General features: G+C 70.0%; 208 protein-coding genes and 1 pseudogene (2 of these 209 running past the window's edge). 133 read left to right on the forward strand and 76 right to left on the reverse strand.

Features of this window, described 5'->3' with window-relative positions; translation table 11 throughout:
* Positions 1-211, forward strand: the 3' portion of a protein-coding gene (locus tag J2Y46_RS07060; RefSeq protein ID WP_310241286.1) for a diacylglycerol kinase family protein. The gene continues 752 nt to the left of window position 1, outside the view; only the last 211 of its 963 coding nucleotides appear in the window; the start codon falls outside the window, past its left edge; its stop codon occupies positions 209-211.
* A 109-nt stretch (positions 212-320) separates the two neighbouring features.
* On the opposite strand, the gene J2Y46_RS07065 is transcribed toward J2Y46_RS07060, so the two are convergent.
* The 9 genes from J2Y46_RS07065 to J2Y46_RS07105 all read right to left on the reverse strand — a co-directional run bounded on the left by J2Y46_RS07065 (position 321) and on the right by J2Y46_RS07105 (position 10,456).
* Positions 321-1,838, reverse strand: coding sequence for a CoA-acylating methylmalonate-semialdehyde dehydrogenase (locus J2Y46_RS07065; RefSeq protein ID WP_310241288.1), 1,518 nt, complete (start codon positions 1,836-1,838; stop codon positions 321-323).
* Between the two features lie 46 nt (positions 1,839-1,884).
* Entirely contained in the window at positions 1,885-3,201 is a 1,317-nt protein-coding gene (locus J2Y46_RS07070; RefSeq protein ID WP_310241290.1) for an aspartate aminotransferase family protein, read from the reverse strand.
* A 124-nt stretch (positions 3,202-3,325) separates the two neighbouring features.
* The gene (locus tag J2Y46_RS07075) at positions 3,326-4,504 is read right to left on the reverse strand and encodes an ABC transporter substrate-binding protein (protein ID WP_045301402.1); all 1,179 of its coding nucleotides are present in this window, start codon (positions 4,502-4,504) and stop codon (positions 3,326-3,328) included.
* Between the two features lie 48 nt (positions 4,505-4,552).
* On the reverse strand, positions 4,553-5,398 hold the full coding sequence (locus tag J2Y46_RS07080; RefSeq protein ID WP_084695714.1) for an ABC transporter permease: 846 nt from the start codon (positions 5,396-5,398) through the stop codon (positions 4,553-4,555).
* On the reverse strand, positions 5,395-6,186 hold the full coding sequence (locus J2Y46_RS07085) for an ABC transporter ATP-binding protein (protein ID WP_045301405.1): 792 nt from the start codon (positions 6,184-6,186) through the stop codon (positions 5,395-5,397). Before J2Y46_RS07085 ends, J2Y46_RS07080 begins: the two co-directional genes overlap by 4 nt.
* Entirely contained in the window at positions 6,183-7,112 is a 930-nt protein-coding gene (locus J2Y46_RS07090; RefSeq protein ID WP_045301407.1) for an ABC transporter permease, read from the reverse strand. The genes J2Y46_RS07085 and J2Y46_RS07090 overlap by 4 nt, the downstream gene beginning before the upstream one ends.
* 7 nt (positions 7,113-7,119) lie before the next feature.
* Positions 7,120-8,139, reverse strand: a complete 1,020-nt coding sequence (locus J2Y46_RS07095; RefSeq protein WP_045301409.1) for a TIGR03842 family LLM class F420-dependent oxidoreductase — start codon at positions 8,137-8,139, stop codon at positions 7,120-7,122.
* 10 nt (positions 8,140-8,149) lie between these two features.
* Positions 8,150-9,592 (reverse strand): dihydropyrimidinase, encoded by a 1,443-nt coding sequence (hydA, locus tag J2Y46_RS07100; RefSeq protein ID WP_045301411.1) that lies wholly within the window; start codon positions 9,590-9,592, stop codon positions 8,150-8,152.
* A gap of 15 nt (positions 9,593-9,607) precedes the next feature.
* Entirely contained in the window at positions 9,608-10,456 is an 849-nt protein-coding gene (locus tag J2Y46_RS07105) for a nitrilase-related carbon-nitrogen hydrolase (RefSeq protein ID WP_045301413.1), read from the reverse strand.
* 319 nt (positions 10,457-10,775) lie between these two features.
* Between J2Y46_RS07105 and J2Y46_RS07110 the strand changes: the two genes are divergently transcribed.
* Both J2Y46_RS07110 and J2Y46_RS07115 read left to right on the forward strand, forming a co-directional pair.
* Entirely contained in the window at positions 10,776-11,951 is a 1,176-nt protein-coding gene (locus tag J2Y46_RS07110) for a histidine kinase (RefSeq protein WP_310241294.1), read from the forward strand.
* Positions 11,948-12,586: a response regulator transcription factor gene (locus J2Y46_RS07115; RefSeq protein ID WP_310241296.1), complete on the forward strand. Its 639-nt coding sequence runs from the start codon at positions 11,948-11,950 to the stop codon at positions 12,584-12,586. The genes J2Y46_RS07110 and J2Y46_RS07115 overlap by 4 nt, the downstream gene beginning before the upstream one ends.
* 3 nt (positions 12,587-12,589) lie before the next feature.
* Here the strand turns inward: J2Y46_RS07115 and J2Y46_RS07120 are convergent, their stop codons facing one another.
* On the reverse strand, positions 12,590-13,279 hold the full coding sequence (locus tag J2Y46_RS07120; protein WP_310241298.1) for a hemerythrin domain-containing protein: 690 nt from the start codon (positions 13,277-13,279) through the stop codon (positions 12,590-12,592).
* Positions 13,280-13,418: 139 nt separating this feature from the next.
* Between J2Y46_RS07120 and J2Y46_RS07125 the strand changes: the two genes are divergently transcribed.
* Positions 13,419-14,201, forward strand: coding sequence for an ABC transporter ATP-binding protein (locus J2Y46_RS07125; RefSeq protein WP_045301421.1), 783 nt, complete (start codon positions 13,419-13,421; stop codon positions 14,199-14,201).
* Complete coding sequence (locus tag J2Y46_RS07130; RefSeq protein WP_310241301.1) at positions 14,198-15,676, forward strand: FtsX-like permease family protein; 1,479 nt, start codon at positions 14,198-14,200, stop codon at positions 15,674-15,676. Before J2Y46_RS07125 ends, J2Y46_RS07130 begins: the two co-directional genes overlap by 4 nt.
* Positions 15,677-15,818: 142 nt before the next feature.
* Here J2Y46_RS07130 and J2Y46_RS07135 read toward each other — a convergent pair whose 3' ends face one another.
* Both J2Y46_RS07135 and J2Y46_RS07140 read right to left on the reverse strand, forming a co-directional pair.
* Positions 15,819-17,141 carry a hypothetical protein gene (locus J2Y46_RS07135; protein ID WP_310241302.1) on the reverse strand — a complete coding sequence of 441 codons (1,323 nt, stop codon included), beginning with the start codon at positions 17,139-17,141 and terminating at the stop codon, positions 15,819-15,821.
* Complete coding sequence (locus J2Y46_RS07140) at positions 17,138-18,880, reverse strand: hypothetical protein (protein WP_310241304.1); 1,743 nt, start codon at positions 18,878-18,880, stop codon at positions 17,138-17,140. The genes J2Y46_RS07135 and J2Y46_RS07140 overlap by 4 nt, the downstream gene beginning before the upstream one ends.
* 140 nt (positions 18,881-19,020) lie before the next feature.
* On the opposite strand from J2Y46_RS07140, the gene J2Y46_RS07145 reads away from it, so the two are divergent.
* Positions 19,021-19,614 (forward strand): NADPH-dependent FMN reductase, encoded by a 594-nt coding sequence (locus J2Y46_RS07145; RefSeq protein ID WP_310241306.1) that lies wholly within the window; start codon positions 19,021-19,023, stop codon positions 19,612-19,614.
* 93 nt (positions 19,615-19,707) lie between these two features.
* Here J2Y46_RS07145 and J2Y46_RS07150 read toward each other — a convergent pair whose 3' ends face one another.
* Positions 19,708-20,217, reverse strand: coding sequence for a hypothetical protein (locus J2Y46_RS07150; protein ID WP_310241307.1), 510 nt, complete (start codon positions 20,215-20,217; stop codon positions 19,708-19,710).
* A gap of 171 nt (positions 20,218-20,388) precedes the next feature.
* On the opposite strand from J2Y46_RS07150, the gene J2Y46_RS07155 reads away from it, so the two are divergent.
* Positions 20,389-21,030: a 2-phosphosulfolactate phosphatase gene (locus J2Y46_RS07155; RefSeq protein ID WP_310241309.1), complete on the forward strand. Its 642-nt coding sequence runs from the start codon at positions 20,389-20,391 to the stop codon at positions 21,028-21,030.
* A gap of 6 nt (positions 21,031-21,036) precedes the next feature.
* On the opposite strand, the gene J2Y46_RS07160 is transcribed toward J2Y46_RS07155, so the two are convergent.
* The 3 genes from J2Y46_RS07160 to J2Y46_RS07170 all read right to left on the reverse strand — a co-directional run bounded on the left by J2Y46_RS07160 (position 21,037) and on the right by J2Y46_RS07170 (position 23,067).
* The gene (locus J2Y46_RS07160) at positions 21,037-21,528 is read right to left on the reverse strand and encodes a SprT-like domain-containing protein (protein ID WP_045301432.1); all 492 of its coding nucleotides are present in this window, start codon (positions 21,526-21,528) and stop codon (positions 21,037-21,039) included.
* 50 nt (positions 21,529-21,578) lie between these two features.
* Complete coding sequence (locus J2Y46_RS07165) at positions 21,579-22,106, reverse strand: hypothetical protein (protein WP_045301434.1); 528 nt, start codon at positions 22,104-22,106, stop codon at positions 21,579-21,581.
* A gap of 97 nt (positions 22,107-22,203) precedes the next feature.
* Positions 22,204-23,067 (reverse strand): fused MFS/spermidine synthase, encoded by an 864-nt coding sequence (locus J2Y46_RS07170; protein WP_310241314.1) that lies wholly within the window; start codon positions 23,065-23,067, stop codon positions 22,204-22,206.
* A gap of 161 nt (positions 23,068-23,228) precedes the next feature.
* Here J2Y46_RS07170 and J2Y46_RS07175 point away from each other — a divergent pair, with 161 nt between their 5' ends.
* Positions 23,229-23,984, forward strand: a complete 756-nt coding sequence (locus J2Y46_RS07175; RefSeq protein ID WP_310241315.1) for a 5-oxoprolinase subunit PxpA — start codon at positions 23,229-23,231, stop codon at positions 23,982-23,984.
* Entirely contained in the window at positions 23,978-25,588 is a 1,611-nt protein-coding gene (locus tag J2Y46_RS07180; protein WP_310241316.1) for an urea amidolyase family protein, read from the forward strand. The genes J2Y46_RS07175 and J2Y46_RS07180 overlap by 7 nt, the downstream gene beginning before the upstream one ends.
* A 36-nt stretch (positions 25,589-25,624) precedes the next feature.
* On the opposite strand, the gene J2Y46_RS07185 is transcribed toward J2Y46_RS07180, so the two are convergent.
* The 4 genes from J2Y46_RS07185 to J2Y46_RS07200 all read right to left on the reverse strand — a co-directional run bounded on the left by J2Y46_RS07185 (position 25,625) and on the right by J2Y46_RS07200 (position 35,478).
* On the reverse strand, positions 25,625-27,826 hold the full coding sequence (locus J2Y46_RS07185; RefSeq protein ID WP_310241317.1) for a caspase family protein: 2,202 nt from the start codon (positions 27,824-27,826) through the stop codon (positions 25,625-25,627).
* Between the two features lie 39 nt (positions 27,827-27,865).
* Positions 27,866-30,064, reverse strand: coding sequence for a CHAT domain-containing protein (locus tag J2Y46_RS07190; RefSeq protein WP_310241318.1), 2,199 nt, complete (start codon positions 30,062-30,064; stop codon positions 27,866-27,868).
* A 162-nt stretch (positions 30,065-30,226) separates the two neighbouring features.
* Positions 30,227-32,839: a DUF4062 domain-containing protein gene (locus J2Y46_RS07195; RefSeq protein ID WP_310241320.1), complete on the reverse strand. Its 2,613-nt coding sequence runs from the start codon at positions 32,837-32,839 to the stop codon at positions 30,227-30,229.
* Positions 32,840-32,859: 20 nt separating this feature from the next.
* Positions 32,860-35,478 (reverse strand): DUF4062 domain-containing protein, encoded by a 2,619-nt coding sequence (locus J2Y46_RS07200; protein ID WP_310241322.1) that lies wholly within the window; start codon positions 35,476-35,478, stop codon positions 32,860-32,862.
* 219 nt (positions 35,479-35,697) lie between these two features.
* Here J2Y46_RS07200 and J2Y46_RS07205 point away from each other — a divergent pair, with 219 nt between their 5' ends.
* From J2Y46_RS07205 to rpoC, 3 genes are all read left to right on the forward strand, one after another.
* Positions 35,698-36,030, forward strand: a complete 333-nt coding sequence (locus tag J2Y46_RS07205; RefSeq protein WP_045301443.1) for a hypothetical protein — start codon at positions 35,698-35,700, stop codon at positions 36,028-36,030.
* A gap of 301 nt (positions 36,031-36,331) precedes the next feature.
* On the forward strand, positions 36,332-39,832 hold the full coding sequence (locus J2Y46_RS07210) for a DNA-directed RNA polymerase subunit beta (protein WP_045301445.1): 3,501 nt from the start codon (positions 36,332-36,334) through the stop codon (positions 39,830-39,832).
* A gap of 41 nt (positions 39,833-39,873) precedes the next feature.
* Positions 39,874-43,746 (forward strand): DNA-directed RNA polymerase subunit beta', encoded by a 3,873-nt coding sequence (gene rpoC, locus J2Y46_RS07215; RefSeq protein WP_310241327.1) that lies wholly within the window; start codon positions 39,874-39,876, stop codon positions 43,744-43,746.
* A gap of 101 nt (positions 43,747-43,847) precedes the next feature.
* On the opposite strand, the gene J2Y46_RS07220 is transcribed toward rpoC, so the two are convergent.
* The 3 genes from J2Y46_RS07220 to J2Y46_RS07230 are packed head-to-tail and all read right to left on the reverse strand — an operon-like array spanning position 43,848 to position 45,756.
* A complete protein-coding gene (locus J2Y46_RS07220; RefSeq protein WP_045301449.1) occupies positions 43,848-44,495 on the reverse strand; it encodes a DUF3618 domain-containing protein in 648 nt (215 codons plus the stop codon).
* Positions 44,495-44,914: a phage holin family protein gene (locus J2Y46_RS07225; RefSeq protein WP_045301685.1), complete on the reverse strand. Its 420-nt coding sequence runs from the start codon at positions 44,912-44,914 to the stop codon at positions 44,495-44,497. Before J2Y46_RS07225 ends, J2Y46_RS07220 begins: the two co-directional genes overlap by 1 nt.
* Entirely contained in the window at positions 44,911-45,756 is an 846-nt protein-coding gene (locus J2Y46_RS07230) for a hypothetical protein (RefSeq protein ID WP_310241330.1), read from the reverse strand. The genes J2Y46_RS07225 and J2Y46_RS07230 overlap by 4 nt, the downstream gene beginning before the upstream one ends.
* A 238-nt stretch (positions 45,757-45,994) precedes the next feature.
* Between J2Y46_RS07230 and J2Y46_RS07235 the strand changes: the two genes are divergently transcribed.
* Entirely contained in the window at positions 45,995-46,609 is a 615-nt protein-coding gene (locus tag J2Y46_RS07235; RefSeq protein ID WP_045301451.1) for a hypothetical protein, read from the forward strand.
* A 1-nt stretch (position 46,610) separates the two neighbouring features.
* Here the strand turns inward: J2Y46_RS07235 and J2Y46_RS07240 are convergent, their stop codons facing one another.
* Positions 46,611-47,204, reverse strand: a complete 594-nt coding sequence (locus J2Y46_RS07240) for a hypothetical protein (RefSeq protein WP_310241333.1) — start codon at positions 47,202-47,204, stop codon at positions 46,611-46,613.
* Positions 47,205-47,317: 113 nt separating this feature from the next.
* Between J2Y46_RS07240 and J2Y46_RS07245 the strand changes: the two genes are divergently transcribed.
* The 46 genes from J2Y46_RS07245 to rplQ all read left to right on the forward strand — a co-directional run bounded on the left by J2Y46_RS07245 (position 47,318) and on the right by rplQ (position 88,648).
* Positions 47,318-48,307, forward strand: a complete 990-nt coding sequence (locus J2Y46_RS07245) for an ABC transporter (RefSeq protein ID WP_310241335.1) — start codon at positions 47,318-47,320, stop codon at positions 48,305-48,307.
* Positions 48,308-48,347: 40 nt separating this feature from the next.
* Positions 48,348-48,926 (forward strand): hypothetical protein, encoded by a 579-nt coding sequence (locus J2Y46_RS07250; RefSeq protein WP_045301457.1) that lies wholly within the window; start codon positions 48,348-48,350, stop codon positions 48,924-48,926.
* Positions 48,927-48,998: 72 nt separating this feature from the next.
* Positions 48,999-49,667: a spermidine/putrescine ABC transporter substrate-binding protein gene (locus J2Y46_RS07255; protein ID WP_310241337.1), complete on the forward strand. Its 669-nt coding sequence runs from the start codon at positions 48,999-49,001 to the stop codon at positions 49,665-49,667.
* Between the two features lie 175 nt (positions 49,668-49,842).
* Entirely contained in the window at positions 49,843-50,982 is a 1,140-nt protein-coding gene (locus J2Y46_RS07260; RefSeq protein WP_310241340.1) for a serine/threonine-protein kinase, read from the forward strand.
* A complete protein-coding gene (locus J2Y46_RS07265; RefSeq protein ID WP_310241342.1) occupies positions 50,982-56,948 on the forward strand; it encodes an Ig-like domain-containing protein in 5,967 nt (1,988 codons plus the stop codon). Before J2Y46_RS07260 ends, J2Y46_RS07265 begins: the two co-directional genes overlap by 1 nt.
* Before the next feature lie 51 nt (positions 56,949-56,999).
* Positions 57,000-57,965, forward strand: a complete 966-nt coding sequence (locus J2Y46_RS07270; RefSeq protein WP_045301465.1) for a MoxR family ATPase — start codon at positions 57,000-57,002, stop codon at positions 57,963-57,965.
* A complete protein-coding gene (locus tag J2Y46_RS07275) occupies positions 57,962-59,371 on the forward strand; it encodes a DUF58 domain-containing protein (protein WP_310241344.1) in 1,410 nt (469 codons plus the stop codon). Before J2Y46_RS07270 ends, J2Y46_RS07275 begins: the two co-directional genes overlap by 4 nt.
* Positions 59,368-61,929, forward strand: a complete 2,562-nt coding sequence (locus J2Y46_RS07280; RefSeq protein WP_310241346.1) for a transglutaminase-like domain-containing protein — start codon at positions 59,368-59,370, stop codon at positions 61,927-61,929. The genes J2Y46_RS07275 and J2Y46_RS07280 overlap by 4 nt, the downstream gene beginning before the upstream one ends.
* Positions 61,926-63,605, forward strand: a complete 1,680-nt coding sequence (locus J2Y46_RS07285) for a DUF5684 domain-containing protein (protein WP_310241348.1) — start codon at positions 61,926-61,928, stop codon at positions 63,603-63,605. The genes J2Y46_RS07280 and J2Y46_RS07285 overlap by 4 nt, the downstream gene beginning before the upstream one ends.
* Positions 63,602-64,183: a hypothetical protein gene (locus J2Y46_RS07290; RefSeq protein ID WP_045301471.1), complete on the forward strand. Its 582-nt coding sequence runs from the start codon at positions 63,602-63,604 to the stop codon at positions 64,181-64,183. The genes J2Y46_RS07285 and J2Y46_RS07290 overlap by 4 nt, the downstream gene beginning before the upstream one ends.
* A 349-nt stretch (positions 64,184-64,532) precedes the next feature.
* The gene (gene rpsL, locus J2Y46_RS07295) at positions 64,533-64,901 is read left to right on the forward strand and encodes a 30S ribosomal protein S12 (RefSeq protein WP_018171438.1); all 369 of its coding nucleotides are present in this window, start codon (positions 64,533-64,535) and stop codon (positions 64,899-64,901) included.
* Between the two features lie 5 nt (positions 64,902-64,906).
* The gene (gene rpsG / locus J2Y46_RS07300; protein WP_042538706.1) at positions 64,907-65,377 is read left to right on the forward strand and encodes a 30S ribosomal protein S7; all 471 of its coding nucleotides are present in this window, start codon (positions 64,907-64,909) and stop codon (positions 65,375-65,377) included.
* Between the two features lie 94 nt (positions 65,378-65,471).
* Positions 65,472-67,586 (forward strand): elongation factor G, encoded by a 2,115-nt coding sequence (gene fusA, locus J2Y46_RS07305; protein WP_045301474.1) that lies wholly within the window; start codon positions 65,472-65,474, stop codon positions 67,584-67,586.
* A 158-nt stretch (positions 67,587-67,744) separates the two neighbouring features.
* Entirely contained in the window at positions 67,745-68,938 is a 1,194-nt protein-coding gene (tuf, locus tag J2Y46_RS07310) for an elongation factor Tu (RefSeq protein WP_045301476.1), read from the forward strand.
* A 175-nt stretch (positions 68,939-69,113) separates the two neighbouring features.
* Complete coding sequence (locus J2Y46_RS07315; protein ID WP_045301478.1) at positions 69,114-69,332, forward strand: Rv0909 family putative TA system antitoxin; 219 nt, start codon at positions 69,114-69,116, stop codon at positions 69,330-69,332.
* Positions 69,333-69,777: 445 nt separating this feature from the next.
* Positions 69,778-70,086: a 30S ribosomal protein S10 gene (gene rpsJ / locus J2Y46_RS07320; protein ID WP_018171443.1), complete on the forward strand. Its 309-nt coding sequence runs from the start codon at positions 69,778-69,780 to the stop codon at positions 70,084-70,086.
* Positions 70,087-70,094: 8 nt separating this feature from the next.
* Entirely contained in the window at positions 70,095-70,754 is a 660-nt protein-coding gene (gene rplC / locus J2Y46_RS07325) for a 50S ribosomal protein L3 (protein WP_045301481.1), read from the forward strand.
* A 4-nt stretch (positions 70,755-70,758) separates the two neighbouring features.
* Positions 70,759-71,421, forward strand: a complete 663-nt coding sequence (gene rplD / locus J2Y46_RS07330; RefSeq protein ID WP_045301483.1) for a 50S ribosomal protein L4 — start codon at positions 70,759-70,761, stop codon at positions 71,419-71,421.
* The gene (gene rplW, locus J2Y46_RS07335; protein WP_045301485.1) at positions 71,418-71,717 is read left to right on the forward strand and encodes a 50S ribosomal protein L23; all 300 of its coding nucleotides are present in this window, start codon (positions 71,418-71,420) and stop codon (positions 71,715-71,717) included. Before rplD ends, rplW begins: the two co-directional genes overlap by 4 nt.
* Positions 71,718-71,741: 24 nt before the next feature.
* Complete coding sequence (gene rplB / locus J2Y46_RS07340) at positions 71,742-72,581, forward strand: 50S ribosomal protein L2 (protein ID WP_045301487.1); 840 nt, start codon at positions 71,742-71,744, stop codon at positions 72,579-72,581.
* Between the two features lie 12 nt (positions 72,582-72,593).
* On the forward strand, positions 72,594-72,875 hold the full coding sequence (gene rpsS / locus J2Y46_RS07345) for a 30S ribosomal protein S19 (protein ID WP_045275479.1): 282 nt from the start codon (positions 72,594-72,596) through the stop codon (positions 72,873-72,875).
* A 22-nt stretch (positions 72,876-72,897) separates the two neighbouring features.
* Positions 72,898-73,296: a 50S ribosomal protein L22 gene (gene rplV, locus J2Y46_RS07350; RefSeq protein WP_045301488.1), complete on the forward strand. Its 399-nt coding sequence runs from the start codon at positions 72,898-72,900 to the stop codon at positions 73,294-73,296.
* Entirely contained in the window at positions 73,296-74,078 is a 783-nt protein-coding gene (gene rpsC, locus J2Y46_RS07355; RefSeq protein ID WP_045301490.1) for a 30S ribosomal protein S3, read from the forward strand. The genes rplV and rpsC overlap by 1 nt, the downstream gene beginning before the upstream one ends.
* The gene (gene rplP / locus J2Y46_RS07360) at positions 74,078-74,497 is read left to right on the forward strand and encodes a 50S ribosomal protein L16 (protein ID WP_018171451.1); all 420 of its coding nucleotides are present in this window, start codon (positions 74,078-74,080) and stop codon (positions 74,495-74,497) included. Before rpsC ends, rplP begins: the two co-directional genes overlap by 1 nt.
* Positions 74,497-74,811: a 50S ribosomal protein L29 gene (gene rpmC, locus J2Y46_RS07365; RefSeq protein WP_045301493.1), complete on the forward strand. Its 315-nt coding sequence runs from the start codon at positions 74,497-74,499 to the stop codon at positions 74,809-74,811. Before rplP ends, rpmC begins: the two co-directional genes overlap by 1 nt.
* The gene (gene rpsQ, locus J2Y46_RS07370) at positions 74,811-75,143 is read left to right on the forward strand and encodes a 30S ribosomal protein S17 (RefSeq protein WP_052676892.1); all 333 of its coding nucleotides are present in this window, start codon (positions 74,811-74,813) and stop codon (positions 75,141-75,143) included. The genes rpmC and rpsQ overlap by 1 nt, the downstream gene beginning before the upstream one ends.
* Positions 75,140-75,508 (forward strand): 50S ribosomal protein L14, encoded by a 369-nt coding sequence (gene rplN / locus J2Y46_RS07375; RefSeq protein ID WP_045301495.1) that lies wholly within the window; start codon positions 75,140-75,142, stop codon positions 75,506-75,508. Before rpsQ ends, rplN begins: the two co-directional genes overlap by 4 nt.
* A gap of 4 nt (positions 75,509-75,512) precedes the next feature.
* Entirely contained in the window at positions 75,513-75,872 is a 360-nt protein-coding gene (gene rplX / locus J2Y46_RS07380; RefSeq protein ID WP_045301497.1) for a 50S ribosomal protein L24, read from the forward strand.
* A gap of 2 nt (positions 75,873-75,874) precedes the next feature.
* A complete protein-coding gene (gene rplE / locus J2Y46_RS07385; protein WP_045301499.1) occupies positions 75,875-76,465 on the forward strand; it encodes a 50S ribosomal protein L5 in 591 nt (196 codons plus the stop codon).
* 155 nt (positions 76,466-76,620) lie between these two features.
* Positions 76,621-77,019, forward strand: coding sequence for a 30S ribosomal protein S8 (gene rpsH, locus J2Y46_RS07390; protein ID WP_045301501.1), 399 nt, complete (start codon positions 76,621-76,623; stop codon positions 77,017-77,019).
* A 6-nt stretch (positions 77,020-77,025) separates the two neighbouring features.
* Complete coding sequence (gene rplF, locus J2Y46_RS07395) at positions 77,026-77,562, forward strand: 50S ribosomal protein L6 (RefSeq protein WP_045301503.1); 537 nt, start codon at positions 77,026-77,028, stop codon at positions 77,560-77,562.
* A gap of 2 nt (positions 77,563-77,564) precedes the next feature.
* A complete protein-coding gene (gene rplR / locus J2Y46_RS07400; RefSeq protein WP_045301506.1) occupies positions 77,565-77,924 on the forward strand; it encodes a 50S ribosomal protein L18 in 360 nt (119 codons plus the stop codon).
* On the forward strand, positions 77,921-78,610 hold the full coding sequence (gene rpsE, locus J2Y46_RS07405; protein WP_084695719.1) for a 30S ribosomal protein S5: 690 nt from the start codon (positions 77,921-77,923) through the stop codon (positions 78,608-78,610). Before rplR ends, rpsE begins: the two co-directional genes overlap by 4 nt.
* The gene (gene rpmD / locus J2Y46_RS07410; RefSeq protein ID WP_018171461.1) at positions 78,610-78,795 is read left to right on the forward strand and encodes a 50S ribosomal protein L30; all 186 of its coding nucleotides are present in this window, start codon (positions 78,610-78,612) and stop codon (positions 78,793-78,795) included. Before rpsE ends, rpmD begins: the two co-directional genes overlap by 1 nt.
* Entirely contained in the window at positions 78,795-79,406 is a 612-nt protein-coding gene (gene rplO / locus J2Y46_RS07415; protein ID WP_052676893.1) for a 50S ribosomal protein L15, read from the forward strand. The genes rpmD and rplO overlap by 1 nt, the downstream gene beginning before the upstream one ends.
* 99 nt (positions 79,407-79,505) lie before the next feature.
* Entirely contained in the window at positions 79,506-80,828 is a 1,323-nt protein-coding gene (gene secY, locus J2Y46_RS07420; RefSeq protein WP_045301508.1) for a preprotein translocase subunit SecY, read from the forward strand.
* On the forward strand, positions 80,825-81,418 hold the full coding sequence (locus J2Y46_RS07425; RefSeq protein ID WP_045301510.1) for an adenylate kinase: 594 nt from the start codon (positions 80,825-80,827) through the stop codon (positions 81,416-81,418). The genes secY and J2Y46_RS07425 overlap by 4 nt, the downstream gene beginning before the upstream one ends.
* A 4-nt stretch (positions 81,419-81,422) precedes the next feature.
* Complete coding sequence (gene map / locus J2Y46_RS07430) at positions 81,423-82,265, forward strand: type I methionyl aminopeptidase (protein WP_310241371.1); 843 nt, start codon at positions 81,423-81,425, stop codon at positions 82,263-82,265.
* Positions 82,266-82,275: 10 nt separating this feature from the next.
* Positions 82,276-82,974 (forward strand): thioredoxin domain-containing protein, encoded by a 699-nt coding sequence (locus J2Y46_RS07435; protein ID WP_310241373.1) that lies wholly within the window; start codon positions 82,276-82,278, stop codon positions 82,972-82,974.
* Positions 82,975-83,088: 114 nt separating this feature from the next.
* Positions 83,089-85,362, forward strand: a complete 2,274-nt coding sequence (locus J2Y46_RS07440; protein ID WP_310241375.1) for a choice-of-anchor A family protein — start codon at positions 83,089-83,091, stop codon at positions 85,360-85,362.
* 149 nt (positions 85,363-85,511) lie between these two features.
* On the forward strand, positions 85,512-85,733 hold the full coding sequence (gene infA / locus J2Y46_RS07445) for a translation initiation factor IF-1 (RefSeq protein WP_018171468.1): 222 nt from the start codon (positions 85,512-85,514) through the stop codon (positions 85,731-85,733).
* A gap of 64 nt (positions 85,734-85,797) precedes the next feature.
* A complete protein-coding gene (gene rpmJ / locus J2Y46_RS07450; RefSeq protein WP_005050492.1) occupies positions 85,798-85,914 on the forward strand; it encodes a 50S ribosomal protein L36 in 117 nt (38 codons plus the stop codon).
* Between the two features lie 158 nt (positions 85,915-86,072).
* A complete protein-coding gene (rpsM, locus tag J2Y46_RS07455; RefSeq protein WP_045301516.1) occupies positions 86,073-86,447 on the forward strand; it encodes a 30S ribosomal protein S13 in 375 nt (124 codons plus the stop codon).
* Positions 86,448-86,480: 33 nt separating this feature from the next.
* Positions 86,481-86,879, forward strand: a complete 399-nt coding sequence (rpsK, locus tag J2Y46_RS07460) for a 30S ribosomal protein S11 (protein WP_018171470.1) — start codon at positions 86,481-86,483, stop codon at positions 86,877-86,879.
* 166 nt (positions 86,880-87,045) lie between these two features.
* Positions 87,046-88,035: a DNA-directed RNA polymerase subunit alpha gene (locus J2Y46_RS07465; RefSeq protein WP_045301523.1), complete on the forward strand. Its 990-nt coding sequence runs from the start codon at positions 87,046-87,048 to the stop codon at positions 88,033-88,035.
* A gap of 64 nt (positions 88,036-88,099) precedes the next feature.
* Positions 88,100-88,648: a 50S ribosomal protein L17 gene (gene rplQ, locus J2Y46_RS07470; protein ID WP_310241378.1), complete on the forward strand. Its 549-nt coding sequence runs from the start codon at positions 88,100-88,102 to the stop codon at positions 88,646-88,648.
* A gap of 200 nt (positions 88,649-88,848) precedes the next feature.
* Here the strand turns inward: rplQ and J2Y46_RS07475 are convergent, their stop codons facing one another.
* A complete protein-coding gene (locus J2Y46_RS07475) occupies positions 88,849-90,858 on the reverse strand; it encodes an acyltransferase family protein (RefSeq protein ID WP_310241379.1) in 2,010 nt (669 codons plus the stop codon).
* A 171-nt stretch (positions 90,859-91,029) separates the two neighbouring features.
* Between J2Y46_RS07475 and truA the strand changes: the two genes are divergently transcribed.
* Together truA and J2Y46_RS07485 are read left to right on the forward strand one after the other, a co-directional pair.
* A complete protein-coding gene (gene truA, locus J2Y46_RS07480) occupies positions 91,030-91,890 on the forward strand; it encodes a tRNA pseudouridine(38-40) synthase TruA (RefSeq protein ID WP_310241380.1) in 861 nt (286 codons plus the stop codon).
* A gap of 51 nt (positions 91,891-91,941) precedes the next feature.
* A complete protein-coding gene (locus J2Y46_RS07485) occupies positions 91,942-92,538 on the forward strand; it encodes a hypothetical protein (RefSeq protein ID WP_310241382.1) in 597 nt (198 codons plus the stop codon).
* Here J2Y46_RS07485 and J2Y46_RS07490 read toward each other — a convergent pair.
* On the reverse strand, positions 92,516-93,691 hold the full coding sequence (locus J2Y46_RS07490; RefSeq protein WP_045301699.1) for a hypothetical protein: 1,176 nt from the start codon (positions 93,689-93,691) through the stop codon (positions 92,516-92,518). The two genes, J2Y46_RS07485 and J2Y46_RS07490, sit on opposite strands and share 23 nt — an antisense overlap.
* A complete protein-coding gene (locus J2Y46_RS07495) occupies positions 93,688-95,382 on the reverse strand; it encodes a PAS domain-containing sensor histidine kinase (protein WP_310241385.1) in 1,695 nt (564 codons plus the stop codon). Before J2Y46_RS07495 ends, J2Y46_RS07490 begins: the two co-directional genes overlap by 4 nt.
* A 190-nt stretch (positions 95,383-95,572) precedes the next feature.
* Here J2Y46_RS07495 and J2Y46_RS07500 point away from each other — a divergent pair, with 190 nt between their 5' ends.
* Positions 95,573-97,048, forward strand: coding sequence for a glycosyltransferase family 2 protein (locus tag J2Y46_RS07500; protein WP_045301535.1), 1,476 nt, complete (start codon positions 95,573-95,575; stop codon positions 97,046-97,048).
* Between the two features lie 312 nt (positions 97,049-97,360).
* Here J2Y46_RS07500 and J2Y46_RS07505 read toward each other — a convergent pair whose 3' ends face one another.
* From J2Y46_RS07505 to J2Y46_RS07515, 3 genes are all read right to left on the reverse strand, one after another.
* Positions 97,361-98,269 carry a response regulator transcription factor gene (locus tag J2Y46_RS07505; RefSeq protein WP_045301537.1) on the reverse strand — a complete coding sequence of 303 codons (909 nt, stop codon included), beginning with the start codon at positions 98,267-98,269 and terminating at the stop codon, positions 97,361-97,363.
* Between the two features lie 124 nt (positions 98,270-98,393).
* On the reverse strand, positions 98,394-99,392 hold the full coding sequence (locus tag J2Y46_RS07510) for a glycoside hydrolase family 6 protein (protein ID WP_310241390.1): 999 nt from the start codon (positions 99,390-99,392) through the stop codon (positions 98,394-98,396).
* 53 nt (positions 99,393-99,445) lie between these two features.
* The gene (locus tag J2Y46_RS07515) at positions 99,446-99,889 is read right to left on the reverse strand and encodes a hypothetical protein (RefSeq protein ID WP_310241392.1); all 444 of its coding nucleotides are present in this window, start codon (positions 99,887-99,889) and stop codon (positions 99,446-99,448) included.
* Positions 99,890-100,037: 148 nt separating this feature from the next.
* On the opposite strand from J2Y46_RS07515, the gene J2Y46_RS07520 reads away from it, so the two are divergent.
* A complete protein-coding gene (locus J2Y46_RS07520) occupies positions 100,038-100,772 on the forward strand; it encodes an endonuclease/exonuclease/phosphatase family protein (protein ID WP_045301543.1) in 735 nt (244 codons plus the stop codon).
* Here J2Y46_RS07520 and J2Y46_RS07525 read toward each other — a convergent pair.
* Positions 100,769-101,608: a hypothetical protein gene (locus J2Y46_RS07525; RefSeq protein ID WP_310241396.1), complete on the reverse strand. Its 840-nt coding sequence runs from the start codon at positions 101,606-101,608 to the stop codon at positions 100,769-100,771. The genes J2Y46_RS07520 and J2Y46_RS07525 overlap by 4 nt on opposite strands.
* A 46-nt stretch (positions 101,609-101,654) precedes the next feature.
* Positions 101,655-103,052, reverse strand: coding sequence for a DUF222 domain-containing protein (locus J2Y46_RS07530; RefSeq protein WP_310241397.1), 1,398 nt, complete (start codon positions 103,050-103,052; stop codon positions 101,655-101,657).
* Between the two features lie 175 nt (positions 103,053-103,227).
* Between J2Y46_RS07530 and J2Y46_RS07535 the strand changes: the two genes are divergently transcribed.
* The 4 genes from J2Y46_RS07535 to J2Y46_RS07550 all read left to right on the forward strand — a co-directional run bounded on the left by J2Y46_RS07535 (position 103,228) and on the right by J2Y46_RS07550 (position 106,754).
* On the forward strand, positions 103,228-103,752 hold the full coding sequence (locus J2Y46_RS07535; RefSeq protein WP_052676895.1) for a VanZ family protein: 525 nt from the start codon (positions 103,228-103,230) through the stop codon (positions 103,750-103,752).
* A gap of 413 nt (positions 103,753-104,165) precedes the next feature.
* The gene (locus J2Y46_RS07540) at positions 104,166-105,032 is read left to right on the forward strand and encodes a hypothetical protein (protein ID WP_310241399.1); all 867 of its coding nucleotides are present in this window, start codon (positions 104,166-104,168) and stop codon (positions 105,030-105,032) included.
* Complete coding sequence (locus tag J2Y46_RS07545; protein WP_310241402.1) at positions 105,029-105,838, forward strand: caspase family protein; 810 nt, start codon at positions 105,029-105,031, stop codon at positions 105,836-105,838. Before J2Y46_RS07540 ends, J2Y46_RS07545 begins: the two co-directional genes overlap by 4 nt.
* Positions 105,839-105,899: 61 nt before the next feature.
* The gene (locus tag J2Y46_RS07550) at positions 105,900-106,754 is read left to right on the forward strand and encodes a universal stress protein (protein WP_310241403.1); all 855 of its coding nucleotides are present in this window, start codon (positions 105,900-105,902) and stop codon (positions 106,752-106,754) included.
* A gap of 52 nt (positions 106,755-106,806) precedes the next feature.
* Here the strand turns inward: J2Y46_RS07550 and J2Y46_RS07555 are convergent, their stop codons facing one another.
* Both J2Y46_RS07555 and J2Y46_RS07560 read right to left on the reverse strand, forming a co-directional pair.
* Entirely contained in the window at positions 106,807-107,376 is a 570-nt protein-coding gene (locus tag J2Y46_RS07555; protein ID WP_310241404.1) for an LPXTG cell wall anchor domain-containing protein, read from the reverse strand.
* Between the two features lie 130 nt (positions 107,377-107,506).
* On the reverse strand, positions 107,507-109,291 hold the full coding sequence (locus J2Y46_RS07560; protein WP_310241405.1) for a DUF4012 domain-containing protein: 1,785 nt from the start codon (positions 109,289-109,291) through the stop codon (positions 107,507-107,509).
* Positions 109,292-109,437: 146 nt separating this feature from the next.
* Here J2Y46_RS07560 and J2Y46_RS07565 point away from each other — a divergent pair, with 146 nt between their 5' ends.
* On the forward strand, positions 109,438-109,701 hold the full coding sequence (locus J2Y46_RS07565) for a hypothetical protein (protein WP_310241408.1): 264 nt from the start codon (positions 109,438-109,440) through the stop codon (positions 109,699-109,701).
* A gap of 54 nt (positions 109,702-109,755) precedes the next feature.
* Here the strand turns inward: J2Y46_RS07565 and J2Y46_RS07570 are convergent, their stop codons facing one another.
* The gene (locus tag J2Y46_RS07570; RefSeq protein ID WP_310241409.1) at positions 109,756-111,066 is read right to left on the reverse strand and encodes a UDP-glucose/GDP-mannose dehydrogenase family protein; all 1,311 of its coding nucleotides are present in this window, start codon (positions 111,064-111,066) and stop codon (positions 109,756-109,758) included.
* A 552-nt stretch (positions 111,067-111,618) separates the two neighbouring features.
* On the opposite strand from J2Y46_RS07570, the gene J2Y46_RS07575 reads away from it, so the two are divergent.
* From J2Y46_RS07575 to J2Y46_RS07600, 6 genes are all read left to right on the forward strand, one after another.
* Positions 111,619-112,737, forward strand: a complete 1,119-nt coding sequence (locus J2Y46_RS07575; RefSeq protein WP_310241411.1) for a glycosyltransferase — start codon at positions 111,619-111,621, stop codon at positions 112,735-112,737.
* 232 nt (positions 112,738-112,969) lie between these two features.
* Entirely contained in the window at positions 112,970-113,986 is a 1,017-nt protein-coding gene (locus J2Y46_RS07580) for a hypothetical protein (protein WP_310241413.1), read from the forward strand.
* A 5-nt stretch (positions 113,987-113,991) separates the two neighbouring features.
* Positions 113,992-115,050 carry a glycosyltransferase gene (locus tag J2Y46_RS07585; RefSeq protein ID WP_310241414.1) on the forward strand — a complete coding sequence of 353 codons (1,059 nt, stop codon included), beginning with the start codon at positions 113,992-113,994 and terminating at the stop codon, positions 115,048-115,050.
* Complete coding sequence (locus J2Y46_RS07590; RefSeq protein WP_310241416.1) at positions 115,047-116,129, forward strand: glycosyltransferase; 1,083 nt, start codon at positions 115,047-115,049, stop codon at positions 116,127-116,129. Before J2Y46_RS07585 ends, J2Y46_RS07590 begins: the two co-directional genes overlap by 4 nt.
* Positions 116,119-117,162, forward strand: a complete 1,044-nt coding sequence (locus tag J2Y46_RS07595; protein ID WP_310241418.1) for a glycosyltransferase family 4 protein — start codon at positions 116,119-116,121, stop codon at positions 117,160-117,162. Before J2Y46_RS07590 ends, J2Y46_RS07595 begins: the two co-directional genes overlap by 11 nt.
* Positions 117,155-118,156, forward strand: coding sequence for a hypothetical protein (locus J2Y46_RS07600; protein ID WP_310241420.1), 1,002 nt, complete (start codon positions 117,155-117,157; stop codon positions 118,154-118,156). Before J2Y46_RS07595 ends, J2Y46_RS07600 begins: the two co-directional genes overlap by 8 nt.
* Positions 118,157-118,167: 11 nt before the next feature.
* Here the strand turns inward: J2Y46_RS07600 and J2Y46_RS07605 are convergent, their stop codons facing one another.
* The 7 genes from J2Y46_RS07605 to J2Y46_RS07635 all read right to left on the reverse strand — a co-directional run bounded on the left by J2Y46_RS07605 (position 118,168) and on the right by J2Y46_RS07635 (position 126,415).
* Positions 118,168-119,643 (reverse strand): lipopolysaccharide biosynthesis protein, encoded by a 1,476-nt coding sequence (locus tag J2Y46_RS07605; RefSeq protein ID WP_310241422.1) that lies wholly within the window; start codon positions 119,641-119,643, stop codon positions 118,168-118,170.
* Positions 119,640-120,548 (reverse strand): hypothetical protein, encoded by a 909-nt coding sequence (locus J2Y46_RS07610; RefSeq protein ID WP_310241424.1) that lies wholly within the window; start codon positions 120,546-120,548, stop codon positions 119,640-119,642. Before J2Y46_RS07610 ends, J2Y46_RS07605 begins: the two co-directional genes overlap by 4 nt.
* Positions 120,545-121,591, reverse strand: a complete 1,047-nt coding sequence (locus J2Y46_RS07615) for a polysaccharide pyruvyl transferase family protein (protein ID WP_310241425.1) — start codon at positions 121,589-121,591, stop codon at positions 120,545-120,547. Before J2Y46_RS07615 ends, J2Y46_RS07610 begins: the two co-directional genes overlap by 4 nt.
* Before the next feature lie 127 nt (positions 121,592-121,718).
* Positions 121,719-122,528: a polysaccharide pyruvyl transferase family protein gene (locus tag J2Y46_RS07620; protein WP_310241427.1), complete on the reverse strand. Its 810-nt coding sequence runs from the start codon at positions 122,526-122,528 to the stop codon at positions 121,719-121,721.
* Entirely contained in the window at positions 122,528-124,084 is a 1,557-nt protein-coding gene (locus tag J2Y46_RS07625) for a sugar transferase (protein ID WP_310241428.1), read from the reverse strand. Before J2Y46_RS07625 ends, J2Y46_RS07620 begins: the two co-directional genes overlap by 1 nt.
* A gap of 143 nt (positions 124,085-124,227) precedes the next feature.
* Complete coding sequence (locus J2Y46_RS07630) at positions 124,228-125,691, reverse strand: polysaccharide biosynthesis tyrosine autokinase (RefSeq protein WP_045301565.1); 1,464 nt, start codon at positions 125,689-125,691, stop codon at positions 124,228-124,230.
* Between the two features lie 121 nt (positions 125,692-125,812).
* Positions 125,813-126,415: a low molecular weight phosphatase family protein gene (locus tag J2Y46_RS07635; RefSeq protein ID WP_045301566.1), complete on the reverse strand. Its 603-nt coding sequence runs from the start codon at positions 126,413-126,415 to the stop codon at positions 125,813-125,815.
* A 32-nt stretch (positions 126,416-126,447) separates the two neighbouring features.
* Here J2Y46_RS07635 and J2Y46_RS07640 point away from each other — a divergent pair, with 32 nt between their 5' ends.
* A complete protein-coding gene (locus J2Y46_RS07640) occupies positions 126,448-127,212 on the forward strand; it encodes a CPBP family intramembrane glutamic endopeptidase (protein ID WP_245619639.1) in 765 nt (254 codons plus the stop codon).
* 49 nt (positions 127,213-127,261) lie between these two features.
* Here J2Y46_RS07640 and galU read toward each other — a convergent pair whose 3' ends face one another.
* Positions 127,262-128,155, reverse strand: coding sequence for a UTP--glucose-1-phosphate uridylyltransferase GalU (gene galU / locus J2Y46_RS07645; protein WP_045301567.1), 894 nt, complete (start codon positions 128,153-128,155; stop codon positions 127,262-127,264).
* A 304-nt stretch (positions 128,156-128,459) separates the two neighbouring features.
* Between galU and rplM the strand changes: the two genes are divergently transcribed.
* From rplM to J2Y46_RS07665, 4 genes are all read left to right on the forward strand, one after another.
* A complete protein-coding gene (rplM, locus tag J2Y46_RS07650) occupies positions 128,460-128,906 on the forward strand; it encodes a 50S ribosomal protein L13 (protein ID WP_045301568.1) in 447 nt (148 codons plus the stop codon).
* 25 nt (positions 128,907-128,931) lie between these two features.
* Positions 128,932-129,408, forward strand: coding sequence for a 30S ribosomal protein S9 (gene rpsI, locus J2Y46_RS07655; RefSeq protein WP_045301569.1), 477 nt, complete (start codon positions 128,932-128,934; stop codon positions 129,406-129,408).
* Positions 129,409-129,424: 16 nt separating this feature from the next.
* Entirely contained in the window at positions 129,425-130,783 is a 1,359-nt protein-coding gene (gene glmM, locus J2Y46_RS07660) for a phosphoglucosamine mutase (protein ID WP_310241433.1), read from the forward strand.
* Positions 130,784-130,943: 160 nt separating this feature from the next.
* Positions 130,944-132,044: a LacI family DNA-binding transcriptional regulator gene (locus J2Y46_RS07665; protein WP_310241435.1), complete on the forward strand. Its 1,101-nt coding sequence runs from the start codon at positions 130,944-130,946 to the stop codon at positions 132,042-132,044.
* Here J2Y46_RS07665 and J2Y46_RS07670 read toward each other — a convergent pair.
* Both J2Y46_RS07670 and J2Y46_RS07675 read right to left on the reverse strand, forming a co-directional pair.
* On the reverse strand, positions 132,004-133,641 hold the full coding sequence (locus J2Y46_RS07670) for a glycoside hydrolase family 32 protein (RefSeq protein ID WP_310241437.1): 1,638 nt from the start codon (positions 133,639-133,641) through the stop codon (positions 132,004-132,006). The two genes, J2Y46_RS07665 and J2Y46_RS07670, sit on opposite strands and share 41 nt — an antisense overlap.
* 85 nt (positions 133,642-133,726) lie before the next feature.
* Positions 133,727-135,340 (reverse strand): glycoside hydrolase family 68 protein, encoded by a 1,614-nt coding sequence (locus J2Y46_RS07675; protein ID WP_310241439.1) that lies wholly within the window; start codon positions 135,338-135,340, stop codon positions 133,727-133,729.
* A gap of 221 nt (positions 135,341-135,561) precedes the next feature.
* On the opposite strand from J2Y46_RS07675, the gene J2Y46_RS07680 reads away from it, so the two are divergent.
* The 8 genes from J2Y46_RS07680 (at position 135,562) to J2Y46_RS07715 (ending at position 145,064) form a co-directional block, all read left to right on the forward strand.
* Positions 135,562-136,626 (forward strand): LacI family DNA-binding transcriptional regulator, encoded by a 1,065-nt coding sequence (locus J2Y46_RS07680; protein ID WP_310241441.1) that lies wholly within the window; start codon positions 135,562-135,564, stop codon positions 136,624-136,626.
* A gap of 41 nt (positions 136,627-136,667) precedes the next feature.
* Positions 136,668-137,957 (forward strand): extracellular solute-binding protein, encoded by a 1,290-nt coding sequence (locus tag J2Y46_RS07685; protein WP_045301582.1) that lies wholly within the window; start codon positions 136,668-136,670, stop codon positions 137,955-137,957.
* Between the two features lie 58 nt (positions 137,958-138,015).
* The gene (locus J2Y46_RS07690) at positions 138,016-138,957 is read left to right on the forward strand and encodes a carbohydrate ABC transporter permease (RefSeq protein WP_084695727.1); all 942 of its coding nucleotides are present in this window, start codon (positions 138,016-138,018) and stop codon (positions 138,955-138,957) included.
* Position 138,958: 1 nt separating this feature from the next.
* Positions 138,959-139,912, forward strand: coding sequence for a carbohydrate ABC transporter permease (locus tag J2Y46_RS07695; protein WP_084695728.1), 954 nt, complete (start codon positions 138,959-138,961; stop codon positions 139,910-139,912).
* Entirely contained in the window at positions 139,909-140,916 is a 1,008-nt protein-coding gene (locus tag J2Y46_RS07700; protein WP_310241444.1) for a carbohydrate kinase, read from the forward strand. Before J2Y46_RS07695 ends, J2Y46_RS07700 begins: the two co-directional genes overlap by 4 nt.
* 89 nt (positions 140,917-141,005) lie before the next feature.
* Positions 141,006-141,971 carry a glycosyl hydrolase family 32 gene (locus J2Y46_RS07705; protein ID WP_310241446.1) on the forward strand — a complete coding sequence of 322 codons (966 nt, stop codon included), beginning with the start codon at positions 141,006-141,008 and terminating at the stop codon, positions 141,969-141,971.
* An 82-nt stretch (positions 141,972-142,053) separates the two neighbouring features.
* Entirely contained in the window at positions 142,054-144,075 is a 2,022-nt protein-coding gene (locus J2Y46_RS07710; RefSeq protein ID WP_310241448.1) for a GH32 C-terminal domain-containing protein, read from the forward strand.
* Positions 144,076-144,305: 230 nt separating this feature from the next.
* Complete coding sequence (locus tag J2Y46_RS07715) at positions 144,306-145,064, forward strand: hypothetical protein (protein ID WP_245619641.1); 759 nt, start codon at positions 144,306-144,308, stop codon at positions 145,062-145,064.
* A gap of 8 nt (positions 145,065-145,072) precedes the next feature.
* On the opposite strand, the gene J2Y46_RS07720 is transcribed toward J2Y46_RS07715, so the two are convergent.
* Entirely contained in the window at positions 145,073-146,017 is a 945-nt protein-coding gene (locus tag J2Y46_RS07720; protein WP_045301722.1) for a Ppx/GppA phosphatase family protein, read from the reverse strand.
* A gap of 102 nt (positions 146,018-146,119) precedes the next feature.
* Here J2Y46_RS07720 and coaA point away from each other — a divergent pair, with 102 nt between their 5' ends.
* The 9 genes and pseudogenes from coaA to J2Y46_RS07765 all read left to right on the forward strand — a co-directional run bounded on the left by coaA (position 146,120) and on the right by J2Y46_RS07765 (position 154,168).
* Positions 146,120-147,073 carry a type I pantothenate kinase gene (coaA, locus tag J2Y46_RS07725; protein ID WP_045301592.1) on the forward strand — a complete coding sequence of 318 codons (954 nt, stop codon included), beginning with the start codon at positions 146,120-146,122 and terminating at the stop codon, positions 147,071-147,073.
* A gap of 92 nt (positions 147,074-147,165) precedes the next feature.
* Positions 147,166-149,016, forward strand: a complete 1,851-nt coding sequence (glmS, locus tag J2Y46_RS07730; protein ID WP_310241450.1) for a glutamine--fructose-6-phosphate transaminase (isomerizing) — start codon at positions 147,166-147,168, stop codon at positions 149,014-149,016.
* A gap of 217 nt (positions 149,017-149,233) precedes the next feature.
* Positions 149,234-149,587 (forward strand): annotated as a pseudogene (locus J2Y46_RS07735) (holo-ACP synthase); the annotation flags it as partial.
* A 104-nt stretch (positions 149,588-149,691) separates the two neighbouring features.
* Positions 149,692-150,816: an alanine racemase gene (alr, locus tag J2Y46_RS07740; RefSeq protein ID WP_211255955.1), complete on the forward strand. Its 1,125-nt coding sequence runs from the start codon at positions 149,692-149,694 to the stop codon at positions 150,814-150,816.
* Between the two features lie 104 nt (positions 150,817-150,920).
* Complete coding sequence (gene tsaE / locus J2Y46_RS07745; RefSeq protein WP_045301728.1) at positions 150,921-151,388, forward strand: tRNA (adenosine(37)-N6)-threonylcarbamoyltransferase complex ATPase subunit type 1 TsaE; 468 nt, start codon at positions 150,921-150,923, stop codon at positions 151,386-151,388.
* Positions 151,385-152,044 carry a tRNA (adenosine(37)-N6)-threonylcarbamoyltransferase complex dimerization subunit type 1 TsaB gene (tsaB, locus tag J2Y46_RS07750; RefSeq protein WP_045301596.1) on the forward strand — a complete coding sequence of 220 codons (660 nt, stop codon included), beginning with the start codon at positions 151,385-151,387 and terminating at the stop codon, positions 152,042-152,044. Before tsaE ends, tsaB begins: the two co-directional genes overlap by 4 nt.
* The gene (gene rimI / locus J2Y46_RS07755; RefSeq protein WP_045301598.1) at positions 152,041-152,544 is read left to right on the forward strand and encodes a ribosomal protein S18-alanine N-acetyltransferase; all 504 of its coding nucleotides are present in this window, start codon (positions 152,041-152,043) and stop codon (positions 152,542-152,544) included. Before tsaB ends, rimI begins: the two co-directional genes overlap by 4 nt.
* On the forward strand, positions 152,541-153,608 hold the full coding sequence (gene tsaD / locus J2Y46_RS07760) for a tRNA (adenosine(37)-N6)-threonylcarbamoyltransferase complex transferase subunit TsaD (protein ID WP_310241454.1): 1,068 nt from the start codon (positions 152,541-152,543) through the stop codon (positions 153,606-153,608). The genes rimI and tsaD overlap by 4 nt, the downstream gene beginning before the upstream one ends.
* Entirely contained in the window at positions 153,605-154,168 is a 564-nt protein-coding gene (locus J2Y46_RS07765) for a hypothetical protein (protein WP_310241456.1), read from the forward strand. The genes tsaD and J2Y46_RS07765 overlap by 4 nt, the downstream gene beginning before the upstream one ends.
* 108 nt (positions 154,169-154,276) lie before the next feature.
* On the opposite strand, the gene J2Y46_RS07770 is transcribed toward J2Y46_RS07765, so the two are convergent.
* Positions 154,277-155,464, reverse strand: coding sequence for a class I SAM-dependent methyltransferase (locus J2Y46_RS07770; protein ID WP_310241457.1), 1,188 nt, complete (start codon positions 155,462-155,464; stop codon positions 154,277-154,279).
* A 164-nt stretch (positions 155,465-155,628) separates the two neighbouring features.
* Between J2Y46_RS07770 and J2Y46_RS07775 the strand changes: the two genes are divergently transcribed.
* From J2Y46_RS07775 to J2Y46_RS07790, 4 genes are all read left to right on the forward strand, one after another.
* The gene (locus tag J2Y46_RS07775; RefSeq protein ID WP_310241459.1) at positions 155,629-156,777 is read left to right on the forward strand and encodes a hypothetical protein; all 1,149 of its coding nucleotides are present in this window, start codon (positions 155,629-155,631) and stop codon (positions 156,775-156,777) included.
* 181 nt (positions 156,778-156,958) lie between these two features.
* Positions 156,959-157,228, forward strand: a complete 270-nt coding sequence (locus J2Y46_RS07780; protein WP_045301604.1) for a hypothetical protein — start codon at positions 156,959-156,961, stop codon at positions 157,226-157,228.
* A gap of 57 nt (positions 157,229-157,285) precedes the next feature.
* Complete coding sequence (locus J2Y46_RS07785; protein ID WP_045301606.1) at positions 157,286-159,175, forward strand: dynamin family protein; 1,890 nt, start codon at positions 157,286-157,288, stop codon at positions 159,173-159,175.
* A gap of 16 nt (positions 159,176-159,191) precedes the next feature.
* Positions 159,192-160,721, forward strand: a complete 1,530-nt coding sequence (locus J2Y46_RS07790; protein WP_084695731.1) for a dynamin family protein — start codon at positions 159,192-159,194, stop codon at positions 160,719-160,721.
* Here J2Y46_RS07790 and J2Y46_RS07795 read toward each other — a convergent pair.
* From J2Y46_RS07795 to J2Y46_RS07810, 4 genes are all read right to left on the reverse strand, one after another.
* Positions 160,665-161,297 (reverse strand): hypothetical protein, encoded by a 633-nt coding sequence (locus tag J2Y46_RS07795; protein WP_157005657.1) that lies wholly within the window; start codon positions 161,295-161,297, stop codon positions 160,665-160,667. The genes J2Y46_RS07790 and J2Y46_RS07795 overlap by 57 nt on opposite strands.
* A gap of 6 nt (positions 161,298-161,303) precedes the next feature.
* A complete protein-coding gene (locus J2Y46_RS07800; protein ID WP_052676904.1) occupies positions 161,304-162,134 on the reverse strand; it encodes an IniB N-terminal domain-containing protein in 831 nt (276 codons plus the stop codon).
* 106 nt (positions 162,135-162,240) lie between these two features.
* Entirely contained in the window at positions 162,241-164,805 is a 2,565-nt protein-coding gene (locus J2Y46_RS07805) for a LuxR C-terminal-related transcriptional regulator (RefSeq protein ID WP_310241464.1), read from the reverse strand.
* Positions 164,805-166,682 (reverse strand): Hsp70 family protein, encoded by a 1,878-nt coding sequence (locus J2Y46_RS07810; protein ID WP_310241466.1) that lies wholly within the window; start codon positions 166,680-166,682, stop codon positions 164,805-164,807. Before J2Y46_RS07810 ends, J2Y46_RS07805 begins: the two co-directional genes overlap by 1 nt.
* 359 nt (positions 166,683-167,041) lie before the next feature.
* Between J2Y46_RS07810 and groES the strand changes: the two genes are divergently transcribed.
* Both groES and rarD read left to right on the forward strand, forming a co-directional pair.
* Entirely contained in the window at positions 167,042-167,338 is a 297-nt protein-coding gene (gene groES, locus J2Y46_RS07815; protein ID WP_045275440.1) for a co-chaperone GroES, read from the forward strand.
* Between the two features lie 383 nt (positions 167,339-167,721).
* Entirely contained in the window at positions 167,722-168,636 is a 915-nt protein-coding gene (gene rarD, locus J2Y46_RS07820; RefSeq protein ID WP_045297166.1) for an EamA family transporter RarD, read from the forward strand.
* A gap of 3 nt (positions 168,637-168,639) precedes the next feature.
* Here the strand turns inward: rarD and J2Y46_RS07825 are convergent, their stop codons facing one another.
* The 3 genes from J2Y46_RS07825 to J2Y46_RS07835 are packed head-to-tail and all read right to left on the reverse strand — an operon-like array spanning position 168,640 to position 171,481.
* Positions 168,640-168,969 carry a metal-sensitive transcriptional regulator gene (locus J2Y46_RS07825; RefSeq protein WP_045297055.1) on the reverse strand — a complete coding sequence of 110 codons (330 nt, stop codon included), beginning with the start codon at positions 168,967-168,969 and terminating at the stop codon, positions 168,640-168,642.
* Between the two features lie 11 nt (positions 168,970-168,980).
* A complete protein-coding gene (locus J2Y46_RS07830) occupies positions 168,981-171,275 on the reverse strand; it encodes a heavy metal translocating P-type ATPase (protein WP_310241470.1) in 2,295 nt (764 codons plus the stop codon).
* A complete protein-coding gene (locus tag J2Y46_RS07835) occupies positions 171,272-171,481 on the reverse strand; it encodes a heavy-metal-associated domain-containing protein (protein ID WP_045297059.1) in 210 nt (69 codons plus the stop codon). Before J2Y46_RS07835 ends, J2Y46_RS07830 begins: the two co-directional genes overlap by 4 nt.
* Before the next feature lie 309 nt (positions 171,482-171,790).
* Between J2Y46_RS07835 and J2Y46_RS07840 the strand changes: the two genes are divergently transcribed.
* Positions 171,791-173,071: an ABC transporter substrate-binding protein gene (locus J2Y46_RS07840; RefSeq protein WP_045297061.1), complete on the forward strand. Its 1,281-nt coding sequence runs from the start codon at positions 171,791-171,793 to the stop codon at positions 173,069-173,071.
* A 258-nt stretch (positions 173,072-173,329) separates the two neighbouring features.
* Here the strand turns inward: J2Y46_RS07840 and J2Y46_RS07845 are convergent, their stop codons facing one another.
* The 4 genes from J2Y46_RS07845 to J2Y46_RS07860 all read right to left on the reverse strand — a co-directional run bounded on the left by J2Y46_RS07845 (position 173,330) and on the right by J2Y46_RS07860 (position 177,504).
* Complete coding sequence (locus J2Y46_RS07845) at positions 173,330-174,067, reverse strand: ABC transporter ATP-binding protein (RefSeq protein ID WP_045297167.1); 738 nt, start codon at positions 174,065-174,067, stop codon at positions 173,330-173,332.
* 71 nt (positions 174,068-174,138) lie between these two features.
* Positions 174,139-175,116 carry an ABC transporter ATP-binding protein gene (locus tag J2Y46_RS07850; RefSeq protein ID WP_396653170.1) on the reverse strand — a complete coding sequence of 326 codons (978 nt, stop codon included), beginning with the start codon at positions 175,114-175,116 and terminating at the stop codon, positions 174,139-174,141.
* A gap of 31 nt (positions 175,117-175,147) precedes the next feature.
* Entirely contained in the window at positions 175,148-176,155 is a 1,008-nt protein-coding gene (locus tag J2Y46_RS07855) for a branched-chain amino acid ABC transporter permease (protein WP_045297062.1), read from the reverse strand.
* 2 nt (positions 176,156-176,157) lie between these two features.
* Positions 176,158-177,504 (reverse strand): branched-chain amino acid ABC transporter permease, encoded by a 1,347-nt coding sequence (locus J2Y46_RS07860; protein ID WP_396653157.1) that lies wholly within the window; start codon positions 177,502-177,504, stop codon positions 176,158-176,160.
* 306 nt (positions 177,505-177,810) lie between these two features.
* Between J2Y46_RS07860 and guaB the strand changes: the two genes are divergently transcribed.
* Positions 177,811-179,313, forward strand: a complete 1,503-nt coding sequence (gene guaB, locus J2Y46_RS07865; protein ID WP_045297064.1) for an IMP dehydrogenase — start codon at positions 177,811-177,813, stop codon at positions 179,311-179,313.
* A gap of 74 nt (positions 179,314-179,387) precedes the next feature.
* Here guaB and J2Y46_RS07870 read toward each other — a convergent pair whose 3' ends face one another.
* Complete coding sequence (locus J2Y46_RS07870) at positions 179,388-180,533, reverse strand: FAD-dependent oxidoreductase (RefSeq protein WP_310241471.1); 1,146 nt, start codon at positions 180,531-180,533, stop codon at positions 179,388-179,390.
* 110 nt (positions 180,534-180,643) lie between these two features.
* Here J2Y46_RS07870 and J2Y46_RS07875 point away from each other — a divergent pair, with 110 nt between their 5' ends.
* Positions 180,644-181,267: a TMEM175 family protein gene (locus tag J2Y46_RS07875; RefSeq protein WP_310241472.1), complete on the forward strand. Its 624-nt coding sequence runs from the start codon at positions 180,644-180,646 to the stop codon at positions 181,265-181,267.
* A gap of 17 nt (positions 181,268-181,284) precedes the next feature.
* Here J2Y46_RS07875 and J2Y46_RS07880 read toward each other — a convergent pair whose 3' ends face one another.
* Positions 181,285-182,751: an MFS transporter gene (locus J2Y46_RS07880; RefSeq protein WP_310241473.1), complete on the reverse strand. Its 1,467-nt coding sequence runs from the start codon at positions 182,749-182,751 to the stop codon at positions 181,285-181,287.
* Positions 182,752-182,838: 87 nt separating this feature from the next.
* Between J2Y46_RS07880 and J2Y46_RS07885 the strand changes: the two genes are divergently transcribed.
* From J2Y46_RS07885 to J2Y46_RS07930, 10 genes are all read left to right on the forward strand, one after another.
* Positions 182,839-183,507 (forward strand): TetR/AcrR family transcriptional regulator, encoded by a 669-nt coding sequence (locus J2Y46_RS07885; RefSeq protein ID WP_045297068.1) that lies wholly within the window; start codon positions 182,839-182,841, stop codon positions 183,505-183,507.
* Positions 183,508-183,568: 61 nt separating this feature from the next.
* Positions 183,569-183,853 carry a DUF2277 domain-containing protein gene (locus tag J2Y46_RS07890; RefSeq protein ID WP_045297069.1) on the forward strand — a complete coding sequence of 95 codons (285 nt, stop codon included), beginning with the start codon at positions 183,569-183,571 and terminating at the stop codon, positions 183,851-183,853.
* A 66-nt stretch (positions 183,854-183,919) separates the two neighbouring features.
* On the forward strand, positions 183,920-185,608 hold the full coding sequence (locus J2Y46_RS07895) for an ATP-binding cassette domain-containing protein (RefSeq protein ID WP_310241474.1): 1,689 nt from the start codon (positions 183,920-183,922) through the stop codon (positions 185,606-185,608).
* A gap of 249 nt (positions 185,609-185,857) precedes the next feature.
* Entirely contained in the window at positions 185,858-186,976 is a 1,119-nt protein-coding gene (locus J2Y46_RS07900; RefSeq protein ID WP_045297072.1) for a GuaB3 family IMP dehydrogenase-related protein, read from the forward strand.
* An 80-nt stretch (positions 186,977-187,056) separates the two neighbouring features.
* A complete protein-coding gene (locus J2Y46_RS07905; protein WP_310242329.1) occupies positions 187,057-187,863 on the forward strand; it encodes an SURF1 family cytochrome oxidase biogenesis protein in 807 nt (268 codons plus the stop codon).
* A 39-nt stretch (positions 187,864-187,902) separates the two neighbouring features.
* Positions 187,903-188,403: a DUF3817 domain-containing protein gene (locus J2Y46_RS07910; protein WP_045297073.1), complete on the forward strand. Its 501-nt coding sequence runs from the start codon at positions 187,903-187,905 to the stop codon at positions 188,401-188,403.
* Entirely contained in the window at positions 188,400-189,983 is a 1,584-nt protein-coding gene (gene guaA / locus J2Y46_RS07915; protein ID WP_310241475.1) for a glutamine-hydrolyzing GMP synthase, read from the forward strand. The genes J2Y46_RS07910 and guaA overlap by 4 nt, the downstream gene beginning before the upstream one ends.
* A 94-nt stretch (positions 189,984-190,077) precedes the next feature.
* Positions 190,078-191,532 carry a glycosyltransferase gene (locus J2Y46_RS07920; RefSeq protein WP_310241477.1) on the forward strand — a complete coding sequence of 485 codons (1,455 nt, stop codon included), beginning with the start codon at positions 190,078-190,080 and terminating at the stop codon, positions 191,530-191,532.
* A 120-nt stretch (positions 191,533-191,652) separates the two neighbouring features.
* Positions 191,653-192,282: an ATP-dependent Clp protease proteolytic subunit gene (locus J2Y46_RS07925; RefSeq protein WP_310241479.1), complete on the forward strand. Its 630-nt coding sequence runs from the start codon at positions 191,653-191,655 to the stop codon at positions 192,280-192,282.
* Positions 192,279-192,881, forward strand: coding sequence for a ClpP family protease (locus J2Y46_RS07930; protein ID WP_045297078.1), 603 nt, complete (start codon positions 192,279-192,281; stop codon positions 192,879-192,881). The genes J2Y46_RS07925 and J2Y46_RS07930 overlap by 4 nt, the downstream gene beginning before the upstream one ends.
* Positions 192,882-192,906: 25 nt before the next feature.
* Here the strand turns inward: J2Y46_RS07930 and ligD are convergent, their stop codons facing one another.
* Positions 192,907-194,154, reverse strand: a complete 1,248-nt coding sequence (ligD, locus tag J2Y46_RS07935; RefSeq protein ID WP_045297079.1) for a non-homologous end-joining DNA ligase — start codon at positions 194,152-194,154, stop codon at positions 192,907-192,909.
* Positions 194,155-194,200: 46 nt separating this feature from the next.
* Positions 194,201-194,539, reverse strand: coding sequence for a helix-turn-helix domain-containing protein (locus tag J2Y46_RS07940; protein WP_045297080.1), 339 nt, complete (start codon positions 194,537-194,539; stop codon positions 194,201-194,203).
* Positions 194,540-194,825: 286 nt separating this feature from the next.
* Between J2Y46_RS07940 and J2Y46_RS07945 the strand changes: the two genes are divergently transcribed.
* Positions 194,826-197,924 (forward strand): S8 family serine peptidase, encoded by a 3,099-nt coding sequence (locus J2Y46_RS07945; protein WP_310241481.1) that lies wholly within the window; start codon positions 194,826-194,828, stop codon positions 197,922-197,924.
* A 168-nt stretch (positions 197,925-198,092) separates the two neighbouring features.
* On the opposite strand, the gene J2Y46_RS07950 is transcribed toward J2Y46_RS07945, so the two are convergent.
* Positions 198,093-198,446, reverse strand: a complete 354-nt coding sequence (locus J2Y46_RS07950) for a hypothetical protein (protein ID WP_245619504.1) — start codon at positions 198,444-198,446, stop codon at positions 198,093-198,095.
* A 174-nt stretch (positions 198,447-198,620) separates the two neighbouring features.
* Positions 198,621-199,544 carry a Bax inhibitor-1/YccA family protein gene (locus J2Y46_RS07955; protein ID WP_045297082.1) on the reverse strand — a complete coding sequence of 308 codons (924 nt, stop codon included), beginning with the start codon at positions 199,542-199,544 and terminating at the stop codon, positions 198,621-198,623.
* Positions 199,545-199,700: 156 nt separating this feature from the next.
* On the opposite strand from J2Y46_RS07955, the gene J2Y46_RS07960 reads away from it, so the two are divergent.
* From J2Y46_RS07960 to J2Y46_RS07970, 3 genes are all read left to right on the forward strand, one after another.
* A complete protein-coding gene (locus tag J2Y46_RS07960) occupies positions 199,701-200,711 on the forward strand; it encodes a glycerophosphodiester phosphodiesterase family protein (protein WP_045297083.1) in 1,011 nt (336 codons plus the stop codon).
* A 126-nt stretch (positions 200,712-200,837) separates the two neighbouring features.
* Positions 200,838-201,866: an ABC transporter ATP-binding protein gene (locus J2Y46_RS07965; RefSeq protein WP_045297174.1), complete on the forward strand. Its 1,029-nt coding sequence runs from the start codon at positions 200,838-200,840 to the stop codon at positions 201,864-201,866.
* The gene (locus J2Y46_RS07970; RefSeq protein WP_045297085.1) at positions 201,863-202,960 is read left to right on the forward strand and encodes an ABC transporter permease; all 1,098 of its coding nucleotides are present in this window, start codon (positions 201,863-201,865) and stop codon (positions 202,958-202,960) included. Before J2Y46_RS07965 ends, J2Y46_RS07970 begins: the two co-directional genes overlap by 4 nt.
* 43 nt (positions 202,961-203,003) lie before the next feature.
* On the opposite strand, the gene J2Y46_RS07975 is transcribed toward J2Y46_RS07970, so the two are convergent.
* Positions 203,004-203,579: an NADPH-dependent F420 reductase gene (locus J2Y46_RS07975; protein ID WP_045297086.1), complete on the reverse strand. Its 576-nt coding sequence runs from the start codon at positions 203,577-203,579 to the stop codon at positions 203,004-203,006.
* A gap of 94 nt (positions 203,580-203,673) precedes the next feature.
* Between J2Y46_RS07975 and J2Y46_RS07980 the strand changes: the two genes are divergently transcribed.
* Entirely contained in the window at positions 203,674-204,159 is a 486-nt protein-coding gene (locus tag J2Y46_RS07980; protein WP_310241484.1) for a MarR family winged helix-turn-helix transcriptional regulator, read from the forward strand.
* A 344-nt stretch (positions 204,160-204,503) separates the two neighbouring features.
* Positions 204,504-205,691, forward strand: a complete 1,188-nt coding sequence (locus J2Y46_RS07985; RefSeq protein ID WP_310241486.1) for a glycosyltransferase — start codon at positions 204,504-204,506, stop codon at positions 205,689-205,691.
* Positions 205,692-205,957: 266 nt separating this feature from the next.
* On the opposite strand, the gene J2Y46_RS07990 is transcribed toward J2Y46_RS07985, so the two are convergent.
* On the reverse strand, positions 205,958-206,734 hold the full coding sequence (locus tag J2Y46_RS07990; protein WP_310241489.1) for an alpha/beta hydrolase: 777 nt from the start codon (positions 206,732-206,734) through the stop codon (positions 205,958-205,960).
* A gap of 130 nt (positions 206,735-206,864) precedes the next feature.
* Here J2Y46_RS07990 and J2Y46_RS07995 point away from each other — a divergent pair, with 130 nt between their 5' ends.
* Positions 206,865-207,182: a hypothetical protein gene (locus J2Y46_RS07995; RefSeq protein ID WP_052676683.1), complete on the forward strand. Its 318-nt coding sequence runs from the start codon at positions 206,865-206,867 to the stop codon at positions 207,180-207,182.
* A 12-nt stretch (positions 207,183-207,194) separates the two neighbouring features.
* Here the strand turns inward: J2Y46_RS07995 and J2Y46_RS08000 are convergent, their stop codons facing one another.
* From J2Y46_RS08000 to glnT, 8 genes are all read right to left on the reverse strand, one after another.
* Positions 207,195-207,788 (reverse strand): XRE family transcriptional regulator, encoded by a 594-nt coding sequence (locus J2Y46_RS08000; protein WP_045297089.1) that lies wholly within the window; start codon positions 207,786-207,788, stop codon positions 207,195-207,197.
* Positions 207,785-209,023, reverse strand: coding sequence for an allantoate amidohydrolase (locus tag J2Y46_RS08005; RefSeq protein ID WP_310241493.1), 1,239 nt, complete (start codon positions 209,021-209,023; stop codon positions 207,785-207,787). The genes J2Y46_RS08000 and J2Y46_RS08005 overlap by 4 nt, the downstream gene beginning before the upstream one ends.
* A gap of 137 nt (positions 209,024-209,160) precedes the next feature.
* Positions 209,161-210,294 carry an FAD-dependent oxidoreductase gene (locus J2Y46_RS08010; RefSeq protein ID WP_310241495.1) on the reverse strand — a complete coding sequence of 378 codons (1,134 nt, stop codon included), beginning with the start codon at positions 210,292-210,294 and terminating at the stop codon, positions 209,161-209,163.
* A 10-nt stretch (positions 210,295-210,304) separates the two neighbouring features.
* Positions 210,305-210,892 (reverse strand): HutD family protein, encoded by a 588-nt coding sequence (locus J2Y46_RS08015; protein WP_052676684.1) that lies wholly within the window; start codon positions 210,890-210,892, stop codon positions 210,305-210,307.
* Between the two features lie 4 nt (positions 210,893-210,896).
* On the reverse strand, positions 210,897-212,222 hold the full coding sequence (locus J2Y46_RS08020; RefSeq protein ID WP_045297093.1) for an FMN-binding glutamate synthase family protein: 1,326 nt from the start codon (positions 212,220-212,222) through the stop codon (positions 210,897-210,899).
* A gap of 27 nt (positions 212,223-212,249) precedes the next feature.
* Positions 212,250-212,951, reverse strand: a complete 702-nt coding sequence (locus tag J2Y46_RS08025; RefSeq protein ID WP_310241497.1) for a protein glxC — start codon at positions 212,949-212,951, stop codon at positions 212,250-212,252.
* Complete coding sequence (locus tag J2Y46_RS08030) at positions 212,948-213,874, reverse strand: glutamine amidotransferase (RefSeq protein ID WP_045297096.1); 927 nt, start codon at positions 213,872-213,874, stop codon at positions 212,948-212,950. Before J2Y46_RS08030 ends, J2Y46_RS08025 begins: the two co-directional genes overlap by 4 nt.
* A 37-nt stretch (positions 213,875-213,911) precedes the next feature.
* On the reverse strand, positions 213,912-215,282 hold the full coding sequence (gene glnT / locus J2Y46_RS08035; protein WP_045297098.1) for a type III glutamate--ammonia ligase: 1,371 nt from the start codon (positions 215,280-215,282) through the stop codon (positions 213,912-213,914).
* A gap of 268 nt (positions 215,283-215,550) precedes the next feature.
* Between glnT and J2Y46_RS08040 the strand changes: the two genes are divergently transcribed.
* Positions 215,551-216,822, forward strand: a complete 1,272-nt coding sequence (locus tag J2Y46_RS08040) for an ammonium transporter (protein ID WP_045297100.1) — start codon at positions 215,551-215,553, stop codon at positions 216,820-216,822.
* 329 nt (positions 216,823-217,151) lie between these two features.
* Here J2Y46_RS08040 and J2Y46_RS08045 read toward each other — a convergent pair whose 3' ends face one another.
* A complete protein-coding gene (locus J2Y46_RS08045) occupies positions 217,152-218,114 on the reverse strand; it encodes a LacI family DNA-binding transcriptional regulator (protein ID WP_045297101.1) in 963 nt (320 codons plus the stop codon).
* A gap of 162 nt (positions 218,115-218,276) precedes the next feature.
* Here J2Y46_RS08045 and J2Y46_RS08050 point away from each other — a divergent pair, with 162 nt between their 5' ends.
* The 7 genes from J2Y46_RS08050 (at position 218,277) to ppk2 (ending at position 226,078) form a co-directional block, all read left to right on the forward strand.
* Positions 218,277-219,800 carry a mannitol dehydrogenase family protein gene (locus J2Y46_RS08050; protein WP_310241500.1) on the forward strand — a complete coding sequence of 508 codons (1,524 nt, stop codon included), beginning with the start codon at positions 218,277-218,279 and terminating at the stop codon, positions 219,798-219,800.
* Positions 219,801-219,829: 29 nt separating this feature from the next.
* Positions 219,830-220,834 (forward strand): L-idonate 5-dehydrogenase, encoded by a 1,005-nt coding sequence (locus tag J2Y46_RS08055; RefSeq protein ID WP_310241502.1) that lies wholly within the window; start codon positions 219,830-219,832, stop codon positions 220,832-220,834.
* A gap of 43 nt (positions 220,835-220,877) precedes the next feature.
* The gene (locus J2Y46_RS08060) at positions 220,878-222,278 is read left to right on the forward strand and encodes an MFS transporter (protein WP_310241504.1); all 1,401 of its coding nucleotides are present in this window, start codon (positions 220,878-220,880) and stop codon (positions 222,276-222,278) included.
* 77 nt (positions 222,279-222,355) lie between these two features.
* The gene (manD, locus tag J2Y46_RS08065; protein ID WP_310241506.1) at positions 222,356-223,585 is read left to right on the forward strand and encodes a D-mannonate dehydratase ManD; all 1,230 of its coding nucleotides are present in this window, start codon (positions 222,356-222,358) and stop codon (positions 223,583-223,585) included.
* Complete coding sequence (locus J2Y46_RS08070) at positions 223,575-224,234, forward strand: bifunctional 4-hydroxy-2-oxoglutarate aldolase/2-dehydro-3-deoxy-phosphogluconate aldolase (protein WP_310241508.1); 660 nt, start codon at positions 223,575-223,577, stop codon at positions 224,232-224,234. The genes manD and J2Y46_RS08070 overlap by 11 nt, the downstream gene beginning before the upstream one ends.
* On the forward strand, positions 224,234-225,196 hold the full coding sequence (locus J2Y46_RS08075) for a sugar kinase (RefSeq protein ID WP_310241510.1): 963 nt from the start codon (positions 224,234-224,236) through the stop codon (positions 225,194-225,196). The genes J2Y46_RS08070 and J2Y46_RS08075 overlap by 1 nt, the downstream gene beginning before the upstream one ends.
* Positions 225,197-225,259: 63 nt before the next feature.
* The gene (ppk2, locus tag J2Y46_RS08080; RefSeq protein ID WP_310241512.1) at positions 225,260-226,078 is read left to right on the forward strand and encodes a polyphosphate kinase 2; all 819 of its coding nucleotides are present in this window, start codon (positions 225,260-225,262) and stop codon (positions 226,076-226,078) included.
* A gap of 5 nt (positions 226,079-226,083) precedes the next feature.
* Here ppk2 and J2Y46_RS08085 read toward each other — a convergent pair whose 3' ends face one another.
* Complete coding sequence (locus J2Y46_RS08085; RefSeq protein ID WP_310241514.1) at positions 226,084-226,962, reverse strand: PhzF family phenazine biosynthesis protein; 879 nt, start codon at positions 226,960-226,962, stop codon at positions 226,084-226,086.
* 109 nt (positions 226,963-227,071) lie between these two features.
* On the opposite strand from J2Y46_RS08085, the gene J2Y46_RS08090 reads away from it, so the two are divergent.
* The 3 genes from J2Y46_RS08090 to J2Y46_RS08100 all read left to right on the forward strand — a co-directional run.
* Positions 227,072-227,815, forward strand: a complete 744-nt coding sequence (locus J2Y46_RS08090; protein ID WP_310242331.1) for an ABC transporter permease — start codon at positions 227,072-227,074, stop codon at positions 227,813-227,815.
* A 103-nt stretch (positions 227,816-227,918) separates the two neighbouring features.
* The gene (locus J2Y46_RS08095) at positions 227,919-228,965 is read left to right on the forward strand and encodes a LacI family DNA-binding transcriptional regulator (RefSeq protein ID WP_310241515.1); all 1,047 of its coding nucleotides are present in this window, start codon (positions 227,919-227,921) and stop codon (positions 228,963-228,965) included.
* Positions 228,966-229,094: 129 nt separating this feature from the next.
* Positions 229,095-229,103, forward strand: partial view of an ABC transporter substrate-binding protein gene (locus J2Y46_RS08100; protein WP_045297117.1) — the beginning only. It continues 1,353 nt past the right edge of the window; only the first 9 of its 1,362 coding nucleotides appear in the window; its start codon is at positions 229,095-229,097; the stop codon falls past the right edge of the window.

A 229,103-nucleotide genomic window follows, 5' to 3' on the forward strand; every position in this document is an offset into this window, starting at 1 on the left:
CGCGGTGGGGCTGTACCCGCGCGACGCCGACATCGAGCGGTTCGTGGTGCGAGAGCTCGAGCTTCACGTGCGGCCCGAGCCGGGGCATCCGTCCGTCTTCGTCCATGACGGCGAGCTCGAGGAGCGCGCTCCCGGAGGCTTCACCCTGCGGTGCATCGCCGTGCCGCGCGCCGTGACGGTGTTCGCCCCCGTCCCTCCTCCCGGTCGTTGAGCGGAGGGCGCTCTGGCGCCTCCAGACGAAACGTCCTCGCACCCGGCGCAGTGCGCGGGTGCGAGGACGTTTCGGCTCGCAAGCTCGCTCAAACGAGCGAGGCTCGGCGTCAGTCGTGCTGGGGGAAGCCCAGGTTGATGCCGCCGTGCGAGGGGTCGAGCCACCGCGAGGTGATCGCCTTCTCGGCCGTGAAGAACTCGAATCCGTGCGGGCCGTACGCCTTCGCATCGCCGAACAGCGATGCCTTCCAGCCGCCGAACGAGTGGTACGCCACCGGGACGGGGATCGGCACGTTGATGCCGATCATCCCGACGGTCGCCTCGCGCTGGAAGCGGCGGGCAGCACCGCCGTCGTTCGTGAAGATCGCGGTGCCGTTGCCGTAGCGGCTCGAGTTGATGATGCCGAGGCCCTCCTCGTAGCCCTCGACACGCACGACCGACAGCACCGGTCCGAAGATCTCGTCGGAGTAGACCGTCGACGTCGTCGGCACGTTGTCGATCAGGGTCGGACCGAGCCAGAAGCCGTTCTCGTCGCCGTCGATCTCGACATCGCGTCCGTCGACCACGACCGAGGCGCCGTCGGCGTCCGCGACGTCGAGGTACGACGTCACCTTGTCGCGGTGCTGACCCGTGATGAGTGGGCCCATGTCGCAGCCGCGGGTGCCGTCGCCCACCTTGAGGCCTGCCATGCGCTCGGCGACCTTCGCCACGAACGCGTCGGCGACGGTGTCGACCGCCAGGACGACCGAGATCGCCATGCAGCGCTCGCCGGCCGAGCCGAAGCCGGCGTTCACGGCGGCGTCGGCGGCGAGGTCGAGGTCGGCGTCCGGGAGGACGAGCATGTGGTTCTTCGCGCCGCCGAGCGCCTGCACGCGCTTGCCGTGCGAGGTCGCGGTCTCGTAGACGTACTTGGCGATCGGGGTCGAGCCGACGAACGAGATCGCCCGCACGTCGGGGTGCTCGAGGAGCGCATCGACCGCCTCCTTGTCGCCGTGCACGACGTTGAAGACGCCGTCGGGGAGTCCTGCCTCGGTGAGCAGGCCCGCGAGCCAGTTCGCGGCGGTCGGGTCCTTCTCGGAGGGCTTGAGCACGACGGCGTTGCCGGCGGCGAGCGCGATCGAGAAGAACCACAGCGGCACCATGGCCGGGAAGTTGAACGGGCTGATGATGCCGACCACGCCCAGCGGCTGGCGCAGCGTGTACACGTCGATGCCGGTCGACACGTTCTCGGAGTACGCGCCCTTGGTCAGGTGCCCGAGACCGCACGCGAACTCGACGACCTCCATGCCGCGGGCGATCTCGCCGCGCGCGTCGGAGAGCACCTTGCCGTGTTCCGCGGTGAGGATCTCGGCGAGCTCCTCCTTGCGGGCATTGAGCAGCTCGCGGAACGCGAAGAGCACGCCCTGGCGCTTGGCGATCGAGGCGTCGCGCCACTGCAGCCACGCCGCGGACGCAGCATCCACCGCCTCTCCGACGTCTTCGCGCGACGCGAACCGCACCTCCTTCTGGACCGTCCCGAGTGCGGGGTTGAACACCTGGCCGGTGCGCTCGGATGCCCCGGCCCAGGGCGCGCCGTTGATCCAGTGGTCGAGAACCGCCGTCTCGGTGCGCGGCAGGGTGTCAGTCATCGTGTTCCTCCTTCGGAAGCCCTCCTCGTGAGAGGGCGTGCACGTGTCACGCGAGGTCGCCTTCGACTCTCGTCAAGGCTTCATCGTAGATCGACATCGCCTCCTGCACCTCCCCGTCGGTCACCACGCAGGGCGGCACGACGTGGATGCGGTTCTCCGCGGCGAAGGGCAGCAGGCCCCGCGAGGTGAGCTCCTTCTTGAGGCGTCCGATCACGTCGGCACCGACCGGCTCGCGGCTCTCGCGGTCGGTCACGAGGTCGAGGGCCCAGAACACGCCCTCGCCCCGCACCTCGCCGATGAGCGGATGCTTCTCCGCCAGCGCCGCGAGCCCGGGCCCGATCGCGTCCTCGCCGACGCGGCGCGCGTTGTCGACGATGCCCTCCGACTCCATCGCGTCGATGGCGGCGATGATGGATGCCGCGGCCAGGGGATGACCGGAGTACGTGAGTCCGCCGGGGAAGACGCGGTCGTCGAACGTCGCCGAGATCTCGGGTGAGATGATCACGCCGCCGACCGGCACGTACCCCGAGTTCACGCCCTTCGCGAAGGTGATGAGGTCGGGCACGACGTCGTAGCCCTGGAACGCGAACCAGCGGCCGGTGCGACCGAACCCCGCCATGACCTCGTCGAGGATCAGGACGATCCCGTACTTGTCGGCCAGCGCCCGCACGCCCGCGAGGTAGCCCGGCGGCGGCAGCATGATGCCGGCCGTGCCGGGGATCGACTCGAGCAGCAGTGCCGCGATCGTGGACGGCCCCTCGGACTGGATGACGCGTTCGAGGTGCTGCAGCGCCCGCTCGGACTCCTCCTCGGGGGTCGTCGCCCAGAACTCGGTGCGATAGAGGAACGGCCCGAAGAAGTGCACGTGTCCGCGGGCGAACTGGTTCGGCATCCGGCGCCAGTCGCCCGTCGCGACGATCGCCGCACCGGTGTTGCCGTGGTACGAGCGATACGTCGACAGCACCGTGTCGCGACCGGTGTGAAGCCGGGCCATCCGGATGGCGTTCTCGATCGCGTCGGCGCCGCCGTTGGTGAAGAACACCTTCGCGAACCCGTCGGGAGCCTTGTCGAGGATGCGCTGCGCTGCGCGTCCGCGGGCGAGATTCGCGGTGGCGGGGCCGATCGTGGCGAGCTCGTCGGCCTGCTCGCGGATGGCGGCGACGACAGCAGGATGCTGATGCCCGATGTTCACGTTGACCAGTTGGCTCGAGAAGTCGAGCATGCGATTGCCGGCATGGTCCCACACGACGGCGCCCGAGCCGCCGGCGATCACAGGGAGGTCAAGGCCCGCCTGCGCGGACCACGAGTGGAACACATACTCGCGATCCAGGTCTTTCGCGAGGGCGTCGAGGTCTTCGGTCATGCGGCCACGCTTCCCTTTCTCCGTCGGCGGGTCAAGGGCGTTTCGTCTCGCTTCGCCCGCTCAACGCCCGAGAACACCGGTCGTTGAGCGGGCGAGGAACGAGCGAGACGAAACGCGCTCTGACCTACTGGCCGCCCTCGGTGAGGGTGACCTCGATCGGCGTGTATTCGCCGGCGACCTCGACGCCCTCGTCCTTCAGCGCGGCCAGCGCCTTCTCGATGTACTCGTTCGAGTAGGCCGAGGCGGCGGGTTCGGTCGTGATGAGCTCGAGGTCGTCCTGGTTCTTCGCCGACAGCGCGCCCGCGACCGTCTTGTCCCACGCGGCCTTGTCGACCAGGCCGAAGTCGGCGCCCGTCCAGATGAGCTTGTTGACCTCGTTCATCTGCCACTGCTGGTGCACCGGGCCGACGGGGAACGCCGCCTCGGCGTTGGAGGCGATGTCGTAGACGATCGACGCGGCCTCCTCGGGATTGTCGCGCGCGAAGATCCAGCCCTTGGTGACGGCCTTGAGGAACCGCACGGCGGCGTCGGCGTACGCCGGGTCGTCCTCGAGGCGCTGCGTGTCGGCCCAGATGGCGTCCTGCAGCATGGCCCCGTCGGTCTCCTCGTACGAGATGACATCGAAGTCCTCGGGCTGGTAGAGCTCCCCGGTGGCGGGGTTCACGACCTCGAGGATCTGCGCCCACTCGTTGTACGTCATCGCCTGGGCGGCGTCCACGTCCCTGTCCAGGAGGGCGTTCATGGAGAAGTCCTGCGTGGTGATCGACACCGTGGTCGAGTCGAGGTCCTCCGCGGCCATCGCCGCGAAGATCTCCCACTCGTTGCCGAACCCCCACGAGCCGATCCGCTTGCCCTCGAAGTCCGCGACCGATTCGATGCCGTCGCCCTTCCACGACACCTGCAGCGTGCCGGACTTCTGGAACACCTGTGCGATGTCGGTGAGCTCGACGCCGGTGGCCTCGAGTGTGCCGAGCACCTTGGGAACCCACGCGATGGCGAAGTCGACGTCGCCGGCGACGAGCGCGTCCTGTGGCACGATGTCGCCGCCCGACGGGACGATCTCGACCTCGTCGAAGCCCTCCTCCTCGAAGTAGCCCTTCTCCTGGGCGACGTAGTACCCCGCGAACTGCGCCTGCGGCAGCCACTGCAGCTGCAGCTTGATCGACGTGAGCGGCTCGAAGTCCTCGCTCCCGCCGCCCCCGTCGTCGGCGGAGTCACCGGAACCGGCGCACGCCGCGAGCGCGAGTGCCGCGACGGTGAACACGGATGCTGCGGCCAGGCCGCGTCTGATGCTGTGTCTCATTGCGTTCCTTTCGTGTGGTGCGTTGTCTTCCCTCGGTTTCGGGACTCTTCAGGCCGACGACCGCCTCGTCGCGAGCCGCTCCAGGAGCGAGGTGACGAGGAAGAACACGAGGCCGATGATGATGCCGCCCAGCACGTACGCCCACGCCAGTGCGGCGCGGCCGGATTTCGCGTAGGTGGCGATCGCCGTGCCGATGCCGTCGGCGGGGCCGCCGAAGTACTCGGCCACGAGCGCGGCGATCACGGCGAGCGAGCTCGCGATGCGCAGGCCCGTCATGAGGTACGGCAGCGCCGTCGGAAGCGTCAGCACGCGGAAGGTCTGCCAGCTTGAGGCCGCCGAGGCGCGGAGGAGGTCGCGGTGCACCGGGCGGGTCTGCCTGAGCCCTCGCAGCACGTTGACGAACACCGGGATGAAGGCCGCGATCGTCGCCACTGCCTGGCGCCCGAACTGGCTGGAAGCGCCGAACATCGTGTTGAGGATCGGCGTAACCGCGACGATCGGGATCACGGCCAGTGCCGACACGAGGGGTGCGAGCATGCCGTCGACGGGCTTGGCGGCCGCGGCGAGACCGGCGAAGAGCAGCGCGAGGAGCGAGCCGACGACGAGGCCGATCAGCGCATTCGTGGCCGTGATCTTCATGTCGTCGAGGATGATCGGGAAGCGCCTCACGAACTCCTCGGCGATCGCGATGGGGCTCGGCAGCATGCGTGGCGCGGTGCCGAGAACGTCGACCCAGAAGATCCAGATCGCGAGGATCAGGATGCCGACCACGATGGGCGCCACCCACTTCAGCCAGCCCGGAAGCTCGCGTTCTGCCGGCATCGGCCGCGGCGCGTTGCCGGACGGCTCCGGTGGAGCCGGGAGCATCGTGGTCGCAGCATCCGCATCGGTCATGATTCGCTCGCCCTCGTGACCGGAGTGCCGTGCAGCGCCTCTCGGACCGCGGTGACGCGGTCGAAGAACCCGGTGGATTCGCGTAAGGCCTCGTCGCGTACATCGCCGAGGCCCGTCTCGATGACGTCGGTGATGCGGCCAGGTCGAGGGCTCATCACGACGACGCGGTCGGACAGGAACACCGCCTCGGGGATGGAGTGGGTCACGAACACCACGGCGGCGGAGGTCTCGGCGGCGATGCGCGTGAGTTCGGACTGCAGGCGCTCGCGCGTCATCTCGTCGAGCGCGCCGAACGGCTCGTCCATGAGGAGCAGCTTCGGCCGTGCGGCAAGCGCCCGCGCGATCGCGACGCGCTGCTGCATGCCGCCGGAGAGCTGATCGGGGTAGCGGTCGACGAAGTCCGAGAGGCCGACGAGCTCCGCGAGCTCCGCGATGCGTGCGGCCCGGTCCGCCTTGCCGGTGCCGTGGAGTTCGAGGGGGAGCCCGATGTTCGCTCCGACGGTACGCCAGGGGAGGAGTCCGGCCTGCTGGAACGCGATGCCGTAGTCCTGGTCGATGCGGGCGCGCTTGGCGGGCTTGCCGAAGATCTCGAGGGTGCCGCTCGTCGCCTGGTCGAGGTCGGCGATGAGTCGCAGCAGGGTCGACTTGCCGCAGCCCGACGGACCGATGAGCGACACGAATTCTCCGGCCGAGACCTCGAGCTCGACGTCGGTCAGTGCGACGACCTCCCCGGTCTTCGTCGGGAAGACCTTCCCGACGCCGGCGGCATGGACTGCGAGCTCCGTCATGCGGTCGCTTCTCCTCTGCGGTAGTTGGCGAGTCCGAGGCCGATGAGGGCGACGGAGCCGGCGGCGATGAGGCCGAGTGCGATCGAGCCGAAGGTGGGACCCCACGGCGCCGCGGGGTCCGACGAGGCCTGGCCCGCGAGCTGGATGAGCATGCGGCCGATGCCTCCGCGCATGCCGATCGACACCTCGGCGACGACGGCGCCGAGCACCGCGTTCGCGGCCGCGAGCCGGAGCGCCGGCAGCAGGTGGGGAACCGCGGCGGGAAGGCGCAGCCGGAGCAGGGTCGCCCAGTAGCCGGCGGCGTAGCTGTTCATGAGGTCGAGGTGGATGCGGTCCGGCGACGCGAGTCCGCGCAGCACGCCGACCGCGACCGGGAAGAAAGCGAGGTACGACGCGATGACCGCGACCGACAGCCACTGCGGCCAGGTGCCGCCGCCGCGGTCGATCTGGTTGCCGATCGCGTTGACGACGGGCGCGAAGGCGATGAGCGGCACGATCTGGCTCACCACGATCCAAGGGAGAAGCCCCCACTCCAGCAACCGCCAGCGCTGCATCACAAGACCCAGCACCGCGCCCACGGCGACGCCGATCAGCCACCCGACGGCGGCGATCCCGAGCGTCACGAGCGCCGCACCCGCCACCGAGACCCACAGCGGTGGGGTGTCGCCGCCGCTGGTCGGGGCGAACAGGCGCGCGGCCATGTCCCACACGTGCGGCATCGCGCGGTCGTGCGTGCGGGGTAGGAGCATGACACCCGAGCCGGATTCTCCCGGCACCGCGCCGACGATGAAGCCTTCGCTCGGCCCGGCGAACTTGTACAGCTCCCACAGCACGAGGACGGCGAGCACCCCGAGGGCGCCCCATCCCGCCGCGATCCATCCCCGCAGCTCGCCCTGTCGTCGGGCCGACCAGCCGACGGGCCTCATGCGGCCGTCACTTCTTCGCCGTCACGTGCGTCTGCAGTGCGGGGATGACGGTCTCGCCGTAGACGCGGAGGGTCTCCTCCTTGTTGTCGTGCTGAAGGTACCCGGCGAACTGGGTCACACCCAGCTCGCGCAGCTGCTCGAGCTTCGCGATGTGCTCGGACGCCGTCCCGAGGATGCAGAACCGGTCCACGATGTCGTCCGGAACGAAGTCGACGTGGTCGTTGTCCGCTTTGCCGTGGGTGTTGTAGTCGTAACCCTGGCGTCGTTCGATGTAGTCGGTGAGCGCCTCGGGCACCCCCTCGCCATGATGGCCGTACTTCGCCACGATGTCGGCGACATGGTTGCCGACCATTCCGCCGAACCAGCGGCACTGCTCGCGCATGTGGTCCCAGTCGTCGCCGATGTACATCGGCGCCGCCACGCAGAATGCCAGCGAGTCGGGGTCTCGGCCGGCGGCGGCCGCGGCATCCTTCACCGTCTTGATCATCCAGGCGGCGATGTCGACGTCCGCGAGCTGCAGGATGAAGCCGTCCCCCACCTCTCCGGTGAGCTTGAGCGCCATCGGCCCGTACGCCGCGACCCACACGTCCAGCTCGGAGCCGCGGCTCCACGGGAACTGCAGCGTCGCCCCCTTGTACTCGACCTGCCGGGAGTTCGCGAGCTCGCGGATCACGTGGATCGACTCGCGCAGCTCGGCCATCGTCGTGGGTGCGCCGTTCGTCACCCGCACCGCCGAGTCGCCGCGGCCGATGCCGCAGATCGTGCGGTTGCCGTACATCTCGTTGAGCGTGGCGAAGACGGATGCCGTCACCGTCCAGTCCCTCGTCGCCGGGTTGGTCACGAACGGCCCCACGGTGACCCGCTTGGTCTCGGCGAGGATCGCGGAGTGGATGACGTACGGCTCCTGCCACAGCAGGTGCGAGTCGAAGGTCCACACATGACTGAAGCCGTGCGCTTCGGCGAGCTTCGCGAGCTGCACCGTCCGCGCCGCAGGCGGATTGGTCTGGAGGACGACACCGAAATCCATCTGGGACCCCTTAGATCAGGTACTGGCTGAGGCCGCGCTTGAGGAACCGGCCGTCGCCCTTGGCGCCGAGGTACTGGCCGTCGTCGACCACGACCTTGCCGCGCGAGATGACGGTGTCGACGTGCCCGTCGATCTCGTAGCCCTCCCACGCGGAGTGGTCCATGTTCATGTGGTGCGTGCGGCCCTCGCCGAAGCCGATGGACGTGTGTCCGTTCGGGTCGTAGACCACGACGTCGCCGTCGGCGCCGGGCTGGATGACGCCCTTGCGGCCGTACAGGCCGAACATGCGCGCCGGCGTGGTCGAGGTGAGCTCGACCCAGCGCTCCAGCGTGATCTTTCCGGTCACCACGCCCTGGTACATGAGGTCCATGCGGTGCTCGACCGAGCCGATGCCGTTCGGGATCGCGCGGAAGTCGTCGAGGCCGAGGTCCTTCTGGCCCTTCATGCAGAACGGGCAGTGGTCGGTCGACACCATCTGGATGTCGTTGGTGCGCAGCGCCTGCCACATGTGGTGCTGGTGCCCCTCCTGCCGCGAACGCAACGGCGTCGAGCACACCCACTTGGCGCCCTCGAACTGCCCCCACTCCTCGCTGAACGCACCCAGCTGCTCCTCGAGCGACAGGTACAGGTACTGCGGACACGTCTCGCCGAACACGTTCCAGCCCTGATCGCGTGCCCAGGCGAGCTGCTCCACGGCCTGCTTCGCGCTCACGTGCACGACGTACAGCGGGGCGCCGGTGAGGTTCGCGAGCATGATCGCGCGGTGCGTCGCCTCCTCCTCCATCTGCCACGCGCGGGCGATGCCGTGGTAGTACGGCGCCTTCTTGCCGGCCTCGGCGAGCTGCGCCGCCAGCACGTCGATCGCCGGGCCGTTCTCGGCGTGCATCATCGTGAGAAGTCCGGTCTCCTGCGAGACCTGCATCGCCTTCAGCACCTGGGCGTCGTCGGAGTAGAAGACGCCCGGATAGGCCATGAAGAGCTTGAAGCTGGACACCCCCTCGTCGACGAGACCGCGCATCGCGGCGAGCGAGTCGTCGTCGACGCCGCCGACGATCTGGTGGAAGCCGTAGTCGATCGCGCAGTTGCCCGCCGCCTTCTCGTGCCAGGCGGCCAGGCCGTCCTGCACGCGCTCGCCGTAGCGCTGCACGGCGAAGTCGATGATCGACGTCGTGCCGCCCCATGCGGCGGCCCGCGTGCCGGTCTCGAACGTATCGGACGCGTTGGTGCCGCCGAACGGAAGCTCCATGTGGGTGTGCGCGTCGATGCCGCCCGGGATCACGTACTTGCCGGTCGCGTCGATGACGGTGTCGACGGACGCTGCGACATCCGTTCCGAGAAGCTGCGAGCCGGGCGCGAGCACCGCGGCGATCGTCTCGCCGTCGATGAGCACGTCGGCCTCGCCGCGGCCGGTCGCCGAGACGACGGTGCCGCCCTTGATGAGTGTGGTGGTCATGTCTGTCCTCCCGCCTCAGGGCTTCGCGATCCGGGTGTACGAGTCGGGTCGGCGGTCGCGGTAGAACTGCCAGTCGTCGCGCATCTCGCGCACCATCTCCATGTCGAGGTCGCGTACGAGCAGCTCCTCGTGCTCGCCCGAGCCGCGCTCGCCGACGAAGTTGCCGCGCGGGTCGATCACCTGGCTCGTGCCGTAGAAGTCGACGGCCAGGTCGCCGTACTCGTTGTCCTCCCGACCCACGCGGTTGGGCTGCAGCACGAAGTAGCCGTTGGCGACAGCCGCGGCGGGCCCCTCGACCTCCCACAGCCGATTCGAGAGCCCGGGCTTGGTCGCGTTCGGGTTGAACACGATGTGCGCGTCGCCGAGGCCGAGCTCGCGCCACCCCTCGGGGAAGTGGCGGTCGTAGCAGATGTACATGCCGACCCGTCCGACGGCGGTGTCGAACACCGGGTAGCCGAGGTTGCCGGGGCGGAAGTAGAACTTCTCCCAGAACCGATCGAGGTGGGGGAGGTGGTGCTTGCGGTACTTGCCGAGGATCGTCCCGTCGGCGTCCACCAGCACCGACGTGTTGTAGTAGACGCCGGTCTCCGCCTCCTCGTAGATCGGCAGCACGGTCACGATCCCGAGCTCCTTGGCCAGGGCGGCGAAGCGCTGCACGATCGGCCCCTCCGACGACTCCGCGAAGCGGTAGTACTTCTTGTCCTGCGTGATCCCGAAGTACGGGCCGTAGAACAGCTCCTGGAAGCACACCACCTGGGCACCCTGGCTCGCGGCATCCCGCGCGAAGCCTTCGTGCTTGTCGAGCATCGACTCCTTGTCGCCCGTCCAGGTGGTCTGCGAAATCGCCGCGCGTACCGTCGTCATCGTCTCTCCGTTCGTGAACCGGCTGGTGCCGTGCTCGTCCGTCCCTCGGGCGGGTCGGGCGGGGTCCGATCGATGGAGCAGCCCCGCTTCCCGATCCTGGCGATCCGACGTTTCCCGTCGGTTTCGGCCTGTGACGCGACAGTAAAGCCTCGCCCGGTGCGGCGCAATGGTCGGTCCAGCCGACCTTATGGATCCGGTGGGCCGAATCCCCGGCAAGCGGTGCGTACATCGCTCGGCGGATGCCGCGCGGCCGCGCTACAGCGCACGACGGATGCCGCGGCCCTGCGTGCTCGCGTAGCGTGAGACGGTGTTGCGCCGCATGAGGACCTTCCAGATCGTCGTGGACGTCTCGGTCGGCGTCGTCTTCTTCGTGATCGCGTGGCCCATCGAGACGGTGCTCGCAACCGGCGGGGCGGGCCTCGGATACACCTTCGGCGCGATCGGCCAGGCCTGGTTCTCGCTGCTGGTCGCCGCCCTCTTCAGCGGTGCGCTGGCCCTGCGGCGCCTGTCGCCACCGCTCGCTCTCGGCATCGCCTGGGTGGGCGCGCTCGTGCAGATGAGCCTGGGTCGGCCGCCGAGCTTCTCCGACCTGGCGATCTTCGGGGTGCTCTACGCCACGGCCGCGTACGGCTCGCGGATCGTCTACTGGGCGGGCTTCGCATCGGCGCTCGTGGGCGCGCTCGTCATCACCGTGTACCTGTTCGCGGGCCCCGTCTTCGCCGGCGGCGGGCTGTCGTGGCAGACACTGCCGCTCGCGCTCGTCCTGCTCGTGGCGGCGGCGTTCGCTCTCGGGCTCTCGTGGACGATCGGCGCACTCGTGCGCACGGCGGTCCGCGCGCGGGAGAACCGCGACGCGCAGCAGCGCGCCGAGGCCGAGACGATCGCCGAGCAGGAACGCGTGCGCATCGCCCGCGACATGCACGACGTCGTCGCCCACTCCCTCGCGGTGGTCATCGCCCAGGCCGACGGGGCGCGCTACGCGGCGGCATCCGATCCGGCGATCGCCACCGACGCGCTCGCGACGATCTCGACCACCGCCCGCTCGGCCCTCGCCGACGTGCGGCTGCTGCTCGGGCAGCTGCGGCACCGGCAGGGCGACGGGCCGCAGCCCACCATCGCCGATCTCGAGGAACTGTACGCGCAGGTGCGCACCGCCGGGGTGCAGCTGCGGGTCGACGTCGACCCGGCGCCCCCGGGGGAGCCGCCGGCTGCGGTGCAGCTCGCGGTGTACCGCATCCTGCAGGAGGCGCTCACCAACGCGCTCCGGCACGGCGCTCCCGCGGGCTCGGTCGACGTGCGGCTGTCCTGGCTCCCCGACCGCGTCGAGCTCGACGTCCGCAACCCCGTCACGCCGGGTTCGCAGCCCGGACGGTCCGGCCACGGCATCATCGGCATGCGCGAGCGCGCCCAACTCGCCGGCGGCCGGCTCGACGCGGCCGACGAAGGCGGCGCCTTCATCGTCCGTGCCACCATTCCCCTCGGAGGACCCGCATGATCCGCGTCGCGCTCGTCGACGACCAGTCGCTGTTCCGCGCCGGCATCCGCATGCTCGTCGACTCGCAGCCCGACCTCGAGGTCGTCGCCGAGGCATCCGACGGCCGTGAGGCGATCGGAGCGGTGCGTCAGTCACGCCCCGACGTCGTGCTCATGGACATCCGCATGCCCGTCATGGACGGCCTCGCGGCCACGGCCGAGCTGCTCGCCGACCCCGAGCCCCCGCGCATCGTGATGCTGACGACGTTCGACCTCGACGAGGCCGCCGCCCGGGCGATCCGCCAGGGGGCGAGCGGGTTCCTCCTCAAGGACGCCGACCCCGAGTTCCTCCTCGCGGCGATCCGCACCGTGCACGCGGGGTCGGCCGTGATCGCAGCATCCGCCACCCGAGAGCTGTTCGAGAGGTTCACGGATGCTGCGCCGCGGCCGGTCCCGGCCGCCTACGCGGAGCTCACCGAGCGCGAGCGCGAGATCTTCGCGCTCGCCGCGCGCGGCCTCTCCAATGCCGAGATCGCTGCGCGCGAATATCTGTCGGAGGCGACGGTGAAGACGCACATCAGCCGCATCCTCACGAAGCTCGGCCTGCGCGACCGCGTGCAGCTCGTCGTCTTCGCCTTCGAGCACGGCCTCGTGTAGCGCTCAGCGACCCTCGAGGGCTCTGCGATGCTTGGCGTAGGCGCGTCGCCCGATCAGCCGCCACGCCAGGCGTCCGGGCGCGGGCATGTGTTTGTGGAGCCACTCGTCGCCGCCGTCGGGCTGCGCCGCGAGGATCTCGCCGAGCTGCTGCCACGTCTGGCCCTTCGGGATCGCCTTGCGCCCGTGCTCCGCGAACCACTCGATCTCGGGCTCGGTGATGGTGTACTCCATCACCGGCACGATGTTGGTCTCCTCGTCGGGGAGGTGCACGGCCATGGCCTCGTTCACGCCGGCGAGGGCGGAGAGCACGGGTTCCGCATCCGTCGCCTTCGCCGAAGCCCGCCACGCGGGCAGCGCTCGGTCGAGCGCCGTCAGGTGCACGAGCAGTTCGGCGTGCTGGGCCTTCATGCGCTCGACGTGCGCAGCGCACGACGGTGCGCGCTCGTCGAGCGCGGGCCACAGGCGCTCGTCCTCGCCCTCATGGTGGGCGTGCAGACCCAGCGACAGCGTCTCGAGCTGGGTCGCCACGACCTCCGCGTGCCCGGTATCGCCCTCACTCACGCGGCGGACGAGGTCAGGACCCTCGCCGAAGCCCCGCCGGAACAGCCGGTGGATCTCGGCCATGCCGCTCGCGTCGCACGTCTTCGGGCCGCTGGGCAGGTCGCCGCTCGGCGGCAGGGGCGTGGCGGGCATCGTTGCTCCTCGCGTCGGTGGTCCGGCTCCCCGTGAGGCTAGTCCTGAGCACTGACGCGCGGAAGGTCATCCTCGAGATGTAGACGGATGCCTCTCCCGGGCGACGCGGGCGACACCGGGTCGTTCCTACCGTCGAAGCATGGAACTCTCATCGACCGACCTGGGCCTTGCCGCCCGGGTGCAGCAGCTCACCAAGACCTACGGCGCCGGCGAGAGCACGGTGCACGCGCTCGACGGAGTGAGCGTCGGCATCCGCCGCGGCGAGTTCACCGCGATCATGGGCCCGTCGGGCTCGGGCAAGTCGACGCTCATGCACATCATGGCGGGGCTCGATGCGCCGTCGTCGGGGCGCGCGTGGATCGGCGACACCGACATCACCGGCCTCTCGGACCTCGAGCTCACGATCCTGCGGCGCCGCCGTGTGGGGTTCGTGTTCCAGGCGTTCAACCTCGTGCCCACCCTCGACGCGCTCGGCAACATCCTGCTGCCGTTCGACCTCGACGGCCGCCGCCCCACGACGCTCGAGCGGGCGCGCATCGACGGCCTCGTCGAGCGCCTGGGACTCGCGTCACGCCTGAACCACCGCCCCCATCAGCTCTCGGGCGGCCAGCAGCAGCGCGTCGCGATCGCCCGTGCGCTCGCGACCTCGCCCGACCTGGTGTTCGCCGACGAGCCCACCGGAAACCTCGACTCGCGCTCGGGCCGTGAGGTGCTCACGCTCCTCGCCGCCGCCACGCGCGAGCACGGCCAGTCCATCGCCATGGTCACGCACGACCCGGTCGCGGCCTCGCACGCGGACCGCGTGCTGTTCCTCGGCGACGGGCGCATCGTCGCCGACAAGCCCCGCCAGAGCGCCGAGGAGATCTCGGCCTACATGCTCGCGTCCGAACTCGGCGCGGGTGCCGCGGCGGTGGCATCGTGACCGCGGTCGCCGAGACGCAGCGCTCCCCGCGGCCCGCGGCATCCGTTCCGCGAAGCGCCACGTCGCCGCTCGCGTGGCTGCGGGAGCGCGGCATGGGGGCGAGCGTCCTGGTCGCCGCGATCTCGAGCGCGTTCGGCGCCATCCTGCTGAGCGCGACCGGGTTCATCGCCGCCGTGCTGAAGGCCGATCCGTTCATCGGCGACAGCGGCACGCTTGCCGCGGTGCTCGCGATCATGAGCTTCCTGCTCATCGGCGTGGCGGTGTACGTCGCGGCCATCGTCACCGCGAACACGTTCGCGACGGTCATCGCGGGGCGCACGCGTCGCATCGCGCTGCTGCGGCTGATCGGCGCCTCGGCGCGCTCCCAGCGATCCGAGGTCGCCCGCCAGGGGCTTGTCATCGGCGTCATCGGCGCCGTGCTCGGGCTCGTCGGCGGCACGCTCGCATCGTGGGCAGGTGTCATGCTCGCGGGTGTCGCGTTCGGCATCGAGGATGTGGAGTACACCGTCGTCCAGCCGGTGCTCGTGGTCCCGGCGGCGGTTGTCGCGCTCACGACGTGGGCCGCGGCGTGGGCGGGGTCCCGGCGCGTGCTGACCGTCACGCCGCTGCAGGCCCTGGGCGGCTCGGTCGAGGCATCCCATGACGCGTTCACCCGCAAGGGAGCCCGCAACGGCGCCGCGATCACGCTGTTCGCGATCGGCGGGGCACTGCTGGCGGCAGGCATCGCGATCGGGCTCGTCTCTCCGCTCGGCGTGGTCGTCGCCTTCTTCGGCGGGATCTTCTCGTTCACCGGCCTGGCGCTCGGTGCGACGCTCGTCATGCCCCCGATGCTGCGGCTCGTGGGCAAGCTCTTCGGGTCGTCGGCGACCGCGCGCCTGGCGTCGGAGAACGCGCTGCGCTACCCCGAGCGCTCCAGCCGCATGGCGATCGGCGTTGTGATGGGCGTGACGCTCGTGACGATGTTCGCCGTCGCGCTCGAGACCGTGAAGGCCGTGCTGACGACGTCGGCCGGCGGCGAGGCACCGCAGGAGATGACCACCCTCCTCGACACGTTCGCCGGGATCATGATGGGACTCGTCGCGGTATCCGCCGTCATCGCTGCGGTCGGGCTCGTGAACCTCCTGACGATCGGCGTGGTGCAGCGTCGCCGTGAGCTCGGGCTCCTGCGGGCGCTCGGCGTCTCGACGGGGCAGGTGCGACGCACGGTGCTGCTGGAGGCGGCGCACATCACGATCACCGCGACCGTCACGGGACTCATGCTCGGCATCGCCTACGGCTGGGCCGGGGCGCAGTCGCTGCTGGGGGCCGTGCCGATGCCGCCGTCCTTCTCGGCGCCGACCCTGGTCGCTCCCGCCGTGCCGTGGCTGCCGGTGGCGATCATCGTGGTGGCCACGGCGGTGCTCACCCTCGTTGCGGCGGTCGTGCCGACGCGGCTCGCCACGCGGGTCGCGCCGGTCGAGGCGCTCGCGGACTGAGGAGACTGCCGCTCACCTGTCACGAAGCGCCGGACCGGTCAGCACTTCGTGACAGGTGAGCAGCCAAGACGTCGGGTGGACGGACGGATGCTGCGCGTTCGACTCGCAAGCTCGCTCAACGACCGGGGGCTGCAGCATCCGTTCACGCGTCTTTGACGAACGGGACGAGGCGGAAGGGGCCGTGGGCTGCGTCGGCCTCGAGCTCGATCCATTCCTCCCCGCCGACGAGGTCGTCGGTCGAGTACAGATCGGCGACCTCGCGGAGCGCGGTGACGAGCTGCGGCTGCGGCACGGCGCCGTCGCCCTCGCCGTGGACGTCCTGGCGGGTCGACATGACAGCGGCGAGCCGTGGCTGTTCGGGCCCCCGGTCCTTCCACAGCGCGTGCAGCGAGCGGGGTGTGGCGTTGCGGCTGCCGTGGTGACCGACCTTGTACAGGTCGATGCCGGCGAGCCGCTCGCGAAGCTGCGGCTCGTCCTTGAGCCGCTCGAGTGTGAGCCGCCAGTTCTCGATCTGCGCATCGCCCGGGAACAGCATCGACAGGCCCCCGACCTTCAGCAGCAGGATGATGCTGGTGTTGTTGAGGGCGTCGTCGAGGTCACGCACGAGGCGCGCCGCCGACTGCGACCGCTGGCTCGCGAGGCGGTCGATGAGCCAGCTCACCGGGCCGGGACCGTGTGCGATCGGGGCGGGGGCGCCGGCGTCGGCGGCCGAGCCGACGACGCGCAGTGAGGCGCCGAGCGCACGGAGCCAGTACTCCGGATCGTCCTCGCGCTGCTTCGCGACGCGCGGGTCCTGGTCCACGGTCGGCGGGCCGAGCACGGTCGACTGCATCCCCGGGACCAGGTCGTCGATGCCCGACTCCATCCCGGCGTGCAGGTAGCGGCCCCGCTCGCCGAGCGAGAGCTCGTCCAGCAGCGCCACCGCCTCGGCGTTCTTGAGCTGGTCCTCGGCGGCGGCCCTGACCTCGTCGTCGAGCCCCACGAGCTGGGTCAGCTTCGCGACGTGCTCCTGCGCCTGCGCCAGCAGCGCGGCGTACCGCACGGACGCGCTGCTGAGGCCGTTCGGCGGCTCGGCCGCACCGAGGCCCGGGTCGCCCGGGCCGTTCGCCGTCGCCGAGAGCACCGGATCCTCGGTCCACGACCGCAGCACGAGCTTGGGGGCGAGCTTCTTCATGATCGCGGCACCCGCGTCGACCTCGAACCCGCGCAGGTGGTCGCGGTGCCGATGTGTCACGACGAGCACGTCGAGCTCGCCCTCGGTGTGCTTCTGGATGAGTGCGGCGATGTCGCCCATGCGGCCGCGGGCCATGCCTTCGCGGGGCGAGTGGCTCGTGCCGTAGTCGATGAGGATGTGCCGCTCGGAGCGGCCGTCGGCGAGGGGCTCGTCGTACTCCACCGACACCAGGAAGCAATCCCCGAAGCCGACCTGGTACATGCGGACGCGAACGCGGATCGGAGTGCTCACCATGACTCCCCGGAGCTCTGTTCGGTGCGGTGCAGCTCGGCGAAGGTCTGCCCGCGGGCGGCCCCGTCCGAGAAGCCGAGGCGGCGCCGCGAGTCCATGCGGCCGGTGCGGGCGAGGTGGTCGAGCCGCAGCTGCTGGCGACGCCAGTCGTCCAGCCGCTTGTGGATGTGCAGCTTGAGCCGGCCGAACTGGTCGAAGATCAGCGTCCCGCCGCCGAACAGCTGCACGGGCGTGAGCGGATCGATCACCGGGGAGAGCTGGAGCCCCGACTCGTCGGTGAACTCGCGTGCGGTCATGTCGGCCATCTGCACGTAGGTGGCCACCGACTCCGGCACGATGAGCCCGTCGGGACCGATCCGCTGCGTCGGCAGCACCGACTCGATCACCGTGTAGTAGTCGGTCGACACGTCGAGGCGGCGGGCGTTCTGCCAGAGGAAGCGCGACACCTCGTCGCGGTCGCTGCGGAGCCCGGCGAAGTTGATCCCGAGGTAGCGCGGGGGCAGCTCCGATTCGAGCACGTCGGTCACGCGACCCGACGGGAGCTTGATGCCGGCCTTGGCGAACCCGTCGACCAGGAGCTTGCGGTAGCCGAGGTCGTCGTCGGGTACGACCTCGTTGTCGGCCAGCAGCACCGCGTTGAGGAGGTCGCCGAAATCGAACTCGACCGGCGGCAGGTAGTCGAGGCCCCGGATCAGCATCGTGAGCAGCTGGGACGCCGCCTTCGCGCCCTCCTCGGCGGCCCGGGCGCGGTCGACGGTGACACCCTTGCCGGTCGCCGCCTCGCCGTTGGGTCGCGAGAACAGCGCCTGCAGCCGCATGTACCAGATGTCGATGAGCAGATCGAAGGCGATCGCCACCAGCACCTCGCCGCGGCGATGCGGCTCGAGGAAGTCGGTCCGCTTCGCCCAGTCGGCGGGCGGCGGGTTCAGCGCCGACTCCCGCAGCGCGCCGCGGCCCTGGGTCAGCACGCTGCCGATCTGCTCCGCGACGCGGGCGAGCATGTTCCTGCGGAGAGCTTCGGGCTCCACGTGGCCTCGCGGGATGCGTCCGCTCTTGTCGGGCTTGCCGAGCGCCTGCTCGATGACGGGGCGCATCGAGAACACAGAGAGCAGCGCCACGATGTCGGCGAAGCCCTCGTGGAACGCAGCCTGGTCGGGCAGGCTCGGCTCGAGGAACCGGCCCCGCAGTCCGTCGAGCACCGCGTGCGTGGTCTCATGCACCACCACGTCGTGGCTCAAGCACGTGTAGATCGTGTCCCCGGTCGGGTCTGCGGGCGGCACGTAGCCGAACAGCAGCGCGCGATCCTCGAACGAGTAGTAGGCGTTCGCCTCGGCGAACGCGTGCGGCACGAGGAACAGCTGGTGGCTGCGGAATCCCCAGGGGAGCCGCCGGCCCAGCGCCGTCTCGAACGTCGCGAGCGTGCGTGCGGCGGTGGCGTACACGTGCTGCGCATGGAAGGCCCAGTCGGTGCGCAGCACGTCGTCGGTCGCCTCCGCGAAGAGGTCGTCCTTGCCGAGCGCCTCGTGCTTGACGTAGCGGCCGGTCGCGGTGTCGTAGTCGACCACGTGCAGGCGGGCTCCGCGGGGTCCGTCCTCCATCCGAGACCACGGCACCTTCACGTTGGCGGTGAGGATGCTCGCATCGTCCCCGCTCACCGACGGATCCTGCGCGATGAGCCGCAGCGTCACGTGCGTGCGCGGTTCGTCGGCCGGTTGCGCGAATTCGACACCGTCCGCCATGTCACACCCCCAGGGTCTACGGCTCCAACAATGCAGCGAGTTCCCCCGCTCTGGAAGAGGGTCGCCGCGCAGTCCTGATACCCGGGGGGTCTGGAGCGCAAGGGGGTGCGTGAGCGGGCGCACGGGTGCAGGCTGGCCGCATGCAGATCGATATCGTTGAGCACGAACCGCCCTATCGCGTCGGCGTGATCGTCGGCAGCCTCTCGCGCGAATCCGTCAACCGGCGCCTGGCACTCGCCGTGCAGCGGCTCGCGCCGCCCGAACTCGAGTTCTTCGAGATCTCCTACGCCGACCTTCCGCTGTACAACCGCGACCTCGACGCCGACTATCCGCAGGCGGCGCTCGACTTCAAGGAGGCGGTGCGCTCATCCGACGCGCTGCTCTTCGTGACGCCCGAGTACAACCGCTCGATCCCCGGCGCCCTCAAGAACGCGATCGACTGGGGCAGCCGGCCGTGGGGTCGGAACGCGTGGAGCGACAAGCCGGTCGCCGTCATCGGCGCCTCGCCCGGGCAGATCGGCACCGCCGTCGGCCAGCAGTCGCTGCGCAGCACCCTGAGCTTCCTCAACGCCCGCCAGATGACCACCCCCGAGGCGTACATCCACTTCACCCCGGGCCTCATCGAGGCCGACGGCGAGGTGACGGTCGCCTCGACGGAGGAGTTCCTCCGCACCTTCATGGTGAAGTTCCTCGAGTACACCGCCCGCGTGCTGACGGTGATCCCGCAGGCGTGATGACGACGGATGCCGCGACCCGCGGCTGGGCCCGCGCACCCAGAGGCTCCGCGCGTCAGCGGCGCGTGGGGAGAGCGTGGGGACCGGACCGGTTCACTCGTCTTCGACGAGTTCGGGGTCGTGAGCCCACGAGGGCGCGAGAGCGCGCACTCGTGCCGCGCGCCACTGCCACGTTCCCCACAGCACCGGCCACAGGAGGGGTGCTGTGGGGCCGCCGATGACGAGCCGGTCGCGCCACAGCGTCTTGCCGGGCTGACCGGGCGCCGGCGACACCGCCATCTGGTGGTCCCACACGTCGAGGCTGGCGAGGGGGCCGGTGAGCGGGATGCCGCTGTCGCGGAAGATCCGGACACGGCCGCCGGACTCGTCGACCGAGCGCTCGCTGACGTGGATGAGCTGGCGCCCCATCGGCACCGCACCGAACGCCGACAGCTGCACCGGCACGTCATCGCCGGGGCTCCATGCCGTCGGCAGCCCGCTCGGCACGAGCGGGGCGAGGTCCATCAGCGGACCGTAGAGCTCGGCGACGGCGCGAGGCGAATGCACCGCCCGCCACGCGGCATCGGCGTCGCAGTCGATCACGAACTTCAGCAGGATCCGCATGCGCCCAGTGTCGCATCCGCCCCGCGGCGGGGCTCGGGCTTGCGCGCGCGTCCACATCGTGCGATCTCGCCGAGATCACACGTTGTGCGCGTGCACGACGTGTCGTCTCGGTGAGAGCACACGATCCGTGCGCGGGCGCGGGAGACGGATGCTGCCGCCTACGCTGGACGGATGCCTGACAGCCCGTTCGACCAGCACCGCTACCAGGTCCGCCACGACTGGGGGATCGAGGGGCTCCGGCGCCTCGCCCATGCGGACGTCGTGGTGGTCGTGGACGTCCTTCGGTTCTCGACGACGGTGACCGATGCCATCTCCCGGGGAGAGATCGTCCGGCTCGACGCCGATGCTCACGCGGTCTCGATCAACGGCGCGGCGGTGGCCGAAGCGGCCGCGCAGTCCGGCGCCGTGGTGCTGCTCGGATGCCTCCGCAACGCCGCCGCGGTCGCCCGTGCCGTCCTCGACATCCAGCACGAGCGTGCGGCGCGCACGAGCGTCGCGGTGATCGCGTCGGGCGAGCTCGCCGGGCGAGAGCCCGACGCGCGGCTGCGGTTCGCGGTCGAGGATCAGCTCGGCGCGGGCGCGATCGTCGACGCGCTCGGCGACCTCGGCGTCGACCACACCTCGCCCGAGGCGGCGGCGGCGTGCGAGGCGTTCCGCGGTCTGCGCGGCGCCGTCCGGCACCTGCTCACGGCCGGAGGCTCGGGACAGGAGCTGCTCGACCGCGGCGCCCGCGACGAGGTGCTGAACGCGGCCGCTGTGGATGCGGCATCCGTCGTCCCGGTGCTGCGCGGCGGGACGTTCGTCGCGTACTGACGCCGCTCAGTCGCGCGGGGTCAGCGCGGCCAGGCGGGTCGCCCGCGTGATCTCGCGGCGCGTCCACGTGAAGGCGTGGCGCTCGTCGAAATGCGGTGCGCACTTCGCGCACGAGGTCGGTCGGGTCGCCTTGCGGTGGCGGTAGGCGACATGCCCCGCGGGGCACACGCCGATCCACGGCGCGAGCTCGGTCGCCGTCTCGCCGTTGTGCGTGGTGCCGCCGACGTAGCCGAGGTCGCGCGCGACGGCCTTCCATCGCGGGCCGTGCCCGGCGCGCGGCCCCGCGAGGGCATGGGCCACCTCGTGCAGCAGCGTCTGGTGGTTGGTGTCGTCGTCGTACCGCGCCGCGAGGTAGCGCGACACGCTGATCCGCTTGTGCGTGTAGTCGCACAGGCCGGCTCGACGCTTCGCGTTGTCGAACGCGAAGCTCCACGAGTCGTCGAGGTGGAGGGCGATCAGGGCCTCGGCCCAGTGCCGCACGCGATGCAGTTCCGACATGTGCGCGAGACTAGAACGTATCTCCGACACTCCGGCCGACGGTACCCACCTCAGCTGGCGACGGATGCTGCGGCCCGGCGCCGATCGGCGGCGTCGATGGCGAGGAGCGTCGACTCGAGCTGATCCTCGGTGGCGCCGGACTCCTGACGCAGGAACAGTGCGCGCTTGAAGTCCTTGCGGGCGGACTCGAAGTCGCCGGCGTCGTAGTTGACCTTGCCGCGGTGCTGGTATGCGAAGGCGCCGATGCCGGCCCAGCCCTGCCCGTCGGCCTCCTCGGCGCACGTGGTGAGCTCCTGCTCGGCGGCACCGTACGCACCGCGGGCCTGCAGCACGGTGGCGTGGAGGATGCGCGCCCGCAACAGGTCCTTGCGCGTGCCGGCCATGCGCGCGACGCGCACCGACTGCTCGGAGATCACGAGGGCCTCGTCGGCCCGATCCAGGACCTTCAGCAGCCACACCCGCTCGAGCAGCGCGGGAAGGCTGCGCTGGTCGCCGATCTCTTCGAGCCGCTCCCTGCACTGGCTCGGGTTCACCTTCTCGCGGAGAGTGTCGGGATCGTACCCGCTGATGTAGCTCACGTCTGACTCCCTTCGCCGCGCCGGTGGCCTATCCAGTGTGCCTTGCCGCTCCCCGGGACGCGGTCGTGCCACGCCGGGTCGCGGCATCCGTGAACCGTCAGCGGGTGAAGACGGATGCCGAGGGCTTGGGTGACGGCGTCGCGTCGGCGTCGGTGGCCACCCGCGCGCCGCGCGCGAACTCGTCGAGCTCGCGTCCTTCGGCGACCTTCGCGGGGTGAGGTCCCGCGGCCATGAGGCGCGGGAGCCACTCGGTCGGAAGGGGCGCGCGCGAGGCGGCGATCACGAGGTTGCCGAAGCGACGGCCCTTGAGGGTCTGCACCTCGGCGAGCACGATGACGTGCTCGAGCACGGCCTGCACTGTCGCGACCTCGCGGCGGGCGAAGGCCAGGCCCGCGCCGTCGGCGACGTTCACGAGCAGCACTCCGTCGGGGGCGAGGAACCGTCCGGCCTCGGTGAAGAACTCCACGGTCGTGAGGTGCGCCGGCGTCTGCGCGCCGGAGTACACGTCCGAGACCACGAGGTCGGCGGCGCCCACGAGTCCTGCCGGGAGGCGCCCGAGCGTCTCGCGCGCGTCGCCGATGCGCACCCGGATCGAGGCGCCGCGCGGGAGCGGCAGGTTCTCGCGCACCAGGTCCCACAGCGCCGGTTCGAGCTCGACGACCTGCTGCCGCGAGCCCGGCCGTGTCTGCTCGATGTAACGCGGGATCGTGAGCGCGCCGGCGCCCAGGTGGATGGCGGTGAGCGGTTGCCCGGGCATCCGCAGCCTGTCGATCACGGCGCCCATGCGGGCGACGTACTCGAAGTGCAGGTGCGTCGGATCGTCGAGGTCCACGTGGGACTGCGGCGTGCCGTCGACGTCGAGCTCCCAGCCGCCGCCGAACGGCGAGCGCACCACGCGGGCGAGGGTGCCGTCCGAGAGCCGGACGGAGGGGACGGAGGATTCCTCCCGCGCGCGTGCCATGCGGTCCACGTTAGCCGTCCGGTTCTCCGGTTCCGAGCCGTGCCGCAACTCCTCCCGGTCTGTGCTGGGGCGTCTGAGACTGCTTCATGGGGCCAGACTCCTGCGTAGTGGGGGAGGTACGGCACCGAACCGAGCACACGTCTCCGCAGTAGCGTTGAGGAGTGGCGGCGATCGACCTCAACGCGGACCTCGGCGAGACCCTCGACGGGGTTCCCACTGCCGACGACGAGGCGATGTTCGCGGTGATCTCGAGCGCGAACGTGGCCTGCGGCGCTCACGCGGGCGATGCCGCGTCGATGCGCGAGGCCGTGGTCCGCGCCCAGCGCTTCGGCGTCGCCGTCGGGGCCCACCCGTCGTATCCCGATCGCGCGAACTTCGGCCGCGCCGCCGTCGTGATCGATCCCGCCGAGCTCACCGTGACGGTCGCGGAGCAGCTCGCCGCACTCGCCGACGCCGGCGCCGACCTCCGGTACGTCAAGCCCCACGGCGCGCTGTACCACGCGGTCGCGGTCGACCGCGAGCAGGCCGACGCCGTCGCCCGGGCGATCGCCGACTGCTCCGCACTGCTCGGCCGGCCCTTGCCCGTGCTGGGCCAGGGCGGCGAGATCGCGCGGGCCGCAGCATCCGTCGGTCTGCCGTTCGTCCACGAGGCGTTCCTCGATCGCGGCTATCTGCCGGACGGCTCGCTCGTGCCGCGCATGCAGCCCGGCGCGCTGCTCGACGACCCCGCATTCGTGGCGGCGAGGGCCGTTCGCCTCGCGGACGAGGGTGTGGTCGAGGCCGTGGACGGTTCCCTTGTGCGCGCGGATGCCGCGTCGCTGTGCGTGCACGGCGACTCACCGTCGGCGGTCGACATGGCCCGCGCCGTGCGCGCGGCGCTCGACGCCGCCGGCGTGGAGGTGCGGGCGCCGTGGTGACCCCCCGCGTGCGGCCGGTGGGGGAGCGGGCGTTCCTGCTCGAAGTCGGCACGCTCGACGAGGTGCTCCCGCTGCACGCCTCCCTGACCGCCTCGCGTCCGGACGGCGTCATCGATCTCGTCCCCGCCGCGCGCACGGTGCTCGTGCGGGTCGACCCGCGGGTGCTGCCGGCGGCGGCAGCGCGCTCGTGGGCGCTCGGCGCGGCGACCGAGACCCGGCAGGCGACGGATGCGGCGACCCCGCCCGTCGAACTCGACATCGCGTACGACGGGGCCGATCTCGCCGACACCGCGCGCCTGCTGGGTGTCGACGCCCACGAACTCGCGCGGCGCCACGCCCAGGCGCACTGGCGGGTCGCCTTCACGGGCTTCGCGCCCGGCTTCGGGTACCTCGTGAGCGACGACTGGACCTTCGACGTGCCCCGGCTCGAATCGCCCCGCACCCGCGTGCCGGCCGGATCCGTCGGACTCGCGGGGGTGTTCAGCGGCGCCTACCCGCGCGAGACCCCGGGGGGCTGGCGGCTCATCGGCACGACCGCCGCGCGTCTGTTCGACCCGGATGCCCCGTCCCCGGCGCTCCTCGAACCCGGGGCGCGCGTCCGGTTCCGCCCGGTGCCCGCACGGGTGTCGGCGGAATCAGGAGATCTGGCGAGAACAGGACGGTTCGCGCCGGATGCTCCTGCGTTCGCCGGATCTCCTGATCTCGCGGAGGGAGCGCGTCGCGCAGCGGCGGGCCGCAGCATCCGTGTCGTCGAAGCCGGCTTGCTGACGACGGTGCAGGATCTCGGGCGCGCAGGCGCGGCCTCCGTCGGCGTCGCGGTGTCGGGGGCGCTCGACCGCGGGGCGCTGCGCACCGCGAACCGTCTGGTGGGCAACTCCGAGGGAGCCGCCGGGCTCGAGGTCACGATGGGCGGGCTGCGCGCCGTGGCCGAGGCCGACCTCTGGGTCGCGGTGACCGGCGCGTGGGGAACGGTGCGTCTCGACGGGCGCGAGGTGGATCCGTACGAAGCTCACGAATGGCGGGCGGGCTCCGAGCTGCACCTCGACTGGTTCGCGCACGGCGCGCGCGGTTACGTCGCCGTCCGCGGCGGGCTCGACGCCCGCGTCGCGCTCGGCTCCCGGGCGACGGACCTGCTCGCGGGGCTCGGGCCCGCGGCGCTGCGCGCCGGTGACGTGGTGGGCGTGCGCGACGACGTGGCGGGGCCGATCCCGGTGGCGCCTGCCGCCGGCTGGGGTGCGCCGCAGGACGGTGAGCTCGCGCTCGAGCTCGCGCCGGGTCCCCGGGCAGACTGGTTCGCCCCGGCGGCGCTCGCCACCCTGTACGAAACGGTGTGGACGGTCTCGAACCATGCCGACCGCGTCGGCGCCCGCCTCGACGGGCCCGAGCTGGCGCGGGTGCGCAGCAGCGAGCTCCCGAGCGAGGGGATGGTGCCGGGCGCGCTGCAGGTGCCGCCCAGCGGCCGTCCCACGATCCTGCTCGCCGACGGCCCCGTGACCGGCGGCTATCCCGTCATCGCGGTCGTCACCGACGCGGGCCTCGACCTCGTTGCCCAGGCACGCCCGGGCACGCGCATCCGCTTCCGCCACGCCCGCCCGGCGGGCTGAGCCGCTCCCGCCCGCAGGGGCGCTGCGTCCGATCGGTCAGTCGCCGCCCGCCTCCAGCAGATCCGCGGTCGCGCGGAGGATCGCGACGATGGCGGCGGTGCGCACGTCGGCGGGTGCTCGGTGGCCGTTCGACTCGACGGAGTCGGGCGCCGCGGTCGCGAAGGCTTCGTGCACCGACGACAGCAGCCCGCGCGCGCCCAGGTCTCCCGCGGCCGACAGCATCGGTCGCTGCTCGTAGGTGTCGTCGAGGACGTCGAAGACGGCGGCCACGAAGGCCGCGTTGGTCAGCTTCGGGGTCTTCGCCAGGACTCCGAGCGCGGCAGTGGTGAACACCCCGTGGCCGTTGGTCTCGAGCGCGACCTGATCGGGCTGGCACGCGCTGATGAGCACCTCCCTGCCGTCGGCGCGTGGCGTCGGCGGCACCGCCGCACGGTCGGTCTCGACCTCGACCACCCGCTTCCACGCGGCCGTGCGGAAGGGATCGTCCGGCGACGCCGCCCGCTCCTCGCGGAACGCCGCTTCCTCGCCGGCGTCCAGCACCGTCATGCGCGGCGTCGCACCGGCCGGGATCTTGCGCGACACGAACTCGGTCGGCGTGATCTCGCGGTTCACCGAGCCGGAATGGCATGAGTCGAAGAACAGCGTCACCGCGACACCCTCGGGGATCGCGTCCCAGATGGCGCCGAGGTCGTCGTCGACGATCAGCTGTCCGTCGCGGAAATCGACCGGGCAGAGGGCCTCGTCCTTCGGGCCGAACTCGTCGGTCTCGTCGCCGTCGAGATCGGGCACGAACGTGCCGTGGCCGGCGAACTGGATCGCGACGACATCGCCGTCGCGGGCCGACGAGACCTTGTCGAGCATGGCGCGCAGGATCGCGTCGCGGGTCGCGTCCCCGTTGTGGATCGACTCCACCTGGAAACCGGCGTCGCCGAGGGCCTTCGCCCAGGACTCCGCATCGGCGACGCACCCGCTGAGCGGGTCCCTCGGGTATGCGTCGATGCCGATGCAGAGGGCGAGCTTGCGTGATGCCGCGCCGCGCGCGCCGGTCGGCTCGGGGCGAGGCGCAGGGACGAACTCGCCGACCTCGCGCGCCCGTGCCGGGAACACCGCGACGTGATCAGCCTCGTTGCTGTCGGGTACGCCGACCACGCGCCGGGCGAGACTCATCATCGTCTGCTCGTCGTTGTCGAAATCGCCGTGCGAGGTGGCCTGCGTGCTGCTGCGGGGCCCGCGGGTGACGGGGCCGAGCACCAGGCGCTCGCTCCGGTCGCCCAGGTACGCCATGGTGCGGCCGGAACCGCGCAGATGCTCCTCGACACCGAGGATCTCGGCATCCTTCTCCGCTTCGAAGGCCCGTGAGACGAGATACAGGAGCGACTTGCGGTAGACCCCCGCGGTGTTGTCGCGCTTCTCGTGGTTCTCATCCATCGTGAAGATCGAGAGGCTCTCGATCTTCCCGGCCTCGGCGAGCGGCAGCAGCGTCGCCTCGAAGGTGTCGATGCGCACCGCCGGCGCGAGGAACGTCACGGTCTTCACGCTGTCCACGCGGTCGTCGCCCTCGAACAGGCGCGGGACGAAGTGCGAGTGATAGATCGAGCCCGCGCTGTGCCCGCCGATGTGCAGCTCGATGGCGCCGGGGTTGGCCGCCATGAACTCGCGCAGCGCACCCGCCAGCACGAACGCCCCGCCCGGGTCGCCGCCTCCGACACTGGGAAGGCACGCGCCGGCCGAGTCGAGCTTCATGTCGTCCCAGAACTTGCGACCGCCGAGCACGCGCGCCGCCGCCTCGACCGCGAGGTCCGTGAGGTCGGTGAAGCCGCGCTTGCCCGCCTTGCCGCGGACGACGTCTTCGAGGGTGGTCTTGAACCCGCTCTCCCACACGAGGTGGATCGGGTAGACGCCGTTCTTCTTCCACCAGCCGGTCTGCCGCTGCGCCGTCAGCAGGCCCGCGTCCTTGTCGGTGAGCCCGCCGTGCGCCCAGATGAAGACCGGGACCGGTGCGGGGGTCTCTCCGGCGGGCGTCTTCTTCGTCTGCTGATCGATGAACGCGGCGAGATCGACCTCGATCATGCGACGCACGTCGGCCGCCGTCGTGGCGAAGTCCGCGACCGTGCGCGGCTTGGCGACCGAGGTCTTCGCCAGGCGGCCGTCCGCGGTGTGGACGACGTGCTTGCGGAGGGCGGCGAGCTCGGCCGCCGTGAGGCTCGCGCCCCGCGCGGTCGTGGTGGTCTCGGGCATGGTGTCACGTCCTGTCTGCTGGGGATGGGTGGCTGAGGGTCAAGAATGGTCGCCGCCGTCTGCGGCGGCGCGGGGCACGAGCCTGGCGCGCGGATCGGCGAACACGGTGAAGGCCAGGGACGTGAGGTCGCCCGCCTCCCGCGCCGCTCGCCGCGCGGCGAGCACCGCCTCGCCGACCGTGGCGTTCTCGCCGAGGGTGCGCTGGTAGAACGTGCGGACGAACAGCGCCGTGACGTCGTCGCGGACCGCCCACGAGCAACCGATGAACACGCCTACGCCGCCGCGGAGGAACACCTCTGCGAAGCCGCCGAGCCCGGTGGCACCGGAGCGCAGCCGGCCGACGTCGCACGCGCTGAGGAAGACGAACGGAGTGGAGGTCGGCGCGGCGGTGTCGAGCTCGGGGAGATCGCGTCGCGCGTCGGAGTCGGTGTACGACGCCGATCCGTCGTCGTGGTCCGCCGAGAACGCCGCGAAGGCGATCTCCTGGCCGAGAGGAGCGATGTCGCGCCACCGGCCGTGCCCTGCGAAGTGGAGCAGGTCGAAGCCGTCCTGGATCGCCTGACGGAACTCGATCGGGTCGGCGGCGGATCGCGGGGGACCCGCGAGCAGGTCGCCGATCGTCTCGATCTCCTCACGGGCGCGCGGCAGGTCGAGGCTGTGGTCGACGTAGTCGGGTGCGATCGCGACGACGCGCGTGGGGTCCACCGGGATCACGGTGGGTCGCGGCGTGCCGTACATCCATCGGGTGAGTCCGAGGTCGCCGAGGAAGTAGCGCTCCGGATCGGGTCGTTGCCTGCCCACCGGGACGAGATGCACGATCTCCCACGGGATGTCGAGCTCACCGGAGGTCTGCAGCACCAGCTGCGAGGTCCGGCGGCGTCGACTCCACAGCAGCGCATTGACCTCGTCGCCGAGGAGCTCCGTGGCGACCCGGGCGCCGAGCGTCCGCACGCCACGCCGGGCGGTGTCGGCGGCCTCGTCGGGGTCGTCCTCGACGGATTCGAGGAACGTCTTGCGGACCGCGGACAGCTCCGAGTAGATCCCTTCGACGTATGCGCTCTTGTCGGGCAGCCGCACGGAGTGCTTGACGACGGTGCGCCCGATCTTCGCGGTGACGAGCAGCTCCGATGCGCCGCGTGACATCGATTCGTCGATGACCAGCGTCGGAAGGTCGGCGATGCTGCGCGGCGGTGCCGCGACCGAGGCGACCGCGGTGCGCGGGTCATCGGCGACGATCCCCTCGACGTCGTCGTCGGCCGCGACGATCGGCGTGCTCAGCGCCAGCACCGCGAGCGGGGTCACGATGGGCGGCTGCGTGAACGTGACGGTGATGTGTCCGCGTCCTGGGCCGTCGGGGATCAGCGCGAAGACGAGTCGACGCGGCTCCGAGCCCTTCGTCGGGAGCATGGTCGAGATGATCGACGGCGTGCCGTCGGCGAACGCGAGGCCGCGCAGCTGCATGGCCACCTCGATCTCGCGCGAGGGGTCGAACAGCGCTGTGGCCTTCTTGCGCGCCGCACCGGCCGTCGGGGCGAGGTCCGCGAGCGACAGCCGCACGATCGCGTCGAACTCGACGCCCTCCACGACGCGCGATGGCACTTCGGCGTCGACGAATGCGGGGACGGGGGCCGCGCCGTCGAGCCCGCCGGATGGCGTGACCGCCTCGGGGGGCGGCACGGGCCCGGCGGCGACCGGAGGCGGCGCAGGCCCGGGCATCGGCGGTGGGGCGGGCGCAGGTGGCGGGGCGACGGGGGCGAGGCCGGGTGACCGTCCGCCGAATCCGCCGCCGAGCACGACGTCGGGGATGAGGGGCGGCGGGGGCGGCTCCGCGGCCGCCTCGGGTTCGCCGCCCATCCCCATGCCGCCCTGGGCGACCTGGTGCTCGAGCCACGCGATGCCCGTCTCGAAGTCGCTCGCGACGACGGTGAGGTGAAGCGTCTCCCCGCGGCCGACAGCGATCCGTGCGCCATAGCGGTCTGCGCCGAGCGCCTCGAAGTGGACGAGCTCGGCGATCCCGCCGCGCACGACGATCGCCGCGTAGTGGAAGTCGTCGCTTCCCCGCACGCGCAGACGCGCGACGGTGTCGGAGCGGCCGTGCAGCACGACGTCGGCGAGCAGCGTGACGCCGAATTCGTTCGGCTCGACGTCCGATGGCGCCGGGTCGACGCGCACGTCCAGAGCGTCGGCGTCTGCGTCGACGTCGACTGCATCGTGCGGCACGTCTGGAACACGAGCCATCTCGACCCCCTCGCACCGGTGCCCAGTCACCTGAAGATCCGAGAGCGCTGTTCGGTCCACAGCATACGAGCGCGCTCCTCACCGCACCAGAGCGCGGCGCGCCGGGTCCTGATACCTCTGATACACGGATGCTGAGGCTCGCGGCATCCGTGATCACCCCGGCTACCAGGCGCGCAGCGCGTCGGCCACCATCGAGAACTCGTGCTCCGGGAGTGCCAGCTGCACCGCTTCGGCGACGGTGAGCTCGGCCCCGGCGATCTCGCCGGCCTCGACGCTCTGCGCATCGCGGCCACGGAGGATCTCGAGGTACGGCGTATGCACCGTGAAGGCCTCCACATCGAAGATGCCGATGCGCCGGCGGATCTCGCCGGCCGCGACGGCGAGCGCCGACGCCCGCCAGGCCTCGCCATGGGCCGCAGCGACCGCGCACACCCCCTCGAGGCCGTACGCGACGCCCTCTTCGTAGTGCAGCCCGACCGACAGCAGCAGGGTGTGCACGAACTCCCGCTCCGCCTCCTCGATGCGGCCGAGCTGGAAGTTCAGGCGAGAGCGCAGGTTGCCGGCGACCGAGGTCGTGAACAGATCGCCGCGCGACTCGGCGACCGAGGTGGCGCGGTCGAAGTGCGCGAGGGCGTCGTCGGTGGCTCCGCGCACCCAGGCGAGCCGGCCGAGCGAGACTTCGGTGATCGCCTCCGCCCACGTGTTCCCGCGCTCGCGCAGCGTGACCACCGCCTCGCGAAGCTCGGCTTCTGCCTTGTCGGTGTCGAGATGCGAGAACTGCACGCGTGCCGTCGCGCGCGCGGCGAGCGCCATCGCCGCGGCATCCTCGTCGCCGCTCTCCCGGAACAGGCGCACGCACTCGCCGAGGCCCGCCACCACCTGCTCGCTCGGCCGCTGCCACATCTCGCCCCACAGGGCGAAGAACCACGCGATTGCGCGGGTGTGCGGCGTGATGGGCTGCTCGTGCTGCTTCTCGAGCAGTTCGAGCATCCACACGCGCACCTCGGCGAAGAAGCCGGAGATCCACCAGTAGATGAGCAGGCACCACGCGAAGTCGCCGGCGTCGTCGAGCCGGTTCGTATAGACGAGGTGGCGCACCGCCGCGCGCAGGTTCGGCAGCTCGAGCCCGAGCCGCGCCACGGCGTCGGCCTGCCCGCGTCCGCCGAGGTCGGGGGCGATCTGCTGGACGAGCCCCCGGTAGTAGTCGGCGTGGGCGCGCCGCACGCGCTGCGCGTCGCCCCGCTCCTTGAGGTGGTCCAGCGCGTACTCCCGCACGATCGCGAGCAGCGAGAACACTCGGCGCCCGCCGAGCTCGCTCTGCTTGACGAGAGAGCCGTCCGCGAGGGCAGCGAGGGCGTCGATCGCGTGACCGCCCCACGGACGGTCCTCTCCCAGGGCTTCGACCGCATCGAGGGTGAACCTCGTCGCGAACACGCCGAGATCCTCGAGCAGGTCCCGCTGCTCCGGCGGCAGGAGACTCACGCTCCAGTCGATCGTCGCCCGCATCGTGCGGTGCCGTTCGGGCAGATCGCGCACCGCGGCCGTCAGCAGCGGCAGGCTCTTCTCGAGGCGCCCCGCGATCTGCGCCGGGTTGAGGATGCGCACCTTCGCCGCCGCGAGCTCGATCGCCAGCGGCAGCCCCTCGAGCCTGCGGCAGATGTCGGCGAGATCCCTCGCGTTGTCGGGTGTCACGTCGAACTGCGAATCGATCGCCCGCGCCCGGTCGACGAACAGCGACACCGCGGCCGAGCGCGCGGTGCGGTCCAGGCTCGCCGGGCCTTCGCCGGCGGGCGTCGTGAGCGGCGGCACGTCGTAGACGCGCTCGCCGCGGATCCGCAGGACGATGCGGCTCGTCACGAGGAACGTCGCGGTCGGCGCGACCGTGTACAGCCGCACGAGCACGGGTGCGGCATCCACGATCTGCTCGAAGTTGTCGAGCACGATCAGCACGCGGCGATCCGCGAGGGCGTGGGCGATGCGCTCCTCGAGGGCGGCCTCGCCGTTGTCGCGGATGCCGAGATAGTACGCGATCGTCGGCAGCAGCAGTCCCGGCTCGAGCACGCCCTCCAGGAGGACGAAGTAGACCCCGTCCGGGAACAGGTCGCCGGAGGCCATGGCCGACTCGATCGCGAGACGGCTCTTGCCGATGCCGCCGGGGCCGATCAGGCTCACCACCCGGTCCGTGCCCCGCGCCAGCAGGGTGCGCACCGCATCGATGTCCACCTCCCGCCCGATGGTGGTCGTGTAGGGCACCGGGACGCGGCCCACCAGGCTGACCTGCGCAGCGCCGGTGTCGGGCGCCTCCGGCGCCCGCGATTCGTCGAAGCGTTCGGCGAGGAGCATGGCGAGGTCGCCGGCGACGTGGTCTTCGAGGTCTCGGGCGTCGTGGAAGTGGAGGTAGGCGGCGGTGTCGTCGGCTTGGATGCGGGCGATGAGGTCTTTGAGTCGTTCGTCTCGGGTGTCGGTGTCTTTGACGTAGATGAGTTTGGGCATGCCGGCGGGGGCGAGGTTGTATTCGTCTTCGAGGCCGGAGACGTCTTCGTCGGGGGCGATCCAGCCGTAGCTGGCGCCGTAGATGCCGATGAAGACGTCGGATTGGGCGAGGTAGGAGCGGTAGAGGTCGCGGGGCGGGTGGGGCCGTGCGCCGAGTTCGAACATCACGGGGGCGAGCCGGAGTCGCTCGACGGCCGACCGCACTGCTTCGCGTTCGTCCGCGAGCTCGCGCAGGGTCGAGCTCACGAACACCCGGATCCGCTGGTCGGGCGTACGGATCACGGGCGCCCGCTCCGGCCCCGTCACCACGAAGGGACCTTCTCACGGACGTCCGCGTCGGCGTCGGGGAGCGCGATCGCGATGGCCTCCGCAAGGCCCATCTCCCTGCCAGCGCGCTCACCGGCCTCGACGCTCTCGGCGTCGACGGCCCGCAGGGCCTCCAACGGTGCGAGGTGCACGGCGAACCCTTCGATGTCGTAGACGCCGGTCGTCTCGCGGATGGTCGCCGCCACCGCGGCCAGAGCTCCGGCGCGCCACGCGTCGCCGTGCGAGGCGGCGATCGCGGACATTCCCTCCAGCCCGTAGGTGGCGCCGTCGACGAAGTGCAGCCGGATGGACAGCGTCAGGGTCAGCAGGAACTCCGCCTCCGCCTCGTCGCGCTCACCCAGCACGAAGCGCAGTCGCGCGCGGTTGTTGCCCGCCACGACGCGGGTGAACGCATCGTCGGCGGCGTCGGCGATGTCCACCGCCCGGCCGAGGTGCTCGAGCGCCGCCGGGATGTCACGACGCAGCATGCCGAACTGTCCGAGCACCACCTCGGCGAGGGACTCCGCCCAGCGGTCGCCGAGCTCGTGGAGGGTCGCGATCGCCTCGCCGATCTCGGCCCGGAACACCTCTTCGTCGAGGTCGGCGAACTGCAGCCGCGTCGACGCCTTCGCGGCGAGCGCCATCGCGGCGGCCTGCTCGTCGCCGCTCTCGGTGAACAGCCGCACGACCTCGCCGAGACCCTCCACCACCTGGTCGCTCGGGCGCTGCCAGAGCTCTGCCCACAGCGGGAAGAACGTCGCGATCGCGCGCGTGCGCGGGGTCAGCAGCATCCGTTTCTCGAGAAGTTCCAGCATCCACAGCCGCACGTCGGCGAAGTACCCGCAGATCCACCAGTAAGCGAGCAGGGTCCACGCGAAGTCGCCGGCGTCGTCGAGCCGGTCCATGGAGACCAGGTGGCGTGCCGCGGCGCGCAGGTTCGGCACTTCGAGCCCCAGTTCGGCGACGGCATCGATCTGCTCGGCGCCGCGCAGTCGTGGGGCCACCCGGTGCACCAGGTCGAGGTAGTAGTCGGCGTGCGCGATCCGCATCGCATCCGCCGCCAGACGTGACTCGAGCGCTTCGAGGGCGTACTCGCGGACGATCGCGAGGAGCGAGAACACCGAGCGGCCGCCCGAGTCGATGCGCTGCACCAGCGACGCATCGATGAGCGCGGCCAGGGTCTCGATCGTGTGGGGGCCCCACGAGCGGGTCTCGCCCACCGCCTCGACCGAGTCGAGGCTGAATCGCGCGGCGAACACACCGAGGTCCTCCAGCATCGCGCGCTGATCATCGGCCAGCAGGCCCACGCTCCAGTCGATCGTCGCCCGCATGGTGCGGTGGCGGTCGGGGAGATCGCGCACAGACGTCGACAGCAGCGGGAGGGTGTGGCCGAGGCGGTCGGCGACATCGTGCGGCGAGAGCAGCCTGACCTTCGCCGCGGCCAGTTCGATGGCGAGCGGCAGCCCGTCGAGCCGGCGGCAGATGCCGATGACGTCTGCCGCGTTCTCGGCGGTCAGCCGGAACCCGGGGAGTGCGGACGCGGCACGCTCCGCGAACAGCACGCACGCCGAGGACGCCTGTGCCTGCGCGAGCGTGGCGGGGACGTCCGGTGCGGGCGTCTCGAGCGTCTCGACCTCGAACACGCGCTCGCCGCGGATGCGCAGGACGATCCGGCTCGTCACCAGGAAGCATGCGCGCGGAGCGAGGGAGTACAGGCGCACCAGGACGGGGGCCTCGTCGATGATCTGCTCGAAGTTGTCGAGCACGATGAGCACGTGGCGGTCGCCGATCGCCTGCGCGATGCGCTCCTCGAGCGTGGCCGCCCCGGTGTCGCGCACGCCGAGGATGTAGGCGATCGTCGGCAGCAGGAGTCCTGGTTCGAGCACGCCCTCCAGCGGCACGAAGTAGACCCCGTCCGGGAACAGGTCGGTGTTCGCGTGGGCCGCCTCGATCGCCAGCCGGCTCTTGCCGATGCCGCCCGGCCCGATGAGGCTCACGACGCGGTGGAGGCCTCCGGCCAGCAGGGCGCGGATCTCGGCGAGCTCGCCTTCGCGCCCGATCGTCTCGGTGTACGGCTCGGGCACGCGCGCGGCGAGCGAGATCTCGGCCGCGGTGGCCGGCTCGGTGCGCCGCGACTGGTCGAAGCGTTCGGCGAGGAGCATGGCGAGGTCGCCGGCGACGTGGTCTTCGAGGTCTCGGGCGTCGTGGAAGTGGAGGTAGGCGGCGGTGTCGTCGGCTTGGATGCGGGCGATGAGGTCTTTGAGTCGTTCGTCTCGGGTGTCGGTGTCTTTGACGTAGATGAGTTTGGGCATGCCGGCGGGGGCGAGGTTGTATTCGTCTTCGAGGCCGGAGACGTCTTCGTCGGGGGCGATCCAGCCGTAGCTGGCGCCGTAGATGCCGATGAAGATGTCGGATTGGGCGAGGTAGGAGCGGTAGAGGTCGCGGGGCGGGTGGGGCCGTGCGCCGAGTTCGAACATCACGGGGGCAAGCCGGAGTCGCTCGACGGCCGACCGCACTGCTTCGCGTTCGTCCGCGAGCTCGCGCAGGGTCGAGCTCACGAACACCCGGATCCGCTGGTCGGGCGTACGGATCACGGGGTGTCCCACCCCAGTCATGTGCATATATTGGCGCGATCTGGGCAGTTTCGCCATGGTTTCGGTGCATCGATGCATCGGATGGGGGTCCAGCCTCACTTCAGATGCGTGCCGCTGCGCATCCCAGAGCCTCCCTTCCCACCGTCCGTGCGCAGGAGTATGTTGCGGCGGTGACGGCGTCGAAGAGGACACCGTCGTCCGGATCGGGGCTTCGGACGCCATCACAGGGGAGGGAATTCGATGAAGAAGGCTTTGGCGTGCGCGGTCGTCGCGATCGGGCTGGTGCTCGGCAGTGGCGGCGCGGCAATGGCGGGCGAGGTCAACGGGAACGGCGGTGCCGCGAACGGCGCGGCGAACTCGGCATCCGAGTGCGCGTTCTCGGGTCAGGACACCGCGGACAGCATCGAGGGGACGGGCCCGGAAGGAATGGGCGACGACGCCCTCGCGATGCGGGGCAATCAGAAGCACGGATACAAGGGCATCCAGAGCTACGGGATGTTCGTGAGCGCGGGCATCGACCTGGGGATCAACCCGGGAGATGCCTGCCGGGGCAACCTCGGCAAGAAGCACTGATCTGATCTCAGCGCCTCGCCGCACCCGTGCGCTTCGGCCCTGTGCCGAGCGCGCGGGTGCTGCCGTCTTCGGGCTTATACCGCAGCATCCGGAACTTTTCAAGAATCCAACTGGACACGGCGCGTCGTCCGACGTATAGTGGGTCTTTGCGCTCTTGGATTCCCCCTGCCCTCATATGGTGGTCGGCTGTGCCTGCGCCCCCTCACGTTCACGTGAGGAGTGCCGCGCGGGTTTCGGGGATGAGGAGCACTCCACCTGACGACAAGGAAACGAGCCCTACGGGCCCACGGAGGTAATCCCCTTGGCTGCTGCGAGCAACGCATCCAACCCCACCACCACCCCGAAGAACGGACGCGGAGCTTCCCGCCTCTCGTTCGCCAAGATCTCCGACACGCTGACGGTCCCCGACCTTCTCGCGCTGCAGACCGAGTCGTTCGACTGGCTCGTCGGCAATGAGGCCTGGAAGGCCCGCGTCGCCGACGCGAAGGCCGCCGGTCGCACCGACGTGCCCGAGGTCAGCGGCCTCGAGGAGATCTTCGAGGAGATCTCCCCGATCGAGGACCTGAGCGAGACCATGCAGCTCTCGTTCACGAACCCGTACCTCGAGCCCGAGAAGTACTCCATCGAGGAGTGCAAGGAGCGCGGCAAGACGTACGCGGCCCCGCTCTACGTCGAGGCCGAGTTCATGAACCACCAGACCGGTGAGATCAAGACCCAGACGGTCTTCATGGGCGACTTCCCGCTCCAGACCGACAAGGGCACGTTCATCATCAACGGCACCGAGCGCGTCGTCGTGTCGCAGCTCGTCCGTTCGCCCGGCGTCTACTTCGACAAGACCCCCGACAAGACCTCCGACAAGGACATCGTGTCGGCGCGCGTCATCCCGTCGCGGGGCGCCTGGCTCGAGTTCGAGATCGACAAGCGCGACCAGGTCGGCGTCCGCATCGACCGCAAGCGCAAGCAGTCCGTCACCGTCTTCCTGAAGGCCCTCGGCCTCACCAGCGAGGACATCCTCGCCGAGTTCGCCGGCTTCGACTCGATCGAGGAGACGCTCTCGAAGGACACGATCCTCTCCAAGGAGGACGCGCTCCGCGACATCTACCGCAAGCTCCGTCCGGGCGAGCAGGTCGCCGCCGAGGCCGCCCGCGCGCTCCTGGACAACTTCTACTTCAACCCGAAGCGCTACGACCTCGCCAAGGTCGGCCGGTACAAGATCAACCACAAGCTCGGTCTCGACAAGCCGCTCACCGACTCGGTGCTGACGGTCGACGACATCGTCGCGACGATCAAGTACCTCGTCCGCCTGCACCGCGGCGACGTCACCTTCGACGGCGTGCGCGGCGGCAAGCCGGCCGAGATCCGCCTCGACGTCGACGACATCGACAACTTCGGCAACCGTCGCATCCGCGCGGTCGGCGAGCTCATCCAGAACCAGGTCCGCACCGGTCTGTCCCGCATGGAGCGCGTCGTCCGCGAGCGCATGACCACGCAGGACATCGAGGCGATCACGCCGCAGACCCTGATCAACGTCCGCCCCGTCGTGGCCGCGATCAAGGAGTTCTTCGGGACGTCGCAGCTGTCGCAGTTCATGGACCAGAACAACCCGCTCGCGGGTCTGACCCACAAGCGCCGCCTCTCGGCCCTCGGCCCCGGCGGTCTGTCGCGTGAGCGCGCAGGCGTCGAGGTCCGCGACGTCCACCCGTCGCACTACGGCCGTATGTGCCCCATCGAGACGCCGGAAGGCCCGAACATCGGTCTGATCGGCTCGCTCGCCTCGTTCGCGCGCATCAACGCGTTCGGCTTCATCGAGACGCCGTACCGCCGCGTCGTCGAGGGCAAGGTCACCGACCAGATCGACTACCTGACCGCCTCGGAGGAGAGCGACTACATCGTCGCCCAGGCCGGTGTCGAGCTGAAGGCCGACGGCAGCTTCGCTCAGGACCGCGTCCTCGCCCGTCGCGGCAACGGCGGCGAGGTCGACCTCTTCCACTCGGAGGAGATCGGCTACATGGACGTCTCGCCGCGCCAGATGGTGTCGGTGGCGACCTCGCTCATCCCCTTCCTCGAGCACGACGACGCCAACCGCGCCCTCATGGGTGCGAACATGCAGCGCCAGGCCGTTCCGCTTCTGCGTTCGGAGTCGCCGGTGGTCGGCACGGGCATGGAGGGCTTCGCCGCGATCGACGCCGGTGACGTCGTCACCGCCGACAAGGCCGGTGTCGTCGTCGAGGTCTCGGCCGACGTCGTGACGGTGCAGCTCGACGAGGGCGGCACCCAGGACTACTTCCTGCGCAAGTTCGACCGCTCGAACCAGGGCACGTCGTACAACCAGCGTGTGGTGGTCTCGGCCGGTGAGCGCGTCGAGGCCGGCGAGGTCATCGCCGACGGTCCCGCGACCGAGAACGGCGAGCTCGCCCTCGGCAAGAACCTCCTCGTCGCGTTCATGACGTGGGAGGGCCACAACTTCGAGGACGCGATCATCCTCAGCCAGGACCTGGTGAAGGACGACACGCTCTCCTCGATCCACATCGAGGAGTACGAGGTCGACGCCCGCGACACGAAGCTCGGCAAGGAGGAGATCACGCGTGATCTCCCCAACGTGAGCCCCGACCTGCTCAAGGACCTCGACGAGCGCGGCATCATCCGCATCGGCGCCGAGGTGCGCCCCGGCGACATCCTCGTCGGCAAGGTCACGCCGAAGGGCGAGACGGAGCTCTCGGCCGAGGAGCGCCTGCTCCGCGCGATCTTCAACGAGAAGAGCCGCGAGGTCCGCGACACGTCGCTGAAGGTGCCCCACGGTGAGCAGGGCACCATCATCGCCGTCAAGGAGTTCAACGCCGAGGACGGCGACGACGAGCTCGGCTCGGGCGTCAACCGCCGCGTCGTGGTCTACATCGCCCAGAAGCGCAAGATCACGGAGGGCGACAAGCTCGCCGGCCGTCACGGCAACAAGGGCGTCATCGCGAAGATCCTCCCCGTCGAGGACATGCCGTTCCTCGCGGACGGCACGCCGGTCCAGGTCATCCTGAACCCGCTCGGCATCCCCGGTCGAATGAACTTCGGCCAGGTCCTCGAGCTGCACCTCGGCTGGATCGCCAAGCAGGGCTGGAAGGTCGAGGGCACCCCGGAGTGGGCCGCCCAGCTGCCCGAGCAGGCCTTCGAGGCTCCGGCCGGCACCAAGGTCGCCACGCCGGTGTTCGACGGCGCGTTCGAGGCCGAGATCGCGGGTCTGCTCGACTCGACGAACCCGACCCGCGACGGCGAGCGCCTGATCGACTCGTCGGGCAAGACGCAGCTGTTCGACGGTCGCTCCGGCGAGCCGTTCCCGGCTCCGATCTCGGTCGGCTACATGTACATCCTGAAGCTGCACCACCTCGTGGACGACAAGATCCACGCGCGCTCGACGGGTCCGTACTCGATGATCACCCAGCAGCCGCTCGGTGGTAAGGCGCAGTTCGGCGGCCAGCGCTTCGGTGAGATGGAGGTGTGGGCCCTCGAGGCCTACGGCGCCGCGTACGCGCTCCAGGAGCTCCTCACGATCAAGTCCGACGACATCCTCGGCCGCGTCAAGGTGTACGAGGCGATCGTCAAGGGCGAGAACATCCAGGAGCCCGGCATCCCCGAGTCGTTCAAGGTGCTCATGAAGGAGATGCAGTCGCTCTGCCTGAACGTCGAGGTCCTCTCGGCGGACGGCACGGCGGTCAACCTCCGCGACACCGACGACGACGCCTTCCGCGCCGCTGAAGAGCTCGGCATCAACATCTCCAGCCGCTTCGAGTCCTCGTCGATCGACGAGATCTAAGCGCGCCAGGTAACGAACGAATTTCCGACACAGGAGAACCAGTGCTCGAATCAACCACTTTCGATCAGCTTCGCATCGGCCTGGCCACCGCTGACGACATCCGTCGTTGGTCCTACGGCGAGGTCAAGAAGCCCGAGACCATCAACTACCGCACCCTGAAGCCCGAGAAGGACGGTCTGTTCGGCGAGCAGATCTTCGGACCCTCGCGCGACTGGGAGTGCGCGTGCGGCAAGTACAAGCGCGTCCGCTTCAAGGGCATCGTCTGCGAGCGCTGCGGCGTCGAGGTCACCAAGTCCTCGGTCCGCCGTGAGCGCATGGGCCACATCGAGCTCGCCGCGCCCGTCACGCACATCTGGTACTTCAAGGGCGTGCCCTCGCGCCTCGGGTACCTGCTCGACATGGCGCCGAAGGACCTCGAGAAGGTCATCTACTTCGCCGCGTACATGGTGATCTCGGTCGACGACGAGGCTCGCCACCGCGACCTCTCGACGCAGGAGAACAACATCCGCCTCGAGCTCAAGACGCTCGCCGACCGCCGCGACGCGCGTGTGGCCGCTCGCCTCCAGAAGCTGGAGGAGGAGCTCGCCGCGCTCGAGGAGGAGGGTGCCAAGGCCGACCAGAAGAAGAAGGTCAAGGACGCCGCCGAGAAGGAGATGGCCGCTATCCGCAAGGGTACGGACGACCAGATCACGCGTCTCGAGAAGGTGTGGGAGGACTTCCGCACGCTCGAGGTCGGCCAGCTCAAGGGCGAGGACGAGATCTTCCACGAGCTCCAGGACCGCTTCGGTCAGTACTTCGAGGCCCACATGGGCGCGGAGTCGATCAAGCGCCGTCTCGAGGCGTTCGACCTGGCCGCCGAGGCCGACAGCCTGCACCTGCAGATCTCCGAGGGCAAGGGCCAGCGCAAGATCCGTGCGATCAAGCGCCTGAAGGTCGTCAACTCGTTCCTGCAGACCGGCATGTCGCCGGCCTCGATGGTGCTCGACGTCGTCCCGGTCATCCCGCCGGAGCTGCGCCCGATGGTGCAGCTGGACGGTGGCCGCTTCGCGACCTCCGATCTGAACGACCTCTACCGCCGCGTGATCAACCGCAACAACCGCCTCCGTCGCCTGATCGACCTCGGTGCCCCCGAGATCATCGTCAACAACGAGAAGCGCATGCTGCAGGAGGCCGTCGACGCGCTGTTCGACAACGGCCGCCGCGGCCGCCCCGTCACCGGTACCGGCAACCGCGCCCTCAAGTCCCTGAGCGACATGCTCAAGGGAAAGCAGGGTCGCTTCCGCCAGAACCTGCTCGGCAAGCGCGTGGACTACTCGGGCCGTTCGGTCATCATCGTGGGTCCCCAGCTCAAGCTCCACCAGTGTGGCCTCCCCAAGCAGATGGCGCTCGAGCTGTTCAAGCCGTTCGTGATCAAGCGCCTGATCGACCTCGGTCACTCGCAGAACATCAAGGCGGCCAAGCGCGCCGTCGAGCGCACGCGTCCCGAGGTGTGGGACGTGCTCGAGGAGATCATCCGCGAGCGCCCCGTGCTGCTCAACCGTGCGCCTACGCTGCACCGCCTCGGCATCCAGGCCTTCGAGCCTCAGCTCGTCGAGGGCAAGGCCATCCAGCTGCACCCGCTCGTGTGTGCTGCGTTCAACGCAGACTTCGACGGTGACCAGATGGCCGTGCACCTGCCGCTGTCGGTGGAGGCCCAGGCCGAGGCCCGCATCCTGATGCTCGCCTCGAACAACATCCTCAAGCCGTCGGACGGCCGTCCGGTGACCCTGCCCTCGCAGGACATGATCATCGGCCTCCACCACCTGACCACGGTCATCGAGGGTGCTGCCGGCGAGGGCCGCGTGTTCGGCTCGGTCGGCGAGGCGATCCTGGCGAAGGACGAGGGCACCCTCGACCTGCAGGCCAAGGTCCGCATCCGCATCCCCGGCCTCGCGTTCCTCGAGGGCGAAGCCCCCGAGGGCTACGAGCGCCACGGCCTCGTGGACGCGTCGCTCGGCCAGGCGATCTTCAACGACACGCTCCCCAAGGGCTACCCGTTCGTTCGCGAGCAGGCCGACAAGGGCAAGCTGTCGCAGATCGTGAACAAGCTCGCCGAGGAGTACCCGAAGGTGGAGGTCGCGGCATCCCTCGACCGCATCAAGGACGCCGGCTTCTACTGGGCCACGCGTTCCGGTGTCACGGTGGCGCTGAGCGACATCCTCACGCCGCCGAACAAGGGCGAGATCGTCGCGGGCTACGAGAAGCAGGCCGCGAAGGTCCAGGCGCAGTTCGAGAAGGGTCTCACCACCGACGCCGAGCGTCGTCAGGAGCTCATCAAGATCTGGACCGAGGCGACCGACGAGGTCCAGAAGGCGATGCGCGACCACTTCCCGGCCGACAACACCATCAACCGCATGGTCTCGTCGGGCGCCCGTGGTAACTGGCTGCAGATCCGCAACATCGCGGGTATGCGAGGCCTGGTGAACAACCCCAAGGGTGAGATCATCCCGCGTCCGATCATCTCCTCGTACCGCGAGGGCCTGTCGGTGGCGGAGTACTTCATCGCGACGCACGGTGCCCGCAAGGGTCTGGCCGACACGGCCCTCCGTACGGCCGACTCGGGCTACCTGACCCGTCGCCTGGTGGACGTCTCGCAGGATGTCATCATCCGCGAGGAGGACTGCGGCACGAGCAAGGGCCTCGAGTTCACCATCGCCGCTCCCGGTGCCGACGGCACGCTGGTGCGCGACGCCAACGTCGAGAACTCGGTGTTCGCCCGCACGCTCGCTGCCGACGCGGTCGACCCGAAGGGCGAGGTCGTCGCCTCGGCCGGTGAGGACGTCGGCGACGTGCTCATCGACAAGCTGGTCGCGGCGGGTGTCGAGTCCATCAAGGTGCGCTCGGTCCTCACGTGCGACTCGGCCGTCGGCGTCTGCGCGAAGTGCTACGGCCGTTCGCTCGCGACCGGCAAGATCGTCGACATCGGCGAGGCCGTCGGCATCATCGCGGCCCAGTCGATCGGTGAGCCCGGCACGCAGCTGACGATGCGTACCTTCCACACCGGTGGTTCGGCGTCGGCAGACGACATCACGCAGGGTCTTCCCCGCGTGCAGGAGCTGTTCGAGGCCCGCACCCCGAAGGGTGCGTCGCCGATCGCCGAGGCCGACGGCCGCATCACGATCGACGAGACCGACAAGGCCAAGAAGGTCATCCTCACGCCCGACAACGGCGACGAGCCGCACGTCTACCCGGTCCTGAAGCGCGCGACGCTCCTGGTCGAGGACGGACAGCACGTCCCCGTCGGTCAGCCGATCCTGGTCGGCACGCTCGACCCCAAGGAGGTCATGCGTGTCATGGGTGCCCGCGAGGTGCAGAAGTACCTCGTGAACGGCGTCCAGGGCGTGTACCGCTCGCAGGGTGTGCCGATCCACGACAAGCACATCGAGGTCATCGTCCGTCAGATGCTGCGGAAGGTCACCGTGGTCGACCACGGCGACACCACGCTGCTCCCGGGCGAGCTGGTCGACTTCAAGAAGTACCAGACCATCAACCGCGAGGCGGTCGGCGAGGGCAAGCGCCCCGCGTCGGGTCGTCCCGAGCTGATGGGTATCACGAAGGCGTCGCTCGCGACCGAGTCGTGGCTGTCGGCAGCATCGTTCCAGGAGACCACCCGCGTCCTGACGCAGGCGGCCATGGAGGGCAAGAGCGACCCGCTCATGGGCCTCAAGGAGAACGTCATCATCGGAAAGCTCATCCCCGCCGGAACCGGACTCGCGAAGTACCGCGATGTCACGGTCGAGGCGACGGAGGAGGCCAAGAGCGAGCGGTACCCCAACCGCATCTTCGCCTCGGACGGCGCGTACACCGACGCCGACCTGAGCTACGTCGACTTCGACAGCTTCTCCACCGACGGTTTCACCACCGACTACAACTGAGTCCGCCCCCTCCGGTCGCTGAGCGGGCGGAGTGAGACGAAACGCTCGAACGAGAGGCCCCGGCATCGCCGGGGCCTCTCGCCGTTGACGGGACGGATGCCTCACCCCAGCCTGGGCGATCCCTCCGCGTCGTCCGGCCGCGACGCGGCGCGGTCGTCCGGCGACAGGTTGTCGGCGACGTTCTCCTTGACGCGCTCGGCGGTGTCCTGCGCCTCCTGCTTGACAGTCTCGGCGGAGTCGACGGCGGACTCCTTCACCTGTTCGACGGCGTCCTGCGCAGGACCCTTGAGGTTCTCGGCGACCTCCTGCGCGGCATCCTTCGCCTCGCCCACCGCCTTGTCGACGAGCGGCTGCGCGCGGTCCCGCAGCGACGTGGCGAACCGCGTCTCGGACTCGGTCGTCGGAATCAGGCTGGCCACGAGGAACCCGACGCCGGCGGCGAGGAGTCCCACGACGATCGGCGCACCCTGTGCCTTCTGCTTCGCCTTGTGCGGCAGCTCCTTGACGGCGTCGCCGGCGGCGTCCATCGCGTCACCGACCGAGTGGCCGGCGGACGAGGCGGTGTCGCCGACGTCGTCGGCCACGCCCATCACGTGGCCCTTCATGTCGCCGAAGGCGCGACGGACCCGAGTGGTCTGGCGCTCCATGATCTTCGGAGGCGACACCTTGTCGGCGAGCGCATCGACATCGCGTCCGAGTTCGTCGCGGGTGACCTCGATGTCTGCGCGGATCTGGTCTGGGTTGCTCATTATCGGTTCTCCTCGTTCCTCTTGAGTGCTTCGGGGATCTCCTTGACGGTCTCCACCGTCTGCGGCGCCCCTTGCACGGTCTTCAGTCGGTTCCGCCCGACGGCGTACAGGACGCCGGCGATGACGGCCCAGATGACGGCGACGATCACAGCCGACCAGCCGAGGCTGTCGATGAGATCGCCGAGCGCCCACCACAGGGCGACGCTCAGGAAGAACACGGCCATCACGGCCGCGTAGCCGGCGCCTCCCAGCAGTCCCGCTCCCATGCCCGCCCGCTTGGCCGACTCCGAGAGCTCGGCTTTCGCGAGTTCGAGCTCCTTGCGCATCAGGTTCGACAGGTCGCGGGACACCTCGCCCACGAGGTCGCCCAGCGACGTGTCCGCCGCCTTCTGCTGCGACGGCGTGGGCATGTCGGTCATCGTCGTGCCTCTCCGCTCGGCGACCACTCGCCCTGCGCCGTCCTGGCGCCGGTGACGGGGTTCTGCCCGTTCGCCGCAGTGGCCCCGGCCGCGCTCGACAGCGGATCGCCCGGTGCCTGATCGGCGAGGGCGTCGGCGATGGGCGTGCTCTCGCCGGAGGCGCCGGAGCCGGCGCCGAAGCCGTCGGCTCCTGTGGCAGAGCCGGTCCGTTCGTCCGCCGTGACACCCGTCACACCCGGCGCGCCCGGCGCGCCCGCGGCGAGAGCCGGTCGCTGCGCGCGCGAAGCGCCCCCGAGCCCGGCGCTTGCGTTGTGTGCGTCGGCCATGAGCGCGCGGGTCATCCGACCGGCGACGATGCCTGCGCCGAGGGCGATCAGCAGGAAGGCGCCCGTGTGCCGACGAGCGTACCCGCGCACCTCCCGCACGACGTCGGCGGGTTCACGCTGCTCCAGCCAATCAGCGGCGCGGCGGGTCTGCTGACCGAGCGCGCGCACGGCGCTGGTGGCCATGCCGCGCGAACTCGTGCCGGTGCCCGATGCCATCCCCTCCAGCTCCTCGCCGGTGCCGCGCAGGGCGTCGGCCGCCCGGCGCTGCTGGGTGGACGCCTGGTCGGACAGCTGCACGCGCGTCTCGTCGAAGAATCCGCGGGCGGCGTCCTTCACGTCGTGCGCGACGCTGTGGATCTCGTCGCCCGCGACGCCGGCGACGTACATCGCTCCGGCGTCCACTTCGGCGACGGAGTCGACGGCGCGCTCCTTGATGTCCGGCGTGTCCGGGCTCTGCCCCTCGGGTGATCCGTTGGCACTGCGATCCGCGGCGGATCCGGTCTCGTAGGTCGACATGCTCCTCCTCCATCTCACCGGCGGAATCGGGCCGGCGATGTGCCGGCCGGGAGAGTCCGCCGTGGCGAACACCCTCCGCGAGGAATGACGAAAGCAAGGAGGGGGTCGAGTTCTGCGCCGCCGCGGAGTATGCTCCCGGCCCGCCCGGCAGCTACCCGCGGTGTCCTCGTAGCCCCGCGCGCGCCGCGGCGCAGCATCCGTGTCTCCGGCTTACCGTGGAAGCGGAGGTGGGGGCCCCATGGCGAGGACCGGCGGACGCAACTCGTGGATCGCCGTGCCCGCGGGGATCCTGTGCGCCGCCGTGGTGGCCTCGCTCGTGTGGCTGGCGCTGCCGATGGTCCCGGTGGCCGTCGCGTGGGTCGGCGACACGCTGCGCAGTGCCACCGCGCCGCGGCCCGAGGCGACGCCCGCACAGACGCCCGCCCAGACCGCGGCGGACGGTGGCGCGATCGACTGCCGCACGCTGTACGCCGACGACCTCTGGAACGAGCTGACCTGGCGGGAGGGGTCGCTGCTCGACCAGTCGATGGCGGCTCCCGCCACCGCCGCGACGGCGTTCGCCGACGCCGCCGCACCCGACGTGCTGGTGACCTGCACGTGGCGGTTCGACTCGGGCGGGATCGTCACCACGCTGTCGAAGGTCGATGCGGACGCCGCGACGATCGCCGAGGCCGCGCTGGCGGGCGACGGGTTCTCCTGCCGGACGGCGGACGGCGCCACGGTCTGCGATCGCACGCGGGGCGCGGTGCTCGAGGAGCACACCCTCCGCGACGGGCTCTGGCTCGTGAGCGTCGAGACGGCCTGGCACCCCGACGACTACGGCCGTCGGCTCGACCACACGGTCTGGGGCTGATTCAGCCGAAGATGCTCGCGACGACGGCGGCGGTGTAGCCGGCGGGCGCGAGGTTCGAGTACTGGGTGTCGACGAGGATGTCGTCGCGCCAGAACAGCGTGCGCCCGTCGGTGACCGGGTACGTCTCGTTCTGCCACGTCTTCTCGCAGCGCGTGCCGCCATCGGGGGTGTAGCAGGTGTAGCCCTCTTCGGTGACGAGCTTGTTGAGCATGTCGAGCGCCGGCCCGCGTGACATGGAGGAGATCTTCGTGACCAGGCCTGTCGTGTCGGCGGCGGGGTCGCGCCACACGCACACCAGGCTTCCGTCGGGCTGCGGTCCCGATGCGCCGAAGGCGGGGTCGTTGAGCGGCACACCCTCGAGCTGTGCCAGCACGTCGGCGGTCAGGATCGCACGGCAGTCGTCGGGGATCTCGGCGCGGGCGGTGGGCGACGGCGTCGCAGTGGGCGTCGCCGATCCTGACGCCGAGGTGGACGGGGTGGGGGTGAAGGTGAGGCTGCCCCCCGAAGGCGCGTCCGGTGCGCACGCCGTCAGCGCGGCGAGTGCGAGGAGGGTGGATGCCGCGGCCGCGGCGAGCTGGAACGCCCGTGGTGCCATGGGCTCAGGGTAATGAGCCGAGGCGCATTCCCCCGGCACGCCTCCGTCGTGTGCGCGGAACCGCGGGTTACTCTGCCTCTGCGGGGACGAGCCCTGCGTGAGGAGTGCCTGCGATGAGTGACCCCAAGTCGTCCTACGGCGAGCCCGTCGACGAGCCCAACGGCGTCGACGACGTCGTCGGCCGTGCGAACGAAGGTCTCGCCGACGCAGAGGCCGCCAAGCGCGATGCGGTCGGCAGCGAGACTCCGGCCGCAGAGACCCCCTCCGACGTCACCGAGGCGCCCGGCACCACCGACACGGACGCGTCTGCCGATGCCCCGGCGACCACCGCCGAGGCCGCTGCCGCCGCCGAGGCGCCTGCCGCCGCCGAGCCCGACCCCTGGGACTCGCCGGAGGCGGCCGCGCTGGACTACGCGCCCACCGCGACGCCCGCGCCGGCCGCCGATGACTCGCCCACCGTGGTGGTCCCGCCGGCCGTGACCCCGAGCGAGCCCGTCGTCGCGGAGCCCGCAGTCGTCGCCGCAGCCGCCGCCCCGCAGCCCATCTTCGTGCAGGCGCCCGAGGCGCCGCGTCCGCGCGGCAACCGCGCCGCCGCCGGCGCCATCGGCCTGCTCGCCGCCGTCGCGTTCGCCGTGCTCTACCTCGCGGTGTGGCTCGGCGTCGGCGCGATCAAGGGCGACGTCACCGGCGCGAACGTCGGCACGACCGCCCTCGAGGCCCTCGCGACCTGGTCGCTCTGGGTGCCCGTGGTCGTGTTCTTCATCGGCTTCTGGCTGCTCGGCGCCATCATCAACCGCGGCCGCTGGGGCGCCTGGGTGATCTTCGGCATCCTCGTGGGTGTCGCCGCGTACGGTGGTCACATCCTCGGCGCGCTGTTCCAGGCGCCGTTCTGGAACCTCACCGCCAGCGAGGGGGCCAAGCTCGTCGAGGCCGAGCTGCTGACGCCGCTCGCGATCGCCGCGTTCATCATCGGCCGCGAGCTCACGATCTGGTTCGGCGCGTGGGCCGCTGCGCGTGCGAAGCGCGTCACCGAGCTCAACGTCGAGGCTCAGCGAGAGTACGAGCGCACGCTCGAGGCAGGTCCGCAGCTCGTCCGCGCGTAGGCCCCGTTCGCATCCCCGCCGGCCGACGTAGGCTGGCGGCATGGCCGCTGACGGTTCGGATGGGCCGTCGCAGGGACCCGTGCGACCGCCCGTCGCCCTGGCCTTCGCGACGATGGGCTTCATCGCGCTCCTGATCTTCGGGCTCGGCATGACGAGTCTGGCGATGGGGGAGGACGTCATCGCGAGCCCCGGGCTCGGGCAGGCTCCCGGGATCGCCGGCGTCGTGTGCGCGACGCTCGCGTTCGCCGGCGGGCTGTGGGCCGCGATCGCGCGCGCCGGAAGCCGAACGGATGCTGCCGCCCCGGCGCGCGACGCCGCACCGGCTTCGGCGGGGGCCGGGTCGATCGCCCGCGCCGGAGCGCGGCATCCCTCGTACTGGGGCGCCTTGTGGACGACCGCCGCGACCTTCCTCGCCTACCTCGGGGGAGTGTGGTTCGGCGCCGTGTTCACCGGCGCCGATCTCGGCGTCGCGACGGCCGTCGTCGGCCGCCTCGCGACCACGTGGTTCGGGGTCGTCGTCGCCGCGGCGGCGTTCGTGTCGTCGTGGGCGGGCATCGCGCTCGTGCGCACCCGCGCCCGCCGACCGAGATGGCCGTGGGAGGACGAGTTCGACGAGTGATCCGGCAGCCCACGGTGCCGGGAACCGCGGAAATCCGCGCGGGTGCGGAGACCGGGCACTAGCGTGGAACGCGTGGAGCGGTCGCTCGAGACCCAGGTCAGCCAGGCGGTGGACGCCTGGCTCGCGTGGGTGCCCCGCTGGGAGCCCGCGACCCACCATGGCCGGACCGCACCCTGCCGCCGCTGCTTCGGGTCGCCCGTGCTCTCGGCCGCAGGCCTCGGCGCCGACGTGCCGCACGGTGTGCAGCACGGTCTGTCGACTCGCATCAAGACGATCGTCGACCGCTCGGTCGCCGAGTACACGGCGCTGAACCTTCCGATGCTGCAGGCCGAGCTCGACCAGCAGGCTGCTCGCAACCGCGCGCGCACCTACCGCCCGGGCGAAGGGCTCGATCCCGAGTTCGAGGGTCTTCCGATGGACCCCGATCCGGTGCCCGGCGCCCCGTTCCTGTTCACGATCGCGGGGCTCGCCGAGGAGGCCGATGCGCACGTGCCGGCGCTTCCTCCCCTGAGCGAGGAGGCCAAGGCGGCGCTGCGCCAGGAGGTGGGGCTCGCCGACGACTACGCGAACATGGTCGGCCGCGAAGTGTGCACGATCCTGCTGCACCATCGCCTGCGCATCCAGGCCGCGGTGACCGAGTACGTAGAGCCCCAGATCGAGGCGATGCTCGCCGATCTCACCAAGTCGCTCGACGCACCGTTCGACCCCCACGACCCCGGCGACCCTCCGCGGCTAGACTGACGCCGGCCCGTCACTGCGGCACGGTCCGGTGCCGGCCCGCCGCACGCGCTCCCACTCTCCACATCCCTGCTCGCCATGCGGGTTCCCGGGAGGTGGGTTTTGTTAGCATGACCGGGTTTGTCGTCGCCCTGGCGACATGAGTGTGACGGTAGCGGACTGCGGGGGAGGTGTGCTGGTGGCTGCACGGCTCCCTTCGGCGCCTCCGATCCTTCCCGGGCTCGCCTACATCCGTCCGCTCGGCTCCGGTGGTTTCGCCGACGTCTTCCTCTACGAGCAGGACATGCCACGCCGCAACGTCGCGGTGAAGGTCATGCCCAGCGACGTGCGCGACCCGGAGCTGCGGCGCATGTTCAACGCCGAGGCCGACGTGCTCGCGCATCTGTCGGCCCACCCCTCGATCGTGACGGTCTACCAGGCGAGCATCTCGGCGGACGGCCGCCCGTACATCGTCATGGAGTACTGCCCGGGCTCGCTCGCGCAGCGGTACCGGGTCGAGCGCCTCCCGGTCGAGGAGGTGCTCACCATCGGCGTGCGCATGGCCAGCGCGCTCGAGTCCGCGCACCGCGCGGGCCTCATCCACCGGGACGTCAAGCCGAGCAACATCCTCATCACCACATTCGGCACGCCGGTGCTCGCCGACTTCGGCATCTCGGCCTCGCTGCAGCGCAAGAGCGGCGGTGAGGTGCTGGCCATGTCGATCCCGTGGAGCGCTCCCGAGGTCGTCGCCGAGCAGACGAGCGGCACCGTGACGAGCGAGGTGTGGAGCCTGGGCGCCACCGTCTACTCGCTCCTCGCGGGCCACAGCCCGTTCGAGCGCCGCGAGCGCGGGCAGAACACCAAGGAGCTGCTGCGCAAGCGCATCGCGCGGGCCACTTACGTCGAGATCCCGCGGGCCGACGTCCCGGCGTCGCTGCAGGCCGTTCTGGCGGCCGCGATGAGCCGCGATCCCGGGCGTCGGTACGACTCGGCCCGGGCGTTCGGGGAGGCGCTGCGCGAAGTGCAGTCGGGGCTCGGCCTCTCGCCGACACCGCTCGAGATCCCCGACGCGGAATGGTCCCCGGCATCCGCCCCCGTCGATTTCGGGGATTCGGCGCTGCGAGGACCCGCGCGCTCGCACGTGGAGCGCGACCTCACCCGCAAGACGCGCGCCGGCACCGGCGTCGCGCAGCTCGCCCGCGATGAGGACACCGAGATCTCGGCGCCCGCCCGCCGTCGGGGGCACGCCGCGCTGCCCTGGGCCATCGGCATCGGAGCGGGGGTCGTCGCGGGCGCGGGCGCGGTCGTCGTGGCGCTGATGGCCGCGGGGGTGCTCTGATGCGACGCGGCGCCATCGCGGGCCTCGTCGCCGCCGGTGCCGTGGTGGCCACCGTCATCGGCATCAGCATCGTGTGGCCGGGGCTGGACGCGCAGGAGACCCCCGACGTCGACACCGCGGTCTGGGCGCTGCAGACCGGCGACGGCCGCCGCTACGCACGCGTGAACACGTCGGTCGGCGAGCTCGACACCGTGCGCAGCATCAGCAATCCCGACCAGGTGGTGCAGACGGGGGATGCCGCGTACCTCTTCAGCGACAGCTACTCGACGCTCACCCGCATCGACGCCGCGATGCCCGCGGATCTCGACGAGCAGGCGCTGCAGTCCTCGCAGAAGACCCCGTCGGGTACGACCGAGGTCGTGACCGCCGGAGACTGGGTCGCCTACCTCACCGACTCGGGCGCCGTGTACGCGGGACGCCTGTCGAGCGGCACGTCGTCGCAGCTCGACCCGTTCGGCGCGGACGACGACGCCCCGCAGTACACCGCCGAGGCGATCGCCGTCGACGACCGCGGCATGCTGTTCGCGTACTCGGGGGCGGACGGTTCGGTGCTGCGCTTCGACATCAGCGAGGGTCAGGTGCGCGGTCGCGACGCATTCGACCCCGACGGCCTCGAGACACCGGCGATCACGGCGGCGGGCGACACTTGGGCGGTGGTCGACACCGAGGACGGCGACGTGTGGCTTCGGGGGCAGGATGCCGCGGCCCAGGCGCCGACCACGGGCGCGGTGGTCGTCGGCGCACCGGACGCGCAGGGCACCGCCGTCTACCTCGCCGACGAGACCGGGCTCGTGCGGGTGCCGGCCGACGGGTCGGCCATCGAGACCCCGGTGGGAGACGGTGCGGGGACGGTGCTCGGCACACCCGCGCAGCCGGTCGTGCACGACGGTGAGACCTACGCCGCGTGGCTGGGCCAGGGTGATGCGGGCGGTCTGCTGTGGCGCTCGAGCGGCGCCACCGCGCCCCTCGACTACGGCGACGAGTCGATGGGCGACCAGCAGCGCCCCGTGTTCGTCGCGAGCGACTCCGCGGTCATCCTCAACGACACCCGCTCCGGGTGGGCCTGGTCGGTGCCCGACGGTGCGCTGATCCCGTCGAGCCAGGACTGGAGCCTCGACGACCGCACCGACCCCGACGCCGTTCCCAGCGAAGAGCAGCTGCAGGTGGTGCTGGATCCCAAGCCGCCGATCGCCGAGCCCGACGCGTTCGGCGTGCGTGCGGGCTCACTCGCCTCGCTGCCCGTGCTCATGAACGACCACGACCCGAACGAGGATGTGCTCACGATCGACCCGGCGTCGGTCACCGGGCTCGACCCCGCGTTCGGCACGGTGTCGGTGACCGACGACGACCAGCGCCTCGCCCTCCGGGTGCAGCCGGGCACGACCGGATCGGCGACCTTCTCGTACGCGGTCACCGACGGCACCACCGAGAACGGCCTGGCGTCCGAGCCGACGACGGTCACGGTGACGGTCGCGGATGCCGCCGCCGACTCGGCACCGGAGTGGTGCGGCGTCCAGCGATGCCTCGTCGAATGGCCTGAGCCGGAGGTCGCCCGGGGCGGCACGGTGACCGTGCCGGTGCTGCCGGGCTGGGTCGACCCGGAGGGCGACCCCCTGCTGCTGCTGTCGGTCCAGAACAGGAGCGGTGTCGGCAGCGTCGCGGCGACGCCCGGCGGCGACGTCGTCTACCAGCACGACGACGCCGGCGACGGCGGGGAGCAGCTCGTCGAGCTCGAAGTGACGGTCGCCGACACCCGGGGCGGGACGACGATGAAGCCGCTCATGATCACGGTGTCGCCGCAGCCTCAGCTCACGGCGCAGTCCTTCGCCGTGACAGACACCGTCGCCTCCGGCATCACCATCGACGTCGCCGACCATGTCACGGGCACCGCCGGCACGCTCTCGCTGGAATCGGTGCGGGTGCTCGACGATGCGGCGGCCACCGCGACCGCCGTCAGCGGCTCGACCTCGTTCGACTTCGCGGCGAAGAGCCCGGGGACGTTCCGCGTCGACTTCACGGTGACCGACGGCGTGAGCGAGGCGACGGGCACGGCCCGCATCACGCTGCTGCCCGCCGATGCACCTGCCCGGCTGGCCACGTCGCCGGTGGTCGCGTTCGTGCACCCCCAGCAGGACGCGACACTCGAGATCTTCGACGCCGTCTCGAACCCGACGCGCCGCGTGCTGCTGCTGAGCGACGTCGTCGCGAGAGCGGACGACGGCGCCACGCTGTCGGTCGACGCCGTCGGCCAGAACCACCTCCGGGTGTCGGGGACGACCGCGGACGGCGCCGCCGGACGACTCGGCACCGTCTCGTACGTCGTGAGCGACGGCACCGAGGACGCGGGGGCCAGCGTCGAGGGCGAGGCGACGGTGTATCTGCTCCCGCCCGCACCGGAGCTCGCGCCGATCGCCGTCGACGATGCCGTGGTGGTGCGCGCCGGCGCCCAGATCGACATCCCGGTGCTCGACAACGACATCTCGCCGGCGGGCGGCAGGCCGACCCTGAACCCGGCATCGGTTCGCTCGTCGTCGGAGGGAGCGCTCGCGTTCGCGTCGGGCGACCTGCTCCGCTATCTCGCTCCGGACGAGCCGGGGCAGTACGCGATCGAGTACTCCGTGTTCACGACCGGTGCTCCGGCGCTCGCCGACACCGCGACGGTGCGCGTGACGGTGATCGACGCCGAGGCGAACCGCGCCCCCACGGCCGATACGCTCGAGGGCCGCGTGCTCACCGGCCAGTCGGCCCTCATCGAGTTCGACGACTTCGGCACCGATCCCGACGGCGATGTCGTGACGCTCGACCGCATCGTCGAGCAGCCCGCGCGGGGCGCGGCCACCATCACCGCCGACGGCGGATCGATCATGTACACGAGCGTGCCCGGCGACAGCGGCCAGGTGTCGTTCCGCTACCGCGTCGTCGACGCGTTCGGCGCGACCGCCGATGGGACCGTGCGCATCGGAGTGCTCGACAGCCAGGCCAACCCGAGCCCGGTCACGTTCACGGACTACGTGCAGGTGCAGGCCGGTGCGGGCAACACGATCCGCGTCAGCCCGCTGTCCAACGACGTCGACCCGACCATGGGCGAGCTGCGTGTCACCGACATCCGCCCCGACGTGCCGGCGACGCTCGTCGACGGCAGTGACAACCCCGAGTTCGCACGGCTGAACGAGCAGATCGTGGGCGCCGACGACACCACGGTCCGGATCGCGGCGGGCGACGAGCCCGCGACGATGTCGTTCCTCTACGATGTCGAGTCCTCCTCGGGCAACACCGGACGAGGCCTCATCGTGGTGCGGGTCGTGCGCGAGAGCGTGCCCGACTTCCCGGTCGTCGCCGACACCAACCTCACGGTCGAGACCCGCGAGGACTTCCCTCGCGGCGTCGACGTGCTGGGTGGCAAGGTCGCCTGGTCGGGCGGCGACGTCGAAGACCTCGAGCTGTCGTTGTGGGGCGACCCCGACGGCGTCTCGGTGCGGGGATCGAAGCTGCGGGGCGAGCTCCCAGAGACCACGCGGCTGATCCCGTTCGCGGTCACCGGCGAGGGCACCGCCGGCGAGGTCACGTCCTACGGCTTCCTCCGCGTGCCCGGCGAGAACGACCTGGCGCTGACCCTGCGCGCCAACGCCGCATCCCCCGAGGTCACGGAGCTCGAATCCACCACCTTCGACATGGCGGGCCTCGTCGCGCGCCCCCGCGGCGCGGTGGTCGAGCTCGGCGACGACGTGCGGGCATCGGGCGCACGTCCCGAGGGCTCCTGCACGGTCGATTCGGGCACAGTGGTGCGCTACCACGCGGGCTCGGGCGCGCCCTGGGTCGACGCCTGCCAGGTGCCGGTGCGCCTGGCCGGCCAGGAGGACTGGACCTACCTGTCGGTGCCGATCGTGGTACACCCGCGCGACCCTCAGCCCGAGCTCCGGCCGGGGTCCATCACGGTCGGGCCCGGCGAGACCGCGACCTTCGACCTGCGGAACATGACCACGTGGCAGCTGCGCCCGGACTGGGACGGCATCGTCTACGCGACCGAGCACAGCGGTACCGCGTTCGAGGTCACGCAGGAGGGCTCCATCGTGACCGTGACCGGCGCGGACCGCGCCGTCCCTGGCGCCGAGGAGGCCGTGCTCGTCTCCGTCACGAGTCACACCTCGGTGACTCCCGCGCGGCTCATCCTCCGCGTCGGCGCCGCGCCGTCGACGCTCCCGCAGGGCGGCTCGGTCGTGCAGCAGTGCTCGCAGGCCGGAGGGTCCTCGTGCACGATCCCCGTGATCGGCGCGGGCGGCGAGGTCAACCCGCTGCCGCGCACGCCGCTCGAGGTCGTCGACGTGCGCCCGACGGGCGCGTGCGCCGGGGTGGGCTTCCAGGTGGCGTCGGCGACGTCGATCACGGCGACGTGGACGACGGATGCCCCGGGTGCGACGTGCACCGCGACCTTCTCGGTGCGCGACGCCCAGGGCCGCATCACGAACGCGGAGCGTGACGGCCGCGTGCTGCTCGACCTGCTCGGATTCCCGAAGTCGCCGGCGAGTATCACCCAGACGGCATATGCCGACGGCACGGTGACGCTGAGGATCGATCCGGGCGAGGCGCGCCTGGCTTACCCGGCGCTCACCGGCTTCGTCGTCCGCTCCGGCGGGCAGGAGGTCGCGCGGTGCACCGCGGACGGCGTGTGCCCGCTGATCGCTGCGCCGAACGGCGAGCAGCGCACCTACGACGCCTGGGCCGTCAATTCCGTGGGCGAGTCGAGGGCCGGCGTGCGCACGGTGGCCTGGGCGTACGACGCGCCGCTCGCGCCGACGAGCGTGATCGCCGCTCCCGTCGTCACCGGCGACGGCGCAGGTGGCATCGTGTCGCTCGTGATCGACGGGATCGAAGCCGGCGAGACCGGCAGCCTCGAGATCGCGAGTCCCGCCGGCGAGACCGTCCGCGTTCCGGTCGGCCGCGACCAGACCCGCGTCGACGTGCCCTGGTTCCGCGTGGGCAGCAACACCGGCACGATCGTCACGATCACCCCGTACTCGCGCTTCGACCTGCCGCCCGGGCTCGGCGGCAGCGCGTCGGGCGCGGCCGCGACGGTGCAGACCAACGGCATCGGGAGCCCGCTGTCGCCGCAGCTCACGCTCAGCTCGGTGTCGAACGGCGATGGCACCGCGACGGTGACCGCGCGCGCCTCCGCGCAGCGCAACGGCGACGGCTCGGCACTGCGCTACGGCATCGTGCAGGACGGCCAGCGCTGCACGGTGACCGAGGACGGAGCGACGGCCACCTTCCCGGGCCTTGCGGACGGCGAGGAGTACACGTTCCGCACGTGCGTCGAGTCCTGGTGGGACGGCGCGACGTTCGGCCGCGCGGAGGCGACCTCGAGCGTGCGCGCCCACCAGTCCGGCAAGTCCCCGCAGGGGTGGACGTTCGTCGTCGACGGCGTCCCCGACGTGCAGTCCCAGCGCGCCGACTGGGTGATCCGCCAGAACCCGACCACGACCGAGCGGCTGCCGAACCGCAACCACGCCGAGTTCCAGGGCTGGGGTCCGACCAGCTCGGTGTTCGGCCAGGACCCGGGCATCCAGGTGCGCTATGTGCACGACTTCTGGGGCACGGCCACCGCCTGGTCGACGGTGACGCCGCGCGCCGGCAGCGCCCCGTACCAGGTGCAGGCGAACTGGACGGTCACCTCGTGCGTGGGTGGCAGCCCGCTCGCGTACCGCGGCCAGTCGTCGAACGCCCCGAACGGCTCCTCGGCCGCGTTCACCTTCGGCAACGCCGGCCTGCGCTACTACGACAACCAGAACCGCCTGCTCACGCACAACGCGGGCACGTGGGACGTGCCGGTCGGCGCCGAGCGCGTGGAGGGCATCTCGGTGTCCGTGAACTGGGACGCCCAGGGCTGGGGGCTGGCCCCCGCGAGCACCGAGTTCTCGGCGATCTGCCAGCCCGGCAACGGCACCCCGGAACCGCCGCCCACGCCCTGAGCGGCAGCATCCGCTCGCCCCACGATCTCCCCACACGAAGGACGACACCACATGACGATCACGCAGGAGCAGGCCGACTGGTTCGCGCAGACGTTCGGGCAGATCGCCGACAACGTCGAGCGCGCCGTCCTCGGCAAGCGCCATGTCGTCGAGCTCGTGCTCACTGCGATGCTCAGCGACGGCCACGTGCTCCTCGAGGACGTGCCGGGAACGGGCAAGACCTCGCTGGCGCGGGCCATGGCGCAGTCGGTGCAGGGCAGCAACACGCGCATCCAGTTCACGCCCGACCTGCTGCCGAGCGACATCACGGGGCTCAGCGTCTACGACCAGAAGGAAGGCGTGTTCGAGTTCCACGCCGGCCCGATCTTCGCGAACATCGTGCTCGCCGACGAGATCAACCGCGCCAGCCCGAAGACGCAGTCGGCTCTCCTGGAGGTCATGGAGGAAGGACGGGTCACCATCGACGGCGTCTCGCGCGAAGCGGGCGTGCCGTTCCTCGTGCTGGCGACGCAGAATCCGGTCGAGCAGGCCGGCACGTACCGCCTCCCGGAGGCGCAGCTCGACCGCTTCATGATGCGCACGTCGCTCGGCTACCCCGACCACGCGGCGACCGTCCGCATCCTGGACGGCGCCGCTGTCGCGACCGCCGAGCTGACGCCGATCATCACGCCTCAGGCGCTCGTCGGCATGGCCGATCTCGCCGCCGCCGTCTACGTCGACGCGCTCGTGCTCGACTACATCGCCCGCCTCGTCGACAGCACGCGCACGGCCGACGAGGTGCGCCTGGGTGTCAGCATCCGTGGCGCCCTCGCCCTCACGCGCGCCGCCCGGACGCGCGCCGCGTCGCAGGGCCGCACCTACGCGACCCCTGACGACGTCAAGACGCTCGCGGTGCCCGTGCTGTCGCACCGGCTGATCCTGCACCCCGAGGCCGAGTTCGACGGCGTCACGCCCGAGACCGTGGTCGGCCAGGTGCTGCTCGACGTGGCACCGCCCTCGAGGCGCGAAGCGGTATGAGCAGCCCCGAGCGCCGCGGCGGCGTCACCGCAACGGTGGAGCCGCGCATCACGCGCACCGTCCAGTCCACCGGCACGGCCGGCCGTACGCACGTGACCGCCACGGCCACGAGCGTCGGTGCGTCGCGCCGCGGACGCGCCTTCGTGCGCGCCGCCGTGTGGTGGACAGGTGCGTGGCGGGCGGCGGGCTCGGGTATCACGACGGCCGCCGAATGGGCGGCGCAGACGATCCGGCCGGCGGGAGCCCTCGTGGCCGTCGCCGCGACCGTGGGGCTCGTGCTCGGGATCGTCTTCGGCTGGGTGGAGTTCATGGTCGCGGGCGCGGCATCCGTCGTCCTCATCGTCGCCGCCGTGCCGTTCCTGTTCGGCGCCCGCGCGTACGACGTCGACCTGTCGCTGACGCACGAGCGGATCGTGTCGGGCGAGGGCGTCACCGGGCGCATCGACGTGCGCAACGACGGGCACCGCACGGCGCTGCCGGGCCGCATCGACATCCCGGTCGGGGCCGGCCTCGTCGAGTTCGGCGTGCCGCTGCTGCGACCGGGCCACGCCGTCGCGCAGCCGCTCGAGATCCCCGGCCTCCCGCGCGGCATCGTGAGGGTCGGTCCGGCGACGACGGTGCGCAGCGACCCGGTCGGGATGCTGCGCCGCGAGCACTCCTTCCACGATGTGCACGACCTCTACGTCCACCCGCGCACGGTCTCGCTCCCGTCCACGAGCGCGGGGCTCATCCGCGATCTCGAGGGCGCGCCGACGCGCCGCCTGGTCGACGCCGACATGTCGTTCCACGCCATCCGCGAGTACGCTCCCGGCGATTCGCGCCGCCAGATCCACTGGCGGTCGACGGCCAAGACCGGGCGGCTGATGGTGCGCCAGTACGAGGAATCGCGGCGCTCGCGCATGGCGGTGGTCCTCGCGGTCGCCGAGCCCGAGTACGCGGACGCCGACGAGTTCGAGCTGGCCGTGTCGTGCGCGGCGTCGTTGGGCCTGCGCGCCGTCCACGATGCACGCGACGTGCAGATCGTGACCGGATCCGAGATTCCGCGGGTGGTGCGAGGGCGCCTGCGCGCGATCCGGCACATCCCCGCTGCGGCGCCGCGTCCCATGCTGGACGGCTTCAGCGGCGTCGATCTGCTCGAGAGCACGATGCCGGTCGGCGAGGTGTGCCGCCTGGCCGCGGAATCCGGCGAGCGGCTGTCGATCGCCTTCGTCGTGGTCGGCTCGCGCGTGCCGCTCACGAGACTGCAGCAGGCGGCGCTCGCATTCCCGGCGGACACCGCGGTCGTCGGCCTCATCTGCGACGAGCGCGCGCACCCGCGCATGCAGCCGCTGTCGGGCATGACGGTGCTCACCGTCGGCACCCTCGAAGACCTCTCGGGCCTGCTGCTGCGGGGGGCGACCTCGTGAGCGGGCCGATCCCGGTGATGGAGCGGATGGATGCCGCGCCGCGCGGCGCTGCTGACACCATCACCATGCGCACGCCCCGGTTGGGCGCTCGCGTGTGGGTCGGAGCGGCGTTCGCCGCGGTGATCGCCGTCGTCGCGGCCGCCGCCGCGTGGCCGATCTACCGCTCGGGCACCTTCGCGCTCCTCGTGGTGGTCGGCACTGTGGCCGGTGGCGGGATCGCCGCCGTCGCGTGGTGGCGCCGCTGGAGCGGCTGGACCGCGGCCGGCGCGCTGGCGCTCGCGCTGCTGATCCTCGGGGTGCCGCTCGCTGTGCCCTCGCGCCTCGGCACGCCCGAAGACGTCGTGCGCGGGCTGGGGGAGCTGGCGAGCGGACTGGTGCTCGCCTGGAAGGACCTCGTCACCGTCGAGCTCCCGGTGGGCTCGTACCGCAACCTGCTCGTGCCCGCGCTGGTCGTGTTCCTCGTCGGCACATGTACGGTGCTGCTGCTCGCCTGGCGGGAGGATCGCGCGGCCTACGCCGCGGTTCCGGTGGCGCTCGGCATGGTGACGTTCGGGCTGTTCTTCGGCCGCACGACCGTGAGCTCCCCGCTCGACGTCGGTCCGGTGTTCCTGTACGCGCCCGTCGAGACCGCGGTCGGGGTCACCGCCCTCGTCGCGTGCCTGCTGTGGCTGGCCTGGCGCACCCATGACGAGCGGGTCCGCGCGCTGCAGCGGGCCGCGGCATCCAGCGGCGTCCGCATCTCGCGCCGCCCCTCCGCGGCCGATCGTCGTCGCACGGCGCTCGGTGCGGGCATGGTCGCGGTGGCGCTCGTGCTCGCGGTGGCGGTCGTTCCGTTCGTCGCGCGCGGCGCGGAGCGCGAGGTGCTGCGCTCGGCCGTCGGTCCCGACATCGACCTCTCGGCAGAGGTGAGTCCGCTCTCGCAGTACCGCGCGCTGTTCGCCGACGCCCGCGCCGACGACGTGCTGTTCACGGTCGAGCCGGTGGTGACCGACGGCGTCGTCGGTGCGCTCCCCGAACGCGTGCGCCTGGCGACCCTCGACGCCTACGATGGCGAGATCTTCCGATCGGGCGGCGAGGGCGCCGTCGACGCCGGCCGGTTCGTCCGGGTGCCGTCGGCCCTCGACGCCGGCGAGGGCACAGAGGTCGCGGCCCGGATCGAGATCGACGCGTGGGACGGCATCTGGATGCCGACCGCCGGCCGACTCGAGGCGGTGGCATTCGACGGCGACCGCTCCGCTTCGCTGGCGGACCGGTTCTACTACAACTCCTCGGCCTCGGCCGGGGTTCAGACCGCCGGGGGAGGATTCGAGTCCGGCGACGCATTCGTCGTGCGCGGCGTCGAGCCCCCGGCTCCGGAACTCGCCGAGCTCGACGCGCCGGGAAGCCCGGGCGGCGTCGCCGCGCCCGACAGCCTCCGGACGTGGATGGACGAGCACGCGGTGGGGTCGGCCGGCTCGGCCCTCGCCGCCCTGGTCGCACTGCTGCGCGAGCGCGGCTACCTCAGCCACGGCCTCGACGAGGGTGAACAGGTGCCGGCCTGGGCGGCGGCGCTGCCCGACTACGCGTTCCAGCCCAGCGCCTCGGGCCACTCGCTCGCCCGCGTCGACACCATGTTCGCGCGCCTGCTCGAACGGGAGACGGACCCCAGGGCCGTGGCGTCCGGCAACTACGTCGCTGCGATCGGCGATGACGAGCAGTTCGCCGTCGCGGTGGCCCTCATGGCCCGCGAGCTCGGATTCCCGTCGAGGGTCGTGCTGGGAGCGCGGCTCTCGGCCGCCGACCCCGGCCTCGCGACGTGCGACGAGGGCGCCTGCCACGCGCAGGACCTCACCGCGTGGACCGAGGTGCAGTCGGCCGCGGGCGACTGGGTCGCGGTCGACGTGACGCCGCAGCATGCGCAGTCCCCGAGCCTCGACACGACCGAGCAGCGCGACCCCGAGAACGTCACCGAGGTGCGCCCCGACTCCGTCGAGGAGGTCGTGCCGCCGGACCCCACGCAGGAGGACTCGGCGGCGGACCGCCCGGCCGACGAGGACACCGGCGCCGACCTGGCGTGGCTCTGGCCGATGCTGCGGATCGGGGGCATCGCGCTCCTCGTGCTCGTGCTCGCGCTCGGCCCCTTCCTCATCGTGATCGGCACCAAGGCCGCACGCCGCCGGTCGCGCCGTCGCACCGGCACACCGGCGGCCCGCATCGCGGGCGGCTGGGACGAGTACGTCGACGCGGCTCTGGACAGCGGCCGCGCGGCATCCCGGGCCGCCACGCGCAGCGAGCTCGCCGCCGCCTTCGCGACGCCCGCGGGCGCCGCGCTCGCGCGGGACGCCGACCGTGCCGTGTTCTCGCACACGGAGCAGCCCGCCGACGCCGCGCGGCGGTACTGGGAGGCCGTCGATGCGGAGCGACGCGCCCTGCGCCGTGAACACGGGTTCTGGCGCGGAGCGCTCGCGACCGTATCGTTGAGATCGTTGTTCCGTCCGATGGCGCCCGAACCGGGCGGCCGCACGCGATTCGCCGAGAGGGGGAGACGACGGGCCGAGCCCGTGCGTCCCACGCCATGAACGCCACAGATGCCACTGCAGCCGTCGTCGGCACCCTGATCAGCCTGCTGCTGTTCGCGGGTCTCTACGTCTGGACCGCGCTCGCACTGTCTGCCGTGTTCCGCAAGTCGGGCGTCGAGGCCTGGAAGGCGTGGGTGCCGGTCCTCAACACCATCGTGCTCCTGCAGCTCGCGGGCCTCTCACCGGGGCTCGTCGTGCTCGCGTTCATCCCGTTCGTGGGCATCGCGTTCCTGGCGGTCTGGGCGATCGCGCTGTTCCGCGTCAACGTCGCCTTCGGCTTCGGCGCCGGCATGACCGTCCTCGGCTTCCTGCTGCTCCCGGTCTGGGCGTCGATCGTCGGCTGGGGGAGTGCGCGCTGGGTCGGCCGGGAGACGGATGCTGCCACCCGTGCCCCCTTCGGCGCCGGCGTGCGGCGCACTTCGGGCGAGACGGCGACGCTTCCCCCGCTGCCGCCGTTCCCGACTGCCGGTGCACGGACCGAGGAGGCTGCGTATCCGCCGGCGCCGACGGCCGTCCCGCCTGCGCCGACGAGTGCCGGCGCAGGCTTCGCGCCGCCGCCCGCCTACGCTCCGCCCGCACCTGCGGCTCCTGCTCCTGCTCCTGCGGCAGCATCGCCTGCGCCTGCGCCTGCGCCTGCGCCTGCGCCTGCGCCTGCGCCTGCGCCTGCGCCTGCAGCCGCGCCTGCGCCTGCGCCTGCGCCTGCGCCTGCAGCCGCGCCTGCGCCTGCGGCCGCCGCCGCGCCGGTGGCGCCTCAGGAGTCCGCCGCCGCGGCTGACGTCGCGCCGCCCGCCGCGGGCTGGACGCCCCCGGCGCTCCCGGGGCGCCCCGTCTCCGCGGCGCCCGCCGAGGCGGGCGGCAACGGCTCCGGCGACGCGGACCCGTGGCAGGGCTTCGCGCTCGACGGGATCGACCTGAGCGCCGAGGTCACCGGGGCGGTGCCCGGTGCTCCGGCGCCGATCTCCGCCGTGCCCGCCACGCCGCTCGCATCCCTCCCGTCTGCCGCGGCGCCGCTCGCGCCTGCCGGGCCCGCCCGCACCGCCGCGGAGCCGTTCACGGCGCCCGACGCCGCGACGACCGGGGAGGAGGGCATCACCCGGCCGCCGGTCACGCGCGTGCCCGCGGCTCCCTCGACGGGCGACCAGCGTGAGCCATGGGCTCCCGCACGCTCTCCGATGAGCGAGGCCGACGCCTTCCCCGAGACCTCCGGTCCGGTGTCGGCGATCTACGGCGCGCCCGACGCCGGCTCCCCGCGATCGGCGCGGTCGTCGGTGTCGGCGTTCCACGGCAAGCCCGAGATCCCGGACGAGCAGGACATCCTCGAAGAGACGATCATCGCCCGCCGCAAGCGGACCGACTGGGCGCTCGTGCCGCCGGCCGGCGAGCCCGTCGCGCTCTCGTCGGAGGTCGTCATCCTCGGCCGCCGGCCCGCCGCCGACCCGGATCACCCGAGCGCGCAGCTCGTCTCGATCCAGGACGGCACGGTGTCGAAGACGCACGCGCGCCTTCAGCTGCGCGACGACAAGTGGTACGTGACGGACCTCCACTCCACCAACGGCGTGCTGTTCGCGACGGTGATGGGCACCGAGGTCGAGGCCCCTCCGGGTGAGGAGGTCGAGGCCGGCGACCGGTTCCTGCTGGGCGACGCCGAGGTCCGGCTGCGCCGGAGCGACGGGTGATCGATCCCGACGACGAGCGCACCGCGTTCTCCCGACGCAAGGCCGCGGCGCCCGCGCCGGACGACCATGACGCGGTGGACGAGCGGACCCACCCGTCGCAGCGCTTCTCGGTCGGAGCCGACGCGGTCGACGACACCGTCGTCTCGGCGAGATCTGCTGTCGCCTCCGACTCCGAGGTTCCCACGCAGGCCGCGACCGAGTCGGCGCCGGCCGGCCCGCGACGGACCGGCCAACCGCCGACACCCGAACCCGCGGATGCCTCCGTGGGCGTACGGCGCGCTGCATCCGGGTCGCGGCTGGACCCGGAGCCCGCCGGCGAGACAGCGGCGGTGCGCGGCCGGGTCGCCGCTGCGCCCGCACCGGCGGCGGACGCCTACCGCGCCCGCGCCGTCCCTCCGGCGACCGCGGTGCGTGCCGAGCCGGCTCGCCGCACCCCGCAGGAGCACGTCGACACGGCTGCCGTCGAGGCGATCCGCGGGCGTCGCCGACGGCGGCGGATGATCGCGGTCGCGGCTGCGGCATCCGTCCTCGTCATCGTCGTCGCGCTCGCGCTCGTCGTCCTGCTGACGACCGGCTGACGCGGACGCCCGAGGGCGATCTGGGCCGTATCGCGGCGTGTCGTCGTCCGGTTGGGGCTGCGACGTGCTTCCGCGTTTGCCCGACCCCCGAAACCCACGTATCATGGATCGGGTGTGCGCTCACGCGCGCCGTCGACCGTGCCTCGGTGCGGGAATCGGTGCGAGCGCCGCATCTCAGGGAACGGCCTGCGAACAGGCCACCCCCACGGCATACCCACCAACAAAGGCGCGACAGTCATTCTGGCGCGTCGATGGGTCAGCGTGAGCCCGCAGCGTCACGAATCGCAAGATCCGGATGCCGCGGGGGAGACCACGACGCTGTCACCGTGCAGCACAACAAGGAGAGAACGTGCCAACCATTCAGCAGTTGGTTCGCAAGGGTCGCTCGCCCAAGGTCTCGAAGACCAAGGCGCCGGCGCTCAAGGCGAACCCGCAGCAGGCGGGTGTCTGCACCCGCGTGTACACGACCACCCCGAAGAAGCCGAACTCGGCGATGCGCAAGGTCGCCCGTGTCAAGCTCCGCAACGGCACCGAGGTCACCGCGTACATCCCCGGCGAGGGCCACAACCTGCAGGAGCACTCGCTCGTGCTGGTCCGCGGCGGTCGTGTGAAGGACCTCCCCGGTGTCCGCTACAAGATCGTCCGCGGTGCGCTCGACACCCAGGCAGTCAAGAACCGTAAGCAGGCTCGCAGCCGCTACGGCGCGAAGAAGGGCTGAGAAAGATGCCTCGTAAGGGACCCGCCCCGAAGCGCCCCGTCGTCAACGACCCGGTCTACGGCGCACCGATCGTCAGCCAGCTCGTGAACAAGATCCTCGTCGACGGCAAGAAGTCGCTCGCCGAGTCGATCGTGTACAACGCCCTCAAGGGCGTCGAGGCGAAGAACGGCCAGGACGCCGTCGCCACGCTCAAGAAGGCGCTCGACAACGTGCGCCCGACCCTCGAGGTCAAGTCGCGCCGCGTCGGCGGCTCGACCTACCAGGTGCCGGTCGAGGTCAAGCCTCACCGCGCCAACACGCTCGCCCTCCGCTGGCTCGTGAGCTACGCGAAGGGTCGTCGTGAGAAGACGATGACCGAGCGCCTCCAGAACGAGATCCTGGACGCCTCGAACGGCCTCGGTGCCGCGGTCAAGCGCCGCGAAGACACCCACAAGATGGCCGAGTCGAACCGCGCCTTCGCGCACTACCGCTGGTAAGCCGCTTCGACGGGCTCAGCGACCGGCGGCCCGGTCGCTGAGCCCGTCGAAGGGCCACCCGCCCAGAACCACCTTCAACAGCTAAGGACACCCCGTGGCACAAGAAGTGCTCACCGACCTCAACAAGGTCCGCAACATCGGCATCATGGCGCACATCGATGCCGGCAAGACGACGACGACCGAGCGCATCCTGTTCTACACGGGCGTCAACCACAAGATCGGCGAGACGCACGACGGCGCTGCCACCACCGACTGGATGGAGCAGGAGCAGGAGCGCGGCATCACGATCACGTCGGCCGCCGTCACGTGCTTCTGGAACAAGAACCAGATCAACATCATCGACACTCCCGGCCACGTCGACTTCACGGTCGAGGTCGAGCGGTCGCTCCGCGTCCTCGACGGCGCTGTCGCCGTCTTCGACGGCAAGGAGGGCGTCGAGCCCCAGTCCGAGACCGTGTGGCGTCAGGCCGACAAGTACGACGTGCCCCGCATCTGCTTCGTCAACAAGATGGACAAGCTGGGCGCCGACTTCTACTTCACGGTCGACACCATCGTCAACCGTCTGAAGGCCAAGCCGCTCGTGCTCCAGCTGCCCATCGGCTCGGAGAGCGACTTCGTGGGCGTCATCGACCTCGTCGAGATGCGCGCACTGGTGTGGCCCGGCGACGCCAAGGGCGACGTGACCATGGGCGCCAAGTACGAGATCCAGGAGATCCCGGCCGACCTCGCCGACAAGGCCGCGGAGTACCGCGAGATCCTCCTCGAGACGGTCGCCGAGTCCGACGAGGAGCTTCTCGAGAAGCACTTCGGCGGCGAGGAGCTCACGGTCGCCGAGATCAAGGCCGCGATCCGCAAGCTCACCATCGCCTCGGAGCTCTACCCCGTGCTCTGCGGCTCGGCGTTCAAGAACCGCGGCGTGCAGCCGATGCTCGACGCCGTCGTGGACTACCTCCCGTCCCCCCTCGACGTCCCCGCCATCGAGGCGAAGGACCCGAAGGACGAAGAGGTCATCATCGAGCGTCACGCCGACCGCGACGAGCCGTTCGCGGCGCTCGCGTTCAAGATCGTCACGCACCCCTTCTTCGGTCGCCTGACCTACATCCGCGTCTACTCGGGTCACCTCGACTCGGGCGCCCAGGTCGTCAACGCGACCAAGGGCAAGAAGGAGCGCATCGGGAAGATCTTCCAGATGCACGCCAACAAGGAGATGCCGGTCGACTCGGTCACCGCCGGTCACATCTACGCGGTCATCGGCCTCAAGGACACCACCACCGGTGACACCCTTGCCGACAGCGCCAACCAGGTCGTCCTCGAGTCGATGACGTTCCCGGAGCCGGTCATCGAGGTCGCCATCGAGCCCAAGACCAAGGCCGACCAGGAGAAGCTGGGTCTCGCGATCCAGAAGCTCGCCGAAGAGGACCCGACGTTCCGCGTCGAGCAGAACGCCGAGACCGGCCAGACGGTCATCAAGGGCATGGGCGAGCTGCACCTCGACATCCTCGTTGACCGCATGAAGCGCGAGTTCAAGGTCGAGGCCAACGTCGGAAAGCCCCAGGTGGCGTACCGCGAGACGATCAAGAAGACCGTCGAGCGTCACGACTACACCCACAAGAAGCAGACCGGTGGTTCGGGTCAGTTCGCGAAGATCCAGTTCGCGCTCGAGCCGCTCGAGGTCACGGCCGACAAGACGTACGAGTTCGAGAACAAGGTCACCGGTGGCCGCATCCCGCGCGAGTACATCGAGCCGACCAACCAGGGCTTCCAGGACGCCATGAACGTCGGCGTGCTCGCCGGCTACCCCATGGTGGGCGTGAAGGCCATCCTCATGGACGGTGCGTCGCACGACGTCGACTCGTCCGAGATGGCGTTCAAGATCGCCGGCTCCATGGGCTTCAAGGAGGCCGTCCGCAAGGCGAACCCCGTCATCCTCGAGCCGCTCATGGCGGTCGAGGTGCGTACTCCCGAGGAGTACATGGGCGACGTCATCGGCGACCTGAACTCGCGTCGTGGCCAGATCCAGTCGATGGAGGACGCCCAGGGCGTCAAGGTCGTCCGCGCGCTGGTCCCGCTGTCCGAGATGTTCGGCTACATCGGCGACCTGCGCTCGAAGACCTCGGGCCGTGCCGTGTACTCGATGGAATTCGACAGCTACGCCGAGGTTCCTCGCAACGTGGCCGACGAGATCGTCCAGAAGGTCAAGGGCGAGTAACCCTTTTCCGTCGGGATGCCTCGGTGACGCGGCATCCCGACGGCACAACTTCACACAGAATCACCAGAACCGTCTCTACTAAGGTGGAGATATCCCCGTAGACGACCGGCGCACACCAGCGCCCGGAACCTCTACACGAACGTCCTGAGGAGGACCCAGTGGCTAAGGCCAAGTTCGAGCGCACCAAGCCGCACGTGAACATCGGAACGATCGGTCACGTCGACCACGGCAAGACCACGCTCACCGCCGCCATCTCGAAGGTGCTCGCCGACACGTACCCGTCGGCCACCAACGTGCAGCGCGACTTCGCGTCGATCGACTCGGCTCCCGAGGAGCGTCAGCGCGGCATCACGATCAACATCTCGCACGTCGAGTACGAGACCCCGAAGCGTCACTACGCGCACGTCGACGCCCCGGGTCACGCCGACTACATCAAGAACATGATCACCGGTGCCGCTCAGATGGACGGCGCGATCCTCGTGGTCGCCGCCACCGACGGCCCGATGGCTCAGACGCGCGAGCACGTGCTGCTCGCCAAGCAGGTCGGCGTCCCCTACCTGCTCGTCGCGCTGAACAAGTCGGACATGGTCGACGACGAGGAGATCCTGGAGCTCGTCGAGCTCGAGGTCCGCGAGCTCCTCTCGTCGCAGGACTTCGACGGTGACAACGCTCCCGTCGTCCGCGTCTCGGGCCTCAAGGCTCTCGAGGGCGACGCCGAGTGGACCGCGAAGATCCTCGAGCTCATGGAGGCGGTCGACGCGTCGATCCCCGACCCGGTGCGTGACAAGGACAAGCCGTTCCTCATGCCCATCGAGGACGTCTTCACCATCACCGGCCGTGGCACGGTCGTCACGGGTCGCGCCGAGCGTGGCACGCTGGCGATCAACTCCGAGGTCGAGATCGTGGGTCTGCGTCCGACGCAGAAGACGATCGTCACCGGTATCGAGATGTTCCACAAGCAGCTCGACGAGGCCTGGGCCGGCGAGAACTGTGGTCTGCTCCTGCGCGGCACCAAGCGTGACGACGTCGAGCGCGGCCAGGTCGTCGTGAAGCCCGGTTCGGTCACCCCGCACACCAACTTCGAGGGCACGGCGTACATCCTGTCCAAGGAGGAGGGCGGCCGTCACAACCCGTTCTTCACGAACTACCGTCCGCAGTTCTACTTCCGCACCACCGACGTCACCGGCGTCATCACGCTGCCCGAGGGCACCGAGATGGTCATGCCCGGCGACACCACCGACATGACGGTCGAGCTGATCCAGCCGATCGCCATGGAGGAGGGCCTCGGCTACGCCATCCGTGAGGGTGGCCGCACCGTCGGCGCCGGCACGGTCACGAAGATCATCAAGTAAGTTCTTCGCACTGCGCAGTGAGAAGCCCCCGGGAGTGATCCCGGGGGCTTCTCCGCGTTCGCGGGCGTCTGAGAGTGCGTTCGGGCGCCGGCCGATCCGCAGGGGTACCGTCGCAGCATCCGTCCCGACAATATGGGTCGTGACGCCTCGCCGGGGGGCGATCGAAGGAGTGAGCATGGGCGGTTTCGACGACCTCGTCAACCAGGGCAAGGACCTGTACGACCAGAACAAGGACAAGATCGGCGAGTTCCTGAAGTCCGAACAGGCCGAGGACATCAGCGACAAGGTGCTCGACGGCGCCTCAGGTCTCGCCAAGAAGGTCGTGCCGGAGGAGCACCACGACACGGTGGACGACATCCGCGGGAATGTCGACGGAGCAGTCGGCAACCAGTAACGGGATCATCGAGAAGCGGCCCGGGGGAGACCCGGGCCGCTTTCGCGTTCGGCTCCTGAGAAACGCCCGAGCATACCCGCGTCGCGACACGCCCGAGTTTGCGACACGCCCGGGCTGCACGTAGACTAGTGAGGTTCCACATTCCGACGCCCCTCTTGGCGTGCGTCGGATCACTGCCAGGGCAGTGCATAGGCAGCGCAACGCGCAGGGTCCTAGGCCGCGGGCAGCAGAACCACCACATCACGATTCCACCTCGGGCGGAGCTCTGCTTCGCGCGCGGGGGAGGACTGGTGCCGGGACGCGGCGCTTCGGCGCGGCACCCGGATTGACAGCAGAACAGCGGTGCAGCACGCACTGCGTAAGCGGTGCAGAAGTGCCATGGCGCTTTGCGCCACGTGCGTCCAATGCCACAGGGGTATGACGCGAGAAAGAGAGTGAGCAGACAATGGCGGGACAGAAGATCCGCATTCGCCTGAAGTCGTACGACCACGAGGTCATCGACTCGTCGGCGCGCAAGATCGTCGACACCGTGACCCGTGCGGGCGCGACGGTCGTGGGCCCCGTGCCCCTTCCGACGGAGAAGAACGTGATCGCAGTGATCCGTTCTCCCCACAAGTACAAGGACAGCCGCGAGCACTTCGAGATGCGCACCCACAAGCGTCTGATCGACATCATCGATCCGACGCCCAAGGCTGTCGACTCGCTCATGCGTCTCGACCTCCCGGCCGATGTCAACATCGAGATCAAGCTCTGAGGTTCGACATGGCTGACATCAACAACAAGGTTTCCAAGGGCCTGCTGGGCACGAAGCTCGGCATGACCCAGGTCTGGGATGAGAACGGCAAGCTCGTTCCCGTCACCGTCATCGAGATCGCCCCGAACGTGGTCACCCAGGTTCGCACCCCCGAGAAGGACGGCTACAAGGCCGTGCAGATCGGGTACGGGCAGATCGACCCCCGCAAGGTGAACCAGCCCCTCACGGCCCACTTCGAGGCCGCGGGTGTCACCCCGCGCCGTCACCTCACCGAGATCCGCACCGCGGACGCCGCTGACTACTCACTCGGTCAGGAGCTCACGGTGGACGGCACGTTCGAGGCCGGCCAGCTGGTCGACGTCGTCGGCACCAGCAAGGGCAAGGGCACCGCGGGTGTCATGAAGCGTCACAACTTCAAGGGCGTCTCCGCTTCGCACGGTGCGCACCGCAACCACCGCAAGCCCGGCTCGATCGGCGCCTCGTCGACCCCGAGCCGCGTCTTCAAGGGCATGCGCATGGCCGGCCGTATGGGTGGCGAGCGTGTGACCGTCCTCAACCTCAAGGTGCACGCCATCGACGCCGAGAAGGGTCTGCTGCTCGTCAAGGGCGCCGTCCCCGGTGCTCGCGGCCGCATCGTCTACGTCCGCAACGCAGTGAAGGGTGCCTGATCTCATGGCTGACTCGACTCTCGCGCTCGACGTCGTGAAGGCAGACGGCAAGAAGGCTGGTTCCGTCCAGCTGCCCGCCGATCTCTTCGACGTCAAGACGAACATCCCGCTCATCCACCAGGTCGTCGTCGCGCAGCTCGCGGCGGCTCGCCAGGGCACCCACTCGACCAAGCGTCGCGGTGAGGTCTCGGGCGCCGGCCGCAAGCCCTTCAAGCAGAAGGGCACGGGTAACGCCCGCCAGGGCTCGATCCGCGCGCCGCACATGACCGGTGGTGGCATCGTCCACGGTCCGAAGCCGCGTGACTACGCGCAGCGCACCCCCAAGAAGATGATCGCGGCCGCCCTGCTCGGCGCGCTCAGCGACCGCGCTCGCGGTGAGCGCCTCCACGTCGTGGAGTCGTTCGGCATCGAGGGTGCTCCCTCGACCAAGGCCGCTGCTGCGGTCCTGACCGGTCTCGGCGCCACCAAGAACGTGCTCGTTGTCGTGGACCGCTCGGACGACATCAGCGTCCTCAGCGTCCGCAACATCGCGTTCGCCCACGTGCTGCCGGCTGACCAGCTCAACGCCTACGACGTGCTCGTCTCGGACGACATCGTCTTCACCAAGGCCGCTTACGACGCGTTCGTCGCGTCGAAGAGCGCCGTCACCGAGGAGGCCTCGGCATGACCGCCGTCAACAAGGACCCGCGCGACATCATCCTGAAGCCGGTCGTTTCGGAGAAGAGCTACGGGCTCATCGACGAGGGCAAGTACACCTTCCTCGTCGACCCCCGCGCCTCGAAGACCGAGATCAAGCTCGCCATCGAGAAGATCTTCGGCGTCAAGGTCGCAGCGGTCAACACGCTCAACCGCACGGGCAAGGCCCGTCGCACCCGCTTCGGCACGGGCAAGCGCAAGGACACCAAGCGCGCCATCGTGACCCTGAAGTCGGGCACCATCGACATCTTCACGGCAGTCGGCTGACGGTCGGGATAGAGGACTAGAGATATGGCTATTCGCAAGTACAAGCCCACGACCCCGGGTCGCCGCGGCTCGTCGGTGGCCGACTTCGCCGAGATCACCCGATCGACGCCCGAGAAGTCGCTCCTCCGCCCGCTCAGCAAGACCGGTGGCCGCAACAACCAGGGCCGCATCACCACGCGTCACATCGGTGGTGGCCACAAGCGTCAGTACCGCGTCATCGACTTCCGTCGTAACGACAAGGACGGCATCAACGCCAAGGTCGCTCACATCGAGTACGACCCCAACCGCACCGCGCGCATCGCGCTCCTGCACTACTTCGACGGCGAGAAGCGCTACATCATCGCGCCGAACAAGCTGTCGCAGGGCGACATCGTCGAGTCGGGTCCCTCGGCCGACATCAAGCCGGGCAACAACCTGCCGCTGAAGAACATCCCCACCGGTACCGTGATCCACGCGATCGAGCTCCGCCCCGGCGGCGGCGCGAAGCTGGCCCGCTCGGCCGGTGCGTCGGTTCGCCTCGTGGCGAAGGACGGCCCCTACGCCCAGCTGCGTCTGCCCTCGGGCGAGATCCGCAACGTCGATGCGCGCTGCCGCGCGACCGTCGGCGAGGTGGGCAACGCCGAGCAGTCGAACATCAACTGGGGCAAGGCCGGCCGCAACCGCTGGAAGGGCATCCGCCCGACCGTCCGCGGTGTCGCCATGAACCCGGTCGACCACCCGCACGGTGGTGGTGAGGGTAAGACCTCCGGTGGTCGTCACCCGGTTTCGCCGTGGGGTCAGGCCGAGGGCCGCACCCGTCACGCGAACAAGGAAAGCGACAAGTACATCGTCCGTCGTCGCAACGCCGGCAAGAAGCGGAAGTAGGAGTAGAGGAAGATGCCTCGCAGCCTTAAGAAGGGCCCCTTCGTCGACGAGCACCTGCTTCGCAAGGTCGTCGTCCAGAACGAAGCCGGCACCAAGAACGTCATCAAGACCTGGTCGCGCCGTTCGATGATCATCCCGGCCATGCTGGGTCACACCATCGCCGTGCACGACGGACGCAAGCACATCCCCGTGTTCGTGTCCGAGACCATGGTCGGCCACAAGCTGGGCGAGTTCGCGCCCACCCGCACCTTCCGCGGCCACGTGAAGGACGACAAGAAGGGCCGCCGCCGCTGACGCGGGGGCAGAGGAGAGAGAAATGGTGGAGTCCATCGCACGCGTGCGACACATCCGCGTGACCCCTCAGAAGGCTCGTCGTGTCGTTGCGCTCATCAAGGGCAAGCAGGCTGAGGAGGCCCTGGCCATCCTCAAGTTCGCACCGCAGGGTGCGAGCGAGCCGATCTACAAGCTCGTCGCCGCCGCGATCGCGAACGCTCGCGTCAAGGCGGACAAGGACGGCGAGTACCTGGACGAGCAGGACCTGTACGTGAAGAACGCGTACGTCGACGAGGGCACGACGCTCAAGCGTTTCCAGCCCCGCGCGCAGGGTCGTGCCTTCCAGATCAAGAAGCGCACCAGCCACATCACCGTCGTGCTCTCGACCCCCGAGGTCGCGGAGACGGCGCCGGCTGCCAAGAGCAAGAAGGCGAGCAAGTAATGGGACAGAAGGTCCACCCCTACGGCTTCCGCCTCGGCATCACGACCGACCACGTGTCGCGTTGGTTCTCGGACTCGACGAAGCCCGGCCAGCGTTACGCCGACTACGTCGCCGAGGACATCCGCATCCGCAAGCTCCTGCAGACCCAGCTCGACCGGGCCGGCGTGAGCAACATCGAGATCGAGCGCACCCGTGACCGCGTTCGCGTCGACATCCACACCGCCCGTCCGGGCATCGTGATCGGTCGCCGCGGCGCCGAGGCCGAGCGCATCCGCGCCGACCTCGAGAAGCTCACCGGCAAGCAGATCCAGCTGAACATCCTCGAGGTCAAGAACCCCGAGGCCGACGCCCAGCTCGTCGCGCAGGGCATCGCCGAGCAGCTCACCGCTCGCGTGGCGTTCCGCCGCGCGATGCGCAAGGGTCTGCAGGGTGCTCAGCGCGCCGGCGCCAAGGGCGTCCGCATCCAGGTCTCCGGCCGCCTCGGCGGCGCCGAGATGAGCCGCTCGGAGTTCTACCGCGAGGGTCGTGTGCCGCTGCACACGCTGCGCGCGAACATCGACTACGGCTTCTACGAGGCGAAGACCACCTTCGGCCGCATCGGCGTGAAGGTCTGGATCTACAAGGGCGACCTCACCAACAAGGAGCTCGCTCGCGAGCAGGCCAACGCGCCGAAGTCGGACCGTCGTCGTGACGACCGTCGTGGCGGCCCGCGTGGCGACCGCGGCGAGCGTGGCGGCGACCGCCGCAACGAGGCCCCCGTGGCAGAAGGAGCGTCGGCGTAATGCTCATCCCCCGCAAGGTCAAGTACCGCAAGCAGCACCACCCCGGCCGTTCGGGCCAGGCCACCGGTGGCACGAAGGTGTCGTTCGGTGAGTTCGGCATCCAGGCCCTCACGCCCGCTTACGTGACGAACCGTCAGATCGAGTCCGCTCGTATCGCGATGACCCGTCACATCAAGCGTGGCGGCAAGGTGTGGATCAACATCTACCCCGACCGTCCGCTCACGAAGAAGCCGGCCGAGACCCGCATGGGTTCCGGTAAGGGTTCGCCCGAGTGGTGGGTCGCAAACGTCAAGCCGGGTCGCGTCCTCTTCGAGGTCGCCGGCGTCAACGAGGAACTCGCTCGTGAGGCCCTGACCCGTGCCATCCACAAGCTGCCTCTCAAGGCACGCATCATCAAGCGCGAGGAGGGCGACGCGTAATGGCGATCGGCACCAAGACGCTCGCCCCGAGCGAGCTCGACACGTTCGAAGACCAGCGCCTCGTCGAGGAGCTGCGCAAGGCCAAGGAAGAGCTGTTCAACCTGCGCTTCCAGTCGGCGACCGGCCAGCTCGAGAGCCACGGCCGCATCCGTGCGGTCAAGCGCGACATCGCGCGGCTCTACACCGTGATCCGTGAGCGCGAGCTCGGCATCCGTGCCACGCCCGCGCCGCTGGAGACCGCGACGAAGGCGAAGAAGACGAAGGCCAAGAAGGCGGATGCCGCTGACGAGGCCGCGAAGGAAGAGGCCGAGTGATGGCTGACACGAAGAAGGCCGCTGACGCGGTCGAGACCAAGGGCCACGAGTCGAGCGAGCACGATGTGCGCGACGTCGACGCCCGCGGTTACCGCAAGGCCCGCCGTGGCTACGTCGTCAGCGACAAGATGGACAAGACCATCGTCGTCGAGGTCGAGGACCGCGTGAAGCACCCGCTCTACGGCAAGGTCATCCGCCGCACCTCCAAGGTGAAGGCGCACGACGAGACCAACTCCGCCGGCATCGGCGACCTCGTCCTCATCAACGAGACCCGCCCGCTGAGCGCCACCAAGCGCTGGCGTCTGGTCGAGATCCTGGAGAAGGCCAAGTGATTCAGAACGAGTCCCGCCTCAAGGTCGCCGACAACACGGGCGCCAAGGAGCTGCTCACCATCCGCGTTCTCGGTGGCTCGAACCGCCGTTACGCGGGTCTCGGTGACATCATCGTGGCCACCGTCAAGGACGCGATCCCGGGCGGCAACGTCAAGAAGGGCGACGTGGTCAAGGCCGTCGTCGTCCGCACCGTCAAGCAGACCCGTCGTGCCGACGGTTCGTACATCAAGTTCGACGAGAACGCCGCCGTCATCCTGAAGAACGACGGGGAGCCCCGCGGCACCCGCATCTTCGGACCGGTCGGTCGTGAGCTTCGTGACAAGAAGTTCATGAAGATCGTCTCGCTCGCACCGGAGGTGATCTGACCCCATGGCCAAGATCAAGAAGGGTGACCTGGTTCAGGTCATCACGGGCAAGAAGCAGGACAAGGGCGGCGACCGCGGCAAGCAGGGCAAGGTCCTCGAGGTCCTGTCCGAGCAGAACCGCGTCATCGTCGAGGGCGTGAACTACGTCACGAAGCACAACCGTGTCGGTCAGTCGCAGCGCGGCACCAAGACGGGCGGCATCGAGACGATGGAAGCCCCCATCCACATCTCCAACGTCCAGGTCGTCGACCCCTCGACCAAGAAGCCGACCCGCGTCGGCCACCGTGTCGAGGAGCAGACCAAGGACGGCGTGAAGCGCACCGTCCGCGTGCGTTACGCGAAGAAGTCAGGCAAGGACCTCTGAACATGAGCACCACCACTGCCGTGGAGGCTGGCAAGATCCAGCCCCGCCTGAAGCAGAAGTACAACGCCGAGATCAAGAAGGCGCTGCAGGACGAGTTCGGCTACGAGAACGTCATGCAGATCCCGGGCCTGGTCAAGGTCGTCGTGAACACCGGTGTCGGCGAGGCCGCTCGCGACAGCAAGGTGATCGATGGTGCGGTCGACGACCTCACCAAGATCACCGGTCAGAAGCCGGTCGTGACCAAGGCCCGCAAGTCCATCGCGCAGTTCAAGCTGCGTGAGGGCCAGGCCATCGGCGCGCACGTCACCCTCCGTGGCGACCGCGCGTGGGAGTTCATCGACCGTCTCGTCAACCTGGCGCTGCCCCGCATCCGCGACTTCCGCGGCCTCTCGGGCGCCCAGTTCGACGGTCACGGCAACTACACCTTCGGTCTCCAGGAGCAGTCCGTGTTCCACGAGATCAACCAGGACAAGATCGACCGCGTCCGCGGCTTCGACATCACCATCGTGACGACGGCGAAGACGGACGCCGAGGGCCGCGCACTCCTGCGCGCCCTGGGCTTCCCGTTCAAGTCGGACGACGCGCAGGCGTAATTCCTGAATCGGATGCCTCGACCCGGGCGCATGCGCGCGGGTCGAGGCATCCCCAGAACCAGCAATTGAAAACTGGCACAACTGAACATGGCAATCATGGAAGGTCGTCTGCCGTGTAACGGCAGCCGATACCTCGTGAACAAAGGAATCAAGAAATGACAATGACAGACCCGGTCGCAGACATGCTGACCCGTCTGCGCAACGCGAACTCGGCGCACCACGACTCCGTGTCGCTGCCGAGCTCCAAGCTCAAGACCCACATCGCCGAGATCCTCAAGCAGGAGGGCTACATCTCCGCGTGGGAGGTCAGCGACGCCCGCGTCGGCTCGACCCTCACCCTGACGCTCAAGTACGGCCCGAACCGCGAGCGGTCGATCGCCGGCATCAAGCGCGTCTCGAAGCCCGGCCTCCGCGTGTACGCGAAGTCCACCGAGATCCCCCGCGTCCTCGGCGGCCTCGGCGTCGCGATCCTGTCCACCTCCTCCGGTCTCCTCACGGACCGTCAGGCAGAGCAGAAGGGCGTGGGTGGGGAAGTCCTCGCCTACGTGTGGTGATCTGACATGTCGAGAATCGGTCGTCTTCCGATCGACATCCCCGCCGGCGTGACCGTTTCGGTCGATGGCCAGGATGTCGCCGTCAAGGGCCCGAAGGGCGAGCTCCTGCTCACCGTGGCCCGTCCCATCGAAGTCAAGGTCGAGGACAGCCAGGTCGTCGTGACCCGTCCCGACGACGAGCGCGCCTCGCGTTCGCTGCACGGCCTGACCCGCACGCTCATCAACAACAACATCATCGGTGTCACCCAGGGCTACACCAAGGGTCTCGAGGTCGTCGGCACGGGTTACCGCGTCGCGCAGAAGGGCACGGCGGTCGAGTTCGCTCTCGGCTTCTCGCACCCCGTCCTCGTCGAGGCGCCCGAGGGCATCACCCTGACCGTCGAGGGCAACAACAAGCTCACGGTCGCGGGCATCGACAAGCAGGCCGTCGGCGAGGCCGCGGCCAACATCCGCAAGATCCGCAAGCCCGAGCCGTACAAGGGCAAGGGTGTGCGCTACGCCGGCGAGGTCGTTCGGCGCAAGGCCGGAAAGGCTGGTAAGTAACCATGGCTGTGAAGTCGAAGTCCGACGCGCGCGCGCGTCGTCACGCCCGCCTTCGCAAGAAGGTCGTCGGCACCACCGAGCGTCCCCGCCTGGTCGTCACGCGTTCGTCGCGTCACGTGTTCGTGCAGCTCGTCGACGACAGCAAGGGCCACACCGTGGCCTCTGCCTCGACCCTCGAGACCGACCTGCGTGCGTCCGACGCTGACAAGACCGCCAAGGCCCGCAAGGTCGGCGAGCTTCTCGCCGAGCGTGCGAAGGCCGCCGGCGTCTCGGACGTCGTGTTCGACCGTGGCGGCAACCGCTACGCCGGCCGTGTCGCGGCGATCGCCGACGGCGCCCGTGAGGGAGGTCTGAACCTGTGAGTGACAACAAGGAGAACATCGTGACCGAGCAGGCTGCTGCCGAGGCCCAGGCCCCGGCTGCTGATGCGCCCGCCGAGCGCGAGCGCGAGCCGCGCCGCGGTGGTCGCGAGCGCAACCAGACCCGCGGTGACCGCGGTGGTCGCGACCGCAACGAGAGCCAGTTCCTCGAGCGCGTCGTCACCATCAACCGCGTGTCGAAGGTCGTCAAGGGTGGTCGTCGCTTCAGCTTCACCGCGCTCGTCGTCGTCGGCGACGGCAACGGTGTGGTGGGCGTCGGCTACGGCAAGGCCCGCGAGGTGCCCCTGGCGATCTCGAAGGGTGTCGAAGAGGCCAAGCGCAACTTCTTCCGCGTGCCGCGCGTCGGCTCGACCATCCCGCACCCGGTGCAGGGTGAGGCCGCGGCCGGTGTGGTGCTGCTGCGCCCCGCCGCCGCCGGTACCGGTGTTATCGCCGGTGGCCCGGTGCGTGCCGTCCTCGAGTGCGCCGGTATCCACGACGTGCTGTCGAAGTCGCTCGGCTCGTCGAACACGATCAACATCGTCCACGCGACGGTGGAGGCCCTGAAGCAGCTCGAGGAGCCCCGTGCGGTCGCCGCGCGTCGCGGTCTCGACTTCGACCAGGTCGCCCCCGCCCGTCTCGTCCGTGCCGAGGCTGAGGCCGCGGCCGCTGCGAAGGCAGGTGTCTGATGGCTGCGCGCCTGAAGGTTACGCAGGTCAAGTCCAAGGTGAGCGAGAAGCAGAACCAGCGTGACACGCTGCGTTCGCTCGGTCTGAAGCGGATCGGCGACTCGGTCGTCCGCCCCGACGACGCGCAGACGCGCGGCTACGTCCGGACCGTCGCGCACCTCGTGAAGGTTGAGGAGATCGACTGATGGCTGAGAAGAACGACGCCGTCGAGGCCGAGAAGGCCCCGAAGAAGGCTGCTGCTCCCAAGGCTGCCGCCGAGAAGAAGGCCCCCGCGAAGGCTGCCGCCGCCAAGGCCGACAAGGCTGAGAAGGCGCCCGCCAAGAAGGCCGCCGCCAAGAAGGACGTCCCGGCCTCGCGCCCGGGCGTGCTGAAGGTGCACCACCTGCGTCCGGTCCCGGGCTCGAACACCGCCAAGACCCGCGTGGGTCGCGGTGAGGGCTCCAAGGGCAAGACGGCGGGTCGCGGTACCAAGGGTACGAAGGCCCGCTACCAGGTCAAGGTCGGCTTCGAGGGTGGGCAGATGCCGCTGCACATGCGCACCCCGAAGCTCCGCGGCTTCAAGAACCCGTTCCGCGTCGAGTACCAGGTCGTGAACCTGGACAAGCTCGCGGAGCTGTACCCGGCTGGTGGCGACGTCACCATCGGCGACCTGGTCGCCAAGGGTGCAGTGCGCAAGAACGAGAAGGTCAAGGTGCTCGGCACCGGCGACATCTCGGTGAAGCTCAACGTGTCGGTCGACAAGGTCTCGGCTTCCGCCGAGCAGAAGATCGTCGCCGCGGGCGGCGCCGTCAAGTAATACGCACACAGTGGGGGTCGGAGCTTGCTCCGGCCCCCACTGGGTTACCCTGGACGTCGGTACGTCTGCCGTGCCGATGCCCCCTCTGGAGGAATCCTCTTGTTCAGCGCCATCGCGCGGATCTTCCGCACCCCCGACCTTCGGCGGAAGATCGCATTCACCCTGGCGATCATCGCCCTGTACCGCTTCGGCGCGCACGTTCCTGCGCCCTTCGTCGACTTCCCGAACGTGCAGTCGTGTCTGCGGCAGTCCGCCGGCACCGAGGGCCTCCTCTCGCTGGTGAACCTCTTCTCCGGCGGCGCCCTCCTGCAGCTGTCGATCTTCGCCCTCGGCGTCATGCCGTACATCACGGCGACGATCATCGTGCAGCTGCTGCGCGTCGTCATCCCGCACTTCGAAACCCTCTACAAGGAGGGCCAGGCGGGCCAGGCCAAGCTCACGCAGTACACGCGCTACCTCACGATCGCGCTCGCGCTCCTGCAGTCGACGACGCTCGTCACCGTCGCGCGCAGCGGCCAGCTCTTCGGGACCACCGGTGTTCCCGAGTGCGAGAACCTCCTCACGAACGACGTGTGGTGGGCTCAGCTGCTCATGATCATCACGATGACCGCCGGCACCGGCCTCATCATGTGGTTCGCCGAGCTCGTCACCGAGCGCGGCATCGGCAACGGCATGTCGCTGCTGATCTTCACCTCGATCGCCGCCGCTTTCCCCGCCTCGATGTGGGCGATCTGGCAGTCCAAGGGCTTCGAGGTCTTCCTGCTCGTCCTGGCCGTCGGCATCGTCGTCGTCGCGCTCGTCGTCTTCGTCGAGCAGTCCCAGCGCCGCATCCCCGTGCAGTACGCCAAGCGCATGGTCGGCCGGCGCACCTACGGCGGCACGAACACGTACATCCCGATCAAGGTCAACATGGCCGGCGTCGTGCCCGTGATCTTCGCCTCGTCGCTCCTGTACATCCCGGCGCTCATCGCGCAGTTCAACCAGCCGCAGGCGGGCGAAGAGGTTCCGGCCTGGGTCGCATGGATCCAGCTGTACCTCGTGCGCGGCGACCACCCGCTGTACATGGCGCTGTACTTCCTCCTCATCGTCGGCTTCACGTACTTCTACGTCGCGATCACGTTCAACCCGGTCGAGGTCGCCGACAACATGAAGAAGTACGGCGGCTTCATCCCCGGCATCCGTGCCGGTCGCCCCACGGCGGAGTACCTGGACTACGTGCTCACGCGCATCACGCTCCCGGGCTCGATCTACCTCGGTCTGATCGCGCTCCTGCCGCTCATCGCCCTCGCGACGGTCGGCGCCAACCAGAACTTCCCGTTCGGCGGCGCCTCGATCCTCATCATCGTCGGTGTGGGTCTCGAGACGGTGAAGCAGATCGACGCACAGCTGCAGCAGCGCCACTACGAAGGGCTCCTCCGATGACGCGACTTCTTATCGTCGGCCCGCAGGGGTCGGGCAAGGGCACGCAGGGCATCCGCATCGCCGAGGCCTTCGGCGTCCCGGCCATCTCGACGGGCGACGTGTTCCGCGCCGCCGTCGCGGACGGCTCGGACCTCGGCAGCCAGGTCAAGGCCATCATCGAAGCGGGAGACCTGGTCCCCGACGAGCTGACCAGCGCCGTGGTGCGTGAGCGCCTGTCGCAAGCGGACGCCGAGGGCGGGTTCCTGCTCGACGGCTACCCCCGCAACGTCGCACAGGTCATGCACCTCGACGAATTCCTCGAAGGACGCGACGAGGAGCTCGACGCCGTGATCCTGCTCGACGTCCCGCGCGACGAGAGCATCTCGCGCATCGCGCTGCGCGCACAGGAGCAGGGCCGCACAGACGACACCGAAGAGGTGATCGCGAACCGCCTGTCGATCTACGAGCGTGAGACCGCTCCGATCCTCGGCGTGTACGAGGCGCGAGACCTCGTGGTGCACATCGATGGCATGGGCACTCTCGACGAGATCACCGAGCGGATCGTGTCCGCCCTCGAGGCGCGCGGGCTCGTCCGCGTCCCCGTCGCCTGATCCCGTGTCGCTTCGCCGTTCGATCTACAAGTCGCCCGCCCAGCTGCGGGCGATGGTGGAGCCCGGGCTCATCACGGCCGCGGCGCTCGACGCGGCCCGCAGCGTGATCGCTCCGGGCGTGACGACGGCGGAGCTGGATGCCGCGGCATCCGCTCTCATCACCGGCCGAGGCGCGAAGTCCAACTTCCAGATGGTGCGCGGGTACCGCCACACCATCTGCGCCTCAGTCAACGAAGAGGTCGTTCACGGCATCCCCGGCGACCGGGTGCTCGCGCCCGGCGACATCCTCTCGATCGACGCCGGCGCCGAGTACAAGGGCTGGAACGGGGACTCCGCGTTCACGTTCGTCCTCCCGGACGACAGCCGACCCGAGGTGGTCGCTGCGCGGCAGCGCCTCTCGGACGTGACCGAGGGGTCGCTGTGGGCGGGAATCGCCGCGCTCGCGACCGCGAAGCACATCGGCGAGGTCGGCACGGCGATCCAGGAGCACATCGAGGCGAACTCACCGGACTCCGGCACGTACGGCATCCTGCGCGAGTACGTCGGGCACGGCATCGGCCGCAAGATGCACGAGTCGCCCTCGGTGTTCAACTACCGCGTCGCCGATCCGGGCCCCGAGGTGCGGCCGGGACTGGTGCTCGCCATCGAGCCCATGGTCGTGATCGGCGACCAGGCCACGTTCGTCGAGGACGACGGATGGACGGTCTCCACGATCGACGGCACCGCCGGCTCCCACTGGGAGCACAGCGTCGCCGTTCACGAAGACGGAATCTGGGTGCTCACCGCACCCGACGGCGGCGCCGCGGGCCTTGCGCCCTTCGGCGTGACCCCGCGCGAGATCGCCTAGGAGGCCCCACATGGCGCAGACGGCACGCAAGACCAACTGGTTCGCGATCTGGGTGACCCTGGGCGTCGTGGTGGCGCTCGTCCTCGTCACCGTGCTCGTGGTCACCTTGAACAACGCGGCCACGCCCAAGCCGCTGCCGACCGAGGTGACCACGCCGTCCGCGTCGAACATCGACAGCGAGACCGGCGCGATCACCGTCGGCACCGGCGAGGACACCCTCGGCACCTACGTCGACTTCATGTGCCCCGTCTGCAACCAGTTCGAGCAGGTGTACGGCGCCGAGATCCAGAGCATGGTCGACGACGGCAGCATCACGCTCGAGATCCACCCGATCTCGATCCTCGACGGGCAGTCGAGCGGCACCCAGTACTCGACGCGCGCCGCGAATGCCGCCTACTGCGTCGCCGTCGCCGACGCCGACGCGTCGCTGCCCTTCCTGCAGGCGATGTTCGAGAACCAGCCCTCCGAGGGCTCGAAGGGCCTCACGAACAGCGAGATCCTCGACATCGCGTCGGGCGTCGGCGTCACGGGGATCGACGCCTGCGTCAACGACGGCACCTACGCCGGCTACGTCACGGCCATGACCGCCGAGACCCCGATCCAGCCGGGCTCTTCGGGCATCGGCACCCCGACCATCACCGTCAACGGACAGGTCATCGCGAACTCGTCGCTTCCGCCCGCGGGTTCGCTCGCGACGCTGTTCGAATAGGCGACGGGGCAGCGGATGCCGCGGCCGGCGGCATCCGGTGCTCCGCTGTCGTCTCTGCCGACGCTTCCGGCGCGCCACCCCCGCCACTACGCTTCGGCTAGGGAGGCGGGTGAGATGAGCGGAACCAGGCGGAGGTCGTTGTTGCGCACCGCTCTGATCGCGGCGCTCGGTGTGGCGGTGGCGGCCACACTCACGGGCTGGAGCGTGCTGGGTGTCGCGGATCCTGCGACGGCGGAGTTGGGGGAGTGTCCGCCCGGCACCATTCCGGGCCCGGGCAACTCCAACCCGATCTGGACAGACGACAACGTCGCCGTCTACGCCGGACAGGACTTCCGCGCGGAAGCGGGCGCGGCGGAGGTCGAAGGCCTCGTGATCGTCCAGGGGGACGCCGACTTCACCAAGTCACCGGGTGGCACCTTCAACGTCGGCTGGGTGGGCGTCGGGTCGGGTGTGGTTCCGACGCCGGGCGAAGTGATGCTCGCGGTCGGAGGCGATCTGTCGGTCGGAGCCGGCACCGTGCTCGATGTCGGCGCCAACGCCAGGGACGCCTCGGACGAGCTCCTCGGCGGCAACGTCGACGTCGGCGGGATCACCACGCCCGACTACGAGACGGACGGCTCTCGCTACAGGCTCAACAACGGTGCGCTGCAGCAGGAACTGGGCGCCGCGGCCACGGCTCCGTGGTCGACGTGGGGCGCCGACATCACGGCCGCATCGACGACGTACGCCGCCCTGCCCTCGACCGGAACGGTGACCGCAGCGTTCACGCGGATCGACTTCGTCGGTGACGGTGCGGCGACCCAGCAGGTCTTCACGGTCGCGTCGGGCGATCTCGCCGCCAACCCCGAGATCCACTTCACCGGCATCCCCGACGGCGCGACCGTCGTGATCAACGTGACCGGTTCGGGCCCCGTGACCTGGGCGCCCTACTACTTCGGCGACGGTGCCGACCGCGTCGACGACCCCGCCTCGCCCGACTTCGGCACGGTGGCGCAGCGCACCCTGTGGAACTTCGTCGCAGCGTCATCGGTGCACGTCGCGGGATCGTCCCAGGTGCTCGGCTCGATCCTGGTGCCGGCCGCCGATCCGGCGGCGGACCAGCCCGCGCTCCGCGTCACCGCGAGCACCAACGGGCGTCTGTACACGAACGGCACGATCGTGATGGACGGTGCGGGCAACGAGCACCACAACTATCCATGGATCGACCCGCCGTTCGACTGCATCCCCGAGCCCATCATTCCGCCGGCGACGGGATCCGTCACGATCGCCAAGGACATCTCGCCGGAGGATGCCGCCGTCCTTCCCGAAGGCGTGCTGTTCCACGGCACTGTCGTGTGCGAGCTTCCTGAGGACGGCGGCGAGGTCGTCGCGGAGTGGTACGTCGCACCCGGCGAGTCCGTGGTGGTGGACGGGCTGCCGGTCGGCGCGTCCTGTGTCATCCAGGAGTCGATCGGCGTGGGCTCGCGCGCGGTCGCGCCGTTGGTGCTCGTCGGCGCAGTGCTCGCTCCGACCTACTTCCTGTGGCAGACCCCGGCGTGGGATCCCTCGCCCCCGCAGTTCGTCGTGCCGGCGTCGGACGATCCCGTCCAGTTCACCTTCACCGTGACCAACGCGCTCGTGCGCGGGGCGTTCACGATCGAGAAGTCGGTGGAGGGCGAGGGCGCGCCGGATGCGGCCTTCACCGGCACCTGGTTGTGCACCCTCGCCGGCGCGACGGTCGGCGACGGCGAATGGTCGCTGCAGGCGGGGCAGGCGACGGAGCCGATCGAAGCGCTCGTCGGCGCGGTCTGCGCGGTCACCGAGACGACGCCGGCCGAGCCCGACGGCGGCAGCTGGTCGGCCCCGGTCATCGATCCGCCATCCGTGACCATCACCGCAGCGTCCGCCCTGGAGCCGCTGACGTTCGTGGTCACCAACACGTTCGTCCCCGAGCCGGTACTCGGTGGGTTCGACATCGTCAAAGCCGTCGACGATCCGGACGGCGTCGGCTTCGCCGATTCGTTCGGCGGCACCTGGTCGTGCACGGCGGAGGGCAGTGAGGTCGCCGGCGGCTCGTGGACCGCTACGACGACGGAGCCCTTCGCGGTCGACGACATCGCCGTGGGGGCGACCTGCAGCGTGACGGAGGACGCGCCCGCGGACCCGGCGGACGGCACATGGGGCGACGTCGAGATCGAACCGGCGAGCTTCGTCGTCGAAGACGCCGAGACCCGGGTCACCGTGACCGTGACCAACACGCTCGCTGCCGACGCTCCCGCGGCCGGGGGCGGCGAGCTCCCGGCCACGGGTACCACCGTGCCGTGGTGGGCGATCGCGGTGGGCGGGGGGCTGCTCATCGGAGGAGCCGTGGTCGTGCTCATCACCGTGGTGCGTCGCCGGCGTTCCTGAGTGCGAGCCGTGACCGCACCGCGGCCATTTGCCGCGGCATCCACTATCACGTATGCTTGATCTTTGGTGCGTTGCGCCTTTATTGGCGTGTCGTTGCACCGATCCCATCCACCGCAGATCGACCGGTCTGCACAAGTGTTAGCGAGCGTATGGCGAAGAAAGACGGTGTCATCGAGATCGAGGGCGTCGTGTCCGAGGCGCTGCCCAACGCGATGTTCCGCGTTGAGCTCAGCAACGGCCACAAGGTCCTCGCGACGATCTCCGGCAAGATGCGGCAGAACTACATCCGCATCATCCCCGAGGACCGTGTCGTCGTGGAGCTGTCGCCCTACGACCTCACCCGCGGGCGAATCGTCTACCGCTACCGCTAGACCGGTCGAGAAGTAACACCCCAGGCTCCGGCCTGCCCGGTGAAGACAGCGAAGAGAAGAAATCATGAAGGTCAACCCCTCCGTCAAGCCCATCTGCGACCACTGCAAGGTCATCCGTCGCCACGGTCGCGTCATGGTGATCTGCAAGAGCAACCCGCGTCACAAGCAGCGCCAGGGCTGACATCAGGTCTGGACGGATGCTGCGGCTCGCGGCATCCGTCATCCCACAACTGAATACGACTACAGGCAGCGTCAGAACCTCTCCGGAGGGGACACCTCGGGCTGGGGGCCCGGGCACCGACACTGCTCCACACCTCCACCAACTCTCAGGAGAACCGCATGGCACGTCTTGCCGGCGTTGACATCCCGCGCGACAAGCGCGTGGTGATCGCCCTCACGTACATCTACGGCGTCGGCCGTACCCGCTCGAACGAGATCCTCGCTGCGACGGAGATCGACGAGAACATCCGCGTCAAGGACCTCAGCGACGACCAGCTGATCGCGCTCCGCGACTACATCGAAGGCAACTACAAGGTCGAAGGTGATCTGCGCCGCGAGGTCGCCGCCGACATCCGCCGCAAGGTCGAGATCGGCTCCTACGAGGGTCTGCGCCACCGTCGCGGCCTTCCGGTGCGCGGTCAGCGCACGAAGACGAACGCCCGTACCCGCAAGGGCCCGAAGCGCACCGTCGCCGGCAAGAAGAAGGCGCGCTAAGGCGCGGCCCCCAGGGTTTAGGAGAGCAAAGCAATGGCACAGGCCAAGTCCGCAGCGCGCAAGCCGCGCCGCAAGGAGAAGAAGAACATCGCGCTGGGCCAGGCCCACATCAAGTCGACGTTCAACAACACGATCGTCTCGATCACCGACCCGTCGGGCGCCGTCATCAGCTGGGCGTCGTCGGGTGGCGTGGGCTTCAAGGGCTCGCGCAAGTCGACGCCGTACGCCGCCGGCATGGCCGCGGAGTCCGCTGCCCGCCAGGCGCAGGAGCACGGCGTCAAGAAGGTCGACGTCTTCGTGAAGGGCCCGGGCTCGGGTCGCGAGACCGCGATCCGTTCGCTCACGGCCGCCGGCCTCGAGGTCGGCTCGATCCAGGACGTGACGCCGCAGGCCCACAACGGCTGCCGTCCGCCCAAGCGCCGCCGCGTCTGACATCCCGTAAGCCGGGGCACCGTTCGTCGGTGCCCCGGCTCCGGCACGTTTCCCACGGATGCCGCGACCGCTCGCCCGCGCGTCGGCCGCAGCATCCCGAGTAAAACTCAACACCTCACCCACCGCACGTGTCATATAGCGGGCACGTGATCGAAAGGAACACATAGTGCTCATCGCACAGCGTCCCACTCTGACCGAGGAGAAGATCGGGGAGTTCCGCAGCCGTTTCGTCATCGAGCCGCTGGAGCCCGGCTTCGGTTACACGATCGGCAACGCGCTGCGTCGCAGCCTCCTGTCGTCCATCCCCGGCGCAGCCGTGACGTCGATCCGCATCGACGGCGTCCTCCACGAGTTCAGCACCATTCCCGGTGTCAAGGAGGATGTCACCGAGATCATCCTCAACATCAAGCAGCTGGTCGTCTCCAGCGAGCGCGACGAGCCCATCACCGCGTACCTGCGCAAGACCGGCGCCGGTGAGGTCACCGCCGCCGACATCTCGGCGCCGGCCGGTGTCGAGGTGCACAACCCCGAGCTCGTCATCGCGACGCTCAACGACACCGCCAAGTTCGAGCTCGAGCTCACCATCGAGCGCGGCCGCGGCTACGTCTCGGCGACGCAGAACCGCAACGAGTACGCCGAGGCCGGCCAGATCCCGGTCGACTCGATCTATTCGCCGGTCCTGAAGGTCTCGTACCGCGTCGACGCGACGCGTGCCGGTGAGCGCACCGACTTCGACAAGCTCGTGCTGGACGTCGAGTCGAAGTCCTCGATCGCCCCGCGCGACGCCGTCGCTTCCGCCGGTCGCACGCTGACGGAGCTGTTCGGCCTGGCCCGCGAGCTCAACGTCGAGGCCGAAGGCATCGAGATCGGCCCGGCGCCGGTCGAGACCGTCCTCTCGAACGAGCTGTCGATGCCCATCGAGGACCTCGACCTCTCCGTGCGTTCGTACAACTGCCTCAAGCGTGAGGGCATCAACACCGTGTCGGAGCTCGTCGCCCTCTCGGAGACGCAGCTCATGAACATCCGCAACTTCGGTCAGAAGTCGGTCGACGAGGTGCGCGACAAGCTCGTCTCGCTCGGCCTGTCGCTGAAGGACTCGGTCCCCGGGTTCGACGGTGCGCACTTCTACGGCGGCTACGACGACGAGACCGTGTGATCGGATGCCGGGGCTCCCGGCATCCCGTATCCCCTGACCGAATTTCATCCTGGAGTAACTGAGAATGCCCAAGCCCACCAAGGGTCCCCGCCTCGGAGGCGGCCCCGCCCACGAGCGCCTGCTGCTTGCGAACCTGGCCGCCGCGCTGTTCACCCACAAGTCGATCAAGACGACCGAGACCAAGGCCAAGCGCCTGCGTCCGCTCGCCGAGCGTCTCATCACGTTCGCGAAGCGCGGCGACCTGCACGCGCGTCGTCGCGTGCTGTCGGTCATCGGTGACAAGGAAGTCGTGCACGTCCTCTTCACCGAGATCGCTCCGCTGGTCGCGGACCGTGACGGCGGCTACACCCGCATCACCAAGGTCGGCAACCGCAAGGGCGACAACGCTCCCATGGCCGTCATCGAGCTCGTTCTCGAGCCCGTGACGAAGAAGCCGTCGGCCAAGAAGGCTGCCGCCGCGAAGGCTGCTCCGGCCGAAGAGGCTCCCGCCGAGGAGGCCCCTGCCGCCGACGAGGCCGCCGAGGCCGGCGCCGAATCGCAGGAGGAGGGCGCCGCCGCCGAGGCTGCTGCCGAGGAGGCCGTCGAGGCTCCCGCCGAGGAGAAGTCCGAGTAAATCGGATCCCGCCGGGCGCAGCAGCCCGGCACCCCTTGCACCGCGAGGCCCGTCACCCACTGGGTGACGGGCCTTGCTGCGTCTGCCGTCTCGTTCGTCCGTCACCTGCGCACGCCAGATCCGCCGGTCCGCGCGCACAGGTGACGAACGAACAGCGGAGGAAGGGGACGGATGCTGCGGCCCGCGCCCCGACCGGAAGCTCAGGGGGTGAGATCGGCGCTGAGGATCTCGGCGAGGCGGTCGGCGCGGGCGGCGGCGTACTCGCGGCGCTCGTCGGCGATCTCGTCCACGGCGGCCGCGACGGTGTCGGCGAAGATGCGCCCGCCGGCGGCGCCGGGGTGGATCCTGTCGGCGGCCAGGAGGTCCTCGTGGGGCGCGATGGCGCCCGACCAGTCGGCGACGATGACGTTGCGGTGGTCCTCGGCGAACGCGGCGAGCTCGGCGTTGACGCCGGGGATCCAGTCGCGCGGCGCGTACGCGTTCACGAGAACGAGGTTGCGCTTCGGTCCGACGGTGTCGGCGAGCTGCTCCAGCGTCGACGGGTCGACCGCGCCGTTCGTGCCCAGGGCGACGACGACGTACGGCCGCAGCCGGCCGGTGGCGTCGAGGTCGCCGACGATCTCGGGCGCGGCCCACATCGAGCGCGAGACCTCGGCGTCGACGTCGATGCCCGGCAGGCGCTCCACGAGCCCGCCGGCGGACGCCAGCATGACGGAGTCGCCCACGGCGCTGATCTGGTCGCCGGTGATGTCGGTCGCAGCGGGGGTGGCCGTGTCCGTCGCCGAAGGGGTCGGGGCGATCGGCGCGGGAGCCTCGCGCAGCGCCTTCTCGAGGGCTGCCCGTCCCGCCTCGACGGCGGCCTCGGCGCTGGTCTCGTCGGGCGAGACCGCGATCGCGGCGCCCGCCCCGGCGAGCACGAGCGCGCCGCTCAGCGCGACGCCGACGGTGCGCAGCCGTGCGCCGGGCCCGCCCTGCAGGCGTGTGGCGAGCATGCGCATCGAGGCGCGGAAACCATGCCGGCGCACGGGTGTCTCGACGTAGCGCAACGACAGGGCGGATGCTGCGGCCGTCGCCGCGAGGACTCCCAGGCCGATCCAGACCGGCGCCGTGGCGACGGTCGCGTCGGGCGCGAACGCCGCGACCGCCAGCACGAGCAGCGGCCAATGCCACAGGTAGATGCCGTAGGAGCGGTCGCCGATCCAGCGCATCGGCCGCACATCGATCGCGCGTCCGAACCACGAGCCCGGCCAGACGCCCGCCACGATCGCGATGGCGCTGAGCAGGCTGGCGGCCAGGAGCGCGCCGGGGAACGTCGCGGTCGAGGCGGTCTGCGGCACCATGGCGAGCGCGACCAGGCCTGCGAGCGCGAGCACCCCGGCTGCCCCGGTCACGCGTCGCGCGACCCGCGAATCGACCCAGCGAGGCCGCGCCGCGAGCGGCGCACCGCCAGGCACCGTGCGCCAGTGCGGCCCGCGCGCCCCGTCGCTGGTGGTCGCCACGAGCGCAGCGGGCGCAGCATCCGTCACCCGGAGCAGGGGAGCCAGCAGGAATGCGAGGCCGACGCCGAGCAGCAGGCCGAACGCGTGCGTGTCGGTGCCGAAGTAGGCGCGCGTGACGTCGCCCCCGCCCGCGACCACGACGCCCATCCACACGGCCGACGCGGCCGCCAGGGCGATCGCCGCTGCCGTGCGCGCCCGCGCCCGCGGCAGCAGCAGGAACAGCGGGAAGATCAGCGGCCAGAGCACATAGAACTGCTCCTCGACCGCGAGCGACCAGAAGTTGCGGAAAAGCTCGGGCGTGGCCGCGGCGAAGTACCCGCCGCCGCCCGCGACCGAGACCCAGTTGTAGCTGAAGGTCGCGGCACCCAGCACCTGGTCGTCGAGGTCGACGAGGACGTCGCCGCCGACGATCCAGGCCAGTGCCGAGCAGACCGCGACCACCACCGCGAGCGCGGGCACGAGCCGCCGTGCGCGCCTCTGCCAGAAGTGGCCGAGCGCGACGCGTCCGGTCGAGATGTGCTCCCGCAGCAGCAGGCTCGTGATGAGGAACCCGCTGATCACGAAGAACACGTCGACCCCGACGAAGCCGCCCGGCAGCACCGCCGGGGGGAACAGGTGGTAGACGACCACGAGCAGCACGGCGATCGCCCGCATGCCGTCCAGCCCGGCCAAGCGGGCGGGAGGGCGTGGGGAGGGCGCAGTCGACGTCATGGGTTCTCGCGAACGAAGGAGGGGGAACCGCAATCATACGTGGCCTCCCTGGGCATATCACGGCGCGCGGCCCGGCTCCGCCTGGCCGATGCGGCGCTCGCCGCGATCGGCGAGACGCTGCCTCGCGGCGGCTTCGTCGTCGGGTGAGGGTGCCTCGGTAGGCTGGAGCCCGTGCGGATCCGCCTCGACATCGCCTACGACGGCACGCATTTCCGCGGGTGGGCGCGTCAGCCCGGGCTGCGCACCGTGCAGGAGACTCTCGAATCCTCCCTCGCGCGGGTCCTCGGCGGCGATCCGCGGCTCGTGGTCGCCGGACGCACCGATGCCGGCGTGCACGCCACCGGCCAGGCCGCCCACGTCGACCTCGACGAGGCGCAGCAGCAGCGCATGCTCGCACGGCACGCGCGTCCGGCCGCAGGCGTCCCCACTGCCGAAGACCGCGCCGCAGCGCTCGCTGCGCGCATGACCGGCGTGGTCGGCGCGTACTCCGACGTCGCGGTCACGGGCTCGCGCATCGCGCCCGAGGGCTTCGATGCGCGGTTCTCGGCGGTGTGGCGCCGGTACGAGTACCGCATCGGCGACACGGTGACCGGCTACGACCCTCTCGAGCGTCATCGCACCACCTCGGTGCGGGCATCCCTCGACGTGGAGGCGATGGATGCCGCCGCTCGCGCTCTCATCGGACTCCACGACTTCGCCGCGTACTGCAAGCCGCGTGAAGAGGCCACGACGATCCGCACGCTGCTCGAGTTCGACTGGCACCGCGACGCCGCCGGCGTGCTGGTCGCGAACGTCAAGGCCGACGCGTTCTGCCACAGCATGGTGCGCGCGCTCGTCGGCGCGTGCGTCGCCGTCGGTGAGGGGCGCCTCGACGTCGGCGACGTCGTCGACATCCGCGACGCGCAGGAGCGTGTGCCCGAGGTCAAGGTGCTCGCGGCACGCGGGCTCACGCTCACCGAGGTGGGCTATCCGGCCGACGATCTGCTCGCCCAGCGTGCCGAGCAGACCCGCGCGCGGCGCGACCGCGAGTGACACGGCCCCGCTAGACTGACCGGACGTTTTCCGGCGCGACTCGGGGGTTCTATGCGCAGGTGGGACCGGTTCGCCGGCGTCGTGATGATCTCGCTCGTCGGCATGGCGGCGCTCGCCGGTTGCGGGCCCGCACCGTGGGAGGAGGGCGCCGGCGGGAGCACGCCGACGCCCACGTCGACCGCGGTTCCGACCCCGGTGCCCAACGACCTCTCCGGCGGGGCCACGCAGCGCCAGCTCGCTGCGGGCGCAGTCACCGCAACGATCGACTACTGGTCGACGCTGTCGATGGACGAATGGACCGCCGAGGCGATCAAACCTGTGAGCATCTCGCTGATCACGACGGTCACCCCTGACGACAGGCAGAAGGTCTACCTGCAGCGCGCGACGATGACCGCCGTGCCGTCGTCCCCGACGGGTGCGCTGGATGCGCTCGCTCCGCAGGTCGACTCGTCGACGGTGAGCCCCGGCTACCTCGTGCTGGATCCGTACAGCTACTCGCAGACGTTCAACGTCGGCCCGGTGCCGGCCGAGGCGACGTACGTGACGCTGCAGTTCAGCTACGACTTCCTGGTGCAGACGACGCCGACCTCGAGCGAGTACGCCAAGCAGACGGCGACCGACACGCTCACGGTAGCTCTGACTGACTGATCAGGCGGTTGACGATGGTGGCGCCGACGCGCTCCCATCGGTCGCCGCCCTTGCCGCTCGCGACCCGCGCGGCCTCGCGGCCGGTGTACACGAGAGTGTCGAGGTCGTACCCGAGCACCGAGACCGGCGCCCAGCCGGCGCTCGCCGTGGGTCGGATGGGGAGCGCGCCATGCACGTCGAGCACGGTCACGCGCTCGAGCGTCGCGCGCAGCAGATCGCGCACCACCGCATCCGGTCGGGGCACGAGCACCACGACGGCGCCCGCCGAGGGCGATCCGACGTCGGATTCGGCCGGGAAGGCGGCGCGCACCTCGTCCTCGAGACGTTCCGACAGGGTCGCGAACGCGGCTGCCCCCGCGGTCTGGCGGATGTCGGCGGCGTCATCGAGCCCGAGATAGACGACGGACCACGGCTCCGAGGTCTTCTGCGCCCGCGCGAGGCGGTCGCCGGCGGTCCGCTCGAACTGCTGCCACGCCGTCGAGACGGCCGCGGTGCGGCCGAGCCCGCTGTCGCGAGCCGTCGTGCCGACCACCGCGACCAGAGCGCAGGCCACGTACACCAGCATCCCCACCGATGCGATCAGCCGCACCAGCTCGAAATCGTCGCCGCCCGATGGCGGGTACACGAAGCCCGCGATCAAGGTGCCGACCCCGGTGACGAAGAACGCGATCGAAACGATCACGAGCGGCAGCAGCAGCCGATCGTGACGCCGCGACGAGGCGCGCGCCCAGTCGAGCACGAACAGGCCCGCGAACACGGATGCTGCGAAGAACACCGTGCGGTACGCCACGGTGAACCACGCGAGGTCGTCGACGATCGCGAGCGAGAACGCGGACACCGCGGCCATGGCCGCTCCCGCCCACACGTGCGGGCGCAGCCCCCATGCCGCGCGGAAGCCCGACCACAGGAACGCCGGCGCGCCCATGAGTGCGCCCAGCGACGCGCGACGGAGCTGCTCGATGCCGGCGATGTCCCCCGCGACGACGCCGTAGGTGGCGAGCATCGCGAGGGCGAAGGCGATGCTCCAGGAGAGCGTCGGGAGACCGGGCCGCACGAGGAACGCGATGCCGATGGTGAGCATCGTCGCCAGGGTGGTGATCACCGCCTGGGCGATGCCGAGGTCCACGCCGGCTCCGGCGATGAGATCGGTCATGCTCGTCCTTCTTTGTCGCGCCGGTCCTCCGGCCGCGCGGCCGGACGACCGGCCCGCTCGCCCGCCAGCTCGCCCGCCAGCGGCAGGCGGATCGTGATGGTCGTGCCCGTGCCCGGCTCGCTGTCGATCGACAGCGTGCCCCCGTGGGCGAGCACGATGTCGTTGCTGATGCCGAGTCCGAGCCCGGTGCCGCCGGACTTCTTCTTGGCCTCCTCGGTGCGGAAGTACGGGGTCAAGATGTTCGGGAGGTCGTCTGCGGCGATGCCGATGCCGGTGTCGGCGACCGACAGCACGACCTGGTGGTCCTCGACGGCACCGGTGATGCGGACGCGGCCGTCGCGCGGGGTGTACTTGATCGCGTTGCTCACGACGTTGTCGACGACCTGCCGCAGCCGGAACCCGTCCGCGGTGATCGGAAGGGCCTCGTCGGCGCGCACGTCGATCGAGATGTCGCCGGAGACCGCGGTCGGGCGGAACGAGGCGACCGACTCGACCAGGATCTGACGCAGGTCGATGTCGTCGACCTCGTCGCGGGCCGAGAAGCCGCGCTTCGAGGTCGTGCCCAGGCTCTGGATCATCGTCAGCATGCGGTCGCTCGCTGCGACGATCGACTCGAACCGCTCGCGCGTGCGCGGGGTGAGGTCGTCGAGTTCGAGAGCGAGTTCCGCATTGCCGATCATCACGGTGAGCGGGTGCTTCAGCTCGTGCGACGCCATCGCCGTGAACCGCTCCCGCTCGCGCTGCGCGTACGTGAGGGCGGTCACGTCGTGGACGAGGAGAAGGATGCTGGATCCCTCGTCGCCGCCGGCCGCGAGGCGCTTGGCGGTCACCGAGAGCGCGCGCCACTCTCCTTCCGCGGTGAACAGCCAGACCGAGGCATCCGTGAAGGTCTCTCCGCGTGCGGCACGCGCGAAGGGTCGCTCGGAGAACGGCACCGGCATGCCGCGGCGCCCGGTGTACTCGACGGAGCGGGCGGGCAGCGTCGGGTCGAGGGGGTCGAGGCCGTACAGGCGCGAGTAGGCGTCGTTCACGGCGAGCACGGAGCCGTCGTCGGAGATGCGCGCGATGCCGGTGTCGACGCCGTTGAGGATCTCGCTGGTGCGGCGCTCCTGGTCGGCGCGGCGCATGTACGTCGCGGTGAGGCGGCTTGCCTGACGGCGCAGCAGGCGGCGCAGCGCGCGGGTCCGGCGGAGGGCGATATGCGCCGTGATGCCGATGAAGGTCAGCGACAGCAGGACGACGAACACCCGGAGCGCCGCGAGGTTGCTCGAGGTGATCGCCGAATCGACGAGGAGGATCAGCCCGATCAACGCGAGCATCGCGGCGAGGGCGGTTGCCCGGAAATGCATCGCGACCCACATCACCGGGAACGCCCAAAGGTAGCCCAGGCGCAGCTCGGTCCCGCTGGACATCAGGCCGATGGCGATCGCGTCCGCGAACGGCACCGCCAGCACCGCCCACGCGGGCAATCGCGACCACGGCAGACACAGGGTGGCCAGCGTGAGGATGACCACCAGCAGCGTGCCGACCAGGAAGTTCCAGCGGCCGAACATCGCCGGCTGCAGAACCATCACGAGGATCGCCGTGATGAGCACGCTGGCGGCGAGCACCAGCTGCGTGAGCCAGATCGACCGGGTGCGGCCGTCGGGCGTGCCCACGACGAGTGTCGATCGTGCAGCCCCGGTAGCCATAGCCCGATTCTATTGACCCGGCCACCTGGCATTTCGACGCCGGGCCGACAGCGGGCAAACGCTCTCTCTTGCGGATGTCTTGCGGAAACCTTGCGGTTGTGTTCGCGGTGTCTCGGAGGGGCCTTGCGGTCGGTGGGAGAAGCTCTTGTTGTGCCGGAGACACCGGCCGAGAATCCGAAAGGCGACGAACGTGAGCGAGATCGTCCCCCTCACCCGCAGCCAGCGCACGCACCGCGCGGAGCCGGCCGCTGCACTTGAGGACGTCACGACCGTCCACGGATTCGCCGAGGACTTCGAGGCCGTGCTCGACGACACCTCTGTGCACCGCTCGACGATCGGCTGCGTCATCCCGGCCTACAACGAGGAGGAATCGATCGCCCAGGTGATCGAGTCGCTGCTCGGCCAGACCCGCGTGCCGGATGTCATCCACGTCGTCGTCAACAACACGTCCGACGCCACCGTCAAGCTCGCGTCGCAGTACGCCGGCCCGCACGAGGTCGTCACCGAGCTCGGCGAGCAGTTCACCGAGGTCTTCGTCCACGACATCGGCAAGAACCCCGACAAGAAGGTCGGCGCGCTCAACTACGGCTACACGCTGGTCGAGGGCTACGACTACCTGCTCGGCGTCGACGGCGACACCGTCGCCGACGCGAAGGCCGTCGAGTACCTCGAGGCCGAGGCCACCAGCGACACCCGCATCGGCGGCATCTCGGCGATCTACTCGATCGACGACAAGCCGATCAAGGGCTCGCTGGCGAAGTTCCTCACGACCGGCCAGCGCTCGCAGTTCGCGGCTTTCAACCTGCACAACCTGCTCCGCGGCCGCAACATGGCGGTTCTCGGCGGCCAGTTCTCGATCTTCTCGACGCACGCCCTGCGCGACGTCATGAAGGAGAACCACCAGTCGACGCCGTGGGTCAAGGACTCCGAGGTCGAGGACTCGCTCCTCTCCCTCCAGATCAAGAGCGCCGGCTACCTCACCAAGATCAGCCCGTTCGCCCGCGCCGACGTCGGCGGCATGACGACGCTCCGGGCGCTGGACGCGCAGCAGGTCAAGTGGACCTACGGCGCCATCGAGCTCATGTGGCCGGGTCAGCGCGGCGACACCAAGGGGCAGCCGTTCCACCCGAACCTGCGCGTCCGCTGGCTCGAGCACTTCGACATGCTCATGAACATGTTCGTGCGGATCGCGTTCGTCACGCTGCTCGCGGCGTCGCTGTCGATCGGGGCCTTCGTCTTCTCGTACTGGTGGCTCATCCCGCCGGTGGTCGCGATCGCGCTCAACACGCGTATGGCGCTCACGATGCACAACCGCAACACACGCGATGTTCTCTTCGGGCTGACGCTGCTGCCGGCCGAGATCTACATGTGGATCCGCTGCAGCCACTTCGTTCGCTCGTGGACGCGGTTCCTGTCGCGCAAGAAGGTCGACAACTGGGCGATGCAGGCCAAGGCCGAGCGCGGCGGCGGCTTCGGCCACTGGACACCGCTCATCCTCGCCGTCGCCGTCATCGTGGCGATGGTCGCGATCTGGATGATGCTGCCCGTGATGGTGCAGTCCACCGTCCTGTGGATCGGCTGGCCGATCGTCGGCGTCGTCACCGTGCTGCAGACGCTGTCCATGTTCTTCAAGCTCATCCGTCGCCATCACGGATACAAGGTCTGACCCGAACCCGAATCGGGTCAGAACTGGGGAAGCGCCGCGGCTGGGGAGCGCGGCGCGGGGGAGGAGGTGAGGGGTCCGCCTTTGGGGGAAGGCGGGCCCCCTCACCGACACAAGCACGGCGGAGAGATCCGCTCGTCCGACACGTACCCGAAGCGTGTCACCGCTGGGGAGAGCGCCGCGGCTGGGGAGCACGGTGCGGGGGAGGAGGTGAGGGGCCCGCCTTGGGGAGAGGCGGAGACACCCTCGCCGAAAGTGAAGGAGGCATCCGCTCACGTGGGGCGAGCGGATGCCTCCTTCGCTGTTCCGGGAAGGTCAGCCCTCCGAGGTCAGCCGGTACCCGACGCCGCGCACGGTCTCGATGTAGCGCGGGTTCGCGGCGCTCTCGCCGAGCTTTCGTCGCAGGTTCGTCATGTGCGCCTCGACCGCACGCTTGTCGGCCTCGCCGACGAAGTAGCTCGTCACATACGACTCCCCGCGCAGCACCAGCGTCAGGTCGGCCTTGCTGCGCACGCGCCGCTTCGACTCGAGCAGGGTCGCGAGCAGGTCGAACTCGGTGCGCGTGAGATCGAGCTCCTCGCCGCCGATGAGCACGATGCGGTTCTCGGGGTGCAGCCGCAGGTCGCGGTGCGTCAGCCACTCGCCGTTCGTGTCGACGGTGGCGGGGACGGATGCCGCACCCGCCGGCACGATCACGGTCGCGGGTGTCGCGAGGTCGCGCTCCTCGATCGCGGGGGCGGTGGGCACGGCGGTGGTCGTCGGCCGCATGCCGGGGAACGACGGACCGACGCTCCCCTGCGAGGGGGCTGCGGGAGCCGGCGGCACGGCCCGCTCGGCGTCGGCGCTGCGGCGCCGCATCAGCGCTTCGACACGCGCGCGCAGTTCGCGCGGCCGGAAGGGCTTGAGGAGGTAGTCGTCGGCGCCGGCGCCGAGCCCGGCGATCACGTCGGCCTCGTCGTTCATGCCGGTGAGCATGATGATGTACGTGTCGGACTGCGCGCGGATCCGCTTGGCAGCCTCGATGCCGTCGATGCCGGGCATGTTGACGTCGATGGTCGTGAGCACCGGCTTGTAGGTGAGCACCGCCCGCACGCCGTCGATGCCGTTGCCGACCGAGACCGTCGAGAACCCCGACGATTCGAGGACCTCGGCCAGGACGTGGCGGATCTCTTTGTCGTCCTCGATGATGACCGCTGTCTTCAGCTCGTCAGAAGGGGTGCTCATTCGTGCGATCTTTCTCGGACGGTGGAACCGGTAGATGCGCCGGTTACCGACCCCAGCCGCGGCCCCCGACGCATGCGCAAAGTACTCCCGATGCTACACAACACCGGGAATGCCTGGTCGGAGATCAATCCGCGACGACGTCCCGGGTGAGCTCCACGGCGGCCTCCGGCCACCACTGCCCGGCCGCAGGCCCGCCGTTGCAGTCGCCGTCGCTCTCGCCGGGCGGCTTGATCCAGAGGTTCGTGTCGACGACGTCGTCGCCGATCGTGCCGCCAGGTTCTCCGACGAGACGCCCGGGCGGATTGCACCACTCGCCGTTCGAGCCCGCGCCGCTGCGGCCGGTGTCGATGATCGCGTGCAGTCCGTCGAGGCGTCCGGCGACGTCGTGGGCGTACGCCACCTCGTCGTCGGTCGCCTGGAAGTTCGACACGTTCGTGACGAAGCCGCGGATGCCTCGCTCCCCGTCGCCGCGGGACGCACGGTCGACGCTGTCGATGAGGTCGGCCATCTCAGCCGGGGCCAGCCAGTTCGAGTGGCCGCCGTCGATATAGATCCAGGTGCTGTCGCCGGCGAGAGTCTCGATCGCCGCGCTCAACTGCTCGACGCGCTCGTCGACGTTTCCGCACTCGGGCGCGAGGGCGAGGCTGTCGGGCTCGAGGATCACGAGGGGGGACGTGCCGGCGGCCTCGTGCAGCGCATCGCCGATCGCGCGCGTCCACTCGAGATACGCATCCCCGTCGAGACCGCCCGCGGAGTGCCCGCCGCAATCGCGTTCCGGCAGGCCGTACACGACCACCGCCATGCGCGCGGACTGGTCGCGCGCCTCCGCGGCGAGCCCGGCGATGCGCTCGCCCACGACGTCGGTGGGATCGCCCTCCGGCGTGAGCCAGACGGCCGTGGGCTGTGCGCTCAGATACTTCGCCGCGGCCTGCTCGGGGCTGCCGTCGGCGGCACGGGTCGCAGCATCCGCCGCCTTCGAGAGGTCGGAGGCGACGATCTTCGTGCCGCGACCGGGCGGCTCGGGAGCCTGCCCGACCAGGAGCACGACGGCGGCGACCACTGCGATGACGGCGACGGCGCCCGTGATCGCGAGGATCGTGATGGTCCGTCGCGAGGTGGGCACGAAGGCGAGCCTACGAGAAGTGAGCCCGAGGGCGGGCGCTCCGGCGTGTCGCGTCAGGCCGTGCGGGGCCGCGGACTGCGCACGCGTGCGGCGGGCGCGGTGCGTCCGGACGCGAGCGCGCCGTGCCGGGCCGTGCCGCCGCGCTTCGAGCCGACGAGCTGTAGCAGGGCGGCCGCGAGCGGGCTCGCGGAGGTCGCCTCGGCCTCGAAGGCGCGGGCGACGACGGATGCTGCGCGCTCGAACTCCTGCCGCTTCTCGAAGACCGCGCGGCGCTCGGCGACCACATGGTCGGCGGCGGCGTACTCGGCGCGCAAGCGGGCGCGCTCGGACTCGTCGAGTCCGGGTCGACGCGCGGTGCGCTCGAGGGCCTCGGCGGCCCGGGAGCGCAGGGCGATGCTGCGGTGCAGCTCGCGCTCGGCGGTCTCACGGGCGACGCGGCTCGCGTCGAGCGCGTCGGCGAGCTCGGCGCGGACGGTCTTCGGGGATGCGGCGGTCATGGGGTCCTCCAGGATCGGGGTGCGGGTTCACGCTCGGATGCCGTGAACCGGCACACCACTCAAGAGCCGCAGCATCCGGTTTTCGTACATACGAGCTTCCTGTCAAGGCCATCCGCTCGCCACGTCGGCGGCATAGGCTGTGGTCGTCATGAAGGTCATCTCGTACAACCTGCGCAAGCACCGGGCGGCGGGGGAGCTCGCCCACCTGGTAGAGCGCCATGGCGCGGACGTGCTGTGCCTCCAGGAAGCGGACACGTCCGACATCCCCGAAGAGATCTCGGGGCTGCGGCTCGCGGACTCCACGCAGCGCAACCGTCTCGGGCTCGCGGTGTACTACCGCGAGAACACCTACCGCGCGGTCGAGGTGCGGGCGCTCGCGCTGAAGAAGTCGTTGCATGACCGCGTGCTCAAGCCCGCGGAGGAGCGGCTGCTGGGAGTCCGGCTGCACGACATCGACGAGAACACCGATCTCATCGTGGCCTCGTTCCACGCCGCGCCGCTGACGGCGCTGAACTCGCTGCGCCGCCACCAGATCCGCACGGCGCTCGGCGAGCTGCAGCAGCTCGGCGAGGGGCTGCCGGCGCTCATGGTCGGCGACTACAACTACCCGGTGTTCAAGGAGCGGCTGGGCCAGCACATCCGCGAGCAGGGGTACGAGCTGAACCTGTCGGACTCGCGCACGTACACGCGCTACCGCTTCTTCCGCGGTCACTACGACTTCGCGACCTCGATCGGCTTCGAGATCGACCGCGTGCGGACGCTGCCGCAGGGCCTGAGCGATCATCTGCCGATCCTCGTGACCGCCCACCCCGCCGCGGGTGTGCGCCGCGTGGTCGAGATCGGCGACCCCGAGACGGCGGCGGCAGGCAGCGGCGCTGCCTAGAGGAGCGACGGGTCGGGGTCGCTCCATTTCTCGATCCCCTGCACCACCCAGAACACGAAGAACAGCGTGAGCGCGATCGCCTCGACGATGAGGACGATGGGGACACCGGAGCCGCCCGCCTGCGGGAGCAGCACGACATACGCCACGAGCACCAGCACGAGCCCCACCGCGATCGCGGTGTACAGCACACGGAACACCGGGGCAGGGGGCGGACCCTGCCGAGGAAACGCGCCTCGCACGGCGACCGCCGCGAACAGTGCGAAGAAGGCCGTCGTCGCGATGAAGTGCGCGTTCTGCAGGAACGCGTCTCGCGCGAATGCCCACGTGAGCCCCGTCACGGCGATCACGACGGCCGCGATCAGCAGCGACGGCCACACCGCTGCGAGCGAGACCTGGCCGAGCGCGCCGAGCACCAGCGCGACGAGGAGCAGCAGAATCCCGAGCACGAGGTAGACGACGACGCCGTTCGCGACGTCCGCCTCATACGCGGGCGGGAAGCAGCGTCCCGTGCACGGGACGCTGACGCCGGGCACGGCGCCGGGCGCGAGAGTCGTCGGCACCAGGGCGATCAGCGGCGCGAACAGTGCGGCGGCATCGAGGAGAGCCCGCTCCGCTCCGCGTCCGGACAGGGCGAACAGCGCGAGGGAGACTGCGATCAGCGCCCCGACGAACACATCGCGGGCGGGCGTGTAGAAGTAGTCGCTGACGGAGGTCAGCCAGCCGTACGTCGTCGCCGCCTGGGCGATCGCGACGAAGATCGCGATGACGGTGCCGGCCAGCCCGATCCGCAGGTAGCGGTAGGTGCGCTCGAGCGACGTCGACCCAGCGGATGCCATGGCGATCACGATAGCGGCCTGCCCCGACGACCGTGCCCCGCCTGGGTCAGGCGGCTGCGAAGTCGTAGCGGGCGCGTCCGCCCAGGCGTGGAGTGCGCGCGGGGTCGACGTAGACGGGTGGGATGAGCCACACCCTGGCTTTTCGACCGGTGCCTTCGACCTGTATGTCCCACCCGTTGTCATGTATCCGGTGGTGGCACGATTCGCAGAGCAGCACGCCATTGTCGAGGTCGGTGGGGCCGGCGTCTCGCCTCCACCAGAGGATGTGATGCACCTTCGTGAATTGGGGCGGAAGCCCGCACCCGGTGCACCCACCGTCGCGCTCGCCGAGGGCGAGTTTCTGGGACCTGGAGTAGAGCCGCCGCTCGCGACCCCAGTCGAGAATCTCGCTGTCGCCGCCGAGCACGCAGGGGATCACCGAGGCGCTGGACGCGAGCTTGCGGGCCGCCGAGGCCGAGATGGGAGCGTCTATGCCGTCGATCTCGGCCGTGCCGGTGCCCTGGCGAAGGGTCTCGAGGTCCATGCGCACGACCACCGTCACCCCGTTCAGGGGGAGGTCCTTCTCGTCACAGCCGAGGGCGTGCTCGCAGATGCTCACGAGCGCGTCGGCCTGCATCTGCGGGATCGTGCGGCGCTCAGCATCCGTCGTCTCATCGAGCAGGGGCGTCGTGCGCGCATCGGGCGCGGGCGTGGCGCGGGCGTTCTCGACGTCGCGCTGGGCGCGGAGCTTCGCAGTGACCATGCCTTCGAGCGCGGTCACGACCGGCGCGCCGCTCACCGGGTCGAACTTGCCGTTGATGATGATCATGCCGGAGCGATCGCGGCGGATGGTCAGCCCCGTCTCGGCCGCCAGGTCCGCTTCGCGGGGCTCGACACCGTCGGGGTCGAGCCAGGCCTCGGCGCGGAGAATGAGCTTCGACAGGGCGTCGAGGGGGAGCCCGGCAGCCTGCGACACGAGGAGCTTCTCGGCTTCGTCGACCTTCTCAGCTCCGGCGCGGATCGCGACGCGGTCGAGCATCGCGATGATCGCCGACGCCGCCTGCGCTCCGATGCGGCCGTCGCTCAGACCCTGCCCGACGTGCGGATGCCGGGCAGGTGCCTTGTCGCCGGAGAGCAGCATGCGCGGAGTCGTGGCCTCGCCGACCTTCACGAGCCGGGCGGCGTCGCCGGTGGTCGTGCCCATCGTCGCCGCGATGAACTGCGTGGGGTTGCGGAAGCCCTGGATCTTCGCGAGGCTGTCGGGCCCGAGCTCGGGCCGTGACTGCCGCTGGATCTCGGATGCCACCAGCGCTTGAACGCTCTCGGCAAGACGTTTGCCGCGCCCGATCTGCTCGTTGAGAGCGATCAGCTCGGCCGGCGAGAGCGACGCGATGTCGCGCTCGTCGGGCAGGATTCCCCGCGCAACGTCGATCGCCTCGGCGAGGGACGACAGTGCGCTGGTCATGCATTCAGCGTAGCGGAGGCGAGCACGAGTGTCAAAGATTTGTTCGAATGATCCAGGCTAAATGCTCGCGAACTCGATCCTGTTTCTCGGCCATGAACGATCTTAAGGTTGAATCACGTATCGTGACCATCGAACATCTGTTCCCTCCGCCGATGCGTACTCTCGCTCGAACGCGGTGCCGAGTAGAATCGCCGCACTGCGCGGCAGCGTCGCGGCGCCCGACCGAGGGGAGCCCGCCATCACCGACGCACCCGCTGTCGCGCCCGCGCAGCCCTCCACCGCGGCCGTCGCCACCTTCCACCTGCGTCGCACGCAGGGGCGAGGCATCCGTCTGCTCGTCGTCTATGGCGTGATGCTCGCGCTCATCGCGTTCTGGCCGACCCCCGTGGATCGCGGAGCGTCAGCCCCTCTCCACGCGATCACGCGCGCCGTTCCCTGGCTGACCTACGAACTCATCGAGACGACGGCGAACGTCGCGCTGTTCGTGCCGTTCGGGGTGCTGCTGGCGCTCGTCCTTCCGCTGCACCGCGGACTCGTCGTGCCGATCGCCCTCGCGACGACGCTCGTGATCGAGTCGGGGCAGGGGCTGCTCCTCTCCGAGCGCACGCCGAGCCTGCGCGACATCGTCGCCAACGTGCTGGGCGCCACCATCGGCCTCGCGATCGTGCACCTGATGGAGCGGCGCAGGATTCCGGATTGACGGATGCTGCGCCGCGCCCCGCGTCCGGTCGGACGGCGCCGTTGCGGCCCCTTGTGCGGCGGCATCCGCAGCGCTAGCATCCGGGCATCGGTTGCCGGGGGGAACGCGCAATCGGTTCGGGTCCAGCGCGAAGGCGCGGCTGTTTCGCCGTGCCAGTTCGACCGGGGGGCGAGACCATGAACGACGCTCAGAACAACGAGCCTGCAGCAAACGGCGCCGATGCGGATGCTGCGGCTGCAGATGCCCCAGCGCCGGTGGCGAATGCGCCCGAAGGGGAGAAGCCGCCCGTGCCGCCCGGAGAAGATGGCGAACCGGTGGCGCCCGCGCCACCCGACCAGGCTCCGGCGCCGGCCCCAGCGCCCGCGCCGGCCCCAGCGCCCGCGCCGGCCCCAGCGCCCGCGCCCGGAAAGCCGGTGCTGACCCTCGCCGCAGTCGTGGCTCCGAAGCAGCCGGTGACCGCGCCCGCGCCGCTCGCGGCAGTGCCGCCGGGGGCGCCCGTGAGATTCACCGTGACGTCGACGGTGGCGATCCCCGCTCCGTCCCTGAAGTCGGGCACAGTGCCGATCGCAGCGACGTTCGCCAACGCGGCCCGCTCCGCCACGGCCACCGAATGGAACGCGAACGTTGTGTTCACCGCGCAGCCGGCCGGCGAGGTGCATGCCTCGGTCGGCGCAGGAGCCGACGAGGTCGTGTCGGCGCCGATGCGGATCACCCTCACCACGGGCCCCGTCACGGGGCAGCCTCCCGGCAACGGAGGCGGCGGGGACATCGTCGGCCCTGCCGAGGTCGCAGTCGGCGAGTACGACGCCGACTTCGCCCGCCGCACGGGCAAGGTGTTCCGGGGGCTCGCCTTCGTGTTCGCGGGTCTCGCCGCCTGGATGCTCCTGTGGATCCTGCCGATGGGCGGCCTCGACGACACCGAATCCGACCTCACCGAGCGGGTCATCGCTGCGGCGAGCACTGTCGCCCTCGCCGCCGGAGTCATCGCGATCCTTGCGGGAGTCTGGATGGCGCTGCTCGAGGCGAGAGGCCGACAGCGCGCGCGGGTGGCCATCGCCGCAGGCGGCTCGAGGGGCGCCGGGGGCCTGGGCATGAGCATCGCCGACGTCGAGAAGCTCGCGGCGGCGCTGAGCAAGGTCCGCGGAACCATTGCCGCATTCGTCATCGGCGTGCTGCTGATCGTGCTCTCGCTGACGGCGCTGACGGTCGGACAGGCCATCCCCGATCCGCCCGCGACCACTCAGACCGACGACGGGCAGTCAACGACTGGTGACGAATGAGCGAGGTGCACGCGGTGCTGATCGGTGTGGCCGCGCCGGCGCCGGTGCGGTGGTCCGACAACGACGGAAGGTTCGTCACCGCCACCGAGCCCTACCAAGACGGTGACTTCCGATTCGCTGCGCTGGAAGGCGTGAGCACCGATCTCACGTCGTACACGAACATGGTCATCGACGCCGCGCCCGACGCGGTCATCTCTCGACTGGAGAGCCCCGAAGACACGACGCTCGCGGCGGTGACCGCCGAACTGGAAAGGCACGTGCGTCGGGAGATTCCGTGCAGCTGCACGTCGCTGGTGATCGTTCTCGTAGGGCACGGCTTCCAGGTGCAGACGTGGGATCCCGAAGAGCCTGACCGCATGGACGAGCTGTTCGCCCTCTCCGATCTGCCCCTCATCGACGACTGGTGGGTGCCGTTCTGGCGCGAGGCGCGGCGCGACCTCACAGCGACGATCGTGGTCGACTCCTGTCACTCCGAGACGATCGTGCGCGGCCTCTTCGTGCCCGATCCCGTCATTGTGCGCGAGCGCGTGAACGATGGGCCGCGGCGCCTGATCATCTCCGCGTCGATGGACGCCCAGCTCGCCTATGAGCATTCGATGGGGGGCCAGACACAGGGTGTCCTCACGCACGGGCTCGAGCTGGCGTGGGCGTTGCCCGACAACCGGACGAGCTACGAGGCCTGGTTCACTTCCGCGTCCTCGATCGTGAACCGGACGATCCTGCAGACCGCCGTCATGCGCATCATCGATCCCGAGCAGACCGTCCAGCTCGTTCCCCCGTTCACGGCCGGATCGCCGGCGGGGTAGGTCCGACTTCCCTCGCGGCGGTGCGCGTCGCTAACCTCGGGACGTCGAAGGGAGAGCCAGGGTGGCTGACGCGATCGTGGCAGGTGTGACAGGCAGACCGGTGCGGCAGCGGGTCGCCGACTGGGCGGCGGGTCGCGCGGCGGCCACCGGGCGCGATCTGGTGCTCGTGTCGGTGGTGGGCGGGGCGGTCGGCGCCGTGGGCGAGGACGAGGTGCTGCAGCGCGCGCTGGACGACGCCCAGGCGCTGGCCGACGGCGAGATCGCGCGCCTGCAGAGCGCCGACCTGGACGTGCGCACCGTCGTGTCGCACGGCAACCCGACCGAGGTGCTGATCGAGCAGTCGGCGGATGCCGCGCTGCTCGTGATCGGCAGCGACCTCGGCGGAGAGGGACACGTGCGGCGGGGGCCGCATGGCCGTCGCATCGTCGCGGGTGCGCACTGCACGGTGATCGTCGTCCCGGATCTCGACCTCTCGGATCGCCGCGGAGTCGTGGTGGGCGTCGACGGGTCGGACGTGTCGCAGCGGGCACTGGAGTTCGCCGCGGCGGAGGCCGCAGCATCCGGCGACGCACTCACGGCCGTGTCGGCATGGATCCCTGTGAGTGCCGGGGCCGACTACGCGATGGGCGGAAGCGTCTCGTTCTACCCCGACCTCTACCTGACAGACCTCCAGGCTCAGACCGAGCGATCCCTCGACGAGCTGTTGGCCGACGTGCGCCGGACCCACCCCGACCTGCGCATCGAGACCCACGTCGCCGAGGGCGATCCGGGTTCGGTCATCAACGAGGTGGCGGCCACCGCGCGGCTGGCGGTCGTCGGCACCCATAGCCGCACCGGACTCGCGCGGCTGCTGCTGGGCTCCGTGAGCGAGCACGTCCTGGCGGAGCTGGTGACGATCACCGCCGTGGTTCGCTGAAACGAGAAGGACCCTCCGGCCCGAGAGTCGGAGGGTCCTTCTTTTCGTTCAATCAGGCCGTGACGCGTGCGCGGCTGTTGCGGCGGACCGCCGCGACGACGGCGAGTGCACCACCGGCGAGGACGAGTGCGCCACCGCCGATCCAGACACCGAGCAGCGAGGCGCTGTCGGAGCCGGTCGCGGGCAGGACGCCGCCCGCGCCGCTACCGGCCGCAACCGCCGTCACGGTGGCCGACACGCCGCCGCCCGCCGAGGGCGAGATCGCGGTGATCGTGTACGGACCGCTCGCGTCGGCCGGGAAGCGGATCGAGATCGGGTCGAGACCGCCCTGGGCGTTGGCCTCGAGCACGCCGAGCGTCTTGGTCTGCACGGCGAACTTGACGAACGCGAGCGACGCGCCGCTCGCGTTCTCACCGGTCAGCGTGACGGTGACGGGCTCGCCCGGCTCGAAGATGCCGTTCGCCACCGAGAAGGTGACGGTACCGCCAGGAACGACGGTGGAGCTGGAGACGGTGCCCGAGCCGGCGGGCGGGTACGTGCTCGCGTTGGCAGCGAGCGGAAGTGTGGTCAGCGCTGCCGCCAGAAGTGCGACGGCAGCTGCGCGGAAGATGTGACGTTTCATGGAATTCACCCGGTTCTATTCGTTCGGTCGTCGCAACCATTGGCGCGATGTCTCCCCAGAACACCGATGTGCATTTTTCCCAGAAGAAAGGCGCCCACCGAGGTTCTTCGATGAACGCCTTCTCATCTGATTATTGGGCAGATTCGCAGGGAGATGCAACCGCGCCTGTTTCTGCAGCGTTAATGGTGGGTGACAACTCGGTGCCGAGCGCGGGAGTCCGAGGAGTGCGCACTACGAATGTCGCCGTGGACTGCTCGCCCGGAGCCAGTTCGCTGGTCCACATCTGCACGAGACGGCCCGCGTGCATGCCGCCGCCGAAACCCCCGAAATCCGCGTCATCGCCTACACCCGAGGCGACGAGCTCGGCTCCTTCGGGGAGGTAGATGTAGGCGACGGTGCGGGCGCTGCCGCGCGGAACGCCGTAGTTCTCCGCGCCGGTGATGTAGGCGGGAAGGGAAGCCGCATCGGCAGGCGCGTTGTTACGCAGCGTGACGGTGAGTTCGGCCAGCGAGTCCGAGTCCGGGCCCGTGCACCAGCCGACGCCGGCCGTGAGCTCTGTGTAGTAGTCCATCTTCGATCCGGTGCCGTCGTTGACGTACACCCCGAATCGCGTGGTCGTGGCGTCGGTCACCGGCAGTCGACCCTGCAGTGTCGTGCCGTCGAGCAGCGCCTGTTCGTCTTCGTGCGCGTTCCAGATCAGCAGGCGACGCTCGCCGCCCGCCCGGGCGAGCGCGCCGATGAGGGCCGTCGGGTCGGACTCCCCGTCCACGAGCGCCGTGAACACCGCGGCGGATGCTGCGGCGAAGAAGGCGTCCTGATCCGCCGGCCGTGCGTACCGGAGGTAGACCTCGTTCAGCAGCAGGTCGACGGCGTTGTCGGCCGTGAGCACGTCGCCGGTGGGAAGGTTCACCGGGCCGGTGGCGGTGAGCAGGTACGACAGCGTCACCGGGTCGATGGTGAGGACGCCGTCCACCGACGTGCCGAACTCGCGCGCCCACATCTCGCGTGCGATCGGGGCGCTGACCGTGAAGTCCGGGATCTGCGTCGCGTTCTGGATGTAACGCGCGGGGCGCTCTCCGAAGAGCGCCAGGGTCTCCGCATCCATCGGCACGACCGCATCGTCGAATCGGGTGAAGTCGGCCGTCGAGCCTGTCGCGGTCAGCGTGAGGCGGCCGTCGTCGGCGTGCAGCACGACCATCGCGCCGACGATGCCGCCGAGCGAGCGCCACTCCGCGTTGTTCTGGACGAGCACGAGGTAGTCGCGCGGGCTCTCGGCGCCGAGCATAGCCGGTAGGAGCGCGGTCGCGCGGGCGAGCGCGTCGGCGGCGGGGGCGGTGTCGCCGAGCATGCGGCTCATGTCGTCGACCGCCGAGCGCAGTGGCGCGACGAGAGCCGTCGAGTCGATCGATGAGACGGATGCCTCGGCCCGGGCGATCCCCGCGGCTCCCTCCGCGGCAGCGGGGTGCAGTGCGGCGATGGTCTCGAGGTCGAATCGGCCGTCCACCGGGCGGAGGGCGTCGAGTGAGAGTCCTCCGGCGGCGTCGGCGAGCGGCTGCAGTGACGTGGCCGCGAGGTCGTCGACCGCGGCGGCTACGGTCGAGACCGCCGCGAGCTGGGGTCCGACCCAGGGGAGGGACTCCGACGCCTTCCACACCGGGTCGCTGGTGAGGTCGTGCGCGGCGGCGGTGTCGGCCTGCAGATCGCCGAGCCGTTCCGTCACGGCCGCGGGATCGTCGAGACCGTCGCGGATCGTGGCGACCTGAGAGCGCGCCGCTTCGAGGTGCTGGTAGGCGAGAAGGCCTCGGACGCCGAGCCAGCATGCCGCGGCGAGCATGAGCAGCAGAATGCCGCCGAGGACCCACGCGATCACGGCACCCGCACGGCGGGCGGAGGAGGGGAGCACGGGTCGGGTCACGCGCTCCACCCTAAACGCGGCTCGAGAATGGAGTGCGCCGGCCGATTTGCGGCGCTCTCAGCGATGCGGCCAGAATGTGGGAGCGGCCGGGGGGCGCGTCGTCGACGTGCGTTCGATCCGATCGGGACCGCGGAGGGGACGGCGAAGTGAACAGCGCCGCCTCGTCGCGCGCGCAGCGTCGTGCGCAGGCCGCGTTCCGCGAAGCGTACCGGCGCGACGTGCTGGGAAGCGCGACCGCACGGCGGCGCGTGATCGCGAAATACCGCGGTGACGACGGGTGGCAGCCGGTCAAGGGTGTGCGTCTGGATGACGAATCGGCCCAGGCGTTCATAGCCGACGGCGTCACGCTCGTGCGCGTGCGTCGTCGTGGGCGAGAGATCGAAGTGGGCCTTCGCCGCTACCTCGGCTGAGCTCGCGTCGGGCGAGCACGCGCCCGCCCGACGTCGTCGGTGCGTCATGAGGTGTCAGGGGCGTCCCATGCCGAAGTACTCCCAGCCCGCAGAGCGCCAGGCGGCGGCATCGAGGCAGTTGCGTCCGTCGACGATGACACGGCCGGCCACCAGGGAGGCGGCGTGCTCGGGCGGCAGCTGGCGGCGGTACTCGTCCCATTCCGTGACGACGATCACACCGTCGGCGCCGGTGAGGGCCTCGTCGCGGTCGGCGACGTAGTTGAGCTGCGGATGCCGCGCCCGCGCGTTGTCGATCGCTTCAGGGTCGGTCACGGTCACGATGGCGCCGAGCCCGTGGAGCGCGACCGCCACGTCGAGCGCGGGGGAGTCGCGGATGTCGTCGCTGTGCGGCTTGAAAGCGGCCCCCAGCACCGTGATCTTCTTCTCGAACACCGAGCCGCCCAGGGCGTTGACGGTGAGCTGCACGGCGCGCTCGCGGCGCCGCAGGTTGATCGCGTCGACCTCGCGGAGGAAGCTGACCGACTCGCCGCGGCCGAGCTCCTCGGCGCGTGCCGAGAACGCGCGGATGTCCTTCGGGAGGCAGCCACCGCCGAACCCGATGCCGGCACCGAGGAAGCGGCGGCCGATGCGCGCGTCGTGGCCGATGGCATCGGCGAGCTGGGTGACGTCGGCACCGGTGACCTCCGCGATCTCGGCCATCGCGTTGATGAACGAGATCTTCGTCGCGAGGAAAGCGTTGGCCGCGACCTTGACGAGTTCTGCGGTGGCGAGATCGGTGACGATGAACGGCGTGTTCTTCGCGACGGCCGTGTGGTAGACCTCGCGGAGCACGTCGGCGGCACGCTCGCCGGCGTCACCCGCGGGCACACCGGCGACGAGGCGGTCCGGATCGATCGTGTCCTGCACAGCGAAGCCTTCACGCAGGAACTCGGGGTTCCACACCAGGGTGGCGCCGGTCGGCGTCACCCGCTCGGCCAGCTCGGCCGCGGTGCCCACCGGCACGGTCGACTTTCCGGCGACGACGTCGCCCTCGCGGAGGTAGGGGATCAGGCCGTCGACCGCGGCGTTCACGTACGTGAGATCGGCGGCGTAGCCGTCCTTCTGCTGCGGGGTGCCGACACCGATGAAGTGCACGTCGGAACCGTGCGCCTCGGCCATTTCGGTGGTGAATCGCAGGCGACCCGACGCGATGCCGTCCGACAGGATCTGCTGCAGACCGGGCTCGAAGAACGGCGCCTGGCCCTGCGATAGCGACGCGATCTTCCGCTCGTCGACATCGATGCCGATCACCTCGTGACCGATCGAGGCCATGGCGGCGGCGTGGACGGCACCGAGGTAGCCGCAACCGATGACTGACAGACGCATGGGGACTCCTTGTGGTTGGAAGCTCGTTGCTCGTGCGTCATTGCCAAGCGTCGCTCGTGCGGCGGGTTCGACTATTTCCTACCAGATCGAACGGGAAACGCGTGCCGTGCGGCGCCATCGGGGTGTCTGGGTTCGGGCGACTTTGTGTGACAAAGCCTGTAACAGGAGGGTGCTATCGTGTCCCCGGCAGCTGGGGATCTGCATACAGGAACGGAGTGCGGAGTCCAGCTTGAGCCCAGAGATTGACTTTCCCGATGAGTCGTCAACGAAGTCAGACTCTCTGAGCGCAGTACCCGACCCGCTGTTTGGCGTTTCAGCGCCATACGCCACCTCGGCACAGGCGTGTGTTCGTCCCGCGAAAGAACGGGCGCGCGCCGGCCTATGGCGATGGGATCGTGGCCGTGAATCTACGCGCATCCGCAACGCCCACGTGCGTGACCCGGGGCGAAAGTGCTACTTCGCCGATGCACCTCTCGCGACTTCGGCCGTAGGCGGCCAGATCGCGGTGGGTCATGGCCCTGACTTTTCGGCGAACGCGTCGGAGGAGACACAATGACGACTGCGACGAACCCGAGGGCCGCCCAGGGTTCATCCACGAGACCCCGAGCGCTTGTTGTGATCTGTCCGACTGAGTACGGCGGGCAGATTGAACACGCAGCGGAGATCGCGGCTGCGGCGGTCCGCGTCGCCGGCTTTGCGCGCTGTGTGGTGGTCACTCGCCCAGGGGGCGCCGCCGCCGTTGCGGGCTGGCAGGAGTTTCTCAGCGTGGAGGAGACACTGCAGAGCCGTCGTCCCGTGTCATCAAGGGGTCGTGCACTCCGCCAAGTCATCGACAGTCAGAAGGACCGACGGGCGATCCGTGCGATGCTCGAGCGGCTTCAACGCACGCACGATGTGACGGTCTTCTATGAGTCGAGCAAGTACGGCATCATCCGCACCCGCAGACGGCTGCGAAGCGTCGCCTTCGTTCACAACGCGATGCCTCACGCATCCGCGCACATGACGGTCCGAGATCGAGTTCTGTTCTCGCTCGAACGAAGAATGTCTCGGCACGCAGACAGAGTGGCTGTACACGGTCACCGCCAAGCTGAGCGCGTCGCGCGGTGGTCGGCCACGCCGATCATCAACGTGCCGCTACCCGGCGACTCCCGCCCCGTCCCGTCCGCAGCCGAGACGGAAGCTCCGTATGCACTTTGCATCGGCGAGGTCCGACCAAACAAGGGAATAGAGCAAGCCATCGCTGCCGCGCGGAAGTACGACATCCGCCTTCGCGTGATGGGTACCCCAGAGCCCGCAGGGTACGGCGAGATACTCGGGGGGCTCGAGAGGGGAGCGGCGACGTCGATCGAGCTGGGCTATCTCGAGGCTGCCGAATTCAACTCGACTCTCGCGCGCGCCGCCGTCGTGGTCCTCCCCTATACAAGCTTCGCGGCGCAGAGCGGCGTTCTCGCCAAAGCCGTTCAGTACGCGCGACAGATCGTCGCATCCGACCTTCCTTCACTGCGGGAACAGGCTGGCAGCTATCCCCACATCGAGTTCGTCGCAGTCGGTGATCCCGATCGACTCGGCGCCGAGATGGTCTCCGCGATGGAGCGGTCCAGCTTTTCAGCGATCGACACCGAACTCGAGGGGAGAGCTTGGGATGACGTCGCTCGCAGCCTCTTCGCGTAGTGCGACCGCGCCGCGGCGTGCGCTGGAAACGCGGCGACCGTCCGGGCTCGCAACGGCCAGCGCTGCCGCGGCAGTCACACTCAGCTTCCTGCCCTACCTCGCCGTCCCCCTCGGGGGCAGTACGAGCGTCTCGGTCTCCGCGTTGCTCGGCTTGTTCGCTTGGGTGATCGGGCCCCGTGTTCCGCGAGTCGATCTCGCTGTCGTACTAGTAGGTGCGCTGCCACTTCTCGCGATGGCGATCACCACGCTCTTCTTCGATACACCTCTGCCACCGACAGCGGCGGTGACGTGGCTCGGGGCGGCCGGGGCGTTCGCTGCCGGTGCGGTCGGGGTGCTCTGCATGCGGGACAAGCTCGCGAGTCTTCTGGCGTGGTTGGTGCTCCTCACATCCCTCTTCGGGTTCTTCCAGTACTTTGCGCTTCGCGCTGGGTTCATCCCGTTCGTTGAGCTGTATCGCGCACCTGGCTATGCGAGTGTCGAGGCGAACGCGCCCGCGATCCTTCTGTACATTCGGCGGCCGTTCGCACAGTTTCCGGAGCCCTCGTTCATGGCGGGGTCGCTCACCCTGGCCGTCTTGGCCATGCTCCTGATCGCGCGATACTTCGGCCGTACTCGCCTGCGACGGGTGGAAAAGGCTGCTGTCCTCGCCGGTGCGATCGTGATTGTGTTGAGTGAATCGGGCAGCGCCGTCGCCGGGCTCGGAGCGATCGCCGTCGCCCTGCTCGCGTCGTCCGCGCGCAGCATCGGCGCTCAGATAAGGGCAGCACTATTGATCGTTCTCGCGGCTGCGGGTGCGATTTGGGTGATAGAACAACGCAGTTCGATCCTGAATTTCTCGTGGGGCGATCGAATGATGTCGATCATCGCATCCGCGCAGTTTTGGGCTAGCGACATTCAGACGTTCCTGTTCGGCCTAGGCCGAGGCGGGTTGACTGCGGCCTACTCGAGCGGCCGTGTTGATGTGAGCGGCTTCCAGTTCACTCAACAACCGCCCGACGTGTTCAGCGCGATCGGCCGAGTCCTTTTCGAGTCCGGCCTGTTCGCAGGCGGGGCGGTCCTGCTCATTCTCGTTCTGTTGATCGTGCGCGGGGGAGCCCTGGTCGCGCCCTTGTTCTCGGTAGCCATGATCACCGCTTGGCTCGTGGTCGGCGGCATCACGATCAGCTACGAGAGCGCCGCGTTCATCTGGCTCCTGCCTGGTGTCTGCATGGGTGTAATCGCTGTGAGACGAGGGAGTGGCAACGAATGAGAGTCGTGCACGTCATCAACAGCCTCGAGACCGGAGGCGCACAGACGCTCGTCGAGGCTTTGTGTCTGGTCGCGGAGTCGAACCATGACGTGCACGTGGTTGTTCTGCTCGGCCGCGACACGCTCAGCGCTCGAGTGGAAGCAGCAGCCGCGTCAGTCACATACCTGAATCTTCGCAAGGACCCGATCTCCGCTGGTGTGGGTGTCGTGCGTCTGCGCCGAATCCTCCGGCAGCTTCGTCCGGACGTCATCCACTCGCACTTGCTGCAGGCGGATCTGATCGCCTCTCTTGCAAAGGGCAGGACTGCACTGGTTTCTACCGTGCACACCAGCGGTGGGCATGAGAGCGGGCTGGGATCGGCGCTGGTCACGAGGGTCATGCGACTCGTCGCACATCGCTACTCCGCACTGGTTGCGTGTTCTCCGTCAGCGGGGCGCTTCGCCAAGACTCGTTTGAACCGCGCGCCGGATGCGACGATTCTCAACGGGACGCGGCTTCCAGAGTTCGATATGCCATACGTCCCCGAAGAGAGCTCAGTAGTTCTCTCGCTCGCGCGTTGGCACCCGATGAAGGATCACGCGAATCTCTTCGCTGCGGTGAGTCACATGGGAGCCTCCGGGCCGCGCCTCGTCTGCGCTGGTGCGGGCATGTCTGCCGACAACCCAGAGGTCGTTGCTTTGACCGCGCAGTTCCCCGGCATCGACATCGAACTCCGTGGCCCAGTTGAGGATGTCGCCAGCCTCATTCAGGGTGCGCGGGCTCTTGTCGTGGCGAGTTCGCACGGGGAAGCACTTCCGATGGCGGGAATCGAATCGCTCGCTCACGGCGTACCAGTCGTCACAACGGACGTCGGCGACTGCTCGCTGCTTGCTATCGATGAGGCGCAGTTGGTGCCGCCCCGCGATCCCATTGCCCTGGCGAGCGCACTCACCGAGATCTTCTCGGAGCAAGCGCACGCACAACTTGAGTTGCGCGCGCGCGCGCGTCGTCGTGCCGAGGATCTGTTCGATGTGACGAGCGCGGCCCGCACGTACTATGCCATCTACGAAGGGATCGCTCGGTGACAGAACGGCCCCTCCATCTACTCCATGTCACCGAGACCTTGGCAACGGGAGTACTCGACGTTGTCGCGCGCATGGCGGCTCACCAGGTCGAGCTGGGCCACCGAGTAACAGTCCTGCATAGTCCGAGGCCGGAGACGCCGCCCAGAGCAGTGCTCCAGACGCGCCTGGGGGGAGCTGAGCTGGTAACGGTCGGCGACTCAACGCAAAAGCGATTCACGCGACTCCGGGCGCTGCGCTCGGCGCTCGTCGACTTGCGCCGCAGAGGAGACATCGACCTCATTCATCTGCACTCCTCCTTCGCGGGCGTGGTCGGCAGGTTGGGCGCAACAAAGACGCCCGTCATCTACTCCCCGCACGGCTTCGCGTTTCTGCGCCGCGATGTCTCACGGACGAAGGCTCAGGCCTTTCAACTGGCCGAAGCGGTCTTGGCGCGTCGGAGCGACGCAGTGCTGTGCGTTTCTGCGAGCGAGGAGCATGTGGCTAGGACTGCGCTGCGGGCGCCCACCCTGCTGGTACCCAACCGGCTCTCGATGGAGGAGCTCCAACTGGGCGCGCCCGGTTCTGCCGGCGCCAAGCCTTTGATTGTCAACGTCGGCAGATGGTCACCGCAGAAGGCCCCCGAGCGGTTCGCGCGGGCCGCCACCGAGTTTCAGGCCGATGCCGACTTCCTATGGATCGGTGACGGCCCGAGCCCTGAACCTCTATCTGGCTATTCGGTCTCAGGATGGATCGAACCGACTGACGTCGTTCGACGGCTCGCCGCAGCATCGATCATCTACTTCACTTCGCGATGGGAGGGCATGCCAGTCGGTCTCATGCAGGCGCAGGCGCTTGGCATACCGGCTGTCGCGTTGAGCTGCGTGGGCGTCAGCGACGTGGTGGTCGACGGGGTGACAGGCCTCATCGTCGACGATGAGGCGACCGCACACCGTGAGTTGCGGCGCCTTCTGGACGATCCGGCGAGACTCGCCAGCATGCGAGCGGCGGCGGTGTCGCTCCGCGATCGGTTCTCCGATGTCAACTACGGCCACGACCTGATGGCCGCCTATCGGGAAGTCGTGGGTCCCCGTGTCAGATAAGCGCATCGTGTTCGTTTCACTCGCTCCGGGCATATGGGGAGCCGAGCGGAGCATGTTGACGCTCGCCAGCGCGCTCGTGGAAGACGACGTGGAGGTCGCTCTCCTATGCACTGAGGAAAGTGTGGCGACCGCGTGGGAGGAGGCGACCGGAACTCCGGCCCACCTGCTGGCCACGGACGGCGGCGCCCGATGGAAGCAAGTGACGGGGGTGTGGAGGCAGATCAGCCGGTTTGCTTCACGTGCCGACACCATTGTTCTGTTCTCGTATGTGCTCGCACCAGGAGCCATCACGCCGAGGCGTTGGCCGAACGGCCGTCCCTCGATTGTCCTGGATTTGCACGACACGCTTACCCCGGGCTTTGGACGCCTGGCGCTTTCGGCTTCTGCGCGGGGAATGCGCCGCGTGATCTCGGTGAGCCGGTTCACTGGTGGCCAAGTGATCGGGTCCCAGTCGCGCGTCTCGGTGCTGACACGCCCCATTGCGCCGCTGCCATTCCGTGGGCGCCGAGAGAGCGCTCCTATGGTGGTTGCAGTGCTGGGTCGAGTGACACCGGAGAAGCGGCCCGAGCTGCTCATCGATGCTGTCAGGGATGTGCAGGGACTGGACGTTCTCATTCGCGGTGAGTACCTCGCCGGTGAGGAGTACACCCGTGAGCTGCAAGCGCGGGGTGAGCGAGCGCTTGGCTCCCGATTTCGGCTCGAGGGGCCCCGCCCTTGGGAACGCGCTCTCGACGGAATCGACCTTCTGGTAGTCGCGAACGCGAATGAGCCGATGGGGCGCACGGTACTTGAAGCGCAGCTCAGTGGTGTGATCGCCATCGTCCCGGACCGTGGAGGATCATCCGAACTCGTTCGACCCGGGGAAACGGGGTTCCGTTACGAGGCCGGTTCTTCAGACTCCTTGGCAAATGTCCTGCGGGAGGCACTCCGCTCCGACCTCACGTCGATCGCGGAGGGTGCTCGAGCCGATGCCCTTCTGGTGACCGATGCGAGCCGCTACGCCCGCGCCTATCGAACGGCGATAAATGCCTAGACCGCTGCAGGTCATGATGTCATTCACTCGGCCGACCGAGACCTCGAGCCCTTACGTTCAACTGCTGATCCGAGCGTTGGAGGAAGAGGGGGTGGAAGTACATTATCTGTCGTGGCCCGCATTGGTCACCGGCCGGGTGAGGTTGCTGCACATCCATTGGCCCGAGACGATGTTGAAGCGCAGAACTGCGATCGGCCGGGTTGCCAACCGTGCGTTCATGGCGACGCTGCTGATGTGGGCGAGGAGCGGACGAACACAGGTCGTCCGCACTGTGCACAACTCGGTGCCTCATGAGTCGCCGGGGCGCGCAGACCGGTGGTTGCTCGGGCGACTGGACGCCGCTACCCATGCGCGGATCTATCTCACCGCTCCGGCGACGGAAGCAGTGGGAGACTCGGTTGTACTTCCTCATGCGGAGCTAGGGTCCTGGTACGTTGCGCAGGCGGCGGAACCAGTGCCGACACCCTCGGCAAAGGGCCCGGACGTCTTGTTCTTCGGCCTTGTTCGGCCCTACAAGGGCATTGAACATCTTGTTCGTCTCGCCGATGATGCACCCGACCTGACAGTTCGCATCATCGGCGCCCCCGCCGACTCGGCGCTAGCCGAGCTCGTCGACGGCGCCGTCTCGTCCCACACGAACCTTTCCAGCGAACTGCGGCATGTTCCCGACCCGCAGCTCGTGGCGGAGATCATCCGCGCCCGCCTCGTCGTACTCCCGTACGAGAAGTTCGAAAACTCCGGCGCGGCGGCGCTAGCAATGGACCTCGGGGTGCCCGTCCTGGTGCCGGCGTGCGGCCCGACGCGCGAACTCCAGGCCCTGTTCGGGCCAGAGTGGGTGCACCTTTACGAGCCACCCCTCCGGGCGGACGAGGTGCGGCGTACGATCCGCGGTCTTGTGGAGGCGGGGAGTGCCCAGCGTCCTATCGTGGAGGTGCGAGAGTGGCCGCACCAAGCAAAGGTCCACATCGAGCTCTACGAATCGGTTCTCGGATAGTCGCGCGCCGCCTAACTCGAGCGGCGTCGCGCGCGTGCGGTCACCACAGAAACGATGGAGCGGATGACGAGTCTGTTCTCGGTTCCTGCCACCGCCCAGAGCAAACCTGCGTAGATGATTCCCGCAGCTGCCGCGAGCGGTAGCGCGAACGCGAAGAATGCACGCTCGGTGTCGGCCCACGGCGTGAGTTGCAGCAACGCCACGGCGCCGAACGGAACCACGCTGGCCGCGACGCACCTGATGATCTGAAGCAGGTACCTCCAGACTCGCAATCCGATCGCCCGCCGGAGAACGATGAGCCGCACTGGCCAGACGACAAACCTCGCGAGTCTCGAGAATGCGATCCCAATCACACCAAAGGGCGCGAATACGAACACCATGATGATGCTGACGACATTTTGGAGGAGTGCCAGCCAAAGGGCGGATCGGGCATTGCCCGTGGCAAGGAGCGCATTCCTGTCGAAATACATCACGGCGCCGATGGCCCACCCAGGAGCAAGAACCCAGATAATCGGCACGGCCGCATCCCAGCCGGATCCGAACAATGTGGGTATCAGCTGTGGTGCGAGAACTGCGACCAGGCCGAACACTCCTACGCTTACCGCGGACGCGGCGAAGGTCAATTGCCGGAAGATCCGATTCAGCCGTGGGCGGTCATCTTGCACGCGGGAGAAGGTGGTCAGCGACACGCGAGAGACCACGGATGTCACGAGCTCGATCAGGATCGTGCCCAGCCGCTGGGCGAGGAAGTAGTAGCCCAGCTCCGTCGGGGAGAAGAGCACGCCGATCACAATCTTGTCGATGTTTGCTTGGACCGCATCCATGAGATCAACGCCCAGGATTGCGCCACCAACCGCCCAGAGGTTCCGGAACGATTGCCAGGAGAACTCCCAACGCGGCCGCCAAGAGGTCGATGTCCAAAGTGCGATGACCGCCGCGGCCGAGGCCACGAGAGTCTGCGCGACGAGCGCCCACACGCCCCACCCGATTAAGGCAAGAGGCACGGATACGAGCGCCCCGCAGAGTGCGCCGATGAACTGTCGGAACGACAGTGGCTTGAAGTCGAGGTCGCGTTCGAGGAGGGCCGCGGGCACTTGCGATAAGGCAGATAGCGGGAGTCCGATACTGAGGATCTGCAGAATCGGCGTGAGCCCTGGCGAAGATAGTGCCAACGCGATGAGGGGAGCTGTCAGCACCAGCACCGCAGCCAGAACGATGGCAAGAACCATTGACGCCCAGAAGGCCGTTGAGGCGTCCGCAGGGTCAAGACGCCGACGTTGGATCAGCGCGCGGCTGAATCCTGAGTCGCTCACCACCTGCAGCAGCGCGGTCGCCGAAGTCGCAAGGGCGACCAGACCAAAATCAGCCGGGCTCAGCACCCGCGAAAGGATGACAAGCACCAGTAGCGACAGAAGCCTGACAGACCAGCGTTCGAGAACGACCCACCCGATCGAACTGACGGTGCGGCGGCGGAGATCGTCGGTCAAAGCCCGTCCGTCCCGCTGCTGGGGGTCGAGCTTCCTTGACGGGTCAAGCGACCGCGGGTGAGCCGTCCAAGACGGAGGCTGACGCGACGTGAAGCATCGGCGATCGCATCGGGGCCGAACGCCACCCGCAGTCGTGAAAGCGGGGTTCCGGCTGGCCGGATCCCGAACTCGCGTTGAAACCGGTAGCTAGCGGGTCGGACGAAGCCGCTGAGCGATTTCCCCGAGTGGTTCTCTCCCGTGTCCACGTTGTACACCGCTCCGCGGAACGGAAGCGGTTCCAGTTCCCATCCCGCATCTGCGAGCCACGTGCGAGCGTCGCGGTGAGCACCGAGGATTCGTCGCAATCGGTCTCCGAAGGCCGCCGCGATCTCGTCCTGACTGGCATCGAGGTCGAGATGCTCCGGCACATCGTATGCGGTGAAGTTGACAACATGGCAGGTCCCACATGCGCGGTTGAAGTCACCCTGCGGACGGTAGACGCCTGTTGCGTGGGAGTAGATCCATCCGCGGTCGATCACCCAGCCGGGCTTGCCCGGATTCTCCTGTGCGTGGCCGGCAATGCGGTTGCTCACATAGTCGTCTGCGTCGAAGATCATCACATACTCGGGTCGATAGGAGCGAGCCGCCAGCAATCCCAGGCCGATCTTCGTGCCCTTATCCCACAGAAACGAATCTCGGTCGGTCTGAGGCCCTGACGGAGGCGCCGGTGCGGGGAAGTCCGCCGACACGAACTGGACCCGGTTGGGAAGTTTGAATGAGGGAGGTCGGTTGCCTACCACGATCACGATGTAGTCGTCGTTGCGCTGAGCGCAGATCGACCCCAGCGTCTCAGCGAGCAGGGACTCCACCTTCGAGTAGTCCGCGGAGTTCTGCGGATGCCGCAGCGACGTGACGAAGGCGATCATGCGACGGCCGCGGCTACCTGTGTGCGCGCCTCATCGAGTCCGGACACGAGGCTTGCGGTCGAGAACGCGCCCGAGTAATCGTGCATGATCTGGCTGACCTTCTTGTAGTTGTTGTCGAGCACGACGTTCGGAATACCCATCAGGGAGGCGAGGACGTGGGCGTGCAAGCGGTCGGTAACCACGACCGACGCGGTCTCGTACAGCTTTACCGCAGCAGCGATGTTCACCGAGTTGATCGATGAGATCACCGTTCGAGCAAGCCGATTCGGGAGAACGACTGGGAGAAGCGGAAGTCGGCGCTGGCCGCGGGTGTACAGGTGGTTGAGCTTCGAAGCCGAACGATAGAAGCTCCAGGCACGAGAACCGCCCATCAGTTCGACCCAGTCGGTGACTTCCACCCGCGCACCTGGCAACCATCCCTCAGCAACGGAGACGAGATTCGAGGTTGCCTCCTTGTCTGCACGGGCGATCACGACGACGCGGTCGCCCGTAGCGCGAGTGGTGGCGGGCGCATCCCAGCCGAGCGCCATGTCAGGGCAGAAGGACACTGCGACGTCCGGCAGTTGCGCCGCGGCGCGCTGCATCGACAACGAGTCACGCACGAGAACGTGAAAGTCCGGGTGCCCGCCGATCGCAGCATTGGCCTCTTCCGCCCGGCTCTCTGCTCCGAAGTAGATCGACTGAGGCAGTTGGATCACCTTGTAGTCGGTCAGTTCGCGGGCGACCCGCTCACGCAGTATCTGGTGCCCAGGCCACAGGTCGCCGAAGTTACCGCCACCGTGCATGAGCACGACACCGTTCGGCATCGCGCGCCGAAGGGCTTCGGCGTCGTAGGACCACAGGTCGCTGATGTAGCGAATAGTGAGTCCGAGTCGCTCGAAATACGCAATCTCGCCCGCCCAAATGAGTGAGTCGCCGATGTTCCGCTGGTTCGGTGCGTCGATGAGAGCAATGTCGGTTACTGCGCCCAGGTGCGTCCGGAGCGCATCAAGCGTTGACTGTCGCACACGGCTGAGGTGCGCGAGATCCTCGGAGACAATCAATGTCGGCCCTTTCTGGGTTCACGAAACAATGAAGCCGTGCCCGGTGGGCATGGAGTGTTGGGGGGCAACGTCGATGCGCAGGTCGCGCGGGCCGCGATGGAGGCCCGTCCCGGCCCCCACGCGACGGTCAGGACTCATCGACGGGACTCCAAAGGTCGAGCGGGAAAGCGGCGACCAATTCCTGGGGGTCCCAATCCAGGCCCGGCGCCCGCGCATCTGCCGCACTTTCCATAGAGGTGCTGAATCGTGGAAGTCGACGTCCCGTGCCCTCGTAGTAATCCTCATACTTGAACATCGCCTCGGCCGTGGGCCGTACTGGTGCGACCGGTACGCCGAGCGCATCGGCGATGACGATGCCATGAAGCGAAGAGGTCACCACGAGTCGTGAAGCCGCGATCTGCTTGATCACCGATATGAAGTTTCGGCGCGGGTTGAGCAGCCCCGGAGCTCCCCGCCATGAGCGGAAATCATGCAGGTTGGGCAGACTTGTCACTGGAATCGAGGGTCTATCTGCCCGCGCAATGCCCAGGACGGATGGGGCGAGAAGCCCCGGATCCCCGAAGATCTCCGGCGTGCGGACACCACGCCTGCGAAGGATTTCGGCCGTCAGCGGGCCTCGCACGGCGCGCACGTCCAGCCGATCCGACCCCACGAGGTCACCATCGACCTTTCCGTTGACTCCCGAGCCCCAGACGACATCACCGTCCCGCGCGAAATGGAGGATGCTGCCGATGGACAGCAGGCGACCAGTGCGGGCCGCGCGCGCGCCGGTCGGAGCGAGCGATGCGGACACCGCAGGGCCGAGCATGTCGCCGAAGTTGTTCACGGAGCGGTACACGGGCAGACGGCGCCCGAGCCGCCCCGGCATCGCCGGCCGACGCGGGTTCCAGTGGAACAGTTCGATGCCACCCAAGTCCGTGACGGAGTTCACTTTCATCAGTGCGCCGTCTCCCCGGGGGACAGGACCGCTTTGACGGTCTTGAAGAGGATGCCCAGGTCGCCGACGAGCGACCAGTTCTCCACGTAGTAGAGGTCCAGGCGCACAGTCTGCTCCCAGTCGAGGGTGCTGCGGCCGCTCACCTGCCAGAGCCCCGTGATGCCGGGGCGGGCGAGCAGGCGCCGGCGGGCGGCATCCGTATAGAGCGCCACCTCCGCGGCGATCTGCGGGCGCGGGCCAACGAGGCTCATCGAACCGCCGAGCACGTTGAACAGCTGGGGGAGCTCGTCGAGCGAGTACTTGCGGATGAACTTGCCGACCGGCGTGATGCGCGGGTCGTCCTTCACCTTGAACAGCGGCTGCTCGCTCGTGCCCTGCGCCTCGAGGAGCGCCTTGAGCTCGGCGTCGGCCCCGACGCGCATCGAACGGAACTTGTTCATCTTGAACGGTTCGCCCCGCAGCCCGATGCGCTCCTGGCGGTACAGCAGCGGGCCCGGGCTGGTCGCCTTGACGCCGATGGCGACGGCGAGCAGCACCGGCGAGGCGAGCAGAATCAGCAGGCTCGACGACACGATGTCGAACGTGCGCTTCACGACACGCTGGCCGCGCGTGAACCGCGGCGTCTCGACGTGGATCAGCGGCAGACCCGACACCGGCCGGGTGTGCACGCGCGGCCCCGCGATGTCGATGATGCTCGGCGCCAGCACCAGGTGCTGACGGCCGGCCTCCAGACCCCACGAGATCTCTTTCACCTTGTCGATCGGCAGTTCGTCGGTGCTTGTCACCACCACGGTGTCGGCATCCGTCGACGCGAGCGCCCGGTCGATCGCCGACACGCTTCCCATGATCGGGATGTCGGTGCCCTCGATCGTCGCCGCGATCCGGCCGCTGGGAACACACGCGCCGACCACGTGGTAGCCCGCCCACGGGGTGCGCCGCAGCTCGTTCGCGATCTGCACCACCGACTGCTCGGAGCCGACGAGAAGGACGCGGGCCGAGTACGCGCCGCTGAGGCGCTGCGAGACGAGCCACTTGCGCCACAGCCAGCGCACGAACAGCAGCACGGCGATTCCGGCCGGAAGGCTGATGAGCAGGTAGCCGCGCGCGAGGTCGATCTGGAACAGGAACGCGAGGATCGCGATCGAGCCGAACACGAGGTAGCTCGCCCGCACTACCCGCACGTACTCTGTCGGCCCCGTGCCGATGACGCGGTCGCTGCGCGAGTCGATGAGGCTCAGCGCCCACATCCAGACGATGACGAGAACAGCGGAGAACATCCAGTACGACACGTCGCTGAGCCGCGCATCAGCCCGGATCGACACTTCGGCGTTGCCGAAGCCGAACCAGGCGATCTGGGTGCCGTAGACCACCCAGATCAGCACGAGCAGATCGGTGAACCAGACGTTGCGCGCGTAGCGGCGACGCCAGTCCGCGCGCCCCTGCCGGCGTGTGGCCGCTGGCGGCGGAGATGCGGGCGCGCCGGAGGAAGCGGGCACGGACGAGTCCGCTTCGTTCTGCGACGCCATCGTCGCGTCGAGTTCGATGTTCGACGTCACAGGTTGCCCCCCGGCAGCTGTTCATTTGTGTGTAGGGACGGATCGCACCGGGGCTCACACCCCGCCGCGTTCCTTTCGGCACCGTCGCCGGAACCGGTTGCCGACCGCGAATTCCCGAGGCGGACGGCTACCGGTCGTTCGTGTCAGACCGACGTGCGCCGACGCGCCCCGCGCGGCTCGTCGTTCTTCGCAGCCTTCTTCGCCTTCGTCTTCGCCTGGTTCGGCGCCTTGCCGCGCTCGACGGCGTGCCCGTAGCCGTAGCCGTACCCATAGCCGTACCCGTAGCCGTACGAATCGGGTCCGCGCGTGGGGACCATCGACAGCACGACGCCGGCGACCTTCGCTCCGACCGTGGAGAGCGCGTCGAGAGCGCCGTTCAACTGATGGCGGTTGGTCCGCCCGGCGGCCACCACCACGAGCGCGCCGCTGGTGGCCTTGGCGAGGATCGCCGCATCGGTGACGGGCAGCAGGGGAGGAGCGTCGCACAGGACCACGTCGAACTCCTTCTCGAGCGACTGGAGAAGATCGTGCATGCGCTGCGAACCGAGCAGCTCGCTCGGGTTCGGGGGGATGCGCCCGGCCGGCAGCACGAACATGCTGCGCTGACCCCACGGGAGCATCACATCGCCGACCTGCGCGCGGCCGATCAGCACATCGGTGAGCCCCGCGCCCCCCTCGATGCCGAGATACTCGGCCACCTTCGGCTTGCGCAGGTCGGTGTCGATGAGCGCCACGCGCTTGCCGGCGTCGGCGAGCGCGATGGCGAGGTTGATGGTCGACGTCGACTTGCCCTCGCTGGGAAGGCTCGACGTGATGACGAAGCTCGCGCGGCCGCCCATGTCGAGGAACTGCAGGTTGGTTCGCAGCGCCCGGAAGGTCTCGGCGCGCGGGCTGGCGGGGTCGTCGTGGACGATGAGCGGGCGGTCCTTGGCCTTCGGATCGAACGCGATCGCACCGATGATCGGGGTGTCGGTGACCAGCTCGATATCGCGCGGGGTGCGGATGCGCGTGTCGAGCACCGAGCGCAGCACGGCGATGCCGATGCCGAGGGCGAGGCCGACCAGCCCGCCCAGCGCAAGGTTCAGCGGGATGTTGGGGCTGGCGGGAGTCTGCGGCGGCAGTGCATCGCGCACACGTGAGAGGCGAACCGGGCTCGTGGTCGAGTCGGCGGGGGTCTCGAGCTTCTCGACGGTCTCGGTGAGGCTTGCGCCGAGGGCGTTCGCGACGTCGGCGGCGAGCACGGGATCAGGATCGGTCACCGTGATCGTGATCAGCTGCGTGTTGAGCGTGTTCGTTCCGCTCACCACACTCGCCAAGCCGCTGGCCGACGTGTCGAGCCCGAGCTCTGCGATCACCGGGTTCATCACCACCGGCGTCGTCACGAGGTTCGCGTACGTCGTCATGCGCGACTGCGTGAAGGACGAGCCCTGCTGCAGCTCCTGCACGGTGCCGCTCGTCTGTGTCGACACGAAGACCGTGCTCGATGCTTCGTACATCGGGGTGCGAGTGTAGGAATACGCCGCGGCCACGCCGATACCGAGAATCGTCGCAAGGAGTATTACGAGCCAGTTCTTGCGCAGAATTCGGATGTAGTCGCTGAGTTCCATGGGGCCTTTTCGTCGCTGCTGTGGTGCAGGTTCTCGAACTCCCCAGCTTCCGAACCGCACTCATCCTTACACAAAGGAATTACGCGTACGTCCGCTTTGCGTGACGAGCATGTGAACTGCGTCACTTTGTGACGAGTGCGGCCGCGAGTACGCGCACCGTCTCGTCGATCGCAGGGGTCAGCTGGGCTGCCGACAGCTCGTATGTCTCCCACGAGCGTCCGTACGGATCGATGACGTCGTCCTCAGCAGGGTCGGGCGGCGCAGGGTCGACACCGCGGCGCGCCGCGATCAGCGCGACCGTCGCGCGAACGCGGGTCGCGGCATCCGCTCCCGTCGCAGCCGCGGCGCGGATCTCGTCGTCGGTGAGGCCCGCCGACAGGCGCGCGAACTCGCGGACCGTGAAGGTGGAACGCACTCGGCCGGGCGCGAGTTCGACGACCTTCCGGCGATGATCGCGCGTCATGGCCAGCGTCAGCACCAGATCGGAAGAGCCGAGGTCGGCCTCTGTGAGGAAGCGGGAGCGGTGTGCGGCCGAGTCGTCCGCCGGCACGCCGAGCCGCGTGGCGAGCGTCACCGACTCCGCGGTCATCGGAGCGGCGTTCAGGCCCCGGGTACCCGCACTGCGCACCCTGGCACCGAGCGGCGTGAGCCGTAGACGCAGCAACTGCTCGGCGAGCGGCGAGCGGCAGATGTTGCCGGTGCACACGGTCAGGATCTCGAACAAGGGGTGGCCTCCGGGTCGGGTAGCTTGGGCTCGTGACGGGTCACTCTATCGATGCCACGCGGCCGGCTGACACCGGCGCGGAGCATCGTTCGCGCCGGCCTCGACGCACCGATTGGAGGCTCGGCGGCAGCACGGTGCGCCGCTGGCGCGAGTCGCTGCTGGCGGTCGCCATGATCGGTCTGGGACTCGGGATTCTCGTCGGGCTGGCAGCGGCGACGTGGCTGGGCGCGGCGGGAAGCGTGGTGTCGACGATCGCGCTGTGGGCCGGTATGGCCGTGCCGGTGGTCCTCGCTCTCAGCCGTTCGAGGCCGATGGGCCTGCTGAGATTCCGGGCCATCGACCTGCTCTGGGGCGTCGGGCTCGGGCTGATGCTGCGACTCGTCCAGGGGTGGATCGAAGGAGCCGACCGGCTGCCGGCGATTGCGACCCTCGACGGTCGCCTGCCGGACGGCTGGTGGTGGTCCGAACTCATCGCGCCGGTAGTGATCGCGCCGCTGACCGAGGAGTTCTTCTTCCACGGGGTCGTCCTGGTGACGGTGTACTCGATGTTCCGGCGTTCGGTCGGGCGACTTACGGCCGGCGGTGCGGCGATCGTCGGCAGCGCCGCGCTGTTCGTGCTGGCGCACAGCATCGTCGGCACGCTCGCGCCCGGCGAAGTGGTCGCGCTCGCGCTCGTCGGCCTCGTCGGCGGCCTTCTGGTCATGCTCACGGGGCGCATCTGGCCGGCAGTGCTCCTGCATGTCGTCTACAACGCGGTCGGTGTGATGCTGCTGATCGCGGGCACGATCCTCGCCTGAACGGACGGATGCCTCGGGTCGCAGCATCCGTCCCGCTTTCACTGTGTGGTCAGGGGAGGGTCGGGGCGAGTTCCTTGATCCACGCGGCCAGCTCGGGGCCGAGGTCGTCGCGGTCGAGGGCGAGCTGGATGCTGGACTTGAGGTAGTCGAGCCGGTCGCCGGTGTCGTAGCGGCGACCGCCGAACACCACGCCGAGCACGGGTCCCGCAATCTGCTCGTCGTCGGCGAGCACCTCGAGCGCATCGGTCAGCTGGATCTCACCGCCCTTGCCGGGTTCGGTGCGCTCGAGCACGTCGAAGATCTCGGGCTTCAGGACGTAGCGGCCGATGATGGCCAGGTTGCTCGGGGCCTCTTCTGCGGACGGCTTCTCCACCAGGGCCTTGATCTTCACGAGGTCGGACTCGTCGGTCGTCTCGACATCGGCGCACCCGTAGAGGTGGATCTGGCTCGGGTCGACCTCCATGAGGGCGACCACGGTGGCCGCTTCGCGCTGGGAGACCTCGATCATGCGCGAGAGCAGCGGGTCGCGTGCGTCGATGAGGTCGTCGCCGAGCAGCACGGCGAACGTCTCGTTGCCCACGTGCTTGCGAGCTCGCAGCACGGCGTGACCGAGACCGCGCGGGTCGCCCTGGCGGACGAAATGGACGTCCGCGAGCGAGCTCGGGTGCATCACGCGCTCGAGCTTGCTCAGGTCGCCCTTGCGGTGGAGCGTGTCTTCGAGCTCGGTGACCCGGTCGAAGTGATTCGCCAGGGCGTTCTTGTTGCGGCCGATGATGACGAGGACGTCGTCGATGCCTGCGGCCACCGCCTCCTCGACGACGTACTGGATGGCGGGCTTGTCCACGACAGGCAGCATCTCCTTCGGCATCGCCTTGGTGGCGGGAAGGAAGCGGGTGCCGAGCCCGGCGGCGGGAATGACTGCTTTGATCGACGGTGCGTTCATGAGGAGAAGATTAGAGAGCCTGTGTGAACCCCGTGCTACAGATGTCACAAAGTTGTGACATCTGAGACGAGGATCTCGACGGGATCGGCGTGGCGGTGCCCGCGCCGTGACGCCGCGGGGTAAGGGGGCTGGTTTGGTCGAGGCATCCGCGTCGCGTACTATTGATCTTTGGTGTCCGGCTCAGCTGACCCGGCACCGCGAACGTGAGCCCTCCACTGGCGTGTTCAGCCTCTCATCGAGAGGGGAACCACCCCGGAGTGGGATTCACGAACCTCTCCGTTCGAATCAAGAAAGCAGCACTACTGTGACGCGCACTTACACCCCCAAGGCTGGCGAAGCCCAGCGCGAGTGGCTGGTCATCGACGCGACTGACGTCGTCCTCGGCCGTCTCGCCTCGCACGCTGCCGCGCTCCTGCGTGGCAAGCACAAGGCGACCTTCGCCCCCCACGTCGACATGGGCGACTTCGTCATCATCATCAACGCCGAGAAGGTCGCCCTCACCGGCCAGAAGCTCGAGCAGAAGAAGGCCTACCGTCACTCGGGCTACCCGGGCGGCCTCAAGTCGGTCACCTACTCGGAGCTCCTCGAGAAGAACCCGGTCCGCGCCGTGGAGAAGGCCGTCCGCGGCATGCTCCCGAAGAACACCCTCGGCGCCAACCAGCTGTCGAAGCTCAAGGTGTACCGCGGTGCCGAGCACCCGCACGCCGCGCAGAAGCCCACCGCGTACGTTTTCGACCAGGTCGCCCAGTAAGCGCCGCACAGAACAGGACACACTGATGGCGAACATCGAAGAAACCCCCACGAGCTACTCCACTGAGACCGCGATCGACGAGACCGTCGTCGCCGCCGAGCGCCCCGTGCTCTCGGTCTCGGGCGCCGCAGTCGGTCGCCGCAAGCAGGCCATCGCCCGCGTGCGCGTCATCCCCGGCTCGGGCACCATCACGGTCAACGGCCGTGCGTTCGAGGACTACTTCCCGAACAAGCTCCACCAGCAGCTCATCACCGACCCGTTCACGGTCCTCAACCTCACGGGTGCGTACGACGTCATCGTCCGCATCTCGGGTGGTGGCCCCTCGGGCCAGGCCGGTGCGCTCCGCCTCGGCATCGCCCGTGCGCTGAACGAGATCGACGTCGAGAACAACCGTCCGACCCTCAAGAAGGCCGGCTTCCTCTCGCGCGACGCGCGCGTCATCGAGCGCAAGAAGGCCGGTCTCAAGAAGGCCCGCAAGGCGCCGCAGTACTCGAAGCGCTGATCGGCTTCCACTCCGTATGCCGATCTTTGGCACGGACGGGGTGAGGGGGCTGGCCAACGGCCCCCTCACCGCCGATCTCGCACTGTCCCTGGCCCAGGCGACCGCCGTCGTCCTGGGCCAGGGCCGTTCCGCCGAGGCGCGCCGCGCTGCGGGCAAACGGCTCACCGCCGTCGTCGCCCGCGACCCGCGCGTGTCCGGCGAGTTCCTCTCCGCCGCGGTCGAGGCCGGCCTCGCCTCGTCCGGCGTCGACGTCCTCGACGCCGGTGTGCTGCCGACCCCCGCGGCGGCGTTCCTGATCGCCGACATGGATGCCGACTTCGGCGTCATGGTCTCGGCATCCCACAATCCCGCTCCCGACAACGGCATCAAGATCTTCGCCCGCGGCGGCGTGAAACTGCCCGACATCGTCGAAGCGCGCATCGAGGCCGCCATGTCGGGTCCGAAGCTGCTGCCCACCGGCGCTGACGTCGGCCGCATCCGCCGGTTCGCCGACGCCGAGGACCGCTATGTCGTGCACCTGCTGGGCTCGCTGCCGCACAGCCTCGACGGACTGCACGTGGTGCTCGACTGCGCGCACGGCGCGGCATCCGGAGTCTCGCCCGAGACGTTCCGCGACGCCGGCGCACGCGTCACCGTCATCGGCGCAGACCCCGACGGCTGGAACATCAACGACGGCGTCGGCTCGACCCACCTCGACCAGCTCGCCGAGCACGTGGTGCGCGTCGGTGCCGACGTGGGCATCGCTCACGACGGCGACGCCGATCGCTGCCTCGCGGTCGACGCGACCGGCAAGGTCGTCGACGGCGACCAGATCATGGCGATCCTCGCGGTGTCGATGAAGAACCGCGGGCAGCTCAAGGACGACACGCTCGTCGCCACCGTCATGAGCAACCTCGGACTCCACCGCGCGATGTCGGCGCACGGCATCCACGTCGAGACCACCGCGGTCGGCGACCGCTACGTGCTCGAGCGCATGAACGAGCAGAGCTTCTCGCTCGGTGGCGAGCAGTCGGGCCACGTCATCATGAGCGACTACGCGACGACCGGCGACGGCCTGCTCACGGGCCTGCACCTGGTCGCCGAGATGGCGCGCACCGGCAAGACCCTCGAAGAGCTCGCGTCGATCATGACCGTGTACCCGCAGGTGCTCGTCAACGTGAAGGACGTCGACCGCACCCGCGCCGCGACCGACGAGGGAGTTCAGGATGCCGTCGCCCGCGCATCCGCCGAGCTCGGCCTCTCGGGGCGCGTGCTGCTGCGCCCGTCGGGCACCGAGCAGCTCGTGCGCGTGATGGTCGAGGCCTCCTCCGAGGATGAGGCCCGCCGCCACGCCGACGAGCTCGCCGGCGTCGTGCGCGAGCGCCTCTCGCTGTAGCTCCGGGCGCGGCGACACCTTCGATCGGACGCGGCGGGCCTTCGGGCCCGCCGCGTTCGTCGTTCCGCCGGCCGGGGTATGTCACGGCCGCCGTCTGTTCGCCGTCGTGCGCTGACTCCGATTTCCGGATCGGCCACGCCGCGCGCCATAGGCTGGGCGTATGTCTGGCAAGACCGGCCCTCGCGCGCGCGTCAGCGACGTGGCCGCAGCCGCGGGTGTCTCGGCGACGACGGTCTCGCACGCGCTGAGCGGCGCGCGGGCGGTGAACGCCGAGACCCGCGAGCGGATCCTCGCCGTCGCCCGTGAGCTCGGATACGTCCCCGACCGGGTGGCCAGCGGTCTGCGCCGCCGACGCACCGGCGTCGTGGGCCTCATCGGCGACGACCTCGCGGCGACCCCTTTCGCGGGCCGCATCATCGAGGGTGCCCGCCGAGCCGGGCTCGAGCGCGACGTGCTGCTGATGGTCGCCGAGAGCGGCGGCGACGCCGAGGCGGAGCGCGACCTCGTCGCGCGCTTCCTCGCCCAGCGGGTCGACGGCATCCTGATCGCTCGCATGTACCACCAGCGCGTCGAGCAGCCCGACGTCCCCGAGGGCGTGCCCGTCGTGCTCGTGGATGCGGCGCCGCAACCCGGCTGGGAGGTCGACGCCGTCGTGCCCGACGAGGCGCAGATCGCGGCCCTCGCCTGCGAGCGGCTCACGCGCGAGGGGCACCGCGACATCGCCTATGTCGGAACCACCGACGAGTCCCGCGCCGCCCGAGGCCGCCTCATCGGCGTGCGCTCCGCCTTGGGCGACTCGGGCATAGCCCTCGCTGACGGTCGCCTCGATCTCTGCACGTCCGATGCGGCAGGCGGTCGGGAAGCGGGAGGGCGACTCCTCGACCAGCCCGTCCCGCCCACGGCGGTGATCTGCTTCAACGACCAGATCGCCATGGGCGTGATGCAGGCCGCCGCGCGGCGGGGCATCCCCGTCCCGGAGGGCCTGTCCGTCGTGGGGATCGACGATCTGCATCCCGTCGCCGACGCACTCGACCCCGGGCTCACCACGATCGCGCTGCCGCACGACGAGATGGGGCGGTGGGGGATGACCCGCCTGCTCGACCGGATCGACGGGACGGCACCGCCGATCGGTGACGGCATCCATCTGCTGCGGGGGTGGCTCGTCGAACGGCAGTCTGTCGCGGTGCCCCCTTCTCGCCGGCCGAGTGAGCTCGGGGCCCTCAGTGCTCCCGCTCGACCGGCGCCACCCGCAAGGGAGTGAGACTGGCGCCCGTGACGGCGACCTGCTCCCGCGCGCCCTCGAGACGCAGGCCGCGCTCGCCGGCCGTCCCGAACGCGGCCATCGTGAGCGCGGCACGCCCGCCGCCTGCGAAGACCTCGATCGAAGCGGCGTCCACCACGATGTCGAGCTCGATGCGCCCATCCGCCGGCTCCACGGCCGCTGTGCGCACTTCGCGGTACGCCTCGGGCATCGTGTCGGAGACCGCGTCGGCGTCCCGTGCCACGAACACCGACCGCGCCTCGAAGTCGTAGCCGACCGTCGCGAAGCTGCCGTCGCCGGTGAGCACCTTGACCCTCAGCTCGCCGGCCCGGCTCGCGGCATCCAACCGCAGTCGATACGCGCCAGATGCCGGCACCGTGACGTCCACGGCTTCGCCGTCGCCCAGCCGTGCATCGTCGAGGTTCTCGGCCTCGCCTCCCAGCGAATCGAGCTCGGGTGCCGGCACCGAGTGCAGCGTCGCGCGCCCTTCGTCGTCGCTCAGCGTGATCTTCCGCACGAGGGAGTCCGACCCGCCGTGCCAGTCGTCGGTCGGGAATCGGCCCGCGTAGGCCCAGTTGTTCATCCAGCCGATGCCGTACCGCGAGGAGAGGCGGTCGTGCTCTTCCAGCCGGGGGTCGTCCCAGGTGACCGCCGCGTAGTAATCGGAGCCGTGGTCCAGCCACTGGTGGCCGGGGCCGTCGGCGGTGAAACGCTCGCCGTCCCATTCGCCCACCCAGTACGCGGTGCCCGTGGTCATCCCCTCTGCGGCGCCGTTCGCGCCCGCGACGAGCACCCACCGCACATCGTCGGGATCGCCGTCGACCGCCATGGGGAACAGGTCGGGGCATTCCAGCACGCCGAGGTCGGTGGCCACGAAGTCCGAGGAGTAGGTCCAGTGGCGAAGATCCGGCGAGGTGTAGAACCCGACCCGGTCGTGCTCGGCGAGGGCCATCACCCAGCGCCCGGCCGCGTCATCCCAGAACACGCGCGGGTCGCGCCAGTCCGCGACGCCGGGGTTCTCCATGACGGGATTGCCGTCGAACGACTCGAAGCGGAAGCCGCCGTCTCGCGATACGAAGAGGGACTGGCGCTGCACACCGTCCACCTGCTGCGTGACGAGCGCGATCACCGCGCCCTCACCGAACCCGGCGGTGCCCTTCTCATCGACGACCGCCGTGCCGGTCCAGATGTCGCCGAGGCCGTTGGTGTACTTGTCGATCGCGACGCCCTCGTCCTTCCAGTGCACGAGGTCGGTCGAGGTCGCGTGGTACCACGCGGTGCCGTTCCCGTCCGGGTAGTCGGCGTTGTAGAGGTAGTAGTAGTGCCACACGCCGTCGAGGAGGAACGGCTTCTGCGGATCGTTCATCCAGTCCTTCTCCGGTGTGAGGTGCACGCTCGGCCGGTGCGGAGACCAGTCGGCGGGGCGTTCGAACCCATCGGTCGTCGCGGACGGCGAGGGCGCGGCATCCGTCCCGCCGCGCTCGGACAGGGCGACGGCGATCGCCGCCACGAGCACGATCGCGGCCGCCGCTGCGGCCGCGACGACGAAAAGGCGGCGCCGCCGGGGCGACGCGGATGGGGTGTTCTGCGTGTGCATTCGGTCTCCTTCTCGGCTCGGGACGGGATGAACGGATGCCTCGGCACGGGGCCGTGCCGAGGCATCCGCTCGACTGTCGATCAGGTCAGGGCAGCGGCGTGACCTTGCCGCCCGGGTTGACGTTGATGTTCGCCGGGATGTCGGCGTAGCCGCCGAGCCCGCCGTCCCCGTACGCGTAGTCGACCGCCGACGAGGCGCCGTCGATGTCGATCTTGACGGTCGGCGCGAGCGTGCCGCCGCGACGGAAGTCGCCCTCCGTGCCTACCGTGTCGATGAACGACTGCACCAGTCCGCCGGGCATCACGTAGTGCGAGTACGCCTGGAAGTGCCCGATCGGCTGGTTGAAGTCCGGCGCGAACGGCTGCCCGCCCGCGAAGTTCAGGTTCGTCGGGTTGCCCAGTGCCAGGCCCGAACCGGAGTTCATCGGCTGGTAGTCGCTGCGGATGCCGTCGCCGACGAACCCGTAGACGCCCTCGGGGCCATCGATGCCGTTGGCGAACGTGCCACGGTGGCTGATGGTGAAGAGGTAGTACTTGCCGTCCTTCATGTAGATCTGCGGACGCTCGGTCTGGTCGGTGACGCAGTTCGCCGACAGGATGGGCGGCAGGAACTCCCACTCGGTGAGGTCCTTGTTCTTCGCCTTGGCGAGGCCGACGTTGCCGATCTGGTACGTGGCGCCCGAGGCATTCACCTGCTCGACCGATTCTGCGAAGGGATCCCCCTCGCGGTAGCCGAGGTCCTCTTCGTTGCATGTCGCCGTCTCGCGCGGCATGGCGGAGTTGCCCTCGAAGACCATGTAGGTCTCACCGGGGTGGGCCGGGTCCTCGAACGTGAACGGGTCGCGGAAGTTGAAGAACTCGTTCTGCGCGCCGGTCTGGTAGTACGTGCCATCGGCCTGCAGCAGGTCGGTGACCTTGTCGAATCCGGTCAGCTTCACGCCGTTCTTGTTGGCGTGCACCTTGCCGACGCTCAGTGCGATGCGCGGGTCGTAGGGCTTGCGGTTGCTGCCGTCCTCGTTGCGGTAGAACGCGACGTCCGTGAAGAACAGCTTGATCTGGCCGCCCTTCGAGATGCGCGCCGAACCCGACCACTGGGTCTGGTGGCTGTACGACTGGTCGGGGAAGATCTTGCCGGTCACTCCTTCGTCGAAGACGAGGCCGCCATACGTCCAGCCGCCGTTCTCCGGACGCTCATCGGCGGGGACGCCGGCGGGGCGATAGAAGTAGCCGATCTTCGCGAACACGTGGCGCTCGTCGAACACGAGGTTGCGGTCGGCCACGAGCGAGAAGATGATCTCCTGGCCGTTGACGCTGTACTGGTTGGCGTTCTCATCGGTCAGCGGCCAAGAGTCCCAGACCCACACCTGCTCGTTGCTCATGTCCGGGAAGTCCTGCGCAACCGCGGGCATGGTGAGCTCGGTGGGCATCGAGTTCTGCTTCGAGCCCGCGGTCGGATCCGACAGCCGCTTGAGCTGCCGGGCGTCCGCGCGGGTCCACTTCGCGGTGAAGTCGTCTTCGGGGGCGTACGCCTGCTGGGTGTGCGCGGTCGGCTGGGGGCCGTCCTGCAGTTCGGGCGCGGCCGGTGCGACGGGTGCCGCGACGGCTGCCGCGGGCAGGCCGATGAGCACGGAAGCCGCGACCGCCGCGGCGGTGAGACTGCCGGTCAGGACGCGCCTGACCTTCTTCGGGGGAGTGTGCATTTCTGATTCGCTCCTTGGATTCTCAGTGATGCAAATCGATTTGCATCGGGAACTCATAGTTGCAGGTGCGAGCGGATCCCGCACATGCGGATGCAGGCGCATGGAGTTCTCCGAACGCAGCACTTGACGGTTCACCATCGATCGGTCCATAATCGGATCCGCTCGATAAATCGATTTAACACGAGGGAGTGTCACTGATGGCGAGGGCCCGGATCTCAGACGTGGCGGCAGTGGCCGGCGTCTCGGTGACCACGGTCTCGCTCGTCATGAACGACGTCGAATCGCGCATCTCGCAGGAGACTCGCCAGCGCGTCCGCGAGGCGGCCCGTGCCGTCGGCTACGCGCCCAGCTCGGTGGCACGAGGGCTCCGCACTCAGCGCACGCGCACGGTCGGACTCATCTCCGACCAGATCGCGACGACGCCGTTCGCCGGTCGCATGCTCGCCGGCGCGCAGGACGCGGCGCGCGACGCCGGGCACCTCGTCTACCTCCTCGACACCGGCGGCGACGCCGCGATCGAGCGCGAAGCGATCGACGCGCTCACCGCACAGCAGGTCGACGCGATGATCTACGCGTGCATGTGGCACCGGGTGGTGGATGTCCCGCAGGGCGTCCTGCCGAAGACGGTGCTGCTCGACTGCCGGCCCGTGAACGGCGGCTACCGCAGCGTCGTGCCCGACGACCGCGCCGGGGGAGCCGCCGCCGTGCGCGAGCTCGTCGCCGCCGGCCACCGGCGCATCGCCTACCTCGACACGGATGACCCCGGCCCGCTCGCGTCGCGACTGCGCCACGAGGGGTACCTCGAGGCGCTCGCCGAGGCCGGGATCACGGCCGACCCGGCGCTGCACGTCAGGGGCGAGACCTCCGCCCACGGCGGTCGCGCCGCGGCCGAGGCGCTGCTCGACCTCCCCGACGACAAGCGCCCCACCGGCATCTTCTGCTTCAACGACCGCATGGCGGCCGGCGTGTACATCGCCGCGCACCGCCGCGGCCTCGACATCCCGCGCGATCTGTCCGTCGTCGGCTACGACGACCAGCAGCTGATCGCCGCGGAACAGGATCCCCCACTCACCACCGTCGCGCTGCCCCACTACGCCATGGGCCGCTGGGCGATGGAGGTCGCGCTCGGCGTCCGCGCGGAAGGGGATGAGGACGCCACGCACCTCATGGAGTGTCCCGTCATCCGACGAGACTCCGTAGGCCCGCCGCCGGCGCAAGTCGCCAAACCGAACCGGCGACGGGCTTCACACACCGAGCGGCCGCCAGAGGCGGCCTCCGATCGGTGACCCACGCGGGCGTGAGTCACCAAGAAAAGGAAACCACAACAATGCGCACAAGGACCCCGATCCTCGTGTCCGCGGGCCTGGTCACGGCGATCGCCCTGACCGGGTGCGGGCAAGCCGGCCAAGGTGACACCACCACCGCGGACGGCCGCACCCAGTTGACGATGTGGACCCACTCGGCGGGCAACCCGGCCGAGCTCGAGGTCTACGAGCAGATCATCTCCGACTTCAACGCGTCGCAGGACGACTACGAGGTCGTGCACGAGTCGTTCCCGCAGGGCGCCTACAACGACGCGATCGTCGCGGCCGCGGCATCCGGTGATCTTCCCTGCCTTCTCGACCTCGACGGCCCGATCATGCCGAACTGGGCATGGGCGGGCTATCTGCAGCCGCTCGATCTGCCCACCGAGATCACCGACGCGCTGCTGCCCACGGCCGTCGGCGTCTGGGACGACGAGATCTACTCGGCCGGCTACTGGGACGCCGCGCTCGGCATCTTCGCCCGCAAGTCGGTGCTCGACGCCAACGGCATCCGCATCCCGACCGTCGAAGAGCCGTGGACCGCCGACGAGTTCGGCGCGGCTCTCGCCACACTGAAGGGCGCCGGCTACGAGACGCCGATCGACATCGGGGCCGAAGACACCGGCGAGTGGTGGCCGTACGCCTACTCGCCGTTCCTGCAGGGCTTCGGCGGCGACCTCATCGACCGCGACTCCATGCTCTCGGCTGACGGTGCGCTGAACGGACCCGAAGCGGTCGCGTGGGGCGACTGGTTCGCGGGCCTCTTCGCCGACGGGTACGCCGGCAACAGCGGCACCGTCGGCAACCAGGAGTTCATCGACGACGAGGTGGCGCTCAGCTACACCGGCGTCTGGAACGCCGTCGCCGCGCTCGACGCTGTCGGCGACGACCTGCTGATCCTGCCCCCGCCGGACCTCGGCAACGGCCCGAAGATCGGCGGCGGCTCGTGGCAGTGGGCGATCTCGTCCAAGTGCAACGACGCCGACGGCGCCCGCGCGTACCTCGAGTTCAGCTTCCAGGACGAGTACATCACCGAGTTCGCCGACAAGCAGGTGGTCATCCCGGCGACGGATGCCGCCGCCCAGGCGTCGGAGTACTTCGGCGACGGCGGTGCCCTGCGCCCGTTCGTCGAGTTCTCGCAGAAGTACGCCGTGCTGCGCCCCGAGACGCCGGCGTACGCGGTCATCTCGACGACGTTCGAGACGGCGGCGAAGGACATCATGAACGGCGCCGACGTCCAGGAGACGCTCGACCGCGCGGTCTCCGAGATCGACGCCAACATCGAGTCGAACGACGGCTACGGCTTCCAGTGATCCACCGCGCCGGCGGGGGCCACCGGCCCCCGCCGGCGCACTCCCCGAGAGATCTGTCATGACTGTCACCCCTCCGACGGTCGCCGCCGAAGAACCTCGGCGCGCCTACCGTCGCTTCCGCTCCATCAAAGGTCGCGAGACCTGGGCAGGGCTCGGGATGATCGCCCCCGCGGGCGTCCTCCTGGTGCTGTTCCTCGTGATCCCCGTGATCCTCGCCTTCGCGCTCTCGTTCACGAACGCGCGTCTCATCTCGCCGAACCCGCCGCGGTTCGTCGGCTTCGACAACTTCATCCGCGCCTTCACCGCAGATCCGGTGTTCGTGCAGTCGGTCGGCAACACCGCGGTGTTCGCGCTGGTCGTCGTCCCGGTGCAGGCCGCGCTGGGGCTGCTCCTCGCGGTGCTCGTCAACCGGCGCATGCGCGGCGTCACGGCGTTCCGCGTGATCTTCTTCATCCCCGTCGTGACGTCGATCGTCGTCGTCTCGATCCTGTGGAAGTTCATGTACCAGAAGGACGGCCTGATCAACGCCATGTTCGATGCGCTCACCTTCGGAGCCTGGTCGAACGTCGACTGGCTGAACGACCCGAAGACGGCGCTCGGGGCGATCATCGTGCTGTCCATCTGGCAGGCCGTCGGCTTCCACATGATCATCTGGCTCGCGGGCCTGCAGACGATCCCCGAGGAGCTCTACGAGGCCGCCAAGATGGACGGCGCGAGCCCGTGGCGGCAGTTCACGAACGTGACGTGGCCGGGGCTGCGCCCCACCATGGTGTTCGTCCTCGTCACGATCACCATCGCCGCCCTCGGCCTGTTCGTGCAGGTCGACGTCATGACCCAGGGCGGGCCGGTGAACTCGACCTCGACCATCGTCTTCCACGCCGTGCGCAAGGGCTACGAGCAGCAGGAGATCGGCTACGCCGCCGCGATCTCGCTGATCTTCTTCGTCGCCGTCCTCGCCATCGCGCTCATTCAGCGCCGGCTCACGCGAGAGAAGGACTGACGTGACCGCTACCCAGACTCTGACCACGGCACCCGCCGACCCGCGCCGTGCCGCGCGCCCTGCGCCGGCTCGCAGCGAGAAGTCGCAGCGAATCAGGGGCAAGATCTTCCTCTACATCGCCCTGTCGCTGTTCGGGATCATCTTCCTGTTCCCGCTGGTCTTCATGTTCGTGTCGAGCCTCAAGCCCGACAGTCAGATCCTGCAGGACATCGACTCGCCCGCGGCCTTCCTCCCGGTCGGCGACATCAGCCTCGACAACTACTTCGGGGTGTTCGACCGCGTGCCCGTCGCACAGTTCCTGTTCAACTCGATCTTGGTGACGGTGCTCACCGTCGGACTCGGGCTCATCGTGAACTCGATGGCGGGCTTCGCGCTCTCCCGGCTGGCATGGAAGGGGCGGATCGTCGTGCTCGCGCTGATCATCGCGACGCTGATCGTCCCGTTCGAGACGATCGCGGTGCCGATGGTCTATTGGGTCGCGCAGCTTCCCACCCTCGTGATCGAGGGCGGCGTGCTGAAGTACGACTTCGGCTGGCTCAACACCTACGAGGTGCAGATCGTGCCGTTCATCGCGAACGCGTTCTCGATCTTCCTGTTCACGCAGTACTTCTCCACGATCCCGAAGTCCCTCGACGAGGCGGCGCGCATCGATGGCGCGAGCTGGTTCACGATCTATCGGCGCATCCTCGTGCCGCTGTCGGGTCCGGCCTTCGCGACCGTGGCGATCCTGACGTTCCTGCCGGCGTGGAACCAGTACCTCTGGCCGCTCATGGTGGTGCAGAAGGAGGAGCTGCGGCCGGTCATGGTCGGCATGCAGTACTTCTTCCAGCTGAACACCGCGTGGGGCGAGGTGATGGCCTACACCTCGCTCATCACGATCCCGGTGCTGATCGTCTTCCTGGTGTTCCAGCGGGCGTTCGTCAGCAGCATCGCGGCGAGCGGGGTGAAGGGATGACCGAACGGATGCCGCGCATCGTGGTCGTCGGCGAGGCCCTGGTCGACATCGTCCATCGTGCCGACGGCGCGGTCGAGGAGGCGCCCGGCGGCAGCCCCGCGAACACCGCGTTGACGCTCGGAAGGCTGGGACGGCGTCCGACGCTGATCACCAGCCTGGCGGGGGATGACCGGGGCGGACGTGTGCGGCAGTGGCTCGAGGAGTCCGAGGTCGAGGTGGTGGCCGTCGCGTCGGCGCGCACATCGACGGCCGTGGCCCACCTGGACGCGGGCGGTGCCGCCACGTACGCCTTCGATCTCGCGTGGGATCTCGGGGCGGACGCCGCTCGTCTCGAGGAACTCGCGGGCGCCGCCGACGTCGTTCACGTCGGCTCCGTGGCCGCGGTGCTCGAACCCGGCGCCGGCCACGTCGCGGCACTCGTGCGATCGGTGCGCGGGCGGGCGATCGTGACCTACGACCCCAACATCCGGCCGTCGCTGGTCGACGACCCGGACCGCGTCCGAGAGCGCGTCGCCGGACTGATCGAGCTCGCCGACGTCGTGAAGGCGAGCGACGAGGACATCCGGTGGCTCCACCCGGGGCGGGACGTCCGGCACGTCGCGCGCGAATGGGTCGACCGCGGCCCGCGACTCGTCGTGGTCACCCTCGGGTCGGACGGTGCGATCGGCGTCACCGCCGACGGCGAGGTCACCGTGCCCGCCGTCCAGACCAGGGTGGTCGACACGGTCGGGGCCGGCGACACGTTCATGGGCGTGCTCATCGACAGCATCGTCGGCAGCGACGAACTGCGCGAGTCGCTCGCGACCGCGGGCGGCAGCTGGGCCCACGCGGCCGGAGGCTCCGCGCGACGCGCCAGCGGCGCGGGGAGAGGCCGTGGGGACCGCTCCTCCGTCGTCGAATCCTTGCTCGAGCGCTCAGCGCACGCGGCGGCGATCACCGTATCGCGTCCGGGCGCCGATCCTCCCCGTCGTGCCGAACTCCCAACCCCGGCGACGGCACGGTAAGCCGCATCCGACACTCGCGCTCCCCGCCCGCCGGGCGGAGGGCCACTCCATCGCGCGATCCACCGCGCACGACTCTTGAAGGAACTCTCGTGTTCGACCTCCCCGATTCCTGGGTATGGGACTACTGGTTCGCCGACGACGGCGAGCGTTACCACCTCTTCTTCCTGTACGCCTCGCGGGCGCTCCACGACCCCGAAGCCCGCCACTACCGCGCCTCGATCGGGCACGCGGTCTCGACGGACCTCGTCGAGTGGACGCAGGTGGCCGATGCCCTCGTGAGAAGCGACGCCCCCGCTTTCGACGAACTCGCCACCTGGACCGGTTCGGTGGTGCGCCACCCGGACGGGACGTGGTTCATGTTCTACACCGGAGCGACCCTCGCCCCCGACGGGCAGAACGTGCAGCGGATCGGCTACGCCACGTCGCCCGACCTCTTCACGTGGACGAAGGCCGGCGGGCCGGTGCTCGAAGCGAAGGAGCCCTGGTACGAGAAGCTCTCGAGCGGCGCGTGGCACGACGAGGCCTTCCGTGACCCGTGGGTGTTCGCCGACCCCGATGGGAACGGCTGGCACATGCTCATCACCGCTCGAGCGCCCGAGGGGCCGGTCGACGGGCGGGGCGTCATCGGGCACGCGTGGTCGGCGGACCTGCGCACGTGGGAGCTGCGCGAACCGCTCAGCGCGCCCAGCGTCGAGGGCTTCGGGCAGCTCGAGGTGCTGCAGGCGGAGATCGTCGACGGGCGTCCGGTGGTGATCTTCTCCTGCCTGAAGGAGCAGAGCACCGACTCCCGACGCGCCGCCGCCGCCGGCACGTGGGCGGTGCCGGCGGAGAGCCTCGTCGGGCCGTTCGACATCGACGCCGCGTATCCGCTGACCGATGAGCGCCTGTACGTCGGGCGCCTGCTCCAGCGCCGTTCGGACGGCGAATGGCTGCTGTTCGCCTTCCGGAACATCGGCGAGGACGGACAGTTCGTGGGCGGGGTCACCGACCCCATGCCCGTGCGGTGGGATGGAGGGCGGCTCGTCCGTCATGAGGCGGTGGCTGTCTCCGCCTGAGGTTCGAGGCCGGGGCTTCGCGGACGAGCCCCGGCCGGCCCGCCCTCCGGCGGGCGGTGTCCGCGCCAAGAGAAGGATGACGATGAAGTCAGTTTTCAAGGGACGCTCCGTGCGTCTGACGGCGGGTGTGCTGGCCGTGATCGCGGTAGGGGCCGGGTCAGCAATGGCGGGAGGCATCGGCGATGACGCCGCGGCAGCCGATTCCGCCGACGACTACCGCGCGCAGTACCACTTCACGGTGCCCGACCACTGGAAGAACGACCCCCAACGGCCGGTCTTCGTGGACGGCAAGTTCCACTACTACTACCTCTACAACCGGGACTACGACGCGGACCCCGCCGCCAACTTCGGAACGGAGTGGCGGCTCGCGACCTCGTACGACGGCGTCGTGTTCGCCGATCAGGGGGTCGCCGCGCCCAAGAAGACCAACGCGAACTACGACCTCTGGTCGGGGTCGACCGTGGTCGACGAAGCGAACACCGCCGGGTTCGGCGCCGGCGCCGTCGTGATGCTCGTGACGCAGATGGACCATCCCACGCCGGCTCAGCAGGCGAACGCCTCGGGGCCGCAGGCGCAGTTCCTCTGGTACTCGACGGACGGCGGCCGAAACTTCCGACCTCATGGCGATGAACCGGTCATCGCGAACGGCGGGCGCGCGGATTTCCGCGACCCGAAGGTCGTGTGGGATGCCGAGCGCAGCCGGTGGGTGGCGTTGATCGCCGAGCGTGACAGGGTGAGCTTCTACACGTCGCCGGACCTGAAGACGTGGGCGCGCACGTGGGAGTACGTGAATCCCGGCATCGGCACGATCGAGTGCCCGGACCTGTTCCGGATCCGCGCCGACGACGGCACCGTGAAGTGGGTGTTCGGCGTCAGCGCGAACGGGTACGCCACCGCAGAGCCGGCGACCTTCGCGTACTGGACGGGATCGTTCGACGGCACGTCGTTCACCTTCGACCAGAGCGCCCCGCAATGGCTCGATCACGGGTTCGACTGGTACGGCGCGGTCACGTGGGAGGATCCCGCCGCCCCGCTGGACCGCCGCTACGCCGTGGGCTGGATGAACAACTGGGATTACGCGCACTCCACCCCGACCTGGACGGCCGGCGGCTTCAACGGCACGGACTCGATCACCCGCCAGATCCGCCTCAAGAGGTACGGCTCGGCGTTCAGCCTGGTGTCGCAGCCGGTGGCAGCCCTCGCCGACATCGCGACGGCTCGCACGGAGCTCGGCGACGTGACCGTGGACAGGTTCCTGCCGCTCGCCTTCGAGGGTGACGCGTACCAGGTCGAGGCGGACGTGACGTGGGAGATCGCGACCAACCTCGGCCTGCAGCTGCGTCGCTCCGCCGACGGGACGCGCCATGCCGATGTCGGCGTGACCGGCACCTACGCCTATCTGAACCGCGGCCAGACCGGCTATCCCGCCGGCACCTGGAAGACCGAGAGCCGCACGCCCTTCGACGGCGGCGCCGGCAGGGTGCATCTGCGCATCCTGGTCGACCGCACCACGATCGAGGTCTTCGTCGACGAGGGGAGATACGTGCAGTCGAGCCAGGTGTTCGCACCGTCGGGTGACGAGGGCATCGCTCTCTACTCCTCGGGGGGCCCGGCTGTGTTCCACGATCTGACGATCACCGAGTTCGGCAGCGTCGTGCAGCGGCCGGCTCGGGCGATCGGCGATTTCGAGGGCGACACGTGGGGGCAGGCCTGGACGGCGACGGGCAGCTTCATCGGCGCAGGACCGAGCGCGGCGGACCTGCGCGGACGGGTCGGCGCGCGGGTCGCCGACACGTTCGTGGGCGGGGGAGATCCGGCCACCGGCACGATCACCTCGCCGGAGTTCACGATCGACAGGAACTTCCTGCACTTCCTCATCGGCGGCGGCGATCACCCGCTCGGCGTGGAACCCGCCACGTCGGTGCAGCTGCTCGTCGACGGACGGCCGGTCCGCACCGCGACCGGCGCGGACTCGGCGGACCTGCGGCACGTGCAGTGGGACCTCCGCGACCTCGCCGGGCGCACGGCACAGTTCCAGATCCTGGACGACGCGACCGGACAGTGGGGTCATCTCATGGTCGACCAGGTCGTGCTCTCGGATTGAAGAGGAGCGTGCGGGCCGCGCACTTCCGGGTCGACTTGAGATATGAGACTTCCAGTCTCTAGTCTGGAACGCGTGCACGAGTCGGGGGGCTCATGCACGCCGATCTTGCCGGCGGCCCCATGCCGTCCTGTTCGATCTAGTCGGTGCCGGGTTCTGGGGACCCGGCACCGCGAGTTTCTGCGGAGGCGAAGGGGCCTACCGGACAGCGCGCCGAGGACGATAATCGAGTGGTGGAGCAACCCGAATCCCGCTCGCGGCGGCCCGCCGGCGAAACGCGAGCCCTCATGCTCGCCGTCGCCGTCGACCGCGTCAAAGAAGAAGGTCTGCTGCTCGATTACGCCAACATCGAGCTCGAGGACCTGATCCGAACGGCCGGCGTGCCGCGCTCGACCGTCTTCCGCATCTGGCCCGACCGCGTCGCCTTCGTCGCCGATCTCGTCCGCGCGCTGTTCGAAGCGGACCCGGGCTTCGATACCGGATTCGACGGCGAGACCCTCCAGCACCTCGAGCAGGCGGTGGCCGGCGACCCACAGGCGATGAGCACTCCCGAGGGGCGGCAGATCGCGCTCCGCGAGGCGCTGCGGGTCACCGTGTCGCACAACATGACCGCCGTCGAGCACACCGTGGCGTTCCGGGCGTACCGGGCGATGTCGGCTGCGCTCTCGAGCGGCGACGCCGTGCCCGGCGGGGCGGAGGTCCGTGCGCTGCTGTCGGAGCTCGAGGACCGCTACCTCACACGCATGGCCGAGACGTACCGGGGGCTCAACGCCGCGTTCGGGCTCCGCATGCGCGAGGGCCTCGACGAGCGCGACCTGGCAGTGGCCATCATGGCGATGGTCGACGGCATGAGCGACCACCGCCGCATCAACCCGATGGTCGACGCGCCTCGTGTCACCGCCCTCGGTCCCGAGGGCCCGCGCGACTGGCATCTCGCCGGCATCGCGGTCTACGGCATCTACACCACGTACACCGAGGCGATCGAGGCGTAGCCGCGGGTTCAGGCGCTCGGCGCGCTCCAGCTGAGCGACTCGATGTAGCGCAGCAGCACGCCCTCGCGGAGAGCCCACGGCGAGACCTCGAGCTCGTCCACGTCCATCGCGCGCATCGCCTCGTGCAGCACGACGGCACCGGCGACGATCTGGAACGTCCGGTCCGGCGTGATGCCGGGCAATTCCTGACGCGCCGACGCGGGGATGCGCGCCAGGCGCGGGATCCACGAGCCGAGGGCGGCGCGGGGCAGCAGCATCCGTTCGATTCCCGACCAGCCCGGAACCGGATACCCGACGAGCTTCGCGAGGGACCGGATCGCCTTCGACGAGCCCACGACGTGGTCAGGCCTCGCGAGGGAGCCGAACGACGCGGCGACCGGGGCGAGGGTGGCGCGCGCGTGGTCGCGCAGGTGCTCGACGGCCGCTTCGCCCGGCGGGTCGTCGGGAAGGAACTGCACCGTCATGCGCCCCGCGCCGAGGGGGACGGATGCTGCCTGTTCGGGCAGTTCGTCGGCTCCGGCCGCGATCTCGAGCGAGCCGCCGCCGATGTCGAACAGCAGGATCTGCCCGGCCGCCCACCCGAACCAGCGGCGCACCGCGAGGAACGTGTACCGCGCCTCGGTCTCGCCCCCCAGCACCTGCAGCGGCTGGCCCAGCGCCTCTTCGATGAGGGCGATGACCTCGGGTCCGTTCTTCGCCTCGCGGACGGCGCTCGTCGCGGTGGCCAGGAGCTCGTCGACCGACTCGGCCGATGCGATCTTGCGCGCCTCGGTCACCGCGGCGACGAGCGCAGTGACACCCTCCTCTGTGATGGAGCCGTCGGGTGAGAGGTAGCGCATGAGGCGCAGCACCGTGCGCTGACTCGTCGTGGCGAGCGGCCGGCCGCCGGGGCGGACGTCGGCGACCAGCAGGTGGACGGTGTTCGAGCCGATGTCGAGAACTCCGAGGCGCACGAAAGAAGAGTAGCGGCACGGATGCTGTGCACCGGCGCCCGCGCGGAGCGCCTGTGGACGCAGCATCCGCCATCTCCCGTGCCAGCGGTTACGATGGGCGCGATGTCCGCCGACGAAGCGACCACTGTCGCCCCCGCACTCTCGCTGTACCGCGAGATCGACCGTGCCGACTGGGCGCGACTGGCGTCAGGGATGACGCAGCCGCTCTCCGAGACCGAGATCGTCCAGATCCGCGGGCTCGGCGACCGCCTCGACATGGCCGAGGTCGCGCAGGTGTACGTGCCGCTGTCGCGCCTGCTGTCGCTGTACGCCGAGTCGACCAAGCGCCTCGGGGCGGAGGAGTCGGGGTTCCTCGGCGAGGCGGACTCCACCACTCCCTTCATCGTCGGCGTTGCGGGCTCGGTGGCCGTGGGCAAGTCGACGATCGCGCGCCTGCTGCGCGAGCTCACCTCGCGCTGGCCGGGGACGCCCCGGGTGGAGCTGGTCACGACCGACGGCTTCCTCTACCCGAACGCCGAGCTCGAGCGCCGAGGCCTCATGGATCGCAAGGGCTTCCCCGAGTCGTACGACCGCCGCGCGCTGGTGTCGTTCCTCACCGAGGTGAAGAGCGGCGCCCCCGAGGTGAAGGCGCCGTTCTACTCGCACATGCGGTACGACATCGTGCCCGACGCGGTCATCACCGTGCGCCGGCCCGACATCGTCATCGTCGAGGGCCTCAACGTGCTGCAGCCGCCGCCCACCCCGAACGACGTCGCCGTCAGCGACCTGTTCGACTTCTCCATCTATGTCGATGCGGATGCCTCCCACATCGCGCAGTGGTACGTCGACCGCTTCCTCGCCCTGCGCCGGGCCGCGTTCAGCAACCCGAAGTCGTTCTTCAACGTCTTCGCTCAGCTGTCGGACGAGGAGGCCGTGGAGCGCGCGCTCGGCTTCTGGAACTCGATCAACCTCCCGAACCTCGAGGAGAACGTGCTCCCGACGCGCCACCGCGCGAACCTCGTGCTGCAGAAGGCGGCCGACCACACCGTGGAGACGGTGCTCCTGCGCAAGCTCTGACGCGCGTGGGCGCAGGATCCGTTCTCCGCCGTGAACGGGGAGTTCGGATTCGTAAGGATTCCTAGCGAAACTCGCCGCCTACCATTGAGCGCATGTGTGGAATCGTCGGATACGTGGGCCCGCGGCAGAGCCAGGCCGTCCTGATCTCGGGACTTTCGCGCCTCGAGTACCGCGGCTATGACTCTGCGGGCATCGCCGTGATCGACGGTGGCGGCGCACTGGGCATGCGCAAGCGCGCCGGCAAGCTGAAGGTGCTGCGCGACGACCTCGCCGCCCACCCGCTCGCCGACGGCACGACCGGCATCGGCCACACCCGCTGGGCGACGCACGGCGGGCCGACCGACGGCAACGCGCACCCGCACCTCGCCGACGACGACAAGCTCGCCGTGATCCACAACGGGATCATCGAGAACTTCTCCGAGCTGAAGGATGAGCTCGTCGCCGACGGGTTCACCTTCCGCAGCGAGACCGACACCGAGGTGGCCGCTGTGCTCCTCGGCCGCGAGTACCGCCGCGCCGGCGACCTGGAAGAGGCCTTCCGTGCCGTCGTCTCGCGCCTCGAGGGCGCCTTCACGCTGCTCGCGATGCACGAGGACCAGCCGGGACTCGTCGTCGGCGCCCGCCGCAACTCACCGCTCGTGATCGGCCTCGGCGAGGGGGAGAACTTCCTCGGGTCGGATGTCGCCGCGTTCGTCGAGCACACCCGCAACGCGCTCGCGATCGGCCAGGACCAGATCGTCGCGATCACCCCCGGGGCCGTCACCGTCACCGACTTCTCCGGCAACCCGGTCGAGGTCGAGCCGTTCGAGGTGACGTGGGATGCGTCCGCCGCCGAGAAGGGCGGCTGGTCGTCGTTCATGGCGAAGGAGATCTCGGAGGAGCCCGAGGCGGTCGCCAACACGCTGCGCGGGCGCGTCCGCGACGGTGAGGTCGTGATCCCCGAGCTCGACGGACTCGACGAGCTCTTCGCCGGCGTCTCGCGCATCATCGTCATCGCCTGCGGCACCGCGGCGTACGCGGGACAGGTCGGCAAGTACGCCATCGAGCAGTGGACCCGCATCCCCGTCGACGTGGAGCTCGCCCACGAGTTCCGCTACCGCGACCCGGTGATCGGCCCCGACACCCTCGTCGTCTCGATCAGCCAGTCGGGCGAGACGATGGACACGCTCATGGCCGTCAAGTACGCCCGTGAGCACGGCGCGAAGACGCTGTCGGTGTGCAACACCCAGGGCGCCACGATCCCGCGCGAGTCCGACGCGATCGTCTACACGCACGCCGGCCCCGAGGTCGCGGTCGCCTCGACCAAGGCGTTCGTCGCGCAGATCACGGCGCTGTACCTCATGGCCCTGCACATCGGTCGCGTCCGCGGCGCGATCAGCGCCGCCGACGCCGCCGACCACGTGCGCGAGCTCGAGGCGGTCCCCGGCAAGATCGCGCAGATCCTCGAGCGGGAGCAGGCGCACATCGAGCAGTTCGCCGGCTGGATGGCCGACACCCGCTCCGTGCTGTTCCTGGGTCGCCACGTCGGCTTCCCGATCGCCCTGGAGGGTGCGCTCAAGCTCAAGGAGCTCGCCTACATCCACGCCGAGGGGTTCGCCGCCGGCGAGCTCAAGCACGGCCCGATCGCGCTCATCGAGCCCGGCCAACCCGTGTTCGTCGTGGTCCCGTCGCCCCGCAAGTCGTCGGAGATGCACAAGAAGGTCATCTCGAGCATCGAGGAGATCCGCGCCCGCGGCGCCCGCGTCATCGCGATCGCCGAAGAGGGCGACGCGGCGGTGCTGCCGAAGGCCGACGAGGTGCTCCGCATCCCGCTGGCCGGCCCCTTCTTCGAGCCCCTCCTCGCCGTGGTGCCGCTGCACATCTTCGCCATGGGCCTCGCGACGGCCAAGGGCCTCGACGTCGACCAGCCCCGCAACCTCGCGAAGTCCGTCACGGTCGAGTAGACGCTCGGGCCGAGGCATCCGTCCGTCTCTCGCGGCCATCTCGCGGATCCGGCGATCGGACTTTGCGACGGTATCCGGGGGCGCGCAGGTCTGCCGATCCGGAAACGCGACGAGAATCCGAATTCCGGATCGCGGGAAGAGGCGCCACGCCCGGGGGGCGATCGGGACCGCGCGATAGGGTGGCGGATGCTGCGGCTGCAGCACGCAGGAGGACCACATGATCGTCGGTATCGGCGTCGACCTCGTCGACATCCCTCGGTTCGAGCGGACGATCGAACGTACCCCGCAACTGCTGCCGCGCCTCTTCTCGGAGGCGGAGCAGCAGCTGAAGCCGCACTCGCAGGCCGCGCGGTACGCCGCGAAAGAGGCCCTCATCAAGGCGCTCGGCGGCTCGGACGGGGTGCACTGGACCGAGATCGAGATCGCGTCGGAGCCGTCCGGTCGTCCGGTGTTCTCGCTGTGCGGGTCGACAGCCGCGGTCGTCGCGGAGCGGGGCATCACTGCGCTGCACCTGTCGCTCTCGCACGACGCGGGCCTCGCGACCGCGTACGTCATCGCCGAGGCCGTGGCCGGCGCGCCGAACCGGGGGTTTCTTCGCGAGACCGAGGACGACACCCTCGATCTCGGCCAGAATCCCCGGTCTCGCGAAGGCAGCGCGGCCGAAGGAGCCGACGCGTGAGCCGCCTGCCCGCCGGAGCCCTGCGCGAGGCGCTGGTCGACGTCGGCGCGATCGAGGACAACGTGCGGCACCTCCGCCGGCTCACGGGCTCGGAGATCATCGCGGTGGTCAAGGCCGACGGATACGGGCACGGCGCGGTGCGCTCGGCGCTCGCGGCGCTCGCCGGCGGCGCGTCGCGGCTCGGCGTCTCCGACATCACCGAAGCGCTCGCCCTGCGCCGCGCCGGCATCGACGCGCCGATCGTCGCGTGGCTGCACGCGCCGGGCGCCGACTTCGCCGAGGCCGCTGCGCTGGGGATCGAACTCGGCATCTCGAGCCTCGAGCAGCTGCAGAAGGCGGCGGCCGCGGCATCCGCCGATCGTCCCGTCGGGGTGCACCTGAAGCTCGAGACCGGACTGTCGCGCAACGGCATCGCGCCCGAGCACTACCGTGTGGTCTTCGCCGAGGCCGCGCGCCTCGAGCGGATCGGGCGCATCCGCGTCGTCGCGCTGTTCAGCCACCTCTCGAACGCGTCGGCCGACGACGATCGCGCGGCGCTGCGCGCCTTCGAGGAGGGCGTGGCCGCCGCTGCCTCGCTCGGCCTCGCGCCACCGCTGCGGCACATCGCCGCGACGCACGCCGCGATCGACCTGCCCGAGTCGCGCCTCGGCTGCGTGCGCATCGGCATCGGCATCTACGGACTCTCGCCGTTCGACGACCGGACCTCGGCGGATCTCGGCCTGCGTCCCGCGATGACCCTGCGCGGCGCGGTCGCCGCCGTGCGCCGCGTGCCCGCGGGCAAGGGCGTGTCGTACGGCTACGACTACCGCGCCGAGCGCGACACGATGCTCGCGCTCGTGCCCCTCGGCTACGCCGACGGGGTGCCGCGCCAGGCGTCGGGCGCCGGGCCCGTCGTGATCGGGGGACGCCGGTTCACCGTCGCGGGCCGCATCGCGATGGACCAGTTCGTCGTCGACGTGGGCGACGCGCCCGTGACAGTGGGCGACACGGCGGTGCTGTTCGGGGACCCGACCCTCGGCGCGCCGTCGGCGACCGAATGGGCGGAGGCCGCGGGCACCATCAACTACGAGGTGGTCACGCGCATCGGAGCCCGCGTGCCCCGCCGGCAGGTGTCGGAGTGAGCGGGAACGAAGGCGACACCCCGGTTGTTGCACCGGGCGTGGACACGCAGACCCAGGGACTGGACGCACTCGTCGGCACGCGCGAGATCACCTCGCCCGACGCGATGGAGGCACTCGGCGAAGAGATGGGACGGATGCTGCGCCCCGGCGACATGGTGGTGCTCACCGGTCCGCTCGGCGCGGGCAAGACCACGCTCACGCGCGGCATCGGCCGTGGGCTCGACGTGCGCGGACCCATCCAGAGCCCCACGTTCGTGCTCGCCCGGACGCACCCATCGCTGTCCGACGGAGCGCCGCTCGTGCACGTGGACGCGTACCGCCTCGGCTCCGCCGCCGAGCTGGACGACCTCGACATCGACTTCGACGGCTCCGTGGTGATCGTGGAGTGGGGCCGCGGTCTCGTCGACGGACTCCGCGAGCAGTGGTGGGAGGTCGAGCTCGAGCGGGAGTGGCACGGCCGCGGCGTCGACAACGCCTGCGGCACCATCGCCCACGAGGCCGACCTCGACGCCGACACCCCGCGCCTGGTGAAGATCACGCGCCACGGGGCGCCGACTACCCTGGAAGGGTGATCCTCGGCATCGACACGTCCCTCGGCTCCGCGGTGGCGGTGGTCGAGCCGGACGGCGTGGTCCGCTCCCAGGTCGAGAGTGCAGACCCCCGGGGCCACGCCGAGGTGATCGGCACACTGATCGAGCGGGCGCTGGCGGAGGCATCCGTCTCCCCGTCCGACGTCACGCATGTCGCCGCGGGCATGGGACCCGGACCCTTCACCGGGCTGCGCGTCGGCATCGCTGCCGCGCGCACGTTCGCCCTCGGGCGCGGTGTGCCGGTCGTGCCGGTCGCGAGCCACGACGCTGTCGCCCTCGAGCTGCTCATCCACGATGCGCTGACGGGCGGATACGAGGATGCCGGCGACGAGACGTTCGCGGTCGTCACCGACGCGCGCCGCCGCGAGTTCGCCTACACGCTCTACCGCGGGCTCGACGAGGACGGCCTGCCCGTGCGCGTCACGGGGCCCGCGCTCGCGCCCCGCGACGACCTCGATGGTGTGCTCGCCAACGCCGGGGCCGCGCGCCGCGACGCCGACCGCATCCCCGCGGGCATGCTCGCGCTCGCCGCGGCCCGCGCGCTCGCCGCCGGACGCACGATCGGCCCCGCCGACGCGCTCTATCTGCGCTCGCCCGACGTGACGCTCCCGCACGCGCCGAAGCGGGTGGGTTCGTGACCCTCCGCGCTGCGACCGGCGAGGACCTGGCCGCCATCATGACACTCGAGCGGGCGTCGTTCCCGACCGACGCATGGTCCGAGGCCATGATGCGCGAAGAGCTCGCGTCGCCGCACGGCTGGTACGTCGTCGACGACGAGGCGGGTCGCCTCGTCGGGTACGCCGGACTCCGCGCGGTCGCCGGAGCGCGGGATGCCGACGTCCAGACGATCGCGATCGCCGAGGTGTCGCGGGGCCGCGGCCGCGGTCGCGCGATGCTGCGCGCGCTGTTGGAGGAGGCCGCACGCCGCGGCGTGACGGACGTGTTCCTCGAAGTGCGGGCCGACAACCCCGTCGCCCAGGCGCTGTACGTGTCGGAGGGCTTCGCCGAGATCGGCCGCAAGCCCCGGTACTACCAGCCCGACGACGTCGACGCCGTGGTGATGAAGCTCGACCTGCGCGGGTGGGCTCGCGCGTCGACTGGCTCAGCGACCGGATTCGACGGAGGAGTGTGCACGTGAACCGCGCTGAGCCGCTGGTGCTGGGCATCGAGACGAGCTGCGACGAGACCGGGATCGGGATCGTGCGCGGCCGCACCCTGCTGTCGAACACGATCGCGAGCTCGATGGACGAGCACGCCCGTTACGGCGGTGTCGTGCCCGAGGTCGCCGCGCGGGCGCACCTCGAGGCGCTGCAGCCGTCGATCGAAGCGGCGCTCGCCGAGTCGGGTGTCGCGCTCGCCGATCTCGACGCCGTGGCCGTCACGTCGGGGCCGGGGCTCGCCGGCGCGCTGATGGTCGGCGTGGGCGCCGCGAAAGCGCTGTCGGTCTCGCTCGAGAAGCCGCTCTACGCCGTCAACCACCTCGTCGGGCACATCGCCGCCGACATCCTCGACGCCGACGCGCCGCCGCTCGAGTACCCGACTGTCGCGCTGCTCGTCTCCGGCGGGCACACCTCGCTGCTTCTCGTCCGCGACCTCACGACCGACGTCGAGCTGCTCGGCGAGACGATGGACGACGCCGCCGGCGAGGCCTTCGACAAGGTCGCGCGCCTGCTCGGTCTGCCGTATCCCGGTGGTCCCGAGATCGACCGGGCCGCAGCATCCGGTGATCCGAAGGCGATCCCGTTCCCCCGCGGGCTGTCGCGCGCGTCGGACATGGCGAAGCACCGCTACGACTTCTCGTTCTCGGGACTCAAGACCGCAGTCGCCCGCTGGGTCGAGCAGCGCGAGGCGGCGGGGGAGTCGATCCCCGTGGCCGATGTCGCCGCGAGCTTCCGCGAGGCCGTCGTCGATGTGCTCGTGACGAAGGCGCTCGCCGCGTGCCGCGACCACGGCGTGCCGCGCCTGCTGCTGGGCGGCGGCGTCATCGCCAACCGCCGGCTGCGCGACGTCGCTCTCGAGCGCGCCGCCGCCGAGGGCGTCACCGTGCGCATCCCGCCGCTGTCGCTGTGCACCGACAACGGCGCGATGATCGCGGCGCTGACGTCCGAGCTCATCATGTCGGGCCGCGCGCCCTCGACCCTCGAGTTCGGCGCCGACTCGACGCTGCCGGTCACGGAGATTCAGGTCGCGGAGTCGGCATGACGGATGAACGGATGCCGCAGCCCGGCGATCCCGAGATGCCCGACGCCGATCCGGCCGAGGTCGATCCGACGCCTGCGGAGGCCGCGGCATCCGTCCCTTCCGATGCCGCGGCGTCGCCCCCTGCGGGCCCGACGGTGACGTCGGTGTCACCCGACGTCGACCTCGCGCAGGACGCATCGCCGCTGCCGGGGACTCATCGCGGAGGGTTCCACCGGCTGCCGACGGCGCCGGTCGACGTCACGGTGGAGACCGCACCGGCAGAGCCGGGAGGCGAGTTCACGCCCGATGCCACGTCGTGGACGGCCTCGGATTCGGCGTTCCACCGCGGGCTCGCGGGGTGGGCGCTCGGATTCGCGATCCTCGGCCTCCTCGTGTCGATGTTCGTCGGCTGGGGCTTTCCGATCGGCCTGGTCGCGGTCGTGTCGGCGATCATCGCCCTGCGCCGCCCGCTGGAGAGTCGTGCGGTGGCCGTCTGGGCGATCGTGCTCGGCACGCTGTCGATCCTCTACAGCGCCGGCTGGCTCCTCTACGCCGCCGCGCGCGCCGACATCATCGGCTGATCCAGCCCGCACTCGACGCGGCCGGTGCGTCGTGCCGGCCGGAGATACCGCTGGGCGGCGGGGATGCGGGAGCACGGGCCGACTGCGCAACAGGCCCGAGTGGGGGGTTCAGACCCGGTCGGCGAGGATCGCGGTGCGACGGGCGCCGATGCGCGTGAGGAGGAGGGTCGCCGACGCCGAGCCCCGAAGCTTGAGCCGGGTCCGCAGGGCGGCGGGGTCGACATCCACGCCGCGTTTCTTGATCTCGAGGCGGCCGATGTCGCGCTCGCGCAGCGCCTTGCCGAGCGCCTTCTCGTCGGCGGGCAGGACCTCCCTCACACGGAACGTCGACACGAACGGCGAGGTGAGGGCGGCGTCCGAGGTGAGGTAGGCGATGTGCTCGTCGAGCATCCCCGCCTCGAGCGTGCGCGCGACGTCGCCGATGAGGCGCGCGCGGATGACGGCGCCGTCGGGCTCGTGCAGGAAGGCGCCGAGTTCGCGCGCGGGTTCGTCCGCAGCATCCGTCTCCGCCGTCACCTCGTGAGCCTGGTCACCGCGGATGACGAGCGCGGCGCGGCGGACGCCTGGTCGTGCGACGGCCCGCGACCAGAGCACGAGCTCGATCGTGGACCCGTCGGCGCTCACCCACTGCGCCTCGACATCGTCGGGGATGAGGGCGCGGTCGAGTCCGGGGCCGAGCTTCACACCGACGGGCAGGCGTCGGGCCAGATCGAACACCCAGTCCAGCGACGGCGACCAGTCGCCGGGGCGGGTGCGGGAGGTCTCGGAGTGCCCGGGCGTGCGCCGTGCGGGGTCCAGCCACACGGCGTCGACCCCGGTGAGGTCGGCGTCCTCCGCGGTGCCGAGGCGCACCTCGGCATCCGCGCCGAAGGGGGCGAGGTTGTACGCGGCGATGCCGGCGGTCACCTCGTCGGCGTCGACGGCGGTCACTCGCAGCCCGAGCCCCGCCAGGCCCAGCGCGTCGCCGCCGATCCCGCAGCCGAGGTCGGCCACGCGGTCGAATCCCGCCTCGCGGAACCGCGCCGCGTGGCGTGCCGCGACGGGCAGGCGCGTCGCCTGCTCGAGCCCGGCCCTCGTGAACAGCATCCGCTCGGCCAGATCACCGAACTTCGCCCGGCCGCGCGTGCGAAGCCGCGCCTGGCCGACGACAGCGGAGACGAGATCGGGGGAGTGCCCGTCTCGGCGCAGCCTCGTCACGGCTCGCGCGACGTCGTCGGCGGAGTCCACGGGCGGCATCGTGTCGAGCAGACGCAGCCCCTCGGCAGTCAGGAGCGCTTGGAGTTCGGGCAGTTCCACCCGCCGAGCCTACGTCCATCGCCCCTCCGCGCCCCCGATAACCCCTATCGGATCCCCCTCCCGGCATCGGGGAAGTGCGGGATCCTCCCCGATGCCCGGGTGCGCGTGCAGCAGCACACTCGGATCAAGAGCCGACCGGCACCTGTCAAGTGAGGAAGATCATCATGGCCGACGACAACAACAACCTGCTGGGTCTTCAGACGAACGTCGATCTGGCGGACTCGCTGAACGACAACTCCGACAACTCCGACAACTCGGACAACTCGGATAACTCGGACAACTCGGACAACTCGACCGACAGCTCGTCCAACAACGCGGCGGTCGGCATCGGGAACCAGTCGGACAACTCCGACAACTCTGACAACTCCGACAACTCGGACAACTCGGACAACTCGGACAACTCCGACAACTCGGTCGACACCGACACCGACACCGAGGACTCGTACAACGACAACTCCGACAACTCGACCGAGACCGAGGACTCGTACAACGACAACTCCGACAACTCCGTCGACAACTCGATGGAGACCGAGGACTCGTACAACGACAACTCGGACAACTCGGACAACTCGGACAACTCCGACCACTCGACGAACGTCTCCATCACAGACTCGTTCAACACCCAGACGCTCAACGACCACTCGATCTCGACCGGTGTTCGCCAGTACCAGACGGGCTTCCGTGACCTCAACCTCGGCGGCGGCGCCGGCGGCGCGGGCCTCGCAGCGGGTGCCGGCGGGTTGACGATCGACAGCCGTACGTCGATGTTCGACCAGTCCGTGAACCAGAACATCTGGGCCGACGGCTCGGTGTCGCAGGTCTTCGGGCAGACGGGCGGTCTGGCCTCGGGCGACGGCTCCGCGGCGGCAGGAGACGACGTCGACATCGACAACTCCACGAACTGGGACGTCGACATCGAGGACTCGTTCAACCCGATCGACGTCTCCATCTCCGATGCGTTCAACGACAACTCCGACAACTCGGACAACTCCGACAACTCGGACAACTCCGACAACTCGGACAACTCCGACAACTCGGACAACTCCGACAACTCGGACAACTCGGACAACTCGATGAACTGGGACCTCGACACGGACATCTCCGACGCGTTCAACGACAACTCGGACAACTCCGACAACAGCGACAACTCCATCGACACGGATGTCGACATCGACGACTCGTTCCAGGACAACTCGATGTCGGCGGACCTGGACGACTCGTTCAACGAGTACGACACGGACGTGGACGTCGACCTCGAGAACGACGGCATCGTGAACAGCCCCGATGCCACGCAGGCCGACTTCGACATGTAGGAGTGCTGCTCGGTTCGGTCGGCCGCCCACGCGCGGCCGGCCGCACCGCATCCGCTGACGGTGTCGCGGGACTGGGGGAGCGCGCCCGGCCGTTCACACGGCCGGGCGCACGCCGGTATCCGCGGCAGGAAGGCTATCGGCGACGGCGCCGCAGAGGGATACTGAGAGGGAGGGGAGCGCAATGGCGGATCGCGCTGACTGGGACGACGCCGACGGCATCACCGTCGACGCCGGGCCCGCCTTCGCCCCGGGGCCCGAGGACGCCGTCGCCGACTGGGCGCCGACGGACGTGATGGTCGATGACGATCCGTTCGCGAACGCGTTCACCGACGAGATCGCGAACGTCACCGCATCGGACTGGGATGTCGATGCCGACGTGCTGTGGGGCGACGATGCCTCACCCGACCTGGGCATCGACCCGGGCGCGTCGGCGTTCGACTTCCCGGCCTGATCCGACGCAGAGGCGAGACGAGAGGCAACAGAGTCGTTGACTGACGAGAACAGCGGAATGGTCCCGCGCGCGGACATCCAGCCGGGCGATCCCGCACCCGCCGGTCGAGACGTCGCCCTCTTCGAACTGGTCGACAAGGTCGGAAGGGTCGCCGCCCAGGCAGGGCGCCGCGATCTCGTGCGCCGGCTCGTCGACACCCGCGATCGCCTGCGCGACCCGCACGTCCGGGTGATCGTCGTCGGCGAGTTCAAGCAGGGCAAGAGCAAGCTCGTCAACGCGCTCGTCAACGCGCCTGCCTGTCCGGTCGACGACGACGTGGCGACGACCGTGCCCACGATGGTGGGCTACGCGCCCGAGCCGTCGGCGACCGTCCTCGTGCAGCCCGAGGGCGAGTCCCGCGGAGAGCTGCGCCGGCAGGAGATCCCGCTCGGGGAGCTGGCCGACTACGTGTCGGCGAAAGGAAACCCCGACAACGTGCGTCGCATCGTGTCGGCCGAAGTGCTGCTGCCGCGGGAGATCCTGCGCGGAGGACTGCGGCTCGTCGATTCCCCGGGCGTCGGAGGCCTGGACTCGCGCAGCGCGCTGCTGACGCTGTCGGCGCTGTCCAGCGCCCACGCGGTGATCCTGGTGTCTGACGCGTCGCAGGAGTACACCGAGCCCGAGATGCAGTTCCTGCGGCACGCGATGCGCGTATCGCCCAATGTCGCCGCGGTGCTGGCCAAGACCGACCTCTACCCGCAGTGGCGGGACATCGAGGCCATCGACCGCGGTCACTTGACCAAGATCGGGGACATCCCGATCTTCTCCGTCTCGAGCGACCTCCGGCTGATGGCCGCGGAGCAGCGCGACGCGGAGCTCAACGACGAGTCGGGCTTTCCCGCGCTGGTGACCCACCTGCGCCAAGACATCCTCGAGCGCGCCGAGCTGATCCACGAGCGCAGCGCCGTCCACGACCTCGCCTCGGTCGTGGACCAGCTGACGATGGCCCTCCGCGCGGAGCTGACGGCCCTGGTCGAGCCCGAGGTCACGCCGCAGCTGCTCGTGCAGCTGGAGGAGGCGAAGACCCGTGCTGACGAGTTCCGGAGCCGGTCGTCGCGGTGGCAGGTGACCCTCACCGACGGCGTGGCCGACCTCATCTCCGACATGGAGCACGACCTGCGCGATCGCCTGCGCAAAGTGCAGCGTGAGGCGGAGGCATCCATCGAGGAGGGTGATCCCGGTCCCATCTGGAACCAGATCACCGAGTGGCTCGACGAGCGGGTCTCGGCAGCCGTCTCGGAGACGTTCGTGTGGACCGACGAACGCGCCCGCTGGCTGTCGGAGCAGGTCGCCGAGCTCTTCCTCGAGGGGGAGGAGAGCATCCCCTCGATCGACGTCGCGGACGCCGCCGGCGTGCTGGATCCTGTCGATGCGATCGCCGACCTCGACGAGGGACGCATGAGCGCCGCCGAGAAGATCTTCATCGGCGTGCGCGGGTCCTACGGCGGCGTCCTCATGGTGGGTCTCATGACCGGACTCATCGGACTGCCGCTGATCAACCCGCTGTCGCTGCTGGCCGGGGTGATCGTCGGTCGCCGCGCCTTCCGCGAGGACATGGGCAATCGTCTCGCCCGCCGTCAGGCGGAGGCCAAGAACATCGTGCGCCGGTATATCGACGAAGTCGTCTTCCAGGCCGGCAAGCAGCTCAAGGACCGCCTCCGACTGGTCCAGCGGGCGGCGCGCGACCACTTCGGCGCCATGGCCGACGAGTTGCACCGCTCCTTCACCGAGGCCGTGAACGCCGCCAAGCAGGCCGCGACGGTGGAGAGCGGCAAGCGGGAGGAGCGCGTCAAGCAGCTGCGGATGCAGCTGCGGCAGATCGACGCATTGCGCGCGGAGATCGCACCTGCCCGGCCGGCACCGCAGGCCGTCTCGGCGATGCCTGCTCAGCTGGGGACCGGAACGTGAGCGGAAGCAGCAGCGGATGAGGGAGCCGGCTCTGGCGGATGCGCGTCGCGTCGCGCGCGAGGCATTGGAGCTGTACGCGGACGACCCGGCGACCACGCAGGCGATCCGCGCTTTCGACCTCCGGCTGCAAGGGCCGTTGCGCATCGCCCTCGCCGGCATGGTGAAGGCCGGCAAGTCGACGCTGCTCAACGCCCTGCTCGGGGAGGAGCTCGCCGCCACCGACGCCGGCGAGTGCACCCGCGTCGTCACCTGGTATCGCCGCGCCGACACCCCGAGCATCACGCTGCACCCGCTCGAAGGGGAGCCGCGGCGCCTCCGCTTCCACCGGGAGGACGGTCGGACCGTCCTCGACCTCGGCGGTGCGAACGCCGACGAGGTGGCATGGATCGACGTCGGCTGGCCCTCGGAGGCCCTTCGATCGGTGGTCCTCATCGACACGCCGGGCATCGCCTCGCTGTCCACCGACGTGTCGGCCCGCGCCCACGGGTTCCTGACCCAGCGCGGCAGCGCGTCGGCGCCCGACGCCGTCATCTACCTCATGCGTCACCTGCACGCCTCGGACCGCGGGTTCCTGGAGTCGTTCCGTGACGTGGCGGTGGGCGACGCGCTCACCGTCAATGCGATCGCCGTGCTGTCGCGCGCGGACGAGGTGGGCTCGGCGCGCATCGACTCGCTGGTCTCGGCGGGGCAGGTCGCACGGCGCTACGCCGAGGACGCCGACCTGCGCGCGCTGGTGCTCGATGTCGTCCCTGTCGCGGGTCTGCTCGCCGAGACGGCCCGCACGCTCCGCGAAGACGAGTACCGCGCGCTGGCCGAGGTCGCCCAGCTCGAGCGCAGCGCACGCGAGCGCCTCCTCGTCTCGGCGGACCGGTTCGCCACCCTCACGGGTGTGATCTCGCTGGCCGATTCGCGCCGACGGGCACTTCTCTCGCGCTTCGGGCTCTACGGCATCCGTCTCTCGGCCGCTCTCATCCGCGGTGGCGCGTCCTCGTCGACCGCTCTGGCGGAAGGGCTGGTCCAGCAGAGCGGGCTGACCACGCTGCAGGCGCTCGTGCGCGACCACTTCCGCGCGCGGGCCGACACCCTGAAGGTGTACGGCGTGCTGCCGGGGCTCGAGCAGCTGCTGCGGGAACGGCCGCGGCTGGGCTCCGATGCGCTGCTCGCCGAGATCGAGCGCATCTTCGCCACCACCCACTCCCTGCGCGAGCTCGACGCGCTGTCGCGCACGCGGGCGGGCGGCTATCCGCTGCCGCCCGAGCGGATAGCGGAGGCCGAGCGCATCGTCGGCGGGGGCGGCAGTTCGGCAGCGGCTCGCGTCGGACTCGACGACACCGCGGACGCCGCCGCCGTCGGCGCCCGCACCGAGCGGCTCCTCGCGCGCTGGCGTGCGCTCGCCGAGTCGCCCCTCACCGAGCGTGCCGCGGTCGGGCTGTGCCACGTCGTCATCCGCAGCCTCGAGCAGATCGCCATCCGGCCCGGGTCGGCGTCCTCACCGAGCGGCGCGGGCGTCGACCTGCTGGCGGACGACGTCGTGCTGCCTCGCTGACCAGGCCAGCGCCTTGGGCATCACGCTCGCCAGCAGTGCCAGCAGCACCAGGCCGCACTGCGCGGCGAGGATGAGGCGCAGGGGTGCGGCACGTTCGCCCGTCAGGGCGATGTCCAGTGACACCGCCAGGGTCGCGACCTGGACCACCCAGGTGAGCAGCTGCCACCACCTCATCTGCGGCCGCCTCGCCATGAACGAGACCAGGAGGGTGATCTGCAGCAGCAGCATCGCCACCATGACGCCGAACACCGACCAGAAGATGATGTCAGAGGCTGTCGAGTACGTCTGGTCGCTGCGCGTCGCGTCGACCGTGCGGACCGCGTCGGAGATGAGCGGCAGCTGCTCCTTGCGGATGACGAAGAAGTAGACCACCGCGAAGCCGCCGGCGAAGAAGCTGAGGATCCAGCACAGCTCGCTCACGCGCACCGAGAAGGGCGGCGTCAGCTTGGTGAGCACAGGGGCCGTGTTGGGGTTGTGCAGCGGGGGCCGCTGTGGAGGCGCCTTCGCCGACCCGGCCGCGGCGCGCGCGGTCGGTTCGGGGGCGGACTGTTCGGCCCGCGAAACGGGGTCTGTCACCGTCGGCTACTGCTCCTCGCCGAGTTCATCCGGGTAGGCGACATCCTCGACGTCGACGGTGTCGACCGGCTCGCTCCACACGGCGTCGTCGACCTCGGCCGGTGGTGCCTCGTACGCTGCGGGAGCGGTCGACGCCTGCTCGGGAATCGTCGTCGCATCGTCCACGACCGCCGCCGTCTGCTGCGGGATGCCGGCATCCTGGGCAGCGGCCGCCACCTCGTCGCCGGGCTGATCGGCGACCGGCGCCGCCGCGTCGTCGGCGGTGGATCCGGCGTCGTCGGCGAGCGCCGATCCGGCGTCGGATGCCACGGTGCCCAGGCCCGCCGTGATCTCGTCGAGGCCGGCTGCGGCCTCGTCGGGGAGGCCGGGAACGTCCGGCAGGGTCGGCGTCTCGTCGGCGTCGTCCTCGGGTGTGCTCCCGATGTCGTCGCCGGCGGCCACCGAGCCGTCGCCCGAGGCGACGCCCGCCGTCTGGTCGAAGACCTGGGTCACGTCGCCGCCCTCGGTCCAGATGTTCTGATTGACCGACTGGTCGACGATGGTCGATCGGCTGTCGATCGTCGTCCAGTTGTTGGTGATGCGCGTGATCTCGTTGAGGACGTCGTTGTGAGTGCTGTGCGTGGAAGGCGTGGGTGTGCTGCGCGGCACCACGTCGTGCCGGTCGTAGATGATGGGGGCCACCGCCCGCACGTCGTCGGCGCAGATCCCGGCCACCTTGCTCTTGGCGAGGGTGGCTTCGGGGTCGTTCTCCAGTTCGGCCAGTGCTGCGGGATCTCGCAGCAGGCTCAGGATGAACTCGATGATGGAATTGGCGACTTGCACCAAGGGCGTGGTCATGTGACGACACCTCCGCACTGAAGGTCGATGGCATTTTCAGGGTAGGCCGCGGTGTGAGCGGTGGCATCGGGGTTTCGTCCGATGAAGTGGGGGTCGGGGTGCGGGGTCATCCCCTCCGCCCCCCTCGTTCCGTGTCGGGCGTGACCTGCGTGCCGCCCTCGAGTGCGATGCGGAGCTTCGAGAGCAGGTCCGATCGCGAGGTCGCGTTCAGCCGGCGCCGGATGTGGGCGATGTGGTGCTCGGCCGTGCGCGGCGAGATGAAGATGGCGGCACCGATCTCCGCATAGGTCTTGCCCTGCAGCACCAGCTCCGCGACCTCCCGCTCGCGTTCGCTCAGCGGACCCTCGGCCGTGAGGTCGCCCGTCGCCGCATCCTGACCTTCGTCCGACGGCCGCGCGGTCTCGCGCGGATGCAGCTCCCGGGCGCACGCGAGCAAGTGGGCGATCACCTTTCGGTCGTCGGACCGGCTCGCGCCGTGCCCGGCGAGACGGGCGCCGTCCCATGCCAGCCCCACCGCCGCGAGCCCTCGTGCGGCGCCCTCGACCGCGTCGGGGTCGACGGTGCCTGCGAGCACCGCGGTCCACACCTTGCCGGCGTGGGCCATGCGCGCGGCGAGCCGGTTGTGCGCCGCGGCGGCCACGAGGGCGCGGGCGTGCGGGGCGAGGGCGTCGGGATGATTGAGCAGGATGCCGCGCTGGATGCCCGCCCAATGCAGCGGCGCCGACCAGATCGGCGGGTCTCCCAGGGTTCCGACGAGCTCCAGCGCGCGCTCGAAGGCGGGCTGCATCGACACCGCGTCGCCGAGCCGTGCGGCGGCGATCACCAGCTCCGACAGTGCGAGGAGGGAGAACAGGTCGGGCTCGGCGCGCGAGATGCGCGGCCGCGACGTGCGCCACTCTGCCGCGAGTCCCGCGGCATCGTCGTAGCGCCGTGCCAGGCCGATGGAGATGGTGGCCGCGAGCGCGTCGTCTCGCGGGGTCAGCGCCCGTGCCGAGGTCGCGCGGGTGAGGGCGGCGCGCGCGGCGTCGGGCCGCTCGCGCTGCAGCGCGATCCACGACGACCAAAGTTCGAGCCGCGCGCGCCGGTTGACTCCGCCCTGCCCGCCGTGCAGAGCGGTGTCGACGATCGCCTGTGCGGTGGCAGGGTCTCCCACGCCGATGGCCGCCGCCGCCGCGATCACGGCCGGCAGCTCGACCGAGGGAGATCGGTCGGCGGAGGCGGTGTACAGCTCCGATGCGCGCTGAAGGTCGCTCACGGCGGCGTCGGGGGCGTTGTCGAGTGTCGCGGTCAGTCCCCGATCGAGCAGCGTGTGCGCGGTGCCGAGCGTCGAGGGCGGGGAGGTGACCGCGCCGCGGGCATCGGGTGAGATCTCGGCCGACGCAACGGACGGATCCCCGGCGGCCAGCGCTGCGATCCGCTCGTGGATGTCCGGACCGGTGTGCGCGGGCCGGTTCAAGCGGTAGGTGTCGTGCGCGAGGGGCATCATGCCGCGCTCGGCCCAGACCGCCGCTGCGAGGTCGACGACCCGCCCGCGCGCGCCGTCGCGGTGGGCGAGCAAGCCGTCCAGCAGCACACCGGCCTCGTCGAGCCGCCCGGCGGCCCAGGCGGCCCACGCGCGCTCTTCGGCCAGTGCGGATGCCTCGGCACCGCACGCGACGGCGAGGTCGAACAGCCGGGCGGCGAGGTCGGCGTCGCGGGGCGCCTCTTGCCGTGCGCGCGTGACGAGCGCGTCCGCGGCGTGCGGGTCGGGGATGCCGGCGAGCCACGCGGTCAGGTGCCCGTCGCGCAGGGTGTGCGGCGATGCCGCGCGGATGACGTCGGGGAGCCGGGTGACCGGCGTCATGGCACGCGCGGTCTCGGCGATCGCCGGTGCTGGGCGGCCCTCGCCCGTGAGCAGGCCTTCGGCGTATCCCTCGGCGAGCAGCGCGCCCGGCTCGTCCGTGGGCGCGGCATCCTCCGTCGGGAACAGCCCGAGGGAGAGGTCCTCGACGAGGCGCCGCAGCCGCGGTGATGCGGACTCGAGGCGATGGCGGACGCGGGGGCGGATCGCACGTTGAAGGGCGAAGTGGCCGGGGTCGCAGCAGTCCGCGGCGTCGTGGGCGGCGGCGCACTCGTGGACCAGCCAGGCGATGCCTCCGGTCAGCCGGAGGATGTCATCGTCGCACGCGCCGAAACCCACGCCGGGCTCCTCGCGGAGGCGCGACGCGCTCACTTCGCCCAGCAGCAGGGCGGGACGAGTGCGCTCCAGCAGACGGCCGAGTGTCGTGAGATCGGGGCGGGCCGGCCAGCTGCGCAAGGCCACGACCAGGCCCGCGTCGGGGTCCTCGGCACGTGCGATCAGGGCCGCCACCTGCGCCTGGCTCAGCAGGTGGGCGTCGTCCACGAGCAGAACGCTCTCGCGCGGGACCGAGGGGACGTCGGTGCCTGCGCGCAGCCCGATGGTCGCGGTCCCCTCTGCGGCGAGAAGGCCGGCCAGGTGATGCAGCAGCACGGTCTTGCCCGATCCTGCGCTTCCCGACACGACCAGGCGCAGGCTCCGGCCGGCGAAGCGGAAGGCATCCAGCTCCACCGAGCGCGCGGCGGCGACCAGGACGGGCGTCACCTGGGAAGCCGGGCCCGCGGGCGTCGGCACGGAGTGATCGATGCGCACGACGTTGGTGATCGCCGACATCACCCGGGCTCCGGGGTCGACGAGGGCTGGGGCTCGGGTGCCGGCGGCTCCGGTGTCGGCTCAGGGGCCGGCGGTTCGGGCTCGGGCGCCGGGGGCACGGGAGTGGGCTCCGGTGCGGGCGGCTGCGGGTCGGGTGTGGGGTCCGGGGTCGGGTCGGGTGTGGGGTCCGGGGTCGGGTCGGGTGTGGGGTCCGGGGTCGGCTCGGGTGTGGGGTCCGGGGTCGGGTCGGGCGTGGGATCCGGTATCGGGTCCGGTGGGGGATCCGTGGTGGGATCCGCCGCCGGATCGGTCTGCGGGTCCGTCGCCGCGTCGCTCCCCGTCTGTGTCGAGGGCTTGGACGGCGTGCCGGTCGAATCCGTCTTCGGCGATGCCGACTCCGGTGCCGCGGTCTCCGCCTGGCGAGCCTCGGTCGCCCGCTCCGCCACGCGAAGCCGCGGGTTGGGTGTCACGCTGGGCGGCGGCGCAGCCTTCTTGTCGGGCGGGACGGGAGTCGCCGTCGGGGGAGCGGGCCCCGATTCGGCCGCCGCGGCCGGCGCTTCGCCGAGGGCCACGCCCAGCCACTCGCCGAACGACGCCGTCTGCGCCTCGTCGGCCGGGAGCGTGCCGTTGCCGAGCCCGGTGGCGCTGGCCAGCACGATGCCGCTCGCGAGCACGATCGACCCGCCGGCCAGAGCCGCCGCGGTAGGCACACGCCGGATCCAACGCCGGCGGCCGGCGCGGGTGCGCTCGTCCGGGAACCCGGATGCCGCGACTTCCGCGTCGGTGGCCGGTGAGAGGTCGAGGGCATCGGCCGGCGCGGTGACCGCGGCAGCAGCCACTCCCGCGCCGAACACCGCCGCAGTCCCGGCGGGCGCACGGTGAGCGTGCCCGCCGGCGACGATGCGGGCGGCGCCGAGCGCCACGATGGCTTTGGGATCGGCATCCACCGCGATCGGGGCATCGAGGCGGTCCGACAGCAGCTGCGCGACGCGCGGGATGCGTGAGGAGCCGCCGGTGAGCAGGATCGCGTCCAGGCGCGCGCCGATGTCGTTGGTCTCGAGCAGCGAATGCAGCACGTCGATGGTGCGCTCGATCCCCGGTTCGATGAGAGCCTCGAACTCGGCTCGCGTGATGCGCACGGTCGTTCCCGCGCCACCCAGGAAGACCGGGATGGCGGCCTCGGAGTCGAACGAGAGCGCCTCCTTTGCTTCGACGCACTCGCGTCGCAGCGCCGCGAGCGCGACGCGCGCCTCGGGATCGGCAGCGAGGTCCGCCGTCGAGAGGCCGGCGGCGGCGATCGTATGGCGCACCACGAGATCGTCGAAGTCCGCGCCCCCGAAGTCGGGGATGCCCGCCGGCGATCCGATGATCTGCAGCGTGCCGTCCGGCGCGGCGCCCACCAGCGCCGCATCGAAGGTGCCGCCGCCCAGGTCGTACACCGCCAGCACGCGGTCGCCGTCGAGCGCGGACGTGGCGTGGTAGTGCCACGCCGCCGCGACGGGCTCGGCGACGAGCGTCACCGGGCACGACACCTCGGCAGCCAGGGCGGCCACGACGAGGCTGCGGCGGTAGTCGCCCCACGTCACCGGGACGGTGGCGACGATCGCGTCGGGGTGGCGCCCTTCGCGTTCGGCGACGGCCTCGACCACCCACGCCACCATGCCTGCGAACAGCTCTTCGGTCGCGAGCCGGCGGCCGGCGACCACCACCGGCACGTCGTCGCCGATCCGGCGCTTGAACTCGCGCACCAGCCGTTCGGGCTGTGCGAGCCCGCGTCTCTCAGCAGCCTCGCCGTACAGCAGGGTGTCGTCGGCGACGAACACCGCCGTCGGCGCGCTGTCCGCTTGTCGCCCCAGCGCGAACCGCGCCGTCTCGACGTTTCCTTCTGCATCTGTCATCGCTGTGGATGCGGCAGTCCTACTGGTGCCGATGTCCACAGCGAGCGTGAAACTCTTCGTCATCGCCCGAAAATCCCCAGGTTCAGGACACAACCCCCGATGACGTCAGGTCTACCACCAAGGCTCACGTATTGCGAGAGGGGGTTGCGTTCCGTGGCCATGTCTCCAGGAGCCGCCGGGTGGGCGGGCTGATACATCGGGGCCGGATCTGTCCGGTCGCGCTCGGGCTCAGGCGGAGCGTGCATGACATGCATTGGCACTCACGTTGCATGAGTGCCAGCCGGTTGCCTAGACTGACGTAAGCACTCTCAACGTCAGAGTGCTAACGAGTCTTAGTCTCAAGAAAGAAGAGGTAGACCGTGTCGGTTTCCATCAAGCCGCTCGAGGACCGCATCGTCATCAAGCAGGTCGAGGCCGAGCAGACCACGTCCAGCGGTCTGGTCATCCCCGACACCGCCAAGGAGAAGCCCCAGGAGGGCGAGGTCGTGGCGGTGGGCCCGGGTCGTATCGACGACAACGGCAACCGCATCCCGCTCGACGTCGCCGTCGGCGACCGCGTGATCTACAGCAAGTACGGCGGCACCGAGGTCAAGTTCGGCGGCGACGAGTTCCTCGTCCTGTCGGCTCGCGACGTCCTCGCGGTCGTCGTTCGCTGAGTTCTCGCGCACCACGCGCACCCCGAAAGGGTCGGATGCTTCGGCATTCGGCCCTTTCGTCGTCTGCGTGCACGACACGATGTGCTCCGCGGTCACAAAGGGTGGGAGCCGATGGCCCGCAACGCACCAGAAGTGACTGCGGAGCAGCGAGGCGATGCGAGGGGAGGGGAGGAGCGGGTCGTCCGACGGTGGCAGGAATGACACCACGGATGACGGAGAACGGATGCTGGGACCCTTCGGCTGCGGAGCGCGCCCCGGTGGGCCGGGCGTAGGCTGACGCAGTGAGTCACGAGCAGTCTTCGCTTCCCGGTCGCGACGTGGTGGACGGGCTCGACGATTCGACGGCGCTCGACCTGGGCGTCACCACCGGCACCCGCAGGGTCGTGTCCGACACCGTCGAAGCCCGGGAACGCCGGCTCGGCGGGGTCTTCACGTTCTCCGCGTACCTGCTGTGGGGCTTCCTCCCGCTGTACTTCCTGCTCCTGGCGCCCACCGGTCCGTGGGAGATCGTGGCGTGGCGCATCCTGCTGTCGCTCGTCTTCTGCGCGCTGCTGCTCACGGTGACCCGCACGTGGCCGCGGCTTGCGGCGATCTTCCGGCAGCCGAGGGTGCTCGGCCTCACCGTGATCGCGGGCTTGCTGATCTACGTCAACTGGCAGGTGTTCATCTACGGGGCCTTGAACGGCCACGTGATCGAGACCAGCCTGGGCTACTTCATCAACCCGATCGCGACGGTGCTGCTCGCCGTGCTCGTGCTGCGCGAGCGCCTGCGGCCGACGCAGTGGGTCGCCATCGGCATCGCGGCGGCGGCGGTCGCCGTGATCGTGATCGGGTATGGCGCCTTCCCGTGGATCGCGCTCACGCTCGCGGCATCCTTCGGCGTCTACGGCCTCGTGAAGAAGAAGGTCGGGCCGTCGGTCGACGCCGTGAGCGGCCTGACTCTCGAGACGCTGTGGCTCACCCCGATCGCGGTGGTGGTGCTCGTGATCGTCGGCGCGACCGAGGGGCTCACGATGGGGGCGGACGGCTGGCAGCACACCGTGCTGCTCAGCCTGACGGGTGTCATCACCGCGGTGCCGCTGCTGCTCTTCGCCGCGGGCGCGCGCCGCGTCTCGCTCACGACCATCGGGCTGCTGCAGTTCGTCGCGCCGGTCCTGCAGTTCCTCGTGGGCTGGCTCCTGCTCGGCGAGCCGATGCCCCTCGAGCGCTGGATCGGCTTCGGTCTCGTGTGGGTGGCGCTCGTCGTCCTCACGGTCGATTCGCTGATCCACGCCCGCCGCAGCCGCGTCGCGGCCTAGCGCTCAGCGCACCAGGCGGGCGATGGCCTGCGTGGCCTCGGTGATCTTCGCGTCGGCCTCGGCGCCGCCCAGGCGCGCGGCATCCACCACGCAGTGGCGCAGGTGGTCATCCAGCAGACCCACGGCGACGGCTTCCAGCGCGGAGGTCAGCGCGCTGATCTGCGTGAGGATGTCGATGCAGTACTTCTCGTCCTCGACCATCTTGTGGATGCCGCGCGCCTGCCCCTCGATGCGCTTGAGGCGATTGAGGTACTTGTCCTTGTCGGTGATGTAGCCGTGGTGGGAGTGCTCGGAGGAGTCGGAGTGCGCGTGCTCGAGGGTGGTGTCGGTCATGTCGGGCTCCTTCAACGGTGAGCGGTCGAGAGGCTGCGGAAGCGGCGCAGGCGCAGGCTGTTGCCCACCACGAAGACGCTCGAGAACGCCATCGCCGCTCCGGCGATCATAGGGTTCAACAGGCCCAGCGCCGCCAACGGGATCGCGGCCACGTTGTACGCGAAGGCCCAGAACAGGTTGACCTTGATCGTGCCGAGGGTGGCCCGCGAGAGGCGGATCGCGTCGGAAGCGCTGCGCAGATCGCCGCGGACCAGGGTGATGTCGGAGGCCTCGATCGCAGCATCCGTCCCGGTTCCCATCGCGAGGCCGAGGTCGGCCTGCGCGAGGGCGGCGGCGTCGTTCACGCCGTCGCCGACCATCGCGACGGCGCGGCCCTCGCCCTGGAGCTCGGCGACGACGGCGACCTTGTCCTGCGGGAGCACTTCGGCGATCACGCGCTCGATGCCGACCTCGTCGGCGACGGCCTGTGCCACGGCGGCGTTGTCGCCGGTGAGGAGCACCGGCACGAGGCCGAGGGCCTTGAGCTGCCTCACCGCCTCGCGGCTGGTGGGCTTGACCTGGTCGGCGACGACGAGGAGGCCGTGCACCGCGCCGTCCCACGCGGCGAGCACCGGGGTTCGGCCGAGCGCCTCGGCCGCGGCTTTCGCGACGGCGAGGTCGTCGGGGAGGGTCAGCGCCCAGTCGGCGAGCAGGGCGTCGCGGCCGACGAGCACCGCGTGCCCCTCGACGATGCCCGTGACGCCCTTGCCGGGAACGTTCTGGAACGACTCGACGTGGGGGAGGTCTCCGGCCTCGGCGGTCGCGGCACGGGCGATCGCCTGCGCGATGGGGTGCTCGGAGGCGTGCTCCAGGGCACCCGCGAGACGCAGCAGCTCGGCGCGGGCCGCGGACGCCTGGTTCGTGTGCGGGTCGGCGGATCCGGTGATCACGACGTCGATGAGCGACATGCGTCCGGTGGTGACGGTGCCTGTCTTGTCGAGCACGACCGTGTCGACCGTGCGCGTGGACTCGAGCACCTCGGGACCCTTGATGAGGATGCCGAGCTGCGCGCCGCGGCCGGTGCCGACGAGGAGGGCGGTGGGGGTCGCGAGCCCCAGGGCGCACGGGCAGGCGATGATGAGCACGGCGACGGCCGCGGTGAAGGCCATGGAAGCCGGGGCGCCGATGAGGAGCCAGGCCACCAGCGTGCCGAGGGAGATCAGCAGCACGATCGGGACGAACACGCCGGAGATGCGATCGGCCAGGCGCTGCACCTGGGCCTTGCCCGACTGGGCGTCCTCGACGAGCCGCGCCATCTGCGCGAGCTGAGTGTCCTCGCCCACGCGCGTCGCGCGCACCACGAGACGGCCGCCCGCGTTGACGGTGGCGCCGACGACCGCATCGCCGGGGGAGACCTCCACGGGGACCGATTCGCCCGTCACCATCGAGGCGTCGACGGCGGAGGTCCCGGAGGTCACGACGCCGTCGGTGGCGATCTTCTCGCCGGGCCGCACGACGAACTCCTCGCCGACGCGGAGGTCGGCGACCGGCACGCGCACCTCGGCGGCGCCGTCGCCCGAGGGGCGCAGGACGGCGACGTCCTTCGCGCCGATCTCGAGCAGGGCCCTCAGCGCAGCTCCCGCGCGGCGCTTCGACCGCTGCTCGAAGTACCGGCCCGCGAGCACGAACGTCGTGACGCCGGCGGCGACTTCGAGGTAGATGTCGCCCGCGCCGCCCGGCGGGGTGGCCGACCACTCGAAGGTGTGCGTCATCCCCGGCATGCCCGCGTGCCCGAAGAACAGCGCGTACAGCGACCACAGGAACGCCGCAGAGACGCCGAGCGAGATCAGCGTGTCCATCGTGGCCGCACCGTGGCGCAGGTTGATCCAGGCGGCGCGGTGGAACGGCCACGCGCCCCACACGACCACCGGCGCCGCGAGCGCCAGCGACGCCCACTGCCAGTAGGTGAACTGCAGCGCCGGGATCATCGCCAGGAGGATCACCGGCGCCGACAGCACGATCGATCCGATGAGCCGTTGCCGCAGGCTGGTGAGCTCGGGGTCTGCGGCCTCTTCAGCGGAGGGCTCGGTCGCCGGCGGTGCGGGCAGCGCAGCCGTGTACCCGGTCTTCTCGACCTCCTGGATGAGCGCCTGCGGGTCGAGTTCTGCGGGAGCGGTGACGAACGCCTTCTCGGTGGCGTAGTTGACGGATGCCTCGACCCCGTCGATCCGGTTCAGCCGCTTCTCGATCCGCGCGGCGCACGACGCGCACGTCATCCCGCCGATCTCGAGTTCGAACCGGGCGGCAGGGATCGAGGGCTCGCTCATGCGCGGACGGCGCTGTAGCCGGCCTCGTCGACGGCCGCGATGACGGCGTCGTCAGCGAGCTCGGCGGCGGAGACGATCTTCAGCGTGCCGGCGGCCGCGCTCACCTGGACGTCCTGGACGCCCTCGAGCTTGGACACCTCGCCGCGCACGGACGCCTCGCAGTGCCCGCAGCTCATTCCCGTCACCGTGTACTCGGCCTCAGCCATGATTTCTCCTCTGGGTCATGGGGGGATACCCCTCAGGGGTACCCGCTCGGTCCAGTGTATACCCGCAAGGGGTATGGGAGGCCGGCGCCGGCAGCGGAATCGGTTCCGGCGGTGCGCGCGAACGGGCCTGCGAGTTATCCACAGCGGAGGGACCCGGAGAGCGTCTGGAATTACGGTCCGATCACGGTTTTCAAGCTGTTACAGATCGTTAACGAAAGGCAACATTGGCGACGCTTGACGACGATTAGGTTTAGTGCACTGGGTCGGCGCCCGAGCCGTTCCCGTTGTAATCGCACAGCAAGGAGCAACATGAGCGTCTTCACCCGCTCGCGCACGACCACCGTCCTCGGTGGCATCGCGCTCATCGGCGCCAGCGCCCTCGTCCTCGCCGGTTGTTCCGGCGGCGGCGGTGGGAGCAGCGAGACCACTCCGCCCACGGAGGAGCGCGACCTCACCCTGAAGATCGGCACGATCCTGCCCCAGACGGGAACGCTCGCATTCCTCGGCCCGCCCGAGGAGGCCGGCGTCGGCCTGGCGGCCGCCGACATCAATGACGCCGCCAAGGGCGTCACGATCCCCGACATCGTCTGGGGCGACTCCGGCGACACCGACAACAAGGCGTATGCCACCACCATCCAGAAGCTGATCTCCGAGAAGGTCTCGGCTGCGATCGGCGCCGCGTCCTCGGGTGTGACGAAGCTCTTCCTCGACGACGCGGTCGCGGCCGGAATCATCACGTTCTCCCCGGCGAACACGTCGCTGGACTTCACCACGTGGGACGACAACAACCTCTACTGGCGCACGGCTCCGGCCGACACGCTCCAGGGCGAGGTCCTCGGCAACCTCGTCGCCGAGGACGGTCACGAGAACGTCGCAGTCCTGTACCAGAACGACTCGTACGGCACGGGCCTCAACAAGGTGTTCCAGGACACCTTCACGAGTTCGGGCGGCGAGATCGTCGCCGAGCAGTCCTACAACACCGGTGACACGAACTTCGACGCGCAGATCTCCGCGATCCTCGCCTCCAACCCCGACGCCATCGCGCTGATCACGTTCGACGAGATCTACACGATCGGCCCGGCGCTCATCGCCGCGGGCTACCCCGCCGAGGACCTGTACCTCGTCGACGGCAACCTGAAGAACTTCGGTTCGGACGAGAAGTGGCCGGCCGGAGTGAGCATGGAGGGGGCGAAGGGCACGACCCCCGCGGGTCCCGCTCCCGACACCGACTTCCAGGGACGCCTCAACGAGTGGTGGACCGGCGAGGGCAACCCCGAGCTGACCGACTTCTCGTACGCCAACGAGGCGTACGACGCCGTCGTGCTGCTCGCGCTCGCGTCGCTGGCCGCGAACTCCACCGATCCGGCCGACATCGCCGGCAAGCTGCAGGAAGTCTCGGGCGGCTCGGGTGACGGAGAGAAGTGCGACACCTTCGCCGACTGCGCCGACATCATCCTCGGCGGCGGCGTAGCAGACTACGACGGCTTCTCCGGTCCGATCACGTTCGATGAGAACGGCGACCCGACCGAGGCCACCATCGGTGTCTTCCAGTACGGTGCCGACAACCTCTACACCCGCATCGACCTGTAAACCAGACCGACGCAACAGGGCCCCGGAGCGATCCGGGGCCCTGTTGCTTGCTCGGCCCGTGCTCTGCCTTCGCGGCGCCGGCCAGGCGTGCTCCGAACGCGGTGTCACAAGCAGGACGCCCGCACACGTATGGAGGACGGCCGCAGCGATGAAGCAGTTATGAGGAGAACGCGCGCTCGGACAGCGCGCGCACAGATAAGAGGAGGGGACCGGATGCCGCAGCATCCGGTCCCCTCCTTCTCTATGTGGTGTGTCGGGTCAGACTCCGTCGGCGCCGAGGCTGCCCAGGTACAGGCCGATGACCTTCGGGTCGCTGAGCAGCTCGCGGCCGGTGCCCTCGTACGCGTCGCGGCCCTGGTCGAGGACGTAGCCGCGGTCGCAGATCTGCAGACAGCGGCGGGCGTTCTGCTCGACCATGATCGTGGTCACGCCGGCCTTGTTGATGTCGGAGACGCGGATGAAGGCGTCGTCCTGACGGACGGGCGATAGACCGGCCGAGGGCTCGTCGAGGAGCAGGACGGACGGGTTCATCATGAGCGCGCGCGACATCGCGACCATCTGGCGCTCTCCGCCCGACAGCGAACCGGCGCGCTGCTTGAGTCGCTTGCCGAGCTCGGCGAAGATCCCCGTGACGAAGTCGAGCCGCTCGGCGTAGGCCTTGGGGCGCTGGTAGAGCCCCATCTGCAGGTTCTCCTCGATCGTGAGCGAGGGGAACACGTTGTTCGTCTGCGGCACGAATCCGACCCCGCGCTGCACGAGCTTGTCGGACTTGAGCCCGACGACGTTCGTGCCGTCGACCGTGATCTCGCCGCCACGGACCTTGACCATGCCGAAGATCGACTTCAGCAGCGTCGACTTTCCGGCGCCGTTGGGTCCGATGATGCCGATCAGCTCGCCCTTGCGGGCGACGAGGTTGGCGCCGTTGATGATGTTGATTCCGGGCAGGTACCCCGCGGTGAGGTCCTTGACCTCCACGACGACCGTCCCGGTCTTCATGCCCTCCACGCGAGCCGCTCCGGGATCGGGGATGGCAGATCCCGGAGTGCGCGGGTTCGTCGAGGCGTCGCTCACTTCTTCTCCTCCTCAGCCTCGGCGATCGAGGCCTCTTCGGCCTCTTTGATCTCCTCGAGCAGCTCCTCCGCGGACGCGTCGAGTTCGCCGGCCACGCGCCCGGTCACGACGCCGAGGTCGACGTCCTGGTGGCTGCCGAGGTAGGCGTCGATCACCGCCGGGTCCTGCATGACGGTGTCGGGTGGGCCTTCGGCCACGACCTTGCCCTCGGCCATGACGACGACCCAGTCGGCGATGTGCCGGACCATGTGCATGTCGTGCTCGACGAAGAGCACGGTCATGCCGAGGTCCTTGAGGTCGAGGATGTGGTCGAGCAGCGACTCGGTGAGCGCCGGGTTGACGCCGGCCATGGGCTCGTCGAGCATCACCAGCGTCGGGTCGCTCATGAGGGCGCGAGCCATCTCGAGGAGCTTGCGCTGGCCGCCCGAGAGGGAGGCCGCATAGTCATCGGACTTGGCGTCGAGCTTGAACCGCGTGAGCAGGTCCATCGCCTTGTCTTCGATGTCGTTGTCCTGTTTGCGCCACATGGCCGGGACGATGCTCGCCCACAGGCTCTCGCCGCGCTGGCCGGTGGCCCCGAGCTTCATGTTCTCGAGCACGGTGAGCAGCGACAGCGCCTTGGTCAGCTGGAAGGTGCGGACCTGACCCATGCGGGCGACCTTGAACGACGGGATGCCCGAGAGATTCTGCCCGTCGAAGCTCCACGTTCCGCTGTTGGGCTTGTCGAAGCCGCACAGCAGGTTGAAGAGCGTCGTCTTGCCGGCACCGTTCGGGCCGATGAGGGCTGTGATCGCGTTCCGGGGGACCTCGAGGTGCTCGACGTCCACGGCGGTCAGACCGCCGAAGCGGCGGGTGACGTTGTCGATCACGAGGATCGGGTCGTTCTTGGCGACGCCGGGGACGCCTTCGCCCTTCGCGAGACCGGTGGTCTTCGGGCGACGGATGCTGCCGGTCGCGGTCGTGACGGGGACCACCGGCTCGTCAGTGGGCGGGTTGCTGGGCGGGTTACTTGACAAAGGTCAGCTCCCTCTTGTTTCCGAAGATGCCCTGCGGGCGGAAGATGACGATCAGCATGAGCGCGACGCCCACGAGGATGAACCGGAGGGTCGCGGCCTGCTGCGCGGTCAGCAGCGACAGGATCGGGATGTCGGACTGCGCAAGCACGGGGAGCACGTTGTCGAGGAAGCCCATGATCACCCAGAAGATGACCGAGCCGACGACCGGACCGAACACGGTGGCCGCGCCGCCGAGCAGCAGGATCGTCCAGATGAAGAACGTGAGGCTCGTCGTGTACGTCGCCGGGACGACCGCTGAGGGCAGTGCGAAAACCACGCCGCCGAGCGCTCCGAAGACGCCACCGATCATGAGCGCCTGCATCTTGTAGGAGAAGACGTTCTTGCCCAGGGAGCGGACGGCGTCCTCGTCCTCGCGGATGCCCTTGAGCACGCGACCCCACGGGCTGCGCATGATCGCCCACACGAGGTACACGGCGATCGCGAGCAGGATGATGCCGAACACGCGCACCCAGAGCTGGTCGGCGGTCCACTGCCACGGTCCGAAGCCATAGATGATGGGCTCGCCGTCCGCGCCGGTCTTCGGGAACGGATTCGCCCCGCGGAAACCGGCATGGTAGCCGCCGAGCCCGTCGGCGGAGTTCGTCCACTCGTCGAACAGCTGGGTCGTGAGCAGCAGGCGCACGATCTCAGCAGCGGCGATCGTCACGATGGCGAGGTAGTCGGCTCGAAGGCGCAGCGTCGGGATACCCAGGATGAGCGCGAAGATCACAGCGGCGACGCAGCCGACGAGGATGCCCGCCCACCAGGGCCAACCGAAGCTCAGGATCGAGATCGCATACCCGTAGGCGCCGAGGGCCATGAAGCCGGCCATACCGAAGTTCAGCAGGCCACCGAATCCGAACTGGACGGCGAGGCCGGTTGCCGCGAGTGCATAGGCGATGGTCTCCGGGCTGAAGACCCAGTAGGCGGTGTTGTTGAAGATCTGTCCCCAGTCCATGACTAACCGAGCCTCTCTTTCCGGCCCAAGATGCCCTGGGGTCTCACCAGCAGGATGATGATCAGCACGGCGAGCGCGCCGACGTACTTCATGTCCGGCGGAATCCACAGTGTCGAGATCTCGACCAGGATGCCGACGATGAGCGAGCCGATGAGGGCGCCGAACGCGGTGCCGAGTCCGCCGAGCGTCACCGCGGCGAAGATCAGCAGCAGCACCTGCACTCCCATGTCCCACTTGACGCCGGGGCGGAAGTAGGCCCACAACACGCCGGCGATCGCGGCGAGCGCCGCGGCCAGGATCCACACGATCCGGATCACCCGGTCGACGTTGATGCCGGAGGCGGCGGCGAGACCCGGGTTGTCGCTGATCGCACGTGTCGCCTTGCCGATGCGGGTGCGCAGCAGCCAGTACGCCACGGCGACGAGGAGCACGATGCTGATCGCCATCGACGTGACGTCGATCCACGACAGCTTGATCGGCCCGATGACGATGTCGCGCGGCGCTCCCGCGCCGGGCAGCTGGTAGGTGCCTCCGCCGATGAAGAACTGGAAGACGTATCTGCCGGCCAGCGAGAGGCCGATGCTCACGATCATGAGCTGCACGAGCCCGAGGCCCCGGCGCCGCAGTGGCCGCCAGAGTCCGGTGTCGAGGGCCCAGCCGAGGACCGCGCCCAGCACGATGACGATCGGGATCGTGATGTACATCGGCACCTTGAGCCACACGCCGAAGATCAGCGCCATGACGGCGCCGTACGTCAGCATCTCGCCGTGGGCGAAGTTGCTGAGGCCCGTCGTGCCGAAGATGAGCGAGACGCCGACGGCCGCGAGCGCGAGCAGCAGGCCGAAGTTGATGCCGTTCATGAGTCGCTCGATGAGCTGGTCCCAGAACGACGTGGTGACGCGTTCGCCCTCGCCGAGGAAGAGGTTGACGATCTTCGACCCGGTGAGGCCGAAGCTCACGTCGAACGACGCCGTCGTCCCCTGCTTGGGCTGGATGCCCTCCGGCAGCTGCGCCGGGTCGACGATCACGCCCTCGGGCAGCGTGTCCTCGTCGACGGTGAGGACGTACTCCTCCTTCTCCGGCACGTACAGACGCCATTTGCCCTCGGCATCCGTCACGGTCTCGGCCTTGAAGCCGTTGCCTTCGATCGACATCGTGACGCCCTCGACGGGCTGGTCGTCGTACTTGATCACGCCGCCGAAGTAGAAGTCGGTCTGCTCCTGGTCGCCGCCGGGGGTGTCGGGGGCGTCTGCGCGCGCACCGGTGGGTGCGGACAGGAACACCATTCCCGCGGCCAAGAGCAGGCCGAAGATCACGAGGATCCAGCGGCGGCTGCTGATCGTGGTCACAGTCGTAGGACCCACAGAACCTCCAGTTCGGCACACCACGCGGACACCGAAGCTCGGGTCGCATCGGCCGTGATGACGACGCTACGACTGTAATGTGTCGTCGCTGTTTCGCCCAAGGTTCCTTGTGGATAAGTGATCCGATCGCAACCGGACAGCGTTCACCGGCTCGCGCGCGCTCGCGCGTGCCGTTATCCCGGGAACAAACGGGGCCTGTGCGCGCTTAGAATCGAGTACGGAGCGTCACGAGCGCACCGGCCGCCGCTGTCCACCCCCAGAGCACGCGCGCGCCCGCGCGAGGAGACCCCCATGGAGCACAACGACCCCTTCGGCTTCGTCGGACTGACCTACGACGATGTGCTGCTGCTGCCCGGCCACACCGACGTGATCCCCAGCGAAGCCGACACCTCGTCCCGGGTGACGCGACGCATCACCGTCGCCACCCCGCTCATCTCGAGCGCGATGGACACGGTGACGGAGTCGCGCATGGCGATCGCGATCGCCCGCGAAGGCGGTCTCGGGATCATCCACCGCAACCTTGCGATCGAGGACCAGGCCTCGATGGTCGACCGCGTCAAGCGGAGCGAGTCGGGCATGATCACCGACCCGATCACGACCACGCCCGATGCCACGATCGAAGAGGTCGACTCGCTCTGCTCGCAGTACCGCATCTCGGGCCTCCCGGTCGTCGACGATGAGAACCACCTCGTGGGCATCGTCACGAACCGCGACATGCGCTTCGTCTCGGGCTTCGAGCGTCAGACCACCAAGGTGCGCGACGTCATGACGACCGACGGCCTGGTCACCGGTCGCGTGGGCATCAGCGCCGGCGAGGTCATCGCGCTCTTCGCGCAGCACCGCGTCGAGAAGCTCCCGCTCATCGACGAGCACGGCAAGCTCGCGGGTCTCATCACCATCAAGGACTTCGACAAGAGCGAGAAGTACCCCCTCGCCACCAAGGACGAGCAGGGCCGCCTCCGCGTCGGTGCCGCCATCGGCTTCTTCGGCGACGCCTGGCAGCGCGCCGAAGCCCTGCGCGACGCGGGGGTGGACGTCATCGTCGTCGACACCGCCAACGGGCAGTCGCAGGGTGTCATCGACATCGTCCGCCGCCTCAAGGCCGACGCGAGCTTCGACCACATCGACGTGATCGGCGGCAACGTCGCCACGCGCGAGGGCGCGCAGGCGCTCATCGACGCCGGCGTCGACGCCGTCAAGGTCGGCGTCGGTCCAGGCTCGATCTGCACCACCCGCGTCGTCGCAGGCGTCGGCGTGCCGCAGGTGACCGCGGTGTATGAGGCCTACCTGGCCGCGCGCGAAGCGGACATCCCCGTGATCGCCGACGGCGGACTCCAGTACTCGGGAGACATCGCCAAGGCGCTGGTCGCCGGCGCCGACACCGTCATGCTCGGCTCGCTCCTCGCCGGCACCGACGAGTCGCCGGGCGAGATCGTCTTCCAGGGCGGCAAGCAGTTCAAGCAGTATCGCGGCATGGGGTCGCTCGGTGCGATGCAGACCCGCGGCAAGAAGACGTCGTACTCGAAGGACCGCTACTTCCAGGCCGACGTCCCCACCGACGACAAGCTGATCCCCGAGGGCATCGAGGGCCAGGTCGCGTACCGCGGTCCGGTCTCGGCCGTCGCCTACCAGCTCGTCGGCGGCCTGCGTCAGTCGATGTTCTACGTCGGCGCCCGCACGATCGACGAGCTCAAGGCCAAGGGCAAGTTCGTCCGCATCACCGCGGCCGGCCTCAAGGAGTCCCACCCTCACGACGTCCAGATCGTCGTCGAGGCCCCCAACTACAAGAAGTAGCCCGCTTCACAGACGGATGCCTCGACCCGCGCACCGCGCAGGGTCGAGGCATCCGTCGTTTCCGGCGGGCCGGCTCAGGGGAGGCGGAAGGGCTCGGCGGCGCGGAAGCCGTCGTCGGTCGCGAGGTGGGCGAGCACAGCACCGACGGCCGGCGTGAACTTGAAGCCGTGGCCGGAGAATCCGGCGCCGACGACGATACGGCCGCGGCGGTCGAGGAGGAAGTCCTGCGAGTCCGTGGACGTGTAGGTGCAGCTGATGGGCTCGGCCGAGTCGGCGTCGAGACCCGGGAACCACTCGGCGACGTATTCCCGCAGCTGCGCGGCCTGCGCGGGCACCGGACGGAAGGAGCGGGCGTCGGGGTCGACCACGGGGCCGACGAGGTGGAAACCCACCTTCACGCCCTCGCCCGGCGTCGGCATGCCGTAGACGTTCGCGGGGTACCGCTGCGGCGACAGGAGATGGTTGAACGAGGGCCACCGCGCATCCGGCGCGGTCGGGGCGAAGTGCGCCGGGCTCTCCTCGGTCACGGTCAGCCGCGGGAGCGGGAAGGACGCCGGAAGGATGCCGGGAGTCCAGGCTCCCGAGGTCACCACCACGGTTTCGGCCACGAGATCGTGGCGCTCGCCGGCGACGTCGACCGTCAGCGCGACGCCGTCGGCGCGCTCGTCGAGCGAGACCACGCGGTGCCCGAAGCGGACGTCGGCTCCGTGGCTGCGCGCGCCGTGCTCGAGCGCGTCGAGGGCGGCGGACGCGCGGACCACCCCGGCGTCGGGAGTGAACAGCACGTCGTCGGTGAAGCGCATGCCGCTCCAGCGCCGTGCCGCCTCGTGCGCGGCGAGCACCTCGGCGCGCTCGCCGCGGGCGACGAGCGCGCGATGCACGTCGGCGACGACGGCGTCGTCGCCGTGGGTCACGAGGCCGTGCAGGCGCAGCAGCGGTTCGCCGGTCGCGCGCGAGAGCTCGTCCCACTCGGCGCGCGCAAGCGTGAGCAGGTCGAGGTAGTGGGCGGCGCCGTAGGCGTTGTTGAAGTTGCGGGTCGCGCCGTGCGAGGCTCCGCGCGTGTGACCCCGTTCGAACCGTTCGAGGGCGACCACGCGGCGGCCGCGGCGCGCGAGCTGCCACGTCGTCGCGAGCCCCATGGCACCCGCGCCGACCACGACGTACGGAACATGCTCGGTCACGCTGGCCTCCCAGGTCTCGGATGCAGAGGGGCGCGGCATCCGTCTCCTCCTCCATCCAACCCCAGCGCACGCTGCCGCGGAGATGCGGTGACCCCGTGTGACGGCGGGCGCTGCGCACCGCCCGTCGCGAGTGTCGCTACCCTGGCGCCATGATCAGGCAGCGGCGGCATCCGGCGGCGACGCAGCGCACGACGCGTCTCGAGGCGTTCACCGACGGGGTGTTCGCGATCGCGGCGACGCTGCTCGTGCTCGACCTGACGCAGTACTCACCCGGCAAGGTCGACTCCGACGCCGACATGTGGGCCGCCCTCGGCGGCATGGGCGAGCTCTTCCTGAACTTCGTGCTGAGCTTCGGGCTGCTGTGCCTGATGTGGATGGTGCACGTCCAGCAGTTCGAGCACATCGCGCGCGTCGACGCCACGATGGTGTGGCTCAACAACGCCCGCCTGCTGTTCATCGTGCTGGTGCCGTTCGCGACGAACCTCACCACCGAGTACTCGGACTTCCTCGCCGGCCGTCTCGCGATGCCTCTGGCGTTCTTCCTGGCGATCCTGTTCAGCTGGCTGCAGTGGGGCTGGGCCGTGCGCCGACGTGACGTCATGCTCCCCGACATGACTCGAGCGGATGCTGTGGCCTACGGCCGCGGCTCGCTCAGCGCCCTCTTCATCTCCGCGGCGGTCGTTGCGCTGGCCCCCTGGATCGGCTCCGCCGCGTTCCTGCTGTTCTTCGTGGACGGCCCGCTCACGCGCGCCTTGCGCGGCAAGGGCGACTGAGCCGCCTCGTCGGCGGCCTATCGAGCGGGGGTGAGTTCCGCCTCGGCGGGCACGGCGGGCACGGCGGGCACGGCGGGCACGGCATCCGTCGTCCCCTTGCCGGAGGGGAGCCATAGCGCCACGATCGTCGCGGCGAACAGGACGGCCGCACCGGTGAAGACCGCGGGGCGGGCGGCGTCGACGTACATGTCGGGCAGGAGCTCGCCGCCGGCGCTCACGAAGATCGCGGTCATCACGGCGGTGCCCAGGGCGACGCCCAGCTCACGGACGGTGGAGTTCACGCCGGACGCCTTGGCGTGGTCGATGAGTCCGAGTGTCGCGAGCAGCGCGGTCGCAGAAGGGGCGAACACGAGCGCCATGCCGACGCCCGCCATGATGAACGGCGCGATCAGCGTCGGGTAGTCGAGGTCGGTCGACATGACGGCGGCGATCCACGTGAGCGCGACGCCCTGCAGGGCGAGGCCGAGCACGAGCAGGATGCGCGTGCCGACACGCGGAGCCAGGATGCCGGCGATGGGGGCGACGATCATGGGCGCGAGCGTCCACGGGGTGGTCTGCACGGCGGCCTCGAGGGGCGTGGATCCCTGGACGACCTGCAGGTACTGGATCAGGATGAACACCGCCCCGAACGTGCCGAAGCTGAAGGCGAATCCGACGATGTTGGTGATCGAGAACGAGCGGTCGCGGAAGAGGCGCAGCGGCATGAGGGGCGCCTGCGCGCGGGTCTGCCACCAGAGGAACGCGGCGATGAGCAGCGTGCCGAGCACGATCTCCGCGATGACCCCGATCGAGTCCCAGCCGTCGTCGTTGCCGCGCACGATCGCGTGGACGAGGGCGAGCACACCGGCCGCCGCGAGCAGCGCCCCCGGAACGTCGATGCGGGCGCGGGCGCCGAAGTCGTTGTTCAGCACGACGAGCGCGAGGGGGATCGCGATGATCGCGACGGGCACGTTGATCCAGAAGATCGCCTGCCAGTCCCAGCCCTCCATGATGGCCCCGCCGACGAGCGGGCCGACCGCGACGCCGAGCCCCGAGACGCCGCCCCAGATGCCGATCGCGAGTGCGCGTCGCGCCGGCGGCACCGCCCCGCTCAGCAGCGCGAGGGAGAGGGGCATGACGCCTGCGGCGCCCAGACCCTGCACCGCACGGGCGGCGATGAGCTGACCTGGGTCGGTGCTGAGCGCGGCGAGCACCGAGCCCACGCCGAACACGGCGATGCCGATCGCGAACAGGGTGCGGCGGCCGAACCGGTCGCCGAGCGCCGAGGCGATGAGGATCGCACCGGCGAACGCCAGCGTGTACGCGTTGACGAACCACTGCAGCTCTTCGACGCTCGCGCCCATCTCGCGGTGCAGCACCGGGAGCGCGTTCGTCATGACGAGGTTGTCGAGCGTGGCCATGAACATCGGAAGGGATGCCGCGGCCACCACGAGCGCGAACGGCCGAGCGCGGCGAGGGGTCGCGGTGAGGGGTGATTCGGTCATGGGAGACTCCGGTTGTAATCGAATGATTACCACAATGTAGTAATCGACTGATTACAAAGTCAAGTCATTCGCTGATAACCTTTCGGCATGACACCTCCAGCCCCGAGCGGCGCCGTCACCGTCGACGAGCCGGCCGGCACGGGCAAGCGCCTGTCGTCCGCGGAGCGGCGCCGCCAGATCCTGGTGGCCGCGCTCGCCGTGTTCGGCGCCCGCGGCTACGAGGGGGCGACCACCGACGAGGTGGCCCGCGCCGCCGGCGTCAGCCAGCCGTACGTGGTGCGGCTGTTCGGCTCGAAGGAGAACCTCTTCCTCGCCGCGATCGAAGACGCCCTGGCGCGTATGCTCGCGGGCTTCCGTGCGGCCCTCGCCGACGATTCCCCGCACGACCCCGACATCACGCCCGAGAAGGCGGCGGCCAAGCGCATCGGACAGGCCTACGTCGACCTCATCGCGGTGCGCGGCCTCCACCAGACGCTCGCGCACGCCTACCTGCTCGGGAGTCACCCCGTGATCGGCGCGGCCGCGCGCCAGGGCTTCGCGAAGGTCTGGCGGTTCTTCCGCGACGAGATGGGTCTCGACGCCGACGAGTCGCGCGCGTTCATGGCCGAGGGCATGCTCATCTCGACGATGATCGGCCTGCGCATCGTGGACGACTACGGCTCCGACCCGCAGATCACCGAGCTCTTCCGCTCCTGCTTCCCGACCGAGCTGCCCCACGTGCTCGAGGTCCTCCCGCGCGGCACCGACCGCTGGTAGCGGGGGCTGGTGCGGATGCTGCGCCTGGCCCGCGTCTGGGGTGCGGCGTAGGGTCGGGGGCATGTGCCGGAACATCCACACGCTCCACAACTTCGAGCCCGCAGCATCGTCTGCCGAGGTCCACGCGGCCGCGCTCCAGTACGTGCGCAAGATCGCGGGCACGACCAAGCCCTCGAAGGCGAATCAGGAGGCCTTCGACCACGCCGTGCACGAGATCGCGCACATCACGCAGCACCTGCTCGACGACCTCGTCGCGGTGACGCCGCCGAAGAACCGCGAGGTCGAGGCCGCCAAGGCGCGCGAGCGCGCGATCCGCTCGGGCAGGTACGCCGCACCGGCCGCCTGAGCTCTGGGGTAGTCTGGTCGGCTCCCCATCGGACGAACCCGTCCCGCGGAGCAGACAGGGAACACCGTGGGGTACATCGACATCGCCGCCGTCTCGTACGCGCTGCCGGACGGCCGTCCGCTGCTCGACGAGGTCTCGTTCCGCGTGGGCGAAGGGTCGACGACGGCGCTCATCGGTCAGAACGGCGCCGGCAAGACGACGCTGCTGCGCATCATCCGGGGTGAGACGCCGGCACTTTCGGGCGTGGTCTCCATCGACGGCGGCCTCGGGGTGATGGACCAGTTCGTCGGCCACGGCGAGGCCGGGCAGACCGTCCACGATCTCCTGATCGCCGTCGCCCCCGACCGTGTGCGTCGCGCTGCGCGCGAGCTCGAGGACTCCGAGGCTGCGATCATCGAGCACGACGACCTCGACACGCAGATGCGGTACGCCGGGGCGCTCGCCGACTACGCCGAGGCCGGCGGCTATGAGTACGAGACCGTCTGGGACACGTGCACGACGACGGCGCTCGGCATCCCTTTCGCGCGCGCGCGATTCCGTGAGCTCACCACGCTCTCGGGCGGCGAGCAGAAGCGGCTCGCGCTCGAGGCGCTGCTGCGAGGCCCCGACCAGGTGCTGCTGCTCGACGAGCCCGACAACTACCTCGACGTGCCCGGCAAGCGCTGGCTCGAAGAGCGCCTGCGCGAGACGCAGAAGACGGTGCTGCTGGTGTCGCACGACCGCGAGCTGCTGGCTCGCGCCGCCGACCGCATCGTGACTCTCGAGGCGGGCGGCGCAGGCAGCACCGCGTGGGTGCACGGCGGCGGCTTCGGCACCTATCACCGGGCACGGGAAGACCGGATGCTGCGCCTCGACGAGCTGCGCCGCCGCTGGGACGAGCAGCACGCCAAGCTCAAAGAGCTCGTCGCCACGCTCAAGGTGAAGGCCACGGCCAACGACACATTCACCTCCCGGTACCGCGCCGCCCAGACGCGGCTGCGCAAGTTCGAGGAGGCGGGTCCGCCGCAGGAGCGCCCGAAGGAGCAGGATCTCGACGTGCGCCTGCGCGGCGCGCGCACCGGCCGGCGCGCGGTCGTCGCCGAGCAGCTCGAGCTCACCGGGCTCATGAAGCCGTTCGACCTCGAGGTGTGGTTCGGCGACCGGGTCGCGGTGCTCGGCTCGAACGGGTCGGGCAAGTCGCACTTCCTTCGGCTGCTCGCCCGTGGCGGCACCGACCCCGATGGGCGCCTCGGGCACCTGACCACGACCGGCGCGGGGCTCGAGCCCGTGGCGCACACCGGTCGCGGGATCCTCGGCGCCCGAGTCGTGCCCGGGTGGTTCGCGCAGACCCACCGCCACCCGGAGTTCGACGGCAAGACGCTGCTCGACATCCTCCATCGCGGCGAGGACGCCCGCTCCGGACTGCCGCGCGAGGCCGCGTCGAGCGCTCTCGATCGCTACGGACTCGTCGCGCAGGCCGAGCAGACGTTCGACAGCCTGTCCGGTGGTCAGCAGGCGCGGTTCCAGATCCTCCTGCTCGAGCTCTCGGGTGCGACGCTCCTCCTTCTCGATGAGCCGACCGACAACCTCGACCTCGTCTCGGCCGAGGCGCTGCAGGACGCCCTCGCCCGCTTCGAGGGAACGGTGCTCGCCGTCACGCACGACCGCTGGCTCGCGAAGTCCTTCGACCGCTTCATCGTCTTCGGCTCGGACGGCCGCGTCTTCGAGTCGAACGAGCCGGTCTGGGACGAGACACGGGTGGCTCGCACCCGGTGAGGATGACCGGATCGTCGCCTCGACGGTGCGTCACGTCCCGAGGCCGTTCGCACCGGCTCGCGAAGCTGCGCTCGGGGAGTCCTGGGGATAAGGACACCGGTTGGCGTCCTTATCCCCAGGACTGCCGGCGCGGAGGAAGCTCATCGGGCTCGTGACGGCTTGGGGACGGCTGTCGCGTGAACTCCGGGGGTGGCCGGCCGGGCGGAATCCGGCGCCGCGGGGCCCGCCGGGTAGGCTGGTCGCGTGAGTATGGACATCGAACTCGGCCGGGCCAAGCGGGCGCGTCGCGCCTACACGTTCGACGACATCGCGGTGGTGCCGTCGCGGCGCACGCGCAACCCCGAGGACGTCTCGACCACGTGGACGATCGACGCCTTCAGCTTCGACATCCCGGTGCTGGGCGCCCCGATGGATTCGGTCGTGAGCCCCCGCACGGCCATCATGCTGGGCCAGCTCGGCGGGCTCGGCGTCCTCGATCTCGAGGGCCTCTGGACTCGCTACGACGACCCCGAGCCGCTGCTCGCCGAGATCGCCGGCCTCGAGAAGGCCGCCGCGACCCGCCGCATGCAGGAGCTCTACGCCGAGCCCATCAAGCCCGAGCTCGTGCGCGATCGCCTCGCCGAGATCCGCGCCGGCGGCGTGACGGTCGCCGGCTCCCTCACTCCGCAGCGCACCCAGGAGCTGTACGAGACGGTCGTCGCTGCCGGCGTCGACCTCTTCGTGATCCGCGGCACGACGGTCTCGGCCGAGCACGTCTCGAGCGTCGACCAGCCGCTGAACCTCAAGAAGTTCATCTACGACCTCGACGTCCCCGTCATCGTCGGTGGCGCCTCGACGTACACCGCAGCCCTGCACCTCATGCGCACCGGTGCGGCCGGCGTGCTCGTCGGCTTCGGCGGGGGAGCGGCGTCGACGACGCGTGCCACCCTCGGCCTCCACGCCCCGATGGCGACCGCGGTCGCCGACGTCGCCGGCGCGCGCCGCGACTATCTGGACGAGTCGGGCGGCCGCTACGTGCACGTCATCGCGGACGGCGGCGTGGGCACGTCGGGCGACATCGTCAAGGCGATCGCGATGGGCGCCGACGCCGTCATGCTCGGCGTGGCGCTCGCGCGCGCGACGGATGCTCCGGGCCAGGGCTTCCACTGGGGACCCGAGGCGCACCACGCCAAGCTTCCGCGCGGCCGCCGCGTGAAAGTCGACCAGGTCGCGTCGCTCGAGGCGATCCTCTACGGCCCCGCACCGGTCGCCGACGGCACCGCGAACCTCATCGGGGCCCTGCGCAAGTCGATGGCGACCACCGGGTACTCCGACCTCAAGGAGTTCCAGCGGGTCGAGGTCGTCGTCGCGCCGTACGCCGCGGGATGACGGGTGCCATGACCGACCCCGACCCGACGGGAGCGGCTGACCTCGCACCCGAGGCCTTCCCGCCGACCCTGCGCGAGGTGATGCTGCGCCCGCGATGGATCGGGATGCTGCTGCTCTGCCTCGTCGTCGCGGGTGTGTTCGCGTGGCTCGGGCAGTGGCAGCTGGGTCGTGCGGTGCAGACGAACCCGGTGCCCCCGGGGGCGACCGAAGAGGTCCAGCCCCTGGCCGGCGTCGCCCTGCCGGGCGAGTACCTGCCGGAGCCGCTCGTCGGCCAGCGCGTGCAGACGCGCGGAACCTGGGTTCCCGAGGACTTCATCGTCGTCGCGTCGCGCTACAACGACGGCGCTGAGGGCTACTGGGTGACCGGACAGCTACGCATCGACCCCGACGTGAGCGCGACGGTCGGCCCGACCTCGGTCGCGGTGGCGCTCGGATGGGCCGCCACCGAAGAGGACGCACGTGCTGCCATCGAGCAGCTCGAGGAAGAGGCATCCGCCGGCGAAGCGGTCGAGGTGACCGGACGCCTGATCTCGGACGAGGGGCCGCTGCTCCCGCCCCGTGGTGCGGAACCGCAGACGCTGACCCGCATGTCGCCCGCGGCCCTGCTCGGCCAGTGGCACGACACCGACGCCCTCTTCGTGTACCGCCCGTACATCGCCTCCGTGGACCCGGTCGCCGGACTCGATGCCATCTCCTCGCCGGCACCGGTAGAAGGCTCGGGCATCAACTGGCTCAACATCTTCTACGCGGTCGAGTGGGCCGTGTTCGCCGGCTTCGCGTTCTACCTCTGGTACCGCCTCGCGAAGGATGCGTGGGAGAAGGAAGTCGAGGACTTCGAAGACGACCGCCGCGAGCCCGAAGGCGACCCCGAGCCCGCGACATCCTGAACGGGAAACGCCCCGGAATGCCGCGGGTAGACTGGGGTCATGCCCCGCGCCCCCAAGCTCGCTTCGTTTCCGGCGATCCGCGGAGCCCTGAAGTTCTACCAGGTCTGCTCGATCATCACGGGCACGATGCTGCTGCTGCTCGTCGCCGAGATGATCGTCAAGTACGTGGTCGGCTACGAGCTGTTCCTCGGTGGTTCCGGCGGGTTCCTGTGGTTCGCACCGGTCGTCGAGACGGCCTCGGGCCTCGAGTCGACCGGTGACGGGTTCAACCTGTCGCTCGGCATCCTCGTCGCCCACGGCTGGTTCTACGTCGTCTACCTGATCTCGTGCTTCCGCGTGTGGAGCCTCATGCGCTGGAACCTCCTGCGCCTGGGCATGCTCGCCGCCGGCGGTATCGTGCCCCTCCTGTCGTTCTTCATGGAGGCGCGCGTCGCCCGCGACGTGAAGACCTACCTGGCCGAGCGTGAGGCAGCCGAGCTGCACTCCCAGGCCGAGCACTCGTCCCTCACCCACGCGATCCCGACGGAGAACAAGCGTTGACCGCACAGACCGAGACCTCCCAGCGTCCCGTCCTCGTCGTCGACTTCGGCGCCCAGTACGCCCAGCTGATCGCGCGCCGCGTCCGCGAGGCCGGCGTGTACAGCGAGATCGTCCCGCACACGGCGACCGCCGCCGATATCGCGGCGAAGAACCCGGTCGGCATCATCCTGTCGGGCGGCCCGTCGTCGGTCTATGAAGAGGGCGCCCCTGCACTCGACACCGGTGTCTTCGACCTCGGCGTGCCGACGCTCGGCATCTGCTACGGCTTCCAGGTCATGGCGCAGGCGCTCGGCGGCGAGGTGGCCAACACCGGACTCCGTGAGTACGGAGCGACGGATGCCGCGGTCACAGGCGACGGCGGCGTGCTGCTGGGCGGTCAGCCGGCCGAGCAGAACGTGTGGATGAGCCACGGCGACCAGGTCTCGCGTGCTCCCGAGGGCTTCGACGTCCTCGCTTCCACGGGCGCGACCCCGGTCGCCGCGTTCGGCAGCGACGAGCGCCGCTTCTACGGCGTGCAGTGGCACCCCGAGGTCAAGCACTCCGACCACGGCCAGCAGGTCATCGAGAACTTCCTCCACAAGGCGGCGGGTCTTCCCGCCGACTGGAACAGCGGCAACGTCATCGCCGAGCAGGTCGCGAAGATCCAGGCGCAGGTCGGGTCCGGCCGCGTCATCTGCGGTCTGTCGGGCGGCGTCGACTCCGCCGTGGCCGCAGCCCTCGTGCACAGGGCCGTCGGCGACCAGCTCGTGTGCATCTTCGTCGACCACGGACTCCTCCGCAAGGACGAGCGCGAGCAGGTCGAGCAGGACTACGTCGCCTCGACCGGCGTGCGCCTGGTCACGGTCGACGCACGCGAGCAGTTCCTGAACGCACTCGCGGGCGTGAGCGACCCCGAGCAGAAGCGCAAGATCATCGGCCGCGAGTTCATCCGCACCTTCGAGCAGGCCGAGGCCGCGCTCGTCGCGGAAGCCGAGGCCGACGGCGAGCCCATCCGCTTCCTCGTGCAGGGCACGCTCTACCCCGACGTCGTCGAGTCGGGCGGCGGCACGGGCACCGCGAACATCAAGTCGCACCACAACGTGGGAGGCCTCCCCGAAGACCTGCAGTTCGAGCTCGTGGAGCCGCTGCGCACCCTGTTCAAGGACGAGGTGCGCGCGATCGGCCGCGAGCTCGGGCTCCCGGAGGTCATCGTCGGCCGCCAGCCGTTTCCGGGCCCCGGCCTCGGCATCCGGATCGTGGGTGAGGTCACCGCTGACCGCCTCCAGATTCTGCGCGATGCCGACGCGATCGCCCGCGAAGAGCTGACGAAGGCCGGCCTCGACGGCGAGATCTGGCAGTGCCCGGTCGTGCTGCTGGCCGACGTGCGCTCGGTGGGCGTGCAGGGCGACGGCCGCACCTACGGCCACCCCATCGTGCTGCGCCCCGTCTCGAGCGAAGACGCGATGACCGCCGACTGGACGCGCCTGCCCTACGACGTGCTCTCGAAGATCTCCAACCGCATCACCAACGAGGTGCGCGAGGTCAACCGGGTCGTGCTCGACGTCACGTCGAAGCCCCCGGGGACCATCGAGTGGGAGTGAGTTTGTGACGGGTGCCTCGGCGATGCCGGGGCATCCGTCGTCTTCCGGCGCCTCGGCGGGCCGGGGCAGTGCACGGATGGGTGAGGATGGACGGGTGACGACGGACCCCGCACCTTCGCTGCCCGACGCCGACTACGTGCTGCTGGGCAGCCGCGTGGCTCTCGGACTCGACGGCGGGTTCGCGGTGGCGGTGCCGACGCGCCTGCGCCTGCTCGCCTCGGCGGGAGCTGTCGACCCGCTGCAGCTGAGCGTCGACGGCGGGTCGCTCCAAGACCACGCCGCGCAGCGGCAGGCATTCGTCGACGCCGGTCTGCTCGACAGCACCGCCTCGGCACGCAACCTCTTCGACGACATCGTCGCGGATCCGTCGTGGCTCTTCTCGGCCGGCGAGCCGCACACGGAGGGCTCGTTCGAGGGCGAGCAGCGCGTGATCACCGTCCCCACGACCCCTCCACTCGCCGCCGGCGCGGCGGGCGGACCCTCCGGCGACGTCGGCTCGGATGCGGGCCGGCCGATCGTGTCGCTTCCGGTGTTCCGCGACGACCCGACATGGCACCTCACCGACGCCCCCATCGTCGTGCACGCCCCCAGTGGTGACCGTGTGCTCCGCGGCTTCCGCAGTCTGTACGCGGCGTGGCTCACGCACCTCGCGGATGAGCGCCGCGCCACGACCGGAGACCCCGATCGCGTGCTCGTGGTGATCTTCGAGTCGCGCCAGATCGGCGAGACGCTCGTCGCCTGGGACGACCCCCGTGTGCGGCTCGTCCACACTGTGCACAACTCGCACCTCCCGGAGCCCTACGACGACCCCGCCGCCCCGGTGGCCGGCATGTGGCAGCGGTGGCTGTCGTCCGTCGATCGGTACGACGCGGTGCTCTGGCCGACCGCGGCGCAGCGCGACGAGGTCGCGGAGCGCTTCGGCGACCCGGGAACGTTCCACGTGGTGCCGAACACGATCGACCTCGGCACCGCGCCGCCGGATGCGGCGTCCCGCGATCCGCACAGCGTCGTCATGCTGAACCGCCTCGCCCCGCAGAAGCGCATCGACCTCGCGATCCGCGCGTGGGAGCGCGTGGTCCGGGAGGTGCCCGAGGCGCGGCTCGACGTATACGGCGACGGCCCGCTTCGGCACGAGCTGCAGGAGCTGATCGACCAGCTCGGGGTGGCAGCATCCGTCACTCTCCACGGTGCCACCGCCGATCGCGACGCGATCTTCGACCGTGCCGCGCTCTTCGTCACGTCCACGGCCTTCGAGGGCCAGGGGCTGTCCATCGCCGAGGCGCTTGCGCGCGGACTGCCGGTGGTCTCGTTCGACGCCCGGTATGGCCCGCGCGAGGCCATCGCGGACGCGGGCATCGTCGTGCCGCCGGGCGACGTCGACGCCTTCGCCGAGGCGATCATCGAGCTGCTGCGCGACGACCATCGCCGCGCCGAGCTGTCATCGCGTGCACGGTCGGCCGCAGCGGCCTTCACATCCGACGCGGTGCGCCCCGCCCTCGTCGCTGCGCTCCGCGCCGTCGTCGAGAGCCCCTCCCGCCGGTCGCGCTGATTGACGTTGCCTGGCGAGGCGCCAGAATCGGGGCGGACTGACCTGCTCGTTCCGCCGTGGGCAGAGCCGCCGGAAGCGGAAACGGATGCTGCGCCCTCGGCGGGCGCGCAGGCTGGGGGCATGGCTGAAGACATCCGGATTCCCCACTTCGGGACCGAGGCGCGACGCGAGCTGTTCCACCAGCGCGTGCTCGTGCTCGACGGCCCGCTCGACGACGACAACGGCACCCTGATCGCGACGCAGCTGCTGGCGCTCGCGACTGAGGACGAGGCATCCGACATCTCCCTCTGGATCCACTCACCCGGCGGATCGGTGCCCTCGATGCTCGCGATCCGCGACGTCATGAACCTCATCCCCAACGACGTCGCGACCCTCGCGCTCGGCCTCGCGTGCAGCGCGGGGCAGTTCCTGCTATCGGCGGGAGCGCGGGGCAAGCGCCGCGCGCTGCCGCACGCGCGCATCCTCATGCACCAGGGCTCAGCGGGTATCGGCGGGTCGGCGGTCGAGGTCGAGGTGCAGGCCGACGACCTGCGCCACATGCGCGACACCGTGCTCGGCCTCATCGCGGCAGACACCGGACAGAGCGTCGAGCGCATCTTCGAGGACTCGCTGCACGACCGCTGGTACACCGCCGCCGAGGCGCGGGACTACGGCTTCATCGACGGGATCGTCGATTCGTTCGCACAGGTGGTGCCCCGGCGGCGACGGCCCGCAGGACTCGGACTCGGGCCGGCGGAGGTGGCGGCATGAGCTCGTACACGATCCCCAACGTGGTGGCGCAGCATCCGCGCGGCGATCGCATCATGGACGTGTACTCGCACCTGCTCGCCGAGCGCGTCGTGTACCTCGGCACCGGCATCGACGCGGGCGTGGCGAACGCGCTCATCGCGCAGCTGCTGCACCTCGACGCCGACAGTCCTGACCGCGACATCCAGCTCTACATCAACTGCGAGGGCGGCGATCCCTCGGCGATGCTCGCGGTGTACGACACGATGCAGCACGTCCGACCCGACGTCGCCACGACCGTCGTGGGACAGGCGATCGGCGTCGGCGCCGTGATGCTCGCCGCCGGCGCGACGGGGAAGCGCTCGGTGCTGCCGCACGCGCGCATCGTGCTGCATCAGCCGGCGGGCCAGGGGAGGGGCGCGATCCCCGACCTGATCCTGCAGGCCGACGAGCTCGTGCGCGTCCGCGGCGAGGTGGAGGAGATCCTCGCGAGGCATACGGGACAGGATGCTGCGAAGCTGCGTGCCGACACCGACCGCGACCGCGTCTTCACCGCCGCCGACGCGGTCGCCTACGGCCTCGCCGACGCCGTCCTTGCACGGGCATCGGCCCCCGTTCGCTGAGCGGAAGTCGCTCTGGCGCCCGGGATCAGCGGTCGAGGAGCGGGCCGGGCCAGGTCTTGCCCTCCCACGGGTCGTAGTCGGCGAGAAGCTCTTCCTGGGGCGGCCGGTCGGCCTCGGGCACGTGCTGGAGGTTGACGCGAACGCGGTACCAGAGCGAGCTCGAGCCGCGCATCCCGTCGATGAGCACGTCGGCGGGATGCAGCTGCTCCGCCACGGACGCGTGCGTGCTCCTCCACGCCTCGAGGGCCTGGACCGCCTCGGGCTTGGTCTTCGTCCGCGCGATCTCGATGAGCGGCATCGTCGACTGCCGCCGGCCAGACCCGTCGCCGCCGCGCGGGGGCTTCTCGGCTGGTCCCAGTTCCTCGGCGAGGCGGAGCAGCCCATCGAGGGTGCCGACCGCGTCGTCGATGCCGACGTGGGGGTCGCCGATCTCGGCGTAGCGGCCGGGCACGGTGAGCACCGTGAACTCGGCCGGACGCCGATCGCGCACCTCGCCCCAGTCGAGGGGGGTGGAGACGCGCGCGTCGGGCAGCGGGCGAATCGAGTAGGCAGACGCCACCGTGCGGTCCTTGGCGTTCTGGTTGAAGTCGACGAACACGCTCTCGCCGCGCTCCTCCTTCCACCAGCGGGCGGTCGCGAGCCCGGGTGCGCGGTTCTCGACCTCGCGAGCGAGCGTCTCGGCGGCGAGGCGCACCTGCTTGTAGTCGTGGTGCGCAGCGATGCGCACCAGGATGTGCATGCCGCGTGAGCCGCTGGTCTTGGGCCAGCCGACGAGCCCGACGTCGTCGAGCACCTCGCGGGCGACGAAGGCGACGTCGACGATCTGCGACCAGTCGACACCCGGCATCGGGTCGAGGTCGATGCGCAGCTCGTCGGGGTGGTCGAGGTCTTCGGCACGGACGGGATGCGGGTTCAGGTCGAGACACCCGAGGTTGACGACCCATGCGAGGCCCGCGGCATCCCGGATCACCGCCTCTTCGGCCGACGTGCCGCGCGCGTACTGCAGAGTCGCCGTGTCGATGAACTCGGGGTGGTTCTCGGGGACGCGCTTCTGGAAGAACGGCTCCTGGTCGATGCCCCGCGGGAACCGCTTGAGCACCATGGGGCGGCCGCCCGCGCCGCGCAGCGCGCCGTCGGCGACCGCGAGGTAGTAGCGGACGACGTCGAGCTTGGTGATCCCGGGCTGGGGGAACACGATCTTCGTCGGGCTCGAGATGCGCACCTCGTGCCCGTCGATCTCGAGGATCTCGGCTTCCGACTTCGCGGGCGTCACTCGGCCAGGCTAGCGACGGCCCAGGACATCGACCAGAGGAGAGAAGTCACGCGGCGAGGGAGTAGGTGGCGCGGCATCCGACCGCCGCCCGCTCGGTCGCGCGCGAGCGGAGGTCGTCGACGACGCCCGCGGTCAGCTCGATCAGCGTCACTTCGAGGGCACCGGCGACGGCGGCGATCATCTCGCTCGACGGCTCCTTGAGTCCTCGCTCCATCTCGGACAGGTACTGCGGTGAGACCCCGGCGCGGTCAGCCGTGTCGGCGAGGCGCTCGCCGCGTTCATGGCGCAGAGTGCGCAAGCGCTCGCCCAGCGCCTCGCGCCAGAGCGGCTCGGGCTCGCGGGACGGACGCGGTGCCTTCGTCGGCAGCGGGATGATCTCGGCCATGCGCTCACGATAGAGCGCGAGCGCACCTGAAGCCGAGACGGTTCCGCTCTGAGCAGAATGCGATCGCTCCTCGACGGGGTGCTGTGCACGTTGTGCGCGTCGGGTGGCCGGATGTGCGTGATGCACGAAACGCCGATGGCTGAGGGCGGTGAATTGGGCGGTTTGCTCAACCTGGGAGAGCTCTGTTGATCTTTTGAGCGTTCGCGCATAGCGTGCCGCCGTACCCCTCGCTGTTCCCACACACACGAGAAGGCAGGCCCCCTTGTTGCGACGTTCCCTGGCGGTGGTGAGCGCGCTCGCGCTCGCGATCGCAACCCCCACGGCGGCGATGGCCGCCGCTCCCGACGACGACCCGTCGTCGCGCTTCGAGAAATCCGACACCAAGGGACCGGTCGGCACGACCGCGCGTCCGCTGAGCGTCGGCGCCGATGGACGGGTCACCGTCATCGTCGAGATGGCGGGCGATCCGGTCGCCGTCGCCCAGGCGAAGAAGGGCAGCGATCTCAGCGCCGCCGAGCGAAAGGCCATCAAGAGCTCCCTGAAGAAGAACCAGGACGCCATCACCGGCACGATCAAGGCCAAGGACGGCCGGATCGAGGCGACGATGCAGTCCGCCTACAACGGCATCCAGATGAACATCCCCGCCGACCAGGTCGACGCCGTGGCGGCTCTGCCCAACGTCGTCGCGGTGCACGCGGTGAAGACGTACACGCTGGACAACGCCGTGTCGGTGCCCTTCCTCGGGGTGCCGCAGGTGTGGGCGAACACCGGATTCACGGGTGAGAACATCAAGGTGGCGGTGATCGACACCGGTATCGACTACACCCACGCGAACTTCGGCGGCGTCGGCACGCCAGAGGCGTACGCCGCGGCGAACGCGGCCGAAGCGCAGCCGGCCGACCCGGCGCAGTTCGGTCCGGACGCCCCGCGCATCAAGGGCGGCTGGGACTTCGTCGGCGATGCCTACAACGCCGACCCCGCCTCGGACGACTACGACCCGGTTCCGAAGCCTGACGCCAACCCGCTCGACTGCAACGGGCACGGCAGCCATGTCGCCGGCACCGCCGCGGGCAGCGGCGTCACCGCCGACGGAGAGACCTACGCGGGCCCGTACGACGAGTCCACGGCGTCCGCCGAGTGGACGATCGGCCCGGGAGTCGCACCGCAGGCAGACCTCTACGCGCTCCGCGTCTTCGGCTGCGGCGGCTCGACGGACATCGTCGTTCCGGCCATCGACTGGGCGGTCGACAACGGCATGGATGTCATCAACATGTCGCTCGGCTCGCCCTTCGGCCGCGGCGGCGACCCCGACGAGGTCGCCGCGTCGAACGCGATCGGCGCGGGAGTCGTCGTCGTGAAGTCCGCAGGCAACGAGGGCCCGAGCCCGTATCTCGCCGGCAACGGCAACGGTGTGGTCTCGGTCGCCGCCGTCGACAGCACGGCGACGTTCCCGGGCGCGCTGATCACCGTGGACGGTGTGGCGGTGCCGGCCATCAACGCGAACGGCGCGGTCCTGACCGGCCTTCCCGCCATGACGGTCGTGCGGCTCACCGACAATCCGGCGACACCGGACGAGAATGAGGCGCTCGGCTGTTCGGTGGCGGCGTACAACTACGCCGGAGTCACCGTCGGAGGCAACCAGCTCGCCGTCTCGACGCGCGGGGTGTGCGCACGCGTCGCGAAGGCGATCTTCGCCCAGCAGGCGGGTGCGGCGGCAGCGGTCATGATCAACACCTCGAACGACTACCCGCCGTTCGAGGGCGAGATCACCGAGAACCCCGACACCGGTGACGACTACACGGTCACCATCCCGTTCCTCGGCGTGCGCATGTCTGACGGCGCCAAGCTCGTCGACGATGCGGAGGCGACCGTGGCTCCGGCACCGCTGGAGAACCCCGCCTTCCGCGGGTACGCGTCGTTCAGCTCGAGCGGACCCCGCAGCGGTGACAGCGCCCTCGGCGTGGACGTCGCGGCGCCGGGTGTCTCGATCGTCTCGACCGGCGTCGGCACCGGCAACGGCCCGGCGACCATCTCGGGAACGTCGATGGCCGCTCCGCACGTGGCGGGCGTCGCGGCGCTCGCCGTCGAGGCTCACCCGGCCTGGTCGGCGGCGGAGGTCGCGTCGGTGCTCGTGTCGACCGCCGACCCCGACAAGGTCGTGGGCCAGAACCTCGTGCGCGGCGGCGTCGGCCTGGTCGATACGGCGCAGGCCGTGTCGCAGCAGGTCACCGCGACGGGCGACTCGTTCCGGACGGACGACGGCAAGCTGCGTGAGAGCGCGCTCAGCTTCGGCTTCCAGGAGACCGCGAAGACCTTCCAGGGCAAGAAGACGGTGACGCTGACGAACTACGGCAGCCAGCCCGTGACGTACAGCGTCGGCACGGAGGCAACCGCGCAGTCGGAGGCCGCGACGGTCACGGCGAGCCCGGCTCAGGTCACGGTGAAGCCCGGTCGCTCCGAGAAGGTCACTGTCGATCTCACCGCTCCGGCAACGGCGGTGGGCAGTTCCGGCGCCGGCGGGTTCGCCTTCTACGAGTTCTCCGGCGACGTCGTCCTGACGTCGGCGAGCGACACGCTGCGGGTCCCGTACCTGCTGGTGCCGCGCGCCACGACGGATGTCTCGGCGTCGGGCGACCTCAAGGTGACGAAGAAGAACAAGCCGGTCGACGGCGACGTGTCGCTCACTCTGAAGAACAACCGGGGTGCCTTCGCGGGTGACGCGGACTTCTACACGTGGGGCCTCGAAGACAGGAAGGACGCGCCCAAGTCGTTCACCGACACCGGGTACGACCTCCGCGCCGCCGGTGTGCAGTCGTTCCCCTGGGACGACGCCGGCGATCAGCTGCTCGTCTTCGCCGTGAACACGCACAACCGCTGGTCCAACGCCGCGGCGAACGAGTTCGACGTCGTCATCGACACGAACGGCGACGGAGAGCCCGACTGGATCGTGTTCTCGGCCGACGGCGGCCTCGTGACCGCCGGAGACGCCAACGGCATCTCGCAGGTGTTCGTATACGAGATCGCGACGGGCGAGGTGTCCGCGGCCGGATTCAACGCCTCGGCCCCCACCGACAGCAGCACGATCCTGCTGCCGGTGGTCGCGAGCGACCTCGGCATCACGTCGGGCGCGTTCAGCTACACCGTGGAGAGCTTCTCGTCGGTCAATGACGGCTCGGACGCGATCGACGGCACGGCGACCTACGACCCGTGGGCGCCCGCGCTGACGAACGGGCAGTTCGAGTCGGTCGCGGTCGGCGGCAAGGTTGACGTGCCCGTCAGCGTGAACGGCGCCGCGTTCAGTGCGCAGAAGCCGCTCGGTGTCATGGTCGTCGTGATGGACAATGCGGCGGGCCAGGGCGAAGCGCTCCTGGTGAAGGCCAAGTAAGCACACCGCACGACACGAGGTGGCGTCCCGTCGCATGGCGGGGCGCCACCTCGTGGCGTGAACGGGAAACGGATGCTGCTGCCCCGGGGCCGCAGCTGGGCTCACGTTCCCGGAGGCTCCCGCCGACACGCCATCGTTGCCGGGGTGGGCGGCGGAACCGTCTCCGGTTCAGCGAGTGCAGAGCTTCGGAGTGTCCGTCGTGCCGAACCGGTAGTCGTAGGTCGTGCCGTCGACGGTGACGACGACCCGCATGCCGTCGACGATCGCCTGAGTGTAGGAGACGCCCGGCGACGGGCAGCCGAGGGCGCCGTTGTTCCACGTCACCGCGTGAGCGGACACGAGTTCGGGTGCACCGGTGACGCCGCGCTCGGCGAGGTCGGCGACGATCGCGTCCCAGCGCGCGGGTGGCACCGCGACGGGTTCTCCGGTCGGTGCGATCGGGCCACGCGTGGTCGTCTCGAAGGGCGTGCGCGTCGGTGTCGGCTGGGCGGGGGCCGGCTCGAGCGGCGTGGGCTCGGTCATGGGGGCTCCTCCGCATCCGGTGAGGCAGACGAGCAGCAGCGCCACCGTGCAGAAGGCCGTACGACGTCTGGCCATGCCGCTCCCTCGAATCGGCTTCAGCCTAGGCGCGACGGCGACGGAACAGAACGGCCGCCCGGAGAACCGGGCGGCCGTTCGAAAGCGAAGCGCTGGGCGTCAGTTGTTGCCGCGCGCGATCGCGAGGATGCGCAGGATCTCGAGGTACAGCCAGACGACCGTCACCATGATGCCGAACGCGCCGAGCCAGCCGAACTGACGGGGAGCGCCGTTGCGCACGCCCTGCTGGATGTTGTCGAAGTCGAGCACCAGCGAGTACGCGGCCATGATCACGACGAAAACGCCGATGAGCACGCCCCACGGGATGCCGAACAGGGGGCTCGGGTTGCTGCCGAGGCCGAACGCGCCGCCCGCGATCGGGACGTTGAAGAGCATCAGGAAGATGTTGACGAGCGAGAAGACGAGGTAGCCGACCATCGCGATCATGAAGACCTTGGTGGCGCGCTTCGACGCGCGGATCTTGCCGCTGGCGAACAGGGCGAGGGTCACGCCGACGACGGCGAGCGTCGCGAGCGTCGCCTGCACGACGATGCCCGGCCACAGGAACTCGAAGAACGCCGAGATCGCACCGACGAAGAGACCCTCGAAGGCGGCGTAGGCGAAGATGAGCGCCGGACGGATCTTCTTGCGCGACGTGAAGATCACGACCATCGCCAGCACGAAGCCGCCGAGCGCGCCGATCATCCAGGGAAGGATCGAAGGCTCGGGGTTCGTCGGGGTGACACCCGCCATCGTCCACACCCAGCCGACGGCCGCGGTGACGAGGAGGATGGCGAAGAGGCCGACGGTCTTCCAGATGGTGTCTTCGTACGACATGCGGCCGGTCTCGACGGCACCCGCGGACGGTGCCGCGTACATGCCTTCGAGCTGCGCCTGAGCCGCAGCATCCGTTCCGGCACGCTGCGCCGTCGTGAACTGCGTCTGCCCGCCCAGGCTCGCCGCCTGCGAACCGCCGGGGTAGGTCTGAACGGCCTTCGGGTCCTGGAAGGCCGGGTTGTTGAACGCGGGGTTGTTGAGGGCCACTGCTCTCACACTCCAATGTCAAGGGAATCCCAGCACGATGCTGTTGATCAACACTATCCGACCGGCCGTGACCGGGCACGGGTCGGCGCTGTGAGCTGACTATGAACGGCTGCTGTGGCCCCCGGCACCTCGGGTGCTCGTGGTTACGCTGAAACGGTGCCCCGTCGTCATCCCCTCGTGATCGGACACCGCGGTGCGCCCGGGTATCGGCCCGAGCACTCGCGCTCGTCCTACGCGCTCGCCTTCGAGATGGGCGTCGACGCTGTCGAACCCGACGTCGTGGTGTCCAAGGACGGCGTGCTCGTCGTGCGGCACGAGAACGAGATCTCGGGAACGACCGATGTGGCGACCCGGTCCGAGTTCGCCGACCGTCACGCGACGAAGTACGTGGACGGCGCCGAGCTGACCGGCTGGTTCACCGAGGACTTCACGTGGGACGAGCTGTCGACGCTGCGCTGTCGCGAGCGGATCTCGGACGTGCGGCCCGCGAGCGCGAGCTTCGACGACGAGCAGCCCGTGCTGCGGCTGCGTGACGTGCTCGACGCGGCGCGCGACGCCTCCCTCGAGTTCGGCCGCGAGATCGGCGTCGTGCTCGAGATCAAGCACGCGACGTACTTCGCGTCCATCGGGTGGGACGTCGCCGCGCTCGTCGACGCGGAGCTCCGCGAGGCGGGATGGGCGTCGGGCGAGCTGCCGCTCACCGTCGAGTCGTTCGAGTCGACGGTGCTGTTCGCGCTCCAGGAACGGGGCATCCGTGGGTCCTACGTGTACCTGCTGGAAGACGCGGGGCGTCCGTTCGACCTCTTCAGCGCACACGGCAAGGCGTCGTTGACGTACCGGCAGACCGCCGCACCCGAGGGGCTCGACGGGCTCGTCGGGCGAGTGGACGGGATCAGCGTCGACAAGCGGACCATCCTCCGCCCCGACCGGCTCGGGCGCACCGCGGGACCCTCGCGCGTGGTGGCCGACGCGCACGACCGCGGGTTGCGCGTCTTCACGTGGACGTGCCGTCCCGAGAACAGGTTCCTGATCGGTCAGTTCCGCACTCGCGGCGGCCCGGCGTCGTTCGGCGACTGGGAATCCGAGTGGGCGGTGATCCGCGAGGCCGGCGTCGACGGCGTCTTCGTCGATCACCCTGATCTCGGCGTGGAGTTCTTCCGCGCCTGAGCTCGTCGCCGGTTCCGGTGGCGCGATACGCCGGGGATCGTGGCCGGGAACACGGGTGGCTTGACACTCCCCGTCTCTTCAAGGCCCGAATGCCGGGTGCCGTGTCGCTAGGGTGGGCCCGTGAGCATGCCGAGTCCGGCCCCTCGGGCCCCCGGAATCCCCGCCGAGCCCGGCATCGTCGTCCAGGGCGTGCGGCGCTCGTTCGGCGAGGTGCAGGCCGTCCGCAACGTGACGCTGAGGGCTCACGCGGGCCGGGTGACCGGACTCGTCGGCCCGAACGGCTCGGGCAAGACCACGCTCCTGCTGATGCTCGCCTCCCTCCTGGCACCCGACGCCGGATCGATCCGCATCGACGGCGTCGACCCCGTCACCGACCCGCAGGCGGCCAGGGCGCTGCTCGGCTGGATGCCCGACGCGCTCGGCGCCTGGAACTCGCTGACGTCGCGCGAGACGCTGGCGGTCACGGCGAGGCTGTACGGGATGCCGCGGGCCGAGGCATCCGTCCGCGCCGATGCCCTCCTCGGCGAAGTCGGCCTGGTAGACCTCGCCGATGCCCCCGCGCGCGTGCTGTCGCGGGGTCAGAAGCAGCGACTCGGACTCGCGAGAGCCCTCGTGCACGACCCGCGTGTGCTGCTGCTCGACGAGCCGGCCTCGGGTCTGGACCCGCAGGCCCGCATCGACCTTCGGCTGCTGCTGCGGCGGTTCGCCGCCGAGGGGCGCACCGTGCTGGTGTCGAGCCACATCCTGTCCGAGCTCGAAGAGGTCGTCGACGACGCCGTGTTCCTCATGGCCGGCGCAACCGTGGACCCCGCCCGCGTCGAGGCGGCCTCGCGCCGCGCGCGGCCCTGGCGGGTGCGGCTGGCGGGGGCCGAGGCATCCGTCGCCGTCGAGCAGGTGGCCGGCGCCCTGCGGATCCCCGTCGAGAACCTGGGCGTGGACCGCCGGGACGTCGTGGTGTCGTTCGAATCGGAGGATGCCGCGGCCGTGGCGCTCCGCGACCTGGTCGCCGCCGGACTCGACGTGGTGGAGTTCGCGGCGGCGCAGGGCGCGCTCGAGCGCACGTTCCTGGATCTGGGCGACGGGCGACCGCCCCAGTCGCCACCGCCATCCGAGCTCCCGGCACCGGGTGAGGACGAGAGCGAGGCGACGTCGTGAGCGGTCAGCGGCTCGGCACCATCGTCGGCCTCGAGCTGACGCAGCGCACGCGGAGCGTCGCCTGGTACGTGCTGCTCGGCGTCTTCGCCGTGCTGCTCGCGATCGTGACCGGGCTCTCGTTCCTCGCGTGGGGGTCGGCGGATCGGCCGGGCGGGGCGATCTACTCCACGATCGTCTACATCACGCTCCTGCTGGTGGTGCTCGTCTCGCCCACGCTGAGCGGGAACGCGATCAACGGCGACCGGGATGCCGCGACCCTCGCACCCGTTCAGGTCACGCTGGCGACGACCCTCGAGATCCTGATCGGCAAGTTCCTCGCCGCCTGGGTCACGGGCCTCGCGTTCGTCGCGGTGTCGGTGCCGTTCCTCGTGCTCGCGACGCTCGGGGGCGGGGGAGCGCCGGCGACGATCACGGTGTCGCTGCTGGTGCTCGTCTTCGAGGTCGGCATCATCTCGGCCATCGGCGTGGCCCTCAGCGGCATCCTGTCGCGTCCGCTGTTCTCGGTCGCCACGACGTACCTGGTCGTCGCGGCGCTCGTCGTCGGCACGCTCATCGCGTTCGCCCTCGTCGGCATGACGATGCGGTCCGAGGTGACCAGCCATTACCGCTCGATCGAGTACGAACAGTACTCCGGCGACAGCTTCCCCTGCATGCCCGGGGAGACGCCGAGCGACGAGTACCCCTGCGACGACGACATCGAGGTGCGGTGCGGCCCGTGGCAGACGTCGACCTACGACCAGCCGCGGTTCGACCAGGTGTGGTGGCTGCTCGCGGCGAACCCGTTCGTGATCCTCGCCGACGCGACGCCGACGCAGTACGACGAGTACGGCAACCCGAACGACCTGTTCGGCCAGATCAAGTTCGGCGTGCGCGCGGCTCAGCAGCCGCCGGAGCTCGAGCAGCGCTGGGACGACTGCGCGCCTCCGCTCGAAGACGAACGACCCACACCGGCTGAGGTCATCGAGCAGTCGACGCCGAGCTGGTTCGTCGGCATGACGCTGCAGCTGCTGCTCGCGGCGGGTCTGATGTGGTGGGCGTGGGCGCGGACGCGCACCCCCGCCGGTCGCCTGCCGGCGGGGACGCGCATCGCGTAGGACGGGGCTGCGGGGGCTGACCCCCGCGTCCGGTGGACCGGACTCAGCGCACGAGGGCGAGGCCGCCGGTCCAGCCGATCTGCTCGCCCACGGCGAGGGTCAGCTGAAGGAACCCGATCGACTCCAGCTCGTGCGCGCGGGCGAGCGCGCCCGCGTCGACGGCGGCGAGCCCGCCCGCGGTGATCGCGGCGATGAGGCCGGCCTTGGCATCGGCGTCGTCGCCCGCGACGAGCACCGTGGTGGTGGCGTCGCCCTCGCGGCCGCTCACGAGCGTCGCGGCGAAGTTCGTGTTGAAGGCCTTGACCACCTTCGCCTCGGGGAGCGAGGACTGCAGCTCCGCGGCCGCCGAGCTGCCGGCGGGGACGACGAGCGCGTCGAAGGTCGAGAAGTCGAGCGGGTTCGTGAGGTCGACGACCGTCTTGCCGGCGAGCTGCGGGCCGTAGGCGGCGGCGATCTGCGCGAGCGCCGCGTAGGGCACTGCCAGCACGACGATGTCGCCGTTGACGACGGCGGCGGTGTCCGCGCTGCCGATGTGCTGGATGTCGGCGCCGCCGCGGGCGAGCACACCGCTGATGGCCTGGCCCATGTTGCCGTTTCCGAAGATCGTGATCGTGGTCATGGCTGTTTTCTCCTGTCGGACGAATTGCTTGTAGCTTCAAGCATCTGAGAGAGGACAACTCGCTTGTCGCCACAACTATTCCTAGAATCGGAGAATGAACAGGCCGCGGTTCTACACGGGCGACGAGCAGGACACCTGGGTGCCGTTCGCCGCACTCCTCGAACTGCTCCCACGCGAACTCGACGCACAGCTCCTGCGTGACGAGGACCTCACGCACTTCGACTACTTCGCGCTGTCGATGCTGTCGAACTCCGACGACCACCGCCTCCAGATGAAGGAGCTCGCGTCGATGACGAATGCGACGCTCCCGCGCCTGTCGCATGTGATCTCGCGGCTCGAGGCGCGCGGCCTCGTGCACCGGGAGCGCAACGCCTCCGACGCGCGCGCGACCGACGCCGTCATCACCGCCGACGGCCGCCGCAAGATGCTCCAGGCGACCCCGGGCCATGTCGAGACCGTGCGCTCTCTTCTGCTCGACGTGATCACGCCCGAGCAGGCGGAGCAGCTGCGGGAGATCACCGCCGCCGTGCTCGCCCGGCTCGACCCCGACGGCCGGATGGCGGCGAGCCGCCCGCGCTGAGCCGCCCGCGCCGGGCCGCCGCGCTGCGCCGGGCCGCCGCGCTGCGCCGGCCGCCGCGCCAAGCATTCACATCGCGTGCTCTCACCGAGAGCACGCGTTATTCGCGTTCGGATCTCGTGATCTCGGTGAGAACACGCGATATGGACGAGGGGGAGCGCACGGACGCGCAACTCGAAGACCCCGCCTGTGTCGAGCGTTCACCGGATCCACCCCGGCCGTTCATCGACATCGAACCCCGCGGGCCCCGACGATGGATCGACCGGCACCGGCGCCGACAGTGACCGGCCGGAACAGAGGTTCCGGCGTCCGATCCGTCCGCCGTCCCTCCACCCGAGAGGTGTCACATGACCCTTCGCGTGCTGTCCCTGTACGAAGGCTTCTTCGCCGGCGGGGCGAGGATCCTTCACTCCGATGTCGTCGCCGGGCTCCATGCCGGTGGCGAGCAGTCCCACGCGGTACTCTCGCTGTCGGCGCAGGCGCACCGGGACGCCACCGTCCAGTTCGCCCACGACGACCCGCGCTACCGGCGGCTCGCCGCGGCGGGGGTCGAGATCACGGCGCTCGGCGGCACGGCCGGCGCGGATCCGATGCATCCGTCGTCGTTCCGCGAGCTCGACCTTCACCGCGCCGCCGACGCGGTCGCACAGGCTGACGTCGTGCTCTCGCTCAAGGAGCAGCCGCTCGGTCTGCTGCTGGCGCTGCGTGCCCACGGGATGATGCCGTCGGTGCCGGTCGCGGCATGCCTGCACCGCTCGGATCCGACCCACTCCGGGCCGGCGCTCGGGTGGCTCCGCGAGGCGGCCGAGACCGGACTGCTCACCGCCACGATCTCGTGCGCGCGCTCGACCGACGAGGCATATGCGCAGCACCTCCCGTTCGGCCTCGATCGGCGGGTCGTGCCGAACGGCATCGACATCGACGTGTTCCGTCCGAACGCGGATGACGTCGCGAGTGCGGCTCTGCGCGCGAGCCTCGGTATCCCGCTCGACGCTCCCGTGGTGCTCCTGGCCGCCCGGTTCGATGCGATGAAGGACCCGGGGCTGTTCCTCGACGCGGCCGCACGGCACGCCGCAGCGCGGCCGGATGCGCACTACGTGCTGTGCGGAGCGGGCATGACCCAGGACAACGCGGGCTTCGCTTCGCTGATGGATGCCGCGACCTCGGCCGATCGCGTGCACGCTCTGGGTATCCGCAGCGACATGGCGGCGCTCTACCGGATCGCCGACATCGTCGCTCTCACCAGTGCGTTCGGGGAGGCATCGCCGCTGTGCCTGCTCGAGGGGGCGGCGTCGGGCGCGACGCCGGTCACCACGGACGTCGGCGACGCGGCACGGAGCGTCGAAGGGTTCGGGCTTGTGACGCCGCGCGACCCCGATGCCATTGCAGCAGCCTGGGAGGCCGTGCTGCACGATCGGGCCGGTTACCGCGAAGCGGCGCTCGCTGCCCGCCCGAGCCTGTCGCGCGGCCGGATGGTCGACGAGTATCGACTGGCGATCCAGAGCCTGGCCGAGCGCCGCCGCCTCGCGGCCTGACGGGAAGGTCTGCGGGGCCGAGGCGTCCGCGGCCGAGGCGTGCGGGGCCGAGGCGTGCGGGGCCGAGGCGTGCGGGGCCGAGGCGTCCGCGGCCGAGGCGTGCGGGGCCGAGGCGTGCGGGGCCGAGGCGTGCGGGGCCGAGGCGTGCGGGGCCGAGGCGTGCGGGGCGCTCGGGGCGTCTCGTCTCTGCGTTTCGACTCGGAAGCTCGCTCGACGACCGCGTTCCCCGCTCGCTCAACGAGCGGAACCAGGACCCGCAGCGGCATCTACACGAGGCGCTCGCGCACCACGCGTGCCGTCGCTGCGGGGTCGGGGCGATGCATGACGGACTCCGGCACGACGACGAGTCCGGCGCCGTCGATCTCGTCGGCCAGGCGGTCGGCGGCGGTGATCAGCATCGGAAAGGTCTGGGCTCCGCGCAGCACGGTGACCGGAGCGGCGACCGAGAGCATCTCGGCGCTCGGGCTCGACGCCACGCGCACCAGGTTGGTGTCGTACACCGTGGACTGGGCCAGGGGGACCAGCGTCGCGAACTGGTCGCTCGCGCGGATGCCCTCGACCATCTCGCGCGGAAGGCCGACGCCCTCGAGCTGGAACGTCACGATCGCCTCGTCGGACCGACCTGCGTCGACGAGCGCCTGCAAACGGTCGGCGAGGTCGTCGGCCGGCTCGTCGACGCCGAAGCGCAGCGGCGGCTCCGACAGGAACAGCGCCCGCACCGCGACGCCGCGCGACGCCGCGAACAGCGCCAGCACCGCGCCCGACGAGTGCCCGAGCACGGCCGCATCGCCGCCGACCGCCGCGATCACGGCCGCCAGGTCTTCGACCTCCCGCTCCGGCGTGGAATCTCGCGCGTCTCCGCTCGAGCCGCGCGCGCGACGGTCCCATGTGACGGCTCGGAAGCCGGCATCAGCCAGAGCCCCGGCCAGTCCCGCAGCGTCGGCGGCCGTCGACATGGCGCCATTCACGATGACGACGGTCGGGCCCTCCCCGGTCCCGTCGTAGGCGATGGGGGTTCCGTCTGCGGAGGTCACGGTCTTCATGGGCGTCAGCCAACCACGGGCGTCCGACATGCGACAGGGGCGCAGCATCCGTCTTCCGCAGCTCATGCATGCATCGGCATCGGTGTCAACCACATGGGCGGGAGGGGCGAGCGAAGCGCACCCTCGGTGCATGAAGCACGTGACGTACGCAGACAAGGCGCTCTTCCTCGATGACGAGTCCGCCGACTGGCTCATGGAGTACGCGCGCGCACTGGGCGTGGCCGGGATGACCGATTCGATCTCGCTGCGCGTGATCGGCGTGGACGGGAACGAGGTCGACGCGACGTTCCTGCTGAACCCGAACACCGAGCTGGTCACGCAGACCACCCGGAATTCTCTCGACGCTCCGAAGAACGACGCAGCCGTCGGCTACATGCAGGAGCGCACGCGTCTCATCGTGGCGCCGCCGCCCGCGCGCATGGTCGACGACCCCTTCGACATCGTGTGAGCCCTCGCCGGCTCAGCGCGACCGGATCGCGAGGAACCGGATCGGCACCTCGATGAGTTCGACGGGGCCGTGCGCGGCCTCGCCGTCGAGGAGCAGCGCATCGCCGGGCTCCATCTCGTACTCGTAGCCGCCGTGCCCGTAGGTCATGCGCCCCTCGAGCATGTAGAGGAACTCGGTGCCCGGGTGCTGGAAGAGCGGGAACACGTTCGACGCGTCGGTGAGCGTCACGAGCGTGGGCTCGAGCGCGTTCGGGGTGTCTTTCAGCACTCCGAGCATGCGATACAGGTGACCGTGCTGCGTGCCGCTGCGGACGCTGACGCTGCCCGCGCCGGCCTTGGTGAACGACGCCTCGCGATCGCTCGCAGACCCGCGGAACAGCGCGGTGACCGGGATGCCGAACCCGTCGGCCAGTCGCTGCAGCGTCGTGAGCGAGCACGAGGTCGTCGCCGACTCGATCTTCGAGATCATCGCCTTCGACAGGCCGGTGCGCGCCGCGAGATCGGCAGCCGAGATGCCCTGCTCGGCGCGGTAGCGCCGCACCTGCTGGGCGATGATCGGCTCGAGCACGCCACCCGCGCCGTCTGCTCCGGGGGTCGCGGCACTCACCTCGCCATCATATGGCGGGTGTCTGCGGCGGCGGCCTCGGTGCCCGGCGCAGCGAGGCCCTGCAGCACATCGGCCAGTGCGACGGCGCCGACTTCGGCATCCGCGTCCTCCACCAGCTCCTCGGGGGAGTGCGAGATGCCGGTCGGGTTGCGGACGAACAGCATCGCGGTGGGGACGGATGCCGCGAGGACACCCGCGTCGTGGCCGGCACCGGTGCCGAGCTCGGGGGCGTCGACGAGCGCGGTTCGCAACGCCTCGCGCAGGCCGAGGTCGAAGTCGACGGTCGGGCTCAGGGACTCCTCGCGGACCTCGGCGCGGCAGCCCTCGTCGGCGGCGGCCGCGAGGACGCGGTCGCGAGCCTGGGACACGAGCGCGGCGGTGACGAGATCGTCGGGGTGTCGGATGTCGATCCAGAACCGGACCTGCGACGCGATGACGTTCGTGCCGCCCGGCACCGGCTCGAGCCGGCCGATCGTCGCCCGGGCGTCGGGCGTGCGACGGGCGAGGTCGCGGATCTCGACGATCATGCGGGCGGCGGCGACCATCGGGTCGCGCCGGTCGTCCATGAGGGTCGTGCCGGCGTGGTTGCCCTGGCCGTCGACGGTCACCCGCCATCGGCCGTGCCCGAGGATCGATGAGGCGATCGCGACGGGACGGTCGAGGTCGATGAGGCCTCGCCCCTGCTCGACGTGGAGCTCGACGAAGGACGATATCCGCGCGAGCCGCCCGGGATCGGGGCCGATGTGCGCCGGGTCGAGACCGTCGCGCCGCGCGACCTCGGCGAAGGTGTCGCCCTCGCGGTCGGTGAGCGCCAGCGCGCGCTCGGGGCTGATGGCCCCGGCCATCAGGCGCGAGCCCAGGCATGCGACGCCGAACCGCGACCCCTCCTCCTCGGGGAAGACGGCGATGCCGATGGGGCGGTCGGGAACGACCGAGCGCTCGCGCAGCAGATCGACGGCGGCGAGAGCGGATGCCACGCCCAGCGGTCCGTCGTAACCGCCCCCGCCGGGTACCGAGTCGAGATGGCTGCCCGTGATCACGGCGTCTGCGGTGCTGCCGCCCGGGTTCCACCACGCCCACATCGTGCCGTTGCAGTCGCGCTCGACGTCGAGTCCCCGAGCCTCCGCGTGGCCGGTGAACCACTCGCGGAGCTCGCGGTCGGCATCCGAGTATCCGGCACGACTGAAGCCGCCCCGCGCCGGATCCGCGCCGACGGCCGCGATCTCGCGCAGCATCCCCGCGACGCTCCCGCGCCCGCCCGCGGCGCCATATCGCTGCTCCGCAGTCACCTTTGGCGCTCGGGCCCTCAGGGCACGCGCCGAAAGCGACTGCGGAGCATCGGGGGAGTCCGGGGTGGGGAGCGCGGGCGCGCTCATGCGCCGGCCAGGGCGGCGAGCGGGCGGAACCGCGCGACCCCCGAGTCGGAGCCCGTGACGAGGCGCGCGGCGAGCTCACCGAGCAGCGGCGCGAACTTGGCGCCGTGGCCGGAGCAGGGCGAGAGGATGGTCACGCCGCCTACGCGGTCGATGATGAACTCGTCGGCCGGTGCGTTCGTGAACAGGCACGTCGTCTCGGCGTACGGCTCGGGCACGAGGCCGGGCAGCGCCTCGGCGACGTACGAGACGAGCCTCTCGCGCCGCGCCGGATCGACGATGCGGTCGTGCTCGAGCGCCGAGCCGATGACGCGGCCGCCGTTGTACTCGGCGACCTTCTGCCCGCGGAAGTCGGCGTCGCGTCCGCCCGGCAGCCCGTAGACCTGGATGTCGGCGCGCTTGTTGATGAAGGTCGGCCACGCCGCCTCCGGGTCGCGGTGGGGGAAGTGCAGCGCCTGCTCCTGCCGCACCTCGAGCCTCGGAAACGCGTCGAGCGCCTCCTGCGGCAGGCCCAGACCGCCGAGCAGTGCCGGCAGCCAGCCGCCCGCCGCCACGACGACCTGCGACGCCATGACGACGTCGCCCGCCTCCGACTCGACGAGGTAGCCGTCGCCGTGGGGGAGCACGCGGGCGGCGGCCCAGTCCTGCCGCAGTTCGGCCCCTGCGGCGACCGCGAGACCGACCATCGCTCTCACCGCCTCCTCGGCGTCGATGACGCCCGCGCTCTCGTGCCACAGCACCGGACCGTCGAACGCCAACCCCGTCCAGCGCGCCGAGGCCTCGGCAGCGGTGAGCAGCTCATGCGGGATGTCCGCGTCCGCGAGCACCGCCGCGAGCGCCGCCGGATCACGCGTCGCGCCGTAGTCCAGCGAGCCGGTCGGGGTGATGAGGCGCTCGCCGCGGAGGTCTTCGAGCTCGTCCCAGCCGCGCCGTGCCTCGATCATGAGCCCCGTGTAGAACGGGTCCGGGTACGTGTACCGCAGGATGCGCGCCGAGCCGTGGGAGCTGCCCCATTCGCCGGCGGGAACGCTGCGCTCGAGGATGACGACCTCATGCCCGCGACGGGCGAGCTGCCACGCCGTGGCGGCGCCCGCCAGGCCGGCGCCGATGATCGCGATCGGGTGAGTGGACATTGAAGGCCTTTCAGGTGTGCGGCTCGTCGCCGGACGGGGTGAGATCGAATCGCGCGATGAGCGCGGACTCGCAGCGGATGCGGCGCTCGCGCGGGCTCTGCAGCAGCGCACTGCCGGGCGGGAGCGGAAGGTCGTCGACCGTCGCCGCTCCCGCCAGCAGCACGGTGAGGGTCGCCGCCGGATCGACGAGCACCGTGCCGCGGTGCAGTTCGACGCGGTACGCGGGTGCAGCGAGCCCGCGCTTGACCATGAGGTTCACGACCGAGACGCCGCCGCGATCCGCGGTCGCCACGACGCGGGCTTCACCACGGAAACGGATGCCGCGTTCCCGCGTCACCCGTCGCTCGACGCCGTCGACCACCAGGGTGACCGTCGGCGCACTCAGTGGGATGAGCACGCGGTCGACGCCGGGGAAGGCCGAGAACGGCATCCGTCCCCGCAGCTCCGCGATGCTCAGCCGCCACGCGAGGCGCTTCGCGAGCACCCGCGTGACGCCGAGGCCGTTCGCCCACGACTCCGGCGAGGCGTCGGCGGGGGTGACGACATCCAGGTCGGCCAAGCCGGCAAGACCAGCCAGTGCGCCCAGGTCGGGGGACATGGTGTCAGCTGCGTCCGGGGATCCAGGACGTGCCGGCCAGGGGCACCCCTGCCATCGCTGCCGACTCGACGGTCAGCGCGACCAGGTCCTCGGGCTCGAGGTTGCGCACGTGCGACTTGCCGCAGGCGCGAGCGATCGTCTGCGCCTCGAGCGTGAGCACGCGGAGGTAGTTCGCCAGCCGCCGGCCGGCCGCGACCGGGTCGAGACGCGACGACAGCTCCGGATCCTGCGTGGAGATGCCGGCGGGATCGCGTCCGTCCTGGAAGTCGTCGTAGAAGCCCGCGGCCGAGCCGAGCTTCGCGTACTCGTCGGCGTAGCGGGGGTCGTTGTCGCCGAGGGCGATCAGCGCGGCGGTGCCGATGGCGACGGCATCCGCTCCCAGCGCCAGCGCCTTCGCCACGTCGGCACCCGTGCGGATACCGCCCGACACGATCAGCTGGACGCCGGTGCGGTGCACGCCGAGCTCCTGCAGCGCCTGTACGGCGGGTCCGATCGCCGCGAGCGTCGGGATGCCGACGTGCTCGATGAACACCTGCTGCGTCGCGGCGGTGCCGCCCTGCATGCCGTCGAGCACGACGACGTCGGCGCCCGCCTTCACCGCGAGGGCGGTGTCGTAGTAGGGCCGCGAGGCGCCGATCTTGACGTAGATGGGCTTGCGCCAGTCGGTGATCTCGCGGATCTCGGCGATCTTGATGGTGAGGTCGTCGGGCCCGGTCCAGTCGGGGTGGCGGCTCGCGGAGCGCTGGTCGATCCCGACCGGGAGCGTGCGCATCCCGGCCACGCGCTCGGTGATCTTCTGGCCGAGCAGCATTCCGCCGCCGCCGGGCTTCGCGCCCTGGCCGAGCACGATCTCGATCGCGTCGGCCTTGCGGAGGTCGTCGGGGTTCATGCCGTAGCGCGACGGCAGGTACTGGTAGACGAGCGTCTTGGACTGGCCGCGCTCCTCGGGCGTCATGCCGCCGTCGCCGGTGGTCGTCGAGGTGCCGGCCTCGCTCGCGCCCCGGCCGAGGGCCTCCTTCGCGTTGGCCGAAAGGGCGCCGAAGCTCATGCCGGCGATCGTCACCGGGATGTCGAGGTGGATCGGCTCGAGCGCGTTGCGGGCGCCGAGGGTCACATCGGTCGCGCACTTCTCGCGGTAGCCCTCGAGGGGGTAGCGGGACATGCTCGCCCCGAGGAACAGCAGGTCGTCGAAGTGGGGGAGTGCGCGCTTGGCGCCCCACCCGCGGATGTCGTAGATGCCGGTGTCGGCGGCGCGCTGGATGTCGGCGATGGTGGCACGGTCGAAGGTCGCGGATTCGCGGAGGCCGAGCGCGGCGAGATCTTGGTTCATGGTGGGTGCTCCAGGTGTGGCGATGGGTCAGTACGAGCCGGCGTTGTCGACCTTGAAGTGGTAGAGGTTTCGCGCCGAGCCGTAGCGGCGGAACTCCTCGGGGCGCTCGCTGCGCCCTGCGCGTTCGAGCAGCTCGGCCAGCTCGGCGAGGTGCTCGGGCCGCACCTGCTTCTCGACGCAGTCGGCGCCGAGGGAGGCGACCTCGCCGCGCACGTAGATGCGCGCCTCGTAGATCGAGTCGCCGAGCGCCTCGCCGGCGTCGCCGCACACGACGAGTCGGCCGGCCTGCGCCATGAAGGCGGACGCGTGGCCGATGCTGCCTCCCACGACGATGTCGACGCCCTTCATCGAGATGCCGCAGCGGGCGCCGGTGTTGCCGTCGACGATCACGAGACCGCCGTGCCCGGTCGCAGCGGTCGACTGCGAGGCATCCCCGGTGACGTGCACGACGCCCGACATGATGTTCTCGGCGAGTCCGACGCCGGCGCTGCCGTGCACGGTCGCGGTCCCGGTCTGGTGCATGCCAGCGAAGTAGTAGCCGACGTTGCCCTCGACGGTCACGTCGATGTCGGCGCTGATGCCGACGCCGATGTTGTGGCTGCCGACCGGGGATTCGACGACCCACGAGGTGCCGTCGGCGGCGTCATGCAGCAGCTGGTTCAGCTCGCGCACGCTCGAGTCCGCGAGGTCGATCGTGGTCGTGGCGACGGCGGGGGCGATGAGGGTCATCGGGCTGCTCCTTCCAGGACGGGCGCGAGCGCCCAGGTGTAGACGACGCCGGGCGACGGCTCGAAGATGCGGGCGTCCTCGATGCCCGGCAGGCCCGCGAGGGCGCGGTACTCCGACGCCATCGCGATCCAGTCGTCGGTCTCGGCGATGATCGCCGGCTTGCAGGCGATGGGGTCGCGGACGACCGCCATGCTGTCGGCGGTGGTGACGACCAGCGTGTAGAACCCGTCGAACACGCCCTGCAGTGCCTTGAGAGCGGTCTCGAGGTCGTCGCCCTGGCCCATACGCCAGGCGATGAAGCGGGCCGCGACCTCGGAGTCGTTCTCGCTGTCGAACTCGACGCCCTCGGCGCGCAGCCGGCGGCGGATCGAGGCGTGGTTGCTGAACGAGCCGTTGTGCACGAGGCAGAGGTCCTCGGCGACGGTGAACGGGTGCGCGCCGACGGCGGTGACCGCCGACTCTGTGGCCATGCGGGTGTGCGACAGCGCCTGGGTGCCGCTGATCTCGGTGAGCCGGTACACGTCGGCGAGCTCGACGGGGTGGCCGACGCCCTTCAGCACCGCCACGTTCGAGCCGCGCCCGATGATGCTCTCACCGGGAAGTGCGGCGCGCACGGCTGCCTCCAACACGGATGCCGGGGCCCCGGCATTCACGAGCACGGACTCGGCGTACGCCACCACCGTCGGCTCCGCTCCGTCGGGCAGGCTCGCGCGGAGGTCCGCCGCGAGGGCGGCGGGGTCGGCATCCGTGATCACGGTGATCGCCGACGATCCTTCGGGAGTCAGCCGATCCGAGCCGTACAGGGCGAGGCCCGCCGAGTCGGGCCCCCGCTCGACGATCTCGCACAGCATGCCGTGCATGAGGCCGCCGAGCTCGCCGCGCAGCGCGGGGTTGCGAATCTGCAGTGCAGCGATTCCGCACATGGGTGGTTCCTTTCGTTCGTAACGGATGCCGCGGCGCTCAGTACGCCGTGAGGTAGCGGTCGAGCTCCCACTCGGTGACGGTGTTGTGCCAGCCGAGGAATTCGTCCTCCTTGGCGTCGGCGAAGTAGTCGCCGACCCCGTGGCCGCCCTCGTCGATCGCTTCGCGCAGCACGGCGTCGTCGCGGAGCGACTGCACGGCGTGGAGGAGGGTGCGGGGGAGCACGGCCGAGTTCTCGCGGAACTCGCCCGGTCCGCACGGGTCGCCGGGGTCGGCCGCGCGCTCGATGCCGTCGAGACCGGCGTGCACCACGGCCGCCAGCGCGAGGTACGGGTTGGCCGAGCCGTCAGCAGCGCGCAGTTCGATGCGGTTCGCATCGGGCACGCGGATGAAGTGCGTGCGGTCGTTTCCGCCGTAGGTCGCGTGCTTGGGCGACCAGGTCGCGCCCGACGCGCTCGTCGTCGCACCCCGGCGCTTGTAGGAGTTGACGCTCGGCGCGAGGAACAGCTGCAGCCCCGGTGCGTGGTCGAGCATGCCCGCGACGAAGGAGTACGCCACTTCCGAGAGCCCGAGGCCGCGCTCGTCCGCCGGGGAGGGGAACACCGGTGCGTCGTCGTCGTTCCACAGCGACAGGTGGAAGTGCAGTCCGTTGCCGGCGCGGTCGCTGAACGGCTTCGGCATGAACGTCGCGGTCATGCCGCGCTGCTCGGCGAGCATGCCGATGAGGTAGCGCAGCGTGATGACGCGGTCGGCCGTCACGAGGGCCTCGTCGTATCTGAAGTTCTGCTCGAACTGGCCCGGCGCGTCTTCATGGTCGTTGGCGTAGTTGCCCCAGCCCAGCGCGTTCATCGCGTCGCTGACGGCAGCGAGGTGGTCGTACATGCGGGTGACGCCGCGGGCGTCGTAGCAGGAGCGCAGGCCCTCGTCCTTGGAGTCGGCCGCCGTCAGCGTGCCGTCTTCGGAGCGGTCGACGAGGAAGTACTCGACCTCGGCGCCGACCTTGGCCGACAGGCCCCGCTCGGCCAGTCGTGCGAGCGCACGCTTGAGGATCACCCGCGGCGCGTACGGCCACGGTTCGCCGTCGACGTACGGGTCGCAGTGCACGATCGCGAGCCCCTCGCGCACGAACGGGATCGGCGCGTACGAGTCGAGGTCGGGGACCGCGATGAGGTCGGCGTCGTGCGGGCGCTGGCCGATGAGACCCGCGGCGAACCCCGCGAAGCCGAGCTCGCCGCCCTCGAGCTCGTCGGCGGCGGAGACGGGGACGAGCTTGGCGCAGGGCTTGCCGTTCAGGTCGACGAACACCGCGAGGATGAAGCGGACATCGTCCGCCAGCGCGCGAGCGCGCAGCGACTGCGGTGCGGCGGGGAGGGTGACGACGTCACCCCCGGCGAAGGCGGGAAGGGTCATGGCGGTTCTCCTCGGGTCGAGTTGACTGTTGGTGAAGCTTGTTGATTGAGAGTAACAACTGGCCCGCGCACTGCAGGTGTCACCGATGTTTCCGGCACGTAAAACCGGCCTCGCTCGATGTCACGCAAGGTTCATGAGGTAGAAATCGCCGCTGAGTTGCGCGTGGTGAAAATGGGTTGCACGGCAGTGGTCTGCCGGCAGGCGCAGATCACAGGTGCACCGCAACCCGGCGGTCCCTCCCGCGGCCGCCTGCAGAGAGGCTCGCGTCATGGATCAGGGAAACACCACATTCATCCTGCTGTCGGCAGCACTCGTGCTGCTGATGGCGCCCGGTCTGGCCTTCTTCTACGGAGGTCTCGTCAAAGCGAAGAGCGTCATCAGCATGATGATGATGACGTTCGGCGCGGCCGGGCTCATCGGCGTCTTGTGGGTGATCTACGGCTACGCGATCGCCTTCCCCGGCTCTGACGGACTCGTCGCGCCGTGGGCGATCGACTGGTCGGCAGTCGGGCTCGAGAGCCTCATCGAGGTGCCCGAGGGCGCGGCCTACCCGCCCATGGCGTTCGTCGCCTTCCAGGCGACGTTCGCGATCATCACCGTCGCCCTGATCTCCGGAGCGATCGCCGACCGCGCGAAGTTCGGATCATGGATGCTGTTCGCCGGCGTGTGGGCGACGGTCGTGTACTTCCCGGTCGCCAGCTGGGTGTTCAACTTCGGTCTCGCCGAGGACGGCAGCTTCGCCTACGGCGGCTGGATCACGTATGGACTCCAGGAGGTCTTCGGGGTCGGCGTCATCGACTTCGCCGGTGGCACCGCGGTGCACATCAACGCCGGTGCGGCGGCGCTCGCCCTCGCGCTCGTGCTCGGCAAGCGCGTCGGGTTCAAGAAGGGCGTCCACGTGCCCCACAACCCGCCGTTCGTGCTCCTCGGCGCAGGTCTGCTGTGGTTCGGCTGGTTCGGCTTCAACGGCGGCTCGGAGCTCGCCGCCGACGGCACCGCCGCCCTCGTCTACGTCAACACGATCGCCGCGACGGCCGCAGCACTCCTGGCCTGGCTCGTCGTCGAGAAGCTCAAGGACGGCAAGCCGACGTCGGTCGGCGCCGCGTCGGGCGCCGTCGCGGGTCTCGTCGCGATCACCCCCGCGTGCGCCGCGCTCACGCCGATCTGGGCGATCGTGCTCGGCCTCGTCGCCGGCGCGCTCTGCGCCCTGGCGATCGAGCTCAAGTACAAGTGGGGCTTCGACGACTCGCTCGACGTGGTGGGCATCCACCTCGTCGGTGGCCTCATCGGCACGCTATACCTCGGCTTCTTCGCCACCGGCACAGGTCTCTTCATGGGCGGTGACGGCACGCAGCTCATCGTCCAGGCGATCGCCGCGTTCGCGGTGCTGGGCTACTCGCTGATCCTCACCCTCGTCATCGGCTTCGCGATCGACAAGACCCTCGGGTTCCGCGTCAAGAGCGAGGACGAGGTCGCCGGCCTCGACCTCGCCGAGCACGGCGAGACGGGCTACGTGCTGGACGAGAAGCAGCCGGCCTGACGCCGGCGCCGGGGCGCAGCATCCGTCCCCGGCTCGCCGGTATCGCGAGAGGGCAGGCTCCTGCACGCCACGGCGTGCGGGAACCTGCCCTCTCGCGTGTGCTCGGCGGGGTCGGGCGATCGCGCACGGCGACGTCTGGCCGCCGCTGTCGGGGGTGCACAGGATCGGAGTCTTTCGGCGACACGCCGGCGACGGACGGCCGGGGTCGGCGCGTCGCACCGACGCTCCGATTCTGTGCGGCGCGGGGCGGGAGGTCAGCGGGCCAGGCGGTGGCAACGGTGGATCACGAGGGATGCGCTACGGGCGCAACGCTCCCGCGGAGGCCGGCCTCACGCGGCCGGGGCTGCCGTCGAGCCGCGAACGATCAGCTGCGAGTTGAGAACCACCGCCTCCTCCGGCGGGGTGCCGGCCATCGTCTGCAGGAGGAGGTCGACGGCGAGTGCCCCGCTTCTGCCGATCGGCATCCGCACCGTGGTCAGGCCCGGCGTCACGGCACCTGCCATCTCGATGTCGTCGATGCCGACGATGCTGATGTCGTCGGGGCACGACCGGCCGAGGTCCGACATGCCTGCTTCGACTCCGAGCGCCACGAGGTCGTTGTACGCGATCACCGCGGTGGCGCCGCTCGCGGCCGCAGGTGCCGCCGCAGCGCGTCCGCCCTGGATGGATGCGGCGTGGTGGCTGAGCCGGGTGAGACGGATGCCGAAGCTCTCGCACGCCCGCGCGACCGTGTCCGATCGGCGGCTGTCTGCCCACGAGCCGAGAGGCCCGGCGGCGTAGGCGATGTGCCGGTGGCCGAGTGCGGCCAGATGTTCCACCGCCTGCCGGGGCCCGTGCTCGGCGTCCATCAGCACGCACGGAGCGCCCTCGAGCAGCCGGTTGATCACGACGTACGGCGTCTCGCCGACGAGGGCCAGCACGTCTTCGTCGGGCAGGCGCGGGGAGCACAGCAGCATGCCGTCGAGCTTGCGTGCGCGCTCGATCTGCTCCCGCTCGCGCCGGAGGTCCTCATCCGCGTCGAACAGCACGATCCGATGGCGGCCGTGCCAGGCCTGACCCTCGATCGCCTTGAGGAGGGTGGCGTACACGGGGTTCGCCACGTCGGGGACGATGACGCCGATCGTGCGCGTGGTCGTCGCGGCCTGCGGAGTCGCGTACCCGAGGTCGCTCGCGGCGCGGAGCACGCGTTCCCGCGTCGCGACCGCGAGGCGGTCGGGCTCCCCGAATGCGCGCGAGGCCGTCGCGACAGAAACCCCCGCGCGCCGAGCCACGTCGGTCAATGTCGCCGTCATCCCGCGTTCCGATCTCGAGCCCAGCCAGCGTTCCCATCATGGCTCATGCCGATGTGATGCAACGCCTTGACAAACATTGTACAAATCCTGCACACTCTTTTCCATGACGATCACCGAGGATCCCTCGACTCGACGGACGAGCGCACACGCCGGAGCGACGGCATGACCGCCGCCCGGCTCGGCCGGAGCGTCGCCACGACGGTCGCCGTTGCCGACGCGCCGCGCTCGGCGGGAATCCTCCACCTCGGTCTCGGCAGCTTCCACCGCGCGCACCAGGCCGTCTACACCGCTGCTGCGCTCGCCGCAGGAAGCGGCGATGACTGGGGGATCGTGGGAGTCGCGTCGCGATCCCGCTCGGTCGTCGACGCGATGCGCGCGCAGGACATGCTCTACTCCGTCGCCGAGATCTCGCCGGCGGGAACCCGACTCGCCGTTCCCGCCGTCCACACCGACGCGTTCGTCGCCGCGGATGAGCCGGACCGGGTCGTGCGCGCCATCGCCGATCCGGCGATCCGCATCGTCACCCTCACCGTGACCGAGAACGGCTACAGCTACTCGCCCGCGACCGGCCACCTCGACGTCGCCTCCCCGGTCATCGCGGCCGACCTGCAAGGCGGCAGCCCGGCCTCGACGATCGGTCAGCTCGCACGCGGCATCCAGCGTCGGGCCGCGGCATCCGGTGCTCCTCTCACGGTGCTCAGCTGCGACAACCTGGCGGCGAACGGATCGCACACCCGCCGGCTCGTGCGCGAGTTCCTGCAGAGCCTCCCGGGAGCCGAAGGTGCCGAGGCGCTGGCGTTCCTCGACGAGCGCGTGTCGTTCCCGTCGAGCATGGTCGACCGCATCGTGCCGTCCACGACTCCCGAGCTGCGGGCCCGCGCGTCCGAGCTGCTGGGCGCGCGCGATGACATCCCCGTCCCCGCGGAACCCTTCACGATGTGGGCGATCGAGGACGACTTCCGCGCCGGCCGCCCGGCGTGGGAGGCCGGGGGAGCCGTGTTCACCGGTGAGGTCGGCCGGTACGAACAGATGAAGGTGCGGCTGCTCAACGGCACCCACTCGCTCATCGCCTACCTCGGCGCGCTCCGCGGGGTCGAGACCATCCCCGAGGCGATCGGCCTCGCGGACATCGACGCCGCCGCCCGGATCGTCCTCGCGGACGAGTACGCGCCGTCGATCGAGATGCCGTCGGGCGTCGACTTCGACGAGTACCGGCGCGAGCTGTTCGAGCGCTGGGGCAACACCGCTCTCGGCCACCGCACGACGCAGGTCGGCACCGATGGATCGGTGAAGCTGCGCCAGCGCATTCCCGAGCCCGCAGTGCGGGCCCTCGACAACGGGGCGATGCCGCACCTGATCGCGCTCACGGTCGCGTCGTACCTGTCGTGCCTCGCCCCGCTTCCGGGCTTCCAGCCGGGTCGGTTCGCCGATGCGATGACGGATGCCGCGCGCCCGCGTCTCGCCGAGGCCGCTGCGGGCGCGCGCAACGGCGCGGGCATCGCCGACGCCGCGATCTCGGGGCTGCAGCTGTTCGGCGAGGAGCTCGCGGGTCGTCCGGCATTCATCACCCGGGTCGGCGAGCTCATCGACACGATCACAGGCGGCGGCGTGGAGGCGGCGGTGGCCGACAGCGTGGCCGCCGCGCGGGCCGAAGCATCCGGCATCCGTCACGAGGTCTCGGCATGACCGCGGCACACCAGCAGGAAGGAGGCGCCATGAAGGCGCTCGCGATCCACGGCAAGGAAGACATCCGCTGGGAAGACCGCCCGCTTCCCGAGCCCGGTGAGGGCGAGGTGCGCCTGCGCGTCCGGTTCGTCGGCATCTGCGGGTCCGATCTGCACTACTACTTCCACGGCGTCAACGGTGAGTACGCGATCACGGAGCCGCTCATCCCGGGGCACGAGCTGTCGGCCGTGGTCGACCTGGACCCGTCCGGGCGACTCGAGCCCGGTACCCCGGTCACCGTGCATCCCGCCCGCTACGGCGCGCCGGTCCCGGGACTCGAGGACCACCCGCACCTGCGGCCCGGCGGCGACTACTTCGGCAGCGCCGCGACCACGCCGCATCGTCAGGGCGGCGCCGCGGAGTACCTCGTCGTCGAAGAGCACATGATCCGCGTGCTCCCCGAGACGCTCCCGCTCGAGCGGGCGGCGCTCGCCGAACCCCTCGCGGTGGCGCTGCACGCCGTGAACCTCGCCGGCGACATCACCGGCAAGCGCGTGCTCGTCATCGGCGCGGGGCCGATCGGGCTTCTCGTCGTCGCCGCGGCCGCGCACGCCGGTGCCGCGGTCATCGGCGCGAGCGACGTGCGCACCGAGCCGCTCGCCCGCGCCGCAGCCCTCGGGGCGAGCGAGCTGGTGCTCGTCGGCCGCGACACGATCGCCGACGAATCGTACGACGTCGTGTTCGAGTGCTCCGGCGTCGCCGTCTCGCTGACGCAGTCGGTGCGTGCCGCGCGCCGCACCGGGACGATCGTGCAGGTCGGAATGCTCGCGAACGCCGAGATCGGCGTGAACCTGGCGCCGATGCTCGCGAAGGAGCTCACCCTGCGCGGGGCGTTCCGCTTCTCGACCGAGATCGACGACGCCGTGGCGATGCTCGCCGAATCCCACGCACTCGATGCCGTCGTCTCGCACACGATCGAGGCATCCCGCGCCGTCGAGGCGTTCACGGTCGCGCGCGACTCGTCCGCCTCGGCGAAGGTCCTGCTCGAACTCTGACTTCTCACCCCCTCACCGCTCACTCATCTACGAAGGAGTACTCATGAGCAAACCCCAGGTCCCCGGCGTCGACGCACCCGCGCCGCCGCCCACCGTCACCCGCTCGACGGGCGACCTCGTCCGCGCCGCCGTCTCCGGCTGGCTCGGCACCGCGCTGGAGTTCATGGACTTCCAGCTGTACTCGCTGGCCGCCGCCCTGGTCTTCAGCCAGCTGTTCTTCGCCGGCGAGGAGCCCGGCATGGCCGTCGTGCTCGCCATGGCCACCTACGGCGTCGGCTACCTCGCCCGGCCGCTCGGCGCGTGGTACTTCGGGCGCATGGGCGACAAGATCGGCCGCCGCAAGGTGCTCTTCTACACGATCCTCCTCATGGGCCTGGCGACCACGCTCATCGGCTTCCTTCCCACCTACGAGCAGGCCGGCCTCATCGCCCCGATCATGCTGGTGCTGCTGCGCCTCGCCCAGGGCTTCGGCGCCGGCGCGGAGATCTCGGGTGCGGGCGTCATGCTCGCCGAGTACGCGCCGGCCAAGCGCCGCGGCATCATCGCGTCGCTCGTCGCGCTCGGCACCAACTGCGGGACGCTCTTCGCCTCCGCGATCTGGGCGATCCTGCTGGCCGTGATGGTCGAAGAGGACGTCCTGGCCTGGGGCTGGCGCATCCCGTTCATCGCCTCCGCCGTGATCATGGTGTTCGCCGTCTGGGTGCGACTGAACCTCAAGGAGAGCCCGGTCTTCGAGGAGCGCACCGACGTCGTCGACGGTCAGGCGCTGTCGCGCGACGAGATGGTCGACCTTGCGACGCAGACCAACGACATCCGCACGCTCGAGTCGCTGAAGCGCAAGCCGATCAAGGCGACGCTCGTCTCGTTCTTCCTGCGTTTCGGGCAGGCCGGCAACTCGGGTCTCATCCAGACGTACCTGATCTCGTTCATCACGATCACCCTCGCGGTGCAGAAGGGTGTCGGCCCCGAGATCGTCATCGTCTCGTCGCTCATCGGTTTCGGGACCATCCCGTTCGTGGGCTGGCTCGGCGACAAGTTCGGCCGCCGCCGCATGTACATCGTCATGACGTCGCTCGCGCTGGTGCTCATCGTGCCGACGATGCTCGCGATCAACACGAAGGAGGTCGCCTGGATCTTCGTCGGCTACGTCGTGATCCACAACGTGGCCGTCCTGGGCCTCGCCTCGATGGAGAACATCGCCATCCCCGAGATCTTCGGTTCGCGCAACCGCTACACGCTCACGGCCATCGTGCGCGAGATCGCCGCGATCATCGCGACCGGCATCGGACCCGTGCTGGCCGCCGCCTGGGTGGCCGCGACCACGGGCAGCATCATCCCGGTGATCGTGCTCCTCGCGCTGTACACGCTGTCGGCGCTGATCGCGGCGATCGTCGCGCCCGAGTGGACCGGTCGCGATCTGACCGATCCGCGTCCCGCGATGTAGGCCGTCGGGCACCCGATCCGAACCCTGGTGCGGCCGCCGTCCGCGGCGGCCGCACCGACACTTCCTAGGAGACACAGATGGCGATCGAGAACGTCACCGTCAACATCACCAGCCCCGGTCGCAACTTCGTGACGCTCAAGATCGTGACCTCCGACGGCATCGTCGGGTGGGGCGACGCCACGCTGAACGGCCGCGAGCTGTCGGTCGCGTCGTACCTCAGCGACCACGTCGCCTCGACGCTCATCGGGCGCGACGAGGACCGCATCGAGGACACCTGGCAGTACCTCTACCGAGGCCCCTACTGGCGCCGCGGCCCCGTCACGATGGCGGCGATCGCCGCGGTCGACATGGCCCTGTGGGACATCAAGGCGAAGAAGGCCGGGATGCCGCTGTACCAGCTTCTCGGCGGTGCCAGCCGCTCGGGCATCCGTGTCTACGCTCACGCATCGGGCACGGACTACCAGGCTCTCGTGAACGCGATCACCGGGTACGAGGAGCTCGGCTACACCGCCGTGCGCGTGCAGACCGGGGTGCCCGGCCTCGGCCAGATCTACGGCGTCTCGTCGGCGGGCCCCGGTGTGCGCTACGACTACGAGCCGGCCAAGCGCGCCGTCGACGGCCGGCCGAGCGAGGAGACCTGGGACACCCGTACGTACCTCGCGCACATGCCCGACGTGTTCGCCAAGATCCGCGAGGACTTCGGCACCGGCCTGCGCATCCTGCACGACGGACATCACCGCATGTCGCCCATCGAGGCGGCGCGGTTCGCCAAAGACATCGAGCCCTACGACCTGTTCTGGCTCGAGGACTGCACGCCGGGAGAGGACCAGTCGGCGCTGCGCCTCGTGCGCCAGCACTCCACGACGCCGCTCGCCATCGGCGAGGTCTTCAACACCGTGTTCGACTACCAGACGCTCATCACCGAGCGCCTCATCGACTATGTGCGCTCGGCGGTGACGCACACGGGCGGCATCACGGCGATGAAGAAGCTGCTGGACTTCGCGGCGATCTACGGCATCAAGTCGGGCATCCACGGCCCCACCGACATCTCGCCGGTGGGCATGGCCGCCGCCCTGCACCTCGACCTCGCGATCCACAACTTCGGGATCCAGGAGTACATGCCGCACAACGAGCAGACGCTCGACGTGTTCCGCACGTCGTTCACGTTCGACCGCGGCTTCCTGCACCCGGGCGAAGCGCCCGGCCTCGGGGTCGAGCTCGACGAGGACGCCGCCGCGGCGTTCGAGTACACGAAGGCCTACCTGCCGGTGAACCGCCTGCTCGACGGGACCGTCCATGACTGGTGAGGCCGCCGCCCGTCGCCTCGCGCTCCCTGAGCGCACGGTCGGGTCCCGGGTCGTCGTGGTCGCGCGGGCTCAGCGGGCGGAGGATTACGACGCCGTTCTCGACGTGCTGCTCGAGGCCGGCATCCGCAGTGTCGAGCTCACCCTCACCACCCCAGGAACCTTCGACCGCCTCCCGCGACTGCTCGAGCGCTACGGCGATTCCGCCGACCTCGGCGTCGGCACGGTCACCGACACGGATCAGCTCGCACGGGCCGTCGACGCGGGCGCGCACTATGTGGTCACTCCGATCACCTCGACGGCGTTCGTCGCGCAGGCGACCGAAGCCGGCGTGCCCATCATCCCCGGTGGCCTCACCCCGACCGAGCTCTTCGCGTCCTGGTCGGCCGGCGCCTCCGCGGTGAAGATCTTTCCGGCAGGTGTGGTCGGGCCGTCGTACCTCAAGGACCTGCGGGGGCCGTTCCCCGACATCGTCGCGATGCCGTCCGGTGGCGTCGACCTCGACTCGGCCGGCGCCTGGCTCGCGGCCGGCGCGGTCGCGGTCAGCGTCGGCGGCCCGTTGCTCGGTGACGCCTTCCGAGGCGGCGACCTCGGGGCTCTGCGGGATCGCGCCGCCGCGTTCGTGGCGGTGGCCGCGCAGGAAGCGGCCTGATGGCTGACGCCCGCGACCCCCGCGTCGTCACCCTCGGCGAGACGATGGCGCTCATGCGCGCCACCGAGGTCGGCTCACTCAGGCATGCGCCCGCGGTGGCGCTGGGCATCGGGGGCGCGGAGAGCAACGTCGCCATCGGCCTGCGCCGGCTCGGCGTCGACTCTTCGTGGCTCGGCCGCGTCGGCGACGACTCGCTCGGCGAGCGCGTGGTGCGCGAGATCCGCGCGGAGGGTGTCGACGTCCGCGCCGTGGTGGATTCCGGGGCCCCGACGGGGTTGATGGTGAAGGAGCGTCCGACCGCAGCATCCACCGCCGTCTTCTACTATCGCGCGGGTTCCGCAGGCTCGCGGCTGACGCCGGGGGACGTCACCGCTGGATGGATCGAAGAGGCCGACCTGCTGCACGTCTCGGGGATCACTGCCCTGATCTCGGAGTCGGGTCGCGCGACCCTCCACGCGGCCATCGACCGCGCCCGCGCCGCCGGCGTGCGCGTGAGCTTCGATGTCAACTACCGGTCGGCACTCGCGGACCCGGATGCTGCGGGGCCGATGCTGCGGGCGCTCGCGGAACGGGCCGACGTCGTGTTCGGCGGCGCCGAGGAACTGGTGCTGATGTTCCCCGGCGACGATCCCGACGCGGCCGCGCGGCGGCTGCTCGATACGGGGTGCTCGCAGGTCGTTCTGAAGCTCGGAGCCGATGGCGCGACGGTGTTCCAGCCCGGAACCGTCGTCGAGGGGCCGGGCTTTCGCATCGACGCTGTCGACACCGTCGGCGCCGGGGACGCGTTCGTCGCCGGGTACCTGAGCGGCATGCTCGCCGGCCTCGAGGTCGCCGATACCCTCGGTCGCGCGAACACGTGCGGTGCGATGGCGTGCCTGACCCCGGGGGACTGGGAAGCCGGACCCTCGCTGCGCGACGTCGAGGCTTTCCAGCGCGGCGACGCGGATCCCGTGCGCCGCTGAGACCTCGCCGCGTGCGGGTCGCCGCAGGGCGTCCCGGCTCGGGTCTGGTGTACTGTCACCGAGATGAGCTCCTCGCGCCTGTCGAAGAAGATCTACGAGCAGGAGCTGCGGCGACTGCAGGCGCAGCTCGTCGACATGCAGGCCTGGGTTCAGGCATCCGGTGCGCGGATCGTCGTGATCTTCGAGGGACGGGATGCCGCTGGCAAGGGCTCGACGATCAAGCGGGTCGCGGAGTACCTGAACCCGCGGGTCACCCGCATCGTCGCCCTGCCGACGCCGACGGAGCGGGAGAAGACCCAGTGGTACTTCCAGCGCTATGTGCCGCACCTGCCGGCGGCGGGCGAGATCGTGCTCATGGACCGCTCGTGGTACAACCGCGCCGGCGTCGAGCACGTGATGGGTTACTGCACGAATGCGCAGTATCACCGCTTCCTCCACCAGGCGCCGATCTTCGAGCGCATGCTGGTGGAGGACGGAGTCGTCCTGCTCAAGTACTGGTTCAGCGTGTCTCCCGATGAGCAGGAGGCCCGATTCCGCTCACGCGCCGACGACCCGATGCGACGCTGGAAGCTGAGCCCGAACGACGCCCTCTCGGTCACCCGGTGGGAGGACTACTCCCGCGCGAAAGACACCATGTTCGTGCACACCGACATCCCCGAGGCGCCGTGGTTCGAGGTGCCGTCGGTCGACAAGCGCCGCAGCCGGATCAACATGATCTCCCATCTGCTGGCGAGCATCCCCTACGAGCTCGTCCCGCGGGAGGAGGTCGAGATTCCGGTCCGCCCCGGCTCCCGGGGGTACGAGCGCCCGCCCCGCAACCTCGAGAACTACGTCCCCGACGTCGCCGCCGAGCTGGAGCGCGCGGCTCACCGCGGCGACTGAGCGGGTCAGAGGCGCAGCACGCCGTCGGCCACCACGAGCCCGCTGCCCGACAGGTCGACGCGGTCGCCGTCCACGGCGACGTCGAGGATGCTCGGCCTTCCCATCGCGTGGCCTTGGAGGATACGGATGCTGCCACCTCGCGCTTCTCCGTCGCGTGCGAGCAGCGCAGCGAGAGGTCCGGCGGCGGTGCCCGTGGCAGGGTCTTCGACGATGCCGACGGTGGGGTTGAAGAAGCGCGCGTACGCGTCGGCGCCGTCAGGGCCGCCCTCGGTGGTGAAGACGTAGCACCCCTCCGCACCCACCCCGGCGAGCAGGACCCGCAGTCGTGCCGGCTCCGGCGCCGCGGCGTCGACGTCGGCGCGCGTGCGCAGCCCGAGCATGAGGTGCTCGGCACCCGTCCAGACCACCTCGGCGGAGCGGTCGGCAAGGGCCGCCGGGGTGAGGCCGAGCGCCTCAGCGAAGCCCGTGGGCTCCGTCGTCGAATGCAGGAACCGGGGCGCGGCCTGCCGCATCGTCACCCTCGACCGGCCGGCCTCGGTGCGGGCGATCCACACCGGCAGCACGTCGTCGCCGATCTGCTGGGCGAACTCGTGGCGGTCGGACGGCAGCACTCCGGTGTCGGCGAGCCAGATCCACGCGCCCATCGCGTTGTGGCCGGCACCCAGCACCTCGACCCCGGCCGCGGTGAACGACCGCAGGCGGTGGTCGGCGCCCGCAGCCGACGGTGCGACGAGGAATGTCGTCTCGGACTGATTGAACTCCTGCGCGATCGCCCGCATCTCGCGCTCGCTCAGTCCGTCGGCACCGGGCACGAGCGCGAGCGGGTTTCCGGTCAGCGGAGTCTCGGCGAAGACGTCCACCCAGAAGAAGCGCAGCTCAGCCATGTCATCCATCCCCTCATGCGGCGTTCCGACACGACGAGCCTGGCAGAACTCCCCACGCGTGTCCGCCCGTCGGCGCTCTCCGCCCGGTCGGTAGGCTCCGACCGTGAACATGCCCGCCGACCTGGCCCCGACGCTCGTCGGGGTGCTGGTGCTCGCGGCCGTCACGACCGTCGTCCTCGCGGCGTTCCGCATCCCGAGCATGTGGGCACCGGTGGTGGCGATCCTGCGCGGGGCGGTGCAGCTCGCGGTGATCAGCGTCATCCTCACGGGCGTCATCGCGAACCCGGTGTGGATCGCTGTCGCGCTCGTCGTCATGTTCACCATCGCCACCTCCGTCGCGACGGGCCGCATCGGCTGGTCGACGCGCGGGTTCGCCGTGATGTCGTCATCGATGGCGGTCGGCGTCCTCGTCGCCGCGACCGTCGTGTTCGCGACCGGCGCGCTGGAGCTCACGTCGCGGTACGCCCTCGCCATCGGGGCGATCGTCATCGGCAACGCGATGAGCATCGCGACGCTCACGGGCCGCATGTTCACGACCGCGATCGTGGACCACTGGGACGAGGTGGAAGGCTGGCTCGCACTCGGAGCCACGCCGCGAGCCTCGACGCTGCTGCTCGCTCGCCGCGCCGTGCGCGATGCGCTCGTGCCGGCGATCGACCAGACGAAGACGACGGGGCTCGTCGTGCTGCCCGGCGCCTTCGTCGGTGCGATCTTCGGCGGTATCTCGCCGATCGAGGCCGGCCGGTTCCAGATCGTCGTGCTCGCCGCCATCATGGCCGCGGGCGCGATCACATCGGTGCTGGTCGCGACGTGGATGGGCCCGGTGCGCACCAAGCCCGCGCAGCCGGCGTGACGCGCGCCCCGTTCGCCGGTGGCTGTCCTCGGCGCCTGTCCGCCCCGAAAGTCATTGTTGGATAGCGTTATCTCGTCACGGTCGCCCGTGTGAGAGGAAGTCGATGCCGAAGCCCGCCAAGCCCCCCACCCTCACCGACGTCGCACGCCTGGCGGGTGTGTCGGTGCCGGCGGCGTCGCGTGCGCTCAACGGCGGGGTGCGCGGCAAGAAGAGCGGGTCGCCGGAGCTGCGCGAACGCGTCGAAGAGGCGGCCCGCACACTCGGCTACGCCGTGAGCCCGGCGGCTCAGACCATCAAAGGCGGCCGGGCGCGCACAGTGGCGTTCATCGTGGGCGACATCGACGACTTCGGCTCGGCGACCATGATCTCGGGCATCATGCACGCCGCCGAGGAACGCGGCATCTCGGTCGCTGTGCGCACGACGCGCGACGACCCCACCCGAGAGCTCGCCCTCTTGACGCAGCTGCGCGGCGAGCGCCATCTCGCGGTGGTGATGGCGACGAGCCGGACGACGGATGCGGCGCGCGAGGCGGCGGTGAAGGAGCACCTCGCGGTGCTGCGGGACCACGGCGCGAAGATCGTCGTGATCGGCGACAACGAGCTCGGCTTCCCCACCGTGACCGTGGACAATCGGCACGCCGCTCGCCTGCTGGCGGAAGGACTGGTGGACGCCGGGCTCCGGCGGTTCGCACTCGTGTCCGGTCCTGCCGGTGAGATCACGGCGCTCGAGCGCGTCGGCGGTTTCGTCGAAGGGCTTGCACACCGGGGCATCGCCGTGGACGAGCGCGATATCGTGCACACCGACTTCTCTCGCGATGGGGGTCACCGAGCGGTGGACCAACTGCGTGAGCGGCTCGACGAGGTCGACGTCATCGCGGCCATGAGCGACGCGATGGCAGTCGGTGTGATCGCTCGCCTGCGCGAGTTCGGCGTACCGGTTCCCGACGGCATCGAGGTGACCGGATTCGACCACGTCCCCATGCTGGGGGATGTCCTGCCGGGGTTCAGCACGGTCGAGGTGCCGCTCGAGCAGTTCGGCGAAGCGGCGCTCGCCCTGGTGCTGGACGAGCAAGCCGACGGCGTCGACACGGTCGGTCTGAGCGGCACGCCGATCATCCATGGCGAGGCGATCCCAGCCCTCGAACGCTGAGACCGGCGTGTGGGCTGCGGCATTCGATCGGGCCAGGAAAGCGTCTTCCTAAAGGAGTGGCAAACGTTGTCCACTTTGAGGTACTCTCTCGATGACGGAATCGTTCCGGCACGAATCAAGGGAGATCACATGCACGAC

Source organism: Microbacterium sp. BE35, assembly GCF_031457705.1.
GTDB lineage: Bacteria > Actinomycetota > Actinomycetes > Actinomycetales > Microbacteriaceae > Microbacterium > Microbacterium trichothecenolyticum.

What these genes read in the sequence shown, in the direction of transcription:
- J2Y46_RS07620 (WP_310241427.1), bottom strand. Translation starts at nt 122,528, where the DNA reads ATGAAAGTGAACTCCGTCACGGACTTGGGTGGCATCGAACTGTTCCAC.
- J2Y46_RS07825 (WP_045297055.1), bottom strand. Translation starts at nt 168,969, where the DNA reads ATGACCGACACCACCCTCGAGCACGCGCACTCCGACTCCTCCGAGCAC.
- rpsH (WP_045301501.1), top strand. Translation starts at nt 76,621, where the DNA reads ATGACAATGACAGACCCGGTCGCAGACATGCTGACCCGTCTGCGCAAC.
- J2Y46_RS07765 (WP_310241456.1), top strand. Translation starts at nt 153,605, where the DNA reads ATGACGGATGAACGGATGCCGCAGCCCGGCGATCCCGAGATGCCCGAC.
- rpsQ (WP_052676892.1), top strand. Translation starts at nt 74,811, where the DNA reads ATGGCTGACACGAAGAAGGCCGCTGACGCGGTCGAGACCAAGGGCCAC.
- J2Y46_RS07275 (WP_310241344.1), top strand. Translation starts at nt 57,962, where the DNA reads ATGAGCAGCCCCGAGCGCCGCGGCGGCGTCACCGCAACGGTGGAGCCG.
- J2Y46_RS07435 (WP_310241373.1), top strand. Translation starts at nt 82,276, where the DNA reads ATGGCGCAGACGGCACGCAAGACCAACTGGTTCGCGATCTGGGTGACC.
- J2Y46_RS07235 (WP_045301451.1), top strand. Translation starts at nt 45,995, where the DNA reads ATGGCGAGGACCGGCGGACGCAACTCGTGGATCGCCGTGCCCGCGGGG.
- rpmJ (WP_005050492.1), top strand. Translation starts at nt 85,798, where the DNA reads ATGAAGGTCAACCCCTCCGTCAAGCCCATCTGCGACCACTGCAAGGTC.
- J2Y46_RS07570 (WP_310241409.1), bottom strand. Translation starts at nt 111,066, where the DNA reads ATGCGTCTGTCAGTCATCGGTTGCGGCTACCTCGGTGCCGTCCACGCC.
- J2Y46_RS07230 (WP_310241330.1), bottom strand. Translation starts at nt 45,756, where the DNA reads ATGTCGACCTACGAGACCGGATCCGCCGCGGATCGCAGTGCCAACGGA.
- rpsI (WP_045301569.1), top strand. Translation starts at nt 128,932, where the DNA reads ATGGCGAACATCGAAGAAACCCCCACGAGCTACTCCACTGAGACCGCG.
- J2Y46_RS07315 (WP_045301478.1), top strand. Translation starts at nt 69,114, where the DNA reads ATGGGCGGTTTCGACGACCTCGTCAACCAGGGCAAGGACCTGTACGAC.
- J2Y46_RS07545 (WP_310241402.1), top strand. Translation starts at nt 105,029, where the DNA reads ATGAGCGAGGTGCACGCGGTGCTGATCGGTGTGGCCGCGCCGGCGCCG.
- J2Y46_RS07630 (WP_045301565.1), bottom strand. Translation starts at nt 125,691, where the DNA reads ATGGAACTCAGCGACTACATCCGAATTCTGCGCAAGAACTGGCTCGTA.
- J2Y46_RS07425 (WP_045301510.1), top strand. Translation starts at nt 80,825, where the DNA reads ATGACGCGACTTCTTATCGTCGGCCCGCAGGGGTCGGGCAAGGGCACG.
- rplB (WP_045301487.1), top strand. Translation starts at nt 71,742, where the DNA reads ATGGCTATTCGCAAGTACAAGCCCACGACCCCGGGTCGCCGCGGCTCG.
- J2Y46_RS07095 (WP_045301409.1), bottom strand. Translation starts at nt 8,139, where the DNA reads ATGGATTTCGGTGTCGTCCTCCAGACCAATCCGCCTGCGGCGCGGACG.
- J2Y46_RS07160 (WP_045301432.1), bottom strand. Translation starts at nt 21,528, where the DNA reads ATGTCGGAACTGCATCGCGTGCGGCACTGGGCCGAGGCCCTGATCGCC.
- J2Y46_RS07905 (WP_310242329.1), top strand. Translation starts at nt 187,057, where the DNA reads ATGCTGCGCCCGCGATGGATCGGGATGCTGCTGCTCTGCCTCGTCGTC.
- J2Y46_RS07985 (WP_310241486.1), top strand. Translation starts at nt 204,504, where the DNA reads ATGACCCTTCGCGTGCTGTCCCTGTACGAAGGCTTCTTCGCCGGCGGG.
- J2Y46_RS07185 (WP_310241317.1), bottom strand. Translation starts at nt 27,826, where the DNA reads ATGCCCGAGACCACCACGACCGCGCGGGGCGCGAGCCTCACGGCGGCC.
- J2Y46_RS08005 (WP_310241493.1), bottom strand. Translation starts at nt 209,023, where the DNA reads ATGCTGCGCGAGATCGCGGCCGTCGGCGCGGATCCGGCGCGGGGCGGC.
- coaA (WP_045301592.1), top strand. Translation starts at nt 146,120, where the DNA reads ATGTCCGCCGACGAAGCGACCACTGTCGCCCCCGCACTCTCGCTGTAC.
- J2Y46_RS07250 (WP_045301457.1), top strand. Translation starts at nt 48,348, where the DNA reads ATGGCCGCTGACGGTTCGGATGGGCCGTCGCAGGGACCCGTGCGACCG.
- J2Y46_RS07520 (WP_045301543.1), top strand. Translation starts at nt 100,038, where the DNA reads ATGAAGGTCATCTCGTACAACCTGCGCAAGCACCGGGCGGCGGGGGAG.
- J2Y46_RS08020 (WP_045297093.1), bottom strand. Translation starts at nt 212,222, where the DNA reads ATGAACCAAGATCTCGCCGCGCTCGGCCTCCGCGAATCCGCGACCTTC.
- J2Y46_RS07925 (WP_310241479.1), top strand. Translation starts at nt 191,653, where the DNA reads ATGGCTGAAGACATCCGGATTCCCCACTTCGGGACCGAGGCGCGACGC.
- J2Y46_RS07515 (WP_310241392.1), bottom strand. Translation starts at nt 99,889, where the DNA reads ATGACCGCCGCATCCCCGAAGACCGTCCGCGCCGAGCTCGCCGACGCG.
- rplC (WP_045301481.1), top strand. Translation starts at nt 70,095, where the DNA reads ATGGCTGACATCAACAACAAGGTTTCCAAGGGCCTGCTGGGCACGAAG.
- galU (WP_045301567.1), bottom strand. Translation starts at nt 128,155, where the DNA reads ATGAACGCACCGTCGATCAAAGCAGTCATTCCCGCCGCCGGGCTCGGC.
- J2Y46_RS08070 (WP_310241508.1), top strand. Translation starts at nt 223,575, where the DNA reads ATGACTGGTGAGGCCGCCGCCCGTCGCCTCGCGCTCCCTGAGCGCACG.
- J2Y46_RS07505 (WP_045301537.1), bottom strand. Translation starts at nt 98,269, where the DNA reads ATGAGCACCCCTTCTGACGAGCTGAAGACAGCGGTCATCATCGAGGAC.
- J2Y46_RS07610 (WP_310241424.1), bottom strand. Translation starts at nt 120,548, where the DNA reads ATGATCGCCTTCGTCACGTCGCTGCGGCATCCGCAGAACTCCGCGGAC.
- J2Y46_RS07580 (WP_310241413.1), top strand. Translation starts at nt 112,970, where the DNA reads ATGGCGATCACCACGCTCTTCTTCGATACACCTCTGCCACCGACAGCG.
- J2Y46_RS07810 (WP_310241466.1), bottom strand. Translation starts at nt 166,682, where the DNA reads ATGACAGATGCAGAAGGAAACGTCGAGACGGCGCGGTTCGCGCTGGGG.
- glmS (WP_310241450.1), top strand. Translation starts at nt 147,166, where the DNA reads ATGTGTGGAATCGTCGGATACGTGGGCCCGCGGCAGAGCCAGGCCGTC.
- J2Y46_RS08010 (WP_310241495.1), bottom strand. Translation starts at nt 210,294, where the DNA reads ATGTCCACTCACCCGATCGCGATCATCGGCGCCGGCCTGGCGGGCGCC.
- J2Y46_RS08055 (WP_310241502.1), top strand. Translation starts at nt 219,830, where the DNA reads ATGAAGGCGCTCGCGATCCACGGCAAGGAAGACATCCGCTGGGAAGAC.
- J2Y46_RS07485 (WP_310241382.1), top strand. Translation starts at nt 91,942, where the DNA reads ATGCGCAGGTGGGACCGGTTCGCCGGCGTCGTGATGATCTCGCTCGTC.
- J2Y46_RS07685 (WP_045301582.1), top strand. Translation starts at nt 136,668, where the DNA reads ATGCGCACAAGGACCCCGATCCTCGTGTCCGCGGGCCTGGTCACGGCG.
- J2Y46_RS07805 (WP_310241464.1), bottom strand. Translation starts at nt 164,805, where the DNA reads ATGTCGGCGATCACCAACGTCGTGCGCATCGATCACTCCGTGCCGACG.
- J2Y46_RS08095 (WP_310241515.1), top strand. Translation starts at nt 227,919, where the DNA reads ATGCCGAAGCCCGCCAAGCCCCCCACCCTCACCGACGTCGCACGCCTG.
- J2Y46_RS07140 (WP_310241304.1), bottom strand. Translation starts at nt 18,880, where the DNA reads ATGGCGGACGGTGTCGAATTCGCGCAACCGGCCGACGAACCGCGCACG.
- J2Y46_RS07190 (WP_310241318.1), bottom strand. Translation starts at nt 30,064, where the DNA reads ATGGCTCGTGTTCCAGACGTGCCGCACGATGCAGTCGACGTCGACGCA.
- J2Y46_RS07285 (WP_310241348.1), top strand. Translation starts at nt 61,926, where the DNA reads ATGAACGCCACAGATGCCACTGCAGCCGTCGTCGGCACCCTGATCAGC.
- J2Y46_RS07170 (WP_310241314.1), bottom strand. Translation starts at nt 23,067, where the DNA reads ATGGCACGCGCGCGGGAGGAATCCTCCGTCCCCTCCGTCCGGCTCTCG.
- J2Y46_RS07205 (WP_045301443.1), top strand. Translation starts at nt 35,698, where the DNA reads ATGAAGAAGGCTTTGGCGTGCGCGGTCGTCGCGATCGGGCTGGTGCTC.
- J2Y46_RS07110 (WP_310241294.1), top strand. Translation starts at nt 10,776, where the DNA reads ATGAGGACCTTCCAGATCGTCGTGGACGTCTCGGTCGGCGTCGTCTTC.
- J2Y46_RS07930 (WP_045297078.1), top strand. Translation starts at nt 192,279, where the DNA reads ATGAGCTCGTACACGATCCCCAACGTGGTGGCGCAGCATCCGCGCGGC.
- J2Y46_RS08075 (WP_310241510.1), top strand. Translation starts at nt 224,234, where the DNA reads ATGGCTGACGCCCGCGACCCCCGCGTCGTCACCCTCGGCGAGACGATG.
- J2Y46_RS07675 (WP_310241439.1), bottom strand. Translation starts at nt 135,340, where the DNA reads ATGCACACTCCCCCGAAGAAGGTCAGGCGCGTCCTGACCGGCAGTCTC.
- J2Y46_RS07495 (WP_310241385.1), bottom strand. Translation starts at nt 95,382, where the DNA reads ATGGCTACCGGGGCTGCACGATCGACACTCGTCGTGGGCACGCCCGAC.
- rplF (WP_045301503.1), top strand. Translation starts at nt 77,026, where the DNA reads ATGTCGAGAATCGGTCGTCTTCCGATCGACATCCCCGCCGGCGTGACC.
- rplQ (WP_310241378.1), top strand. Translation starts at nt 88,100, where the DNA reads ATGCCCAAGCCCACCAAGGGTCCCCGCCTCGGAGGCGGCCCCGCCCAC.
- J2Y46_RS07125 (WP_045301421.1), top strand. Translation starts at nt 13,419, where the DNA reads ATGGAACTCTCATCGACCGACCTGGGCCTTGCCGCCCGGGTGCAGCAG.
- J2Y46_RS07950 (WP_245619504.1), bottom strand. Translation starts at nt 198,446, where the DNA reads ATGACCGAGCCCACGCCGCTCGAGCCGGCCCCCGCCCAGCCGACACCG.
- J2Y46_RS07490 (WP_045301699.1), bottom strand. Translation starts at nt 93,691, where the DNA reads ATGACCGATCTCATCGCCGGAGCCGGCGTGGACCTCGGCATCGCCCAG.
- J2Y46_RS07670 (WP_310241437.1), bottom strand. Translation starts at nt 133,641, where the DNA reads ATGCACACGCAGAACACCCCATCCGCGTCGCCCCGGCGGCGCCGCCTT.
- rplP (WP_018171451.1), top strand. Translation starts at nt 74,078, where the DNA reads ATGCTCATCCCCCGCAAGGTCAAGTACCGCAAGCAGCACCACCCCGGC.
- J2Y46_RS08015 (WP_052676684.1), bottom strand. Translation starts at nt 210,892, where the DNA reads ATGTCCCCCGACCTGGGCGCACTGGCTGGTCTTGCCGGCTTGGCCGAC.
- J2Y46_RS07940 (WP_045297080.1), bottom strand. Translation starts at nt 194,539, where the DNA reads ATGGCCGAGATCATCCCGCTGCCGACGAAGGCACCGCGTCCGTCCCGC.
- J2Y46_RS07555 (WP_310241404.1), bottom strand. Translation starts at nt 107,376, where the DNA reads ATGAAACGTCACATCTTCCGCGCAGCTGCCGTCGCACTTCTGGCGGCA.
- J2Y46_RS07075 (WP_045301402.1), bottom strand. Translation starts at nt 4,504, where the DNA reads ATGAGACACAGCATCAGACGCGGCCTGGCCGCAGCATCCGTGTTCACC.
- rpsM (WP_045301516.1), top strand. Translation starts at nt 86,073, where the DNA reads ATGGCACGTCTTGCCGGCGTTGACATCCCGCGCGACAAGCGCGTGGTG.
- J2Y46_RS07475 (WP_310241379.1), bottom strand. Translation starts at nt 90,858, where the DNA reads ATGACGTCGACTGCGCCCTCCCCACGCCCTCCCGCCCGCTTGGCCGGG.
- J2Y46_RS07790 (WP_084695731.1), top strand. Translation starts at nt 159,192, where the DNA reads ATGAGGGAGCCGGCTCTGGCGGATGCGCGTCGCGTCGCGCGCGAGGCA.
- J2Y46_RS07980 (WP_310241484.1), top strand. Translation starts at nt 203,674, where the DNA reads ATGAACAGGCCGCGGTTCTACACGGGCGACGAGCAGGACACCTGGGTG.
- J2Y46_RS07800 (WP_052676904.1), bottom strand. Translation starts at nt 162,134, where the DNA reads ATGACCACGCCCTTGGTGCAAGTCGCCAATTCCATCATCGAGTTCATC.
- J2Y46_RS08050 (WP_310241500.1), top strand. Translation starts at nt 218,277, where the DNA reads ATGACCGCCGCCCGGCTCGGCCGGAGCGTCGCCACGACGGTCGCCGTT.
- J2Y46_RS08085 (WP_310241514.1), bottom strand. Translation starts at nt 226,962, where the DNA reads ATGGCTGAGCTGCGCTTCTTCTGGGTGGACGTCTTCGCCGAGACTCCG.
- J2Y46_RS07830 (WP_310241470.1), bottom strand. Translation starts at nt 171,275, where the DNA reads ATGAGCGAGCCCTCGATCCCTGCCGCCCGGTTCGAACTCGAGATCGGC.
- J2Y46_RS07700 (WP_310241444.1), top strand. Translation starts at nt 139,909, where the DNA reads ATGACCGAACGGATGCCGCGCATCGTGGTCGTCGGCGAGGCCCTGGTC.
- J2Y46_RS07875 (WP_310241472.1), top strand. Translation starts at nt 180,644, where the DNA reads ATGATCAGGCAGCGGCGGCATCCGGCGGCGACGCAGCGCACGACGCGT.
- rplV (WP_045301488.1), top strand. Translation starts at nt 72,898, where the DNA reads ATGGTGGAGTCCATCGCACGCGTGCGACACATCCGCGTGACCCCTCAG.
- rpsS (WP_045275479.1), top strand. Translation starts at nt 72,594, where the DNA reads ATGCCTCGCAGCCTTAAGAAGGGCCCCTTCGTCGACGAGCACCTGCTT.
- J2Y46_RS07270 (WP_045301465.1), top strand. Translation starts at nt 57,000, where the DNA reads ATGACGATCACGCAGGAGCAGGCCGACTGGTTCGCGCAGACGTTCGGG.
- J2Y46_RS07155 (WP_310241309.1), top strand. Translation starts at nt 20,389, where the DNA reads ATGCCTGACAGCCCGTTCGACCAGCACCGCTACCAGGTCCGCCACGAC.
- J2Y46_RS07785 (WP_045301606.1), top strand. Translation starts at nt 157,286, where the DNA reads ATGGTCCCGCGCGCGGACATCCAGCCGGGCGATCCCGCACCCGCCGGT.
- J2Y46_RS08040 (WP_045297100.1), top strand. Translation starts at nt 215,551, where the DNA reads ATGGATCAGGGAAACACCACATTCATCCTGCTGTCGGCAGCACTCGTG.
- tsaE (WP_045301728.1), top strand. Translation starts at nt 150,921, where the DNA reads ATGGAGGCACTCGGCGAAGAGATGGGACGGATGCTGCGCCCCGGCGAC.
- rpsG (WP_042538706.1), top strand. Translation starts at nt 64,907, where the DNA reads ATGCCTCGTAAGGGACCCGCCCCGAAGCGCCCCGTCGTCAACGACCCG.
- J2Y46_RS07855 (WP_045297062.1), bottom strand. Translation starts at nt 176,155, where the DNA reads ATGGACTGGGGACAGATCTTCAACAACACCGCCTACTGGGTCTTCAGC.
- J2Y46_RS07090 (WP_045301407.1), bottom strand. Translation starts at nt 7,112, where the DNA reads ATGAGGCCCGTCGGCTGGTCGGCCCGACGACAGGGCGAGCTGCGGGGA.
- J2Y46_RS07845 (WP_045297167.1), bottom strand. Translation starts at nt 174,067, where the DNA reads ATGAAGACCGGGACGGTCGTCGTGGAGGTCAAGGACCTCACCGCGGGG.
- J2Y46_RS07995 (WP_052676683.1), top strand. Translation starts at nt 206,865, where the DNA reads ATGAAGCACGTGACGTACGCAGACAAGGCGCTCTTCCTCGATGACGAG.
- J2Y46_RS07120 (WP_310241298.1), bottom strand. Translation starts at nt 13,279, where the DNA reads ATGCCCGCCACGCCCCTGCCGCCGAGCGGCGACCTGCCCAGCGGCCCG.
- J2Y46_RS07840 (WP_045297061.1), top strand. Translation starts at nt 171,791, where the DNA reads ATGAGCGTCTTCACCCGCTCGCGCACGACCACCGTCCTCGGTGGCATC.
- J2Y46_RS07690 (WP_084695727.1), top strand. Translation starts at nt 138,016, where the DNA reads ATGACTGTCACCCCTCCGACGGTCGCCGCCGAAGAACCTCGGCGCGCC.
- J2Y46_RS07900 (WP_045297072.1), top strand. Translation starts at nt 185,858, where the DNA reads ATGGACATCGAACTCGGCCGGGCCAAGCGGGCGCGTCGCGCCTACACG.
- J2Y46_RS07870 (WP_310241471.1), bottom strand. Translation starts at nt 180,533, where the DNA reads ATGCCGCGCCCCTCTGCATCCGAGACCTGGGAGGCCAGCGTGACCGAG.
- J2Y46_RS07780 (WP_045301604.1), top strand. Translation starts at nt 156,959, where the DNA reads ATGGCGGATCGCGCTGACTGGGACGACGCCGACGGCATCACCGTCGAC.
- rplX (WP_045301497.1), top strand. Translation starts at nt 75,513, where the DNA reads ATGGCCAAGATCAAGAAGGGTGACCTGGTTCAGGTCATCACGGGCAAG.
- rplR (WP_045301506.1), top strand. Translation starts at nt 77,565, where the DNA reads ATGGCTGTGAAGTCGAAGTCCGACGCGCGCGCGCGTCGTCACGCCCGC.
- J2Y46_RS07775 (WP_310241459.1), top strand. Translation starts at nt 155,629, where the DNA reads ATGGCCGACGACAACAACAACCTGCTGGGTCTTCAGACGAACGTCGAT.
- rpsJ (WP_018171443.1), top strand. Translation starts at nt 69,778, where the DNA reads ATGGCGGGACAGAAGATCCGCATTCGCCTGAAGTCGTACGACCACGAG.
- glnT (WP_045297098.1), bottom strand. Translation starts at nt 215,282, where the DNA reads ATGACCCTTCCCGCCTTCGCCGGGGGTGACGTCGTCACCCTCCCCGCC.
- J2Y46_RS08030 (WP_045297096.1), bottom strand. Translation starts at nt 213,874, where the DNA reads ATGTGCGGAATCGCTGCACTGCAGATTCGCAACCCCGCGCTGCGCGGC.
- rpmD (WP_018171461.1), top strand. Translation starts at nt 78,610, where the DNA reads ATGGCTGCGCGCCTGAAGGTTACGCAGGTCAAGTCCAAGGTGAGCGAG.
- J2Y46_RS07265 (WP_310241342.1), top strand. Translation starts at nt 50,982, where the DNA reads ATGCGACGCGGCGCCATCGCGGGCCTCGTCGCCGCCGGTGCCGTGGTG.
- J2Y46_RS07240 (WP_310241333.1), bottom strand. Translation starts at nt 47,204, where the DNA reads ATGGCACCACGGGCGTTCCAGCTCGCCGCGGCCGCGGCATCCACCCTC.
- J2Y46_RS07070 (WP_310241290.1), bottom strand. Translation starts at nt 3,201, where the DNA reads ATGACCGAAGACCTCGACGCCCTCGCGAAAGACCTGGATCGCGAGTAT.
- manD (WP_310241506.1), top strand. Translation starts at nt 222,356, where the DNA reads ATGGCGATCGAGAACGTCACCGTCAACATCACCAGCCCCGGTCGCAAC.
- rplW (WP_045301485.1), top strand. Translation starts at nt 71,418, where the DNA reads ATGACCGCCGTCAACAAGGACCCGCGCGACATCATCCTGAAGCCGGTC.
- J2Y46_RS07145 (WP_310241306.1), top strand. Translation starts at nt 19,021, where the DNA reads ATGCAGATCGATATCGTTGAGCACGAACCGCCCTATCGCGTCGGCGTG.
- infA (WP_018171468.1), top strand. Translation starts at nt 85,512, where the DNA reads ATGGCGAAGAAAGACGGTGTCATCGAGATCGAGGGCGTCGTGTCCGAG.
- J2Y46_RS07225 (WP_045301685.1), bottom strand. Translation starts at nt 44,914, where the DNA reads ATGACCGACATGCCCACGCCGTCGCAGCAGAAGGCGGCGGACACGTCG.
- rpmC (WP_045301493.1), top strand. Translation starts at nt 74,497, where the DNA reads ATGGCGATCGGCACCAAGACGCTCGCCCCGAGCGAGCTCGACACGTTC.
- J2Y46_RS08045 (WP_045297101.1), bottom strand. Translation starts at nt 218,114, where the DNA reads ATGACGGCGACATTGACCGACGTGGCTCGGCGCGCGGGGGTTTCTGTC.
- J2Y46_RS07200 (WP_310241322.1), bottom strand. Translation starts at nt 35,478, where the DNA reads ATGACTGGGGTGGGACACCCCGTGATCCGTACGCCCGACCAGCGGATC.
- J2Y46_RS07990 (WP_310241489.1), bottom strand. Translation starts at nt 206,734, where the DNA reads ATGAAGACCGTGACCTCCGCAGACGGAACCCCCATCGCCTACGACGGG.
- J2Y46_RS07600 (WP_310241420.1), top strand. Translation starts at nt 117,155, where the DNA reads ATGCCTAGACCGCTGCAGGTCATGATGTCATTCACTCGGCCGACCGAG.
- J2Y46_RS07085 (WP_045301405.1), bottom strand. Translation starts at nt 6,186, where the DNA reads ATGACGGAGCTCGCAGTCCATGCCGCCGGCGTCGGGAAGGTCTTCCCG.
- J2Y46_RS08090 (WP_310242331.1), top strand. Translation starts at nt 227,072, where the DNA reads ATGCCCGCCGACCTGGCCCCGACGCTCGTCGGGGTGCTGGTGCTCGCG.
- J2Y46_RS07440 (WP_310241375.1), top strand. Translation starts at nt 83,089, where the DNA reads ATGAGCGGAACCAGGCGGAGGTCGTTGTTGCGCACCGCTCTGATCGCG.
- J2Y46_RS07965 (WP_045297174.1), top strand. Translation starts at nt 200,838, where the DNA reads ATGCCGAGTCCGGCCCCTCGGGCCCCCGGAATCCCCGCCGAGCCCGGC.
- J2Y46_RS07525 (WP_310241396.1), bottom strand. Translation starts at nt 101,608, where the DNA reads ATGGCATCCGCTGGGTCGACGTCGCTCGAGCGCACCTACCGCTACCTG.
- glmM (WP_310241433.1), top strand. Translation starts at nt 129,425, where the DNA reads ATGCCGATCTTTGGCACGGACGGGGTGAGGGGGCTGGCCAACGGCCCC.
- J2Y46_RS07150 (WP_310241307.1), bottom strand. Translation starts at nt 20,217, where the DNA reads ATGCGGATCCTGCTGAAGTTCGTGATCGACTGCGACGCCGATGCCGCG.
- rpsC (WP_045301490.1), top strand. Translation starts at nt 73,296, where the DNA reads ATGGGACAGAAGGTCCACCCCTACGGCTTCCGCCTCGGCATCACGACC.
- ppk2 (WP_310241512.1), top strand. Translation starts at nt 225,260, where the DNA reads ATGAGCTCCTCGCGCCTGTCGAAGAAGATCTACGAGCAGGAGCTGCGG.
- J2Y46_RS07245 (WP_310241335.1), top strand. Translation starts at nt 47,318, where the DNA reads ATGAGTGACCCCAAGTCGTCCTACGGCGAGCCCGTCGACGAGCCCAAC.
- J2Y46_RS07105 (WP_045301413.1), bottom strand. Translation starts at nt 10,456, where the DNA reads ATGACGACGGTACGCGCGGCGATTTCGCAGACCACCTGGACGGGCGAC.
- J2Y46_RS07910 (WP_045297073.1), top strand. Translation starts at nt 187,903, where the DNA reads ATGCCCCGCGCCCCCAAGCTCGCTTCGTTTCCGGCGATCCGCGGAGCC.
- J2Y46_RS07080 (WP_084695714.1), bottom strand. Translation starts at nt 5,398, where the DNA reads ATGACCGATGCGGATGCTGCGACCACGATGCTCCCGGCTCCACCGGAG.
- J2Y46_RS08060 (WP_310241504.1), top strand. Translation starts at nt 220,878, where the DNA reads ATGAGCAAACCCCAGGTCCCCGGCGTCGACGCACCCGCGCCGCCGCCC.
- J2Y46_RS07835 (WP_045297059.1), bottom strand. Translation starts at nt 171,481, where the DNA reads ATGGCTGAGGCCGAGTACACGGTGACGGGAATGAGCTGCGGGCACTGC.
- J2Y46_RS07065 (WP_310241288.1), bottom strand. Translation starts at nt 1,838, where the DNA reads ATGACTGACACCCTGCCGCGCACCGAGACGGCGGTTCTCGACCACTGG.
- J2Y46_RS07220 (WP_045301449.1), bottom strand. Translation starts at nt 44,495, where the DNA reads ATGAGCAACCCAGACCAGATCCGCGCAGACATCGAGGTCACCCGCGAC.
- J2Y46_RS07575 (WP_310241411.1), top strand. Translation starts at nt 111,619, where the DNA reads ATGACGACTGCGACGAACCCGAGGGCCGCCCAGGGTTCATCCACGAGA.
- J2Y46_RS07530 (WP_310241397.1), bottom strand. Translation starts at nt 103,052, where the DNA reads ATGACCAGCGCACTGTCGTCCCTCGCCGAGGCGATCGACGTTGCGCGG.
- guaB (WP_045297064.1), top strand. Translation starts at nt 177,811, where the DNA reads ATGGAGCACAACGACCCCTTCGGCTTCGTCGGACTGACCTACGACGAT.
- rplO (WP_052676893.1), top strand. Translation starts at nt 78,795, where the DNA reads ATGGCTGAGAAGAACGACGCCGTCGAGGCCGAGAAGGCCCCGAAGAAG.
- J2Y46_RS07880 (WP_310241473.1), bottom strand. Translation starts at nt 182,751, where the DNA reads ATGACCGAATCACCCCTCACCGCGACCCCTCGCCGCGCTCGGCCGTTC.
- J2Y46_RS07890 (WP_045297069.1), top strand. Translation starts at nt 183,569, where the DNA reads ATGTGCCGGAACATCCACACGCTCCACAACTTCGAGCCCGCAGCATCG.
- J2Y46_RS07975 (WP_045297086.1), bottom strand. Translation starts at nt 203,579, where the DNA reads ATGACCACGATCACGATCTTCGGAAACGGCAACATGGGCCAGGCCATC.
- J2Y46_RS07885 (WP_045297068.1), top strand. Translation starts at nt 182,839, where the DNA reads ATGACACCTCCAGCCCCGAGCGGCGCCGTCACCGTCGACGAGCCGGCC.
- hydA (WP_045301411.1), bottom strand. Translation starts at nt 9,592, where the DNA reads ATGACCACCACACTCATCAAGGGCGGCACCGTCGTCTCGGCGACCGGC.
- rplD (WP_045301483.1), top strand. Translation starts at nt 70,759, where the DNA reads ATGGCTGACTCGACTCTCGCGCTCGACGTCGTGAAGGCAGACGGCAAG.
- J2Y46_RS07665 (WP_310241435.1), top strand. Translation starts at nt 130,944, where the DNA reads ATGTCTGGCAAGACCGGCCCTCGCGCGCGCGTCAGCGACGTGGCCGCA.
- J2Y46_RS07710 (WP_310241448.1), top strand. Translation starts at nt 142,054, where the DNA reads ATGAAGTCAGTTTTCAAGGGACGCTCCGTGCGTCTGACGGCGGGTGTG.
- J2Y46_RS07115 (WP_310241296.1), top strand. Translation starts at nt 11,948, where the DNA reads ATGATCCGCGTCGCGCTCGTCGACGACCAGTCGCTGTTCCGCGCCGGC.
- rpsK (WP_018171470.1), top strand. Translation starts at nt 86,481, where the DNA reads ATGGCACAGGCCAAGTCCGCAGCGCGCAAGCCGCGCCGCAAGGAGAAG.
- J2Y46_RS08025 (WP_310241497.1), bottom strand. Translation starts at nt 212,951, where the DNA reads ATGACCCTCATCGCCCCCGCCGTCGCCACGACCACGATCGACCTCGCG.
- rplE (WP_045301499.1), top strand. Translation starts at nt 75,875, where the DNA reads ATGAGCACCACCACTGCCGTGGAGGCTGGCAAGATCCAGCCCCGCCTG.